Raw genomic sequence first — 230,686 nt, forward strand, 5'->3', positions numbered from 1 at the left:
CCGATGAACGATAAAAAAAGTAAGGTGAAGCGGTTTGTAGGACTCATTATGGAGACGAACCCTCCGAAGGCGCTGCTTTCCGTGGCGGTTATTCTGAGCGTTATTACGACGCTGGTTGGACTTACGATCCCGTTATTTACGAAAAATATGGTTAACGGATTTTCGCTCGGCTCATTAAGCACGGCTCAAATCGCTGGGATGGCGGCTGCTTTTATTGCTCAAGTTGTGTCAGGCGGCGTCTCGGTCTACTTGCTGCATTACAGCGGCAATAAAATCGTATCGTCCATTCGCGAGCGGCTGTGGAGCAAGCTGCTGCGCCTGCCGGTTCCGTATTATGACAACAAATCGTCCGGCGATACGATTAGCCGTCTGACGAACGACACGGCGCTGCTGAAAGGTCTCATTACCGAGCATGTGACCGGTTTTTTCACAGGTATTTTATCCATAATCGGCGCATTGTCGATCTTGTTCTATATGAACTGGCAAATGACGCTGATCATGCTTACTGTATTCCCGGTTGCCGCGTTAATTATGGTGCCGATCGGCCGCAAAATGTACAGCATCTCCAAGTCAACGCAGGAGGAAAACGCCCGTTTTACTTCAGTCATCAACCGCGTTGTATCTGAAATTCGTTTGGTGAAGGCCTCGGGCTCCGAGCCCGTCGAATTCGAACAGGGACGTACCGGCATTCAAAATTTGTTTGGCTTCGGCTTGAAGGAAGCCCGCATGCAGGCGCTAATATCACCGATCGTCTCGTTTATTATTTTATTGCTGCTCGTTTGCCTGATCGGCTTTGGCGGTGTGCAGGTATCTTCAGGTGCCATGACCGCAGGCGAATTAGTCGCATTCATCATGTATTTGTTCCAGATTATGCTGCCTATTACGCAAATTTCGCAGTTTTTCACGCAATTTCAGAAGGCAATGGGAGCGACCGAAAGCATCATTGGCATTCTGGAAGCGGAAGAGGAAGACCAGGTTTCCGGCAAAGCGGTTACCGAAATGAATCAAACGCTTAAGGTGGAGCATGTATCCTTCGCTTATAAGCCGGAAGAGCCGATCCTGCGGGATGTGAGCCTTACGATCGAAGCCGGAAAAGTAACGGCGCTTGTCGGCCCGAGCGGCAGCGGCAAAACGACGCTTTTCTCGCTGCTGGAGCGGTTCTATGACCCGACTTCCGGCGCCATCCGGCTTGGAGGCACGGACATCCGGGATGCTTCGCTGCGCTCATGGAGGAGTCAGATCGGCTATGTTTCTCAGGAAAGCCCGATTATAGCGGGAACGATTAAAGATAATTTGTGCTACGGCCTGAACCGCGAAGTTACGCAGCAGGAAATCGAGCAGGCTGCACGAATGGCTTATGCAGATGGGTTTATCGAGGCTTTGCCGGACGGCTATGCAACGGAGGTTGGAGAACGCGGCATTAAGCTCTCCGGCGGTCAGCGGCAGCGGATTGCCATTGCGAGGGCGCTGCTGCGTGACCCGCATATTCTGATGCTCGATGAAGCGACGTCCAACCTGGACAGCAAGTCGGAGGAGGTCGTGCAGGACGCGCTGAAAAATTTGATGGTCGGCCGGACAACGGTCGTGATTGCGCACCGGTTGTCGACGGTCGTGGATGCCGATTCGATCGTATTTTTGGAGAAGGGCGTCATTACGGGCGTCGGAACGCATGAGCAGCTGTATGCCAGTCATGCGATGTACCGCGAATTCGCAAATGGGCAGCTTCGCATGAACAAAACGGCTTCGTAAGCGGGAGAAGAGGGTGTAGAGATGGGCTATATGCTGGTAGTGGATGATGATCCGCATATTCGGGAGCTAATCCGCGTTATTTTGCAAAAGGAGGGGCTTAGCGTACAGGAGGCTCCGGACGGGCAATCGGCGCTTGCTCAGATGGAAGCCTTGCCGGCGGACATGGTTATTTTGGACATTATGATGCCGAACATGGACGGCTGGGAGCTGTGCCGCGAGCTGCGGAAGCAGTATGATATCCCGCTGCTCATGCTGACCGCCAAAGGGGAAATGGGCGATAAGGTACGCGGCTTCAACCTTGGAACGGACGATTACCTAGTGAAGCCGTTTGATCCTGCGGAGCTGACCGTCCGGGTCAAGGCGCTGCTGAAACGGTATCGGATCGCGGTGTCCCAGCAAGTGTCCGTAGCGGAGCTGATGCTGGATCGCCAAACGTATGAAGTGAAGGTCCATGCAGATTACACCACGCTTCCCCCGAAGGAGTTTGAGCTGCTGTTCATGCTGGTCAGCCGCCTTGGACGCACGCTGACGCGGAATCAGCTGATCGAAGCGATTTGGGGCTATGATTTTGACGGCAACGAACGGACGCTCGACGTGCATATTAACCGGTTGCGGGAGCGCTTCGTCGCCTGGAATGTTTCAATCAAGATCAGTACGATTCGCGGGCTTGGCTATCGGCTGGAGGCGGCAAGGTGAAGCGCCGTCTGTCGAAAATAGAGGTTGCGCTGCGCGTCGCAGGAGCAACGGCAATGCTGTTCGCGTTTAGCGGCGGGACCTTCTCACTGGCGTATTGGCTGTCGAAATGGTTTTATGCGAGGCATGAGGTACAATGGCCTGATTTCGCTGTGCAGCTGGTCAACTGGGGACTGGGCATTTTATTTCTATTTATTATGGTTGCTGTCGTAAATTTGCTTACTCGTCCGAAGCAGAAGGCGGTTTGGATCGAAATGATGGATGCGCTAAAGCGGATGGCGAAAGGCGACTTTAATGTGATGGTCGACCGCGACAAGAAGTATCACGGCCAAATCGGAGAATTCATCCAATCGATTAATGATATGGCCCACGAGCTGAAGCAGGTAGAGCTGCTGCGCCAGGAGTTTATTTCTAACGTATCGCATGAAATTCAATCTCCGCTGACCTCGATTCGCGGATTTGCGAGCACGCTGCAGCGCGAGGATCTTAGCCCTGATGAGCAGAAGCATTATTTATCGATTATTGAGAAGGAAACGACGCGGCTGTCCAAAATCAGCGACAATCTGCTCAAGCTGACAACGCTTGAATCCGAGCAGCAGCAGCTTGATCCGAAGCGTTACCGCCTTGATACGCAGCTGGAGAGCATTGTGCTGGCCTGCGAGCCGCAGTGGCTGGAGAAGGAGCTGGAGCTCGAACTTGCGCTTGCGGAAACGGAGATCGTGGCCAATGAAGAGATGCTAAGCCAGGTTTGGGTAAACCTCATTCATAATGCAATCAAATTTACGCCTGCCTATGGCAGCGTGAAGGTCGTGCTCCATCGCGCAGAACATGAAATCAAGGTGCTCGTCTCGGATACCGGCATCGGCATTTCGCAGGAGGACCAGCTGCGGATGTTCGAGCGCTTCTACAAGGGCGACAAGCAGCGTACGCGGACGGCCGATGGAAGCGGGCTTGGCCTGTCGATTGTGAAGAAAATTGTCGAGCTTCATCGCGGCGAAATTCGGGTAGACAGCAAGCTGCATGGCGGTTCGACGTTCGAGGTGATACTACCGGCTGATTAATCGCCATCGCCTTGCCAAGCATTAAGGTCTGTACGAAGACTCAAGTTTCTTTTCCACAAATTACACCTTACTGCTTTGTTTCAAAGTGTGCAGAAGAGGTTAATCCTAGCTATATCGAACTATGGAAAGGGGTAGATAACTTTGGGTCTCTTATGGACATTGATCGTTGGCGGGATAATTGGATGGTTAGGCGGCTTGATTGCAGGACGCGACGTGCCGGGCGGTATTATCGGCAACATTATAGCCGGCTTCATCGGGGCATGGCTGGGTACGCTCATTCTTGGCTCGTGGGGGCCTTCAATGGGCGGGTTTGCCCTTATTCCAGCGATTGTTGGAGCTATCGTGGTAGTGCTGCTGTTAAGCGCAATTATGCGCGGAGTAAGACGAGCTTAGTCTTGCCTTACGTAAATTTGATACAACCGCTGTTGAAGTAGTAACGTATACTTCAATAGCGGTTTTTTTATATACCAAAGCTACAAGGGAAGAGGTTAGAGGGAATGCTTATATTCATTAGTGTCATCGCTGCCATCGTTATCGCCGTGTATTTGGTGCTGCAATATTACCCTGCCTTTGGTGCTAGCCCGTCTAAGGAAAGACGGGAGCAGTTAAGCCGGTCGAGGCATTATGCCAAAAGCAAGTTTGTTAACCTGATACCTACGGTTATGGAAACAACGACAGGCGAGAAGCTTAAGCTGCTCGTCCAGTTCATGAAAGGCAACCCGCAGGGGAGACCGGGTAAGCCAGTGGTGATCGAGCCGCTGAGCAAGGTTTATTTTGGACAGGAGCAGCAGCCCAAGCTCACATGGTTTGGCCATTCCGCTGCAATGCTTCAGCTGGACGGAAAAACCTTGCTGCTCGATCCGATGTTCGGCAGGGCGCCATCTCCATTTCCGCTCATCGGCGGAAAACGGTTCAGCGACAAGCTTCCGATCGAGATCGAGCAGCTACCGGCGGTCGATGCCGTGCTCATTTCCCATGATCATTACGATCATCTGGATTACGGTTCGATCGTGAAGCTGAAGGACAAGGTGAAACAGTTTTTCGTACCGCTGGGCGTTGCGCCTCATTTGGTGAAATGGGGAATTGATCCGGCAAAAATCGAAGAGCATGATTGGTGGGAGGAGTTTTCCTATCAGGGGCTGCAGCTGGCATGCACGCCTGCGAGACATTTTTCCGGAAGAAGCCTTACGGACCGCGATGCTACGCTATGGTGCTCTTGGGTCATACACGGGCGGGCAGCAAAAATCTTTTTTAGCGGCGACAGCGGGTATGGCCCTCACTTTAAAGAAATCGGCGACAAATACGGTCCGTTTGATCTTACATTAATGGAATGCGGTCAATACGATGAGCGCTGGGCCGCGATTCATATGATGCCTGAAGAAACGGTACAAGCCCATTTGGACGTACGGGGGAAGGTCATGATTCCGATACACTGGGGCACATTTACGCTGGCGCTGCATGATTGGACGGATCCGGTGGAGCGCGCCGTGAAGGCCGCCAAGGAACGGAACGCCATGATCTCCACTCCGAAAATAGGCGAGACTGTCTTCATTCGAGCAGCCGCGTATCCTGCCTCAGTATGGTGGAGGTAGGCAATAGGCATTACGGGAACAGCCTGCCAGAGGTAATCGGCAGGCTGTTCTTGTATGATGCTTAGAAGCGGACGATTGCTGAGCGGCTGGCATCCCAGCGCCACGGCGGGCTGCTGCCTTCGAGCCGTACGCCGCCATACCATGCATCGCTGCCGCTGAGCGTTGTCCAATCGGCATGATTGCCCGCAACTTTTTCACCAAGCTCTGTCAGACTTACTTTTACTTGCAAGAAAGCTTCGGGCGAGTCATTCAATCCTGGAATCTTAACGCTGCCCTCAATTGAAAGGAGCGGATGCGGGCCTTCCGAGAGACGACGCAGACATAACCAATACTGGATGTCGCCCATGCCGAGCCCATGCAGGCGGTCGCCCGCCTGCTGAAAGAGCCGCAAGGGGGTATCGGCGCCGCTCAAGAGCAGCTCGACCGTTGTTTGCTCTACAATGCCAAGGCCGTTCTGAACGGATGGAAACCGTTCCAAGTGGAGCTGGAATGCATCATGCAGGAAAGGAAGCGCGGAAGTATCCTCTTGAAGCAGCTCAGCGATCGCTTCGGGAGTCTTGGACGTAAATGCTTCCCATGCTTTTTTGCCTAAAAGGAGCTGTTCGGCCGTTATTTCTTGCCATGTGCCGGTCAGGCCAAACAGCTGCTCCGCGGTCAGCTGACCGAGGCCATGAAATATCGGAATGCCGGGATATTGGTTGAGGCTTAACAGATGCAGCTTAGTGCTGCCAAGTGCACGCCCTGCAAACCAATGCAGCAAGCAGCACAGCATCGTTTGGTCGAACAGATCATGCTCGAACCAAAGCACGATATCGTCATATTGCCGAAAGCCCGCCAGCCGGTTTTCCTGCGCCTCCGAGGAATTGCGCCATTCCTGCTGCGGTATGCCTAGTGCCTGCTCCAAATATTGTCCTCTTGCTGTCCGGTTTGCAGGCAGCTCCGGCTGTGTAAATACGGGGCCCACCGTATAAATTTCTCTCCAAACGAGAACGTCCCCTGGAGTACCGTTCTTCTTCAGCTTCGTTCCAACCGAATCTCCGTTTACAATGTGCAGCATCGTCACGCCTCCCTCCTTCTCCTTTATAGGATGATTTTGGCGGAAAGCGGGCTCTTTTGCAACCAGATGTGCTGCTGTTCTGATCGATGGAAGTATCTTGGCGAATGTATAAGCAGCAATGAAGTAAATAGTTGTTACAGAAGAGGGCCATAATAAAGTAATGAAACGAAGGAATCGGCATGTAAGTACGGTCTATCATATAGGAACCTGGTTGGAGCCGGAATTGCAATTTGGCAGCAGCGATCACTTATGCAAAATCATTTTTTGAAAAAGTATTGACAGCTGCTTCAAAATATATTATCTTTAATTCAAGATAATTAAATTAAAGATAAATGCAGCGCAGAAGGGAGTGATAATCATGATAAACCGTAAATCAAATGATTCATTAGATCTTTTCATCGCGCTGAACAGAGCGAGCCAATGGGTGAACGCCCACGCGGATCGCGATATTCGTAACAATGGCTTGAACCGGACGGAATTTGGGGTGCTTGAGCTGTTGTACCATAGAGGACCGCAGCCCTTGCAGCAAATTGGCGAGAAGGTGCTGATGAGCAGCGGGAACATTACGTATGTAGTAGATAAGCTGGAGAAGAAGCAAGCGGTACGCCGCAGAGCCTCGACTGAGGATAGACGTCTTATCTACGCCGAGCTGACCGATCAAGGCAAACAGTTCGTGGAGGAAGTGTTTCCAGCCCATCAGGAAACAATAGAGCATGCGGTGAGCGGTCTTTCGCTGGAAGAAAAGCAGCTGGCGAGCAAGCTGCTCAAGAAGCTGGGAAAGTTTGCGCAGGAGCACTACAAGTAGCCGGGTTGCACCTGATAAGAAGCAGCTGCATGTCTTTTACAGCAAAACGGGATTTAGCTTTCAATAGGATGGCATTTGCCGTTTACGTTTGCCTTATATCTTAAATTAAAGATTCTTGAATTTATAATAAAAAACTAAAAACAAAAATGGAGGAATTTAAAATGAGTATCGCATTGGGATTGTTGGTCGTTCGTCTGGTTGTAGGTTTGTTGTTCGTAGGGCATGGCGCACAGAAACTGTTCGGTTGGTTTGGTGGATATGGTCCAAAAGGAACGGGCGGCTGGTTGGAGTCGATCGGCGTTAAGCCGGGGGTAGCAATGGCCATCGTTGCCGGATTGATGGAGTTTGTTGGAGGGTTATTATTCGCAGCAGGGCTGCTTACTCCGCTTGCCGCAGCTTTGATCGTGATGACGATGCTGGTTGCTATCATGAAGGTGCACGGTCAAAACGGATTGTGGGCGACTGCTAACGGTTATGAATATAATCTCGTCCTTGCGGCCATTGCTATAGGTATCGCTTTAACAGGTGCCGGACAATTTTCGATTGATGCGTTGATCCGTTAATATATGATATTGTCAGTTACATGACTTTCGAAACTAATATAAAATAGGGAGTGTATTCCAAATGACAACACAAACGGCTGGGATTCATCATATTACTGCTTTCGTTAGAAATCCACAGATTACGGCAGATTTTTATGCAGGCGTGCTTGGCCTGCGCTTAATTAAAAAGACGATTAACTTTGACGCCCCTGAGGTGTACCATCTGTACTTCGGCAACGAAATCGGAAGCCCGGGAACGATCATTACGTTCTTCCCATGGGAAAATTCGCGCAAAGGCAAAGTTGGCGGAGGGCAGGTCGGCTACACGACCTATGTTGTTCCCGCTGATGCATTCGATTTCTGGAGAGAGCGGCTGGCTAAGCTAAATGTGGCTTTCACGCAAACGTCGAGGTTTGGCGAGCAGTACCTGCAATTCGCAGATCCGGACGGCTTGCTGCTCGAAATCGTAGCACGTGAGCAGGGAGCGGAAAGCAAATGGGCGTTCGGCGGAGTTCCGGCGAGCAAAGCGATCAAAGGATTCGGGGGCGCGATTCTATACAGCACAGCCCCTGCCCAAACCGCGGAGCTTCTCGTGAATGTGATGGGGCTGGAGAAAGTCGGCCAGGAAGGCGCCTACGCTCGTTTTCAAGCGACGGGGGATTTGGGCAACCTGATTGACGTCAATGTTGACAGCATGGAACCGGGTCATGGCGGCTCCGGTACCGTTCACCATATTGCATGGCGGGCGAAAGACGACGCGGAGCATGCGCTGTGGAGAAGCCATGTCGAGAGCAATGGCTTCCAGCCTACGCCGATCGTAGACAGACAATATTTTAACGCGATCTACTTCCGTGAAACAGGCGGCATACTGTTCGAGATTGCGACCGATCCACCGGGCTTTGCACGCGATGAAGAGCCGGAACGTCTTGGCGAGAAGCTGATGCTTCCTGAATGGTATGAGGCCCATCGCACGCAAATCGAGCAATTATTATCGCCATTTGATGTAAGGGTATTGGAGGAGGACATATGATGAAGCATATTTTCAAACAAGGAACGGATCAAGATGCGCCAGTACTGCTGCTCTTGCATGGAACGGGAGGCACCGAGCGGGATTTACTCCCGCTTGCCGACCTGATATCGCCAGCCTCGTCCGTACTCAGCGTTAGAGGAAATGTGCTGGAGAACGGCATGCCGCGTTATTTCCGGCGGCTGGCCGAGGGCATATTCGACCTCGAGGATTTGGTGTTCCGTACGAAGGAGCTGAATGACTTTCTCGATAGCGCCGCAGCCGAGTACGGCTTCGACCGCGGCAATCTTGTCGCAATCGGCTATTCCAACGGAGCGAATATTGCGGGAAGCCTTCTGTTCCATTATCAGGGCACACTGCGGGGCGCGATATTGCATCACCCGATGGTTCCGATCCGCGGCGTAGAGCTTCCTGATCTTACGGATGTCCCTTGCTTCATCGGCGCAGGCTCGAACGATCCGCTTTGTACGCCGCAGGAAACCGAGGAGCTTGAACAGCTGCTGCAAGCGGCAGGCGCGTCCGTTAAGGTTCATTGGGAGCGGTTTGGCCATCAGCTGACAAGCTCAGAGGTGGCTGCGGCAGCAGCTTGGTATAACGAAACCTTCAACGCCTAATTGAAGCAAACATATCTGTGAAAGAGGTGCCCGCTATGCTATCCATTGATCCGGCCAGTCAAAGCGTGAAGGACAATTATAAGCTGCTTATCGGCAGCATTGTGCCAAGGCCAATCGCCTTCGTTACGACGCAATCAAGCGAAGGGGTGCTGAACGCGGCGCCCTTCAGCTTCTTCAATATCGTGACTGCTAATCCGCCGATGGTTGCGGTATCGGTGCAGCGCAAGCCGGGCGGTGTCCAGAAGGACACTGCCCGGAATGCCGCCGCCGCAGGCGAGTTTGTTGTCCATATCTCGGACGAGAGCTACATCGAGGCGATTAATGTGACGGCGGCCAATTTGCCACCTGAGGAGAGCGAGGTGGAGCTGGCTGGGCTAACAGCTGTTGCGAGTGATCTCGTAAGCGTGCCCGGCATAGCCGAGGCAAGAATTCGGATGGAATGCGTGCTGGAGCAAGCGCTCCCGCTTGGCGGCTCAGAAGCGTCGCCGGCCTGCGACCTGTTAATTGGCCGGGTTGTGCGCTTCCACGTGGATGAAGCGTTGTACGAGAACGGGCGCATTAGCGCCGAGACACTGAAGCCGGTTAGCCGCCTGGCCGGCAGCGATTACGCGAAGCTGGGGGAGCAGTTTTCGATTGAACGGCCCATTTAATGAAGGCGAGGGGAATCGATGGCTGTATGGAGCATGATAGTCGTGCTGCTTACATAGAGCCCGCATCTCGGTAAAAAGGAAGGCTGGCTGAATATGCACATCCGAACAGCCCGTACACGGTGATCGCTCACCGCTGCGGGCTGTTTTTTATGGCCTATTCGAGAACTGCGTATAGGAGAGGAATCCGGGAAGCACCTGCAAATCTGCAAAATGGCATTAAATTGGTCATACTAGGTGTTACCACGCATTACATTCTTAACTGGGAGATCGAAACGAGTAGCAGAGGGATCGTTTTCCATAGGTAAAGCTCAGCTTCCAATCTATGTAAAGGGAAGGCCTTTGTGACATTTCACTTTTGGATTACATTGCATTAACACTGGGATAAAAAACCTCTTATATAATGATGCGAAAGGGAGGTGGACATTATACCATACTACGATGAAGATCGAGTGCCATTTGATCAGCCTGAAGAAGTGAAAAAAGACACAGTAACTGTTAAAGATAAAGAGGAGAAAAAGAAGCAAATGTCTTCATGACAGTGCTTCTTTTTTTGTCACATTTCTTTAAAAGGAAAGCGAGCGTATACGTCTTCAAGGGTATAGGAGTGCCCGCGAGCGATCTCCTCGGCATACAAGGAAACGCACTTCAGTACCTTAACAGACTGAATCGGATACTTACCCACCGAGCTCTCGGCCGACAGCATGACCGCACTCGTACCGTCTTGTACCGCCTGGAAGATATCAGTCACTTCAGCTCTTGTGGGCACGGGCTCGTTAATCATGGATTGAAGCATTTGAGTAGCCGTAATGACGTAGATGCCGTATTCTCTGCATTCTTTGAGGAGCGCTTTTTGAATCAAAGGGATTTGCTCGAACGGCAGCTCGACCCCGAGATCGCCCCTTGCAATCATGATGCCGTCAGACAGGGCTGCAATATCACGGAAATTTTTGACGCCTTCCACTGTTTCGATTTTAGCCACGAGTTTGGGAATGGTTTCGGACAAAGACCGGCAAACGGCCCGTACTTGGTCCAAATGGGCAGCTTGGCGGATGAATGAACAAGCAATTAGCTCGATTCCTTCTTCGAGCAGGAACGCGAGATCCTCTTGATCTTTTTTCGTCAGTGCGGGAATATTCAGCTTGGTTCCGGGGAAATTGACGCTTTTGTTGCTGCTTATGTGACCGCCGACTGTCACTTTGGTTATTATCCGCTCGGAATTGACCTCTGTGACCTCAAGCTTGACTGCGCCATCATTGATAAGAATGAATGCCCCCGAAACGATGTCTCCCGTAATGTCAGGGTAGTCGATATTCGCTCTGTGACCGTTGCCGGTAACGGGAGTAACCAATAGTTCAAACGGCTGTCCCTCCTCGAGCAAAACACCATCTCCTTCAACCTCGCCCAACCGGATTTTTGGCCCCTGCAGATCGCCCATTATACGGATCGGCATGTCGATTTCACTACTGGCTTCCCTTAAATGGCGTATGATTTCTCTATGACTTTCATGAGTGCCGTGAGACAGATTCAATCTGGCGACCGTCATGCCGCCAAGAAACAACTCCCGTACAACCTCAGGGGAAGAGCTGGCTGGCCCGATCGTGCAAATCACGTCAATACCCATTGATTTATCCTCCTATGATCCTCATTCAGTTTGTAAATACCTCTCTTATTATGCTTTTTTTGTGGGAAAATATGTATGGATATAAGCGAAGAAAGAGCTGTCCAGGGTCATCGACCTAAAAATGATGATTTTCGTCGTCTTAACTGACTATAGCAGCGGGAAGATAACGAGAAAGAACAGCTTAAAGCCGGAAGCGCCGTCAATCGTCGCGCTCTCGTCAATTTCCTGGGGAATACCCTTTACGAAGCCGTGATAGATAAATACGGTTGTTGCATGAAGAGCGGAGCAACATACCGGCAGCAATAAGGAGCATTTAAAAACGAGAAAATGTCGTTTTTGACTGCTCCTTTCCTATAAAGTCGCTGTAAGCGCTCCTGTATGTTGACCGCCGGACCATTTCGTCTATTCTAGCTATGTCCAATTTCTGCCGCGGCACTGGTGACAGGGGGCTTCTTGTGAGCTTTCTATCAATAACAGGAAAAACTCCAGCTAATTATCCGTTTGGGCAGCTACTGCTGAACATAACGGGAAAAACTCATGTTAATTAAAGCAATTCTCCTCATTTTCCCCATCGAGCGCTATTTTAACGGGATATTTTCCATGTAAGTTTTAAGCAGCGGCAAGTGATACAACTGGAGAAATTCCTTCTATATGCAGGATGGGATTATAGAGAGTCCACCAAAGCGCCGGATTTATCCAGACTGCTGCATCGCATGAGGTGTGGTTAGCACGTAATCGGTTAATGATCCAATTAAATATCGTAGGAACGGACGCCCACCCACCGACCGACCGACCGACCGACCCAACCACGTAAGCACCTTGCTGCCGTTTATACGGGCGAGCCTGCTTGCGGGCGGGATGCGCCAGCGCCGCTATTGCTCTAGCGGTAGCGATGATGAGCAGAGCGATCAAGAAAGGAATCGTATTCGCCCGTTTGGCCTATCATAAGCAAGATGATAGCGAAACCTTGGAGGAGGCTAACTTATGAAAGTTTTACAAACGTGTATCGTCTTCATTTTTGCTCTTGTCGGAATGATGTGCGGAGCAGCTCCCGCAGCGTCTATGAAGGAGAACAGCGCGCTCACGGCCGCTTTTGTGCGAAACGGCGACCTCTGGATAAAGACCGGAGAGCAAGAGAAAAAGCTGGCTGTCGGGCCGTTTGTTCGCAATCCTAAGTGGTCATTCGATGGAAAGTGGATCGCGTATACGAAGGGCGAAGTGGAGCAGGAGCTATGGGCGCTGAATGTACGCACGGGCCAAAGCAGCCTCGTATCCGCACAAGGGGGGAGAAATTTTCAATGGGCGCCTAATGCAGAGATGCTGGCTTATCAAACGGCTGAGCTGCTGCAATATGTGGAGATGAAAAGGCCGGACAAGCCGCTCGGCGCTGCCGAAGGAATCGGCAATTATTCATGGCTTCCGAATGGGAAGGGATTCTTTGCTTCCTCGCAATCGGAGATGCTGCCGGACGGCTGGACACCGGTAAGCCTATATCAAATCCCGCTCGAAGCGTTAGACGATCCAAGCAAATACGTCACCGTGCATGTGCTGCCGAAACCGTCTGACGATTTCTTCGCAGTAGGCACAAGTCTATTCAAGTGGTCTGCCGACGGGCGTTGGATCGCTTTCCTGGCTACGCCAACCGCTTCATTATCTGCCGATAGCAATACACTTTGCCTTATTACGACAGATGGCGTTGTATTTAGAACCATTGATGAAATGGTCAACAATGATCAATGGTTCGAATGGGCGGATGCCGGCGACAGGCTTGCGTACATTGCAGGCATTGGGCGCGAGGCGGGCCGCAATAAGCAGCTCAAGGTGATAACCGCAGCCACTGAAAAATCCACATCTTATACCCCTAAAGGTTATGCCGATCAAAGCTTTGCTTGGCAAGGGCTTGAGCATATTGCGGTATCTAGAGTGACGGAATCAGAGCAGGGCAGCGAACAGGCTTCGCAACAGAAGCCCTTTTTGGCGGATGTGGAGCTGAGCAGCGGGAAGCAAACGAAACTGACAAAGCCGCCCGGCGCTAACGGGGACTATAATCCGATTTCTCTTGTTTCCAAGCTGGCGTGGATTCGCTACGACCACAGGACGGCGAATGTCATCGTTGCAGATGCTAAAGGCCGTCATGCTGTGGAATGGATTAGACATATCGAACCGGCCTCCAACTACTATGAGCAGTGGAAGTGGGGCGAGGTGCTTCAGTTTTTTAAACAGGAACAAAGAGCAGCTATTGGATCTGAATGAAATCATTTCCGCGAGGGATACTGGTAAGCAGGGGCATGCAAGGGAGTGTTTACGCACATGGCATTCAACAAATCCTTACACGGATCGGCAAATAGAAGCTCGCAAGCCACCCGCGTCTTTACAACAAATTTACGTGAAAATATAGAAATGATCAAAGAAGCGACCGGAAACAGCCCGGATATTATTATAAGAGAATGGCGTTTCGAGGGAGAAAACATACTCGAAGCGGTTGTTATTTACGCCTCGGGCCTGGCGGACGTTAAATTCATTAACCAGTTTATAATGGAACCCCTCTTGTCCAATCAGGATGAAGGGCATTTAAAAGCAGAGAGGTTCCCGCTGGCAAATCCGTTGGATTTTTTCAAAAACAAGCTGCTGTCTGTCGGTGAGATTCAAGATGAAGCGAGCGCTGATACGCTTCTAAACGGTATTTTATCCGGGGACACCGCTATTCTGTGCCAGGGCAACGACCGCGGTTTGTTGATCGCATCGAAAGGCTGGGAGGAGCGCGGCGTGCAAGAGCCGACCTCCCAGACCGTTATTCGGGGCCCAAAGGAAGGATTCGCCGAAAATATTGCAACCAATATTGCGCTCATACGGCGAAAAATCAAAGATCCTAATCTGTGGCTCGAGCATTTCCATGTAGGCCGGGTAACGAAAACAAACGTCTCGATCATGTACATTAACGGTATTGCAATGGAAAATGTGATCAAAGAGGTTCGTGAGCGCATTGAAGGCATTCAAATTGACGGGATATTGGAAAGCGGGTATATCGAAGAACTTATTCAGGATAAAGGATTTACGATTTTCCCTACGATTGCTAATACCGAAAGGCCTGATGTGATTGCTGCGGGACTGTTGGAAGGGCGAATCGCTATTCTTATCGATGGAACGCCGTTTACTCTCTTGGTACCGGCATTATTCACGCAGTTTATCCAATCGGCAGAAGATTATTACCAGCGCTCGGACATTTCCACGCTTATACGCTTGCTTCGTTATGCGGCTTTGATTATAGCGCTATTAGCTCCATCCATGTACATTGCCATTACGACTTATCATCAAGACTTGCTGCCTCCGGGATTGTTGATCAGTTTAATCGCTCAGCGGGAAGGCATACCGTTTCCCGCTTTCGTCGAAGCGTTTTTAATGGAAGTAACCTTTGAGCTGTTACGCGAGGCGGGCGTTCGCTTGCCGAGAGCAGTCGGACAGTCGATCTCGATCGTAGGGGCGCTCGTTATCGGTCAGGCGGCCGTCCAAGCGGGCTTCGTATCAGCGGCGATGGTTATTGTCGTTTCGATCACGGCGATCTCCAGCTTCATCATTCCGGCCTACAATATGGGCATCCCCATTCGAATATTAAGGTTCGGGATGATGGGGCTGGCTGCTTCCTTCGGATTGTTCGGCATTATCGCCGGAATTATATTGATTGTTCAGCACCTGTGTCATTTGCGTTCTTTCGGCGTTTATTACATGTCCCCCTACGCCCCCGTCATCGCGGATGATAAAAAAGATGCGGCCATACGCGTTCATTGGCGGAATATGATTTCACGCCCCCGAAGCATAAGCAGGCAAAATCTGATTCGGGAGAACAGTCCGCAGCCTCAAAATCCTGAGCCCAAGAGGAGGGATTAGTATGAAGAGAGCATGGTGCTTCACAATTATTTCCGTCATTTGCATGGCATTTGTCGCCGGCTGCTGGAATCGGCGCGAGTTGAATGATCTGGCCGTTTCCGTAGCCATTGGCGTGGATCAAAGAGCAAATAAAATATTGCTGTCCAATCAAATTCTTAATCCGGGAGCCATTTCGGGCGCCGCAGGAGGATCATCCTTTGCTCCAGTCACCATGTTTCAAGAAACCGGGCGCGGGTTTCAGGAGGCCGCCCGGAGGATGACAGCGCTCAGCACCAGAAAAATATATGTCGGTCAAATGCAGATGCTTGTTTTTGGGGAGGAATTTGCGAGAAAAGGTATGAGTAAGGTGCTGGACCACATTTCAAGAGATCATGAGTACCGTAAAGATTTTTATGTCGTGATCGCCCGGGGGGCCGAAGCGCAGGATATTCTCCAAGTGTACTCGCCTTTAGAAAAAACACCTGCTTCCAAAATGAATGCTTCCCTTGAAACCTCGTCAAGGGTATGGGGAGCAACCGCAGCGGTAAAAATTAACGAGTTGATTTCCACCCTCGTCAGTAAAGGGAAATCGGCGGTGTTAACGGGTATTGTTGTAAGCGGAGATAAGCAAATTGGCAATGATAAAAAAAATGTAGAAAAAATTTTCTCCCCTGCCCAATTGAAATACACCGGTTTAGCTGTTTTCAAGAAAGATAAGCTGCTGGGCTGGTTAAACGAGAAGGAAAGCAAGGGCTACAATTATACGCAAGGAAAGATAAAGAGCACAGCCGTACTTGCATCTTGTCCTAAAGATAATAACAAGAAGATTGTGGTTGAGCTGCTTGGCACTAAAAGTAAAAAAAAGGTGAGCATAGAGGATGGTAAGCCTGTTATCGATCTCCAAATAAAAACAGAGGGCATCTTGACCGATGCGCAGTGCGAGTTGGACTTTACAAAAGCGGCAACAATATCTGAATTGGAGCAAATAACCGAAAGCGAAATTAACAATACCATTCTTTCCGTTATACAAACAATGCAAACCAAATACAAGACGGACATATTCGGATTCGGCGAGGAAGTCGAACGAGCGAATCCCCGTTACTGGGAATCGGCAAAAAGCGATTGGGATCAGGTATTTTCAACTATGAAGGTGAACGTTCGGGTGGAAGCCAAAATTAGAAAAATGTTTAAAACGACAAAATCATTAACCGAAAGAATGGAGGAGTAAGCTTCAAATGTGGCGAGTGGCAGCAATTTTGGCAGTCGGTTTCCTCATATTTGCAATTGAAGGTCCAACCCTCATTAATAAGAGCAAGTGGAAGGAGCTTTGGTTTTTTTCTGTCCTGCTGCTTGCCGGGATCGTACTTTGCATAGCCGTAAATGTGGGGGTTAAAGTATCAAGTCCGCTCGAATGGATAAGATTAGTTTACGAACCGATAAGTAAAACGATATTAGGCAAGTGAAAGGGAGCGTGACCCCGGTGTCGGCAAATGACAATATCCAGGCGAATCAATTTAGAAAATTGGTATCCCTTTTCATCATTGGCCCATCCATCATTTTGCTTCCGGGAGTACTTGCTTCAGAAGCCAAACAAGATGCATGGATTTCAGCTATTGTCGGTGTGATCGCCGCTCTGTTGCTCGTATGGCTGTACAGCGCATTAGCCAGCCGTTTCCCCGGCAAAACTTTGGTGGAGATCAGCAAGGAAATTTGCGGCAGATGGCTGGGTACTTTCGTTTCTTTTCTATGGTTTGGATACGTCTTTATCTTATCGTCACTCGTCTTGCGAAACCTGGGTGACTTTCTCACCTCATCCATGCTGGTAGAAACGCCAATTAATGCGATACACTTCGTCTATCTTACCATAGTGGCAGTTGGAGTTTACTATGGCGTTTCCAATATAGCGCGTACTGCGGACATCTTTTTTCCGTTCGTTATTGCGTTATTATGCTTATTCGTCCTATTGCTTGTTCCTGATTTTGAATTCAAGCATGTTGAACCGGTGCTGGGGAAAGGAATAAAGCCCGCACTCAGTGCCGCATTACCGTATATCGGCTTTCCTTTTCTGGAGCTTGTTTTATTGTTGATGATTTTTCCGAATGTTAAACAGCCCAAACAAGCAAAGAAAGCCTTTTTATCGGGAACGCTGATAGGGGGGGCGGTCTTGTTCGGGATCACGCTAATGAATATTTTAGTGATGGGGGCGGGAAATACGGCCAGCGAACTCTATTCCAGTTTTGAATTAGCCAAAATAATAGAAATCGGCGAATTTATTCAAAGGGTTGAGGTCATCATCACTGCAGTCTGGTTTATAACCATCTTCTTTAAGCTGATCCTTTGTTTTCATATAACGGTTTTAAGCCTTTCCCAGACGTTGAACCTTAATGATCATCGGCCGCTAACGCTGCCTCTAGGCATGATCCTTTACGCAGTGTGTTATATAATCATTCCTAATAGATCCTACGTCATATCGTTCGATACAAGCGTACGGCCGTTTTACGCCCTAACGTTCGGACTTCTGCTCCCCTTGTTGCTTCTGGGAATCGCAATAGTTAGAAAGAAACGGTAACAGCCTCACTCGATTAATCTTGCATTGACGGCAGCCGTGGCCGAGCCTTCCGCACCCGGCTCAGGTAAGAAACCATGGCCGAATATAAGAAAATAAAAACAACCCTTCTCTTGTAATAAGAAAAGGGTTATTCGATCATCTGAAAGCATTGGATGCATCCTTCCCCGGATAAATGAATAAAGATAAGCAATCAATTTTTTTTAAATATTACAGATATGCTAGACATTTATTATATAGAGTAAGGAGTGATAGATTTGAGGCTGGATTGTGCCATAATCGGGGGCGGGCCGGCGGGCTTAAATGCTGCGCTGGTGCTTGGAAGATCGCGGAGAGACGTTATTTTATTCGATAATAACAAGCCTAGAAACGCGGTGACGCATGAGTCGCACGGCTTCATCACGCGAGACGGCACTCCGCCGCGCGAATTCCGCAGGCTTGCCCATGAGGATATTGCCCAATACCCTTCGGTGACGATTAAACCGGACAAGGTCACGGAGGTGGAGCCGAAGGGAGAAGGCTTTCAGCTGACAACGGGCAATGGCGTCATGTATCAGGCCCGCACCATTATTTTGGCTGCCGGGCTGAAGGAAGCATTGCCGTCAGTGCCCGGCATTCATGACTATTACGGCAAAAGCTTGTTCAGCTGTCCCTATTGCGACGGCTGGGAGCTGCGGGATAAACCGCTGGTCGTCATTTCAGAGGGCTCGAACATATTCCAACTGGCGAAAATCGTCTACAATTGGAGCAAGGATATGCTCGTATGCACGAATGGAGCGAACAGTTTGAGCGTGGAGCAAATGGGGCAGCTGAGGCAGAAGGGCATTCAAATAAATCTGCACCGGATTAAAGCGCTGTACGGGGAGAATGGACAGCTAAGCCGCGTCGTTTTTGCAAATAACGCAGCGGTAAAGCGCGCAGGCGGCTTCATTACTCCGTCCTGGGATCATGCGGTCCCCTTCGGCGAAGCGCTCGGCTGCGCGATGACGCAAGCAGGCGGCCTCATTACAGACGATTATGGCAGAACGAGCGTTAGAGGCGTGTATGCTGCCGGTGACTCTTCGATTATTGCCCCCGCGCAGCTAATCATTGCCGCCGGAGAGGGCAGCAAGGCCGCGATTGGCGTCAATACCGATTTGTCGGTTCAGGATTTCGAGTTCTAGATGGAGAGCGGTGCATAGAACGGGATTGTTACATCCGCTCATTTTAAGGGTATAGTAAGTTATGGACTACTATAATTAAGCTTCTCTACAACTTGGTAGAGGATGAACCATTGGCAGGGGGAGGAATCATATGCTGGAGAAGCTGCATCCGGATGACCATGTTTTGCACCAGTTTCCGTTTATGCGGGATGAGCTGCAATATAATCTGATTCATCTGATTTCCGCAATCGAGGGGGCGACTAGTCTGAAATCAACCGACGGCCGGATGGTATTTGCCGGGTCGCCGGGGCATAATGCTTGGCTATGGCTGTCGGATGATGTGACCGATGCACGCAGGTTGACGCTGATACAGGAGCTTATAGCCTGTTATAAAGGAACGGATTTACCCGGCATTTGCGGAACCCCGTCTACGGCAGAGCTGTTCGCTAAGCTTTATTCGGAGGCCAAGCAGCTGCAATATCAATCCTGCATGCTGATGGAGTCGTACTCGTGCCCCAAGGTGAATAAGCCAGCCAAGGTTAAGGGGAAAATGATCCAAGCCTCGCGTCAACACGTAGAGCTTGTCGCCGAATTTTTGGCGGGCTTCTCTGAGGATGCTTTCGGAGCATCGGTCATACCTGCCAGCCAGCTCCCTGCGGCAGAAGGGATGATCATGAGGGGGAGTTTGTATTTTTGGGCGGTAGATGAGCTGCCGGTGGCGATGGCTAATATCGCTCACCGTTCCCGAAGGCACGGTCGGATTAATGCCGTTTATACGCCGCCGGTTTTACGGAAGAATGGATATGCGAGCGCAATCGTAGCGGGGCTTTGCTCGATTTTGGAGGAAGAGAATAGAGAACCGATGCTGTATGCAGATACCAAAAACCAGGCCTCCAACAAAGTATATAAAAATGTAGGTTTCTTAGAGAGCGGACAGGTTGCCGAGATCCGGTTTAGGTAGATGCGCGCTAAAAAAAAGCACTCCAACTATAGTTGAAGTGCGTTCGGCAGCTATTCTTCGCGGAAATCCTGAACGAGAACCTCCAGCGCTCCCGTATTCGGATCGATAATAAAGCCGTGAACCGGGATGTCCTTAGGGAAGAGCGGGTGCTTACGAATTAATTTGACGCTCTGCATGACGCCTTCCGCAGGGCTTGAGAAGCCCCGTAAAAACTTCTCCATACGAATGCCTGAATTTTCGAGAGTCTCAATGGCAAGCGGATCGATGCCATGGTCTATAAACTTGTTAACCATACCCTCGGTATTCAGGTTTGTCATACCGCAGCCATGATGGCCGATGACTAGCACCTCGCGCGCGCCAAGCTCGTAGACGGCGACAAGAATGCTGCGCATCGCGCTGCCGAACGGCTGGGTCAGAACCGCGCCGGCATTTTTAATGAATTTGGCGTCACCATTTTTTAGATTTAATGCTTTAGGCAGCAGCTCCACGAGCCGTGTATCCATACACGTAAGGATTGCCGCTTTTTTATCAGGAAATTTGTCAGTCAAATAGCTCTCGTACTGCTTCTCTTCAACAAACTGCTTATTAAACTCCAATAGACGTGGAACAATGGACATTTGATTTCCTCCTAGCCAATGTACTATCTATTTATCTATCTATTTACTTATATTATTCATAGAAAGGCGGAGCGAGTCAAATGATCATTTCATGAATTAACTCGTATTTCGTCGCTTTTTCCAGCATTTTGTCGTAAAAGCGGTTAAAGCAGCGGATATCTTTGGCGTAAATGGCAAATATTTTGTCGTTCTTCTCGCCTCAAAAATGCTTGTCTTAGTATAGCTTAATCAGCTAAATTCTACACCACGGATTCGCGTACATAGAAAAAGGCAGCGGCTTAGGTATTTTCCCTTGAGCGGCTGCCTCTTGTTTGTAAAAGCTTATTATTGCGGATTTGTCGTCCAAATGCCGGCCGTTCTGATAAATACGCGATCCGGCAGCTTTAAGGCTGCTATGACCAGCTCCGCTACATCCCGGGCCTGCATCATGCGATCCTCGTCGCCGATTTTTAGACCCGCATTCGATGCCAGCTCCGTGTTGACGGTGCTTGGCGTAAGGGCTGTGACGCGAATGTTCGATTTGCGAACCTCCTGCATTAGCGCCTCGGTCATGCCGATGACGGCGAACTTGGATGCGCAGTAAGCCGAGCCGGTTGCAAAACCGCGCTCGCCTGCTGTAGAAGCGATATTAATGATGCTTCCGCTGCTTTGCTCCAGCATGGTTGGAAGCGCGGCGCGGGTGACATAGTAGGTTCCCATCACATTCGTTTGTATGATCCGCTCCCATTGCTCGGGGTCCATATCCAGCAGCGTACCGAACGTGCCGATACCCGCATTGTTAATCAGAATATCAATGGAGCCGAGGCTTTCCTTGAGAGCTGCAACAGCTTGATCGACATCCGATTTTACAGATACATCAGCTGCAGCAATGACAACTTTTACGCCATATTCGTTTGCAAGCTCTGTTTGCAAAGCTTCCAGATCGGAGCTTGTCCGGGCGACTAAGCCGAGGTTTACGCCCTCTGCGGCAAGTGCGGCTGCGATCGCTTTGCCGATCCCTTTGCCGGCTCCGGTAATGATAGCTGATTTATTTTTTAATTCCATGCTGATCTCTCCTCTGCTTGTTTCCGTTTTCTCGATTCGTATGTAGCGACACGGATATGATATCCTTTTACCAGGGAATCAAATACGTTATGTTCCATTATTAGGTTACATCAAACTTAAAGCAAGAACCAACTTTTTAGTAGAATAGTATTATTTTTATGCAAAAGGAGTCGTTTACTTTGGGAGATCAGCATTTTAAAGAAACGGTAGAACTAACCTTAAAGGTAATAGGCGGCAAATGGAAGCCGGTAATCCTTTGTCATCTAACCGAGGGCACGCACCGGTTTGGTGAGCTGAAGCGGGAAATGCCGGCCATTACGCAAAAAATGCTTACGCAGCAGCTGCGCGAATTAGAGGAAGATGAGATCATCGAACGGAAGATTTATGTGCAGGTGCCGCCTAAGGTAGAGTACTCGTTGACGGAGTACGGATTAACCGTAAAGGAGCTGCTTAATGTCATGTCGCAGTGGGGCGAGCAGCACCAGGAAAGATATGCTAGCCTGCATGAAAAATGAATGAAACCGCTCCTCATGGTTCCCAAATGGGTACTACGTTACATCAAAGTGCGTACTGTTTTTTTGGACTATGGGCGTCTAGAATAGGGGTTGTCAGCCAAACAAAACCTAGAGGAGTGAATGATAAATGAAATTGCAATTAGCATTAGACCTTGTCGATATTCCTGGAGCAATTGAAGTCGTTAAGCAAGTGGAGCCTTTTGTTGATATTGTTGAAATTGGTACGCCGATCGTTATTAACGAAGGTCTGCACGCGGTAAAAGCGCTAAAAGAAGCTTTCCCGGGCTTGTCGGTCCTGGCGGATTTAAAAATCATGGATGCAGGCGGCTATGAGGTTATGAAGGCTTCCGAGGCCGGCGCGGATATCGTGACGATTCTTGCCGTAGCGGAGGATGCAAGCATCAAGGGCGCGGTTGAAGAAGCCAAAAAACAAGGGAAACAAATTTTGGTCGATATGATTGCCGTGAAAAACCTTGCGGCGCGCGCCGCACAGGTCGACTCGTTCGGCGTGGACTACATCTGCGTTCACACGGGTTATGATCTTCAAGCAGAGGGACAAAACTCCTTCGAGGACCTTCGTACAATCAAAGCCGTCGTCAAAAATGCGAAGGTTGCCGTAGCCGGCGGAATCAAGCTCAGCACACTGCCCGAGGTTATTGCGGCGGGGCCTGATCTGATTATCGTAGGCGGCGGTATTACCGGTCAAGAAGACATCAAAGCCACAGCTTCCGAGATGCGGCAATTGATTACACAGGGCTAAGCGGGAAGATGCGAAACCATCACAAACTGGCTGCGGTATTGAATGAGCTGAATTTGGCGGCGGATCAGCTTGCTGGGGAGCAATTGGAGCAATTGGCCGATGCTGTCCGCGCTTCCGGACGCATATTTGTAGCCGGAGCAGGCCGCTCCGGCCTGATGATGCGGGCGTTCGCGATGCGGCTCATGCATCTTGGGTTCGACGTGTATGTTGTTGGCGAAACAGTAACCCGAAGTTTGGGCAAGGGTGATCTGCTCCTGATTGGATCAGGTTCAGGTGAGACGAAATCGCTTATACCGATGGCGGAAAAGGCTCGAAGCCTGGAAGCAGAGGTAGGCGCATTGACGCTCTCCCCGGCATCGACGATCGGTAAACTAGCGGATATCTTGGTGATGCTGCCGGGAGCGCCGAAGGACCAAGCGGATGATGAAGCTTCTACGATTCAGCCGATGGGCTCGCTGTTTGAGCAAATGCTTTTGCTGGCATGCGATGCCGTTATTTTGCGGCTGATGGAGAAGAAGGAGCTAAGCGGTAAGGCGATGTACGGCAATCATGCAAATTTGGAATAATCGAACCTATTTAAATGTTGAAGGGACTTTCTTTGAGGGCAGCATTGCCCCCTGGGGATCGTCCCTTTTCTTTGTTGACGCTCATAGCTCCTCGCAAGCTGCAAGTTACCGCCCGGGAAAGCCGGACTCGCGAAAGCTCGATTCGTTTTTTCCTGCACGCAAGAGCGGCTCGATTGCGAAGGCGATGCGGAAGCGGAGGCTCTCCACGGGATCCTTGAGCTTGATGCCGAGCAGCTTCTCGCATTTGTCCAGTCGGTAAATAACCGTATTGCGGTGAACAAAAAGCTGTTTCGACGTCTCAACGAGCTGGCACTGTGTGTCGAAATAAATATTCAGCGTACGCATCAGTTCTTTTTGCTCATTCTCTTCGGCGGCAGAGAAGCTTTGGAACGTCTCCTCGTAAAATTGCTTTAGCTCATCATAAGGAATCATCCGGAAAAGATAGCTGATATCCTTCGATTGATACGATTGAACAAACCTCGTTTTTTTCAATTGATAGCCGATTTGCAGCGCTTTGACAGCCTCGTTGTAGGAGAGTCCGATGTCGAGTGCATTCGTAACCGGATTGCCGACGCCGATCGAGATGCTGAGCTGGGATTGTTCGTACAGCTGCTCGGTCATGGCAGCCAGCCGCTTCAGAAACGCGGTCTCCTCCCACTCCGATTCCCGAATGAACAAAAGCATGCCGAACAAATCATTTTTCGTAAACATGACAAAGTCCGCTTCAAGCAGTGAAAAATGTCGCTTAATCAGCTCATATTGCACGTCGCGCTCGGAAATTAGACGTTCGTCGGATAAGGACGCAGTGTTTTTTGTCATACCCGGAAGAATGCCGGTTTGCCCGTCGTTTCGCGCGGCTAAGAGCAGCCATGTACCCTGCTGCTGCAGGCGGTACTTTTTGCCGCGGTGGAGCGCCTCTTGCTCGGAGCCGATAAAGCCGTCGATCAAATCCGAGAAAAATTCGTTTTTGTACCGGCGTGAACGCTCCTTTACCGCCTGACGCTTCGACATCTCCATCCCAATGACGTTGGAGGCCTGCTCGAGCGTTAAGCCGTATTGGTTAGATGCAGCCTGCTTGGGCTGGAAAGCGATGAGATATCCTTCGTGCCGGTAGGTGAATATTGGATAAAGCTCGATATGGCGATATTTGCGCAGCGCGGGATCGAGAAGGCAAAGCCGCGCCGCGGTTTGTATGGCGGGAATGCCGCTCAACACCGCCTCGGCGGCGGAAATAAGCGATTGCATGCCCGGCTGCTTGAAATGGTGGGAGTGTGCGGTAACCTGCAGCTTGCTGCTAAGCAGAAGCACCGGTGAGGACAGTAGCATCGTTAACGCGGTAATAATCTCGGGAATGCCGTTCCCTTTCATAATCATCGCGGCAAACTGCTTGTGGATCGTTAAGGAGTACTGCAATTCATCATTTTTATTGTCCAAAATAACGCTGGTTGAGCGCTGCAAAATTTCCCCGAGCGAATGCTCCACCGAAGAGATTTCGATAATCGGGAAATGGATCCGGTTCGCCTCGTCCATCACCTCCTGCGGAATATCAAGCGCAAAACGCTTTGTTTTGACCGCCAGACCGGAGCATTTCAATTGATCCATTTTTGTCATGAGCTCAAGAAGCATCCCGGGCTTTTCCTTCATGAAGTAGCCGTTCGTGAGCAGCAGCTCGCCGGGTCTTAAGAAATGAATGATGTCGGGCGCATCCATGATATTAACGGTTTGAACGCTGCGCGATAAGCCGCTGCGGCCTGCAATAACTTGCGATTTGGCAAATATGGCGTTGGAAAGCAATTGCTCGAGCAGCATGGTTGTCCATCCTCTCATTATTTATGATGATATAAAAACTAACATCAAACCGCGATGTTGTAAAGTGGAAGTTGGATGAATGATCCAATTGATATGGGAACTTTTAGACTAATCGAACAATGACAGCAAGCGATTGAGAAGTTATGCTTTTTTCAGGAGATTCAATGTTAAATAACATCACATAAAGGAGGCGGGAGAGCCGAATTGTATCCTTCGACTCTCCGTCCACATCAATAGTTTGAACAGAGGTGAGAGTGTTGCTGGATTTACTGCTGACTCAGGTGCATCTGCAGAATGAAAAAAGGCTCATGGATCTCGGGATACGTCAGGGTGCGATTGCGTACCTGGCACCGAGCGGCGGTGATCATGTCCCGGATGCGCTTCAAATAGAGCACGGCGCTGGCGGGATGCTGCTGCCAGGCTTTGTGGAGCCGCATATTCATCTTGAGAAGGCTTATCTGCTATCGCGGATGGAGCAGGAGGCGGCCTCTTTGCACGATGCTATTCGCATGACCGCCGATATGAAGCGCGGTTTTACGATGGAGGATATGGAGGCTCGTTCGCTGGAAGTCATTCGCGCAGCGGTTCGCAGCGGCGTCACCCATATGCGCTGCCACGCAGAGGTCGATCCGATTTTGGGCCTCTCCGCCTTCGAGGCTGCACTTGAGCTTAAGGAGCGCGTGAAGCATATGCTCGATTTGCAAATTGTCGTTTTTCCGCAGGAGGGCATTTTCAAAAGCCCCGGTACGGCTGAGCTCATGGAGGAAGCGATGCGGCTTGGCGGCGATGTGGTGGGCGGCATTACATACCAGGATTCGGACCTGAACGAGCATTTGCAGTTCGTGTTCGAGATGGCCGGCAAATACGGGAAGCCTATCGATTTGCACGCTGATTTCTCTGACAATCCCGAGCAGCTTGCTATTGCAGACATAGCGCGCCGAACGATCGCGGCAGGAATGCAAGGGCTCGTATCTGCGGGACATGTGACCTCATTAGGGTCGCTTGCGCGCTCGCGTGCGGAGTCAGTAGCCGAGCAGATTAAGGAGGCTGACCTTCATATTATGAGCCTGCCGGCTACCGATTTGTTTATTAACGGCAGGGGCGATCAGGAGAAGCAGCGGCGAGGGCTTACGCCTGTCAAGCTGCTGCTTGAGAAAGGGGTGAACGTCGTAGTCGGAGTCAACAATGTGCGCAACCCGTTTACGCCGTTTGGGAAAGCCGACCCGCTGGAGACCGCTTGGCTGCTGGCGGTTACCGCTTATATGGGCGGTGATGCCGATGCGTGTCAATTGATTCGAATGTTGACGGAAGGGGCGGCAAGGGCGCTTGGCATAGAGAGGTATGGACTGCGAATAGGGGCTCAAGCGGATATGGTGCTGTTCCCGGTGCCGTCCGAGCGGGACATTCTGCTGGATAAGCCGGAGCGCAGAACGGTATGGAAGCGCGGCGTCAAAGTAGCGGAGACGCAGGTCGCGAGCAGCTTACAGGGGCTTTAATAAAAAACCATATAGAGGAGAGGGTTTGCGAATGAAAAAGCTTTCGAATACAAAATGGACGTTAGGTTTGCTGGTTGTTGTCATGATGTGGGTGCTGGCTGCATGCGGCGGCGGTAACGGTAAGGAATCGGCGGCGGCGAACGCGCCTGCTGCGAGTGAGGTAACGGGAAGCAAAGAGCCGATTCTGATCGGGATGTCAACGGAAGCGACTGGCGATAATGCGATGAATTCGGTCAATCTGTATCAGGGCGTACAGGTGGCGGTCGATCAGGTAAATGCGAAAGGCGGCATCGACGGGCGTCTTGTCGAACTTGTCGTACGCGATACGGAGCAAAATCCGACACGCGGCATAAGCATAATTCGCGATTTTAGCCAAAAGGAAAAGGTGCTTGCCGCAATCGGAGGTTTTCACAGCACCGTTATGCTGGCACAATCACCGATCATTATGGAGGAGAAGTTCCCGTTCATGGTAGCGACCTCAAACGTTCCCGCATCCGTGGAATCCGGTATGCCATGGACGTTCGGCGTACGAATGAATGCGAACATTACGGCACAATATGCGCTTAAGTTCATCAAAGAGCATTTCCATACGACAAATATCGCGGTACTGCATGAGAATGGCGGTTACGGCAAAGGCGCCGCTGCGGCGATGACGAAGGTTTTGAAGGCGGAAGGACTAAAGCCTGCAGCAATCGAGTCATTCGACAATGCGAAGGATAAAGACATGACGGCACAGGTTAACCGCGCTAAGGAAGCGGGAGCTGAGGTTATCTACTTGTTCGGGCAAGGCGCGGCTAACGGGTATGTGCTGCAAGCAATGGATAAACTCGGCTGGAAGGTGCCGGTCGTCGGCGAGAACGGCATGGCAAATAAGGGCGCTCAGGAGGTAGGCAAGGAGCTGGCGGAAGGTACGTACGCCATTCAAACGGCAAACTTCAATGTGGATCAAACGCGCGAGACAGCCAAAGTGTTTTTGGCAGACTTTACGGCGAAATTCGGTCATATCCCAACAACCTTCGCATCTGCGGCACAAGGCTATGACGCCGCGATGATGCTGTTCCAAGCGATCGGGAAAACAGGCTTAACCGGCGATTTGGCAAAGGATCGCGAAGCGGTCAAAAACACGCTGGAGACGAACCTTGGCACGTACAGCGGGGTCATTAAGGATTGGGAGCAGGCGTTTACGCCTGAAAATCACGATGCGGTTGATGTCAATTCGTACCTCATGAGCACATGGAAGGACGGCAAGCTGGTCATTTCTGACAAGCAGTAAGTCACAATAAGGAAAGAGGGATGGACATGTCGCTTATCCTCCAGCTCATCATTAGCGGTCTCGCGGTCGGATGCCTATATGCCTTGATCGCGCTCGGGTACAGCTTGACGTTTGTGGTGAACGGGACACTCAATATGTCGCAAGGACAGCTGGTCATGCTTGGCGGGGTGCTTATGTTCGGCTTCGCCGGACCTCTGCACCTGCCCTTTCTTGTTTCATTCGCACTTGCGGCGCTTCTGGTAGGGCTGCTAAACCTGGGTATAGAGAGGCTCGCGATCCGCAAGTTCGACAAAGGCGCAAATTCGATCGAATGGGTGCTCAGCACGATAGCGGTCGGCATTGTTATTCAAGATGTCTCCCTTTACGTTAACGGTCCGGATGAAGGGGTAACGCCTTCTCCGGCGGGCGACGGGATGCTTCGTTTTTTCGGGGCGGGCATCTATTGGAAGGAGTTTATATTTTTGCCGGTCGTAGGTGCATTGCTGCTGCTGTTGATTTTATTTTACAAAAAATCGCATTGGGGATTATGGCTCCGGGCAACGGCGGATAATCGGACAGCGGTTGAAATCATGGGCGTAAGCAGTAACAAAATCGTTGCGGTTGCTTATGTGTTGAGCGGGCTGCTTGCAGGAATCGGCGGCGCCTTGATGTCTACCAATTATGCGGTTTCTGTCGATATCGGCCTGCCGCTCGGGCTTAAGGCAATATCTGTGGCGATTCTCGCTGGCGTTAACAATCCCAAGGGTATCGTTGCCGCCGGGCTCATTTTAGGCATTTCTGAGGCGTTCATCGGGCAGTATATTTCGACAGCATTCCGGGAGATGTTTGTTTACGGATTAGTCATTCTCGTTTTGTACTGGAAGCCGACGGGCTTGTTTAATGCCCGCAAAACTATCGTAAAAGTGTAATTTCGGATCGTCAGGGGGTGCGCTATGAATCAACTTGTCAGTCAAAGCTTGGGCTTCCGGTCTGCTGCAGGGCGGATTGCCGTTCTTGCGGCTGTAGGGCTGCTTGCCGCAGGGCCGTGGATGGTCGATACGTATTATTTGAACTTATTGTTTATGATCGGAATTTTCGTTATTACATGCACCGGCATGAATATTTTAATCGGTTATTGCGGCATCGTTTCGATCGGCCACGCGGGATTGATGGCTATCGGGGCTTATATGTCTTCCTTCCTCAGCACCAAGTACGGCATATCCTTCTGGACAGCCGCTCTTGCAGGCATGCTCGTATCGTTTATAATCGGCAGCTTGATTGCCATCCCGACCATTAGGGCGGGAGGCGTTTACTTATCGATGATTACAATCGCCTTCGGCGTCGTCATCCATGAAGCGCTTATCCGGTGGGATGCCTTCTCGGGCGGACCGCTGGGCATATCGGGTATCGCGAAGCCGCAAGTCGCCGCCTATACCTTTGACCTCAAAGGCATGTATTTATTCGTCTTAGCCCTAGCCGTTATTGTGCTGCTGTTTGCCCGTAATTTGCGCCGCTCCTCATGGGGAAGAGCGATGATTGCGACTAAGGAAAATGAAATTGCCGCAGCGTCGCTTGGCATCCGCAAGTTTACCGTTCAGTATGCGGGGTTTGCCGTCAGCTCGGTGCTTGCGGGTTTATCCGGCGCAATTTACGCGCATACCAACAGCTTTATTAGTCCGGATACGTACAGCTTTCAAATCTCTGTTCAGCTGGTGCTTATCGTTATTTTGGGCGGGGCGGGCAGAGTGCTGGGACCGGTTATCGGGGCAGTCATTATCGTGTTTTTACCTGAGGTGCTCGACATGGAAAGGCTGCGGATGGCTTTGTACGGCGGCATTATGTTCGCGGTATTATTCTTCCTGCCGAAGGGGATTGCCGGTACGGCGGCTGGCTGGTTCGCCCCCCGGCTGAGCCGGTTTGCAGGCAAGGATGATCGGCGGGCATTAGGGATGGCCGGCCACGGCCTGGAAAAAGAGCTGTTCGCCGCGCCGCTGCGGACGGGGGAGAAGCGGATGCTTGTGCTTGAAGGAATCCATAAGCATTTTGGCGGACTGCATGCTCTAAAGGATGTCAGCCTCACGGTTGTCTCCGGTACGATTCACTCGCTGGTAGGTCCGAACGGCGCAGGTAAAACCACGCTGCTTAATGTCATTTCCGGCCTATATGGCTCTGATCGAGGGACGTTTGCGCTGCAGGGGCAGAAGTTCGCACCGCATTCGCTGTCTGCGGCGGCTGAGCTTGGCATTTCCCGGACGTTCCAGCATTCCCGGTTGTTCAAGGAGCTGTCCGTGCTCGAAAATATTATGACCGGCATGACGAAGCGCGAGCGCAGCGGTTTCGCGTCGTCGCTGCTGAGAACGCCAAAGCAGCTGCGGACGGAGCGGCTTAAGGAGGCGCGCTCGCATGCGCTGCTTGATTTAATCGGCTACGAAGGCGACCGGCATATGCCGGCGAGCCAGCTGCCATACGGGCATCAGCGTATGGTGGAGATTGCCCGCGCGCTGGCAGCGGTGCCATGCCTGCTCCTGCTCGATGAGCCGGCGGCAGGGATGACAGCTGCTGAGATTGAGCAGCTGGAGCAGCTGCTGCGCAAGTTGGTTAAGCATGGCATGACGATCATCTTAATTGAGCATCATATGGATTTTGTGCAGCGCGTATCCGATACGGTTACGGTGCTCGATTTTGGCAAAATCATCGGAACCGGCAGCCCGGAGCAAATGCTGAACGATCCGCGTGTTATTCAGGCTTATCTGGGCGGAGAGGAGGTGGCCGCCAGTGCTGAGCGTTAAAGGGTTAGACGTCAGCTACGGCGCGGTCCATGCGCTGAAGGGAATCGATATGGAGCTGAAGGACGGCGAAATTGTTGCGGTCATCGGCTCCAATGGCGCAGGCAAGACGACGCTGCTGCAAGCGGTGCTTGGCCTCGTCCGTCCGAACGCGGGCGTAATCGAACTGGATGGCAAACCGATTACCCATCTGTCTGCGAACAAAACGTCGAATCTTGGTGTATCGCTTGTCCCGGAAGGACGCGAAGTATTCGGAACGCTGTCGGTTGTCGAAAATTTGCGGATGGGGCTGAAGAGGAAGATCGGCTCCGTATCGAAACCGCTGTTTGAGAGGGAGCTGGAGCTTGTTTTTGAACGGTTTCCCCGTCTGCATGAGCGGCGGAATCAGCTTGCTTACACGCTGAGCGGTGGTGAGCAGCAGATGCTAGTCTTATCGCGGGCGATGATCAGTAAGCCGAAGCTGCTGCTGCTCGACGAGCCGTCGCTTGGGCTTGCGCCGATTATCGTAAACGAAATTTTTGCCACTATAAAAGCTTTAGCCAATGACGGAACTTCGATCCTGCTCGTCGAGCAGATGGCGCATAAGGCACTGTCGATTGCGAAGCGAGGCTACGTTGTTGATAATGGAAACGTAGCTTTGCATGGATCGTCCTCTGCATTGCTGAATGACGACCGCATGATCAAAGCCTATCTGGGCGCACATTAACGAAATGACGAAGTAGAGGGTGACGAGCATGTGCATCACGAAAATAAACCGTATTCGTATTCATGAAAGCTTATTCGATATCGCACTGGATTTGGAGAAGGGCATTATTTCAAGTATAACGCCAAGCGACAGCCATTCTGCGGGCGTGAAGGCAGCTGGCGTTAAGGATGCCGAGGGCTTGCTTTATTTGCCGGCTACGACCGATATGCATATTCATCTGGACAAACATTTTTTGGGCGAGCCATGGAGACCGCTGCAGCCGTTTATATCATTGCCCGGGCAATTAGCGTTTGAAAAGTCGATGCTTGCTTCGCTGCCGACGACGGCAGCCGAACGCGCGCGCCGCCTTATTGACCTGCTGCTTAGCCGCGGTACGACCAAGATTCGGACGCATGTGGATGTTGATCCGCAAATCGGGATATCGCATTTGGAGCATGTGCTGCAGGTTCGGGAGGAATACCGAGGTGTGATGGAAATAGAAATAGTCGCTTTCCCGCAGCAGGGGCTGCTGCGGTCCGATTCGCTGCATGTCATGAAGGATGCGCTGCGCGCCGGTGCCGAGTATGTCGGCGGCGTCGATCCGGCGGGGCTGGATCATGCGGTCGACCGGAGTCTGGAGGCTACTTTCGAGCTCAGCGCCGAATTTAATGCGGGGGTGGATCTCCATTTGCATGATCCGGGCCATTTGGGCTTGTACACGATCAGCCGCTTCGCTGAGTTAACGTCACAAGCGGGCAAAGGCGGCAGAACGGCAGTCAGCCATGCGTATTGCATGGGGCAGGTATCCGAAGCCGAGTCGAGGGAGCTGGCACAGTATCTGAAAGCGAATGATGTTGCGATCATCACGAGTGTTCCGCTCGACAGACCGATGCCGCGCGTCGACCAGCTTGTGGCAGAGGGAGTGCGAGTACATGTCGGCTCGGACAATATTCTTGATGCGTGGAGCCCGTTCGGCAATGGAGATTTGCTCGCAAGAGGCTCGAAGCTTGCGGAGAAATTCGGCTGGATACTTGACGATGCGCTGCTGCAAACGTATCCGCTTATTTCGGCCGGCCCGCTTACGCCGAAGGAGGGCGATCCTGCCAGCTTCATGCTCATTGCCGCCATGAACGCGCAGCACGCGATTGCGTCTGCTCCGGTTCGCGAAGCGGTCTTCTCCGGAGGCAAGCTGGTAGGGGGCAAATGGGCGGAAGCGGCCGGAGTTAACGAGGCAGGTGCAGCTTTTACATCGTTCTTCGATGCGTAAAAAAAGCAGTCCCCCCGGGAGACTGCTTTAAAACAGTTATTAGGAAAACGCAAAAATATAGGGGGGTCAGATCGTCTTCCTAAATGAAAAACGAGCCCTAGTGATTCTAAAGGCTCGTTTTTCTTTGATTATTTTTTTGTGTAACGGCAGCTATTGTTAGTTGATAACTCGTCTTGCTGTAATAAATCTTTCTTTATAGTAGCTGCTGTTGATATTGGAAATGATAACATCGTTTTTGGAGCCGGCGTTGTGAATCATTTTTCCTCCGCCAATATAGATTCCTACATGGCCAACATTGCTTTTATCTTTGGCATTTGTCCAAGTGAAAATCAAGTCGCCTTTTTTAAAGTTACCCCATGCGACTTTTTTTCCTACTTTAGCTTGATCGTCATCGTCTTTATTGACTAGAAGGACACCGACTTTTGCAAGTCTATATGCAAGGTAAGTGAAGCCTGAACAGTCCGTTTTATATGGTGCGCGGGTTTCTTGTCTTTTTGTCCAGTGAACATAATCGACCTTATTTTTCAAAGAAAGTGCCGTTTGGACTACCTTGTTTCTTTTGGCTTCTACAGAAGATGATGAGGCAGGTTTAGGTGTAGATGTAGTAGATGTAGTTTGAACTGACGCACCAACTAGTTTTGTGTACTTGCTATTGGTAGTTATGTATCCTGTCTTTCCATTAAAACTAACCTTGTACCAATACTTGTTGTACTTAGAGATCAACTTTGCTTTCTGACCAAGCTGCAGACGACCAATGCTTCCTTGTGAAGTACTAGGTTCTTTGTAGACCGTAACCCAGCCATTATTCGTCGCCACGTACTGCCCGCTTGCTGCTGAAACCGAAGCCAAGGAACCTAACATCAACACTGCTGCTACAATCACCGAAATTATTTTTTTCATTTTTTCAACTCCTTTGGTCAATATTGTAGCCAGTATGGAGCCCAGTTTCAGTGTACAAATAATGGAAGGAGCGAAATCTGCTGTAAATATATTCAAGAAAATATTCCTTGCCGTCTCTACAATCGCTTATATCATTTGCGCTTCTTTATGGTCCTCTCTGCTTAGAAATGAAAGCTCTTTCCCCAGCTTATTCGAGTTCCGTAAACCTGCAAGCGGAAGAATCATTTACTGGGAATATATGGACCAATCTTCTGTTCATTAGGATTTTCTCAGACTGCCCAGAACATCCTATTCTTCATCAAATGGTGAATAATTAGATGATGCATCTGTTATTCCATTTGACATAAAACCAAATGCTGTCATATAATGACGACGTGAAACCAAAAGGTTTCATATTGGAGAAGTAATGGTAAGAAAAACGGAGGTCATCAAATGGGAAATAAAGATAAACAGGGCGCTTTACCGGATATTCGGCAAACGCTCGTACTTAATGCGCCGATTCAGAAAGTATGGGATGCGGTTGCTACATCGGAGGGCATAGCAGCATGGTTTATGCCGAATGATTTTCGGGCCGAGCTGGGCTATGAGTTTCATTTGGAAGCAGGGCCCTTCGGCAAATCCCCTTGCAAGGTAACGGTGCTTGATCCGCCTAACCGCCTTTCTTTCGAATGGGGCAAGGACTGGACCTTGACCTTTGAGCTAGTCGATCTGGAAGACAAAACGGAATTTACGCTTGTTCATTCAGGCTGGGATGCGGACAAAATTACCGAATTCGGTCAGCCGCATGAAGAGGTTCGTGACAGAATGTCGGGCGGTTGGATTGGTCTTGTGGCAAATTTGAGCAAGTATGTAGAGGCCTAAGATGGCTGAGTCCGCACCGAAGCATGATGTGTTTCAGGCGATTGCCGATCCAACGCGCCGCAAACTGCTTCATTTGCTTGGCGATGAGGAACTGCCGGTCACCGTTATTAGCGGCCATTTTACGATGAGCCGTACGGCGGTTTCGAAGCATTTGCGCGTATTAGCGGATGCCGGGCTTGTGAAGGACCGGAAGGTCGGACGGGAAACGCGCTACCGGCTGGACCCCGAGCCGCTCCTTGAGCTGAAGCGGTGGCTGGCCTATTACGAGCGTTATTGGGAAAATAAATTGTCCGCGCTGAAACGTTTCGTCGAAGCTGATGATGATGCCGCTGCTGCGGATGCTTTCGGTCCGCTTACGGTGGCAGAGCGGGAACAAGGTGAATAAGCGGCTAGCTTGAAGAAAGCCTCAAAAGTCTCATTTGAGGCTTTTTCTTGTGCGCCCGTACTTTGGGAACGCTCGAAAGTCAAAAAATAGGGTGATTTTAGGATGGATAATGGAGGTGGTTTACAAACACAGAATCGCTTACATTGTAAATGACAGCGGTTACATATTTGTCGGATTACTCAAAAATGGTTGATTGAAAGGGGATAGCGGCTGCCGGATTGAATGTTACCCAATACGATAAAAGGAGCTTGAAGAATGAGAAAAAAGCTATGCAGTTTGGTTCTTGCGATTGCTATAATGCTGCCTGCAGCGGGTACGAGCGCGACCGTGTCAGCGGAAAACGGCGCGCAAGCCCCGCTTAATCAAGCCTATGAATGGGGCAGAAGGTCGTAGGCGGCGGATATGTACCCGGCATTATTTATAACGAAAGAGAGAAGGATTTAATCTATGCGCGTACCGACATGGGCGGCTTACCGTTGGAATCCTGATACGGGCAAATGGATACAGCTAATGGATTTCGTAAGCTTTGACGAATGGAATATGCTCGGTGTCGAGAGCTTAGCGACGGACCCTATCGACCCCGATCGCGTCTATATCGCATCCGGCACCTATACGAATGATTGGACGGACATGAACGGCGTCATGCTGCGATCAACCGACCGCGGAGATACGTGGGAGAGAACGGAAATGCCGTTCAAAATGGGCGGCAACATGCCGGGCCGCAACATGGGAGAGCGTCTTGCCATTGATCCGAACGATAATCGCATCCTTTATTTCGGAGCTCGCAGCGGCAACGGCTTATGGCGAAGCGCCGATTACGGCGAGACGTGGAGCAAGGTGGACAGCTTCACGGCTACAGGCAATGTTGTCGATTACTACAACGATAAAGTTGGCGTTGCTTGGATCGTTTTCGACAAATCGACAGGTGCGGCAGGACATGCCACGCAGACGATTTATGTCGGCGTTGCGGATACCGGAAATAGCATTTTCCGAAGCGTGGATGGGGGGACGACATGGGAAGCGGTGCCGGGTCAGCCTGCCGAAGGTTTCCTGCCGAACCACGGCGCGCTCTCCTCAACCGGTATGCTGTACGTCACTTATGCGAAGGAGCTTGGTCCTTATAACGGCGGCCAAGGCTCCGTGCATAAGCTGAATACGAAGACAGGCGAGTGGAAGTCTATCAGTCCGACTAATGATACGGCCAATCCTTATGGCGGCTTAGCGGTCGATGCGCAGCATCCGGATACGATTATGGTCGCGACGATGAATAAATGGTGGCCGGACGATAATATTTACCGCAGTACAGATGGCGGCGCTACATGGAAAACATTCTGGTCGATTCCGGCTTGGCCGAACCGGGAGAATAAGTATACGATCGATTACTCGCTTTCTCCATGGCTGGACTGGGGTGAAGTGAAAAATTTACCGGAGCAGAATCCGAAACTAGGCTGGATGATGGGCGATCTGGAAATTGATCCGTTTAATTCCGATCGGATGATGTATGGAACCGGTGCTACTTTATATGGTTCTAACAATTTGACTGCATTTGATAATGACCAAAATGTAAATATTTCCGTATTTGCCGACGGTATTGAAGAAACGGCCATACTTGGCTTGATCAGCCCTCCTTCAGGAGCGCCTCTATTAAGCTCTATGGGAGACATCGGAGGTTTCCGTCATGAGGATTTGAACAAAGCGCCGGAGATGATTACGAATCCGTATATCGGTTCAAGCACGGACCTTGACTATGCGGAATTGAATCCTAATATCGTCGTTCGTGTCGGAAATGCGGACGGTTCGAACCCGAGAATGGGCGTTTCAACGGATAATGGAGTAACCTGGAGTCCGGCTGCAAATGTAGGGAATCCAACGGGAGGCGGTTATGCAGCGGTTGGAGCTGACGGAGGAACCATAGTATGGAGTCCGGGTGGCGAACCAGTCAGTTATTCAACAGATCATGGTGCAACATGGACCGCTTCCCAGGGCATACCGGCAGAGGCTATGGTATCTTCAGACCGTGTAAATACGAATAAGTTTTATGGCTTTTCAAACGGTAAGTTTTACTACAGTACGGATGGCGGCGCAACGTTCACGGAGTCTGCAGCAGCCGGACTGCCAAAAGCGCTTACGAGCAAGTTCAAAGCCGTTCCGGGCATTGAAGGCGATATTTGGTTAGGTGCTGCAAAAGACAACAGCGACATCGAGAATTCATTTGGTTTGTTCCGCTCGACGGATTCCGGCCAAACCTTCACGAATGTAAGCAATGTGGACGAGGCGGCTGCCATCGGTTTCGGTAAAGCGAAGCCGGGCGAAGAGTACATGGCATTGTACTCTTATGCGAAAGTAAATGGCAAGTACGGCATTTACCGTTCGGACGACGAAGCTGCGACATGGATTCGAATTAACGATGACGAGCACCAGTTTGGTTCTGCTAACCGGACGATTACAGGCGACCCGCGAGTATACGGCCGTGTCTACGTTGGCACCAACGGGCTTGGAATCGTGACAGGCGATGTTGCGCCTGATTCGGTAGTGAAAAATACGATTACCGTTACGGCAGCAGTGAATACGAATGGAACAGCAGTCGCAGCCGTAACGGCAGGTGATTTACGGAAGGCTATACAGCAGTCCACCGATCGTTCGGTCGTAATTGAAGTTAAGCCGGGCGCGGGTTCCAAAAAAATACAAGTTGACGTTCCTGTTGAACCGTTTAAAGGAATCGCAGCGAATAAAATTCGCAGGCTTCGGATCGATGCAAACTTTGCAGCAGTCAATCTTTCTACCAGTCTTATCAAAGAAGGTAAAAGCAAATTACAGTTTGCTGTTGCAAAGGCGGACACGGCAGCGTTACCAGCTGACGTGCGGCAGCAGGTTGGCGGAAACATGTTATACGATTTTGATTTAACCATCGATGGAAAGGATATCAAGAAGTTTTCAGGTGAAAATGACATTACGGTTGAAGTGCCATACACGCTCAAAGCTGGAGAAAATCCGAAAAAAGCCGTTATTTATTATGTAGATGACAAAGGCAGGCTTCAAACCGTTCGTAACGGACATTACGACGCAGCATCAGGGAAGGTCATTTTCAAGCTGAAGCCTTTTAATCATTAAACGAACAACCCCAATTCATTAGAATTGGGGCTGTTCGCTGTTTTCATTAACGAAGCAGTGCAAGGTCGAAGCCGGGCACGAGTCCTTCCTCGGCTGCGCGGCCAAGCAGAGCGGTTATCGCGGCGTAGCCATCCTCGCCTAGGCCGGCAGTAAATTCATTGACGTAAAGATCGATGTGCGCCTTGGCGACATCCGGCGACAGCTCTTGGGCATGCGTCATAATATACGACTGGGATGCCTCCGGGTGAGTCCAAGCGTAGTCGACGGATGCGCGAATCCAACCGGTAATGGCAGCCGTATCAAGTGAACGCTTGGCAATGATTGCCCCGAGCGGGATAGGCAGGCCCGTATCGGACTCCCACCAGCTGCCAAGATCAATCAGCATGCTGAGCCCGTAGGACGGATAAGTGAAGCGGGCTTCATGGATGACCAGCCCGGCATCGATATGGCCGTCGCGTACCGCAGGCATGATTTCGTGGAAGGGCATAACGATAATTTCACCGATTCCGCCGGGCACATTGCGGGCAGCCCACAACCGGAATAGAAGATAGGCGGTCGAACGCTCGCTGGGAACGGCTACCCGCTTGCCGGCGAGTGCGGCGGGTTTAGTTTCTCCCTCGTTATTGTTCGTCAATACGAGCGGACCGCAGCCTCTGCCCAGCGCGCCGCCGCAAGGCAGCAGCTTATAGTCGGACAATACCCAAGGCAGCGCCGCATAAGAAATTTTCATAACTTCGGGGCCTTCTGAATTTGCAGCCCAATGATTCGTAATATCGATATCGGCATACGTCACATTCAGTTCAGGCGCGCCGGGGATAAGCCCGTGCGTCCAAGCGTGGAAGACGAATGTATCGTTTGGGCATGGAGAGAATGCGATATTCATATTAATACCTCCCGTATGGCTTTACTTGCTGCTTCTAAAGAGGCTAATGCCTCGCCAATGCGCCAGGCGGCGCGGTCACGCGGCCCGACCGCATTCGAGATGGCGCGTATTTCGGTAACCGGAATGCCAAGTCCGGAGGCGGCTACCGCAACGCCGTGCCCTTCCATGCCTTCGGCCGCTGCGCCGCCAATCCGATCAGCAAGAGCAGCGGTTGTCTCAGCGGTGCCGGTTGCCGTCGTGACCGTAAGTATAGGGCCGCAGCTAACTGGTAATCCGGCCGAATGAATCGCGTCAAACAGACGATTATTCCATTCGGCGCTAACGGCAATGCGAGCCGAGCCGAACCCTAGCTCGTCTAAGCTGAGAAAGCCATCCGGCGACTCTGCCCCCAGATCGGCAGCGACGATAAGATCGGCTACGACGAGTGAGCCGATCTCAGCTCTTCCGGTAAAGCCGCCGCCAATGCCGGCGCTAATGACTAAGCGGTATGATGCCGTCGCAGCAGCAAGCGAAGCAGCCGTCCGTGCGGCCGCTGCGGCTGCGCCTACTCCCGCTGCGATGACGTCAACGCCCTTCATTCCTTGCAGGCCGCGAAGCACCGCATCGCGTTCGGCGCCGACAGCAGTTACGATCAGTACACGCTTCTTGGTTTCATGCCGTTCATCGCTAAATGCGTGAGTAGTATCGGTATGTTGATGGGGTGTCATGAGCCGGTAATCTCCTTTATTATGCCTATCAGTTAGCCTATAGCTATCGTATCACTCGCTAGATTGCGGATGCAAACGGCGCCCTAGCCGATCGTGATTTTACCTTCGGGGTAGCGGTAAAGCTCCTTCTTCGAGCGCGTGTTAAGCGCAAATGCCAGCGTGACCGGCCCGATCCGTCCGACAAACATGAGCAAGATGATGATGATTTTGCCAGGCTCGCTCAAATGGCTTGTTAATCCTCCCGACATGCCTACCGTACAATAAGCGGAAGTCGCTTCGAATAGTATAGCGAGGAATGATCCGCTCTCCGTGATGGAGAGAATCATCGATGCTCCGCAAATAATCGAGAACGCAATCATCGTAAACATAATGGCATGATGAATCTGCTGCTTGGCGATGCGGTAACGGAACAGTACGACGTCGTCTCTTCCCCGTATCATCGTAACGATCGCCCCAAGCAGGATCGCGAACGTCGTTACCCGGATGCCGCCGCCTGTAGAGCCTGGGCCCGCGCCGATAAACATGAGCAGAATGAGGAAAAATTGCGTAACCTCCCTCAGCATGCTGGGATCGATGGTGCTCAGACCGGCAGAACGGGCTGTAATCGATTGAAACAACGCGCCTAGAAATTTGCCGAGGGGCGATAAAGGCTGCAGCGTATGCGGATTGGAAAACTCAAGCGCAAAAATAACGATGGCTCCAATGACAGTAAGAATGCCTGTAACGGTTAAAACGACCTTGCTATGTAAGCTTAACTTTCTGTTTTTCGGATAGGTCACGAGCTCGGATATGACGATAAAACCAATTCCGCCGAAAAAAATGAGCAGCATCGAGACGATATTGACGAACGGGTCTTCAACATAATGGATGAGGCTGCCCGCCCTCTCCGGGAACTGGGAGAACAAATCAAAACCCGCATTATTGAAAAACGAAATACTATGAAATATGCCAAAATAAAGCGACTGTCCTACCGGCATTTCCAGCATGAAATAGCTGCTAAGCAGTACCGCGCCCGACAATTCGATGACTAAGGCATAGAGCAGCACTTTACGGATCATGCGCACGATGCCTTCCGTAGAGCCATAGTTCATTGATTCCTGCAGCACGAGCCGCTCGCGGAACGAAATGCGTTTGCGGAACAGCAAAGCAAATAAAGTAGCCATCGTCATAAAGCCCAATCCGCCGATCTGGGCGAGCACGATAATTACGACTTGTCCGAATGTGGAAAAATGTGTGCCGGTGTTCAGGACGGTAAGTCCTGTAACGCAGGTGGCGCTGGCAGACATGAAAAAAGCGTCAAGATAAGAAATCGATTTGTCACCCGTAAAGGATACCGGTTGCGATAAGAGCTGTGCGCCAATCAATATGATTAAAATAAAGCCAAAGACCATCACCTGCGGCGGACTTGGCCGAAAACGCAATATTTTACGTAGGGCAGCTAATTTAAGCATGGTTTCAACTCCATCTATCTCAATCGTGCTAATATCGTTATTTTACTTCATTGACTTGCACAAATTCCTGGCTCGACAGGTGGACGGCGTTTCGTCCGCTATGCTTGGAGCGGTAAAGAGCGATATCCGCCTCGCTGAGCAGCGCTTCCAGCGGCCATTCTGCAGTTCTTGCCTGCGTAACCCCGAAGCTGGCTGTGATCGTGATCGTTTTGGCTGCGCTATATAGCGGATTGCCGGCTATTTCCTTGCGGAGCCGCTCGGCAGCTTGTCCGGCTTGCGCAAGCGGCGTATCCGGCAGGGCAATCGCGAATTCTTCACCGCCGTAGCGTCCTAATAGAGCGTTATCGGGGAGGCATTGCTGACAAATCGCTATGACATGCTGAAGAGCAAAATCACCCACGCTGTGGCCATAGCGGTCATTGATTTGCTTAAAATGATCGATATCGAACAATATAAACGAGAGCGGCTGCTTCGTTTGGTGGGCGGAGGTTAGCAGCCGTCTGCTTTTTTCCATAAAAAAAGTGCGGTTATAAATAGACGTGAGCCCATCGATCTCGGCGAGATGGCGCAGTTTATTTTGAAGCAGTGTATGCTCCGTTACATCGATCATGACGATAGTTCTGCCTGTAAGCTGGCCATTCGGCTTAAATAAACCAGATGCTCTTATCCGGTAGTAGAACGTTTCTCCGCCGCGGATCCACTTGAGCTCCTGCTCATGCTCGCCGGAGGGGTCCACGCCAAACGAGAAGGCACCGGATTCGGCGCCGCGCTTCCAGATGTGCTCCAGCTTCTGGCCGATCGCAGCAGGAGCAAGTGCCGGTATAATTTGCGAAGCCGCTCCATTAAAGTCCATAATTTGATTTTCCAGATTGAGCACAAGCACCCCGTCGCGCATGCTCTCGAAAATATGGTCGCGCGCAATCGGGGCCACGGTGAGCAGCGCCGTAGAGAAGATCGACACGACATATAGGGCGGATGTTACGCACATGAGAATGGGAACGGGGTCCATCCCAAGCGGAGTGAGCCCGAGTACATACATGAGCGCTCCCAGCATCGGGAGCGATATGCCGATAGCCATCGTTATCATTTGTTTGCGGTAGGTTGACTTTGTCTTCCTCCAATAGCTTGCCAATATAAACAGGCTGGCAAACATAGACCCTGAAGTGTAGCTGCCGTGTACGTAATACCAGAAGCCAGGCACAACATCAACCATTGGCGTAGGAACATGAGGCCGCAAATAAAGAGTTTTATAAAATAGGTGATGATAGTCATTGGTTGTGACCATCAGCAGGGTGACGGCAGGAATGACGAACAACCCCCAAGCTTGTTTGGGAGTGTTGAATTTCTCTAAGCCTACATAGTGCATCACCAGAAGAAGGCTGCAGGGAGCGATGAAAGGCATGCCAATGTACTCGATATTTAACCAGAAGCGGATTTCGCTCAGCGATTCGCTGGCAAGCTCAAAGGCAAAGGCAAAAGTGTACACGGCGGTTAAAATGGTCGACCACATAAATACTTTCATGCCTGTGAACTTTGTCTTGTTGTAATAGGCATATATGGCAAGCAGCACGCTAAGAACACCGGAAATAATGACAATAATAATATACTGGGAAATTGGAGAATTCATAGTCATAGACAGCGGCTCCCAATGTTGCGGAATAGTAGATCGTTCTTAGCGAAACAATCGCTCAAAGCCTTGAAGGCTTGGACACATTTTACCATAGGAGCGCTCTCTTCTTCAAAAGAATATAAAAAAACGGACAGCTTGGGAATTTCCCTTAGCTGTCCGTCGGTATCGAAATTTCAACGCAGGTTCCTTTGCCGAGCTCGCTGCGGAAGACAATGGTCCCTTTGTGGGCGGTAATGATTTGCTGGCTGATCATGAGACCCAGCCCGTTGCCGTTCGCTTTTTTCGTAAAGAAGGGCTCTCCCAGCCGGAGCAGATCTTCCTCGGCAATACCGCAGCCTTGATCGATAAACTGCAAAATGAGCGCATTATCAGCATTGCGCTCAAGCTTAATGGTGAGAACTCCTCCGCCAGGCATCGCTTCAATACCGTTTTTCATAATGTTCACGAAAACCTGTTTTAACTGATTGGCTTCACCGATGACCTCAGGAAGCTCGTCGTCAGCGAGCAAGCTTAGCTGAACGTTGCTCATTTTGGCTTCTGAATCAAGCAGCATTATAATATTGCCGACGAGACCCAGTATCGCTATAGGCTGGAAGCGGTTCGCCTGCGGCTTGGCGAACACGAGAAACTCGCTCACGATCATATTGATCTGATCGAGTTCGCCGAGCATAACCTCAAGATGAGCGGGAGACAACGAGCCGGTCTGCTGCTGCAGCTGCACGAAGCCCCGCAGCGTAGTAAGCGGATTACGGACCTCATGGGCGACGCCTGCCGCAATCTGACCGACTACCGACAGCTTCTCCGACCTTCGGATCATTTCCTCCGACTGCTTCCGGGACGTAATATTGCGGGAGATTGAAGCAATGGCAACAATCGCGCCAAGCTCATCGCGGATAGAGGAGATCGTAATGCTTAAATCGATGAGCTCGCCTGACTTCGTAAACCGGACGGTCTCATAATCGGTAACAGAGCCGCCCTCCAGCACAGTAGCCTCAAGCTGGTGATGGATGCTTAAATATTCTTTAGGCACATTGTTTAACGGTTGACCCAAAGCCTCGTGCTCGCTCCATCCGTACATTTTCTCGAAGGCTCTGTTAACCTGGATGATATTTCCCGTTAAATCTGCGACATGAATCGCATCGGATGTATGGTTCACGAACGATTCTAAATACTGCTTCGTGCTTCGCAGCTCTTCGGCCGCATCCTTCAGCTGCGTTGTATAGCTGTACAAATTGCTGCCCATCGAATCGATGCGCGAGGCCAGCAATCCGAGCTCATCCTTGCTGCGAATCGTTATGACTTCACCGAAATTGCCGGCTGCTATCGCATTTACTTTGTGTAAAATTTGATTCAAGCCGCGAATCATAAAGCCTGCAATGAAATAGCTCGCAATCATCGTTACCAGAACAAGCCCGAGTGAGATGAGAGATTGCATGAGAAGCTGGCGTTTGAGCGGCCTCATAATAGAATTATGATCAAAGCTGATACAGATGACATACGTCTTGTCGATTGTAATTGGAATGAACGTTTTCATTACCCGCTTGCCTTTTAGGGTGCTTTTTGCGGTTACTGACAGGCCGCTTTTCAGTGCATTTTGGATATAAACGGAATCATTGTCTTGATCGATATAGGTGTATTGGCCAAAAGGAATATCGCGAACATCCAAGTTGTACACCGGAATACCCTTTTTCATCTTAATAATCGGACGTTTTCCGAAAAATTGCGGATCAAAGCCGGTAATTTCTAATATATCCTGTTGATCTGCGATGATTTTATTGACAATGGCATCCGTCCCGATCGAATAGTCGAAATCAAGCAGCACTTGCGCGTCAACGTAGGGATTGATCATATAGTTAGTCGTGCCGTCGTAATAATCGCCCCACTTCTTAATTTGTTTGGGATCAGAGGTGGAGAAATTAAACGGCCCCGACCAAAAGTTTTCAAGCTTTTGACCTTGGGGAATGGTGACATTGTGCATTTCGAAAAGCTGAAGAAACGCCCGGTGCCAATAATCCCATGTTTTGGAGCTCAAATCAATTTCGTTCGGATCGGATGATTTTAAAGCGATAACGTCATCGCCGAACCTTTTCCAGAGCGTAATATGATCGACGCCAAGCTTGCGGCTTAGCTCAACGAGCTGCTCGTTTTTGACATTATCGATATCCGGATCAAGCTGCTGCTGCGCTGCAATGGCAGCTATTCGCAGCTTCTCGCCCATTGTATCCTCCATAGATTGTCTTGCACTCTCTGATGCTTCAATCGTAAGGCTGATTTGCTTCGCTATATTGTTAACCTGCTGCTCGAGATTAGCCTGTACCTCGGCTTTGGACGAAATATAGTAAATGGTTAAGCTCAGCACCAAGATAATGGCTACAATAATTGAAATCGAAAAAGACAGTTTAGCTTTAATGGACAACAGATATCCCTCCAGAGTCTAAGGTGCACATACTACAATTAGACACGGGATGACAAAATTCCTGTAGGAAGGTTTATCTTCTTTTAATAATTTTAATCCTTCAGGTCATCGTCTAAATAAAAAAGGGAGAAACAGGAATCTGCTTCTCCGCCAGTACGCGTATATCCGTTCACAGTTAAGCGGAAACGCGTTTTTTTATGCTGTTATGCCCGCGAAAACTGCTCTTCTTCCAAGTACTGCTCCGCTTCCTCATAGGTTTCGAAGGCGGATTCCAGGTTCAGGCCGGCATATAAATACCAGAGATCTTCTTCGAACAACAGCGTAAGTACGTCATTGTTAGGCCCGATCCAGCGCTCCTCCTGCGGAGGTTTGCGTTTTTTCTTTTTCCCCGTTTCCGGTTTCTCCGGCGGAGGGGTCGCAAGGGAACTGATCGATTTCCCGATAAGTGTGCGAAGCTCTTCCTCGCTGTAGTCCCGAATGTTGACTAGGCCTTTATTATCGGTAGCGATGCCGGGCACCAGGCCGGCGAATACATAGCCGTTTCCGTTCGGATGCAGATGGTGCACGACCGTTTTTTTCTCATGCGCACTCTCTTCGTAATGGAAGTTTGTGCGGCCCAGAGAAACATCCTTTCGCTGCAATTCAGGAAAGCTTTCAATTATAGCCAGCTTTTGTTCAAAGGATAGCATCGGTTATTAGTTTCCTCCTATAGGTTTGCGATGCTTGTGATTATACCATACAGAAGGAGGAACTGTTACATGTCTTTCTTCTTCATTAGAAGAACCATGGCGCCGGCGATAATGAATACGATGGCGAAGATTGGCTGGCTAAGCGCAAACTTGCTGTAGAGGGAGCCAATCGAGAAGACTGCGAAGAAGAGAAGCGAGAGCACGGTCAAAATATTAATCGGTATAAGCAGCCATTTGTTGCGGTTGCCAAACCAATAAAATTCGAACAAGCCAATGGCAACGGCGAGAATAAAGCCCGGCCACATGTATGCCCAGTTGTTGAAGAGCATGGCGATCTGACTAATGACACCTGCGGTGAACAAGATGCCTCCGGGAATTAAGAGGCCAATCCCTTTTCTGCCGATCATAGCGAAGTACAGCCAGTGGAAAAATAGGCCAAGCGGGATTACGAATAACGATGGCCAGAAGTAGGCGAATATTTTGCCGGGACCGAATGTCTCGCCTTGATTTAGAAATAAACAAGCGCCGAGCAGCAGGAGGACAAGTCCGCTAATTGTTCTTAAATTCATTGTTTTAAAGCACCCCAATCCTTGTAATATTAGCTGCTTTCAGCATAGCATACAAAGAAAATAGCTGTCCTCCTGCTGCAGGTAAAAAAAGGAACTAGACTAAAGTCCAGTACCCTTGGCCGAACGGCCGCGAATGGGATCGAACGCTACAAAAAGCGGGAATAGTTGTTAGGAAACGACACTTTACACCTCTTGTTTAGTTCTATGAAAGCGCTACAATTAAGGTACTAAGAGCTAGGAGGTGATAAAGATGAGCCAAGAAGAAGATGTAGTTCAAGAAGGAGCGGAAGAAACCGCTGAACTGATCTCGGAAGAGGCTCCAGCAGATGATGCAGTAGAAGCTGTAGAGGCTGAATTGGAAGAGGAAGTTGAAGAAGCGGCTGCGGCTGCAGAGGAAGAGGCTGCAGAGGACGCGGATGAAGAGGCGGCTGAGGAAGAAGCTGCTGAAGAAGATTCGGAAGAGCAATAATGATATCGATCATTTTCATTTATAAAGATGAAGACTGTGCAGAGGCCGTTTCGGCGGCTTGAGTGCAGTCTTTTTTTATTGGATAAGAAAGGACGCCGGTTGATCAACGAAATTAAGAAACACGCACCTTATATGCAGCTGATTTTTTCAACGCAAAACGAGCTTTTGCCGCCAAAGGGAGACGCTATTCCGGCGTATTGGTTAAGTATGCGTTTTCATTCGTGATACCATAATTTTATTCGTGTAAAAGAGCGAATCTAACGTGCAATAGGCATCTTAATATGCTACGATACCTTGTGCTTTACTTTTCCAATTTAGAAGAAGGTGACATGATGGCAACGGCAGAGGCCGGTAATGGACAAGGGCAGCAGGAACAGAAAGGTATGAATATATTTTTTCTGACTTGGCCTATTTTTTTAGAAATCTTTTTGTTTATGCTCATGGGAATTGCAGATACGCTGATGTTGAGTGCGATTTCGGATAATGCGGTATCCGGCGTCGGGGCATCCAATCAATATTTGCATATTGCCATTTTGCTATTAGAAGTAATCGGCAACGGGGCATCGATTGTTGTCGCGCAGTACATCGGCTCCCGGAAGTTTATTGAAGCTGCGAAAATATCTGCGCTGGCGGTAACGCTTAATCTACTCGTTGGGCTGACTATAAGCATGTCGTTCGTGCTGTTCGGCGGCCAATTGCTGCAGACGCTGAATTTGCAGGGCGAGATACTTGCTCATGCCAAAAGCTATCTATCGATTGTAGGCGGAATGATCTTTTTGCAGGCGATTATTAATTCGATTGCCGCCATTATTCGCGTACACGGCTTCACGAAGGAAGCGATGTACGTGTCGCTAGGGATGAATGTCGTTCATATTATAGGTAATTACCTGTTTATTTTCGGGAAATTCGGCTTTCCGGAGATGGGCGTCCAAGGCGCGGCAATTTCATCGGTCATCAGCAGGGCGCTTGCGCTCGTTGTTTTCTTCTGGCTGCTGTACCGGATTATGTCGGTGAGAGTAGAGCTTCGCTACTATTTCTCGATGACCAAGGAATACATTGCCAAAATTTTAAAGATCGGCATCCCGTCTGCGCTAGAGCAGGTCATGTACCAGACATGCCAAATCGTATTTTTGTATTATGCGACTTATCTTGGCGCAGCTTCCTTGGCAGCCAAAAATTATGCGAACAACATCTCGATGTTCACTTACTTATTCGCATTCGCGATCGGCATGGGGACGTCGATTATCGTCGGCAGGCTGGTCGGAGCGGGCGAGCAAACGTCAGCCTATTACCGGGTTTGGAAAAGCGTGCGCTGGGCAAGCGGCGTAACTTTATTCGCGGTCTTGCTCGTTATCGCTTTCCGGGAGCCGCTTATGGGAATGTTTACAGATGACGAGGAAATTATCCGTCTAGGGGTGAACGTCCTGCTGCTGAGCATCGTGCTGGAGACGGGACGCACGATCAACATCGTGCTCGTTAACTCGCTGCGGGCGTCAGGGGATGCCAAATTCCCGCTCTGGATCGGCATGGGCTCGATGGTGGCGATGAGCTTGCCGCTCGGTTACTTCTTTGTATTCCAGCTGGATTTAGGCTTGGCAGGCATTTGGCTGGCTATTGCGGCGGATGAATGGCTGCGCGCATTTATTATGTTTTTCCGCTGGAGAAGCAGAGCTTGGGAGAAGCATGCGCTGGTCAAGCGGGAGCATAAGGAGAAGGCAGCTGTTCTGCATACGTAATACGGGGAGTCTGGCATCGGCATCATGGGTTTAAAGAATATTTGCAGGATTAAGTGAATACATTCATTAATGCATTAGGGGTGTCCAAGAAGTTGTTTTAACTTCCAGGGCATCCCTTTTTAAATAAAGAGCAGCCTTTGACGGTTGATTCCACGCACAGCAGCAAGCGGCGACGAAGTGAAAATCCCGATCGAAATCGAAGCGGTCTATCAAGGTTAATAGGTATGATTAGCGTTTATATATAACGGCTTACCGGGCAAATGTCACGGTGGGCCGTTTTTTGTTGCCGTTAAACGCTTTCAGAGTTACGATAGGGAAAGGAACAGCGGGTAAGGGAGACATGCGGAATGGAGCTTAACGATTCACAACATATACGGAATATCGGAATTTTCGCTCATGTTGATGCGGGGAAGACGACAACGACTGAGCAAATTTTATACTACAGCGGTCGTATCCGGTCGCTTGGCAGCGTTGATGCAGGTACGGCGCAGACGGATTTTCTTGAAGTTGAACGCTCCAGAGGAATTTCGGTACGTGCGGCGGCGACGCGGCTTTCATGGCAGGGTGTGACGATTAACCTTGTTGATACGCCGGGACATGTCGATTTTCTTTCGGAGGTAGAGCGGTCGCTGCGCGTGATGGATGGCGCGGTGCTCATTATTTCGGCAGTCGAGGGCGTCCAGGCGCAGACGGAGGTCATTTGGCATGCCCTGCGGGAGCGGAGCATTCCAACGCTCATTTACATGAACAAGCTGGACCGAATTGGTGCCGATCCATTAGGAACGCTGCAGCAAATCCGGCGTTTGTTTTCGCCGCAGGCAGCGCCGGTGCAGGCTCCGGTTGGTGCGGAGGACAGCTTTAGCGGCGCGGTGAGCTTACTGGGCGCGGACGGCGATTCGGAGGAGGCGACAGCATATCTGCAGCTGCTGGAGGAAACGGTGGCGATGCAGGAGGAGTCGCTGCTGCTTCGCTATTTAGAATGCGGCATGCTGCCGAAGGAGGAGCTGAAACAAATGCTTCCTTCGCTAACGCGGGAGGGAGAGCTGTTTCCGGTCTTATTCGGCGCGTCGAATAAAGGAATCGGCATCGAGAAGCTTATGCAAGCGATGGTTACGCTGCTGCCTCCGCCATCCATCGTCACGGACGGACCGGTGTCGGGCGTCGTCTTCCGCATCGAGCGTGATCCGGCGATGGGGCGGATCGCCTATGTGCGATTATACAGCGGCGTTATCCGCAACCGCGATTCCGTTCACAATGAGACGCAGCAGATTGAGGAGAAGGTTACGCAAATCCGTAAAATCGACGGGCAGAAGGCCGAGGATGTCGGACTGCTGGCGGCTGGCGATATTGCTGCCGTTTGCGGCTGGAATCAGGCGCGTATTGGCGATATTATCGGCTGCGCCGATTTTGTACCCGGGGAGACGCGGCTTGCGGTGCCGCTCCTGACGGTTCAGGTTCTCTGGAGCAGCGAGGCCGAGTACCCGGCCGTCGTCGCGGCGCTGCATGAGCTGGCCGATGAGGATCCGCTGCTCGATTTGCAATGGCTGCAGGAGCAGCGCGAGCTGCACCTTAAAGTTATGGGTCCGATTCAGATCGAGGTGCTGACGCATGTTTTGAACAATCGGTATGGCTTGAATGCTGCGTTCGGCCAGCCATCCGTTATTTACAAAGAGACGCCGGCACAAGCGGGCGAGGGCTTCATCGCCTATACGATGCCGAAGCCTTGCTGGGCGATTTTGCGGTTTCATATCGAGCCCGGCGAACGCGGCAGCGGGATAACCTACAGCTCTATCGTTCGCTCGGAGCGGCTGCTGGACCGTTATCAGAACGAAGTAGCCAGGAGTGTGCCTGAGGCGCTGCTGCAAGGGCTTTTTGGCTGGGAAGTAACGGACTTGAAGGTGACGCTTGTCGAAGGAGAGCATCATGTTTGGCACACACATCCGCTTGATTTTGCGGTAGCTACGCCGATGGGGATTATGGACGGTTTATCCCGTATAGGGGTGAAATTGCTGGAGCCGATGCTGTCCTTCCGTCTCTCCGTTCCGGAGGAGACAGGCGGCAAGCTCATGAATGAGCTCATTCTAATGCGCGGTGAATTCGATTCGCCGGTCGTCAGGCAGGAACGAATGGAAATCGAAGGGACGCTGCCGGTAGCGACGTCCCTCGATTTTCCGGCGCGGTTTGGTTCGCTTACGAAGGGAAGAGGGGTCTTAGCGACCTTCTTCGCAGGCTATCGCGAATGCCCGCCGGACGTGAAGGCGGAGCGGGTGCGCAGAGGCGTTAACCCGCTTGATCAATCCAAATATATTTTATCCGTTCGCAAAGCGCTTGCCGGCTCATAGCCGCAAGCGTTTTTTTGTTCTTACTGTCGCAATACCCATCAAATATAGCGGCAAAAATCGATCATTTGTTATATATAATATATATTTTATATTGGGGAGAAAACCTGTATGGTAAACTCATTCTGGTAGAGGGAATTGACTGAAAAAGTCGCGTAAATCTGCATCATTAGGCTCAAAATGATGGAAAAATATGAGAGCTTTTGTCGAAGTGCTTGAAATAATATTATCAATATAATAAATATATATTTGTGAGGAAGTGAAGGAACGCTGCCAAGTAAAGGAGGGTACAGGGGATAAGGCGAGCGTCGAGAGGCTGTCCTCCATACCAATAGTAAACTGAGGTGTAGACTATGTTTCGTAAGCTAACCGTTATCGGATTCGCGATCGTCTGTACGTTGTCCATGTCTTTAGGGGCAGCCGCTGCCGACTCCAAGGAGAAGCCGCTGGCAAGCACGATTGCTTGGCCAGAAAAGCAAGCGCTTCCTAATTTTTCGAAGATTAAGCACCTGGACGTGGCGGATATTTATGATGCGCCCGGCGACATAAAGATTCTAATGGCAACCTTGCAGGGCATTGTCAATCGTGCTGAGCCCCGGATTTATTTGCTGGAGAATAAAGAGGAAGGCAAGTACACTTGGCTGAACGACTTGGATGTGACTTACAAAGTAAGGGACGACTATTGGAAGATCGTCCAAACTTATAAGCAGGAAATTAACGGAATCATAATATACGATCCGAAAGTACCGGACTCTGTTAACGTGGCAACGACGCTGGCCGGCTTGAAAAGCGCTGTAGTTGCTAGCCCCGAGCTGGCAAAGAAGTTGCAAGCCGCACCGTACAGCTTGAAGGTGCTGAATGATCTTCAAGGGAAATTCAAGGATAGGCTGGACGCTTACAACTGGCAATATGAGAATCTTTGGAGCCAGACGACGCACCGGATGCTCGTCGGCCTTAGTCCGGACACTTCGATCAGGCTTCCGGACAACCAGGCGGATCTGTTCAAGGTAATCGCGGAAGATACGACGCAGGAGCGGGACGGCGGCAATAGAAAGCTGTATGAGCTCGATCTAACCGGCAGCCTCGGTAAGTCGGACGTCTATCTCCGTTTTGACGATGCGTTTGCGCAGGACGGCTGGGGTACGGCTGTGCATGAGGTTACGATTAAGGCTGACGGTAATACGATTGCGAAGTTTATTCCGGGTACGCCGGATGAAGAGCCGTTCCTGTATGACCGGCAGAGCTCGCAGGTATCCTCGGGCAACGGCGGACATCGTTTTGCTGACAATAACCGATACTTTATCTACAAATTCACGCCGCCTGCCGGTACGAAGCAGCTGACGGCATCCGTCGATATGTGGAATCAATTTAAAGTGTCCGTCGGCAATGTTAAGCCGGTGTCCTCCGAGCAAAAGGAGCCATACGGTTACTTGCGCGATTATGCCGTTGCAAACAAAGCGATGGTGTTCTGGCTCGATTCCAACGTGCCGGAACAGAAGGCGCTCTTTGAGAAGATTATGTCGGATGTGAAGCCGGGCACGCCTTACCTGGGCTGGTTCAGCAATGACGTTGACGGCGAATTCAGCGGGACTGAGGTTACGTCCAATCACGGTGTCTATGTGCTCGCGGCCGATTGGTTCAGCAATCTGACTGTATTTTCCGGCACCAAGGTTAATCCTGTCAAAGCCAAAGCGGCAAAGACGCCAAAGCTGGAGAACAAGATTTATGTAACGTATACGTTCAGTGAAGGTGACAATTTCCAATATAATCAGCATAGAATGCGCATTCTGTGGGATGATCCGAGCCGCGGTCAAGTGCCGCTGAACTGGACCTCCAGTCCTTTACTCTACGATGGCGCTCCTGCGATGCTGAATTATTACCGGGAAACCGCTACGGATAACGATCTTCTAATCGCGGGACCATCCGGAGCAGGTTATTTCTACCCGAACGCATGGCCAGCAGCATCCTTCACCGACTTCCTGAAGCAATCGTATTCGTACATGGAGAAGACGGGCATGACGATTCCTTACGTATTGAACCGCATCAATAGTGAGAATGTGCCGCTAAGTGATGCCCATGCCGAAGCCTATATCAAGGAGTATAAACCGCAGGGGCTGTTCCTAAGCTGGGAAAATCACCACGGGGTAGAGATTGTTGGCGGCAAGCTTCCTGTCTCGACGATTCAAGGCATCAGCACGATGCAGGACGGCAAGAAGATTCTTGATGACGTCAAGGCCCAGTGGGACGGGAAGTCGCCGTTGTTCGTCTCCTTGGGATTGCTTGCTTGGAGCTTAACGCCTTCTGATATTGCCGAGCTGCAAGCCTCACTCGGATCGGAGTACGTTGCGGTTCGCGCAGATCAGTATTTCTCGTTGATCCGCAGCGCGAACGGCCTGCCTGTTAAGCCTTAAGGGAAGAGGACGCCAGCATCGGCTGGCGTCCTCTCTTTATTTTTTGTAATCGAGAATACTCGGTAACACCGAGTGTGACAAGCTTGTTCAAGTCTTTAATTCCCTTTAACCAGCGCTGCGAGCTCTAGAAACGATAAGGCTGAGCGATGAACCCGGTCGTTGATATCCTGTCCGACGCCCTCATTGACGGTATACCCGTCAACCAGCAAGCTGCGCTGCGCTCCTCCGATAGAGATCCATTCCGGAGAGTTGATCCCGTGGAGATTTCGCACAATGGCCTGAAGCTGCAGCAGCGAGCTTGTGCCGACGGCGCCTCCCGAGGAGCTCATGGACAGCACGGCTTTACCGCGAAAATGATCCTGCCCCAGATAGTCAAGCGCATTTTTGAGCACACCTGAAATGCTGCCGTGGTACTCAGGCGATGCAAGTACAATCCCGTCGGCTTGCAGCATCGCTTGCTGCAATTGCTTGACGGAAGCGTGATCCTGATCCACTCCTTCGGGAGAGTAGAAGGGGAGCGGTGTTTGGAACAGGTCAAACAGTTGAACGGTGTGCCCTTTTTGCGAAATCAGCTGTCCGACAATAGCTGCTAGACGCGTGCTGGTTGCAGACTTTCGATTGCTCCCGGTTAGGATTACGATTTTCATAGTATTCTTCCTTTCGTTTTGCGTTTTTGATTGGTTATATCGTATCACTCAGGCTTGAATATGACGTCCTCAATTGGACTGATTTTCAAACTGATAGAACATTCAACCATTGGCTGAATGCGCTACGACTTTAGTCGGATAAGTGGATGGCGCAAGCTGTTTAGACTTGATATAAGATTTTATAAGCTTCGAACAGTACTATTCGCGAGCTGACGGATCAAAACCTTTATAACTGGAAATAAATATACAGATGCACTTGTTTTCCATATTATCAATATGTTATATTACTAAAAAATTAATGATCAGATCACGCCAGTGAAGAGAATCCAACTCGGAGGCGTTCTCGTCAAGGGGAGGGAAGCGCCTTCCCCCTAAGTTTACCGGGCCCGCCCGTTACCGCGGAGCAAAGAGGATCGAACAGCCCGACTGTTTGGTCAATTTGGGTGGCACCGCGAGTAAAAACGCTCCTCGTCCCATAAGGGATGAGGGGCGTTTTTTGCATTTTCTAATGAAAAGGAGCGCGGTGGCATGTTAGACATGAGATGGATTAGGCAAAATCACGAGCAGGTTCAGACGGTGGCGGATCAGAAGGGAATTTCGGTTTCCATTGCAGACCTGCTTTCGTGGGATGAGAAGAGACGCATGCTTTTACAGGAGACCGAAGCTTTAAGGGAGAATCGCAATAAGCTGTCTAAGCGCATCGGCACGCTTGTTAAGCGCGGTGCCCGCGATGAAGCCGAGCAAACCAAGCAAAAGGTAAAGGAAACGAACGAGCAGCTGGCGGCTGCAGAAACGGAGCTTGCAAGGGCTGAGCGGCATACGGCAGAGCTGCTCGCTCTTGTACCGAACATCGTATCGCCGGATACGCCAAACGGCCGTTCGGATGCAGACAATGTGGAGCTTAGACGGTTTGGCGAAGCGCCGGGCTTCGCATTCGAGCCGAAGGATCATATCGCTCTGGGCGAGCTCCACGATATGATTGATATGAAACGGGGCGTTAAGGCGGCGGGCAGCCGCAATTACTACCTGAAGGGGGCGGGCGTGCTGCTCCACCGCGCCGTTCAGCAGCTGGCTATTGATTTGCTTTTGCAAAAGGGCTTTACGCTGCTGGACGTCCCTTTAATGGTTCGTACCGATGCGATGAGCAATACCGGCTTTTTCCCGCTTGGCGAGGATCAAACCTATCGTATTGCAGGCGGCGATAAATGGCTGGTCGGCACCTCGGAGGTGCCGCTGATTACCTGCTACGCCAATGAAATTGTAGAAGCCGAAGCTCCGATCAGGCTGGCCGCCGCATCGGTCTGCTTCCGCAGCGAGGTCGGCTCGGCAGGCAGAGACGTTCATGGGCTGTACCGCGTGCACCAGTTCGCGAAGGTCGAGCAGGTCATCCTGTGCAAAGCCGACCCCGGGCTGTCGGAGGCGCTGCTGCAGGAAATAACGGCGAATGCCGAGGAGCTCCTTCAATGCCTGGAGCTGCCTTACCGGGTCATGGCCGTTTGCACCGGCGACATGTCGCAGAAAACGTATAAGCAGTACGATATCGAGACATGGATGCCGAGCCGCAAGGCCTATGGGGAGACGCATTCATCGTCGAACCTGCATGATTTTCAAGCGCGCCGCTCGAATATTCGTTACCGTGACGAGGACGGCGTATTAAGGTTCTGTCACACGCTCAACAACACGGCAGTGGCAAGCCCGCGCATTCTCATTCCGCTCCTCGAGAACCATCAGGAAGAGGATGGCTCGATCCGGATACCGGCAGCGCTTCAGCCTTATATGAATGGACTGGAGCGGCTAGCTATAAGCTGAATTCAAAATGCGGTAAGGAGCTGTGCGAAAGCACGCCCTTACCGCATTTATAGCGTTAATTTCTTACCTAGTCCAAGTATTTTCTGATTCATGTAAATGCAAGTAAGATAAGTATCATTTCGATTCGTTTAACACTGATATTGCCTCGCAAAAGTACGTCATCCTTGAAAAAGTACGACGTATTTCAAACGCCTACCTTAGGCAGCGGCTTGCCCCCTTTAATCAGCCCTACACCTTCCGCGCAAACGCCATACTTTTCCCAAGGACATGTCTGGCATAGATGACTGATGTCTTCAGGTACCATAGTTTCGGCTACGCGGCTGCATAGAGACTGCCAGCTGCTCTTCTCGTTTACTTTAAGTCCGAGCTTCTTGAGTACCGCCTCATCCAAGCCGTACACAGATCCCTCGCAATGGTTGCTTTTGTCCTGCGGATAGGCTCTGCAGACGTCGTCAGGACCGGTAATAATTTCAACCTCGGTTTCGGGATTTGTGCGAAGCGTTTCATAGATGGCGGTCATATTTACGCAAAAATCAGCCGAATACCCCATGCCCCGGTAGCCAAGCAGACAAAGCAGATGGTGCCCGCGCAATCGAATCGTCATCGTTTTACCGCTCCTTATGCTTTAAACTTCACTAAATACTTATTCTGAATCACCTGCAAATGATGCATCTCATGCCCTGCAATAATTCTCCTTCTCATTTTGAAGATTATAGCATAGTGTCATATTCAAGTACTTCCTTTTTCTCATGTATAAACAAGAAAGCTCTACGGCTGTACCAGCCGCAGAGCTTTGATTAAATGAAGAGAGAACACGCCGTACTAAAGCACCTGCTCCAAAAACCGCGCCGCACGCTCACTCTGCGGCTTGGTGAAAAACTGCTCAGGCTTCGTCCGTTCCACAAGTTTGCCGTCGTCGAGGAAATAGATCGTATCCGCTGCTTCGCGGGCGAACTTCATCTCATGCGTGACGATCAGCATCGTCATACCGCTGTCCGCGAGGCTGCGGATAACGGTCAACACTTCCTTCACCATCTCGGGATCGAGCGCCGAGGTCGGCTCGTCGAAGAGCATAATGTCCGGTTCCATCGCAAGGCTTCGCGCGATAGCTACCCGCTGCTTCTGACCGCCGGACAAGCGCGAGGGATAGCTGTCCGCTTTGTCCGCGAGTCCCACGCGAGCCAGCAGCTCCATCGCCTTGGCACGTGCTGCTGCTGCCGTCATTCCTTTAACCTGGATCGGAGCGAACGTTATATTATCGATGACCGTCATATGCGGAAACAGGTGAAAATGCTGGAACACCATGCCGATCCGCTGCCGCACGCGGGCAATATCGGTTTTCGGATCGGTAATCGGCGTACCGTCAATCGTAATCGTGCCGGAAGTGGGCGTCTCCAGCATATTTAAACAGCGGAGGAAGGTGGATTTGCCTGAGCCGGACGGTCCGATCAGCGCAACGACCTCCCCTCGTTCTACTGTGGTCGTAATGCCTTTCAGCACTTGGTTTTTGCCGAAGGCTTTCGTTAAGTCGGTTACTTTAATCACTGCGGCGCAGCCTCCTTTCGAGCTTACGGGCAAACGAGGTTAAGATAAGCACGAGAACGTAATAAATAGCGGCAATAAACAATAATGCTTCTAACGAGCGGAACTCGATCGAGCGCACAACGTCTGCGCGGCGCATCAAATCGGTTACCCCGATGACGGATACGAGCGACGATTCCTTCAGCAGAGCAACGCATTCGTTTACGAGCGCCGGCAAAATATTGCGAAGCGCCTGCGGGAAAATGATGCGGATCATCATCGTCCGGTAAGGGACGCCGAGTGCGATTGCAGCCTCGCGCTGCCCTTTATCGACGGCCATGATGCCGCCGCGGATCGTTTCGGACAAATAAGCAGATGAATTAAGACCGAATGCAAGTCCGGCGGCCATCAGCGCAGGAATATCATAATGGAATATCTGCGGGGTTGCGTAATAAATAATAGTAAGCTGGACGAGCAGCGGCGTGCCGCGAAATACGGATGTATAGGCTGTCGCGAACCACTCGAGCGGCTTGACGCCGGATATTTTGAATAGCGACAAAACCGTACCCCACACAAGTCCGAACAGCGCCGAGACGAGCGTAAAGAGCAGCGTTACGTATACGCCTTTGAGAATATAGGGAATGTAGCCCTTGAGAACGCTAAAGTCGATATTCAAGCCCAGCAGCGTATTCGACTTTCCCTTCTCGGAGGCAAACCATTTCTGCACGATTTTATCGAGCTCTCCGTTTTCTTTCATTTCCGCAAGAACGCCGTTAAATTCAGTCACAATAGGGGATTGCTTAGGAAATGCAATTGCGTAGCCATTGTCCGCGGATTCGGCAGGAAGGAAATGCATTGCCAGCTCCGGGTTAGCGTTTGTCATCTCAACCGCTACGGCATCTTCCACGATAGCTGCATCGATGCGGCCGGAATTCAGTTCTTGAATGAGATCGGGAATTTTATTCAGCTTTTTAAGCTCGGCGCCTTCAATGGTTTCTGCATAGAGATCCTGCGTGGAGCCCAGCTGTGTTCCGACTATTTTACCGGAAAGTGAAGCTTCTGTTTCCAGCGGCGCAGTCTTCTTCGATACAATCGTATTGCGGGCAGCATAATAGTTATCGGAAAAATCAACGTTCTGCCTGCGCTCATCCGTAGCGGACATAGCGGACATGACGAAGTCGACGCGGCCGGTTTGCAGCGCGGCAATGAGACCATTGAAATCCATGTTTGCGATTTCCAGTTCATAACCGAGCTGGCTGGTGATATACTTGGCTAAGTCGATATCCAAGCCGACGATTTCGCCGCTGTTTTTGGCATCTACGCTTTCATAAGGCGGATAATCGGCGGAAGTGCCCATCACAAGCTTCTTTTTCTGTCCGGCAGCCGGAGTGCCCGCTGCGCTTTCTGCGCTTACGGAATAAGAGCTGTCTTTACTGAGTGGAAAGACTTGTCCGAGTGCGAGAAACAGAACCGCAATGGTGATTAGCGATAAATAAATGACATTTAACTTTTTTCGATTCATGGTATCCTCTTTCTTCAAAGGTTGATTGTCGTTGGCGTAAGCAACATTAGAAAGTATAGGATGATCGCTATCTATTTGTAAATAACCAACAAGTGGTGTTTTGTAACAGATTTGTGATTTCAGCAGTCGTTTCAAGACGGGAATAACTGTTATAATATCCAGATAGAATGAAATCTATTTTCGCGGTGAATTCAGCATGGGGGTGAAACGGTGCCCTGTGTAAGCCGTATTGAAAGAATGCTTATCAGGAAGGGAGGTGAATACATTGTTTGAGCTTGAGCTGCATGACGTCATACCTTATTTATTTTCAATCAGCCTGCTTTGTACTTTGGCTTATGCTTACGCCTCGCATTTGCATTCGGGGGATTATGAGTATTGGGAACGGAATCAGGCCGTCATTACCTTGTATATTTCGCTGCCGCAGGTGCTGATTCGCGCCGTACCGCTGCATCACTGGCTGGCCAGGAAGGTGAAGCGAAAGGAATCGCCCGATGACGACATAGCAGACTGCTCCGCCTCGTTTGATGCGCTATTTTCAAACAAACGAGGAGGATTTTTATGCAAAAGAACAATGTATTCCCTTCATTAAAATATGGACGAGTGTTAATGGCAGGTATGCTGCTGGCCGGCTTGCTTCTCGTAAGCGGCTGCAGTACGGCAAGCGGAACGATTGACGGCAATACGCCAGGGGTGTTTAACCACTATGTGATTTATCCGCTTTCAGCCGTTCTTCAATATTTAGCCGACCTGTTTGGCGGCAATTACGGCTTTGCGATTATTGGCATTACGCTCATGATCAGGCTCGTTTTGCTGCCGCTCATGATGCGTCAATACCGCTCGCAAAACCAAATGAAACAGAAGATGGCGGTGCTTCAGCCGGAGCTTAAGAAGATCCAAGAAAAGTATAAGAACAAGTCGGATGCGGATTCCAAGCAGAAGCTGCAGCAGGAAACGATGCAGCTGTACCAGAAGCATCAGGTCAATCCGCTTGCCATCGGCTGCTTGCCGATGCTGATTCAGCTGCCGATCTTGACAGGCTTGTACTCGGCTATCAAGCTGACGCCTGAGCTGGCGGATCACTCCTTTCTCTGGTTTAAGCTCGGCTCGCCGGATATTGTGCTTCCGATCGTCGCGGCGCTCGTTTATTTTGTACAGTTCAAGGTGTCTCAGACGACGCAGCCGAACGCGGATGCAGCCCAGCAGAAGCAGCTTGCTTTCATGGGCTACTTATCTCCGGTTCTAATGGGCGTATTCGCCCTGTCGGCACCGGCGGCTATCTCGCTCTACTGGGTAACAGGCGGTTTATTCATGATTGCGCAATCCTATCTAGCCAAAAAGGTATACGCGCCGAAGGTGGAGGTCGCACTGAAAGGCAGCGCCTAATTATAAGGAGACGATCAGATGTCAGTCGGTGTACTAGCTCATTTATTCGGAAGCCTGCCATACAGAGAGCTTGCTCCTAAAGTGGCGGAAAGCGGCTTCAGCCATGTGCAGCTTGCTTTATGGAAGGCGATCAGCGATGTTGATTTCAGCAAGCCGGGCAGCATAAGTCCGGGTCTTGCGAATGCGGTCGGCGAGCAATTCGATAAGCACGGCGTATCGATTTCGGTGCTCGGCTGTTACGTTCATTTGTTCGACCGCAACGAGGAGCTGCGCCGCACGAATGTGAACCGCTTTAAGGAGCTGCTGCGCTACGCCAAGTTTTTCGGAGCGCCGATGGTGGCCGCGGAAACCGGATGGAATGAGGGCGGAGATTACACCGACCGCGATTGGTCAGTTATGAAAGCAACGCTTGAGGAGCTCGTTGAGGAAGCGGAGAAATGGGGCGTATTTGTCGGCTTAGAGGCGGCAAACGGCCATTTGATCGGAACAGCTCCCGAGCTTGCGCGAATGCTGGAGGAGGTTCCTTCCTCCAATATCGGCGTCGTGATCGATCCGGGCAATCTGCTGACGGCCGACAATTTTGCGAGGCAAAACGAGGTCATTGAGCAGGCGTTCGAGCTGCTCGGCGACCGCATTATCGCGGCTCATGCGAAGGATCGTATTGTGCTGGAGAGCGGCGAGCTGGCAACGGTAACGGCCGGGCTGGGCGCGTTGAATTACGAGCTGTATATGAAGCTTCTTAATCAATATAAGCCGCATGTGCATATCATCATGGAGGAAGCGAAGGAGCATCAGATGGCGCAGTCGAAGGCTTATATTGAGGAGATTCGCGGGCGGGTTTAGCTTCTTTAAACGGAAAAACAGTTGACCAGAGAGAGGGATCTCCTGAGCTGCTGTTTTTTTTGTTTTCCAGAAGAGCTGGATTTCTTTATAGTTTCTGTTTAAGATATGATTTTATTCCTGATGTTTGTCCCCCCTTATACTTGCTTTTACCCCCTATATGAAAATAAAAAGACTTCATATACTGAAATCATTATGAAAATGGGCTGTTGAATAATTGTGACTTATGAAACGGGAATAGCTGACGGCAGTTCTACCTGATACTATGGTAGAGCTTTTTTTAATTAGGCGGCAGGAGAGCTTGGAATAAAATCATTTGGGAGGAATGGGATTGAAGCGTTGGTTTGTCAAATCGCTGAATCATAAATTGTCCATGCTCATTTTGCTGGCCGTTATGGTTCCTTTACTTTTCCTGGGCATGTTTACTTATCGGTTCGCCGCTAATGTAACCCAAGAGAAAACGAAAGAATCAGGCCAAAATATTTTGAGGCAGCTGGAAACAAACCTGGAGTTTATCACACAGGATGTGGAAAGCATGTCGATCTCTCTCATCGGGCAGAAAACAATACAGGATTACTTAATGAGCACTGAAACGAATATTGAGGCGCAATCTGAGGCCATTGCTTTTCTTAACGCCATGGCGGCCTCCAAGCCATACATTTCCGATATTACAATTTTTCCGCAAAACACTGACATTCATTATATTTCCAGTACCACTATCGTGAAGTCGGGAATTCCAGATATTACAAAGACGGATCCCGATTTCTTTGAAAAGCACGCGAAATGGTGGTCTCCTGTTCATGATCTGGAAACGACTTCGGATACAAGACCTGTCATTACGCTTGTTCGCCCTGTTCGGTCGATCGGTAAATTCCACCGAATCGGCATGCTGACGATTGGCATTCGTCAGGAATACATCGAATCCATACTGAAAAAGTCTAATATTTCAGAAGGCGGCTCTGTACTGCTGGTGGATGGAGAAGATCGAATTTTGGCCGGCTCCAACCGGAGTGAATTGATGAACCATATCGACTCATTGTATCCCGGAATTGACGATTTGAACGGAGACAACGGATCCGCGATATATGGAAAGGGGAACGGGAGGCAATCGGTACTTTATAAAATGGTTCCCGTAACAAAATGGAAGCTTGTCGGCTTCATCCCGTTTCGAGTTTATAAAATGCAGAATCAGTACGTGCTGCAGCTAACGGCTCTTGCGGCCGGTATCGCTTTCGTGCTGGTAGTTGTATTAGTCCTCAGCGTGCTGCACTGGGTGACGCGGCCTTTAAAGACGCTTACGCGTTTTTTGAAGGAAGCCGACCCCGAACGCCCGATTCCCACTTATTCCTATTCGGCTATTGATGAAGTTGGTCAATTAACCCGCAGCTATAACAAATTAACAGACCGGATCGAGCATCTGACCGAACAGGTGAAGAAGAAAGAAGCATTGAAAAAAGAAATGGATATGCAGGCCCTTCAGTTTCAAATCAATCCGCACTTTCTATATAATACTTTGTCCTCTATACATTGGATGGCACTGATGAATAAAGAGATGAAAATTGCGGAAATGGTCGGGGCGTTAAGTGATTTCCTCCGGTTTAGCCTGAATAAAGGGTTGGAATTTTGCAGCGTGGAACAAGAGGCTGCCCACGCTAAACATTACGGAACGATTCAGGCCATCCGCTATCCTGACAAGTTCAGCATTCGGTTCTTTATCGATGTCGACATTGAAAACCGGATTATGCTCAAGCTGCTGCTGCAGCCATTAATTGAAAATGCCCTTATTCACGGTATTTTAAAAATGAATGTTCCCGGTACCATTTATGTGCATGGTCATGCCGAAGAGAAGAGACTGGTTTTCGTAGTAGAGGACAACGGAGTTGGAATTCCTGCGATGAAGCTAAGAGAACTTCGGGAAGGACTGAATGTACCGACCAATCAAATGTATTCCGTTTCCCAATCCGGCGGATATGGGCTCAGAAATGTACATCAGCGCTTATTGCTCCATTACGGAACAGATTCTGGATTAAAGATTGAAAGCACGGAAGGACAAGGGACAAAAATCTCCTTCTTCATCCCTAATTTGGAGGATATGCCTTTATGAAGCTAATGATTGTCGATGATGAAGTTATTATTCGTACCGGTTTAGCAACTGTTATTAATTGGGGTGAACTCGGCTTTAAGCTGCTTCCTTCTGCCGAATCGGCCGAGCAAGCTTTAGAGAGCATACAGGTAGATCCGCCGCACATTTTGCTTACTGACATCCGTATGGGTGGAATGGACGGGTTGGAGCTTTCTTATATCGTCAAGAAGCTGTATCCGGACATGGAAATTGTTATTTTATCCGGTTATGACGATTTTGAATATGTGCAGAAAGCGCTGCGCGGCGGTATCGGCGATTACTTGCTGAAATCCAGCCGGCCGGAAGAAATTATTAAAGCCGTGATGAAGGCAAAGTACCGCATTGAGCATAAACGTGAATCAGTGAAGGAGGAGACCAAACGAAACTCCGCTTTTCGGGACCAAGTTTTGGATACTCTGTTGAATGGAGAGGAAATGGAAGAAGAGTACGATTCGCTTGTTGACGTTCTGCCTGCATTGTTTGATCAACATGTAGGTAGAGAAGTTTATCAAGTCGTTGTCCTTTCTCCATCTGGATGGGGAGATTCGCCCTTCTACGAGGGACTGCTGCTGTTTGCTGTTCATAATATGCTGAGCGAGCAGCTGCCATGCGAAACTTTGCAGCGCAAGGATCATTTGGTCGCGGTGATTCGAAGCAGCGGAAGCTTTGGTGATCAATCTAAAATAAAGTCGTCTTTCTCTGCCTTAGAGAAGCTTTTGAAATGCAGATTATTTGCGGCAGTCGGGGGAACGGTAATAACGTTGAATGAATTAAATCGTTCCTATGAAGAAGCGCTTGCCGCCAATAACTATAAAGGTCTTCCGGGTATCGACGCTTATGTCGCATTCCATGATATTAAAGATCGTCAAGGTATCCGAATCGTTTGCTCCAATGAGGAAGAGTCCGAACTGGCGGGACTGCTTCGTAATGGTGATCCAATCGCGCTGCGGCATTGGGTCAGCCGAACGATAAACCGCCAGCTCCATGAACCGCAAGTTACCCCACAGTCTTTGCAAGCTTATTTCAACTGCGTCGTACTTTCCGGCTTCCGTTGGCTCGAGCGTGCGCTTGATTCTGTCGGACTTGAACCGGCGAATGTGGGACGTGACCCGGTCGTGTTCGATTTGGCACATGATTTGGAGGAGCAGTTGTTCAAGCAGATCCAGTGTCTGCTAGCGTATTACAAGGATGCCGTTTCCACAGATAAGACATCCTATGTGCGAAAAGCAACCGCGTATATCAAGGAGAATCTGAATACTGAGCTATCGCTTCAACAAGTTTCCAAGTATGTGCATCTTCACCCGAATCATTTCAGCGAGATGTTTAGGCGTGAAACGGGTACGACTTATATTGAATTCGTGAAGCGGGAGCGCATCAAACGGGCTGCCGAAATTGTCAATGAAACGGACGCGAAAGTAGCCGAGGTTGCTGAGCAGGTAGGCTATGGCGATGTTAAATATTTCACAAAATTATTCAAGCAATACACAGGTATGACGCCTTCTGAGTATAGGCGGAAGACCTGATATTTATCCCCTGTGCGCCTGAAGTCCGTCACCTATAAAACAAGATGCACGGTCCCTTATACTGATATCAGATTAGAAAAGGGAGGACATTTTATGATGATAAAAAGATTTTCATTCGTTTTATCGCTTTGCCTAATGATCTTGATGCTGGCAGCTTGCGGAGGCTCACCGGCAAAGAATGGGCAAGCTGCAAACGGCACATCCGCATCGGGTGAAAAGGTAAAGATCAGCATCTGGCATAATTTCTCGGGACAAGATCTTCGTGCCCAGACGATGAGAGGCATCATCGAGCAGTTCAAGAAAGACCATCCGGACATCGAGGTGGACGAGCAAGCGATTCCGAATGACGGATATCGTCCGCGCTTGAAAACCGTAGCGGCAGCGGGTGAAATGCCGGATCTGTTCATTATGTGGCCGGGCAGCATGACAGAAGAATTTCTGAGCGGCGATGTCATTCAACCGATTAACGAGCTGCTCGACAGCAAGCCGGATTGGAAAAACGGCTTCTTGCCTAATTCTTTCAGCGGCTTTACCTTTGACGGCAATACGTATGCCGCTCCTACCGCTCTTTCTCCTACTTCTTTCTTGTACTACAACAAAGGTATTTTGGATCAATACGGAATTGCTGTTCCAAAAACCTGGGATCAACTGATCGCTGCGATTCAGACGTTAAATCAAAATAAAATCACGCCGATTGCACTTGGCAACAAAGCTGCATGGCCTGCGCAATCGAGCATTTTGAGCTCGCTCGCGGACCGGATTACGGGAACGGACTGGTTCTTGAATGCCGCCGCCCAAAAAGGCGCTAAGTTCACCGATCCGCAATTCGTTGACGCTCTGAATCATCTGAAGCAGCTTTCCGATCTGGGGGCTTTCCAGGATGGCTCCAACAGCATCGATACGACACAAGCCGAGCAGCTATTCGCTAAAGGACAAGCGGCCATGATGATAGACGGCGGTTGGGCCTTGTCTCAAATTTCTTCAAACGCCACAAAAGAAGTTATGGATCAACTGGAAGTTACGGTACTGCCTTCGATTCAAGGCGGAAAAGGCGATCCGAATGCGATGGCAGGCGTAGTCGGTACAGGCTTTGGCCTAAGCAAAAACGTTACGGGCGAGAAAAAGAAAGCCGCTTACGACTTGATCTACGCGCTAACCGGACCGGAAGCTCAGAAGAAAGTGATCAACAGCAGCCAGCTTGTCAGTTATAAAGCGGAACCGGATCCAAGTAAGGTTTCGCCGATCTTTATCAAAGCGCAAAAATTAATCGGTTCCATAGCGTTTACTCCAGTTTATGACACTGTATTAACATCCGCGGGCACTGACGCTGTGAATAATGGTTTACAGGAACTGCTGATTGGCGGTAAAGCAGACGACATCGCTATTAAAATTCAAGAGGCTCAAGAGAAAGCGTTGAAAGATTAAACGACGGTTTACGGGCAATTTCAACCTCGAAATTGCCCTCCTAACTAATTTTATTTGGAAGGAGTGAGGAAATGCCTTCACATACGCGTGCCCGGGGATTTCTTGCATTCTGTCTCATCCCCTCATTGCTGCTATTTGCTTTGTTTGTCCTTGTTCCTATCGTTTGGTCAATCTATTACGGCTTTTTTAGCTGGAAAGGGATTGGGGCGGCAAAGTTTATCGGGCTGGACAATTACAAAGAAGTGCTGCATGACCCAGTCTTTTGGGGAGCGCTTAAAAATAATGCCATCGTGATCTGTGCGTCCCTGTTTGGGCAAGTGCCGATCGCTCTATTCCTGGCCCTGCTGCTCAGTAAGTCGAATATGTTCCAACGTTTCGTACGCTCTGCCGTGTTTATGCCGATGGTTTTGTCCTCCGTCGTTGTCGGATTAATCTGGGGATACATCTATCAACCGCAAATCGGTATTTTCAATTTGGTGTTGGATTATCTCGGACTTGGTTCCTTCAAAAAAGAGTGGCTGGCCGATCCTAAGTTTGCTATTTACTCGATTTCTCTGCCCATCGTTTGGAACTATATCGGTCCTTATCTGGTTATGTTTATAGGGGCTTTGAAAAATATTCCGGGAGAGATTGATGACGCGGTGAAGATCGACGGTCCAGGTCCGTTCCGCAAGTTGTTCGCCGTAAAACTTCCTTTAATTTGGGATATTATCAAGGTAGCAGTCGTGCTTTGCATTTCCGGAAGTTTAAAATCGTTCGACCTTGTTTATGTAATGACAGGCGGCGGACCGGCTCATTCAACCGAACTTCTCGCCACATATATGTACAACAATACCTTTGCCATATATCGTTACGGCTACGGCAGCGCTATCAGCGCTACCATTCTGATCATCAGTCTTGTACTCGTTGCAGGCAGCCAGTTTCTGATGAAGGGGAAATCCAGATAGGAGGAACGACAACATGGTGCCGAAGCGAACCGCAGCAATCCAGACGGTCTGGACGAACGGCCAAGCTTCAATCGGCTTCCGCCGGTTGAAGAGCGCCTTGAAAAACGCTCTGCTTTTTGTATATGCTATTTTCACTTTATATCCGCTTATCTGGCTTTTTATTAATGCGTTCAAAACGAACGATGAAATTTACAGCGAACCGTTTGCCTTGCCAAACCAATGGCATTGGGAAAATTTTACCCGGGCATGGGAGGTTTCCGGCATGGGAACCGCTATGATCAATTCGATCATCGTAACGGTTTTGGCGCTGGCATTAACATTGCTTCTTGGTGCATTAAGCGCCAATGCCATTGCCAGATTCGATTTCAAGCTGAAGGTGCCGATCGTAGGTTTGTTTCTGATCGGCATGTTAATTCCGATTCACAGCACGCTCGTTCCGCTTTTCATTCTGATGAAGAAGGCTCACCTGCTCGATACGTATAGCGCACTCATATTGCCCTATGCAGCACTTGAACTGCCGCTTGCGATATTCGTGATTTCCGCTTTTATGTCATCTCTGCCTAAAGAAATCGAAGAGGCGGCTTTTATTGATGGAACCGGTTACTGGGGCATTTTTTGGCGGATGATGCTGCCGCTTTCCGCCCCGGCTATCGCTACAGTTTCCATTTTGGGTTTTCTGCGTTTTTGGAACGATTTCGCTTTTCCGCTTGTGTTTATAAATAAGACATCGCTCAAAACGCTGCCGCTTAGTTTGTCGGTCTTTTCCAACGGCTATTCTACCGACTACAGCTTGACAATGTCCGCAATGGCGCTCGCAGTGCTGCCTACGATCTTGATCTATTTGTTCTTTCAAGAACAAATCATGAAAGGGATGGTTGCAGGAGCCGTAAAAGGATAATTATTAAACCGGAGGGCTACTTATGAGCACGATCATAAAATTTCCTGAAAACTTTATATGGGGTGTTTCTACATCCGCTTATCAAATAGAAGGCGCACTGAGCGAAGACGGGCGCGGCACCAGCATATGGGATACGTTAGCGGCAATTCCGGGACGCATTTATAACGGCGATGACGCAAGCGTCGCTTGCGACAGTTATCACCGCTATGAAGAAGATATATTGTTAATGAAAGAGCTCGGCGTGAAGGCTTACCGTTTCTCCGTTTCTTGGCCGCGTATTTATCCGCAGGGCAGCGGCGAGGTGAACCAACAGGGTCTGGATCATTATAAGAGGCTTGTTGCCAAACTGCTTGAAAACGGTATCGAACCGTTCTGTACGCTTTATCATTGGGAGCTGCCGCAGGCGCTGCAGGAGAAAGGCGGTTGGGAAAACCGCGAGACGATCCAGGCTTTCGTCCAGTTTGCGGAAACGATGTTCCGTGAATTCAACGGTTTGATCAAGCACTGGATGACCTTTAACGAGCCATGGTGTATCGCGATCAACGGCCATCTTTTGGGCAGACACGCGCCAGGCATTCAAAGCTGGCAGTCTGCTATCCAAGTGGCACACCACGTGATGGTAGCGCACGGCCGGTCGGTTCGCCGTTTCCGCGAGCTGGACACGCAGGGACAGATCGGGTATGCGCCGGATATGTACTGGTATGAGCCGTTTTCCCGCAGGCAAGAGGATGTGGATGCTGCTTACCGTGCATTTACAATCTATAACTGGTTTGTTGAGCCCGTATTTACAGGAAAATATCCTGAAGAAATGGCGGCATGGTTCAAAACAAAAGGGGCGGAACCGATTATCGAGCCCGGAGATATGGAAATAATGAAGGAAAAGATCGACTTTCTCGGCTTAAACTTTTATGGCGGCAACATCGTCCGGCATAAGCCAGGCAACAATTATTTGGATCTCGAGCATGTGGACCTCGGTTACGATAAGTCTGACAAAGGCTGGTTTATATTTCCGGAAGGGCTTTACCTGATGCTAAATTGGTTAACGGACCGGTTCGGTCAAATTCCGATTTACATTACAGAGAACGGTGCTTGTTACAATGACGAGGTCGTGAACGGGGTCGTGAACGACACCTCCCGTATCGGGTTTCTTCAAAACCATGCGGCCGAATTGGGGCGGGCCATCGAGTCGGGAGTCAACCTGAAGGGATACCTCACATGGTCGCTGCTGGACAACTTCGAATGGGCATTCGGATACTCTTGCCGTTTCGGTCTCGTGCATGTGGATTACCGCACGCTTAAACGCACACCGAAAGAAAGCTTCTATTGGTATCAAAAATTGATCCGTAAAAACTGGCTTGAGCTGGAGAGTCGTTAAAAGGTCAAGCGGCCGTCTCAAAAGCGGCAAGCTCGATGAAGACATAGTTCGCTTACGCGTGCAGACTTGCAAAAGACTGCGCGCGTTTTACTTATTTATGCCACTTGTAGTTTCCTTGTGCCGGGTCCGGGTTCAACAGCATATCGATGGAAGGCACACGGATTAGTCTATAGGGGATTCCATCTTCATATTCTAGAAAAGCAGAGAATAGGGGGATGGTAATGAGAATTCGAATTGCCAGCGACCATGATACGCTCAGCATCATCGCCGAGGAGCAGCATATTCCCATTGCAGATCTTCTTTCCTTCAATCCGCATATTCAAAACCCGGATCAGTCTATCGCCGGCTATACCGTCTATTTGCAGGGGCCATCCGCCAGAATCGTACCGGAAACGGATCAAGGCAGCCTCCCAGCTTGTCCTGCGGAAAAGGTGGAGCCGCTCTATAATTGGCTTCCGCTGACGCCGCTTGCGGAAATGGAAAATACCGAATACGACGTCCTGATTATCGGAACGGGCGCCGGCGGAGGCACCGCCCTATGGCGGCTGTGCGAGCATTGGAAAGCTCAAAATAAACGTATCGGCATCATAGACCGCGGAGACCTGCTGCTGCCTACGCATGCCCGTAACCTGCCGATGATGAATACGGAACGGCTTACGAGATATTTTACAACGGTATCGCGGCCGCTGCCGGGGTCTGAGCCGGAATATCCGGGAGCGAGACAGGTGTTTGCCGCGGGCGGGAGAACTTTATTTTGGTATACGTTTGCGGTCCGGATGAATTTAGCTGCTCTGGCGGAGTGGCCCATCCCTGTTGACGAGATGGAAAGCTACTACAACATGGCAGAGCAGCTTATGAATGTGACCAGAACTTTCACGGTGGATGCCACCTTTACGGAAGTTTTGCTGGACCGGCTCTGGCAGGGCGGTTATTCAAACGCGGCCCATATTCCGCTGGCAGCCGATTTGGTTCCGAGTGCTTATGGGCGAATTCATGCCGATGTGTTCACCAGCTCCATTTCTTTCCTATCAATAGCGCTTAATTTAAAGGCATTCGATCTGGCGGTGAATGCGCGTGCCGTGGAAGTTATTCATGATCAAGGAAAAGTGACCGGTGTAAAAGTGATGTCTCCCGACAAAACCGCTTTTACGCTCAAAGCGAAAACCGTTATTTTGTCGGCGAGCACCTTCGAGACGCCGCGCCTGCTGCTTCATTCAGGAATCGGCAATCAGGCGATAGGCCATTATTTGATGAATCATACTTTGATACAGGCGACGGGAAGCATCAACCGTCTCCAATTTCCTTTTCCGCTTGGAACGCTTGGCATTATGGTGCCATCTACCGTGCAAAAGCCCTATCTGCTGCTGATGGCCGGTCCGGGCGGCTTTTATTGGCATCAAACGACCGAAGTGAGACCGCTTGCGTTACAAGAATCGGTTTTATTTTTCGGTTACGGCAAAGTCAGCCCGCGGTACGAGAACAAGGTTGCTTTGAATCCTTACCGGAAGGATGAATACGGTGTGCCGGAAATCGAAGTGCATTTTTCCTTGAGCGAGGAAGAGCAGGACATTGTACGCCAGCTGGCGGAAGGCATACGGGATGTTGCGGAGGTGACGGGCATTCAGCTGGAGTCGCGTAACGGCAGGCCGCCGATTTGTCAGTCGCCTCTCGGAGAAGTGAATCATGATTCTGGAACTTGCCGGATCGGGCTTGATCCGACCACTTCTGCGGCCGACCCTTACGGCCAAATTCGGGGAATTTCCGGTCTGTTCGTGGCCGATAACAGCGCCTTGCCGTACATAGGAGCCGAAAATCCGACCCTAACAACCGTAGCTCTGGCGATTCGTACAGCAGATTATATTGCCCGCATGCAGAGCTGATCAGATCCGGAAAGAAAGAGGGAGTTCCAATGCCGACAGGGCAGAGAAAGCCAATTATTAAACCCGGAACCTTCTCATTTATTGCTGCTGCTGATCGCATGCGATCTACCTACGACTGCTACAATGAACAAATCCTCTCTCATTCGATACCAGTCGATTTTGATTTTATCGGCGAGTCGATCACGCAAAATTGGGATTTGCAGGTCTATTTCCGTTCACCGGGCAAGTTTATCATCAATCGCGGGATTTCCGGGGACATTTCAGACACCATGTTCCGACGGTTTCCGGCAGACGTTATTCAGTTAAAGCCCCAATATGTTCATATTTTAGGAGGGACAAACAACACATGGAGGCTGGATGCCGTCGAAATGAACCAGAGAAGAGCCCCCGAGCAAATCTATTATGACATTTTAAGAGATTTTACGATGATGGTGCAGCTGTCCAAGAAAAACGGCATTATGCCCATTGTCGCTTCGTGTCTTCCTTCGGGCAGAAATATTCCTTGCTTTCACTTTGAACCCATTATTCAATGCCCCAATTACAGTACCGATATCCGCAACGAATTGCTCTATGCTTCGAACGATGCGCTCAAAAAAATGGCTGAATATGAGAAAGTCATCTATATTGATTATCATGCCTATTTAGCGGGGCCTGACGGAAAAACGCTGCGGCCCGAACTGGCGGATGATTCCCTGCACCCTAATGTGCTTGGCTACAACATTATGGCAGACGTGTTGCGCAGAAGCTTGTCAGTATATGGAATTGTTATTTAATTGGTCGCGCAGGAGGGGGCTGGTACAGGCGACCGGAAGGTTATTTGTATCAGTCTTTTTGTGCTGTCCGAGGACACAGTGGTGGGGGGATAAAGCAAAAAGTTTTCTCTATTTTTGCTGAATGGGCTAGTTTGCGAGGATTAAAGAAAATAATTATCTCTAATTTTGCAGAAGCGGCTCGTTAAAGGGCATATGGCGCGATACCGGGAGGAATATTTAATACCGTTGTTTCCTCATTCGTTCGCCAATCGCCAAAGAACAGCGCCTCCTCCTGCTCCGTCTCCAACGATAGGAGATCGTAGCGGGTTCGGCTAACTGTATGCTACTTGGCACCAAAAGATTTTAAATAATCCAGGCTGATTGCCGCGCTCTTCAACGGATGCTGGCTTTCGTCCTGTTCTACGAAGTAATACTTCACGCCTGTTTCGCGGGCTTTTTTCAAGATCCCTCGGTAGGGGATAATTCCTCGTCCTACTTCCGTGAATTTCCCGGATTTATCGACGTCCTTGATATGTAAGAGCTCGACTCTTCCTTTGTAGGACTCGAGCACTTCAATAGGATTAGCCCCCGCTTTCTGAACCCAGCCAAGGTCAAGCTCAGCCTTTAACAGTTCGCTCCCCACTTGTTCAAAAATGCGGTCCAAGATATACTTTCCGTCCACTTTATGGAATTCTTGCGCGTGATTGTGATAGACCAACTGGAAACCGCTTTTTTTGATTTCGGTCCCTGCATTTTTCAATAACTCAATCAAGGATTGGGATTTTTGCTCATCCAGCAGCGTTTCTTCGGAAACTATACGAAGGACGATGTAGTTGGCGCCAATCGCGCGCGCGAATTGAATTGTTTCCTTCAATCTGTCGGGGGCCAGGTCACCCTGAGAAACATGCATCGAAACGGCTCGCAAACCAAGCTGATCCAACATTTTTCTCTGTTCTGGTGCCGGGATTTCCTCAATGCCAATCACATTGGCGGGTATGAGCTCGACCGTTTGATAGCCCAAGTCAGCAATTTTTTTCAGAGTTCCGAAGTAATCTTTTTTGAGTTCGTTTCTGACCGTATAAAGCTGCAAGCCCGGCGGAATTAACATAACCTCCCACATTTTCATTCCGATTCTCTGAAACTTCACTTTTTTTCCCACCTTACGTTTTTTATTTTAAAAAATCCGAATCGGTTATTGTGATTACACTGCGTTCGGATTTCAGAAGGGAAATTAAAGATGTATGAAAACATTAGCAGATCGGATGAATTGGCTCAGCATATCCGTAAACCGGTTCGATTCCATGCGGAGAGGCAGTCCATTTGATGGCATTCGCGATCACTTTCAATACATCTTTGTTGTAATAAGTTGGGTTCGTCTCATGTCCCGGCCGAAAATAAAAGATTTTCCCTAGTTCCCGGAAAAATGCGCACCCGCTGCGGAACACTTCCCCGCCCTCGAACCAACTGACAAATACGAGTTGATCCGGTGCGGGGATGCCAAAGAACTCGCCATACATTTCTTCCTGCTCAATCTCAAAATGTTGACCGACTCCTTCAGTAATGGGATGGGCAGGGTCGACCGCCCACAATATTTCCTTCCTGTTATCGGTCCTTACTTTTATAGCACAGCTGGTGCCCATCAGTTTCCTGAAAATTTTCGAAAAGTGCGCTGAATGCAGCACGATCAATCCCATTCCTCGTAGGACGTTTCCATGAACCCTTTCGACAATATCATCACTTACCTTGTCGTGGTGTTTATGCCCCCACCAGATCAAGACATCGGTGTTCTTCAATGTTTCTTGTGTCAAGCCGTGTTCCGGCTGATCCAACGTGGCCGTACGTATCTGGAATCCGTAGGGCTCAAGTCCTCTGTGAAGGGCAGTATGGATTCCATTCGGATACACTTTCGCGACCGACGGTTCCGTCCTCTCCTGCACGTACTCGTTCCATATCGTCACTCGCACCGTTTTCATCTCCCCGTATGTTCTGCTGCCGATTGTCGCTTTGAACATGTTCTCTTTCCTCCCGATTTAAATTCGGTGCCATTAATAGGAATGAAATATCCATATAAATACGGCTGTACCTGCGCGTATCCGGTCTTGGCTGATAATGTCACAGTTCTGTAAAAGAACGCAGCCTCTGCACTTTAGTTTATTACTATGCATTGTAGCGCATGCATATTTTGAGCCCTTGAAGAAAAATCCGTCGTCAAAATAGGGATTGATAGGTTATAGGGCATTGTTGCATAACCGCCGATTCATAACAGATGAACTTCCGTGCTGTTTAAGTCGGCCTTTGATTGCGTACGAACTTCGATAAAGCTCATAATAATTCCCTCGCACACGTAGGATGTATGAGACGAATTCCAATTGGGGAAATGAGTGGCTTGCGGATTTAATTTGCCGATGAAAAGGAAATGTCAAGCAATAACCATGTATCCCGGGGATGGTTTATGGTTTAGACGGCGAGATGAACGATAAGGATGTGACATCGATGCGGATTTATGTGGCAGACAAAAGCGATACACTCAGAAATATCGCTCAAAAGTTTCACATCAACCTATCAGATCTGATAACTTTAAACTCGCGAATTCCCGATCCGGATCATCCTCTTGCCGGATTTCCCGTTTATCTTCCCCTCGCTCCTTCCTATTCGGAGCCCGGCATTATCACTCCTGCCCCGGTTTCCGAGGCATCTTGGATACCGACAAGCTCCTTAGAGAAAATGAGTCAAACCGAGTATGATGTACTTATCGTAGGCACCGGCCCAGGCGGAGGTGCGGTACTCTGGCGATTGTGCGAACAATGGAGAAACAACGGCAAGAAAATCGGTGTCGTCGAAGCGGGAAATCAGCTCCTGCCAACTCATGCACGAAATATCGAAACCGTGAACTTTAAGCGTTGGTTCGACTTGGCGCATAACAGTCCGCGTTTCAAAATTCCGGTCGCCGGTACAAAGTTTGTGCAGCTCATCGCTGTCGGAGGCAGGTCATTGATCTGGACGGCGGTCAGTCCGCGCATGTATCTTGCGCCTCAGCAATGGCCTGTACCCCAATGGGAGATGGACATGTATTATCGTATCGCCGAGCAAGCCATGAATGTTTCAAATGTATATACCGCAGGTTCCCCGATTAACCAAATTTTCCTAAATCGGCTTCGGAACGGCCAGTATCCCTCAGCGATGAACGAGCCGCTGGCCGCTGATTTGGAACCGACCAGGTACGGCGAGATTCACTCTAACGTCTTTTTCAGCTCGATCTCGTTTCTCGCCAAAGCGCTGTATCGAAAGCCGTACGATTTGGCGGTTCTGGCCCGCGCCGTACAAGTGGTAACTGAAAAAGGGCGTGTCGCAGGCGTTCATGTGATGACACCCGATAAACGATCCTATGTTCTGAAAGCGAAAACTGTCGTCCTGAGTGCAAGTACTTTCGGAACTCCACGCATCCTTCTGAATTCAGGGATCCGAGGAAACGCGATCGGCCATTATCTGATCAATCACTCGGCGGTCAGAGGAACATTCAAATTCAATCGCAAAGATTATCCGTATGTATTAGGTCCGATAGGCATATTGATTCCCGAAACCGAGAAGCTTCCTTACCAAGTGCTGGTGGAAGGACCGATCGATTATCAGTTTTATCATGACAAACAGATCCCGTTCCAAGAAGAAATGGATGTGTTTATTGGCGGCTTCGGTACGGTTGAGCCGCGGTACGAAAACAAAGTTACACTCGATCCGTACAGACGCGACGAATACGGGATGCACGAGCTGCAAATTCAATTTGATTACAGTGAAACTGACAAAGCCATTCTTGGGCAGGCAGCGGAAGAGGTAAAACGGGTTACGTCCGTGATTGGAGCCCCGCTCGTCTCTTTAGCCCCCGATGAGCCGATCGCAGGCGACCACGAAGCCGGGACCTGCCGGATGGGCGACGATCCAGCCACCTCAGCAACCGACCGGTACGGGCAAATTCATGGTGTACCCGGTCTCTATGTAGCGGATAACAGCATTTTTCCGGTTATGGGCGCAGCAAATCCAACGCTCACGATGGTGGCTCTTGCCATACGCACGGCGGATAATATCATCCGGAAGCTCAAATGAGACCTAAGGGGTTCGTTGTATCCAACCACTAAACAGGACTGTCCTCCCGGGAAGAATCTTAGCGGGAGGACAGTCCTGTTTCTGACCTGTAAAATTACAGCACGTTCAAGTGCGGAATCACTAGTCCGCCGTAAGCGAATGCGATAACGATTACGATTGCAGGATGAATCTTGCGGAACTGCATCGCCCAGAAGGCGGCGGCTGCAATGATGAGCGATTGAATGATGCCGATCGATTCGACCGAGCTTTGAGCCATTTGCCAGGTTAGGAGCAGCATCATGATGGCGATGACGGGCTGCACGAGCAGGGTCATCCCTTTCACGACCGGTGATTGACGATGCTTCTGCAGCACTTTGAGCAGCAGAATGAGAGCTGCTGCCGACGGCACGATCGTTGCCGCCAAGGCGGCAAGCATGCCGGCCCAGCCGCCGATGTCGTAACCGATAAACGCGGCGATTTTTGTCGCAATGGGTCCCGGGAGCGCGTTTCCTAGTGCAAGAATGTTGGAGAATTCCACAGGTGTCGCCCACTTATGGTTTGATACGATTTCCCGGTACATGAGCGGAATGGAAGCGGGACCGCCGCCGTAGCCGAGCACGTTGGCAATAAAGAAGCCGATTACTAAATTAATCCAGTCCACGGGTCACGCCCTCCTTCTGTTGAGCGCTGCGCAGCTGCTTCTGTTGTTTTCTGCGCTGTAGGGCGGCGACCGTTCTCAAATGAAAGGCGCCGTAGCCAAGAAATAATAGAATGACGATAGCGGGGTGAATATGAATGCCCTGCAGCAAGCCGAACGCTAAAGCAAAAAAAACGAAGCCAACGTATTTGCCGAGTCCTTTGACGGCCCGTTCGCCGAATTCATAAGCCATCATGCCAAGCATGACGGCAATAACGGGCGTTACCGCACCGATCATCCCCTGAATGAATGCGGCGCTGCTCAGAAACTGGACAGTCGTTAACAGCAAAATCATCGCTGCACCGGAAGGGACAATATGGGCAAGTACGGAAACGATTGCGCCTAATGTTCCTTTTTCCCGATAGCCGAGATAAGCTGCGATCTTCGTTGCGATTGGCCCGGGCAATGCGTTGGCAAGCGCAAGAATTTCACCGAATTCCTCGTCTTCAATCCATTTGTAATGGGAAACCGCTTCGTATCGAATGAGCGGAATAACGGAGGGGCCGCCGCCATATCCAATAATGCCCGTTTTCATCATGGCCCACGACAGCTGCATATAACGGTTATTCATGATTTTACTCGCCATGGTCTACAGCCTCATTCCCATGCGGCTCTTGTAACGATTAATAAGGATCTGGCAGTCGACGCTCATAATGCCGGGCAGCGTGTAAATCTTATCTCTCAGAAATTGCTCCATCTCCTGATTGTTGCGAAATAGACCGTGCATATGCAATTTGCTCGGTCCGGTCATGTGGTAAAGGCTTGTGACAAATGGCTCTGTCGATAACTGATCGGCTACGGCATGCAAATGCTTAGGCTCAACCTCTACGTTAAAAAAAGCGGATACGTGAATGCCGATTCGTTCAGGATTGATCACGGCCGTAAACCGTTCGATAACGCCGCCATCCATTAATGCATTGATTCGGGATTGGACGGCTACCCGCGATAAGCCGATTTCCTTCGCCAGGTCAGTGTAAGATATTCTTCCATTCATATTAAGTTCAGTTATGATTCTGCGGTCGATATCATCAATTGTTATAGAAATAGTATCATCAAGCGGTTTCGGTTGCACTTGTTTACCAGCTCCTGTTCCATTTCACGGCGTTTCAAGGTGTCTTGTAATAACACGTTTTAATTACCATATGTATAAATATATACGCATTCCCATACGTTTTCAACAAAAAAAATCGAAATTGATTACATTTTAGTTGCCTATCATCTGCCGGGATGGTATTTTAAACTCATATACAATGTTATATTATCTATCATAAAAAATAAATGCTTTACGAGTTTTAATTTCACCGAGAACTTTTGGGAGTGATATCCGTGAATCAGTCTGTAATCGGAACAAAAACAATGATTGTAAGTCCTCATTATTTAGCTACTGCGGCAGGAGCCCGCATTTTGGAGCAGGGCGGCAATGCGTTTGATGCCGCAGTCGCAGTCAGCGCATGCCTCGCCGTCGTCTACCCGCATATGACGAGTCTCGGAGGAGATTCGTTTTGGCTCAGCTATCAGCAGTCGGAAGGGAAGGTGCGCGGCTATAATGCCAGCGGCCGCTCTGGCTACAACGCCAACATAAGCGCATATGCAGGCCTGGCCGCAATTCCGAATCGGGGTATTGGCAGTATCGTAACCGTGCCCGGCATGGTAGACGGCTGGGATGCGGTTCACCGCGAGTACGGCCGCCTGGGATGGGCGCAGGTACTCGCTCCAGCCATTGAATATGCCGAAAATGGTTTTCCGATGTCGAAGGATCAATATCAGAATACCGTTCATAATGAAGCCGTGCTCGCAAGGACGCTCGAGACAGCAAATATTTACCTGCCTGGCGGGCAGGCGATCAAGCCTGGCAAGCGATTTAAGCAGCCTGCGCTTGCGAAGACGCTGCGCCGCTTAGCGGAGTTTGGGCGGGATGAATTTTATAAGGGCGAGACAGCAAAGGAAATAACGAATTTCCTGGGCAATCATGATGGACTTCTGACACCTGATGATTTTGCCGACCACCATGGCGATTGGGTAACGCCGGTTGAGGGCTCCTACCGGGGCTATACCCTTCATCAGATGCCTCCCAACTCGCAGGGCTTTACCGGTATTATGGCGCTGCAAATATTGGAGCAGTTTAAACTTGGGGAAATTGAGCATGGCTCGCATGATTACTACCAGCTGTGTGTTGAAGCGCTTAAGCTAAGTTTCCGCGACCGGAACAAATATTTATCCGATCCGGCATTTACGAATGTGCCGCTTGATCAGCTTCTGGACAAAGGCTATGCAGCAAGGCTGGCTGCTTCGATCGAGCTTGACCGGGCCTCAACGGAAAAATCGGAGGTGCTCGGCAGCGACACTGCCTATGCGGCCGTTGTAGATGGAGAGGGAAATTCAGTTTCCTTTATTCAAAGCCTGTATTTTGAGTTCGGTTCGGGTGTTGTGGCAGGCAATACGGGTGTATTGCTGCAGAACCGCGGCTCGTTCTTCTCGCTGGACCCTAATCATGTAAACAGCCTGAAGCCAGCCAAAAGGACGTTCCATACGCTAATGCCGGCGATGGCCTGCCGGGACGGCAAACCTGCAGTGCTATACGGCACGCAGGGCGGGGAAGGGCAACCGCAGACGCAGACGGCGATTTTTACCCGGATGATCGACTACGGCATGGACCCGCAGCAAGCGATTAACGAGCCCAGGTGGGTATGGGGCCGGACTTGGGGAGAGCCAACGCAGGAGCTGAAAATAGAAGGACGCGTGTCCGCTGAAGTGTTGGAATCACTGGCGCAAGCGGGCCATCTCGTGCGCAAGGTGAATGATTTCGACGGCATTATGGGGCATGCCCATGCTATTATGCGCGACGAGCAGGGCTTCCTGCAGGGCGGATCGGACCCGCGCTGCGATGGGGCGGCAATTGGTTGGTGAAGCCCATTACGAGTGACTTGGAGGTTGGAATATAGATGAATCAAAGCTGGAATGCGTATGCGAATGAACGGCTGGCTGTAGAGCCGCTGGCAGAAGGAAGCTTGAGCGGCAGGACGTTTGCGGTTAAGGATGTATTTGACATTGCCGGCCACACGCCGGGAGCGGGCAACCCGGATTGGCTGCGGACGCACGGACCGTCGGCTCATCACGCCGCGGTCGTACATAAGCTGCTTAGAAACGGCGCGAGGCTGGAGGGTACGACCATTACCGATGAATTGATGTACAGCATTAATGGTGAGAACGCTCATTACGGCACGCCGATGAATCCCAAAGCGCCGGGCCGCATTCCCGGCGGTTCCTCCAGCGGTTCGGCGGTTGCGGTATCGGCGGGTTTGACAGACTTCGCCATTGGTACCGATACGGGCGGTTCGGTTCGCGTGCCAGCTGCGTATTGCGGCATATATGGCATACGGCCAACGCATGGGGCCGTAGATGCGAGCGGTCTTATTCCGCTTGCGCCAAGCTTCGATACGGTGGGCTGGATGGCCAAAGGCGGGCAGACGCTGCTTGATGTGGGACGTGTGCTGCTGAGTCCGCAGGAGAGCGGCGGAGCCGGTTTTCCGAAAATGCTGTTCGCGCAGGATTTATGGTCATTAGCGGACGGGCACTCATCTGCTGCTGCGTCGCGTTATTTTCAGGCGATGCGAGAATTGGCGCAGAAGCATGAGGATGTCATTGTTGCGCCGAACGGCCTGCGGGAGTGGATGGATGCTTTTCGCATCATTCAGGGGCTGGAAATTTGGCGTGAGCATCAGGAATGGATTACGCGTGAGCGGCCATCCTTCGGACCGGGCATTGCCGAGCGGTTTGCTTGGGCCAGTACGCTTAAGCTGGAGGAAAGCGGCGCGGCGTTTACGGTGCGGGAAGAGGTGCGGAATAGAATGAATGAGCTGCTCGGAGATGATACCGTGCTTGTTGTGCCAACTGTGCCTGCAATAGCCCCGCTTCTTCATTTGACGGGCCCGGAAATCGAGCAGCGCCGTGTGCGGACGCTCGAAATGTGCTGCGTGGCCGGACTTGCCGGACTGCCTCAGGTGACGGTGCCGATTACGGGCGAGCTGGGCTGTCCGATCGGGATATCTTTTATTGCGGGCCGGGACCAAGATTTGAGACTGCTCGAATGGGTGGCTGACAGCGTGGAAGCACGAATGAAGCTGCTGAGCGAATGAGAGGAGCGTTATTCTGTGAAGCTATCGACTGTAAAAGTTAATGGGCAGGAGCTTGCCGCGCTTCCGTGCGCGAACGGGCTTGTTCTTATAGAAACAATTAATGAAGCGGAAGGGACGGGCTGGAGCAAGGAGCTGTTCGAGCTTATTCGTCTTGGCGAGCTGGAGGCTGTAACCCATTGGTATGAAGAGGGCGGTAAGGAAAAGCTGAAGCAGTTGGCGGCTATCCCCCATGCTGAGGTGGAATACGCGCCTCTTTATCGTCATCCGCGCAAAATTTGGGGTATCGGCCTGAACTATGTGAAGGATGCCGCCGAGCTTGCGGCAGCTGATCCGAGTGACGAGCCTGTCAGCTTCATGAAGCCGGATACGACTATTATCGGACCATGCGATGCGATTCGCATTCCGCAAGGGGCCGGGCAAATAACGGCGGAAGCTGAGCTCGGCATCATTATCGGCAAGACATGCAAAAACATAACAGAGGCCGAGGTATACGATGTCATTGCTGGCTATACGACGACGATCGACGTAACGGCATCGGACATTCACGCCAGAAATCAACGATACTTAACGAGAGCCAAAAGCTTCGACACCTTCTTCAGCTTTGGGCCGCAGCTGATTACGAAGGATGAATTTCCCGATCCGCTTGACCTTCAAGTGGAGACGGCGCTTAACGGCAAGGTCGCGCACCGGAACAAAGTGTTCAACATGAAATTTCGTCCTTGGTATGCCGTTGCCTTTCATTCGCAGGTGATGACGCTGCTGCCAGGCGATATTATTATGACAGGTACCCCGGGCGCTGTCGTTATCCGTGATGGCGATATGGTGGAATGCCATATCGATGGCTTCGAGCCGCTGCGTAATCCTGTCCGGGATTGAGGCTCGCGGATAGCTGCGGGGCAGAGAGGCAGGCGGTTTCTCCAAAAGAAATCGGCTGCCTCTTCGCGCTGTGCGCTAACCTGTAATTGCAGCTTGCTAGCTAGGCTGAAACCTGCTATAAATAAGTAAGTAAATAACGGTTATTTGGAGGAGAGACTTATGATCAACGTATTTCCCGCTGCTGAGCGGCATTCGGCAGATCTTGGCTGGCTGCGCAGCCAGCCAAGCTTCTCATTCGGTGCCTATTATGATCCGAATCGCACGGGCTTTAGTGTCATGCGTGTATGCAATGACGATTATTTAGCTCCTGGAAAAGGCTTTGGCGCCCATCCCCACAGCGACATGGAAATTGTATCTATCGTATTAAACGGTCTAATCAGGCATGAAGATAATTTGGGCAACTCCGTCGTATCCTCGTTTGGGGAAGTGCAGCGTATGTCGGCCGGTACAGGTGTCATCCATACGGAAATTAACGCCTCGGAGGAAGAGGAGCTGCGTTTGCTGCAGCTGTGGTTCATGCCGAAGGAACGGGGCGTCGCGCCATCCTATGAAGCCAGCCGGTTCGATCCTGCCAAGCTGCATAACGCGCTGCTCCCTGTCGTATCCGGTCAAGCGCTGGAACAGACGGCTTCAATCGGTCAAAATATGACGATCTATTTAAGCAAGCTGGAGCAGGGGAAGCAGCTCGATTACGCAGGGGAGCCCGGGCGCAAGCAATTTATATATATCGTCGAGGGTGAGCTTCAGGTGCATGGTGAAACGCTGGCGGCAGGCGATACGGCGCAGATTGAAGCTGCGGATGAGCTTGTGCTTGCGGCCAAGGAACAGGCTTTTTTTATGCTCATCGATTTGCCGTAAGCTTTCGAAGTAAGTTTGCATTCGCAAACTTTTAAGGATACGCTTTCGAAGTAAGTTTGCATTCGCAAACTTTTAAGGAGGGGTTCAAAATGAAACAAACGTTTCTGGTTAAGCACGCGGTGGGCGGGCGGATGTTTATCGATTCGAGTAAGCAGGATGTTGCGTATACGATTGTTCCGCAAGGAGATGGCTCGAGGTTTACGGTCAGTGTGGCATGGAGTGAGAAGATCGAAGAGCTGCTTGCCTGTAAGGATGAGCTTAACGTGTTTGTTTTCCAGGAGTTCGACGATCAGCCTACGCTGAAAATCTGGTATTACGTCAAGGACGGTCTAGTGGAATATGACGTTGAACAAAGCAGCTTGACGATAGTTGCGGATTCGCGTATTGAATATTATCCTCATCAATATTCAACCTAAACGAGCTGATGCCACCTAAGGGATGGCATCAGCTCGTTTACCTGTGTTCGATTTTACTTATTCGTGCTGTGCTGTTTATTGCCGAGCATTTTTGCCGGGCTGCCATTGCCTCTGCGTCTCTTATTAAGCTCGGCCTTGTGCTGCGTCGCCTTTACCTTTGCAACAAACTCGCTTGTGCTTTCCAACTCCGTCATCCTCCTCCGTTTTAGTCTTGTTGCACAACTTCATTTATTAGAATATCCAACAATCAAAAAATCAGGCGTTCAGGCCATATTTTTGTGAAATAGCGATTGAATATTGCGCTTGTCCTCCTTTATGATACCTTTATGTGCTTCATGGACAGCATAGTGTCGTACAGCAAACTTTTTGACAAGTCATACATAGATGCGGCACTACGAATCAACGATAAACGACAAACGAGCGGAGCGAAGGACGTTATGTTTAGAGTAATTGCGCGGGGACATATTAGCGATGGCTTTGAAAAAGAAGCGATAGAAGCGGTAAAACGTGAGACAGCCGTACATCAGCTTATTGAACAAGGCGAAATCATGACGGTAGGCTGTTTTAAATGGGAACGCAACGTCTTCATTTACTGCGAATGCGTAAACCGAATGATCGAGCCGGAGGAGCTGCTGCCGGACACGGCGCCCTATCTGGAACAATGGCCGGGTCAGCCGGACAAGCGGAAGTGGATTCCAATGATCGACGTCTTTCATTTTAACGAGCCGGCGGGCATTGACCATTGGCTTCGCAAAGAGGCCGTAGAACGGCGCGTAGGCAGAGTGGCGCACTTGAAGCCGGAGATGGCTGCGAGCTACATTTATTATCATTATCAGCTGCAGGAGGAGCGGGCCTTCCATGGACCGAAATACGAAATCATTGCGCTGCATGAAAACCTGCTGTTCGGATATCAGGAATTCCCTGCTGTAATTGAGGAACCGGTACTTCCTGGAAAATTAAGCACGACAGGAACGCCGGCCAATTGGAGCGATTCCCGGATGGACCTGCATTTTCAACCATGGGAGGACGGATATTTGTATTTCAAACCGGTGGAGCAGCTGTTTGCCTACTACTGTGATCTTCCGAAAAAAAGGCGCTAAGGTTTAGGCTGATATTTGCCTTTATTGGATGAAATATGGTACAATAAGATCAATTGCAAGTTTGAAGCAAATATTCAAAATACACTGCTGTTTATAAATGATAACTGCCCCTTACTTACTTAAGTTCGAGGCAGTTTTTCCTTTTTTAGCGCGAAGGGGGCTGACCATGTACAATCGTAAAAAACCGCTTGAAGAAATTCCGGAAGAAAACACGAAGGTATGGACATGCGAGTCTGAAGGGTGCAACAGTTGGATGCGCGATAACTTTGCGTTTGATCACGTTCCTACTTGTTTGATATGCCATGCACCAATGGTCAGCGGCTTGAAGATGCTGCCAGCGCTCAATAACTCCAATAACGACATGAAGACGATCAAGAAGGGCACACCGATTATGTAGGTGGTCTTCATTACAGAAAGAAGCCAAGCTTCATACGAAAGGCTAACGCCTTCCGTACAGAGCTTGGCTTTTTTCTGTTTGTGCTGCCAGGTGTTTCGCTGGCCGCATGTCATTTATTCTGTTTACGATACTCATTAGGCGATTGCTCCAACATTTTCTTAAACACCTTGCTGAAATATTTCTCGTCGGTGTAACCGACCATTAGGGCAATTTGAGAAATCTTTAAATTCGGGTTTAACAGCAGCAGCTTCGCTTTTTCAATACGGATTCGTACTAGATAATCGGACAGGTTCTCGCCGGTAACCTGTTTGAATTTGCGCGAAATATATTCCCGGCTTAAAAAAAACTGGTTGGCGATATCCTGCAGCGTAATTTCCTGCTGATAGCGGCTTTCAATATACTGGATAACATCGTAGATGACATTCTTCTCGCGCTGCTGCTGTTTGGTAATCAAATTGGAGAGCGCAAGCAGGCTTTCCTCCAGCTCCTTCTGCCAAAGCTCGATGGAGAATCGCCCGTGGTCATCCATAAGCACGGTAAAAAAACGGTCTTTCTCGCTAGTTAGCTCCAGTTCAGAATTGTCCGGGGAGAGCGACCGCAGCCATTTGGAACGGAGCACTGTATATTCATGCCACCACAGATCCAATTGTTCAATACTAATGGCTGGAATTTGCTTGACGGCACGGATCCATTCTGCGACGGCAGCATGGATCTCATCCGCGTTGCTGCTCCATACGGCAAGCCGGAATTTTTCGCTGTAATCGGTCAAATGCAGGTTGATAGGCAATGGTGAATCTTTAGCTACATATCCATGCAGCCATGTCGTTTTCTTCAGCATATTACGCTGCTTTAAAGCGTTTTGGGCTTCCCGGTACGACTGCTGAATCCCTTTTGGGAACAGCTGCACGGTACCGACGCCAAAATCGAACCGTCCGTGAAGCGCGGCATAAATGCCCTCGTTGATTTGGCTCAGCAGCTGCTGCAGGGTATCGAAGCCCTGCCAGCATAGGAGAATAATTTCGTGGTCGCTATTCCAATACCGGAAGGCGAAACCGTTATTTTTTTTGCGCAAAAACTCGTTGCAAATATTCGTAAGCGAGAAAAACAGCAAAGCACGGTGATTTGCAAATTTGTTCAAAATAACGCGTTCCATCGTATCAATGCTTAATATGACGATTTGACATTGCTTCATTTCTTCCGTGATACCGAATTCGCTGCGCAAATCGTCTTGGATGGAGCTGTAGTAATTCGGTTCCGACACCATATTGGATAATACTTTATCCCAATATACCGGCTTGGATTGATTGATCTGAATATTTTGTTTGCAAAGTTCATGCCTGGAAAGTTCCTCTTTCTCCCAGCAATCCTTTGCCCTGGCGAGCGCTTCATTTAATTGATCCGGATCAATCGGTTTTAACAAATAATCCATGCCGCCGAATTTAATCGTATTCCGTACAAGCTCGAAATCGTCGTGGCCGCTGATCACGATTTTTTTGCTGCACGGCGAATAGTTTTGCAGCCACGCGAGCAAATCAACGCCGTTTTTGATCGGCATCATCATATCCGTCATAATAATTTCCGGCTTGTGCTGCTCGACCATTTCGATCGCGGCTTGGCCGTTTTCCGCTTCCAAGACCGTGTTTATGCCGAGGGAGTCCCAATCAACCAGCAGCTTGATTGCGTCACGCACATGCTGTTCATCATCTACAATCAATACGTTCATTAGGTTGTCTCTCCTTTGTCATTGGTGTCATTTGGTATCCATAATGTTACTTTGAAGCCGGCTGGCTGCAGATTATCGACTTCCATTTTTGCCGATTCGTTGAAATACAAACGCAGTCTCATGAGAACGTTGCTGAGTCCAATGCTTTTTTGCCCCTCCATCAGCATATTGAGCGGCTTGTTTAATTGATGACGCAGCTGCTCGAGCTCATCAACCGGCATTCCGCTGCCGTTATCCTCTACGGAAATGACTAAAAATCCGCTGTGATGGATGGAAGAAGCGATCCGGATTTGTCCATGAGCGCTTCGTTTCTCATAACTGTGTTTGAAATAATTTTCTGCGAGCGGCTGCAGCAGCATTTTAGGCACTGCAATCGAATTTGTCGACTCTTCGATGTCAAAAGAAACCTCCAGCTTATCTCCAAAGCGCTGCTGCTGCAAATCCAAATAGTCTTTCACATGTTGAATTTCGAGCGATAACGGTACGACCGTATCATTCGTATTCATGTTATAACGCATAATCCGTCCAAGAGACGCGACCAGCGAGTAAATTTTTGGAGCCTTTAACTGCAGGGCAAGCGTTCCGATCGACTGCAGCGTATTGTTCATAAAATGCGGATTGATTTGCGCCTGCATCGCTTTCAGCTGATTCGTTTTGTTGGCAATTTCAAGCCGGTATTCCCGGTTTATTAAATCGTTGACCGTATGGATCATCGCATCGAACCGCCGGGTCAGAATGCCGATCTCATCATTACCTTTAATTTCAATATCCATGTTCAAATTGCCGGCTTGCACTTTGTTCATATAACTAATCAGTTTTTTAATCGGTTCTGTAAAATGCACGGAAATAAACAAAGTTGCGATCACAACGATAACTAGAAACACGGCTACGATCATGCTGTTGAGGCGGGTAATTTGACTGGAGCTTTTATACAGATGAGAATACGGCTGCAGCTTGACGATTGTCCAGTCCAAATAGTTAGTTTTCATTTTATCGTACATGATAATACCGGCAAAGCTGTGATCTTTCCATTCAAAATGCCCTGCTTCTTCTTGCTTTTGGAAAATCGTTTGAAGCCATTCCTCACTAAGCGCCTTTCCCGATAAATCCGGCTGCGCAGGATAGATTATATTTCCGTGACCATCGAAAATATACAAGTTTTCCTCGCTTTCGACATAAAGCTGCTTGCAAATATCAAACAGCGCTTTCGTGGACACATCGATAGACAAATACCCGATAACCTCATCGCTTGGCGTATTGATAACGGGCCGATGAAAGGTAAAAACCGTCTCTTTGGGATCGGAATTATTCCACTGCATCTTGTAGCTGTGGCTTTGATGTGTCGCTTCCAAAAACGGTTTGGAATTTCCGGCGGGGGCACCCGTGGGAATCGTGTATTCCGTTCGCTCGGGACCGCGGAAAAACCTGCGGGTCAATAAATAGGATTGGTCTCGTTTGGAAAGCTGCAGATGGATTTGATAAATATCCTTAAACGATTGATACATATTTAAAAGGTGGGAATTGATGATCGTGCGGTCCGCAAAATCAACTTCTCCTGCAGGCGTCTCGTTCTTCCGCTCGATAATGCGAAACAAAGATCCCGGCGAATTTAATGCGTTATAAACCCCAAGCGATGTTTGATTAATAATGTCCATGTAGTTCATAATATTGCTTTTTCCTAAGGAGAGAAGGTTCATATTTTCTCGTATGGATTCATCCGTTACTGAATTTTTAATGTAGACATTAGTAATAATAATGGATGTTGTGATCGGGATGATGGTAACCGTGAGCAGCAGCACCATTAATTTATTGCGAATACTCATTTTAAACATGGCAATCCCCTTATATTCGGAATGATTCAAATCACATTGATGCAGCAAAGATCAATATATTCCACCTTGTTCGACATCATTATCGGTGTTTTTGCACAATCATACATCCTATACTTAAACCATGGAACGATCAAAGAAAACATAGTTCATTTTGAAAGGGGAGTCAATATGTACAAGAGAAACAGACTCAGTCAATGGTTTCAGCAAACGGTATTTGTCGGACCAGGGCTATTATTTTTCACTGTTATTGTATTAATCCCATTTTTACTCGGGTTTTATTATTCGTTTACCGATTGGAACGGTCTGGACATGGATAAAGCGACCTGGACAGGCATGGCCAATTTGGAGAGAATCATGTCGGACGATAAATTTTGGGAGTCCTTCTGGTTTACGATCAAATTTACGCTTATTACGGTAGTCGCTATCAATGTTTTGGCGTTTTTGCTTGCTGTTTTATTAGTAAAGCCGCTCAAAACAAGAAATATGCTTCGCACCATTTTCTTTATGCCGAACGTAATCGGTGGAATATTATTAGGTTTTATATGGCAGTTTATATTTACAAAAGGGTTTAGTACAGTCGGGGATCTGACTCACATTCCGTTTTTCGAACTGCCTTGGCTGGGAACGCCGAATACAGCATTTTGGGGAATCGTGATCGTCTTCATTTGGCAGACAGTCGGGTATATGATGGTCATTTATATCGCTGCTTTATCAGGGGTACCAAAAGATTTGATTGAAGCGGCTCATATCGACGGCGCCAATTACTGGCAAATGTTGAAAAGCGTTTTAGTTCCGTTAATTATGCCGGCAGTAACCATCTGTTTGTTCTTGACGATATCCAATGCTTTCAAAACATTCGATTTGAACCTCTCGTTAACGAAAGGCGGACCGGGTACATCCACGCAATCGCTTGCCTACAACATTTATGCGGAAGCGCTGAATAACAACCGCTATGGATTAGGTACCGCTAAAGCGATGCTGTTCTTCATAGGCGTATCCATCATTACCATTGTGCAGGTATGGGTAACTAAGCGTAAGGAGGTTGAAGCATAATGGAACGGGCCGAAAAGTATAATATCGGATTATTGGTTCTGGAAATTGTCGCTGTAATAGCCGCGCTGCTATTTTTATCACCGTTTTATTTTGTTTTGAACAACTCGGTAAAAACGTTGGGTGAAATTTTGGTCGATGCGGCATCATTGCCTTTAACGTACCACTGGAGCAACTACGTTAAAGTGTGGGATATTATCGATTTCCCGAAAGTGATGTTTAACTCGTTTCAAATTACAGTCATCAGCGTGACTGGTATCGTTCTGGTCAGCTCCATGACCGCTTACCGCTTAGTGCGCATGCCTACGTTATTTAATAAAATTTTGTTCAACGTGTTCGTGGCATCCATGATTATTCCGTTTCAATCCGTCATGCTTCAATTGGTGCGCATCACCAGCTTGCTGGAACTACGGGGCAATTTGCTCGGGATCGTCGTTTGTTACCTCGGCTTCGGTTTGGCATTATCCGTATTTTTGTTCCATGGATTTATCAAAACGGTGCCGCTGGAAATTGAAGAAGCTGCGGTAGTGGACGGATGCACGCCGTACGGCGTATTTTTCAAAATCGTGTTTCCACTGCTTCGTCCCATTATGGCGACCATTATCATCCTCAACAGCTTGTGGATTTGGAACGATTATTTGCTTCCGGTACTCGTAATAGGCGGCAATAAAGAATTGTTGACGATCCCGCTGGCTATCACCAGATTTTTCGGGCAGTACACGAAGCAATGGGATATGGCATTGGCCGGGCTTACGATCGGGATTGCTCCGATCATCGTGTTTTTCCTTGCTTTGCAAAAATATATTGTAGAGGGAATTACAGCAGGCTCCGTTAAAGGCTAAACAACATGTTCCACCTTTTTGATCAACATCGTCTGTGTTTAAGGCCCAAGCTCCATAATATAATGGGCCTAGAAAAACAAAAATACAAGAAATGGGAGGTCTTTAAATGAAAAGGTTTACATCGATTGCGTTGGCTATTGTTTTGATGACTTCGATATTGGCAGCATGCGGTAAAGCGGACAATAGCAATACTCCTGCAGCAGACAACGCAAAAACAGAAAAAGTTTCGATTAGAGTTTTCCAATTTAAAGTAGAAATTGCCGATGCATTGAACAGAATGGCAGAAGAATATGAGAAAGAAACCGGCGTACATGTCGATATCGAGACGCATGGCGGCGGCGAAGATTACGGCGCATTGCTGAAAGCGGAATTTGCAGCCGGTTCCGAGCCTGAAATTTTCACGAACGGCGGGTTCACGGCGCTTGTACCTTACATGGACCGGGCAACCGATCTAAGCAGCGAGCCTTGGACAAAAGACGTTTTGGAAATGGCTAAAGTCCCTACAACAGTAGATGGCAAGCTTTACGGCATGCCGATGAACACGGAAGGGTACGGCTTGATTTACAACAAAGACTTGTTCGCCAAAGCGGGCATTACCGAAACGCCGAAAACTCTTTCCCAGTTAACGGATACCGTGAAAAAGCTGCAGGCTGCAGGTATTACTCCTTTTGAAACGACAAACGAATGGTGGTCCCTGGGTATTCATTTGCTCAACGTAGCGCTTGCCAACCAGCCTGACCCGGCTCAATTTGCCGAGGATTTGAAAGCAGGCAAGACGACGATTAAAGGAAACAAGCAGTTCGAGGAATGGCTGAACCTTGTCGACCTGATCTTCAACAATGCGCAGAAGAAAAAGCTGACGACGGACTACGCGACACAAGTTGCGGAATTTGCGGCAGGAAAAACGGCCATGATGCAGCAAGGCAACTGGACGCAGCCTGATATCGACAAAGTGAATCCGGACTTGAACCTTGGGGTTCTTCCTCTTCCGATTAACGATTCCGAAGGCCGTGTATTCGTAGGCGTTCCGAGCAACTGGATCGTCAACAGCAAGTCCGATCATCCGGAAGAAGCGAAAGCTTTCTTAAACTGGCTGGTTTCATCTGAAACCGGGAAAACGTTTTTGACTAAAGATTTTAAATTTATGCCGGCTCTGACAACTATTAAGGCGACAGAGGATGAAATCGGACCGATTGCGGCTTCCATTCAGGAGCAAGCTTCCACGGCGCTCGGCTGGCAATGGGACCGTTTCCCGGACGGCACGATCCAAGGGTTCGGCGCAGCGATGCAGGAATATTTAGGCGCTCAAATCAACAGAGATCAATTGCTTGATAAACTTGACACAACCGTGAAAGACATTATGAGCAAGTAATCAATCATACTTCGCGGGCATTCGCGAATAAGAGAATCCTCCTGCCGCACAAGTCATTGTGAACGGCAGGAGGATTTTTTTGCGGCAAGGCGTTACGTTCATCAGGATAGGGGCACCCGAATATAGACGGCCGTACCGAATCCCTTCTTGCTTCGAATCTGAAGGCCATAATCATCCCCGTAAGCTAATTGAATACGCTTATTGGTGTTCATAAGCCCGATTCTTTCGGAAGAATCCCCTTCTAATGAGAGACGTTCCCGTAAATCTCCTAATGCCTTTCGGTTCATTCCCATCCCGTTATCAACCACGGCCATTTCCAGATAGCGCCCTGCCTTTTTGATTCTAATTTTGATGGTGCAGAAATGTTCGCTTTCCTTGACGCCATGATAGATACTGTTCTCGACAATTGGCTGGAACAAAAGCTTCGTCACACGAATATTTCCGACATTCTGTTCAATATCCCACTCCATGTCGAACTTATCCTCATAGCGGAATTTCTGGATTTCGATATAATGCCGGAGATTAAGCAATTCCGTGTCGAGCGTTACGGTTTCTGCGGGATCTGTTAACGAATAGCGTAATATTTTGGATAAGTGATCGATAATCGTATTCGCCTGATTCGGCATGCCGGTCAGCGCGATCGTTTCCCAATTTAACGTTTCCAGCGTATTAAACAGAAAATGAGGGTTTATTTGAGCCTGCAAAGCAGTCATTTGCGCCGCCTGCAGCTTGTACCTCCGTTCTGAAAGCTGTACCTTCAAGTAGCTTTGTTCTATAAACGTCTTGACGATTTTATGGACGATTAGACCATATTCATCATTATAGCGCGGCACTGTCGATGGAAGGGGCCGTTCGCTTTCAGCAAGCTGAATGATCCGGATGATGCCGGAAATTTGCCGATAATTTTTTCTGGTCATAATTAGCGCGAACGCAAATCCAATCACAATAGACAACACAAGCAGCGTGATTGCAACTTTTATAATTAAAACAGGCACTTGATAGAGGGAGCTTTGCGGAACGATGGAAATATAATTCCAGCTATACCTGGGAGAGTGGATTTTGGACACAATATAAGAGTCCTTCTCCGTCTTAACCGTTAGAGTAGATAAATCCGGCTTTGCGACGATTTCCCTTAACTTTGCTTCGTCCAAATATTCGCCAATTCCGTGGCCAAAGATGATGCGATTATCGCCATCCATGACCAGTACTCTTTGCTCCCGCATGGTAGATAAGGAATTAATCAGATTCTGTATATATTCGTGTTTAATATTTAATACCAGCACACCGTTCGGAGCATCAATGCGGCGGTAGATGGACAGCATTTTCCTTGGCTCGGCTTCGAACGAATAAGGACGAACCTCGCGCGTTTCGATCCACTGCGGAATCTTCTTGTCCTTTTCCTGATAGCTCTTGTACCAAGCCGTGTCGTAAAAGCTGGAAAAATAAGAGATTCCGTCCTTCGATGATAAAAAACGGCCGTTCGTATTAGAAAGATACAAATAGAAGGAGTCGATATACGGTCTTGCATCAGCGGGTGCGCTCATAAAACTGTCAATAATATCAAATGAAATCAATTCTTCCTGATTCAGTGAACGGTTACGGAGAATGGAGCTGACGGATTGAAGCACCTTATTGCTGGTTCCGTACACCAGGCTCATCGGGTCGGATTCACCTAATATGAGCTCGATGTTCTCCTTCGTTTGCCGAAGCAGGTTCATGGAGTTGTCATTGATGCTCGATTTGATATAAGTCTGGGTCACCGCAATCGTAAGCGCTCCCATAAGGATCAGAGCAAATATAAGCGGTACCATGAATGTCATCAGATGCTTGTAGAAAAACTTTGTCTTCATCTCCGGTTTGCCCCTTCCCTGCCTTACAGAGGATGATCGCGAAACTCCCGGGGGCTTCTGCCATAGTACTGCTTGAACGCTCTGGAGAAATTTTTGGCATTATCATATCCGACGATAAGTCCTACCTCGTACGACCGATTGTTATAATCGCTCAGCAGCTCCGCAGCTTTCCTCATTTTAATGGAATGCACATAATCCGAGAAATTAACGGAGGTCCACTTTTTGAAATACTTGCTTAAATAATGTTTATTCATATGGAACACCTCGGCTACGCACTCTAGCGAGACTTCGGCGTAATGCTCGGCGACATATTGCTCGATGTCTGCAATTTTTTTCTCATGATAGCCTTTTTCCTCTACCTCCGCATCATCGGCTTCCGTCTCGAGGGCAGGGCTTGTTTCACCCGAAAGCGTTGCGTGTTCCTGGTCGAGCTCTGCCCGTATGATTTCGAATACTTCAGTAATCTCCTTATACTGCGTCGGCTTTACGAGATACTGTTTCACGCCGTATTCCAGCGCTTTTCTAGCGTATTCGAATTCTTTATAACCGGTTAAGAAAACGACCTTTGCCGGATGCTTGCCCTTATGCAGAGCTTGCGCCAGCTCGATGCCGGTCATTTTGGGCATAACGATATCTGTTAATACTACATCTACTTGATGGTTCTCCAAATATTCAAGCGCCTGAATGCCATTAGCAGCTTCGGAAACGACATGGAATCCGATATCTTGCCAGGGAAAAAAAGAACGGAGCCCTTTGCGAATTTTGCTCTCGTCATCAACGATCAACAAGTTATACACAACCAGTCCCCCTTCTGATACGATGGAACGATTCACTTCTATTATAGGGGATTAGACAGCTCTGACAACCAAATAGCTTCAGATGAGGATAAAAGACAAAAAATGAATCTTATTTAACGATTTTATGTGTATGAAAACGGTTAAAGTAAGGGATCTTTTATCAAACAGGGTGGATTTAACCGCTTTCATTTCCTTGCTACACTAATACTTGCAAGTGCTTCCACAAATCGAACAGGGGGAAATTTAATGAAGATCTTAACCAATTGGATGCGAATGGCTGCTTGGCTGACGATAGCAGCTGTCATTTTCACAGGCTGCAGTTCAGCCGAATCTGTAAAGAACACGTCCCAATCCGCGGACAAATCCAAATCGATTACTCTTCGTTTTTCATGGTGGGGAAGCGATACGAGACATCAAGCAACATTGGCGGCAATCGAGCTGTATAAGAAAACCAATCCACATGTCACGATTGAGGCGGAATACGGCGGTTTCGATGGGTATGATCAGAAAATTAAAACGCAGCTGGCGGGAGGAACGGCACCCGATATCATGCAGCTGGATGCACCCTGGCTGGCAGAGCTCAATAAAAGCGGCGAGCTGCTGCTGGATCTTAGCAAACAAAAAACAATCGATCTTACCCGGTATGACAGCACATTTCTGAAGGATTTCATGACTGTCAATGAAGAAACGCTCGGACTGCCTATGGGCATCAACGGCCGTACGATGCTCATAAATAAGACGTTGGCCGATCAACTTGGCGTTTCGCTGGATCAGCCGTTTACTTGGGATTCATTATTGGATGCTGCGCGTAAAGTTCGTGAGAAGGATGCTAAATATTATTTGTTGAACGCCGACGCAGGCATTGTGCAAATGATGTTTACTTCCATTCTGAGGCAGCGTACCAACGCTCCTCTCATCAAAAACGACAATACGCTTTCCTTCAATAAGGAGCAGGCAGCAGAGGGGTTTAAATGGGTAGCTGATGCCTATGAAGCCGGTGTCTTCCAGCCTTACGGCGATAGCCAGCTTTTCTCTGCGAAGCTGGAGCAAAATCCAAAGTGGATCAACCAGGAGTTTCTCGGCATCGACACCTGGAGCAGTGAAATAACGAAATATTCCGGTGCCTTGCCGCAAGGGACTGTAACACAAACAATCGTCCCGCCCATGTTCGGTAACGCTTTAACCGGAGCTTCACTGGTTCGCCCTTCGCAGGTAATCAGCGTAAATAAGAAATCGGAGCATATCGAGGAAGCAGCCAAATTCGTAAACTGGTTACTTACGGATAAAGAGGCGGCTGTCGCGCTCGGAGATTCCCGTGCCGTACCAGCCGTGGAGTCTTCGAGGCAGGCAATTGTCGAAGCGAAGAAGCTGGATATCCATGTTTCGAAAGCGGTAGAAGTGGCATCAGCCAATCCGGCGATTCCGGACAACATGATCTCGCAAAACTCGCAAATCAATGAGGTGTTAAAGGATGTTTTGCAAAAGGTCGCCTTCAAAAAACTTTCACCGGCAGAAGCGGCTGATGAATTGATCGAGCGGTTTAATGAGAAAATTTCTGAAATCGCATCATGACCGATGAGGTGAAGATCTATGCCAACAGCTAACAAGCAAAAACGGATGAGAAGGCAATATATGGGCTTGCTTTACATAAGTCCTTGGATCGCTGGTTTTTTAATTTTTCAATTGTATCCTTTTTTTACATCCATTTATTATTCTTTCACATCATTTGATTTGATCAGTCCGCCTAAGTGGATTGGATTCGAAAACTATATCAGCATGTTTACTAAAGACGAAATGTTTAGTCAATCGCTTAAGGTGACATTGATCTACAGTTTGATTGCCGTCCCGCTTAAGGTTGCTTTCGCCTTGTTTGTTGCGGTTATTCTGAATGTTAAGATGAGAGGGGTTAACTTCTTCCGAACCGTCTATTATCTCCCCTCTATTCTGGGAGGAAGTGTAGCCGTAGCCGTGCTTTGGCGCTTTCTGTTTATGAAGGAAGGCATCGTCAACCAGATTTCATCCTACGTCGGCCTGCCGGCGGTTGATTGGCTCGGGAGCCCCCATATCGCGCTATTTACGATATCCACGCTGGCCGTATGGCAGTTTGGATCATCCATGGTACTTTTCCTCGCCGGACTTAAGCAAGTCCCCTCGGAATTATATGAGGTCGGCAGGGTGGACGGCGCTTCCCGAATTCGTATGTTTTTCACTGTCACGCTTCCATTGCTGACGCCAATCCTGCTGTTCAATTTGGTCATGCAGACCGTCAATGCCTTCCAGGAATTTACCGGCGCCTTCGTTATCTTACCGGACGGAGGACCTTTGAAATCGACTTATTTATACGGCATGAAATTGTATGACGAAGCATTCAAGTTTCTGAAAATGGGTTATGCATCAGCGCTTTCCTGGATCCTGTTTCTCATCATTTTCGCTATTACCGCGCTAGTGATCAAATCGTCCAGCTACTGGACGCACTACGAGGACGGAGGTGACCGGAAATGATACGAGAAGGTAAGATTCAGCAAACCACAGTATTTGTGTTCATGTGCCTGTTCGGTTTTGTTATGGTTTACCCTTTAATTTGGTTGTTCGGAGCTTCTTTTAAAACAAATGAAGAAATTTTCGGTTCCATAGGCTTATGGTCGAGCAACATCCAATGGGATTCTTACATTGACGGATGGATTGGAGCAGGCCAATATACGTTCACCGGTTATTTCATAAATACGTTCAAGCTTGTCATCCCGACGGTGATTTTGACGGTTGTGTCAAGCACGATCGTCGGATACGGATTTGCCAGATTTCATTTCCCGCTGAAAAAGCTGTTCTTTACGCTTATGATCTCCACGCTGATGCTTCCTCAGGCTGTGCTGATCATTCCGCGATACATTCTATTCAAAAACATGGGCTGGCTCAATAGCTATAGTCCCTTTATCGTGCCAGCCGCTCTTGCGACCAATGCCTTTTTCGTGTTCATGATTTTGCAGTTCCTTCGCGGACTTCCCCGCGAGCTCGATGAATCGGCAAAAATGGACGGTGGGGGTTCGTTTACAATCCTTATTAAAATTTTGGTTCCGCTTGCCAAGCCCGCATTGGTATCGGCTGCCATCTTCGAATTCATTTGGACCTGGAATGACTTCTTCAATTCGCTCATCTACATCACTAGCGTCAAGAAGTATACCGTAGCGCTGGCGCTTAGAATGGCATTAGATAATTCCAGCAGCGCACCCTGGAATCAGGTGCTTGCCATGTCAGTACTTGCGATCTTGCCGTGCATTATCGTCTTTTTCTTGGCTCAACGATATTTTGTGGAAGGTATCGCTACTACGGGAATTAAAGGTTAAGCGGCTGGAAAATAGATGGCTCCTGCATTTTGGGGGTCATCTTTTTTTATCCGTACCTGTGCGGGCGAAAGAGGGCTCGCTGCCAAGTGGTATAAATCGAAGCTTCCGCAAATAAAAATGAATATATTGCAGATGCTGTGTTCTTTTCTTTGGCAGTTATAAGCTCAGACGAGGCAGGGGATCGTATGGTCAAAAAAGGGATGATCGATGGCTTGTCGATTATTTTTTTGCTGCTCGTTATCGCCTATATCGGATTAGATGTTATTCCGGCCGAGCAGCTTGAGAAGGTATGGACGAAGCAGCAAGTTGATTTTATTGGAATGGTGCTCATGTGGTGTACGATCAGTCTCGGCATATTGCTTACGGTATATTTTGAAATCAGACATTTCATTAATCAGGAGCGCTCGAGTCATTCTTTTACCGAGGTCATACCAGGTAGTGCTCAGCATATCGGAGCGCGCGAGGAGCAGCAGGACGCCTTTGGCTTCTCGGATTTGCACGATCCGGAGGCCGTTAAGCGCTATGGTATGTTCGCCGTGCTTGCCGATGGAATGGGCGGCCTCGACATGGGTAAGGAGGCAAGCCAGCTTGCCGTGCAAACTATGTTGAATGAATATTTGGAAAAAACGGCCGGGGAGACCGTTTCCGAGGCGCTGGAGGAGGCGCTGCATGAGGCGAACAAAGCGGTATGTGAGCTGGCGCTGGAGCATGAGCTGGAATGGAACGTAGGAACGACGCTCGTTGCCGTCGTTATTAAAGAAGGGATGCTGTATTGGATCTCGGTAGGCGACAGCCGGATCTATTTGTACCGGCGCGGTGTGCTTATTCCTTTGACGCGGGACCATATATACGCGAATGTTCTGAATCTGCGTGTTAAAGAGGGCCAGTTGACGAGAGAGGAAGCGGAGACGCATCCGGAACGTTATTTATTAACCAGTTATTTGGGGATTCCTAAGCTGGACGAGATCGATGTAAATCGTAAGCCGTTTCGTTTAGCTGCGGGCGACTGGATTTTATTGTGCAGCGACGGGGTATATGACGAATTGTCTGAGCCGCTGCTGGAGGTTGCGGTTCGCATGCCGCCGCCGCAAGCGGCTGAGTTTATTTTGCAGCATGTCCTCGCGCTTGAGAATCCGTACCAGGATAATGCGACCATCGCGATATTAGCCTGCACATAGCGGTAAGTCGAAAGGACAGGTGATGGGGATGAGAATCTACCTTGGCCATGACGGGGATACGCTGCGGACGATTTCGCGAAAATTCGAAATTGCCATCGAGGAGCTGCTTTTGTGGAATCCGGTCATTGCGCATCCTGATCGAAATGTGGCCGGTTTACAAATCCGTTTTCCATTCTTTCACGGGTCGTCCACGCTGCCGAATATGTCCTTTCAAGGCGCACCGGATCCTCCCGGTCCCGGACAATATTTGGAGCAGTGGACCCGCTCACGCCGCTGGAGCAGATGACCCAAACCGAATATGACGTCATCATTGTGGGCACAGGGCCCGGAGGAGGCGCCGTTCTCTGGCGATTATGCGAGCATTGGAGAAATAGCGGCAAGCGAATTGCTATCGTCGAAGCCGGCGATTTGTTATTACCCACTCACGCGCATAATGTGCCTACCTTAAACGGCGACCGCTTACAACGCTTTATTAGAAACCCGAAGCTTTGGAAGCCGGTAGCTACAGCACAGCCGGGCGGCATGGGTGATTTGTCGCCGCCTACGTCAGCGCCGCATTATTTTGAGTCATTTATTGCATTAGGCGGAAGAAGCATGCTTTGGAACGGGGTCACTCCGCGGATGCATCAGGTGGATATCGAGCAGTGGCCCGTTTCTCCGGTGGAGATGGACGGCTATTACACGATAGCCGAGCAGGTCATGACCGTTTCTTCAGACTACAGCATAAACTCGTCAATTTCAGACATTATCCTAAGCCGCATGCTGGCGGGCGGATTCCCCGAAACGGTTCCCCAGCCGCTGGCTGCCGACATGCAGCCAACCAAATACGGCTATATTCGCTCCAATGTATTTTTCAGCTCCATGGCATTTTTTGCTTGGGCTTTAAGCTTTGGGAGCTTTGACCTGGCTGTGAAAGCACGCGTGACTGAGGTGCTTACCGATAATGGGAAAGCGGCCGGCGTGAAAGTGATGACCCGGGATAAAAAAGCCTATGTCCTGAAAGGAAAAACCGTCGTTTTATCGGCAAGCACGTTTGAGACGCCGCGCATTTTGCTGAATTCAGGCATTCCGGGAAGGGCGATCGGCCATTATTTAACGACGCATACCCGAATAACCGGCAATGGAATCATTCACACCGCCGGTTTCCCGGAGACACTCGGGGTACTGGCTCTTTTGGTTCCGCGTACGGCAGAGCGCGATTATCAAATTCAGCTGAGTGGACCTTATTTTAATTATTGGTATGAATTAAAGCCGATGCTTGAGGAAGCGAAAGTCGGATATGGCGCTTCCGGAGCAGTTGAGTCCCGGTATGAGAATTACGTCGCGCTGAACCCGCGCAGAGTGGACGATTACGGCGTTCCTGAATTAGAGGTTGAGTTCTCGTACAGCGCCAAAGACAAGGAGGTATTTCACCGGATGGGTGAAGGCGTTAAGCGGGCGCTGGACGCTTCGCAGGCAGTGCAAACATCGCTTAGCTCGCTTACTACCGGGCTGGTGTACCATGATATGGGAACTTGCAGGATGGGCTATGATCCTGTAACCTCCGCAACCGATCCTTACGGCCAGATTCATGGCGTGCAGGGCCTTTATGTAGCGGATAACAGCGTCATCCCGACGAGCGGAGCGGCGAACCCTACGCTTACAACCGTCGCTCTGGCTATCCGCACAGCGGACTATTTGATGAAACAGCTCCCTTAGAAGCATCATGCCGGAAGGCTTTTTTATAAGGAAATGGAGGGGATGACGCTGAAATTTTCCGTATCCATCGAAGCAGTGTATTCAGGCAAAGATATTGTTAAAAGTATGGTGGAGATTAAACAGGCAGGCTTTAACGCTTTTGAGTTTTGGAGCTGGTGGGATAAGGATCTGTATGCGATTAAGGCTGCGAAAGAGGCGCTTCAGCTTACGCTTGCAAGCATTGTCACGAAATTTATAAGCCTGACTGACCCTTCGAAGCGGCAGGAATATATGGAAGGCCTTCGGCAAACGATTGCGGTTGCCCAAATGCTCGGGTGCAAGCACATTATTTCGCAGGTCGGACAAGAATTGCAAGGCGTCCCCAGAGAGGTACAGCACCGCAGCATTGTAGAAGGGCTGAAGGCATGCGTGCCCATGCTGAGGCAGGCGGGAATGATGCTGGTGATCGAACCGCTTAACACATATGTCGACCATCCGGGCTATTATTTATATCACTCCGAGGAGGCGTTTCAAATTGTCGACGAAGTCGGCAGCCCTTATGTCAGAGTGCTATTCGACATTTATCATATGCAGATTATGGAAGGGAATATTATATCCACGATTACTCGGAATATCGAAAAAATCGGGTATTTCCACGTAGCAGGAGTTCCGGGCAGACACGAGCCGTATATAGGGGAGCTTTATTATTTGAACATCTTTAAAGCGATTGAGGCAACCGGGTTTAGAGGCTATGTAGGGCTGGAATATTTTCCGATTGAAGCGGCAGCGAGGGGACTCGCAAAGTTTCTCCAATGGGTCAAGTCCGAAGGCATTCAGTTGAACTAGTACGGAAATGAAAGATGAAGGCATGATAGGCAGTATAAAGAGCCATTGGCCGTTTGTGTCAGTGGCTGCGGGTGTTTGCCTTCGCTTACGGCGGTTCTTCTCGGCAGGTGATTGTTTTGGTTAGAACAGCCCGGTTCGTGGGTAACATAGGGGAGAAACGACTGAGGAGGTAATCATAATGGCAGATGAGTATGATCGCGATAGACATCAGACTAACAGCTTAGTGACGGAGAAAGATATAGACCCTGAATTCGGTTTATTTACGGAGGAGGCGCGAGACGGCGCGGTGTATGATGCAGCTTCGCTGCTGCAAAAGCAGCATCCGGATGAGAATGCGCATGTGCATGAGTCTCATATTCCAGCTGCTCTGGAGGCTGACGATGAGCTGGATATGGAGGCAGATACCGCAGAGGAAATTTCGGAGGAACTGGCTGCCGTTCCCGATGCGGATACCCTTGCAAAGGGCAGCCCTATTGATCCTGCATCCCCGGGCGAGGAGTTCCACGGTACTGACTTGCTGAATGGTGTCGGCAATCACCCGGAGGAAGAAACGGAAGAGCTTTAAATTTCCCAATAATGATGTGAGAGGGGACGCTGCGGCGTCCTTTTTTTATGCTCCGCTTATGGTACAATTGAGGAACAAATGTTCTTTATGGGAGCGGTTGATCAGACGATATGCTAATCCATGATACGGTCACGATATCGGTGCGACATTTAGTCGAATATGTATTTCTCAGCGGAAGCATCGACGTAAGGCTGAATGCGATCGACACCATGCACGAGGGGACGAAGGCGCATCAGAGAGTACAGCGGACATATGGCGAGCTGGACCTTAAAGAGGTCTACGTTAAAGCGGATATCGCAGTGGATGATCTGCTGTTTGCCGTGGATGGACGCTGTGACGGGCTGCTGGGAACGGAGCCGCTATTGACTGTTGACGAGATTAAATCGACCGGCGGCGATTTGGAGCAAATAACCGGGGACGGTTATCCCGTTCACTGGGCGCAGGCGCTGTTCTATGCTTACATGTACGCCAAGGAGCATGGGCAGGCGGCGATGCGTGTTCAGCTTACTTATGTGCAGACGGAAACGGAGGAGGAGCGGCGGTTCGTGCGGGAGGCCAGCTTCACGGAGCTGGAGCAATACGTCCATGAGATTGCCGCGCGGTACGCGCCTTACGCGCAGCAGCGCCGCAAGCATGAGCAGGCAAGAAACGAGAGCATTCGGGAGCTTGCATTCCCATTTGAAACTTACCGCGCAGGGCAGCGCAAGCTGGCAGGAGCGGTCTACAAATCGATTGAGGAAGGCGTACGGCTGTTTGCGAAAGCGCCAACCGGCATCGGGAAGACGATATCGACGACCTTTCCGGCCATCAAAGCGATGGGAGCGGGCATGCTGCAGCGATTTTATTATTTGACGGCGCGTACGACGACAAGAGCGGCAGCTGAGGATGCGCTGCTGTTTATGCGCGAGAAGGGTTTGAACCTGCATGCCGTGACGATAACGGCTAAGGAAAAGATATGCTTTCAAGAGGAAGTGCGCTGCGAGAAGGAGCATTGTCCCTATGCAGACGGTTATTATGACCGGATTAATGGAGCGGTGCTTGATATATTGGAGCATGAAACGGTTATGACCAGAGCGGTCATTGAGGCTTATGCGCGAAAGCATCTGGTATGCCCGTTCGAATTTTCGCTTGATTTGGCCTATGCGGCTGATGCCGTCGTGTGCGATTACAATTATATTTTTGACCCGCGTATTTCATTTAAACGTCAGTATGCGGAGATGAAGAAGCGGACGGCGCTGCTTGTGGACGAGGCGCATAACCTTGTCGACCGGGCGCGGGAGATGTTCTCGGCGGAGCTGACGAAAGTACCTTTTCTTGCGCTGCAGCGTGAGCTGAAGGGCGTTCACGGCGAGGGCTGCCGCACGGCTAAGGCGATCAATGATTATTTCATCGCTCTGCGCAAGCAGAGTGACGGTGCGCCGTATTTGACCCGGCGGCAGCTGCCGGAGGAGCTGGTTGCGCTGGCGGAAGCATTCGCTTCGGCTGCCGAACAAGCGCTGGCGGCCGGCAATAGCGGAAGCGGCGGCGGTTTGCTGCTCGATACGTATTTTGCGGCACAAAATTTTATCCGCACCGCTAAGCTGTTCGATGATCGCTATGTCGTCTACATCGAGCTGTCGAAAAACGACGTGCGGCTCAAGCTGTATTGCCTTGATCCTTCGCTCTTGCTGCGGCAGATGGGCAAAGGTTATCGCTCGCATGTCTATTTCTCTGCAACCCTCTCGCCGGTCTCGTATTATATGGACATGCTGGGAGCGGGAGAAGATGACTATACACTCGCGGTGCCGTCGCCTTTTTCGAAGGAACAGCTTGATGTCGTCATAAAACCGCTTTCGACCAGATATCATGACCGCGACGAGTCTAAGCTGCCGATTGCGAGGCTGATTCTGGAGCAGATGGACAAGCGGCCGGGCAATTACTTCGCGTTCTTTCCGTCTTATGCCTATATGAATGCGGTTTATGAGACATATATGGAGCTTAAGGAATGGTCTGTTCCCGCCGGCACGGCTTCTGATGCGGAGGTACTGCTGCAAAGACCCGATATGTCGGAGGAGGAGCGGGATCGTTTCCTGGAGATGTTTCAGGGTGGCAGCGGGAAGTCCTTGCTTGGCTTTGCGGTGATGGGCGGCGTGTTCTCGGAGGGCGTAGACTTAGCGGGTGACCGGTTAATCGGTGTGATCGTTGTGGGCGTTGGATTGCCGCAGCTCGGCGTGGAGCGGAATATGCTGAAGGATTATTTTAACGGGCAGGGGAAGAGCGGCTATGATTATGCTTACGTCTACCCGGGTATGAACAAGGTGCTGCAGGCGGGCGGACGGTTAATCCGCTCGGAAACCGATCGCGGGACGCTTGTGCTCATAGACGACCGGTATTTACAAGGCCACTATCAGCGGCTGCTGCCGGAGGAGTGGCGGGAGTAATTACATCGCGGAATCGGATTCCGCTTTGGTCGTTCTTTTTAGAAACACCGGCAGTGTGGCGAATCTCTTCTCGACGTAAGCAGCAGCGGATAAAGTCATTAACAAGCCGAGCAGCGATCCGCAAACGGATAAAGGAATGACCCATAGCAGCGACGGCTGCGTAAAAAAGGGAATAAGCGATACGGCCAATATCGGCGGAGCGTTCCATTTGAACTTATTGATGAATGAAATGACGATCACTAGCGTTAGAAGCAGCGACAGCACGCCGGTATTCCAATAAACGAAAAATGACCCGATAAGTGAGGCAAGGACGGCGCCGAAGGCGATTTTGCTAACCTCTGCTTTCTCGAATGGACGCGAGATGAAGAGCAGGCTGAAAGCGCCCAGGGTAGGGAAGAACAACGAATGCATATGCGGGATATGTAAGGAAACCCAGTAGATCAGAATGATATATAAGCAGATGGAATAAGTTCGAATACGCATGCTGCGGGCTCGCCTTCTTTCTTAGTCGGATGCTGCGTACAACATTACGTAGCATGTAACATTTTACGCTTATTGTTCTTGAGCCGTCAATCACCTATTTGTGCCATTTATAAACAGGGAGAGATGCTCGTTTGCTGCTCAAACATAATAAAAGCTCTTCCGGAAAACCGGATGAGCTAGGTGAAAGAAGGGGATATCATGCTGCTGCATAAAGGACAAATATTGTTTCATCAAGGGGAAAGCGGCTCGCTCTTTCACTTAAGGAGCGGCTTGCTGAAGATCATTCGCATTCATGAGGACGGCAGTCCATACCTAGTCAATATTATCGTTCCAGACGAAATTATTCCGCATCATTCGCTAATCAGTCCTATGCCGTATCATGGTACGGCGATAGCGCTCGTTACTTGCGAGGTCGATCAGGTATCGCCGCAGCATTGGTACGAGGAGATAAAGCACAATTCGGAGAAGAGCCGTGAAGTTGCTTTGCTCCTTCAGAGCAAGCTGCGTATGATGCAGCAGCGAATCGACCAATTAACGCAAGTCACGCCTGCCGATAAGCTGAGCAAGCTGCAGCAATGGTTTGCGGCTTACATTGGTCCCGCTGCGATAACCGATGTGCTGACACAGGATGAGATCGGACAGCTCATCGGCCTTCGCCGCGAAACGGTCAACCGGCTGCTGCGCGCACAGCCGAAGAAATAGCGGATGCCGGGTGTTTAGATTGCTGTGGCGGGCTCCAGGCTGGCTGCAGGACCAAAAAATTCGAAATGGATATCCGCATCCGGAACGCCCCACTGCTTAAGCGAATGATTAATCGCTGCCATAAATGGCGTCGGACCGCAGAAATAAAATTGGGCATCCGCATCCTTGATCACGGATTGCAGCCAAGGCAAATCGACATAGCCTTCCTTATGGAAAAGCTGCTGATCCCTGTCTCTTTCCGTCGGCTTCAGGTAGCAGTAATAGACAGAAAGCTGCGGATGCTTGCCCGCCAGCGCGTTCATATGCTGCCTCATGGCGTGCACATCTCCGTTCTGAGCGGCATGGATAAAGGTAACCGGACGCTCCGGATGTTGGTCGGTGAGCGTATTCACCATGCTGAGCATCGGCGTCAAGCCCACGCCTCCGCTAATCAGCACGACAGGACGCTCATCCGCGGTATTCAGGGTGAAATCACCCGCAGGAGCCGAAAGAAACAAGGTGGATCCTTCCTCCGAGTGCTGGTGCAAATAGGTGGATACGTTGCCTGCGGAACGGTCCAGATCGGCATCCTCACGTTTTACCGTAATGCGGTAATAGGGCTTTCCGGGAGCATCGGATAAGCTGTACTGGCGGATTTGCGTGTACTCTGCGCCTTCCTCGTCGATTTTAATACTTACGTATTGACCGGGCTCAAAGCTTGCGATTGCTCCGCCATCCTCCGGAACGAGGTAAAAAGAAGTGATCACATCGCTCTCCTTCTCCTTCCGCTGCACCCGAAACGGACGAAAGCCCTCCCATCCGCCCGCCTTCGAATGCGTCTCTTCATACATTTCGGCCTCGATGCTGATAAAAGCATCCGCAATCATACCGTAGGCCTCAGCCCACGCATTTAAAATGTCATCCGTAGCCGCATCTCCCAGCACATCCTTGATCGCCATCAGCAGGTATTTGCCGACAACCGGATAATGCTCCGGCTTCACGCCGAGACTGCGGTGTTTATGCCCAATTTGCTTCACGACTGGAATGATGGCTGCGAGGTTCTCGATATGCAGCGCTGCCGCATAGACGGCGTTGGCCAGCGCAGCTTGTTGTCTGCCTTGCTTCTGATTAGCCTGATTGAATATGTTCAGAAGCTCAGGATGATTCGTGAACAATAGCTGGTAGAAGCGCTTCGTAATCGTCACGCCATGCACCTCTAATACGGGAACCGTGGACTTAATAATTTGAATCGATTGCGCGCTTAACATAATTGATCCCTCCGATGTTTATTATCTGGCTTAGACTGTTCTGATAAGCCAAGTATAGACTTAGTTGAGCGTCCTTTGTGTGATTAAGATCACAGTAATCCGCAACGATTTGTGACGGAGGTACGGCTTCTGACGAAGGAGTGAGACAAGGCCGAGGGGCTAAGCCCAAGGAGTCAGCGCGATGAAGCCCGGCAGCTGGCAGCTGGCGGGGTTTATTTGTTCTTATTGAGCTTAAACCGCATGTTCCCGCGTTAGGGCAGATTAGTTAATCTTATTGAGTTTAAATCTGACGTTCGCGCCTTAGGTCTCGACAGTATGGCGGATTTAGTTTCATTTCGTGAGCTTATTTTGTACGTTCCCGCATCGCAGGCTGATTAGTTGCACTTTGCGAGCTTAAATCAGACGTTCGCATGTTAGAGGGCTGATTAGTCACACTTTGCGAAATTAAATCGGCCTTTTCTGCTACCAGCTTGTGAAAAGCTTTAATTAGTTTAACGAAATGAAACTAATCGACGATATTCTTCCTCGAATCCCAAATTAATATCGAAAAGTGAAACTAAAATCCGGATTAGTAGTGCAGATGGAGCGCTTAAATCAGACGCACGCGCGTCGGTGGCTGATTAGTTACACTTTGCGAGCTTAAATCAGACGTTCGCATGTTAGAGGGCTGATTAGTCACACTTTGCGAAATTAAATCGGCCTTTTCTGCTGCCAGCCTGTGAAAAGCTTTAATTAGTTTAACGAAATGAAACTAATCGACGATATTCTTCCTCGAATACCAAATTAATATTAAAAAGTGAAACTAAAATCCGGAATAGTCGTGCAGACGGTGCGCTTAAATCAGACGTTCGCGCATCGGGGGCTGATTAGCTGCTCGTTGAAGCTGGAAACAGGCGGAGCTGCAAGAAAAGAATGCGCTTTCGGGTATTGACAGTATTTTCAACGAATGGTAAAGTGACTAATATATTTTCACGAGAGGAGGATTGCGTTCCATGAACAATCACATTCATTTTCATTTCACTGCAGCAATGAACAATCGTTTGAACATGAATAACGTAATCCATCCGCGCGTTGTTTCTCTTTGATTAAGGGTATTCCCGTCATCAGAGGCGCATGGTTACGTAACCGTAACTATGCGCCTTTTCTATGTCCTGCGAGACGCGGCTTTTTTAAAAAGTCGCGTTAAGCGGGGAGAAGGAAGCGTGTCGTTACGGCGACATGCTTCTTTTTTTGTAAATGTAGGTGTTTATTGGATTTACAGGATGTATAAAATACCTATATTTCAACGTGAGACGGGCTTTGCTGTCATTATGCGGCGACTGTCGTTTACGTTTGTTTCGGGAATAAATTGAAGGTAAGCGATGCTAGGATGGATAGTGGAAGGTGTGGTAGAGAAGGATGTTTAGTGTACTCAAAAAATTAGACTGGTTTTTCAAAATGAATTGGAAGCGTTATACCGTCGCCGTTTCACTCCTTATTTTAACGGGCTTTATCGATGTCATTCCGCCATGGCTTATCGGCTATACGATTGACGGTATTTATCAGGATCAGCTTGGGCAGGCCGAGTTTAATCGCGTGCTGTACAGCTGGATCGCGCTTACGGTTGTCGGCTATGCCATCACTTACATATGGCATTACAAGCTGTTTGGCGGGGCATTCGTGCTGGAGAAGCTGCTTAGATCGCGGTTAATGGGCCATTTTCTGAGGATGACTCCGACCTTCTATGAACGTAATCGGACGGGTGATCTTATGGCGCGCTCTACGAATGACCTGGGTGCAGTGGCGACGACAGCGGGCTTCGGCATATTGACGTTAATCGACTCAACCCTGTTTATGATTACGATTCTGATCGTTATGGCGGGCCTCATTAGCGTGAAGCTAACGCTTGCCGCATTGCTGCCGCTACCGCTTATGGCGCTGGCGATGAAGCATTATGGCAAAAAAATTCACGAGCGGTTCATGAATGCGCAGGATGCTTTCGGCGATTTGAACGATCAGGTGCTGGAATCGGTATCCGGCGTCCGGGTTATACGGGCCTTCGTGCAGGAAGAAGCAAGCGAAGCGCGCTTTAGCGCGATGACAAGCGATGTCCTAAACAAAAATATCGCCGTAGCGCGCATCGACGCATTGTTCGAGCCTACCATGAAAATTCTCGTTGGAACGAGCTATTTGATCGGCCTTTGCTACGGCGGTTACTTAGTGTTCCATAACGAAATAACGCTGGGCGAATTGGTATCCTTCAACGTATTCCTCGGGATGCTGATTTGGCCGATGTTCGCGATCGGCGAGCTCATTAACATTATGCAGCGCGGCAATGCTTCGCTGGACCGCGTCAACGAGACCCTTGGCTACAAACCGGACGTTGCCGATGCGAGCTCGCCGGAACAGGTGGAGGAGCCTTCATCGCTGCAATTCCGGAATGTCACGTTCCGTTATCCTTCCTCTACGGTCGATAACCTTCGGGATGTATCTTTTACGCTGCGCCAAGGGCAGACGCTCGGTATCGTAGGGAGAACCGGCAGCGGGAAGACGACGCTCCTGAAGCAGCTGCTGCGGGAGTATCCGCTTGGCCGGGGCGCAATCAGCATATCCGGCACACCGCTTAGCAGCTTGAAAATCGATGATTTGCTCGGATGGATCGGATACGTGCCGCAGCAGCCCTTTCTTTTCTCGAAGTCGATACGCGAAAATATTTTCTTCGGCCTTAAAGAAGGCACGGATGAGGATTTGCAGCGGGCGCTTGCGCGCGCTTCGTTCGCCAAGGATATTAAGTTTCTGCCGGATGGGCTGGAGACAATGGTTGGCGAGAGGGGCGTTGCGCTGTCCGGCGGACAGAAGCAGCGTGTCAGTATCGCGCGCGCGCTTATCGCCGACCCGGAAATATTGCTGATGGACGATGCCTTGTCGGCAGTCGACGGAAAGACGGAAGCTGAAATCATTGAAGGCATCCGCACGGAAAGAGCGGGCAAGACAACGCTCATCACGACGCACCGTCTATCGGCGGTGCAGCATGCGGACTGGATTCTCGTCCTGGACGAAGGACGTATTGTGCAGGAAGGCACGCATGAGCAATTGCTGGAGAGCGGAGGCTGGTACCGGGAGCAGTATGACCGCCAGCAGCTAGAGGCTATTATTGAATCGTAATAAATTGGAGGCGTGAAGGACAATGGGCAACACAGGAAAACGATTGTTTCAATACGCCATGCTTTATAAAAAACCGATCCTGCTTGCGCTGCTGCTGCTTGTGCTTGCCGTATGCGCGGAGCTTGCAGGACCATTTATAGCGAAACGGATGATTGACCAGAACATCCTCGGTATCGAGAAAAAGTGGCATGAGGTCGAAGCGGAGCAAGACTTTGCGGTTTTTTATAAAGGTAAATGGTATAAGCGCGAGGATCACTTCGCCGCTGAAGCTTCGGAGCAGAAGGGCAAAGAGGTGCGAGTGCTGCAGGTTGGCCGCCAATTTTATTGGCTGGATGACGCGCTTAAATTCGAAGAAGGCAAGCGCGCGGTCGAAGGCAACACCCTCACTGTTACGAGTCTAGATACGGGGGAGCGCGTCTCGTACCCGGTAACGAGGCTCACGTCGCAAGAGCTTTATTCTTTCTATAAGCCGGAGTTTCCGTCATTGATGAGGCTGGCGGTTATGTATTTTGGATTTCTGCTGCTGGTTGCAGTCTTCACTTATGGGCAGCGGCTCATGCTGCAAACGTCGGCTAACCGGATCGTGCGCAAGCTGCGTACAGATATTTTCGCGCAAACGCAGCGGCTGCCGGTGAACTATTACGATAATTTGTCGGCAGGCCAGGTCGTCTCGCGGGTGACGAACGATACGGAAGCCATTCGCGAGCTTTATGTTGCGGTGTTGGCGAATTTTTTTACAGGCATTATTTATATGGTTGCTATTTACGGAGCCTTGTTCTTACTGGACGTGCGTTTAGCGCTTGTGGCGCTGCCGCTTGTGCCTATTCTGATCGTCTGGATTATCGTGTACCGGAGATTTGCAGCCCGCTATAACCGCATTATCCGGTCGAAGCTGAGTGAAATTAACGGCATGATCAATGAGTCGATTCAAGGAATGGCCATTATTCAGGCGTTCCGCCGCCAGAAGGAGACGACAAAGGAATTCGAGGAGATGAATGAGTACTATTACAAGTATCAAAATAAGCTGCTCAGCCTCAATTCGATTACGTCTCATAACCTGGTTAACGTCGTTCGTAACGTTTTGTTTTTAATTGTCATTTGGATGTTCTGGGGCGATTCGCTCCGTGCGGCCGTGTCGGTCGGCGTCCTTTACGCATTCGTCGATTATATGAACCGGATGTTTGCGCCGATTGTCGGTATCGTAAACCAGCTGTCGAATTTGGAGACGGCGCGCGTATCCGCAGAGCGTGTGTTCAAGCTGATGGATGAGGAAGGGATCGATGTCGTTCCCGGCAGAATGGAGCGCTACAAAGGCGATGTGAAGTTCGAGGACGTTTCGTTCGCCTATAAAAAGGATGAGTATGTGCTGAAGCATATCTCCTTCCACGCCCGACAAGGCCAGACGGTAGCGCTGGTAGGACACACCGGTTCCGGGAAAAGCTCGATTCTAAATCTGTTGTTCCGATTCTATGATTCGAGTGAAGGCAGGATCGCAGTCGACGGCACTGATGTGCGCGATATTCCGAAGCAGCTGCTCCGTCAGCATATGGGTATCGTGCTGCAGGACCCCTTCTTGTTCACCGGAACGATCGCATCAAACATCAGTCTGGATAATCCGGCGATTAGCCGGGACATGATTGAGCAATCACTGCGTGACGTGGGAGCTTACGACATGTTCAGCCAGCTGCCGGGCGGCATCGATGCGCCGGTAATTGAGAAGGGCAGCACGCTGTCAGCCGGTCAACGGCAGCTGATCTCGTTCGCGAGGGCGCTGGCTTATGATCCAGCCATTCTTATTCTCGATGAGGCGACGGCAAGCATCGATACCGAGACGGAGGCGATCATTCAAGAGGCGTTGGATGTATTGAAGAAGGGCCGTACGACGTTCGTCATCGCGCATCGTCTGTCGACGATTCGAAATGCGGATCAAATTCTTGTGCTCGATCGGGGCGTTATCGTGGAGCGCGGCAGCCATGATGAGCTTATGGAGCAGCGAGGCAAGTATCATGCGATGTATCAGCTGCAATTAGGCGCAGCTTTACCGGCATAGCAGGATTGGGAGGTATAACAAATAAGGCTAAGCGGAAGTCATTTCCGTTTAGCCGTTTTTTTTTTTGCTTTGCAAGTTCTGGATTTTGATTATACATATTCAGCCAACTTTCAGCAGGCTTTAAAGGAGGCTTAAGTTTCGGTGGTTATGATAGGTGTTGTAACAACAAATTGAATACGAAAGGTGGAAGAAAGATACAATGATGAAAGCAAAAGCAATTACCGCGGGTGCAATCGCACTGACACTGGTGCTAGGAGGCGGAGGCCTGCTTGCTGGTCAATATGTAAATGCGGCGACGGCTGGCAGCAGCGATAAGCAGCTGGAGCAAAGTACTCAGGCAGAGAACGGCGCAGCTAAGAAGGACCATGCGGGTAAACGCGGCGGATTCGGACGCGGCTTTGAACAAATACGAGAACAGCTTTTAACGTACTTAGGATTAGAGGAAGAGGCGCTTCAGACGAAGCTGGAAAGCTTAACGTTGGCGGAGGTTGCAGCCGAGCAAGGAAAAACGCGGGCCGAGCTGAAGGAGAAGCTGGTAGAGTGGCTGGAAGCGGCAGCGGCAGCGTCTTCGGCTACTACGGAGGATAATGCAGCTGCAGATACGGACAAGCAGCCGGATACCGGGAAGCAGCTAACAAAGCCGGATGCGGCTACAACGGCAGAAAAGCTGCTTGATTCTAAAGGCTTTGGCTTCGGAAAGCATGGCGGTGGCGGTGATAGGGGATTTGGAGGCAACCTTGATGCTGTGGCAACGGCTCTCAGCTTGACTGCGGATGAGCTGAAGACCGAGCTTGAGGCAGGCAAGACGATTGCCGCTATTGCTTCCGAGAAAAGCGTTGATGTGCAAACGGTCATTGATGTGCTGGTAAGCGACCGGAAAACGAAGCTTGCCGAGGAGCTGGCAGCCGGAACGATTACGCAGGAGCAATATGACACGAGGTTTGCGGAGGCAGTCCGGCATGCGACTCAGCATGTGAACGGCGTGTTGCCGCTGCGCGGTGAAGGCGGCAAAGGCGGCGGAGGCTTTGGCAAAAGCCTGGATGCAATAGCTGAGGCACTGGGTTTGACAGCGGATGAACTGAAAGCAGAACTGGAAGCGGGCAAGACCCTTGCAGCAATCGCGGCCGAGAAGAGCGTAGCGGTTCAAACGCTGATCGACTTGCAAGTAAATGACCGGAAAACGAAGCTTGCCGAGCAATTAGCAGCGGGAACGATTACGCAGGAGCAGTACAATACGAAGCTTGCAGAGGCAACCCAGCATGCGACTCAGCATGTGAACGGCGAGCTGCCAGCAGGCGGCATGGGCGGTCATGGCGGTAAAGGTCCGCGTGGCGAACGTCCGGACGGAGCGGCATCCAAGGAGCAATCGGCAACTGACGCTGCAGCGACGGCAACACCAACGGCATAGCTGTCCGCTCGACGTAAAGCAACTGTTTTCCCCATAGTTATGACGAACGAAGGAGCTGTCTCTTATGGTCATTTTGACCAGGAGACAGCTCCTTTTCATGTTAGCTCTATATACATGGAAGTTGAACGAAATAGGTTGATCGAAATAAGCTGAACGACACCATTTCATCCTCTACGGTCCGGCCTTCGCGAGTTATTCCGATCAGCATAAGAGCTTTTGCAAGCGGTATGTACGGCCGAACCGAAGATGTAAACCGTGATTTAGTTTCATTTCACAAAACTAAATCGCGCTCAGGGCGGGAGTAGGGCGGATTAGCTCTATTTTGCAAAATTAATCGGACATTTTAAGCAGCTGCTCTCTCAAGACCGCTGTTTAATTAGATGAAATCGAACTAATCGGCCGTTATCGGATTACGATCAGCAAATAGTTTCGGAAAATCGAATTAAACCGCTGCCCGCCAATGTTCAAATTTACAGCGTTGATTTGCGTGAATCTGTCTGATATAGTTCTATTATCGAACAGTTCTATAATAGAATCATTTTATGCGCAATGTAAAGCAGCATGATAGGGAGGACAACAGCGTGGATCAAGCGTTATTGCATCAAATTATTGACCGCTACGAGCAGGCTAATTTTATCATCAACCGGAGATTGAATGTGATGTTCCGCGAGCAAATGCCGGAAGGATTAACGGTTGACCAATTTGCGATACTGCGGTATTTGTGTACGCGGGAAATGAGCACATCCTCTGAGCTGGCTGACATTTTTTGTGTCGGAAAAAGCTCTATTACCGCCATTGTTACGCGATTAACCGACAAAAAGCTCATTAAACGGCTGCCTGACGACAAGGACCGCAGAGTCATTTATTTGGCGTTAACGGATGAAGGCGTGAAGATGTGCGAAACGATGCTGGAGAGGATTCAACCGATGCTGGCGGGCTATTTGAAACATTTTGACGAGCAGGAAGCGCTAAAGTTTATCGAGACGTTTGAGAAGCTGGCGAAGGAAATGACGCATACGTAGGAGAGGAGTACTTAGAGATGAGAACCGTACTGAAGTTCAGATGGCTGGTTCTGGCGCTGTGGCTGGCTGCTGCAGCTGGCCTGATGCTCAGCGCGCCGAACATGGAGGAGTTAGTTCGAACGAAAGGGCAGGTCAATGTGCCTGACGGCTATTCTTCGACTGTAGCGAGCGAATTGGAGGAGGCAATCGGAGGGAGCGACGGCGCAGGCGCAAGCAGCGGCATGGCCACCGTCCTTGTGTTCCATAAGGATGGCGGTTTAGCAGACACTGATTTAGCTGAAGTGAAGAGCGGTGTCGATAGGCTGAAGAGGGAAGGGAAAGCCATTGGCGTTCTTTCTGTAACGACTCACTTTGACACGAAAGAGCTGGAGGAGCAAATGGTGTCGGGAGATGGAAGCACCGTCCTGGCGCTCGTCAATGTCGAGGCGGGCGACCGTACGCTTGCCGAACTGCGCGATGGTCTTTATGAGGCGATTGAAGGTGTGCCTGTGGAGCATTATTACACCGGCAACTGGCTGATCTCCGAGGACGTTGTGCAAAGCTCGCAGGAAGGGCTTAAGAAAACGGAATTCATTACGCTTGGCTTCATATTAATCATCCTGTTCGTCGTATTCCGGTCGGCGGTTGCGCCGCTCGTGCCGCTTGTGGCGGTAGGCTTCACATACTTAATATCGCAATCCATCATTGCATACTTAGTTGAATATTTTGACTTCCCGCTCTCTAATTTCACGCAGATCTTTCTCGTTGCGGTATTGTTCGGGATCGGCACGGACTATTGCATTTTGCTCATTAGCCGTTTTAAGGAAGAGCTTACCCATAGCGGCGGCGACAAGACGGCAGCGATTATCCAGACCTACCGCACAGCGGGCAGAACCGTATTATTTTCCGGCCTCGCGGTGCTTGTCGGCTTTGCAGCTATCGGCTTCTCGACCTTTATGCTGTACCGCTCGGCGGTTGCCGTTGCTGTCGGGGTAGCGGTTCTGCTTATCGCGCTGTTTACGATCGTGCCGTTTTTTATGGCGGTGCTTGGCACGAAGCTGTTTTGGCCGGCAAAAGGTTCCCTGGAGCATAAGCCGAGCAAGCTATGGGGCACAGTCGGTAAATTTTCATTGAAGCGGCCGTTGTGGGCGCTCCTGATTTTGGCGGTCATTATCGTACCGTTCCTGACTGCTTACAAAGGCTCCATTTCCTTTAACTCGCTTGATGAGATCGGCGACAAATACGATTCGGTTAAAGCGTTCAATATGATTTCCGACAGCTTCGGTCCCGGCGATTCGCTGCCGACAACGGTCATTGTCAAAACCGGCAAGCCGATGGATACGCCTGAGGGGCTGGCTGTTTTGGAGCAGGTCAGCCGCGAGCTTGCGAATACGGGTGGCGTCAAGGCCGTTCGCAGCGCAACCCGTCCGACCGGCGACGTGATGGAGCAATTTCTCGTAGCAGGTCAAGTCGTCACCCTTGAGGATGGCCTTGGCAAGAGCGGCGAAGGCTTAGGCAAAATCGGGGACGGACTCTCCGAAGCGAGCAGCGCGCTAAGCGAAAATGCGCCGAAGCTGAATGAAGCGGCTGCCGGAGCAGGCCGGCTCGTCGATGGCACGAATGAGCTGAAGGCAGGCATCGTGCAGCTTGGCGCAGGTTTGAAACGAATTCAGCAGGGGCTTGAGGATGGTTCAGCGGGTGCGGAAGAGCTTAACGAAGGACTGAAGCAGGCCCTTGCGAGCGCGGAGCAGCTGGCGGGTGTCAGCCGTCAACTGCTGAGCAGTTATGAGCAGCTGGGCGGCGGCCTCGGACATTTGACTGGCGCTTATAGCGCGGTTGCTGAAGGGCAAGCGAAGCTGGCAGACGGACTGAAGGGCGCTCAGCAAAGCCTGTCCGGTCTGCAAGACAGCTATCCGGAGCTGCAAAACGATGAGAATTTCAAGGAAACGCTAAGTACATTAGGCCGGCTTCAAGAGGGAGCGGCGGGCATTAGCGGGCAATTGTCGCAGCTGAATAAGCAGCTTGCAGGCATCTCGGCAGGCATGACGCAAGCGAATGCCGGCTTCCTGCAAGCATCGGAAGGACAATCGGCGCTAGCCTCGGGTCTTGGCAAGCTGGCATCAGGAATCGCCCAACTGCAAAGCGGCATTGCGCAGGCGGCGGCAGGTCAAGGCCAGATCGTCTCGAAGCTGCCGGGCGTAACGCAAGGCTTAAATGAGCTGGCGGACGGACAGAAGGAGCTGCAAGCCGGCTTTGCTTCTGTAAATGATCAGTTAGGCGAGCTAACGAGCGGACTTGATCAAAGCGTGGATGGTTTGTCGCAGGTAACAGACGGGCTCGCTTCTGCGGGCGGCTACCTGAACGGCCTTGCCGAATCGCCGAATAAGCAAATGACAGGCTGGTATATTCCAGAGGAAGCGATAGCGAACGAGGAGTTCCAGACTGCTCTGGACGTGTATATGTCGGATGACCATCAAACGGCGAAATTCGATGTCGTATTTAGCGGGAATCCCTATTCGCAGGAAACGATGGCTCAAATCGACGGGCTTGAAGCAGCTGTGAATCGCGGCATTCAAGGCACGGATTACAGCGGAGCACAGATTGCCGTCGGCGGCGTTACAAGCATGAACCACGATCTCAGCAACATTTCGGAAGCCGATTACTCGCGTACGGTCATTCTGATGCTGATTGGCATTTCGATCATTCTGATCATCCTGTTCCGTTCGATCGTCATGCCGCTTTATATGATCGCATCGCTCCTCGTTACGTTCTATACCTCGATGGCGATTGCGGAGGTTATATTCGTAAGGCTGCTCGGGCAGTCGGGCATTAGCTGGGCGGTGCCGTTCTTCGGCTTCGTTATGCTGGTGGCGCTCGGAATCGACTACAGTATTTTCTTGATGGACCGCTTCAAGGAGTACCGTCATCTATCGCCGCAAGAGGCTATTCTGAACGCGATGAAAAACATGGGTACGGTCATTATGTCGGCAGCGGTTATTTTAGGCGGAACGTTCGCCGCGATGCTCCCTTCAGGCGTTATGTCGCTTTTGCAAATCGCGACGATCGTGCTTTGCGGGCTGTTCATGTACGCGCTGCTCATGCTTCCGTTGTTTATTCCGGTCATGGTGCGCACGTTCGGATCCGCCAACTGGTGGCCGTTCATGGGACGCAGCCACGATGCTGAGCCAGCGGGAAGCCCGACCGATCACCTTCATGGCGGTCAAAGCCTTAAAGGACGTCAAGTCTCGCATGAATCAACGCATTAATAGATGAAAAAGGGGTTGCCTCTGGTCTTAACATAGACCGTGGGCAATTCCTTTTTGTCGTTTTTCAGTATTTTTTGCAAAAAGATCCGATTGTTTGCCCCCGCTCCAGCATACGATTCTGCTTCTAAGGCGATGAATGATTTATTCGCGCTAATCATCCATTAAGTTATTTTCTCGCTTGTTGCAGCCGCGTCTTGCATGCTTCCAGCCAGAAAATCGTTAATTTGCTGCTGCTGCTCGTTTAACAGGCGCTGCAGACTCTCCGTACGCTCCTTGCTGGCAGAGGCTTCATGCTCGGCTTGTGTCACCAGCTTGAGCAGATCGAAAGATGCATGAGACAGTCCGAGCTTTCGGCGCAGCTTCTCATTCCGAAACGTCCCGGCCTCCGCCGGGTAACGGTTACCCTCTACTGTATTACTTGCTTTAACGGGAAGAAGCCTTAAGGCTGAACGGCCTTGCCCGGTAATCATATAAACCTTCTTGCCGCTGTCCTCTTCCTTTACGGCAACAAAACCGCGCTCCTCAAGCATTTGCAGTGTAGGATAAATGGAGCCTGCACTCGGCATGTACAGGCCGCCGGATTGCTCCTCCAAAGCCTTCATCATTTGATAGCCGTGCATCGGCTCGCCCTGGAGCAGCTTTAACAGGGCAATCTTTACGCCGCCCCGGCCGAAATACCGCTTGCCGCGGCGCTCGTTTGCGCCCGATCCTTGAGCGCTATGCTGTCGATTCTCATCAAAGAGACCGTTTTTTTGATCGGTCATCTATATTCACCTCGGTCATTGTCATAGGGGTTACCGCTGGTTCGTTCATTCCTGTCCGGCCAATCTCACCGTAGCGTTTACTCGATTGCGATTGTTGGCATAAACGTTCTTCTCTTACAGCATTGACAATGATAATTATTATTATTTATACATTTTTAAATAATTATGTTTATTAAGGAAGAACGGCCCTTTTTTTTATACTGCTTTAACTTTAGTTTCAGAATGCCGCTATATACTTCTCTTTAAATAGAAGTTGGACCATGCAGACAAGGACGGTGAAGGGATAGATGAAACAATCTAAGGCGATGAAGTGGCAGCTTGGGGCATGCGGCGCGTTTGCCGTCTTTCTCGTATTCGGCTCGGTGCAGAACAGCGCGGCCTTTCAACAGGCGCATGCGCAAAAAACAGGAGACAGCACGAGTCTGACGATAGAGCAGCAAGAGGATGAGGATTCGATCGTGGATGATTGGGCGCAGCGGCAGCCGTCAAGCAGCGGCGACAGCTATAACGACGATACGGAGAGCGGCGGCTGGTCAACCGCTCCGGAACAAGAAAGCAGACGAAGCACCGGCAGGGGCGGCATGCAATCCCAGACAGGACGATCGTAGGATGAGCAATCGAACGATCATCAAATTTCGGGCGATGAACACGGATGTCGAGGCGATTCTTATCCATAAAGCGGCGCCGCAGCCGCTGTCTGAAGATGAAACGAAAGCGGAGGCTGGCGAATACGCGGCTTTGGTCAAAAGGTGGTTCGGGGATATGGAAGCGAGGCTCAGCCGGTTTCGCGCAAATAGCGAGCTGAGCCGGCTAAACCGCTCGGCCGGCAGCTGGCTGCTCGTATCGGATATATTATTCGACATACTTGCGGAGGCCGAAGCGTTCCGTTTGCGTACGGAGGGTTTGTTTAATGTTAATGTTTTGGAAGCGCTGAGAGCATCCGGATATGACCAATCGTTTGAGAAGGCTGCCCATTTTTCGCCGGACATGCTCTCCGTGGGCGCCGCCTTGCCGCTTCAACCGTTTATGGAGATGGACGCGGGAATGAAAGCTGTGAAGCTCAGAAGTGGCGCACAGGTTGATTTGGGAGGCATTGCGAAGAGCTGGTCTGTCAGAAAGCTCTCTGATTGGCTGCGCCGCAAACGGGGGATAAAAACGGGGCTCATCAATGCGGGCGGCGATGCGGCGGTTTGGGATGAACGCACAGATGCCGCACCGGCCGAGCTGCGTATTCAAAATCCATGGGATGCCTCCAGCAGCGATGCGACAATAACTGTTCGTGGTGGAGGCGTGGCGACATCCAGCACGCTTGGGCGAAGCTGGAAAACACCGAGCGGCGTTTATCATCATATTATTGATCCGCGCGGGATGAGGCCAAGCGGCAGCGATGTTGTGCAGTGTACGATCACAGGACCGGATGTCACCGCTTGCGAGGTATGGGCGAAGGTCGTATGCATTGCCGGTTTAGAACAGGGAAAGGCGCTGCTTGTCAAACATGCTCCGGCGTATGAAGCTTACATGTACAGAACGGATCATTCGCTGCACAAGCATGAAGCCGTCATTTCCCATAAGGAAACAGGGAGGAGATTCAAATGACTGATTGGCTGATCGGACTGCCAACGTGGCAGCTTACACGCATATTGGGTATTGCCGCTTATTTATTGCTGTTTGCGGGGATGGCGATTGGCATGCTTTACAGCTATCCGTTCGTAAAGGGCAAAACCAAACAAGCCTTCTACAAGGCTCACATGCGCTTGACCAATAGCGGCACGCTGTTGGCGCTGCTGCACGCTGCGGTGCTCGTTATTGACACCTATACGCCGTTTGAGTGGAAGGAGATACTGATCCCCTTCATGGCGCATGAGCACCCGTTTCTCTATGGACTTGGTACGCTCGCTCTATACGGCATGCTTCTGCTGCTGCTTACTTCGGATTTTCGTCAAAAGCTGTCGCGGGGCATTTGGCTTACGATTCACCTGCTTTCCTATCCGATCTTTATAATGGCGCTGGCACACGGCTTTTTTGCAGGAACCGATTCGCAGCTGCCGGCGATAAAGTGGATGTACGGCGCGACGTTTGCGGTTACGCTGGTAATTGCTTGCGGAAGAATGCTGCTGAGAAAGCCGGTACGCCGCGCAGTTGCTTAACGAAGCGGATACTCTGTTAAATTGCTGCGGTAACGAGGAACGGAAAATAATTTGTGGGAGGAGGGTGCCGCAGGCGGCGGGAAGAGCCGGGGCCACCCTCCTTTTGTATGGATGGATGCCAGTGACGAGCCGCTTCGTATGAAGCATGCTTCGCGGGGTAACCTGTTAAGAGGGACGGCGATCCTTGACCTGGATACGGCGCCGCATATACGATAATATTAATCAACGATTTTTTTATCGAGGTTGAAGCGATAGGATAGCAAGGAGGAATATGAGTGAAGCAGCTGTTAGTCGTATTTACCGGAGGAACCATCGGAAGCAGAAAGCAGGGAGCCGGCATTGATGTAAACCAGTCGGGCTCTTACGCGCTTATTGATGAATACAGCAATAGTCAGCAGCAGCGAGGCGACGTAACGCTTCATGCGATACAGCCTCTTAATTTGCTTAGCGAAAATATGACGACAAACGATTGGCTTGTGCTGGCCGAAGCGATTCACAGCTTGGATTTAACTCTGTATGACGGCCTCGTCATCACGCATGGATCGGATACACTAGCGTATAGCGCTGCGATGCTCAGCTATTTGTTTGCGGATTCGAGCATACCGATCGTCCTGACGGCAAGCAATTACCCGCTGGCTGATGAACGGAGCAACGGCCTCCGCAACTTTACGAATGCGGTCGATTTCATTGCGGATGCGCAGCTGCCGGGCGTATTTGTCGTGTATGAGGATGACAAGGGCGCTCCGCTAGTTTATCTTGGAACGAGAATCACGCAAGCTGTCTCCTTTACCGATCAATTTGGAAGCCCATACGGAGTGCCTTTTGGCACAATGGTAAACAGGGCTTTCAGCTGGCTCGAGCATGAGCGCAATCCGAAGCCGGATACGCTGCGCCCTGCGTCTGCTGCCCCGTTTGTATGGGAGCCGGAGACGCTCCGTCTCGATTCCAGCATCGTCTATATTAGGCCGTATCCCGGCTTGAACTACTCTTATTATGATTTTACGTCGCATCGTCCGAAGGCTGTGCTTCATGATCTGCATCATTCCGGCACGGCATGCGCGATAGAGGATGGTCCATACTCGCTCCTGCAATTTATCGCGCGCTGCAAAGGAGTTGGCATCGACGTATACATATGCCCGATTCGAGACCGTTCGGATGCGCTTTATTCGTCCTCGCTCAGCCTTATTGAAGCGGGCGCAATCGTGATTGAGAAACTGTCGGTGGAGGCGGCCGTCACGAAGCTCATGCTGGCGTACGGCTTATATGACGACCCTGCTCAGGCCAAAGCTTTCGTTACCGGAAGCTCTTTGTATTACGAGCATAATGAGGTGTAAAATGATTATTGAAAAGCTATTGTTAGTTACCGGAAACGCAGCAAGCATACAGCCTTTCTACAGCGATGTGCTGGGACTTCCGGTTGTTCGCTCCGGGCAGGGCAGTTTTACGGTGAAAGCGGGCTGGAGCGAGCTGACGTTTCAGGAGACCGGTCAGCCTAATGATGAAGAGCATTATTACCACTTTGCATTTACCATCCCGGAAAATAAGCTGCGGGAAGCGAAAAAATGGATTGAGGCAATGGTTCCGATCGGCACCGAAGCAGGCGAGGACGTGTCATATAGTGAGGCTTGGAACTCGCATTCCGTTTATTTCGAGGACCCGGCAGGCAATATTCTTGAGCTTATTGCCCGTCATACGATGAATAATAGCGTTGACCGGCCCTTCGATCCGAAGCAGGACATCCTCTGCATAAGCGAGATTGGCGTTCCGACTCGCGACGTTCCTGCAGCGGTCGATCATTTGGCCGGTCTCGGCCTTATGACTTATAAGACGCGCAATGACAGCTTTAATCCCATTGGGGACGATAATGGCCTGCTGATGGTGGTTGAGACCGGCAGAAGATGGCATTTTACCAGCAAAACGGCAGAGAGCTTCCCGGTCCGGGTGAAGGTGCGCGAGGCTGGAGAGCTGTATCTAAGCGAGAGTGAGCAAGGTTTGTCGATTGAAAATATAAATAGAGGAGCATGAACAATGGGAGAACAGTTGAAGATTGGAGACAAGGTTCCGAATTTCAAGCTGCAGGCGTCGAACGGTCAGGACGTGGAGCTGGCAGACTATTCAGGCAAGAAGCTCGTCATTTATTTTTATCCGCGGGATATGACGCCTGGCTGCACGACCGAATCATGTGATTTCCGTGATTTTAACGGGCAATTTGGTGAGAACAACGCGGAGGTTATTGGAGTCAGCCCGGATGATTTGGCTTCCCATGAGCAATTCGTAAGTCTGCATGAACTGCCCTTCCTGCTGCTGTCGGATACGGAGCTTACGGTATCCAAGCTGTTTGGCGTATGGAAGCTGCGGAGCCGGGACGGCGTGGAGTCTATGGGGATCGAGCGATCTACTTTCCTGCTTGATGAGCAGGGCACACTCGTTAAGGAATGGCGCAGCGTATCGGTTGACGGTCACGTCCGGGAAGTGCTTGAGGCGGTAAAAAGCATTTAGAGCTGCGTATTCATGAAAAAAAGGCTCACCTTGAAGCGGCATACTGCGCTTCAAAGTGAGCCTTTTATATTAGTTTATTCTTTCTTCCAGCTTGGCAATTGGCTTACGTAGCTGTCGGACAGATTGAGCAGCTCCAGCGCGCGCTGGTACTCATCCTCCGTGGCGGCCTGCTCTTTGATGCCGTCGCCTGCCAGCGGGTAGTGCTTGCCGTCCTCGTAGCCGCTGCCTGACATGAATAGCTCCTTGCTGCTTAAAAAAGAGCCGGTCGGGAGATAATAACGCTGAGGAAGCATGTTATATGATTGATTGAACAAGTCTTGGCCAAAGTGGATATGATCGTCCAAGGAGATGCCGAGCAGATTCGCGATCGTTGGCAAAATGTCGACTTGACCGCCGAGCTGATCGAATACTTTCCCCTCTGTCAAGCCTGTCGATGCCACAACGAGCGGAATGTTCATCATATCGGTATAGCCGTATTCATGGCCGTAAATTTCAGCCATAAGCTCTTTGTCATCACGGTCCAGCGAGTAAATCGGGAGGCCGAGATGATCGCCGTAAAGCAGAATCAAGCTGTTATCCCAAATGCCGCGTTCCTTCAAATCGGCAATGAACTTGCCAAGCGCGAAGTCCGCATAGTTTTGCGCGCGGATATAATCGCCGACGAATGTGTTCTCATAACGCTCCGGGAGCGTCATTTGGTATTTACTTTCAGGAATCGTAAACGGATGATGCGATGACATCGAAATAACGTGCGAGTAGAACGGTTTACCGTTTTGGCTCATGCGTTCCATCTCGGCTGCTGTTTTCTTATATAGCTGTTCGTCTGAAGCTCCGAAAAATACGGTATCTTCAGTGCCGAAAAACTTTTGATCATAATAACGGTCAAAACCAAGCGCCTTGTACAGCTCGCCGCGGTTCCAGAACTCGACGACATTTGTATGGAACGTCGTTGTATCGTAGCCGCTTGCTTTCAGCATCTTCGGCAAGCTTGGAAGCTCCTTGCCCGCGTATATCATCGTTGCCGCGCCGCGCGGCGGAATATAGAAGGACGTATTGACGACGAACTCGGCGTCGGATGTGTTGCCTTGGCCGACCTGCTGATAGAAATGTTTGAAATAATAGTTTTCATTCACAAGCTTGTTGATGTTTGGCGTAATTTCTTTCCCGTCGATTTTCAGGTTGACGAGGAAATTTTGGAACGACTCCATTTGAATGATAATGACGTTTTTACCGGCTGCCGTCTTCCAAAGCTGCGGTGCAGCCGGCTGCCCGATCTTTTTGACAGTATCGATTTTTGCTTGCGTTATATGGGTTGAATCAACGAAATCAATATCTTTTTTCGAGAAAATCGTATAAGCCTCGTAATTGAGAATGCCCATTTGCTCCGCTTTAACAATTTCATTCATGCTGGCGCGGTTTGGCAAAATGTTAAACAAGCAAAGCGCGATCGAAATGCTGAACAACGCAACGACAAGCCGTTTGTTTTCCTTGCGGGAGCTTTCTTTCTTCCAGTTAAGCGCCTTCTTGCGGCGAAACAACAAGGTAGCCATAATGATAATGTCAGTGAAGATCAGCAGATAGTAAGGATCCATCAGCGAGAATACACTATTACTTACCGCTGTGACTTGATTCACCTGCTCGAGCGCAAGATAGGTAACGATAACGCCATAATACTTGTAATACATAATGACGGCGAACAAGATGAGCGTCATCACCAGGTTCGCTATTAAATAGTAAATGAGCTTGCGTTTGGATGCGAAATATTCGATAAGACAGTACACGATCAGAACAAACGGGATTTCTTTCAAAATCGTCGTCCATGAGAATCCGTCCTCAAAAATAACCATCCATGCCAGATAGCTTTTGAGAAGCATAATAAACGAGAAGAAAAGGATGGGCCTTGTGCTTAACAAACGTTTTGAAGTTAGAAATGTCATATAACCGCCTACCTTTCAAAGCAAAAACAGGCCGTCTCTCAGAGGCAGCCAGCCCGCTAATATAATATATATGCGTTTTGTAAATTCTTATCCATTATGCTCCTAATTATAGCCCAATGTCAAAAGGCAAAAGGCACCTTCAAGCTCAATCAAAATGTCTGAAAATAACGAAAAAACAAACGTTTTTCTCATTTTTCCTTTTGCTTACATCGATTCCAGGCTATTAGATTGAAACATTGCGGCAGTTTTAGTAGTCTATTAACTAGCCGGTATTGGACTAGACATGAATACAAGCCTAATTACGTGAAAAATATGTAAAAAATAATAGCTGGAGGCTTATCATGAAAAAAAGAAGAAGGCTGCTGCTGTTCGTTATGGTATGCGCCGCGATGGTGATTGGTTACACCTTTATGAAATCGGGAGATTCGGCAACGATTCCGGGAAAGAAGGCTGCTGCTGCTGCTGAGGATTCTGCTGCAGAAATCGGCGGGGAAGTGACCGGCAAAACCGAGTCCGGCCCGAAGACCGAGCCAAGTGGTGAAACGACTGATGCAGCGGAGAAGCCAGCGGAAAACGCGGACAAGGATGATTCGCAGACGGCTAAGTCAGATAAGGAGACTGGAGCCGGACAAGCCGTGAAGACCGAGGACGGCATTGCGGTTATCGCACAGCCTGCGGATATTGCCGTGCTCGTAAACAAGCAGAATAAGCTGCCGGAGGAATACAACCCTGCAGATTTAGTTTACCCGGACGTTCGATTTATATTTTCCGAAAAAGTGGACAAGCGTAAGATGAGGCAAGAAGCGGCAACGGCGCTGGAGAATATGTTTAAAGCGGCAGAGGATGACAGCATCCTGCTGGCAGGCGTATCTGCTTATCGCTCGCACAGCACGCAAAAGACGCTGTTTGACCGCTATGTGAAGAGAGACGGCTTGGAAAAGGCGAAAACGTACAGCGCTTTTCCCGGGACAAGCGAGCATGAAACGGGTCTTGCGATCGACGTTTCCGGCAATGAAGGCAAGTGCGCGGCAGCCGATTGCTTTGCGGATACGAAGGAAGCGCTGTGGCTCGAGGAGCATGCGCATGAATACGGATTTATTATCCGCTATTTGAAGGGTAAGGAAGAGATCACCGGTTATCAGTATGAGCCATGGCATCTGCGTTATGTAGGTAAGGATTTGGCTGCCGAGCTTGCTGAAAGCGGCGAGACGCTTGAAGAGTATTTTGACGCGGTTCCTGTCGCAAAATAAGAGCAATAGCAGCGGCGCAAGCAACACCTGTACGTGCCCGAAAGCATATGCGGACACTCGGTTCAGGGCGCTTACGCTGCTTCTATTGGTAAAGACAAACGTTAAATCTTTGGTTCAAACGTTTTGCAATCTGTTTCTTCAGAATTGCTGGCTTGCTTGCCGCGGTTACTGACAACATAAATAGAAGAGGCAGCGCAATGATTCCCTGCAGCCCAGTGCTTGCATGAATTCACTTCGCATAATACATCCTTAGCCATGATCAATCACCTCCTCCGTTATAGGATTGACAAACGATATATCGTTTTATACCCGGGTCGAATGGATAAATATGGGTTGGTTTTTAGCGGCGGGGCACAAAATTATTTCAAGAAAAAAAGCACAGCCGTAAATGAGCTTATCTCATTCGCAGTCGCGCTTTCGGTTCATTAATCCAATTCGTATATAGAGCCTGACTTGCTGGCATAAAGCTCGGCGTATACCTTCTCGGCGTATGCGTCGGTCATCCCTGAAATATAGTCCGCGACGAATCGCGGCCAGCTCCACTTGTTCTTATGGAGCTCGAAATTTTCGATCCAGTCCGGCGGAATAATGAGACGGCCGTATTCGGGCACCTTAAAGCTGTCCCAAAGCCTGCGTATCATAATCTCGCTGCGCATTTGCAGGCGCTGAACGCGGAAATCCTTGATAAGCGTCACCCAAGCGAGCTTCTTCAATATTTCCATCGTCCGCAGCAGCTCGATATCCTGCTGTCCGCCGTTGACGAAAGTGACCGTCTTCCAGCCGCGCAATTTGTCGTCAATAATGCCGACCTTGCCTGCAAATAAGCTGACCCAGCGCGCCTTCATCTCCCGTCTCGTCCGGGAGGACTCGCGGTCGCAGCCGGCGTAGAGAGTTTCCCACTGCTCGAAATAATTGACGAGCACCCGCTTCACCATCGCGGGAATATCGACCTCTCCCCAGCCGATTTCGGTGTTGCCCTTGTCCTCGACAATTTCCTGAACGACATGGTCGATAAGCCTGCTGTCCTCGAAGAAGGTGCGGTTCATATGAATTTTGCCGGCACGAATGCCGTCTTCGATGTCATGCGTGGAATAAGCGATGTCATCGCACAGGTCCATCAGCTGCGCTTCCAGCGTTGAGCAGCCGACTGGAATTTTCCATGACCGGCGAAGCTGCTCGATTTCTCCCCACTCGGTGCTGTACAAGCCCTTTAGACGTCCAGGCTCATCGAGGCTGAATGGATATTTGTTAATCGCGAGCAATACAGCAGCGGTTAAATCCAAGCCGCTTCCGCTTCCTGCGCGTTTCTCCAGAAACATCAATATACGAAAGTTTTGCGCATTTCCCTCATAAGGCATGCCATGCTCCTCCATGAGCACACGGTTGAGCACTTCCTCGCCTTTATGACCGAAGGGCGGGTGGCCGAGATCATGGGCGATCGCCGCAATTTCCACTACCGCAGGGTCTAATACGAGTCCGGGATGCTCCTTGCGCGCGAGGAACTCATACTGCTTGCCAAGCCTGCGTGCAACCTCGCGCGCAATTTGCGATACTTCCAGCGAATGGGTTAATCTTGTCCTATAGTAATCGCCCGTACCAGCGCCAAACACCTGCGATTTGCCCTGCAGGCGGCGGAAGGCGGGAGATTGAATGAGCCTTGCATAATCCCGTTCATATTCGTCCCGCTCTTCACTAAAAGTGCCGAGTGCTTTCTCGTCGAGCCTAAGTTTGCGTATGTCCATCGTTGTTCCTCCAGTGCCACTTCTGCGGGTCATATTGGAATAAAAAAGAATACTATTTTCACCCGGGTTGCCGGGCTTATAGATGATGCTGGTCGGATCTTGAGCCGTTATCAACAGGCGCAAGGCGTTTCTGCTTGAATTGTAGCATATAATCAGGCTTGAACATACACCGTGCTTGGAGTATGATCGCATTAGCTTTTACATAAAATTGAGGTGCTACTATACGGATGGCTATTATGCAAAACGCATACGCACTTATCATGCTTCTAAACATTTTTTTGGCGGTTACCGTCATCTTTCTTGAACGGCGTAACGCGAGCACGACATGGGCATGGCTGATGGTTCTTTTCTTCATTCCCGTCATCGGGTTTGTATTGTATTTAATATTGGGCCAGAAGATTCGCAAAAGAAAGCTGTACAAGCTGCTCGGCGATAGTCAGCGCATTATCGAGCATACGATCGAGAGGCAAATGCGTCAGCTGCGCGACAACGAAATATCGTTTAATGATCCTGCCATGCACGGCTATCAGGACATGATCTACATGAACCTGAAGACGAGCTATGCGGTATTTACGAGCAACAATGCGGTGGAGATCTTCACTGAGGGCAAGCAGAAGTTTGATGCTCTGCTCAAGGATATCGAAGCGGCTCAGCACCACATCCATCTCGTGTATTATATCGTCCGCGATGATGAGCTTGGAAGAAAGCTCGTGAAGGCGCTCGCGGCGAAGGCGGCAGAAGGCGTCGAGGTTAAATTTTTGTATGATCATATAGGAAGCTCCAGCTTGCCGAAGCGGTATTTTCAAGAGCTGGTCGCAGCCGGCGGCCAGGAAGCGGCATTTTTTCCGTCGCGAATTCCATATTTGAATTTGAAAATCAACTACCGCAACCATCGGAAGCTCGTTATTATCGATGGGCAAATCGGCTATATCGGCGGTTTTAATATCGGTGACGAATACTTGGGATTAAATAAGCATTTCGGAGAATGGCGGGATACGCATCTGAGGGTACTCGGCAACTCTGTTCTGCAAATGCAGGCGCAGTTTCTTATGGACTGGAACCTGGCGGCTTCCGGCAGAATCGTTTTGAATGAACTGTATTTCCCTATCTTGAGCGATAATACGGGTGTGATCGGTATGCAGCTGGTGGCGAGCGGCCCGGATACGGAATACCAGCAAATTAAAGATGCCTATATCAAAATGATTTATGCGGCCAAAAAGACGATCTGCTTGCAAACGCCTTATTTTGTGCCGGATGAAAGCTTGATGACAGCACTGAAGATTGCTTCCTTGTCCGGGGTAGATGTGCGCATTATGCTGCCGAGCAAGCCGGATCATTTCTTCGTTTACTGGGCTACGCATTCCTATTTGGGGGAGCTTCTCGCAGGCGGGGTCAAATGCTATTTGTATGAGAAAGGGTTCCTTCATGCAAAAACGCTTGTCATTGACGGCAAGGTCGCTTCCGTTGGAACAGCCAATCTCGATATTCGCAGCTTCAAGCTGAATTTCGAGATGAATGCGTTCATTTATGATACGCAGACATCGGCTAAGCTGCAACGCATTTTTGAGGAAGATTCACAAAATTGCATTCAGTTGACAGCCGATATTTATGCTAAGCGTCCGTTTATAAATCGTTTCAAAGAATCGATCTCCAGACTGCTCAGTCCAATCTTATAAACGCAAATAAACGCAAATAAGAAAGGCTTCTGCTTATCCGAGATAACCAGAAGCCCTTCACATGCTTGGTAGACTACTATTCAATTTATTCAAACGCTCCAATCCGCTGCTTGCCTTTCTTCTTCTTCTTCCTTTCGAATTTGTTACAAACCTTATCGACTTCGATCCTAACTTTCTTGACCTCGATCAACTTCCTTTCGATTTGTTTCAAATCCTTTCCTTCCATAAGTACCTGTCATCCAAGTGACCGTCGTCAACTTCACATTCACAAAAAGTACCTGTCATTCAAATGGCTCTCAACTTCACATTCACAAAAAGTACCTGTCATTCAAATGGCTCTTAACTTCACATTCACTGAAAGTACCTGTCGTTCAAATGGCTCTCAACTTCACATTCACTGAAAGTACCTGTCGTTCAACTCTCAACTTCACATTCACTAAAAGTTCCTGTCATTCAAATGGCCGTTAACTTCACTTTCGCTGAGTCCCCCGCATGTCCAGTCGTTCCTTCGGTACTCTCCTTCCCGAGTTAATGGGACATGCATCGCTAACCTACGTCAATGGGCTATCCCCTCTCGTTTAAGATATTTTTAGTATACACCTTTATTAGAATTTTGTAAATATTCAGATTATTAATTTCGACAATAAATTTAAAGCGCTTTCATAGAGTGGGGAAAAAGTAGATAGAGTTAAAAGGTTTGTCATATCGGACATCGAGGTTGACCGTTTTGGCATATAATTTTATACTTAGTCTAAAGTCAGTATATAGAAGGAATGATGTTCTTATGAACAAAATTAACTTAACGATACAGCGTAAAGCGATATTTGAAGTGGTGCAGCATGCGGATGACCATCCTACGGCGGCGGATGTCATTGACCGGCTGCGCGGCAAAGGCTTCAACTTCGCCTACGGCACGGTGTACAACTCGCTTCGCTATTTGACGGATGTGGGACTCATTCGGGAGCTCAAGCTAGGAGAAGCGGTAAGCCGTTATGATGCCCGTACCGACGAGCATCAGCATATCGTGTGCACCGTGTGCGGACGCGTGGATGAAGTGCTTACCGAATTACCGGGAGACTGGCTGCAGAAGGCCGTTTTGGAGACGAAGTATAAGATTGAGCATGCACAGGTCGTATTAGAGGGGGTTTGCGAGCAATGCACGACGAAACAACCGTAAGAGACGAGGCTTTCATGAATATGGGAGCGTCATTAGATCAGAGCGAGACGGCTGAATATTCGGAGGAAGAGCTGCTTCAAAACGGGATGCTTTGCTCGATAACCCAGCGCGTTATGATTATTAGTCCTCTGCCTGAACGGGTTAAGAGCTTGCTTGTTGCTTTGTCAGGCGAATGCTTCGATGTGTTTTCGCTGCATGATTTTAACAAAAGCATGCTTCAAAGCCTGCAGCCGGAGCTGCTGATCTATGATGCGATACCTGTCGTACATGCTGCCACGGGTAATACGCTGCAGGCAGGAGCGGAATTACTGGAATCTGCCGACTTTCACGCGGTGCCTGTTCTTATTCTGCTGGATCAGAAATCGTATGATTCGCGCGGCACCTTCGCTCTTGGAGCGGCGGAGCTGCTTATATGGCCGGCTAAGCCTGAGCAAGCGATAAAGCAAATCAACCGGATGCTGCTGAATCGGCCGGTTTCAACAGTTCAAGCTGCGGTCGAAGACATCCGTTCGTTTAAGGATATTACGATCGATCTCAAGAAAATGACCGTTGATCGGGGCGGACAGCGCATCGATCTTACAAAGACGGAATACGATTTGCTGCTGCATTTCATATCATCGGACGGGTCCGTGCTTACGCGGGAGTCGCTGCTTGATACGGTGTGGGGCTTGCAGTTTTACGGAGGCAGCAACTTGGTCGACGCCCACATTAAGAGCTTGCGCAAAAAATTAAAGGACAGCGCCGTAGCCCCAAAATATATCGTTACAGTGCGCGGCGCAGGCTACCGGCTTGCGGATAATCGGGACCGGTAAGCGGCCGGGCTTTCCTTATTGATGTGGTTCTGCTGTAGAGGGAGTTCAGCTCATTAGGGCTCTTCATACGGAGCAGATTAACGGGAAAATCTCCTGCTAATCGCGCTGCCGTGCCTCTTTTTGGACAAATAGCAGGAATTACTCCCCTTAAATCGATCGAACGGGGCTATTCCTCGAGTTTTATCCGATATTAGCAGGAGAAAATCCTGTTAAGTTGAATTTTCCGCGATATACGTCGATTTAGCAGGAGAAATTACCGCTGTATTTGTCGGGATGTCCAATAACGGTCAATTGGGACGGTAGCGATTAGCTAATAAAGTGACTTTGAACGGGGACTGGCCTTATCCGGTTGGTTGCCCTATAATTATAGACAAGAGACGAAGAACGTCCCGTTAACACTCCTAGGTGAGTGAGAACGGGACGTTTTCTATTTTTCCGGAGAGGATGATTGGAATGGCGTATGATGAAGCGCATCACTCATTCATTCAATTTCACATCGATAATAGGAAGGGCGAGCGCCGCGGCAGACTGGAGTGAGGTCATGGCCATGCCGAAGCCCTGTTTTTGCGTAACGTATCGTGATGAGCAGACATCAGCCCGGACAGTCGCCGATATCCCGTGTACTGCTTGCAGAGAAAGAAATTATCCGGCTAGCGATGCAGCATGCCTTGAAAATCGGCCGGGTCCTTGCTGATCACCCACGGTACCAGGTTCTCTCCGCTTCCCAGCCACTCGTGATAAAACGATAAATAAGCATCCTTTAATGCTATAGTTGGTTTTACTAATGCGACACTCGCTTCCATAGAATTCCCTCCGCAGCACCAATTGAGATTGATATTGACAGGGATAGCTCAATCCATTCAATGTTTGCAGTGAATCTTTTTTTGCAGTACGATGAAAGAAATATTCGGGCATTTAAACCATACAACAGGGAGGACTCGGTGTTGTTGTCTACACACTTGATCCAAGTCGGCTCGGTCATCGTATCGGCTCTAGCTGGTCTCACACTTATCATACTTCGTATTCGAGCCGGAAATCAGCCCACCTCCTTGCGAAAAATTGTAATACCGCCGCTGGGAATGGCAACGGGCTTCATCATGTTTGCCTTTTCGGTGACTCATATTCCATGGGTCTGGGGATTATCTGCTTTTTTGACCGGCATGCTGATCTTTGCGTTTCCGTTAATCGTTACGACCCGTCTGGAGCGTGTTGAATCCGAAATTTATGTTAGGCGCTCGAAGGCATTTGTATTTATTATGCTGACGCTCTTCATCATTCGGCTGTCTCTGCACGGTGTCGTTGAGAAGTATATGTCGATTCCGCAAACCGGGACGATTTTCTATTTGCTTGCGTTTGGTATGATTATTCCATGGCGTCTTGCTATGATTAGCGATTATATGAGGCTGAAAAAACTAGAATCGTAGTTTAACGGAGGGAGAGCCTATGGATCCGAAGCTGACTGAACGAGTAAAGCTAACCCAGAACAAGCTTAGAAGGCGGACATTATCCGCGATATTTCAAGAATTTGATCATAAAATGATGAAGCTTGAGCGCAGCAAGCGCGAGGAAAAGTATCTTAAAATGTCGGAAACGCCATTTTCCTTTTTTCGCGGCAGCGCTTATTTGTTTTATTTCGACGTGTCACGGGAATGGTTTCCGTATCATACGCCAGTTAACCGCCCGACCTGGATTCAGGGCGATTTGCATTTCGAAAACTTCGGCGCCTTCCGTAATGAGCGGGGAACGCTTGTCTATGACGTGAACGATTTCGATGAAGGTTATTTAGGCTCGTATTTGTATGACCTGCTTCGGATGTCGGTTAGCATCGCGCTCGTCGGAAGATTAAAGGGGTATACATATGATAGCCAAATCAGCTCCATTGAAGTATACTTGCAGGCGTATTCTAAGCAAATACGCCGATTCGTGAAGGGAAAGGATGATCCCGCCACGTATGCAATCGACGTCGATCAAGCGGAAGGACCCGTGAAGAAGCTGCTCAAAAAGCTGCAAAAACGCAAGGATCAGCATTTCCTGGAAAAGGTGACCGCACTCGTGCAGGAGCATCGACAGTTTGCAGCGACCGATGAAATCGTTCCGCCAACCGATGAGGAACGAGCTGTTCTGCTTGAGGCGTGGCCGGTTTATTTAACTACCGTCGCAGCGGATGATGCGGAGGAGCTGCGCCATTTTCAGGTGAAGGACATTGCGGTGAAGCATGGCTCGGGAACCGCCTCCATCGGTCTCGACCGATTCTACGTATTAATTGAAGCGGGCGAAGAAGAGCAAGGCGAGGATGATATCGTGCTTGAGGTGAAAGAGGTACGAGTGCCGGTTCCGGCGTACTTCATGCCGTATGACGAGACATTCTGGTCGATGTTCGAGCATCAGGGCAAGCGGGTAACGATGACGCAGAAGGCGATGCATCACGAAGCGGATCCCTACCTCGGCTGGCTGTCCATTGGAGAACGGCAATTTTATGTGCGGGAGCGATCTCCGTACAAGAAGCGTCTCAAGCTTGATTCGCTTGAGACGGCGGGCGATTTGCTATCCGTCACGACGAGCATGGGAAAGCTGACGGCTAAGCTGCATGCGCGTGCGGATGCCGATGTGGCGCTGGGTATTCTCGCTTATCATAGCGAAGTGGAGATTGTAAAGGCAATGGGTGATGACGAGGATGTATTTTGCGCGTCGATTGCGGGCTGGGCTATCTCGTATGCGGACCGGGTCGAGCAGGATTACGCATTGTTCACGGAATGGCTGGGCGGGAGAAAGAAGCAATCGCACTAATAAATGAGATTATATAAGAGGACTGCTCACAGGCAGCGAGATGATTCGCCGCCTGTGAGCAGTCCTTTTAACTTTTATATTTGCCTGTTTTTCAAAGAGACAAGAGTTTTACCGCCTTCGTTGTCCCCACTCCGAGGCCAGCGAGAGGAACCGGAGTGAAGCGAAGGCAAAACAGGAATCCAACCACCGGATTCGAAAACTCTAAGTAAGAACCTTCTCCCATTATCGCCCGGTACTGATAGGGCCGCTCCAGGTACGCGGCAAGTTGGTCAACTCCAAGCAGATCGACGGCGTCACATACGTCGCGGCGCGGGCCTATGGTGACCTGAGATATCAAGACAAAAATCACAACCATCGACTAAAGTGAAATCCCCGCTGGCTTCGGCTGGCGGGGATTTTTGTGTTAGTTTAACGGTATAGCATCAATTACCACTATTATTGGTTTTCTTCTTAGCTCCTCAATATCTTTCTCGTAATCATAAGCCTCAAAATAATAACTAAGACCATCATTTGGCTGGATTATGGTGGTATATACTTGTGCGACGTCGTCCGAAACCAGCTTCGGATTTCCATCCAGATAGCCTCCAGAAACCATGGCCCAGATTTTTAAACCTCCTGGTGGGAAAATTCTTATTGTTACCTTAAGTGGCTTGCCGCTAATGTTTGTCCAATCACCTATAGGACCATAGTACGTAAAATAACCAATTCTCCCAATGGTACGGTGCTTTGAGGTGCGGGCTTCCGGATTGTAATCTCCCAGTTTCTCGTCGAGCCATAAACCAGAAGAAGCGGAAGCCGTTCCTGCGGTTATCGAAAACAGACTAAACCCAACCAACGCAGCGGCCATAAACATTTTTATTCTCTTCACCAACACTCACTCTCCCCCAACTAAAGGTTGAGTTTATTATCCTACTTGGATCATAATTTGTTAATATGTACCAAGAACTAGTTTTTTGTTGATATGTGTCGGCAGCGTGTTATTAATAACCGGTGAATTCTTACGATATTAACCAAGACATCATCCCACCAGAACATGTCATTTACACTAGTGCCATGTCGCATGCTCACTTATTCGCAGGATTTCGCCCTTACCAGAACTTTTACTAAGAGCGTGTAGATATCGGTTTTTCTTGCTTAGGGTTGTTTTGCATCTGGCATTCCGGCGACGTACCGTTCGTACAAGTGCGCGCTCCAGCCCCGACCGTCATAGCGCCCGCAAAACGCAAATCCCTCACGGGCATAATACCTATTGAGCGCCGCGTTATCAGCCATACAATCTAGACGCAGCCAAGATTTGCCCTGGTCTTTGATATAGCGCTCGGCCCAATTGATCAGCCGCGTGCCGATCCCCATGCCTTGACAATCCCGGGAGACGGTCAGCCGATGTACATAGCCAGCATTTTCGTGGAACTGATCTCCCCAAATCTCTTCATATCCCCATTGCACGGAAAAGCAGCCGACAGGCACACCATCCATATGCACCACAAAAACCTCATACCGATCGATTACATCGGACACATACGCATGCGTAAACCTCTCCTCACGCCACTGGACAAAGCCCTGTGTCCGCTGAATCCACTGTGCCGCACCGACCAAAAGACCGCGTACCGTTTCCGCATCCTCCAGTACGGCTCTTCGAATATCCAGCTCCGCATGCCAGCGGTACTCCAACCGCGAAGCCGTTTCCATCGCCCGCGATTCGCCGCACAACCTTGCCACGACATGCAGCGCCGCGTCGAACCCTGTAGTGACACCGCCGGACATGACGATACTTCCGTTATCGACATACCGAACATTCTCCACAACCATTGTACCTGGCGAAACCATGCCTCGTAAAAGGTCGTAAGCCATCCTGTTCGTTGTCACCCTGAGCCCCTCAAGCAAACCGGCTTTCGCCAGCAACAGGGCGCCGGTACATACTGAAAGCACAACCACGGCGTTACCCGCCGCCTCGTGAATCCAGGTGATCAGTCGTGAGTTGACTATTTCTGTGCGAGCCCCCAAACCTCCGGGCATAATGAGAATGTCAGTCTTTGGACAAGTGTCAAAGCTATATTGGGGCGTGATCGTGATGCCGCTAACGGTTGTTACAGGAGTTTCTTTTTCAGCTACCGTAAAGACCCGAAAATCCCGACCCAAGTATCCAGTCACCCCAAACACATCATGAGGCCCGGTAAAATCCAAAGTATCTACCCTATCGTACAACACAACTGCAACCTGCCTTGCCCTCTCCATCGACATCATCTCCTTAGAAATAAAAAGAGCATTTGACCCATCGGATCAAACGCTCTGCCCAGGCGATCGGCTGTATGTAATATGCACTCCCCCGTAGTCCTCTACGTTTCGCCAGTTACGCATACCAGAAATTCCCTTTATTATACATAGAAAAATTAGAGACGTCTAGATGAAACCCTTTACTCCTTAACCGCCGCAATCAAAAGATAAATCTGACGCCTCGCTTCGTCCCGCATCTCTATGTACGTCACATGGCTTCCTCCGTCGGCTGCGGCTCCGAAGTCGGCGTTGACCCGAAAGTTAGTTTGACAAGTCCTTGATGTTCATGGTATTCTCTTCTAGAAAATATATTGTATACAATTTAATTTATTGAAATCTATACACTAAGAGGAGGCAATGGGAAATGAGCGTTTATTCGTATGAACTGGAAACAATTAAAGGTGAAGCAGTAAGCATGGAGCAATACAAAGGAAAGGTGTTGATTGTCGTCAACACGGCTAGCAAATGCGGCTTTACGCCGCAATATGCGGATTTGCAAAAGCTGTATGCCGAGTATAAAGAGCAGGGGCTCGAAATCCTTGGTTTTCCAAGCAACCAATTTGGCGAGCAGGAGCCGGGTGCGAATTCCGATGTGCAAAACTTTTGCCAGCTGAACTATGGAGTTACGTTCCCTCTATTCGCAAAGACCGAGGTACGCGGTGAAGCGGCTCACCCTCTATTCAAGCATCTGACGGAAGAAGCGCCTTTCGACGGTTTTGACACAAGCAACCCTAGCGGAAAGATGCTTAATGCCTTCCTTCAGGAGAAGCTGCCGCATTATCTGGAAGGCAACTCAATCAAATGGAACTTTACGAAGTTTCTGATCGATCGCGAAGGGAATGTCATAAAACGGTTCGAGTCGACTGACGAGCCCTTCGATATGAAGGCCAATATCGAGCAGCTGCTTAAGTGCTCCCTCACCCAAAAATGAAATATATGCGGCTTCCGGGCGAAAAAAAGCCCATTTAATGGCTATTTTAGTCGTTTTGCGGGGGAGATTGGCGTCTGATGGCGAGTTCGTTCTCTTTTCCGAAGAAAAGCGGATATACATTTGATCCGTATTATGCCGATAGGGTGAAATTTAAGTGAAATAGATTTGTAAATAAAGGCTAGAGCTCACGCCTGCTTGAGTTAGTGGCCCAATACACATAGTAAAGCAGAAAAAACTGATCCAACATACCGGATAAAGAGCTGCGCTGCAATCATGAAGCAATTACATTTTATGATGTGGTAAATAAGGCATCTCATTGCATACAAATTAGCCAATCGAACGCCTTCACTCCCGCTATTTACGGGTAAGAAACAGCATTCTAGGCGAGGATGGATTGAAAAGGACAACGCTGCTTCACCTTGTGTGAACCATCATCACAGCCGGCACATGAGATAAATACGCCTATTTAGCGGTACAAAAAAAACTAAAATGGGGCTAGTCAACAGGCGTGTTCGCATTTACGGGAGCAGGTTGAAAATGGACAGAAACGGAAAATCCGTTCTGTCTATTTTTTATGCCCTGTGGAAACGTTTGGAGCAGGAATATGGCGCTCGACTAATAAGTAAAAAAGGTTGTAAATATGCAATTATAAATAAATTATTATAGATGTATTTGAAGTTTTTCTTTATCATTTCTGGTTTTAGTAATAATCTGATTTGAAGTTAATTGGTTATAAATATGCATAAAAATAATTAGGGACTCAATTTGCTTGTTAGGAGATCTAATGTCGGCTGGAAAGATCAGCCTCGGATGAATGGTGTGCAATCTGATATAAATATTGTCATCCGTTTACGCCTTCCACCATGTAATGTTTGTTGCAGCGGTAATGGAACCTGGTCCAACAGAAATGGTGATGGATTGGCCCTGCGGGACGATAATGCTGCCCGTAAAATCTAAGTTGAACATGCCTGTCGCCATAGGGAGTGACATGAATGAGGTAGGGGAGCCGCCTACAGTGCCGGCAGACGTTATGGCTGTTGCGATGCTGGCGGTGGCATTGCCGAATTGGCAGTTAAAAGGGGTGGGAGCAGCTCCTCCGGAAACTGTCCCGCCGGTATACAAAATGAGGGTTGCCGCTGCAGAAATACCGCCGGATATTCTGGAAACGTACAAGGATCGGTCGCTTAAGGCCGGATTCGTAATTTGGACAAGCTGGTTTGAGCCCCCGCCAATGGCCGCGCTTGTTGTAGTGACTATTAAGAGTCTGCCGCTGCTTGAAGCATCTGCCTCCGGTGGGGCGAAAGAGGCGGATGAGCTGTAAGGATTGTTAATGAGCATGTAAAGAGGGTGGTTCTCATTATTAAAAACCGCATTATTTGTCATATTGAAAACCTATTCTTCTATTGATGTAGATCTATTGTTGGCATTTCCGCTCCAGGAGCGTGCGGTTACCGGACGCTGTACGCGGCAGGTTTAGCCTGCGAACGGCTGTATGAGTGGGAGGCGGCGAATTATTATAGTTGGTCGATCGCTCAGCACCCCGGTTATTTGGCGGCATGGGAACGTTTAATGCTGCTTGGAGCCATGGACGACCGGTTTCGAGTGCGATTAGAAGAAGCTTTGTCAGAGCTGCAAGGTGACAGTCAAAACCGTGCGTTGTCTGCGGTAGGAGAAGCGCTGCTGGAGCGGATGGGGGATGCGGGATTTGAATGGGTAGCTGGGAATGAAAGCGGGAAGCGGGCGGGCGGCAGCTTGATGGAGGATTTATGCGAGATGCCGGGTGAGGAGCGAAGTACAGGCTTGAGTGGGAGTCCGGGCGTGGACTTGAGTGCGGACCAGAGTGAGCGCCCAAGTGCATATTCGAGTGCAGACCCAATTGTTGAGAGGTTGATAAGGTCGGTTTATGGCGTTGCCTGCACGGAGCAGGCCTTGTTTTGGCGCGGGCTGCTTTGCGTGCAGAAAGGCAATATTTTTCAAGGACGTAAGCTGTTGGAGCAATTGCCGGAGACTGACGAACGGCGGGGGATTTATTTGTACGCGCTGGAGCTTCGCGATAAGGGCGATGGGGCTGCGGCGACGCAGGGCGGATCGGCGGCATTGGAGCAGGCGCTGCTGCGCGTTCGCGCATGGCAAGCGTGGGGTATGCTGCGGGCCGCGAACAATAGTGATGCAGGCGGCGGATCGGCGGCTTTGCCGCCGCTGCAATGGTGCGCGGTTATTCGCGCACCGCTCGGCTGTCGCGCAGCGCAGCGCATAGCGCTCGCGAGCGGCAGCTCGGCGCCCGCTCAGCTTGCTGCGGGCGTGCTTGCTGCCGCAGCAGCCGACTGGCGCGCTGCGGCGGACTGCTTTGGCGGAGCCGCGACTGCTGCGGCGGCGAAGCCATGGGTTGCACGCGCCGCCGCAGCAGGGCTGGCGGCAGCATTCGCGGCGCGGGCTCGCGCCGCTGCAGCAGCGCCCGCCCATGCGGCGCTGCGCAATCGGGCGGTGGCGGTTACGGTGCCGCCGCTCCAGGCTGAAGCAGAGATGAGGCTAAGGGCGGTCTCTGCGTTATTTTCATGAATAGAATGAATTTCTTTATTCATAAAAGGGCGATCTCCTCGAAATTAAAGGAATAATTTCCATCTAAGTAAAGCTTGTGAGCGCATAGGGGCAATATTAGCAGGAGTTTTTCCTGCTAATACCTATGCTAATTGGATTGGCAGGATATACAGGCTATGACCGAGCCGGTAAGCATGGGATTCACATGCACAATTGATAAATCCGCCCTAAACAGAGCTGAAAATTAGCTTTACAATACCATCCGTTCTAGCTGCGGGCTGCCCATTCGCTACAGGCGGGTAAGTGATGCGCGCTGCGCATCTATAATGGCCGCCCATTGCGCGTTCCATTTGCGTTGATCGAATGCGAGAGCGGTTCTGCGGGCCATGCGGCCCATAGAGAGGCGTGCAGCTTCATCGTCTAGCAAAAAGCGAACCGCTTGGGTGAGCGCTTCGGCTTTTGGGGGGACAAGCCTCCCATTCAAGCCATCGATCACGATATCATTCAGTCCGCCGACATTGCTGGACACGACAGGGACACCGCAGCTCATAGCTTCCAAGCAGGCAAATGATGTCCCCTCTGAAAAAATCGTCGGGATAACAGCGATGTCAGCATTCCGATAGGCATCCCGCACTTTATCGAAGGAGTACGTGCGCTGCTCGATTCGGTCTTTATGGGGATGAACATCCAGCCAAAGATGGAAAGCAATCGCAACAGACGTTTTTTCGACAAGCTCGCCGGCAAATTCGATTACAACATAAGGGTACTCTTGCAGAATCGCATCCGTTAGCAGCATCATGGAAACAACTCCGCGTTCGAAGCTCAATCTGCGCGGAAACAAAACGCGCAGCTGTTTGCCGCGGCTTTTAACTTGCGGGTTTTCCATCCTCGCAATCTCACCAAGCTCCCCAACGACGAAATCATCCACACTCGCAAGCCCGCCAAGCACCTTAACGACAGCATCATATCCCGCCAGCTCGCCATTTTCTTCCGCCAACAATTCTCCCGCATTCGGTTTACCGCGAACTTGAGCAGGCGACTCCGCTAATTTCGCATGCTCACCCCGCGCACCATAGGCCGGATCAAGCGGCCGCTCCTGTCCGCGCCCGCTCCCATCTAGTTCACAGCCGCTTTCAACCATTGCGCCCGGACCCTGCTCGGCCCCGCCCGGCACATGGTCCGGCGACTTTCCGCCGCGGCTGCCGACACCGTCAGCCCGGGCGGCCGCATGGTCGCGGCTGCTATCAGTAACGTGATCCGAAGGTGTAAACCACTCCGTATTAACTGCATTCGGAAGCAGGACGATGCGGGCTGGATCGGCGTAGTAGCTGACGGAGCGGCAGTACATCAAAAAGTGCGAATCGACGGATACAACCCGGCCCAGCTGCCCGATTGCTTTGTCGATGATAGCGGCTATTTCTTGCTTTGCCTCGCGCGGCATATCATGGCGATCCCAGTTAATGCCGTGGCAAATGCCAATGCTGCCCGGCCGATACCGAATCGGATGCCAGATACAGCTGCCGTAAATGATAAGCCCTTCGCCGGCGTCGGCCATCTCCTCGAAAGCGGCAGCGATATGATCTGTTTCATACGTCCAGCCTCTCACGCGTACGCCCTCATAGACCGTATCGAACGCGCCAAAATAAGAAAGCTGATGAACGACCGGACGCAGTCCCATTCCCGCAATGACCTGACAGAGCGCATGCACGTACCGCTCCAGGCCTCCGCCGAACGGGCGTGATAGATTTTGCGTATATCCATCCAAATAACTATGCGTTAATATCGTAACCGTAGAAGATGCGGCCTTACTCAATCCTCATTCCCCTCCTCGCGCCAACGGACCAGATGCGGCTTTGGATCGAGTATCGACTCGTAATGCGCAAGATTTCCCCATTTGCCGAATGGATCAATCTGTTTATAGCGTTCATACTTCGCCCGCCGGTCGGCTTCGCTTCCGGTCCAGCCCAAATGCTTCACCCGAAACTCAGTGCAAACCCCCGGCAGCGCGGCTGCGGTAATGGGCAGCCTCGGCACATGATGCTCCCATTGCGGATAATAATAATGATAGCCGGGCAAATAACGGATAAGCGTCATCGTATGCCGTTTATGCAAATTCCACCATTCATCCTCGCGGTAGTGGCTAAGCGAGCCCCAGAAGTCGTACATGCGAAACGCAACCCAATCGTACTGGTCCTGATTAATTAGCTCCCGAATGGCTTTTGCCGCCCGCTGCTCATAGATTTCATCCGCATCTACGGACAGAATCCAATCGGGATCAGTCGCAATCGCTTCCTGCCAGAGCCTCTCCCGCAGCTGCCATTCTGAGCGAAAGAGTGACGTATCGAGACGCACAAGCTTCACGACCTTATCGAAGGAGCGGCATAGCTCGTAAGTTCCGTCTGTGCTGGCGTCATCGACAATGACGAGCTCGTCGGCAAAGCCGGAAAGCTCGGACAAAACCGCCTCTAAGTACCGGCCCTGCGCATTTCGCACCTGCATAATGGCAGTCAGCTTGTTGCCGTCTTTTTTGCGTCGCCAAATGCGTCCGTCGTTCATGGATACGCCCTCCTTCTTCGCTTAATCAATCCCGGTTGATCGGTCTGTCTCCTTGGCGAGCTCCTCCACCGCTGCGTCGAGCGCCGCGATCTCGGCTATATTTCCAAGTGCCTCAACCCGGCTTTCCGCCGCCTCCAAAAAAGCATGAATCGCCTCGTAGCGCTTCCCCTCCAGCAGCGATGAGGTTCCGCGAAGCAGTAAATATTGCTGCCGTTCATCTTCAGTCTTCAGCTGCTCCGGAGAAATTTGGTCTAGCGCCTTCTTCAAGCGGCCGGTTTGTACGTTGGCTTCGATGAACAGCCGGAGCGCCATAGGCTCTAACTCCATATGCTCCAGCTTCTCAAGAGCTTGCTTGAAATCATCGTTTAACCGGTAAAGCAGCGCTCCCGCCAGCTCATCCTTCCCGGCATCAAGCCAGTCATCGAGAAAGTCAACCGTTCGCCTCTCCTCCTCGGTGACAGCGGTAAAGCTGTACGTTTGGACAGCCTGCCTTGTCAGTCCCTGCTTTAGTTCTATCGCGGACAAAAAGCGGTAATACGTGCTCAGCGCGTCCCCTTTTCCTTCTAAGACAGCCAGCTCAAACGATGCAAGCAGCGCCTCTTTCGCCCGTTCCAGATCATGAATGAGATACCGGAAGACCGCATGGAAAAATAGAGCCTGAAGCCGGTCCGTCCCTTGCTTCTCCGCCCCGTCTAGAAGCAGCTTGCTGTACTGCTCCGCCAGACAGCGCTGCTGCAAACGAACGAGCGGCTTCGGGGAGAAGCCGCTAAGGGTCCAGCTAAAAGCCTGCCTTGCCAGCAGGTCGCACACCTCGTCGCGGCCGTCCAGCAGGAAGACATGCTCCGCGCAAAAAGCCTGCTCCAAGTAATAGGGCTCCGCATCGGCAATGATCAAATCGGCATGCGCGCACAGCCATTTGCGGCATTTCGTCCAAAGCGCCGGCTCGCCCTGCCGGGGAGAATCCGGCATTGCAATAAGCTGCTTCGGGCCGGCAGCCATCGCCGCCTGAATCCAGTAAGGATGCATAACGACGGCTGCTGCTTCCTTCCAGTCGAAATGCTCTAATTGCTTCAATGAAAGAGTCTGTACTGCTGCGGGAGCCAGGGTTGAAACGGAGCCATCCGAAATGAGATAGATGTGATGCTGCCCGCTAAGCTTTTCGAACAGCTTCTGTAATGGATCAGGGAGATTGTTCCAGCCGCCATCCGGAAAAATAACAAAGGACGAAGCAGTCACCGGCGATTCACCTTCCATCCTGTCAAATCATGTATTCGCTTTTATGAAGCCTATGCAGGGCCGGCATGTACGAATGCAAATATATTTGCGGGAAGGGTTGAATGAGCCGTCAGCGGGGCGGAAAATTAGCTGGAACAGGCGGGTTTGGGGGGAGCGCGAGAATGAAGGGGGGGATGCCATCCGGCATCCTCGCTGCCTTTAATCGACGACCCGTTGAAAACGGTCGTCATTCGTAATTTTGGTCAGAGCTTCTGCCTTTGATTTAACGCCTAATTTGCCATATATTTTTTTCAAATAATTTTCGACGGAGCTCTCGCTAACGTGAATCGTGCTGGCAATCTTGCTGTTGGTGCACTTGTCGGCTAACATGGATAAAATTTTCTGCTCGGTCGTGGTCAGATCCGCTTCCCAATAGTGTTTAACGTGATCGGGGCGCTGCAGTTGAATCTGTCTGAATATCGGTAAAGGCACGATCGTTTGCCCGCGAATGACGGCATGGATCATATCGATAATATCTTGGGGCGACGCACTTTTATTCAGAATGCCGCTCACGCCGCTTTCAATGAGACGGTTAAAGTAGGGGACGTAATCATAGCCCGTATGAATGATGATGTGAATGGAGGGGTGCCGCTCCTTGATTGCGGCGGCAATGTTAACGCCGGTATCATCGGGAAGGTTCAAATCGAGTATGACAACGGAAGGGAGCAGCGTTTGAACCATCTCGATTCCGTCTTTGCCGCTTGCGGCAATGCCAAGCACCTCGATGTGTGTATTCTTCTCCAGCAAGTATTGAATACCGAACGCCATGGCCGGATGATCGTCAATAATGAGTACTTTAATTTCTGGATTCAAAAACGTCTCTCCCTTCCGCAGGCAGCGTAATGATAAGCTTTAAACCTTCATTAATAGAGGTGAAATGCTGCATTTGTCCTTCTAAACTGTTGATCCGATGCTGGATGCCATGCCAGCCGATGCCGTCGTTATGGATGGTGTCGTCAAATCCGATGCCGTCATCGCGATATTCCAGAGCGAAGGCTTGATTTGCTTTATATAAATGAAAATCAACCTCATTAGCTTTGGAGTGCTTCTTGGCATTAGAAAGCAGTTCCTGCATGATGCGGAACAGATGATGGTGCACATCGGATTCGAGCTGATCCCACTCGGCCTTTTGTTCGATGCGCAAATGGAGTTTGAACGGAACATTCATTCGCTCCGTCTCAATCAGATTGGAGGCCGTTACGGCAAATCCGACTTCCTTCAGAAGATGAGGGTATAAGTGAAAGCCTGTTTCCCGAACATTTAAATTAATGATGTCTAAGTATTCTGCGAGCTCTTTTAATTCATTTCTTATGGCTGCGGAATCGAGCGCCCCGTCGCGCAGCGTTGTCACTCTCTGTTTTGCAAAATAAATATCCTGCATGACCGTATCGTGAAGGTCGGTTGCAACGCGTCTTCGCTCTTTTTCTTGCATTTGATAAAGAGATTTTCGGAACCACAGGTAAGAATCGGCGGGCTTGTCTGAAGCGGCGGCTGGTTCTGAGATGAGCTCGCTTACTTTCATCGACAGCTTCTCGGATAAGTATATGTTCTCAATTATAATCGAAAGCTGGGCATTTAACATAGCAATCCACTGCTGCTGTTCGGCGTTGAAGGGCAGATTCGGCTGCTTTCTTATCATAATTAGATGACTAGAAAAGTCTAACTCCGGGTTGACCGCGTAGATCACGTATTTGGAGTTGTGCGAATCGCCGGTTTGCACAGCGCGCTCCATTTCAGTTGTATTCAACGAGCCATATACAGCCAGCCTTACTCTTGTATTGTCATTGAAACGTATGGCTGCTGCTTCCAGCCTAAGCGCCGAACAAATTTGCGGCAGCAGGCTATACTGCGTATCCTCCAGTTTCTTAATTTGCCCGTGGTCCGTCAGGATGCGATAAAATGCGTTTAACCGGTTATTTCGGACAGGCAGCAGGAAAAGGGCAATGCTTCTATTTTGAAAAAGCTTGTTTTTTACGGTGTAATAAATAAAGGTAGCCGGAAACAGGGTAATAAACCAGACCGCATAGGAGTAATCAACGATTGGCTTGCCGAATAGATCGGGTATGACCGATAACAGCAGAAACGGCAAAAACGATAGAACAAAGGCGGTAAATATGATTTTAATGACCACTGCGGAAAAGGAGTATTCATGACGTTTTTTCAAATAGATGACAGCTAAGAGAATGATCGAAAGCAGGGAGCCGAGTGCAAAGCAGAGCAAGCTTATATACCGGTCTATAATGAAATAGGGGTGCATGGGCACGGCGAAAAAGTACGAAATACGCAGCGCGGCCAGCGCAGTCAGCAGCGTAAATATATTTTTGAGCCAGCGGTACGAGAAGAGCTTATAGCCTTTTTCCGTAAGAAAATGGTAGATGAACTGGGCGAGCAAAAACGGAATAAACGACATTGTGTTCAGCATAACGAATCTGGCCATGCTGTCTGCGCGTGAAGAGGCTTCGGCGCACATGAAGGCGAGTCCCATAAAGATGAACATCGTGAGCAGATAACAGGTGGACTGCGAGTGCTTCACTTTAAGATAGACGAACACGGATATGGCGAATAGGACAAGCTCGCCGGTTAACCCCAGTACGTACCTGGTTGAGAGCTCGTTCGTACTGTTTATTATATCGTAGCTGTAACGAACGTCGCCGCGAATCACTTCAATAGAGTGGGCCTGTTCAATATCCCTGAATTTCAATAGAGAGATGTGCGAGCCTGCCGGCTTTCCGTCAATGCTTACAACGGTATCGTTTACGGCTAAGCCTATTTTCTGGGCAGCGCCGCCTTTATAGAATTCCGAGATCACCCATCTGCTTGAACCGCCATCTTTCACTCCTATTCCCAGATAGGGGTAGTGAAAAGTAATATAACTGACCCATGAATGAATGAGCAGCAGGACTGCGCCTGTAACGATGAAGATGGTCCGTTTCATGTATGATGTGCTGTGCATGGCACTATCCTTTCATAACGCATAATAAAAGAGCCTGACTTACTCGTCAGGCTCTTCATTATTCAATCAACCCCAATAATCGGCTGACGAGTTTCCGGGTGCGGAAGCGGGAGTTGCGAATGATCGTTTAAGAGCGGTTTTCTGTTCTTTGGAGATCGTTGCTTCTGTCAGAATGGCGGAGAGTTTTTCCTTTGAATGTCTGATTGCTGCAATTTGAAGAGCGGTCTCTTTAAGCTGTGGTGACCACATGGGTAAATTCCCCCTGAAATTGGTTATTTCGACAAATTAATTATACCAAATTAGTTCAAAAGTTTGCCCTAAATTTTTTTGGGGTATACCGTAAATTTATTTGTGGAAATGGTTGATCGTAATGGACCTGAATCGAAGCTCCCATGGCCGAAGAGCAGGTATCGTTCTCAAAATATGATCCGCCTGCTGCAGGTAAAGGCGTTGAACAGCCGATATATATTCCGCAACGCCCGATGCAGTGATAAAATCGGCAAGCTGCTTCTGTTGATAGACTAGTTCCTCGATACCGTATATACCGTCGTAGTAGTTTGAGAGAAGGGGGAATGCTTCCTTGCTTAAGTCATACAAATATAGGGTGGCAAGCGTCTTTTTACGCTGAACGATATCGTTTCGCTTTTGGATCAGGGTGAGGTTTTTTACATCATTTTGCAGTTGAGCGGCAATCCCGATGTGCCGGGAGCATTCGGCTAGCTTGCCGGCGGTCGTTTCATTTTGGTTTTCAATAAGCTGATAACCCATATGTACAGCAAGGCTGACGAGCGAAGCGGATTTCTTGGTGACGACCTGCAGATATTCTTCTTCTGTGGATACGGCATTCTCAATATCTATATGCTGGCCATTATGGGCGGCTGCCAGGAGCTTAAGTGCGGTGGAGTCGAGCGGCTTGTCAAGGCGGCCTGCGATAGCGGCGACGAGCAGACCCGAAGCGCAGTTCATGGCGGCAGCAGGTCCGCACTGCATCCACGGCGGTTCGAAATTGTCCTGATCCTGCAAATCGTCGAATATGTCCAGACTGAGTATAATCAGCTCCGTTTGAGCGGCTGCATGATATATATCCGGAGAGCTGCCTCCCATCATGTAATAGGAATACATCGTTAGTTCTGTCCATATGGTAGACTCTGCTTTTTTATAGTGAATAAAGCTTCTAACTATTCGATTTAAGCTTTCTTCATAGAAGTGGCTGTCAATGATTTTGAAGAGTTCGAGTGAAACGTTGTCGAGCATCGCGTTTATGTTATCCGGGGAGGCCAAAGCATGTTCATTCATTTGTGCTTCATCCATTCGTTATATGGTTTTTATGTAACATGACTATTGTAGCATCTTAAATGGTAGAATAGTCTCCCCCAAATAATTTAAGGGGATGCCTTAAATTATTTGAGGGGAGATTATTCAATTAATATCCATTAAACTATTTTAATAGCAGAACCAGTAGTGTTGGTTGGGCAAAGTCCTGGACAGATGCACATGAAACAGGTGCATCAGGCCAACCGGCAATCGAGTTCAATATGGATATAAATAATAACTACTATGGTAGAGTACAAGCCATAAACGCGAACATTTCTAGTTCTAGTAGTGTTACAGCAACTAGAACAGCAATTGTAAATGTTTATAAAAGTGGAAATTTACAATATATTTATAACGGGACTCGAGTTAATTTTGTTGGCAAGGATGCGGATTTTGTGAATTTGTCAAATTAGGATAAGATCCCAGTAAAAAAGCCCTTGCGCTATCTCACCGCAAGGGCTTTTTTTATGAAAAAACTTTTTTATTAAGTACAACAAACGATTGCCTTTTTTTCATATTTTTTCTTTATTTTCAACTTTCCTTCGTCATCTATGATATATGGAATATCATTTGTCTTCAGTCGTAGTACTAGATTATTATTTGGATTTTCGTCAAAAGTAATAAACCGATTTGATTTATTATAATTGACAACACCAATAATAAATACTAGGACTAAAATAGTTAAAGAAGTTATAAGCATTTTCCTCAATTGATCAACCCCTTCCTGTTATTCAAATTTCTTTTTAGGTACCACCCCATTTTTCATTATATTTGAAAAACAGTTAAATTTCACCTAAACAGTAATTTACTGTAGAGAAAACTCATTTCTAATTACCATCATAAAACTTATTAAGGCGGTATTCTTGTGAAACGAAACTTACTAATAGTGATCTGTTTTTTCTTTCTTTTTAGTTTAAACACAAAAGTTAGAGCGAGTTCAATAAGCCTTTCAACTAATAATCAAGTATATCTAATTGGATTTAAAGAAAAAAAGGATTTTAACATTGTTAAAAAAGTAGGAGGAAAAATAAAAAAAAGTTATAGTTATTTGCCCGTTATTGCTGCAGAATTGACTGCAAGTGAAGAGGAAGATCTTTCCAAAAACTCCGAAGTGGCATACATAGAGGAAGATGGAATGGTTTATTCCACAAGCCAGATCACACCATGGGGAATTTCTAGAGTTAAAGCTCCAGATATTCATGGAAGTTTTGTTTTAGGAACTGGAATAAAAGTTGCCATTCTTGATTCAGGAATCGCCTATAATCATGAGGACCTTTCAGTTATAAGCGGTGTCTCTTTCGTCGATGAAACATTTGACTACTTTGATGATTATGGACATGGTACTCACGTTGCCGGTATTATCGCTGCTTCCAACAATTCATTAGGAGTACTGGGCGTATCACCGGGTGTTAGTTTATATGGAGTAAAGGTTCTAGATAGCAATGGGAAAGGGAATTACAGCGACGTAATTGAGGGTATCGAATGGTCAATTACAAATCACATGAAAATAATAAATTTAAGTTTCGGAGGAATTAATTCCTCTCAGACATTACAGAAGGCAGTCGACAAAGCATTTAATTCAGGAATTCTTCTCGTTGCATCAGCTGGAAATCAAGGATATGACCATAAAGGAAATATAACTTATCCTGCTGCTTATGATTCTGTATTATCGGTTGGTGCAGTAAATGAGTTAAATCAAAGGGCTGAATTTTCAAGTGTAGGTCGTACATTAGATCTGATGGCACCGGGTGTAAATATAGAGAGTTCTTTTCCATTTGGGTATGGCTTTGATAGTGGAACCTCTATGGCTGCCCCACACGTTGCTGGTATTGCTGCGCTCCTTTGGCAAACAAAACCTGAATTAACCAATATTCAAATTAGAGATTCATTATTAAACTCCGCTATAAGTTTAGGAGACCCCTTTTATTATGGGAAGGGGTTAGTTGATGGAATTAGAGCGATAAATTATAACTATATCAAGTAAAAGTTGCTTATCATGTTCCGCTGATATACAAGGAGTATTATAATTTCACGGAAATTTGTGTATTATAGTAGGATAAATATTTTCCGTGGGAAAGGTTGGTCGCAGATGGAGAATGCAGTAGAGAACAAGTCCTCATCCTCGAATTTTATAAAAAACATTGTAGTCGAAGATTTGAAGAGCGGCCATGTGCAGGAAATTGTTACGCGTTTTCCGCCGGAGCCGAACGGCTATTTGCATATTGGGCATGCCAAGTCGATTTGTCTGAACTTTGAGCTCGCCGATGAATTCAAGGGCAAGACAAATTTGCGCTTCGACGATACGAATCCACTTAAAGAAGATACGGAGTATGTGGAATCCATTCAAGAGGATGTCCGCTGGCTGGGCTTCGAGTGGGACGAGCTTCGTTTTGCGTCGGATTACTTTGAGGAGCTGTACAACCGTGCGGTGCTGCTTATCCGGAAGGGGAAAGCGTTCGTTTGCGATCTGACGGCTGAGCAAATGCGCGAATATCGCGGCACGCTGACCGAGCCGGGCAAGGAAAGCCCGTATCGCAGCCGCTCCGTGGAGGAAAATCTCGATTTGTTCGCACGCATGCGCGCGGGCGAATTCAAGGACGGCGAAAGGGTGCTGCGCGCCAAGATCGACATGGCTTCACCGAACATTACTTTACGCGATCCCGTTCTGTACCGTATTGCGCATGCGCATCATCACCGCACGGGCGATGCTTGGTGCATCTATCCGATGTACGACTACGCTCACCCGCTAAGCGATGCGATTGAAGGCATTACGCATTCCATCTGTACACTGGAGTTTGAAGACCACCGTCCGCTGTATGACTGGACTGTCGCAGAATGCGAGATGGCTGCTGCACCGCGCCAATATGAGTTTGCCCGTCTGAACGTAACCAATACCGTAATGAGCAAGCGCAAGCTGAAACAATTGGTGGATGAAGCGGTCGTGGACGGCTGGGATGATCCGCGTATGCCGACGATCAGCGGCTTGCGCCGCAAGGGCTACACGCCGGAAGCGATGCGCGCATTCTGCCGCGAGATCGGCGTGTCGAAGAGCAACAGCCTCGTGGACGAGCGCAACCTTGAACATTTTATTAGAGAAGATTTGAAGCTGAAGGCCCTTCGTACGATGGCTGTATTGCGTCCCCTGAAGGTTGTCATTACGAACTATCCGGAAGGCCAAACCGAGCTGCTGGAAGCTGAGAATAATGCCGAAAACGAAGCGATGGGAACGCGTCAAATTCCGTTTTCCCGCGAGATCTATATTGAACAGGATGATTTCATGGAAAATCCTCCGAACAAATATTTCCGACTCTTTCCCGGCAATGAAGTGCGTCTGAAGCATGCGTATTTCATCACATGCCAAGAGGCGATCAAGGATGCGGACGGCAATGTTACCGAGCTGCACTGCACATACGATCCGAAGACGAAGAGCGGGTCCGGTTTTAACGAGCGCAAGGTTAAGGGTACGATTCACTGGGTGGAAGCTTCCCGGGCGGTCGCTGCAGATTTCCGGTTGTTCGAGCCGCTTATTACGAGCGAGGCGGAAGAGGAAGGCAAACCTTTCCTGGAATGCATCAACCCGAATTCGCTTGAATTGCTGCAAGGTTTTGTCGAGCCGAATATGAAGGAAGCGGCGGGTGGCGACAAGTTCCAATTTTTCCGTCATGGCTACTTTAATGTTGATCCGAAGGATACGACGGATGAGAAGCTGGTCTTCAACCGTATCGTTTCGCTGAAGAGCTCGTTCGACCCGACCAAAGCATAAGCCGAACGAATCACAGAAGCCTGCCGAGCCCATTATACTCGGCAGGCTTTCTTTTTATTTATAGGAGGATGAAGAAATGGGGAAGCATCAGATTCACAGCTTGATACTGGCCGGCGGACTAAGCACAAGGATGGGGACGGATAAGGCGCTGCTGCCCATTGACGGCAAGCCGCTGCTGTACCGGCTCGTACAACAATTATCCGGCCTAACGCAGCATGTCACGATTTCGGTAGGGTCGCCGGAGCGCGAAGCGCTCTACCGCGAAAGCCTCGGCGACTTGGGAGAGAAAGTGAGCTACGTCACGGATCGCTTTCAAGGCTGCGGTCCGTTATCGGGCTTGCACGCCGGCTTATCGTCAATCGCAGAAGGCTACGTATTCATCATGGCCTGCGACATGCCGCAGCTGTCTGAAGAGCTGCTTTCGCTGCTTATGGTTCATACGGATAGCGGAGCAGACGTCATACATGCATCCGGACAGCCGTTTCACGCGCTTTATCACGTAAAAATTGCCCCGGAAATAGAGGCTGCGCTTAAAGACCAGGATTACCGTTTAATGAAGCTGCTCCAAAGGCTTCGTACCGCTGAAGTGAATATGCGGGAGAATGGTCTTGCATCGGTGTTTACGAACCTGAACACGCCGGATGATTACAATAAATATATAGCGGAGTAAGGGTACGAACGGACTGGTTTTTGATATCAAATACGGGTAAGAGGTGACAAGCATGTCCAGACAACTGCAATATGAGATTGTCGACGCGCAGCTAAGCGATCTGGAGCGCATTGTCGACATTTATAATTCAACGATAGCAAGCAGAATGGTGACGGCGGACTTGGAGCCGGCGACAGTGGAGAGCAAGAAAGCCTGGTTCGATGAGCATTCAGCCGATTTCCGGCCGTTATGGATACTCCGTATCGGAGGGGAAATTGCGGCGTGGTTTAGCTTTCAATCGTTTTATGGCCGGCCGGCCTATAATGCAACGGCTGAAATCAGCATATATATAGCAGAGCCATACCGCGGCCGCGGTATCGGTTCGGTGCTGGTCCGGAAGGCGATCGAGGAGTGCCCTCGTCTAGGGCTGAGCACGCTGCTTGGCTTCGTGTTCGGACACAATGAACCGAGCTTGGCGCTGCTTCGTAAGTTTGGATTTGAAGTATGGGGGCATTTGCCTAAGGTAGCGGTGCTCGACGGCGTAGAGAGAGATCTGGTTATCGCGGGTAGACGCGTATGAAGCGAACGCTGGTCATTAGTGATATCCACGGCTGCTATACACCGTTTAATGATCTGCTATCTCTAATGAACTACTGTCCCGGCGAGGATCAGCTTGTTCTGCTCGGCGATTTCGTCGACCGCGGCCCGATGAGCAGGGAAGTGGTGGATCAGGTCATTCATTTGGTTCAAAAGGATGGGGCGATTGCTATTCAAGGCAATCATGACGAGCGGCTCGTTGACGTTATGCTGGAGCGGAGCGAGCTGGCGCTGCTGAAGTTTTCCGGTCATGGAGGCAGGCAGACGGCGGAGAGCTATTCCGGCGTGAGACAGGGCCCCATTGAGCATGTAATCGAATGCGCAAGAATAGCTGTGCAGGAGCGCTATCCGCATCACATGACGTTTCTCGACAGCCTGCCTTACTATCATGAGGATGAACACTTTATTTATGTGCATGCCGGTCTTAATCCGAATTATTTGAATTGGAAGGAGCAGCCTTCCAGAGACTTTCTCTACATCAAACAGCCGTTTCTTAACAGACCGACCAATGTGAGCAAAACGGTTATTTTCGGCCATACCAAAACGATCGACATTCACGGAAAGCCGGACATCTGGTTCGGGCAGGGCAAGATTGGCGTCGACGGCGGCTGCGCGACCGGTCATCAGCTTAACGGATTAGCGATTACCGGAAATGATGAATTTAACGTATATTCTGTGCCTTGGAGACTGTAAGCCTGTCGATATAATGAGGTGAAAAGGATGCGTTTGTACCCGAATGCTCATTTCAAAAGCTTACTGTTCAATTTATTTCTGACTGCGCTCGCTCTGAGCTACGCACTTATGATGGGATGGCTATTATTTTACCGCAATCGTTATTTTCTTGAAGGCTATAACTATAATCTTGTACCGTTCTACACGATAAAAAAATATATCGTATTTCATGATTATTTCAGTTTTGAAACCTGGTTCAAAAATTTGTTCGGAAACATTGTCTTATTCATACCGATCGGTCTTTTCCTGCCATTATTAAATACGAAATATAGACGAGTGTTTATCCTCACCGCAGTGTCCATATTGATGATTACGGCCGTCGAGCTTACTCAGATGCTGGCGCGGGTGGGGAGCTTCGACATCGACGATATTATTCTGAATACATTCGGGGCGCTGCTTGGCCTGCTGATGACTAAGTCTGCCGTCCGCAAGGCTCTGTAATTGGGATGCATATTAATGTTAAAATAAAAGCAGCTATTGGAAGCCGATAACGAAAGGAAGATTAACCATTGAGTAAATTTTGGAGTCCGCTGACAGCGTCGCTGGTACCCTACGTGCCGGGTGAACAGCCGAAGGATAAAACGTATATTAAGCTCAACACGAACGAGAATCCATACCCGCCGTCCTCGAAGGTAACCGATGCGATTACGGGGGCGGCAAACGCCGATTTGCGTCTATATCCCGATCCTACCTGCGATGTGCTTGTTCAGGCTGCTGCCAATTATTACGGGCTGCCGGCTGAACAGGTGTTTGTAGGCAACGGCTCGGATGAAATATTAGCGTTTGCTTTCGCGGCCTTTTTCGATCCGGCCAACAAGCTGCTTTTCCCGGATATTACCTACAGCTTTTATAAGGTTTATGCGAAGCTGTACGGGTTGCAAACGGAGCTTATTCCGCTGGACGAGCAGTTTAATGTACAGGTCGAAGCCTACCATTCGGATAATGGCGGCATCATCATTCCGAATCCGAATGCGCCGACGGCTCAATTGCTCCCGCTCGAGGACATTCGCACGCTGCTTGAAAGCAATCCGAATCAGGCCGTCATCATAGACGAAGCGTATATTGATTTCGGAGGACAGTCGGCGGTGGAGCTGATTACGGATTACCCGAATTTGCTCGTCGTTCAGACGCTCTCGAAATCACGTTCGTTAGCGGGCTTGCGCGTCGGATTTGCTTTTGGCAGCAAGGAGCTGATCGAGGGACTGAACCGGATCAAAAATTCATTTAACTCCTACACACTTGACCGCCTCGCCTTGGCTGGCGCCGTTGCTTCGTTTGAGGATGATGCTTATTTCCGGGAAACGACTGCAAAGGTTATCGCTACGCGTGAGCGGGTGACGGAGCAGCTGCTTACGATCGGCTTTAAGGTAACCGATTCTAAGGCGAATTTCGTTTTCATCTCGCACAAGGCGATAGCGGCCAAAGACATATTCCAGCAGCTGCGCGACAAGGGCGTGCTTGTGCGTTACTTTGATCAGCCTCGCATTAATGAATATTTGCGGGTGAGCATCGGAACGGATGAAGAGATGGACGCCTTTATTCGAGCGGTTCAAGAAATCGTGGGCGAGTAATGGAAGAGGCTGCGAAGGAGCAGGCGTTATTCAGACGGTCGATGCGGTCGGTACTGGTACTGAGTATCGTCTATGCCGCGGCAGGAAATGTTTTTCTGTATTCCGCATACTTTAACAGCGGGATTGTGAAGTGGAGCTACATCATTTGTACGCTAATGATATTCGCGTTCACTTTGCCCATCGTGAAGTTATTCCGGAATCGCCATTGGTACTTCCCGGCTTTCATCTTCCTGTTCTGGATTCCGTTTAGCGTCCTGCTTGCTTACGTGCTTAGCCAAGTGCTACCGGTATCGGACAATTATGCCGATCTTGGGCTGCTGCTCGTTTATTTCCTTATTTTGAATGTCGTCGTTATGGTACTCAGTATCGCGTTTGGCATGACTATTAATGGATGCTGGATACTGTGGAAAAGAGCTAAACGCTCCAAAAAGCATTAAATCATAAGCCATGCATGTTCTCCTATGAAAGAGGAGCATGCATGGCTTTTTCGTACCTTGACTTTTTGGCTGTTCCGTCATAAAATTTACCTAACTAACGTTCGTTAGGCAAGCGTGCGAACATGTATAACGGAGGAATGATGATGAGTACCGGGCCTACTACGGCTGAACGAATCAAGCAGGCGGCATTAACGATGTTTACGGAATCCGGCTATGAAGGAGCGTCCTTATCTGAAATTGCCAAGGCGGTCGGCATCAAGACGCCGTCTATTTATGCGCATTATAAGTCGAAGGAGCAGCTCTTCCTGCAGCTTGTTAAGGAAGTGATCGTTGAAGAGCGGAAGCAATATATGGAGCTCCTTCAGGCCATTGCGCAAGAGCCGATTAAAGATCAGGTCTATCGATTATTTGAGTTTTTCACCGATCTTAAACATATAACGACCGGGCAGGCCTTCTTAAAGCGGACGATTCTGGTACCGCCGCGTCATTTGCGGGATCAGCTGAGAGATGATTTTATGCGCTATGAGAATGAGTTGACCGAAGGTATTGCAGTCGTGCTTCATAAGGGAGCCTCCGCGGGGCTGTTTGACAGTCAAGAGGAAGAGAGGCTCATTGCCGTCTTTTACGTATGCGTCGATGGTCTGCTCGTCGAAAACCAATTATATGAGGAAGAACTGTTCGAAAAAAGGAAGCAAATGGTGTGGCTGTCATTATGGCAGCTTTGGACAATGACAGCGAGAGGGTGAATAACGATGCAGTGGATTTTTTTGCTGCTGGCCGGCTTTCTGGAGGTTGGCTGGACGTTTGGTCTTAAATATTCGGAGGGCTTTACGCAGCTTGTGCCCAGCATCATAACTGTAGTACTGCTTGCGGCAAGCTTTATGCTGTTTGCCCGCGCGATGCGGACGATCGAGATCGGGGTTGCATATGCGATGTTTACAGGGATGGGTACAGCGGGCACTGTCATAGCGGGCATCCTTGTTTTGCATGAACCGGCTGACTTTTGGCGTTTGTTTTTTATCACTTTGTTAATCGCAGGCATTGTCGGGCTAAAGCTCGTGTCGAAGGATAAGCCGGTGCCGGTGCCGGTTACAGCGCCTGTGGCGGCACCGGTCATCACGAGCGGCAAAGAACGTGAAAAGGTGGGCTCTTAATATGGCATGGGTCTTTTTAATTATATCCGGCTTAGGAGAGGTCGGGGGCGTTACTTTTATGAAGCTGTCTGACGGATTTAAGCGCTGGAAGGGCACCGTAGGGGCGCTTGCTGCAGGCTTCGTGAGCTTTTTCTTCTTATCTAAAGCGCTGCAGACGATTCCGATTAGTACGGCTTACGGGATTTGGACGGGGATAGGCTCGATTGGCAGCGTCTTGCTCGGCATGATCGTTTTTGGCGAATCAAGAGATTGGCGCAAAATGCTGTTCTTATCCATGATTATTGCTGGCGTTGTCGGTTTAAGGGTTGTAAGCGGAGGCCATGCATAATATTTATAAGAAGGAGACCGTGATGAAGAGCTGGAAAGCTTCTTATCCCGGTCTTTATTTTTGCGGCGGGTGGTCTTACAATGAAAGGAAATAACGTTCGTGGATAGGAAGAAAGGAGATCTGCTCATAATGGAGGAGAAACGGCTGGAGAAGCTCATTGCGCTCACGGAGCAGTCGCTGCTCTCAGACTTAGAGTTGAACAGCATCGACAGGGCGGATCCGATTCGCGTGGAAGAGACGCCGCGGGGCTGGGAGCTGCTCGGAGCCGGCAACTATGCGGGCGTATTTACTCATCCCCATTATCCGGATATTGCGGTGAAAGTATATGCGCCCGGCCGCGAGGGGTGGGAAAGGGAATGCGAGGTATACCGGTTAATCGGCAATCATCCCGCCTATTCGATGTGTTACCATGCGGGGGAGCATAACGGTCATTATTATCTGATTTTGAAGCGCTTAAAGGGAAAGACCTTGTACCAATGCATCATCGACGGGGTGGCCATACCGAAAACGGTCATCGAAGATATAGACCAAGCGCTCGACTATGCCCGTTCCCGCGGCCTGTATCCGCATGACGTGCACGGGAAAAATGTGATGGTAAAGGATGGGCGCGGCATCGTCCTCGATATTTCTGACTTTTTGAAAGAGGAGCCCTGCACGATGTGGGAGGATTTGAAGAGGGCATACAATCGGATCTATATGCCCTTCTTATCCAAAAAACCAAGACCGGTTCCTGAATGGGTGCTTAACGGCGTTCGCAAAGGCTACCGGTGGATGAGGAATTCTTCCGTGACGGGACGCTCGTCCTGAATGCGAAGCAAGAGCAGCGGCTCCCGCATGGGCAGCCGCTGCTCTTGCCAAGCCTTGCTGTTAGAAGCTTTGCTCCCTTGCGTTAATGCTCCCCGTCAAAAGCGTCAAGAAGCACCTTGGCCTGATCGGCATCCTTTTTAAGCACATGAATCCGTCTAAAGGAATTGCCTTCAATGGTAATTTTGGATTTCAATCCATTTGATTTGAAATGGGCCTGCAACCGGTCGATTAGCTCCGATCTAGAACCCCCTTCCGTACGAACGGGTATCCAACGATTCCAAAATAATGCCATTATGCGTCACCTCCTTTAAGTTTTACATAGTAAAACTAGGTTAGGAAGCAGGTGCCTTCCGGCCTTGGTTGGCCAAACCGAATGAGGAAGCACGGTTTAATTTCATATTTCATATTTATTCAGTGAAAGCGTTCAAACATGACAATGAGCAAAAAAATTATTTAAAGCTTATTTAAAACTTATTTAAAGCACCATTACCCAAAATTTGATGCAGAATAACTGTGTAAGCCGTGCCGTATGCTAAGAAAGGGATTTGGCGACCTGACTATTGACAAGCGTAACTGTAACTGATAAAATTACAGTACAAAGCAGGGAGGCCCTACAAAGTGAACAGCGAATTTACGATTGCCGTACACAGTCTCGTTTATTTGGCTTATTTGCCGGACAGGATGGCGAGCAGCGATATGATTGCCGAGAATGTAGGCACACACTCTGCGCGTGTCCGGAAGGTGATGAGCGGTTTGCGCCGCAATGGGTATGTGGATACGCGCGAAGGCTCAGGCGGCGGCTATAGGCTGACGATTGATCCGAGCGTGGTGACGCTGGCCGATATTTATCGTGTAATGGCCCAGGGCTCGCTTATTCCGAGCTGGTGCTCGGGCAATCCGGAGATGGATTGTGTCGTTGGATCGAATATGAATCAGGTGATGTTCGGTATATTTTGCACGGCGGAGAAGCAGCTGGAAAGCCATTTTAGCGCGATAACGATTGAGGATGTGCTGAAGCAAATTCACGCATGCGGTTAGCAGATGATGTTTCAATTAGCGGTGAGACGGGTATTCCCTTTATCATACAATTTGTTTGGAGAGGATGATTGAAATGGCAGTAGCATTGACGAAAGAAAACTTTAACGAGACCATTCAAAGCGGCGTTTCCCTTGTAGATTTCTGGGCACCTTGGTGCGGACCTTGCAAAATGCAGCTTCCGATCGTTGAGGAGCTTTCCACTGAGCTGGAAGGCCAAGCGGTAATCGCTAAAATTAACGTTGACGAGCAGCCTGAGCTTGCATCGCAATTCGGCGTTATGAGTATCCCGACATTGATTTTGTTCAAAGACGGCCAGCCCGTTGACAAAATGGTCGGCGTTCAAAGCAAAGATGCTTTGAAAGCAAAAATTTCCGGTCAAATGTAAGCAACATATTGAAACAAACTTTCGTCTAAAGATCGTCTGGTATCAGTCAATGGCTGATTACCAGGCGGTTTTTTTATTTATTATCTTCAAATCTATCAAACATTAATTACAAATTTAAGAAGCATTTGGGTAGAATTGCCTCGGAATTTGCGCATTTTTTACACATTTTCACAAACGTTTTATTGCTTTCTAATAGAGTAATCTAGTAGAATTGGTATAATTGTGCGCATCGGCGTACCCAAATTATGATTTATGGAGTGGTGATGAAGTGAACGCAGTCATTACAAAAAAGGACAGCACGGTTACCGGAGAGTCCCTGCGGCAAGGCAAAACGTCTTCAAAAATATTGATCATTATTCCGGCTTATAACGAGGAACACAGCATAAGCCACGTGATCCGCGATGTGAAGACGCATTGTCCGTCTGCCCATATATTGGTCATCAATGACGGATCGAAGGACCGGACTCGCGAGGTAGCTGAAGCAAACGGTGCGGCTGTTGTTACACTTCCGACTAATCTGGGTATTGGCGGCGCGATGCAGACCGGATATCGTTATGCACATCGTTATGGCTATGATGTTGCCGTTCAGGTGGATGGAGACGGACAGCATAAAGCGGAGCAGCTCTACCTTATTTTAGAGCCGGTGCTGAGCGGGAAAGCAGATCTGGCGATTGGCTCACGTTTTATCGAACAAACGGGTTTCCTGTCGTCGGCGACACGGAGAGTCGGTATCAAAATTTTGTCTACGATTGTTAGCGCGATGACGCGCAAGCGCGTCCTTGATGTGACATCGGGATTTCGCGCTGCCAACAAGCATGCGATTTCCGTATTCCAAAGCGATTATGCGACAGACTATCCGGAAGTGGATTCCATCGTGCTTATTCATCGCAGCGGACTTAGGACGAGCGAGGTTGCCGTTGTTATGGATGCGCGCACGGGAGGGACTTCATCTATTAATGCGATGCGGTCGGTATATTATATGGTTAAGGTTACGCTGTCGTTGTTTATTCGCAGTCTGAAGGCAGCGAAGCCGGTCGAGGTCCAATCGTAATAAGAAGTGAGTTTTGCTTTAAATAAGGAGGATACACCATGCAAGCCTTGTGGATTATCACAAGTGTAGTTTTTTTGTTCGTACTGATTATGTTGATTAACCGTAGATTGCTGCGCGAGCAGTACTCGATGCTGTGGCTGTTGTTTGGTGTAGTTATGCTTATTTTGTCGGTCCGGGTACAAATTATCGATGCTTTGGCAGATGCGGTGGGCATTGATTATGCGCCGGCATTGCTGTTTTTAGTCGGTATTTTGTTCTGTGTCATGCTTATTCTGCATCTTACGGTCATCGTATCGAAATTATCGGAGAAGGTCATCCGACTTACGCAAGAGCTTGGTATTTTGCATCATGAATTGCATGAACGCAAAAGGTCGGAATCATAATGGCGTATATCGTATTGTTTTTTAATATATTGCTGCTCGTCTCTGGTCAATTATTGTGGAAAATAGGAATGAATAAGCTGGATACGGCAAAGGGCGAAAGTTGGGTATCGCTGCTATGGTCTCCGCATATTTGGTCGGGGCTCGTATTATATGGCATTGCGACGGTTTTGTGGCTGTATGTTCTTAAGAAGCTGCCGCTTAGCCTGGCCTATCCGCTGCAAAGTACGGCGTATGTCATAGCTTTGGTTGCGGCTGTCTTTATATTTCACGAATCGGTGCCGCTGCAGCGCTGGATTGGTGCTGCAATTATTTTGACCGGCGTCGTTGTGCTCGCTTGGAAATAGCTTAGCTTTTGTTAGGATTGAGGAGGATTCATGAAAGTGGTGGATTGGGTTAGAAATAACAAAGCATGGACGATAGCGGTCGTCCTTATTTTTTTGCTTGCCTTCTGGCTGCGGGCTGACTTCCTTACTTCGGTTAAGCATACCGTATCGCATGATACGAAGTATTATGACGAGATGGTGCATCGGCTGCTCGATAAAGGCATCTATGCCTATAAGGAAGAGGTTTCTAATGCGAGGGTAACGCCAGGATACCCGTTATTTATGACAGGCATGTATATCGTGGCCGATCAACTCGGAGCAGAGCCGTTTCCGCTTATTCGATGGTTTCAGGTGCTGATCAGCCTAGCGTCATTAATTCTGATTTACATGATTGCGATGCAGGCTGCAAGAAATAAATGGGTTGCGATTGTTTCGTTGTTTATCGGAGCGATTTACCATCCTTTTATTTGGGCGAACGGGGCCGTTCTTACCGAAACGCTTGCGTTATTTTTTCTAATGGCCTACTTATCTATGCAGCTTTATGCCTTTCGTACACAAAGGAAGCGCGATGCAGCGCTTGCAGGCGTTTTATTAGGGCTTACCGTACTTGTCAGAGCTGAGTTTTTACCATTGTTTGTACCGCTATATGGGGTGTTTTTGATGCAGCAGTGGTTTAAGCCCGGATCAGACAAGCTGGCGGAGTCAGCCTCCAAGCTGGCTGTTTTCAAAAAAATCGCATTGTTAGGTGTCATTACAGGTCTTTGCCTATCGGCGACGATGCTCCCTTGGTGGATACGCAACGTTGTGTCGTTGAATGAATTTGTATTGACGGCTTCGCAGTCTAATCCGTTTAAAGCCGGTACATATCCGAACAAAGATTATTCCGACAAAATCGTTGTCCAAAACGGCATGTCGCAGAACGAATATGCTTGGGCGCGCATTAAAGCAGGCTTCACTCAGCAAACATGGAAATATGTAAAGTGGTATACGGTCGGAAAGCTCAAATATACGTATTCGCATATGTTCTTCGGCTCCGGGCATTCCCCGATTTATCATGCCTATCCGAAAGTAGCTGAATTGCACATACTGATCGTATACAGCACAATTATTCCACTGCTCGCGCTGATATGGAGATGGAGACATCCGGCCGTCATGCTGGCGGTTGTCATCATTATTATGACGATGATTAGGCTCGTGTTCGTACCGGAGTACCGGTATAACTTTACGGTGATGCCGTTGTTTATCATTTTGTCGGCGTGGCTTGGCGTGTATATTTTGCAGAAGATAGGGTCTTATATTTCACGTAGAAAAACAGCTTAAGTAACAGAGATGAAAGACTGCCCTGAGGTTTTAAGACCGGGGTGGTCTTTTTTGATTTTTCGCTGCAACTTCCCTGTTAAACGGCACGTCTAGTTTATGAATAAATTGGAAAAGCATTGGAGGGTGAATTAGTGATGAGAAATAATCGAAAGAGGCTGGCAGTGATGCTTTCGGCAGCGATGCTGATGAGCGCAATGCCGGCATCGGCGTTTGCTGAAAGCGTTAGCAATCCTGCCGGGACGAATGCGGCGGCCGATTCGGGGGGAGAAGAGATGGACGAAGCGCTTGCGGCTCCCGTTGATGTAGCCATAACGAAGGAGAAGGCGGAGGCGCTGGCTAGAAAGCTGGTGAGCATACCGAAGGAGTATGTGCTGCAAGGAGCCAATCTTTCTATGGAAATGCTGGCTGGCGGGAAACGCAACGCCTGGGGACTCGACTTCGTGAAGAAAGTAAACGGCAAGTATTTGGGCACCATTTACGTTCGTATTCATGCAGATAGTGGACAGCTGCTCGAATTTAGCTCCTATACCGATAATCCATCTGCCAAACCGACATACCCGCTTAAGGTTGAACGCGATGCCGCACAGCAAATTGCTCTCCAATTCATCCAGACGATAGCTGCCGATTACAAAGAGCAAATCCAGTATAATCCGGATTACGGGGTGCAGCTGCTGCCGCCGCTGACAGGCGAGGTGCTGCACTCGCTGCGCTATGACCGTCTCGTGCAGGATATTCCATATGTTGATAACTATATAGAGGTTGATGTCGATAGCGAAGGTCATATCCGGCGGTTTTCCCTGTTGTGGGATGATACAATCCGCTTCCCGAAAGTCGACGCGAAGCTAACGGCGGAGCAGGCAAATGCCAAGCTTCGTGCAGCGGCGGCGCCGCAGCTTACGTATATCGTTCCATATAATATGCAGGGAAAAAGAAAGCCGATGCTAAGCTATGAGCTGCAGCCTTTATCCATTGATGCAGTTACGGGCGAACTAAAGGGGGAATCGGATTTTTCGTATTACAGAGCAGGCACGGTGTCTGATACGCCTGTGACCGTGAAGCCGTTAGGCGAGGCGCCTAAGGCGGGGACGGTGACGGAGAAGCAGGCAGTGGATACGGTGAAAGCGCCTTTCAACCTGCCTGCCGGAGCGGAGCTGAACGGCTCGAACTACAGTGAAAATATGAACGAGAGCATTGGAACGACTGAAGCGTATTGGTCTTTGAACTGGACGATCAAGAAGGACGGCAAGGAGGTTGGGTCCGCTTCGGCCACTGTTGACGGGCGCACAGGAGCTGTTCGTAGTTTTTACTCCTACGCGTACAACGAGCAAGTGCAGTCAGGAAGCCCGAATGTGACGCTGGAACAAGCATCGGCGCTCGCGGTTGAAGCTGTGAAAAAGCATTTGCCATGGCTGACTCACGAGCTGTATTTCGTTAAGCCGGATCCGAAGCAGTATGAGGGGCTTAGCATAGGCGAGAACCGCCAATATTATTTCAACTTTGTGCACAAAATTCATGGCGCTGCGGTTGAGTATGACAATATCAACGTAGCGATCGATACGCGTACAGGGGAGATTGTCAATTACGATGCTTACTTATCGAGCTTTGATTATCCGGCTAAAGCGCCGGCATTGATCGAGAAGGAGAAGGCTGTCGACAGCTGGTTAACGTATTACCGCACGCAGCTGACATATCGCCTGGTTCAGCAGTTTTCATGGAACGGACAGCCGATTCCGATCGAGAAATATAAAGTCATGCTTGCTGCAGGTGAAATAAAGGGCGACGAGGTTGAAGCGACTACGGAAGCCGAGCTCGTCTACCGATTGGTGCCGAGGCTGATCGATGAATCGGTGTTTCTTGACGCAGAGACAGGCGGCTGGCGCAACCGGGAAACGGGAGAAGCGACGCAGCTTGAGAAGCCGAAAGCACTGGATATTGAAGGGCACTGGGCACAGCGTCAGCTGGAGCTGATGGTTGCTTATAAAGCGCTTGATGTGAAAAATGACAAGGTGCGTCCGAACGAACTGGTCACGCGCGGCGAGTTGATCAAAATGCTGGTGCTCGCCAGAAACAGCGGACGTAAGCCGAGCTTGTACTACGGATCAGGGGATCAAGCTGCGGCGAAAGCTTCCTTTAATGATGTTGCGGCGGATTCCAGTTATTTCGTATACGTAGAATCCGCCTTGGAGCAGAACCTGATCGATGTAGGCGACGGCTCCTTTAATCCAAGCGGCAAAGTATCGCGCGATGAAATGGCCGAGCTGATCGTGCGCGCGCTCGGCTATAACGCGCTTGCGAATCACGATCAAATTTTTAAAGCATCATTTAAGGATTCGGCGCAAATCGAGAACAAAGGGCAGGCGGCGATCGTCGTCGGTCTAAAAATCATGACCTTGGCTGACGGCAAGTTTCTCCCTAAGAAGCAGGTGACGCGAGGCGAAGCGTCTGCTGCCTTCTTCCGCTACCTGCAATCGCGAGCCGAGCTGCAGGAAGCTCCTCTTCGGATGTAGTGCGCAGCGGAGAGGCGGCATGATTCTTAAGAATGATTAGCGTTAACAAGTTAACTCAGGCTGTGCTAGTTAACTTTGGACAATAACACCTGCCGCGTCCCCGGGTCCGTGACGCCGGCCAAGCCCGCCGCGCCCGTCAGGTCCGCGACGCCGACCAAGCCTGCCGCGCCTGCCGGGTCCACGAAGCCGGCCAAGCCCGCCATTTGTTTAGTTTGATTTTGAGCATCTAATTGTGCATACCGGATGGTTGGCTGCCGATTAATTCGATATGGTCGACTTAAATAGGGTTTTTCAAAAGAACGATTAAAAACAGGGCATTTAAGTCGGCGAAATCAACTTAAATACCCTGTTTTTCTGGAATAACTCGGATTAGTTCGCTCAAATCAACTTAACGGTTTCCTATATGGAAGGAATAAAATTTGCCTGTCTGCAAAAGCATTGCCTATTCTGATTTCATTGGCCATCCCATGGCATAGTAAAGGCTTGGAAGCCGCCAGTCATGAGCTGGTGGTCCCCAGGCCTTTTTGCTGTTTGATGGACGACAGTTAATCCGTTTTCTTCTTTTTAGAGCTAAAGTTCGTTACGGACTTCGCATCCTCGATCGTATCATTGACGAATGCCATATCCTGATTTTTCGCTTTCATATGAGTAGTCCCTTTGTAATTTCCTTTGTGCGACTGATTTTCCATAAGGTCACCTCCTCGCAAGCTTGTGCTACAGTAGTATTTCCGCAGCCGGGTAAATCATTCTCAAATACGGCAGGACGGGGATTCAGGTCTGCTGTTAATTGCTCGAATCCAAATGAACTTATTCCCTCTAAAGCCTGTTTAAAGTGGCTGCTGTTACCCGTTGGCACTTTCAATGTAGGTGGCGCTGGGGTATAATAGCTGAAGTTGTTTACTTTCGGGAAAATAGGGGTGTCTTATCGCATGGCATTGAAAGCAGGAATAGTGGGTTTGCCCAACGTCGGCAAATCGACATTGTTTAACGCAATTACGCAAGCTGGAGCAGAATCTGCCAATTATCCATTTTGTACGATAGATCCGAACGTTGGCGTTGTTGAGGTGCCGGACGAGCGCTTGAACAAGCTGGTTGAGCTTGTCGTGCCTAAGAGCATCGTACCAACAGCATTTGAGTTTGTCGATATTGCCGGCCTCGTAGCAGGCGCGAGCAAAGGGGAAGGACTCGGCAACAAGTTTTTGGCGCATATCCGTGAGGTTGACGCGATTGTTCATGTTGTTCGCTGCTTCCAAGACGACAATATTACGCATGTATCCGGTAAGGTTGATCCGATCAGCGATATTCAAACGATTAATTTGGAGCTTATTTTGGCAGACATTGATTCTGTTGAGAAGAAGATCGAACGCTCGCGTAAAAACTTAAAGGGCGGCGACAAGAAGGTTGCCCAAGAAATCGAAGTGCTTGAGCGTATCAAGGAAGCTCTTTACAATGATAAGCCTGCCCGCAGCCTGGAGCTAAGCGATGACGAGAAGGTGCTCATTCGCGATCTGCACTTGCTGACGATGAAGACCGTATTGTACGCCGCGAACGTGAGTGAGGACGAGGTTTCAAATACAGACGGTAACGAGTATGTTCAAAGGGTGCGGGAGTTCGCGGCCGAAGAAGGCGCGGAAGTGGTGCCGATCAGCGCGAAGGTTGAAGCAGAAATTGCCGAGCTTGAGGGCGAGGACAAGGAGATGTTCCTTGAAGAGCTGGGCATGTCGGAATCCGGCTTGAATCGTCTGATTAGCGCAGCGTATAAATTGCTTGGACTGTATACCTACTTTACGGCGGGCGTTCAAGAGGTTCGCGCATGGACCATTCGCAGCGGAACGAAAGCGCCGCAAGCGGCAGGCGTCATTCATACGGACTTCGAACGCGGATTCATTCGTGCCGAGGTTGTTTCCTTTACCGATCTGGCAGCTGCCGGCTCGATGGTTGCAGCCCGTGAGAAGGGTCAGGTTCGTCTTGAGGGTAAGGAATATGTTGTGCGTGACGGAGACGTTATCCATTTCCGTTTTAACGTGTAAATAGATTGGGAATAATATGGCCCTGTAAGTGCTGCATTGCGCTTATGGGGCTTTTGGTTTATGGGAAGTAACAGAAGGCAATCGGCGGGCGTAGTAAGGCAGAGCGGTTAATGATTATGGCTTTGAGCGGAAAAAGTTCGGATTTTGGGCGTGCTTACCGTATTGTTAATCCAAACCAGCAGTCGATAGAAATTCGTTGATATGGTATAATGAACATTATCCTAATGGAATAAACAGAGGTGAATGATCGTGTTTGACCGTTTACAAGCACTCGCAGACCGGTACGAGAAGCTGAGTGAGCTATTGTGTGATCCGGATATATCCAGTGATCCCAAGCGGCTTAGAGAGCTTTCCAAGGAGCAGTCAGATTTGCAAGAGGCGTATGACGCCTTTACGGAATATAAACAAGTTACCGGGCAGCTGGAAGATGCTAAGCTGATGCAGGCAGAGAAGCTCGATGACGAAATGCGCGAAATGGTAAAGATGGAAATAGACGAGCTAAGCAAACGCCAAGCTGAGCTTGACGAGAAGATTCGCATCGTATTGCTTCCGAAGGATCCGAACGACGATAAGAACGTTATCGTCGAAATCCGGGGTGCGGCAGGCGGCGATGAAGCGGCTTTGTTCGCTTATGAGCTGTACCGCATGTATACGAAATTTGCAGATGCGCAAGGCTGGCGCGTTGAGCTGATGGATTTCAGCGAGAATGATCTTGGCGGTTTCAAAGAGGTTATTTTCATGATTACGGGCAAAGGCGCTTACAGCAAGCTGAAGTTCGAGAGCGGCGCGCATCGCGTACAGCGTATCCCGGTGACGGAATCCGGCGGACGCATTCATACCTCGACTTCGACGGTTGCCGTTATGCCGGAGGTTGAAGATGTAGAGGTTGAAATTCTCGACAAGGATATTCGTGTTGATACGTTCTGCTCCAGCGGAGCGGGCGGTCAATCCGTTAATACGACGAAATCCGCGGTACGCGTTTTACACGTTCCGACGGGTATCATGGCAACTTGTCAGGACGGAAAATCTCAAAATGAGAACAAGATAAAGGCGCTGGCAGTCCTTCGGGCCCGTATTTCCGATGTTCGCCGTCAAGAGGAAGAAGCGAAATATGCTGGCGAGCGGAAGAGCAAGGTCGGAACGGGAGACCGCAGCGAACGGATTCGTACGTACAATTTCCCGCAAAGCCGTGTAACGGACCACCGTATCGGATTGACGCTTCATAAGCTGGATTCAGTTATGAACGGCGATCTATCGGAGGTTATCTCGTCGCTAACGATTGCGGAGCAAGCTGATCTTATGGAACGTGAAATGGCTTAACAAAAGTTGCGCTGGGCCGCTGAATGCTTACGATAAGCAAACAGCGGTCCGGCGTTTTGTTAAAATATAAGAATTTATAAGTTTCACATTTATAAATAAGCTTATGTTTCACCGCGAAACGAGCTGTTGCCGCCTAAGGACGGCAACAGCTGTTTACGCTTGTGATTAGGACAATGAACGCAAGGGTACGCATGCGGGTTTTGTTGAAGGAGCGTTGAAGGAATGAACGAAATAAAGGGTGTGCAATGGTTTGCGCTGCCGTTAACGATTCGTGAGGCGAGTATGCGCGCAGCTTCCCTATTGAAGGCGGAAGCGGTAGAAGAGCCCCGCAATAACGCTGAGCTGCTGCTTATGCATCTGCTCGGCATCGACCGGGCTGCGCTGCTTCGCGACGGAGGAGATTCGTTTCCAGCGGATAAGCTTGCCGAATGGGAATCGCTCGTGCGCCGCAAGGCGCTTGGGGAGCCGGTCCAATACATGATTGGCGAGCAATGGTTCTATGGCCGGCCGTTTGCCGTCTCGCCGGCGGTGCTCATTCCTCGTCCGGAGACGGAGCTGCTCGTTGAAGCCGTGCTTGAGGCAGCCGACCGCCTCTGGCCGTCGGCAAGCGGTGCTATGAGCGGCGAAGCGGAGAGCGGAAGTGCGGGCGCGGGCGCTGACCGTGCCGGGATACAGGGCAGCGGGCGAGAGCAGGCGCCGACGGTCGTTGACGTCGGCACAGGCAGCGGCGCCATCGCCGTGACGCTAGCTGCGCAGCGTCCCGCGTGGCGCGTAAGCGCGTCCGATCTATCGCCGGACGCGCTGGCAGTCGCCCACGCGAACGCGGTCCGCCATGAGGCGGCGGACCGGATGGCTTTCGCGCAGGGCGACCTGCTCATGCCCTTCATACCCGGGCATGAGCCAAACACCATGCCGCACGACAGGCTGCGCATAGACGTGCTTGTATCCAACCCGCCGTACATTCCGTCGGCGGATATGCCGGACCTGCAGCGCGAGGTGCGCGACTATGAACCGCATCTCGCGCTGGAAGGCGGGGCGGACGGCTTAGATCCTTACCGCCGCATGCTGGAGCAGCTTCCGCTGCTCGCGCAGCTGCCTCGCATCGTCGCCTTCGAGCTCGGCATGGGCCAGCCTCGCATCGTAGCAGACATGCTGCGTTGTCTGGGCCGCTGGGATGACATCCGCATCATTAATGATTACGCCGGAATCGAACGTCACGTCATCGCAATCCAGTCGCAGCCGCATTGAGATTTTTCTCGCAAAAAAAGGATGCCTCCGAAAATTTAATTTCGGAAGCATCCTTTTGTACAAATCAGTATGCAAGAAGATGCCAGCAGGAGAAGGACTCCGGCTAAGGCAAGCTTAGATCTATTTTTTAAACCTATTTAGCCCTATTTCAATTTTTGGGGTTATATAGGTCTATTTTTTAGACCTATCGGACGAAAAAAGGACTTTATCTGGCGATTCAGGGGAAATTGGCTGAATTAGATCCAAAAAATAGACCTATTCCCCTCAATGGAGATAAAGAGTAAAAAATAGATCTACTTATTAGTTTTAATCCACTGCGATGCTTATCTCCCGCCTCTAAAGCTTGCCTTTGCCTTCAAGCCGATTCCCCTTACTCCGGCATCATATTCGTGCTAATCGCAATACGGTTCCAGGCGTTGATCGTGATGATCGCCATAATGATCTCGCCTACCTGCTTGCTGTCGAAATGGCGGGCAACCTCATCGTACACCGCATCGGGCACATGCTCCTTCGTAATGACTGTGACAGACTCCGTCAGGGCGAGCACCGCTCTCTCCGCCGGCGTGAAGTAAGGCGTATCGCGCCAAGCGCTCAAAGCATATATCCGCTGCTCGGTTTCACCTAACGCTCTGGCGTCAGTGGTATGCATATTAATGCAGTAGGCACAGCCATTTATTTGCGACGCGCGAATTTTAATCAATTCCTTCAGCTGTTTGCTGATGCTGGTGGTGGCCAAATATTTTTCGAGACTGCTCATCGCTTGATAAGCGGCGGGTATTTCTGTGATTATAGCGGTTCTTTGTGTCATGGTTTTCATTCTCCTCTACGATCCGATTTGTCGGCCTCAAGGGCCCATACGAATGACTTCACTATTTAAGACAAAGTACCGTATCCGGTTGTGACAGAGATCCATGGATTTGAAAAAAATTTTTCGCCGATGTGTCTAATCGGGCTGGACATGCGTCAGCTTGTCCGGGTTCAGCATGACGAATATCCGCTGAGCCTTCTGCCGGGACTCGTCCAGTTGGAAGCTGATGACGCTTCTCGGCTTGCCGTCCTTCATGACGATGATGCCTGCTTGTCCGTTAACGACGGCTATTTGTTGAGCGTCGCCAAGGAAGGTTTTCGGGATAACGCCCTGCAGAAAGGCCATGACGCGATCTCTGCTGTTGATAGCGAAGATAGCCGCGCGCACCTTGCCCCCGCCATCGGAAATAAGGACGGCTTCTTCTGTCAAAAGCGTAACCAGCTTGCCGAAATTTCCTGAGGCGGCGGCCTCAATAAAGGCAGCCGCGAACGGTTCGGCTTTGACCGAGTTTACCGGAAGCGAGCTCCTTTCCTGCTGCAGCTTGTCCTTGGCCCGGCTAAAAATTTTACGGCAATTGGCTTCCGATTTCTGCAAGATCGCCGCTATTTCCCCGTATTCATACTGCAGAGATTCCCTGAGAATGAATACAGCCCTCTCGACCGCCGACAGCTTCTCCAGCATGACAAGCAGCGCATAGGAGATCGACTCATGCTCTGCGTAAAGTTCCGCCGGGTCCTGCCGGATAGCGCTTACGTCAGGCTCAGGGAGCCACTCTCCGACATATACCTCTCTCCGCTTACGCGCCGATTGGCTGAGATTCAGGGAGCGGTTGGTTATCATCCGTATTAAGTACGCTTTTTCATTGTTGATATTATGGGGGTCCAGCCGGCTGAAATCCGCAAATACATCCTGAACCAGATCCTCGGCTTCGCTGTAGGAGCCCATCATCCGGTAAGCGATCGAATGGAGCAGCGGCCGATATGCCGTATAGACTTCATCAAAATTCATTTATGCATCCGTCCTTATCTTGTGCAAAATAGAGGAGTTATTTCCATTCTTACAATTTTTGCCTTCATGCTTACTAAGGTAATTATAACCTGCCGGGCGGCTGAGCTGAACCGTTTATACGGGTTACTGTTTACGATTGAAAATAGATAGATTGCTAGGTTTATATATTCCCATTGGCGGACATACTGACGGATAGATACGTTCCGGAACGCAAGCAGACGCACTGACGGGTGCGACGAGAGGAGCTTGTGTGTATGTCCAGCCATTATTCCATTCATTCCTATTCCAATATTTCGAAATCCGCTCATTCTAATTCGGTTAGTTCTAATCGGTTTGTTTACCGTAAATCATACGGCTTTATTATTTTTGCACTTATCATCTTAATTATGAGCTGGGAAGCCCAGCAGATGGATGCGGCGGTCGCAGGCGGCCAAATTCCGCAGGAAGCGATACGCCTCCGTATTTTAGCAAACTCCGATAATCCTGCCGACCAAGTCGTGAAGCGCCTGGTGCGGGATGAGATCGTTAAAGCGATGAACGGCTGGGTTAAGGCTCCACAGACAATTGAGGAAGCACGCCAGACGATTATCGCCCATATGCCTGAGATTGAACGGATTACAGCGCAGGTGCTCGAGAGCCGCGGCTTTAACTACGGTTCCTCCGCAGAGCTGGGCATGGTGCCTTTCCCGACGAAAATGTACGGCAATGAAGTTTATCCTGCCGGCGATTATGAAGCGCTCCGCATCACGCTTGGCGAAGGCGGGGGACAAAATTGGTGGTGCGTGCTGTTCCCGCCGCTTTGCTTCATTGATGCTGTGAGCGGCGAAGCATCGGCAGCATCCTCCACTGAAACAGCGCAGCCGGCAATGGCGAAGGCTGATGCAAAACCGGAGAAGGCATCAGCGCTGCAAGCTGCTCCGGCGGATGCGCCTGCTGATGGTGCAGCGCCTGAAGCGAAATTTTTCCTCTGGGAAATGATCAAATCCCTTATCGATTGGATTAAATCGTTGTTTGCATAAAGAACGGGGCTGTCTCAAAAGGTCTAAAAACCTAAGAGACAGCCCTTTTTTTGATTTGTGCAGGCGGGTGTATGCGGCCGATTCGATAATGTAAAACGTAATTTAGTTTCGTTTCACAAAACTAAATCGCGCTCGGTTTGCGAGTGCGTCGGATTAGCTCTATTTTGCAAACGTAATCTGTTATTTTTAGAAGCTGCACTCCCAGTACGCTGTATAATTAGGCAAAATCAAACTAAAAGGCCGCTATCGGATAACGAACTTCAATATAGTTTTAGGAAATCGTATTAAACTGCCGGGCGGTGAACGGTGAACGGTGAACGGTGAACGATGCTTAGGCCTGGCAGTGAAATGAGCTCCTGCAGCCTTTTGGTTTATGAGACAGCTCCGTTTCTGCTCGTACCCGGATGCATATGCTATAATAGCGGAAGAATGGACAATTTAATTTTAGGGCAAGGATTGAAGGATAGAGATGACGATAACAAACGTATGGCGCGTGAAGCAGGCGAGCGGTGAACAGCTTGGCTCGAAGCTTTCGGAGGCTGCAAAACAGCTAAGAGAAGGCGGTCTTATTGCTTTCCCGACGGAGACGGTTTACGGGCTTGGGGCGGATGCCCGGAGCACAGCGGCTGTCGAGCGGATATTTGCCGCAAAGGGGCGTCCTTCGGACAATCCGCTAATTGTGCATATTGCGCACCGCGAGCAGCTTCATGAGCTGGTGCTGCCGTATCCAGAGCTTGCCGCAGCGCTTATGGACCGCTTTTGGCCGGGGCCGCTCACGATTGTGCTGCCTGTACGTGCCGGGGCGCTTTCGCCGCTCGTAACGGCAGGACTGTCTACCGTGGGCATTCGGATGCCGGATCATAGAGCGGCGCTTGCGCTGCTCGCGCAAGCGGGCTGCCCGGTTGCCGCTCCGAGCGCGAATCGCTCGGGAAGGCCAAGCCCCACGCTGGCGGAGCATGTGCTGGAGGATTTGGATGGGCGAATCGATGGCGTTGTCGATGACGGACCGACGGGCGTCGGTTTGGAATCGACCGTGATCGAGCTGGATGGCGATCATGGGATTCGTATATTGCGTCCCGGAGGGATTACGCTTGAGGCGCTGCAGCAAGCGGCGCCGGGCGCAGCAATCGATAGCGCGAGCGTAGATGAGCCGGAGACGGCGCCGCGTTCCCCGGGCATGAAATATACGCATTATGCGCCGCAAGGCGAGCTGGAGCTCGTGCTGGGAGATCCTGAAGCCGTCGTGACTTATATTCAAGGGCAAGTGGAAGCTGCGCGATTGCGCGGCGAGGTTACAGGTGTGCTCGCCTTCGAAGAGCGGCTTGTCCGCTATGAGGCAGACTGTGTATTGTCGCTGGGCAGTGAGGCGGATCTCGGTGCAGCCGCCCATCTTCTTTATGCGGCACTGCGTGATTTTGACGGGGCTGGCGCACAGCGCATTTGGGCGGAGGGCAGCAGCGGGCAAGGCATTGGTGCCGCTCTGATGAACCGGCTGGCGAAGGCGGCAGGCAACCGAATCATTCGCGTTTAGGCGCAGCCGCAGGTGCAATTTCGGATTTATACTAAAATTCAGCTTGAAACAGCAAAGTATGTTTGTCCTCATGTCCGCATATGTTTGGTAGAGAATACTTGCGGACATGGGGGAGATTGGCTGTGGTTGACGCACAGGTACATGCCGGGCAATTTATAACGCTGCTCATCATAGCATTGGCGCTCGGTCTGGATGCTTTTTCGCTTGGAATCGGGATTGGGCTGAAAGGTATTCGTCTCGTAGATATTTTGAAGCTTGGCATCGTTATTGCATTGTTTCATGTTATAATGCCGCTGGCAGGGATATATACCGGGCAGTATGTAAGCGGCTTGCTCGGAGATGTGGCAACGACCGCAGCCGGCCTGCTGCTGGTGCTGCTCGGCGGACATATGATTTACAGCTCGCTGCGCGGAGAAGCGGTACAATCCTTTGACCACCGGTCTTTATGGGGTCTGCTGGTGCTTTCGATTAGCGTTAGCATCGATTCCTTCTCGGTTGGCATCACGCTCGGGATGTTTGCGGTCAATATGTGGACGACGATTTTGCTGATTGGTTTTTTTGGCGGGCTTATGTCGGTGTTTGGCTTGATGCTCGGGCGTAAAGTAAGCGGTAATTTCGGCGAATACGGCGAAGCCATTGGCGGAGGGATTTTGTTCATCTTTGGCATTTTGTTTATTTTTTGATCGACAGACAGCTTTGATTAGGGGAAAAAGGAGTTGGCAGTGTGAAACGTATATTATTTGTTTGTACAGGCAATACGTGCCGCTCGCCGATGGCGGAGGCTATGCTGCGCCGGATGGCTGCTCTGAGAGGCATTACGGTTGCCGTTCGCTCCGCGGGGATATCCACCATCGATGGTTTGCCGGTCTCGGCACATGCCGTTGAGACGCTCAGGCAGCGGGACATTGCGCATAACAGCACGTCGCTTGCGCTGACGAGCGAGGCGGTCGGCTGGGCTGATATTATTTTGACGATGACGGCAAACCACAAACGGGGACTGCTGCAATGGCATCCGGAGGCGGTAGACAAAACCTATACGCTGAAGGAATACGCGAATCAGGATGCCCGGATGCTCGCCGATATCGAAGAGCTGGAGCGGCTGTATTCGGAGCTTCATATGAAGCAGGCACTTGGTCAGCAGCTGACTGCGGGAGAAAGAAGCCGGCTGCTTGAGCTGGAGCGCCGTATTCCAAGCTTCGACATCGTGGATCCGTTCGGGGGCTCGCTCTCCATTTACAACAGCAGCGCGAATGAAATCGAGGATGCGCTCGTAAAGCTGCTGGACAAGCTTGCAAAAAGATAATTATGCGTTTGCCCGCATCAAATTAGATTGATTTTTCATGCCGCTTCGGCTATTATGAAAATACAAAATACGGTTTCCGATGTAACTGGCGACGGAAGTGGGTTAACCACGGTGGAGCATCGGAATATACGGCCGGTCGCCTGGGCAAAGAGCAGCATGCTGATAAGCATGTCTTGCTCTTTTTTTCGTCTTTTTTCGCAAAAACAGGTATACTAGCACTGTGAAGTTTCATTTCGAAGGAGGTCTTTTACGTTGAAAATTGCTATTGGTGCCGATCATGCAGGTTACCGTTTGAAGGATGAGGTTGTACCGTTTCTTCAATCGCTGGGTCATGAAATTGAAGATGTCGGTTGCAGCTGCGACCAATCGGTTGATTATCCGGAATATGCATTACCCGTGTGCGACCTTGTTACGAGTGGCAAAGCAGAACGCGGTATATTGATTTGCGGAACAGGCATCGGGATGTCGATTGCGGCTAATAAGGTGCGGGGCATCCGCTGTGCTTTAGTGAGTGATATGTTCTCGGCCAAAGCAACCCGCGAGCATAACGATACGAACGTATTGGCGCTTGGGGAACGTGTTACCGGCCCTGGAATGGCTCTGGAAATTATTCGCATTTGGCTTGAAACGCCTTTCTCAAACGGAGAGCGTCATGTCGGCCGGGTAAATAAAGTGATGCAAATTGAAGAACCATATATCAGCCAGTCCTAATTAGGGGGGCATCGCAATGAGCGAAAACGACAACGTAAAGCCGGGAGTCATTGCCGGGCAGGTGGAGACGATTGTTCGAGAGCTGGTCTCAGCAGGCGGGCTTGTTATGGGTCAACTGCTTGTCATCGGTGTAAGTACTAGTGAGGTGCTCGGGCGTCGCATCGGTACGGCGGGGACGATCGAGACGGCTGCGCAGATTTACGAAGGCGTGGAGGCTGTGCGTAGCGAAGTCGGCTTTATTCCGGTTTATCAATGCTGCGAACATTTGAATCGAGCGCTCGTTATCGAACGGGCTGCTGCCGAGCGTTACGGGCTGGACATCGTAGGTGCGGTTCCTGTTCCGAAAGCGGGCGGGTCGATGGCGGCTTATGCCTATCGTCAGCTGGAGAAGCCTTGTTTGGCAGAAGCTGTGCAAGCGCACGCCGGCATCGATATCGGCGATACGTTTATCGGCATGCATTTGAAGCGGGTAGCTGTTCCGGTTCGTCCGTCAATCCGCAGTATCGGCGAGGCTCACGTCACGATGGCCGTTACAAGACCAAAGCTCATAGGCGGTTCCCGTGCGGTGTACGAGCTGGAAACGAATATAACGGCTGAGCAATCTGCCGGAGCGTGCGAGTAGTTGAGCCATGTGCTGTAATCATTTGATTAGCCTATTTTAAATACAAGCTTTCTAAACTTAAGGAGGAATTTTGAGATGGAAAATTTACGCAAACAAGATCCGGAAGTGTTAAATGCGCTAGGCCTTGAGCTTGGCCGTCAACGCGACAACATTGAGCTTATCGCATCGGAGAACATCGTTAGCGAAGCGGTATTGGAAGCTATGGGAAGCGTGCTTACGAACAAATATGCAGAAGGCTACCCGAGCAAACGTTTCTACGGCGGCTGCGAGCATGTGGATATCGTTGAGGATATCGCCCGTAACCGTGCGAAAGAGCTATTCGGCGCTGAGCATGCAAACGTGCAGCCTCACTCCGGCGCGCAAGCGAACATGGCTGTTTACCTTGCGGCTTTGCAGCCTGGCGACACGGTTCTTGGTATGAACCTGGCGCATGGCGGCCACTTGACGCACGGCAGCCCGGTTAACGCATCCGGTTTGCTTTACAATTTCGTTGCTTACGGCGTGCAAGAGGATTCCTTCACAATCGACTATGAAGAAGTTCGCAAGCTTGCGTTCAAACACCGTCCTCGTTTGATCGTAGCAGGCGCAAGCGCGTACCCGCGCACGATCGATTTCGAAAAGCTTGGCAAAATTGCCAATGACGTAGGCGCTTTGTTTATGGTTGATATGGCTCACATCGCTGGTTTGGTAGCTGCGGGCTTGCACCCGAGCCCGGTACCGCATGCGCATTTCGTAACGACAACAACGCACAAAACGCTTCGCGGTCCTCGCGGCGGTATGATCCTTTGTCGTCAGCCTTGGGCGGCGGCAATCGATAAAGCGGTATTCCCAGGCTCGCAAGGCGGACCTTTGATGCATATTATTGCTGCAAAAGCAGTAGCTTTCGGCGAAGCGCTTAAACCGGAATTTAAGCAATATGCGGCACAAGTCGTCCAAAACGCGAAAGTTCTTTCCGAAGAGCTTATTGCAAAAGGCTTCAATATCGTATCAGGCGGTACAGACAACCACTTGATGCTGCTCGACACACGCAACCTGAACATTACTGGCAAAGTGGCAGAGCATGTGCTTGATGAAGTTGGTATTACAGTTAACAAAAACGCGATTCCATTCGATCCAACAAGCCCGTTCGTAACATCCGGCATTCGTATCGGTACGCCGGCAGCGACAGCTCGCGGCATGGACGAAAAAGCGATGAAGGTTATTGCTGAGGTTATCGCGCTAGTGCTTAACAGCCCGCAAGATCAAGAAGTGCTTGCGAAAGCTCGCGGTATGGTTCGCGATCTTACTGCGCAATACCCGCTTTACCCGGGCATGACTTACTAATCAATTCTTTCCTTAAAAAGACCTATTCGGCGCTTTAGTGCCGGATAGGTCTTTTTTGCTTTATGCCCCATGCATAAAGCAAATAGCGGTATAAAATAATAGTTCGAGAAGGATGATAAAGAAACGGTTTCGGCTGTCGGCACGGCAATTTTTCGGTGAATAAGTTGTAAAATTTATCTATTCATTTCATTTATTGAAATATCTCTTTGTTCTTCAATAATGGTAAAACGGCAATTATTTTTTAATAAACATACGATTGTTTATAAATAATTATAATTATGTGATATAAGTCATAAAATATAACGGTAATAAAAATATTATTTAATTACTTTTTATATGAGACAGACAGGAAATGCGTTTAGTAATTATTTACATAATCCGATTAAAAACGTTGGAATAATATAATAAAAACTTAAATAAACGCTGTAAAGCATTAAAGTGACAAAATAATTACTCGACAAAACCCGTCAAAGTGCGTCGAATCCCGTTAAATTGCTAAAAATTATACGATTTAAGTAATATAAAACAAAAATTTACATCATCTATTTTGTTGATAAATACTTAACATGGATGTATAGTGAAAATCATTAGTAAATTTCAATCTCTATGTTTGAATGAGCGGGATGCTTAACTATTGCTCAAGAGGATACATGCATTTGCATCGGACAAGCCGGCTACATGATGCAAACGTTTGTACATAACGCGAGTGAGGCGGACGATTCTGACCACATTTGAACAAAGTAGAGAAAAGGAGGATTTCAATGAGATCAACAAAGTTTGCATTATCATTTATTGCTGCTTTACTCATTTTTGCTATAGTCGCAGCAGGTTGTACGCCGAAAGAAGAAATAAGCAACAACGGCGGTGCATCCGGCGAGTCATCCGAAACGAAAGTATTCCGCATGAATCTTCATTCTGAGCCTTCGACTCTTGATCCTGCACTTATGGAAGACAACGTTTCAGGTACGATTGCAACAGGGATTTACGAGGGTTTGACCCGTAAAGACGAGAATGGCCAGAGCGTTGCGGCCGCTGCAGAGAAATGGGATATATCCGAAGACGGAAAAACCTATACGTTCACAATCCGCAAGGATGCGAAATGGAGTAACGGAGACCCTGTTACAGCTAATGATTTCGAATTCTCCTGGAAACGCGCGCTCGATCCTGCTACAGGCTCGACCTATGCGTACCAATTCTACTACATCGTTGGAGCACAAGATTACAACGAGGGAAAAGCAGCGAATGCGGACGGCGTTGGCATTAAAGCGCTCGATGCGCAAACGCTTGAAGTTAAGCTGAACTCGCCAACTCCTTATTTCTTGAGCCTGACTTCTTTCTATACCTATTACCCGACGCATCCATCGGTGAAGAGCAATGATGCATGGGCAGCTGATGCGGCAACCATTATCGGTAATGGTCCTTTCAAAATAAGCGAATGGCAGCATAATACATCTATCAAGCTGGTCCCTAACGAAAATTACTACGATAAGGACCGAGTGAAGTTTGCTGGTGTGAACTTTACGATGATCGCTGATTCTGCAACGGAGCTTGCGAATTATGAGACGGACGAGCTTGATTACACAGGTAAACCGACAGGCGAAATTCCGGCTGAACAAATTCCGGTGTTGAAGGAATCGAAGAAGGGCGAGATCGTGACAAAAGGCATTGCCAGCTCATACTATTACATGTTTAACACAGAGGAAGTTCCTTTCAACAACGTAAAAGTCCGTAAAGCGCTAGCAATGTCGATTGACCGCCAATCGATCGTTGAGAATGTGACAATGGCCGGCGAGGTTCCTTCCTTCGGATTTGTCCCGCCGGGCATTATTGGCGAGAAAGAGGATTACCGTACGGAAGTGAAGGATGATTACTTCACAGAAAATGTAGACGAAGCGAAGAAGCTGCTTGCTGAAGGTCTATCTGAGTTGAAATTGGATAAATTCCCTAAAGTTACGCTGACTTTCAATACGAGCGACGGCCACAAGAAAATTGCTGAAGCAATCGTTGAAATGTGGCGCCAAAATCTTGGTATCGAGGTAGGCATCGAGAATCAGGAGTTTGCCGTTTTATTGAAAAACCGTACGGCGATGAACTATCAAATTCAGCGTACAGGCTGGGGCGCAGACTATAACGATCCAATGACTTACATGGATATGTTTGTTTCAGGCGGCGGTCAAAACAGCACTGGCTTTGCATCGCCTGAATACGATGCTTTGATCAAGAAAGCTTACACGAGCGGAGATCAGAAAGAGCGCATTGCGGCTATGTCCGAAGCGGAGAAAATTCTGATGGAAAACATGCCGATCATGCCGATCTACTACTACAGCAACGTTTACATGCTGAAACCCGGATTTAAAAATATTTTCTTGGACTACAAAGGCGATATCGATTACACAAGAGGTTATTACGAAGCTCAATAGCCGTCCTTCCAGCGCCTGAAGTTAGGGATATATGCGGGTGTCCGCATATATCCCTTTCTTATTGGCGGATTCAGTGTTCAAGCCGTTCACTATTTCTTCTAGTCCATATTTTGTAAGGAGGTGTCCATTGCGTTGATCAAATATGTATCCAAGAAGTTTCTGTCCATGTTCGCTTCGTTGTTTGTGCTTGCGTCAGCTACCTTCTTTCTCATGAAAATCATTCCGGGCGATCCCTTTGTAAGGGAGAAAGCTATTCCAGAGAAGATTAGAGAGCATCTCTTTGCGATGTACGGCCTTGATCAGCCGTTATGGAAGCAGTATCTGATGTATTTGAACAATTTGCTTCACGGTGACCTCGGCATGTCGATGAAGCAGCAATATATGTCCGTCACCCGGATTATTAAAGACAGCTTTATATATTCTGCACAAATCGGACTTTTTGCCGTCATTTTGTCACTGGCAGTTGGTCTTATTCTAGGTATCGTTGCCGCGCTGAATCACCGTAAATGGCTGGATAGCGTAACGATTATTATTGCAGTGCTTGGGGTATCCATACCCAATTTTCTTGCGGCATCTATTTTACAGTACGTTTTAGGGAGCAAATTGCGTTTGCTTAGTGTATCGGGTCTTAACGACCCCACTGATTTCATTATGCCCGTACTTGCGCTCTCCTTCCTTCCGGCCGCATTCATTGCGCGTCTGACCCGCTCAACGATGCTGGAGGTGCTGTCTGCTGACTATATTAAGACAGCCCGCGCTAAAGGTCTGAGCGGCCGCATCATACTGGTGCGTCATGCTCTGCGCAATGCTGTTTTGCCGGTTGTCACTTATATCGGTCCGATGACTGCGAATATTATTACCGGATCCGTCGTTGTCGAGCAAATTTTCGGTATTGGCGGAATTGGGAAATATTTTGTGCAAAGTATTACTAACCGCGACTACACGCTCATCATGGGGCTTACTTTATTTTATGGCGTTATTCTGATGGCAGCGCGGTTTATGACTGATGTTGCTTACGGCTTTGTCGATCCGCGTATCAAGCTGACTAAAGGAGGAGGGAGGGGATGAAGGATAATGCCTTAACGCAAGGTCAATTCGCCAAGCTGAGCAAAGACGAGAAGCGCACCGATGTGGTTGTTCGTGAGAGCATATCGGCATGGAAAGATGCCTGGCTGCGGCTGCGTTCGAACAAAATAGCGATGATCAGCTTAGTTGTTTTGCTAATCGTCTCCCTTATGGCTATTTTCGGCCCTATCATATCCGAGCAAGACTTTCAGACGAATCACCTGAAGGAGAAAAATTTAAATCCTTCCGCTACGTACTGGTTCGGGACGGATGATCTTGGACGGGATCTCTTCACCCGCACTTGGATGGGGGCGGGAATTTCGCTGCAGGTTGGGTTATATGCTGCGCTTGCCGATTTGGTTCTCGGTGTTATTATTGGCGGAATTATGGGTTATTTCGGGGGACGAGTTGATGAAATACTGAACCGTTTTTGCGAAATTTTATACTCGATTCCCAGCATGCTCATTATTATTCTTTTAATCGTTATTTTGGAGCCGAGCATGTTCACGATTGTGCTTGCGCTTAGTATAACCGGATGGATCAGTATGGCTTGGATTGTGCGGGGCCAAATCATGCAGCTCAAAAATCAGGAGTATGTCATGGCTGCCCAGGCGCTCGGCGCCGGTACAGGCCGGATTCTGTTCCGGCATCTGATTCCGAATGCGATGGGTCCGATTATCGTGACGCTGACCCTTACTGTTCCGAGCGCGATCTTTGCGGAAGCGTTCCTGAGCTTCCTGGGTCTTGGCGTGCAATCCCCGGCGGCATCTTTAGGTACGATGATTAATGATGCGATTAAGGCTTGGACGCTTTATCCGTGGAGAATGATTTTCCCGGCGGCGGTCATCAGTGTTACGATGCTTTGCTTTAATATTTTTGGCGATGGTCTGAGAGATGCGCTTGATCCGAAAATGAAGAAGTAGGAGGTGGACAAGGATGGAGAAGTTGCTTGAAGTAAATAACCTTCGTGTGAATTTTAAAGTTCGCGGCGGTGTCGTTAAAGCGGTTCGCGGCGTTAACTTTCACGTTAACAAAGGAGAGGCGGTAGCTATCGTTGGGGAATCGGGCTGCGGCAAGAGCGTAACCGCGCAATCGCTTATGCGTTTGATTCCATCGCCTCCGGCGGAGACCAGCGGATCGATTATGTTTAAAGACAAAGAAATTTTGAAGCTGTCCAATCATCAGATGGAAGACATCCGCGGCAAGGAAATGGGGATGATCTTTCAAGACCCGATGACCTCGCTTAATCCTACGCTCACGATCGGCCGGCAAATTACGGAAGGGCTGATTAAGCATCAAGGAATCAGCGGTGCGAAGGCGACCGAACGGGCCGTTGAGATGCTTGATTTAGTAGGTATTCCGAACGCCGCGTCACGGGTTGACCAATACCCGCATCAGTTTTCCGGAGGCATGCGGCAGCGGGCCATGATCGCTATTGCGCTTGCGTGCAATCCGTCACTGCTCATTGCGGATGAGCCGACCACGGCGCTCGACGTAACGATTCAGGCGCAAATTATGCGGGTTATGAAGGATTTACAGCAAAAGCTTGGCACTTCTATTATTCTTATTACGCATGATTTAGGCGTTGTAGCAGATATGTGCGATCGTGTTATCGTGATGTATGCCGGTAAAGTTGTGGAAACGGGGACGAAATGGGAGATTTTCAAAAATCCAAAGCATCCTTATACGAGAGGGCTGCTGCGTTCGCTGCCGCGCCTCGACCAGAAGAAGGACGAGCCGCTGGTGCCGATTTACGGGATGCCGCCGGATTTAATTAAACCGCCGGCAGGCTGCAGCTTTTGCGCCCGTTGTGATGAAGCGATGAAGGTTTGCGTGGACAATGATCCTGAATTGCTCCCGGTAGACGGCAATGAATCGCATGCATCGGCATGCTGGCTCGCGCATCCTTATGCAAAACGGGAGGTGTCGGTATGAGTGCTCCATTAATTGAAATTCAGCATCTGCGCAAATTTTTTAATTTGGGCGGAGGAGCGACGCTCCAGGCTGTTAATGATATAACCTTCTCCATTCAAAAAGGGGAAACCGTCGGTGTGGTCGGCGAATCCGGCTGCGGCAAATCGACCGCCGGACGTACCATTATGCGGCTCTACGAGCCGACTGGCGGAGGCGTCACATTTGACGGGCAAGATATTTACAAGTTGAAGGGCTCCAAGCTGAAGGCGATGCGCCGGGATATGCAGATGATTTTCCAGGATCCTTACGCATCGTTAAACCCGCGCATGACGGTTATGGATATCATCGGAGAAGCGCTTGATATTCATAAGCTGGTAGGAAGCAAGAAGGAGCGTAAGCACAGAGTTGAACATTTGCTCGATGTTGTCGGCTTGAATCCCGATCATGCCACGCGGTATCCGCATGAGTTTTCCGGCGGTCAGCGGCAGCGTATCGGTATTGCGCGCGCGCTTGCGGTAGACCCGCGCTTTATTATCGCGGATGAGCCGATATCGGCGCTCGATGTATCGATTCAAGCGCAGGTCGTGAATCTTATGCAGGATTTGCAGCGCAAAATGGGTCTGACTTACTTGTTCATTGCTCATGATTTGTCGATGGTCAAGCATATAAGCGACCGCGTAGCCGTGATGTATCTTGGGAAAATCGTAGAGCTTGCGGAGAGCGGCGAGCTGTATGACAGACCTGCTCACCCCTATACGAGGGCGCTGCTTTCGGCTATTCCGATTCCCGATCCGGAAATAGAAGCGAGCCGTGAGCGTATCGTATTGACCGGCGATTTGCCTAGTCCGATTAATCCGCCTGCGGGCTGCCAATTCCACACGCGTTGTCCGATTGCGACAAACATGTGCAGGGTGGATGAGCCGGCGCTGCTTGAGGTGAGGAAAGGGCATTTTGCCGCTTGTCACTATGCGTCTGTATAAGCTAAGTGGAAAAGGTGGAGCAGTGACATTCCTGCTCCACCTTTTCTTTATCATTGTGAAGCTAATTGTGGACAAGTGGAATTTATTCGAACGTTTAACTTACCGATTTAAGAAATTAAAAAACTAATTTATTGTGGATTGTGTATAAGTCTGTTGATAAATTGTGTGTAATTGTGGATAACTAAAGGCTATAGCTGTGAATAGATTTTTTATTACGAACAGGAATCCATAATTAGCGGGAAAAAGTTCACTCCTATTTATGTTAGTGATCGTTAAATGAAACTTAAATTGATTTCAATCCCTACTTGACTGATGTGAATTTAGGGTTTAATATTAGCTCCATAACAAATCTATGAACATTCATTATCTTAGCATTAAACAATTAGGTTAGCCGATTGGACCACCAAAGGCTCCTGCTCTCTTTTCGTAATGAAAAGACGGTAGGGGCCTTTTTGTCGAAAAGGAGAAAAAAGTTAATTTATGGAAAATAAGGATTGGACATTGCTGGAGGAAGCTGACTGGCTGTTCCGCAAGATGGTTCGAAGGTTCGTGAAGGAAAGAGACAAGATTTCAGTTGAAGGCATTTCGCTGCCGGGTCTTCTAATATTGAATATCATCCTGAAGGAAGGCGAGCAGCGTCTGGGTGATTTGGCAGAGCAGCTGGACTTTACATCGGGAGCGGTGACTGCATTATGCGACAAATTAGAGGAGGGCGGCTTCGCGGTGCGAAAGCGCAGTACACAAGACCGCAGGGCGATCGTGTTGGATATTACCGATAAGGGCAGAGAGATGCTTGATCGTAACCGCGATGTCGGTATACGCAGCATTGAAACGTTGTTCTATGGCTTTTCCTCAGAGGAGCTATTGAACCAGATTAGCCACTACAGCCAAATTATCGATAACCTAGACGGCTTCTCGGACTCGATGCTTTCGCTCGTGAAACAGAATGCGGAGAAGATTGAGCGTGAGCGGCAAGAAGGGCAGAAACGTCGGCCGGATCGTTTTATTAGTTATTAATACGAAAAGCGTAAACGGATTAAAGTTTTAACCAAACCTAACTAAAAGGAGCAATTATTATGGGTCATCCAACGATTTATCCAACAGGAACAACGGTATATAACCGGGAGAAGGCATGGAGCGGTTATACGATTTATCAGGCGGCGGACTTAGGAGCGCTGCTGATTGATATGAATGGACGTGAGGTTCATTTATGGAAGGGGCTGCGGGGCTTTCCGAACAAAATGCTGCCAGGAGGCTATGTGCTGGGGAGTACGGCTGAGAGGGATCCGAAATATGGTTTCCAGGATGAGGTTAATCTCGTTCAGGTCGATTGGGATGGCAATATTGTCTGGAAATTTGATCAGTATGAATTTATTGAGGATCCGGGGCATCCCGCGCAGTGGATGGCGAGAGCGCACCATGATTACCAGCGCGAAGGCAATCCTGTAGGCTACTATGTACCAGGTCAGGAGCCGAAGGTTGATTCCGGCAACACGATTATTCTTGCCCATAAGAACGTGAAGCGGCCAAACATTTCCGAAATCGAGCTTCTCGACGACACCATTATCGAAGTGGATTGGGAAGGCAAAGTCATTTGGGAATGGACGTGCAGCGATCACTTTGAGGAGCTTGGTTTTGACGAGGACGCGAGGCAGACGCTGTCAAACGATCCGAATACGAGGTTCTTTGGAAACAACGCCGGTGATTGGATGCATATCAACTCTGCTTCCGTGCTGGGACCAAACAAATTTTACGATAAAGGCGACGAGCGCTTCCATCCGGAAAACATCATTTGGGATGCTAGAGAGACGAATATTATCGCGATCATCGACAAGAAGACGGGAAAAATTGTATGGCAGCTTGGACCCGATTATTCGACGCCGGAAACGAAGCATTTGGGCTGGATCATTGGTCAGCATCATGCTCACCTCATCCCGCAGGGATTGCCCGGTGAAGGCAATATTCTCATATTCGATAATGGAGGCTGGGCCGGCTATGGCAGGCCGAATCCGTCTTCTGCTGACGGCGTGAAGAACGCGCTTCGCGATCATTCTCGTATTTTGGAAATTAATCCGGTAACACTTGAGATTGAATGGCAGTATACGCCAACGGAAGCCGGCTTCCAGGCGCCGCTTGACTCCTACCGATTCTACAGCCCCTATATCAGCTCAGCTCAGCGCTTACCGAACGGCAACACGCTAATTACGGAGGGTGCGGACGGTCGGGTATTTGAAGTAACTCGCGAGCATGAGCTGGTATGGGAATATATTTCACCTTACAAAAACAAGCGAAATTCAAACATGGTCTATCGCGCTTACCGCTTGCCATACGAATGGGTGCCGCAACTGGAGAAGCCAATTGAACAGGAAATCGCCGCCATTGATGTAGCTGATTATCGTTTGCCTGGCGCTGCCGGCAGAGGAACGGAATCCGTAGCCTTGGTAGCAGGCACTGAAACGTTTGGGGAAGGCGCTCTTTGCGTAGCTAGAAGCGATGAAGCTGATCAGAAATAACAGGATAGAGAGTATGGACTAAAGCGGTGAAGCCAAGAAGGGTTCCCTAATGGAGGAGAAGACGTATGAGAAAAAATAGCTTTAAGCGATGGGGCATTATTTCCGGATTAGTCTTAGCGGTGCTGGGCGTGGTGCTGGCAGGCTGCGGAGCGGACAACAAAACATCCGATACATTGAAGCTCCGCATAGCGGATATTACATCGAATCCCGTATTTAGGGTGGCGGCTAGCAAAGGCATATTCGAAAAACATGGCATAGAAGCTGAGTTGATTACGTTCGCTACGCCGGCTGAAGGCATTAATTCATTGTTTATCAATCAGGTCGACGTAGCTTATGGAGCGGATTTTCCTCTCCTTAACGCGGTAAGCAAGGGCGAGTATTCAATTATTTCCTCTACGGGCATGGCATCGGATGCTAATGCGAAAGAATGGAAGCTTTTCGTTAGAAACGATATTCAGAAGGCAGAGGATTTGAAGGGCAAAAAGCTTAGCTTCTCCCGGGGTACATTTATTCCTTATTTATGGGATGTCTATTTGGCTGAGAATGGCATCGCTTTAAAGGATGTTGAACTAATCGGTCAAGGCGGCTTTGACGAAGCTTATGTCGCTTTGAAAAAAGGCGAGGTTGACGGCGTATGGATTTACGGTGCGGTATTGAATGATAAGTTCTCGGCACTAGAGGAGGCTCATGAGCTGACGGATATGTCGCAGACGCCGGTTCGGCTTGGTACGGGCCTCATTGCTCCGGATGAGCTGATCTCCAAAAACGAGGATGGTTTTGTAGCTTTCTTGAAGGCTTTGGACGAAGCAACGCTCTATGCACAAGAGCATCCTGATGAAACGGCCGATCTATTGTATAAGGAAGTGAAGCAGCCGCGTGAAGCGACGCTGAAAGATTTGCCGAACAATCCATGGCGCATAGGTTTTACGCAGAAAGCTTATGACGGTTTAGTTGGACAAAAGAAATACATGGTCGACAACAAAATTATCGAGAAGGATTTCGAGTTGAACGACAAATTGAATCTGGAGCTTGTTCGCAAGGCGTTCCCGGAACGTGTTATCGAGCTTAAGTAGGGAGGTATACTAATGGCAGTCGCATCGAGCAAAAATGCTATCTACATTGAAAATCTTAACAAGAGTTACTCGCAGCAAACGGCCGGCGAGCTTCATTACATTATTAAGGATGTCGATTTAGTCGTCAAAGGAGGAGAGTTTTTCGTCCTGCTTGGACCAAGCGGCTGCGGCAAATCGACACTGCTTAATATGATAGCTGGGTTCGTATCGAAATCATCAGGCAATCTGCGAGTCGGCGAAGAAGAAGTTGAACGTCCCGGGCAGGATCGTGCGGTTGTCTTCCAGCAGGCGGACTCCTCCTTATTTCCATGGCTTACGGTTAGGGAGAATGTTGAATTCGGCCTGCGGATGAAGCGGATTCCAGTGACGGAACGCAACGCGATTTCCGATAAGTACATTGGTATGGTAGGGCTAAATGGACATGAGAAAAAATTTCCCCGTGAGCTATCTGGTGGAATGAAGCAAAGGGTACAGCTGGCGCGCGTACTGTCGAACGACGCTGCTATTTTGCTAATGGATGAGCCATTCGGCGCGCTCGACGCGATGACTAGGCGGACGATGCAGCGTGAGCTTGCCGGCATCTGGCGCAATACCGATAAAACGGTGATCTTCGTCACTCATGATATTCAGGAAGCTCTCCTACTTGGACAGAGAATCGGCATTATGTCGGCGGGCCCGTCGTCCCAAATAACGGATATTTACGAGGTTCCGCTCTGTTACCCGCGAGATATTGCCAAGCCGGAATTTAATGCGCTTTATGAAAGTATTCAGTCACATTTTGACGAATAGAAAGGGGGGGAGGCAGATGAGTCTGCTAAAGAAAAAATGGGTGCTGCTGCTGTTGATATGGGCAGCGGGCCTTACGATTTGGCAATTGCTTTCTAACGTGTACGGTCCGGAAATTTTACCGGGACCCGTCTATACCGCTAAGGGCGGGGCAGAGCTGCTGGAGGACGGCTCGCTTATCAAATATATCGGAATCAGCTCCTATCGGGTTTTGATGGGCTGGACGCTGGGAAGCATTCTCGCTATTCCGGTCGGCATGATTATTGGTAAGGTGAGCATCGTTCGTACATTTGCAGAGCCCTTCCTTAATTTTATCCGTTTCATCCCGCCGATTGCTTTCATTACCTTATTTCTTGTATGGTTCGGGATCGGGGAAACGTCAAAAATAGCCTTGATTATGTACGCCACCTTCTTCATAGTTGTGCTTAATACACTGACAGGCGTGTTATCAGTAGAGGAGGATAAAATTCGCTCTGCGCGCAGTATGGGAGCATCGGAATGGCAAATTGTCATTCATGTCATCGTTCCTGCGACAGTGCCTTTTATGTTCACTGGCGTACGGCTTGCCATGGGTACTTCTTATATGGCGATCATTGGCGCAGAAATGATTGCATCAAACGAAGGCATTGGTTATCTAATCTGGAATTCGCGATTGTTCTTTCGGACCGACTGGATCTTCGTAGGTCTTATTTCCCTTGGCTTGATGGGTTTTCTTACGGATCGGGCAGTCGGGTTGCTGGGTCGCAAGCTGTTATTTCGCTACGGCGTTGTTAGCACAACTTCTCTCAAAAGATAATGATGCATGAAAGCCATTGGGTGGACCAAGAGGTCTATTGCCTGAATGTTGGCGAAGGAACGGGTATCAATGGAAATGAGAAGCAGGCCTTGTTGGGCGTGCTTCCCATTATTTCTAAAAATGGCCTGATGGATATTGTATTAATATACATCGCGTGCATATCGCTTGGATTGCAGCATCTCATTCACATACGCTTTGGCTTCGTCGGCGCTCATGCCGCCGTGCTCCTGGATGATCTTCTTTAAGGTGGAGTCAACCTCTTTTGCCATTCTGCTAGCATCCCCGCAAATAAAGAAGTAGGCGCCTTCCTTGAGCCACTCCCACATTTCCGCTCCATGTTCCAGCATGCGGGTCTGGACATAAATTTTTTGTTTCTGGTCCCGGGAAAAGGCGGTATCCAACCGTTGGAGGAAGCCTTCTTTTTGCATAGCCTCCAGCTCGTCTTTGAAGTAAAAATCATATTCGGCCCGTTGCTCGCCAAAGATAAGCCAATTTTTCCCTTTCGCCCCCATAGCCTGGCGATCTTGAAGGAAGCCGCGGAATGGTCCTACGCCAGTGCCGGGACCGACCATAATCATCGGCGTATCCGGATCTGCCGGCGGGCGGAAGTGTGCGGATTTTTGGACAAATATTGGTATTTCCGTATCGGGCTTCACCTGATCGGCGAGAAACGCGGAACAGACGCCCTTCCTGGATTGGCCGTTATGTGAATACCGTACGGTCGAGACGGTGATGTGAACCTCTTCCGGATTTGCTTTGGGACTGGATGAAATAGAATACAGCCGCGGCTGTAACGGTTTGAGTATTTTGACGAAATCCTCAGCGCTGACCGTCAGCGGGAATTCATGCAGAAGATCGGCAAGCTGGCGCCCCCAGAGCCATTTTTTTAGCTGCGATTCATTTTCTTTTTTCAACAGATTTTCGAGTACCTCGCTGTTTGAGCGCTCTTTAAAGAACAGTAGAACCGGCGGTGTTATACGGGCAATCTCTAAGTGCCGGAGCAATGCTTCGGCGAGTGTCATCTCTCCGCGGTCTTTTATGGTTACGGGCGCTGACGGATTTAGCTTGGCTGCCGTCAAAATCTCTTCGACGAGATCCGGGCAGTTGGTCGGCCATACACCCAGAGCATCTCCGGCTTCATATTCAAGTCCGCTGTCTTTGAGATCGAACATATGATGGCGCGTCTCCTTCTCGGAGTTCTCATGGCTGAGCAGCCGGCTGGAATTGACTCGCGTGAGGAGCGGCTGCTCGCGGGTATATTCCTTTTTTACCGCAGTCTCGGCTGCGGCTGCCGTTTCTGCTGTTTGGCTTGCTGCAGTCAATGCTTGATCAATGGTGTTGATCCACGCATCAACCTGCTCTTGGAAGTCAGTATCGCAATCGACGCGGTCTATTAACCGCTGCGCGCCAAGCTGCTCCAGCCTGGCGTCAACCTTACGTCCGAATCCGCAAAAAAGATCGTAATTGGAGTCGCCGAACGCAAGTACAGAATAGTGAAGATTGGGCAAACGCGGCGCGCTGTCCGCTTCGAGGGCCTGCCAGAAGCTTTCGCCGTTATCCGGCGGGTCGCCTGCTCCGAATGTGCTGGCTACGACTAAGACAAAACGGTCCGCCGACAGATCGGCTGCAGAATATGCGTTCATACTGGCAAGCCGGACGTCATATCCGGAGTCCTGCAATTTCTTCATACAATCGCTGGCTGCGCCTTCCGCGTTTCCGGTTTGCGAAGCCCAAATGATGGTCACGGCTTGCTTGCTCTCTTTCTCCGGCTCTGCGGAGGCTGCAATAGACACCTCCGATTCAGTTGTCGCAGCCGGCAGTGCTTGCGCAGGCCTGAAGCCTGCGTCGGGAAGATACGTACGGGAGAACAAACCGGCCAGCACCCCGTCCAGCCAGAAACGTTTGACAGGCTCGAGCGGCGCTGTAGGAGGCAGGACTGGAATGCCGGGAGTCGTTCGCGATTCCTCGGTGCGAAGACTGGTTATGAAGCCGGCGAGATAAATTTTTTCGTGAGTTTCCAGTGTCATCGCGGATGATGGCTGAATGCCTAGCATATTTGCGAGCGTATCGATTTGTGCCATATACACTTCCTCCTTTTGGTGGGCAAATGTTTCGTTTGTATGAGAAGCGGATTGGATCCCTTCGCCTTGCGGCGCGGACGTTTCCGCATTGGATGTCTCTGCAGCACGGACTAGCGAAACCGCGCAATATTTAAATTCGGGCTGAAACGATATCGGATCAATCGCATCGTTGGTAACGGCATTGATTGCCAGGTTTTTGCCGAACACATCATTCCAATGAAAGGGGGCAAAGCAGTTTCCGGGTCTGACCCTGTCTGTTACGACTGCCGGCAGAATAGCCAGGCCGCGTCTCGAACGGATTTCAATTTGGTCTTGGTCGGCTATGCCCATCACCTGTGCGTCTTCGGGGTGAATTTCAATAAAGGGACCCGGGTTTAGTTTGTTCAGCTTCGGAATCTTTCCGGTCTTGGTCATGGTATGCCATTGATGCTGCAAACGGCCGGTGTTCAACACAAAAGGAAATTCTTTGTCCGGCATTTCCGCAGGCGGTAAATACGGGCGGGCAAGAAAGATGCCCTTACCGCTTTCAGTAGGGAATGCGATACGCGGGCGGCTGCCGTCTTCGTTCTCCTTCAGCTTCTGATTGACCCCGTCGTTCAAATAGCGGATTGGATTCCGGTCACCCGTGCTCTCCGGAGCGCAGGGCCATTGCATGGGCGTCTCGCGAAGCCGTTCGTAGGAAGCGCCGCGGATGTTGTAGCCGGTCTTCGGATTAGCCGCCAGTTGGATTTCGCGATAGACATCTTCGGAAGAGTTGTAGGTAAAAGCGTCAGCGAAGCCCATTTCGCAGGCGATTCGCGCGATAATTTGCCAATCGGGCAGCGCTTCTCCGGGCGGTTCGACCGCTTTCTGCATCAATGTCAGATTCCGTTCCGAATTGATCATAACGCCCTCAGCCTCTGACCATAAAGCGCCTGGAAGCATAATATCCGCATAATGATTGGTTATCGTATCGAAGAACGCATCCTGTGTAATGACTAATTCGGCTGCTTGCAAGCCTGCGATAACGTTTTTACGATTGGGAACGGTGGCAACCGGGTTGGTGCAAATGATCCAGCACGCTTTGATCTTCCCGGCCTGCATATCTTGGAACATGGATACGGTGCCCGTACCCACTTCGGTTCTGAGTGTGCCTCGCGGTACGTTCCACATGTCTTCCATGAAATGGCGTTCGGCTTCAACGAGTACGGAGCGCTGGCCTGGCAGGCCGGGTCCCATGTAGCCCATCTCCCGGCCTCCCATCGCATTCGGCTGGCCTGTTAGTGAGAAAGGGCCGCTGCCGGGGTGGCATATTTTCCCTGTAGCCAGATGCAGGTTGCAGATCGCATTGGTGTGCCAGGTGCCGTGCGTGCTCTGGTTGAGACCCATCGTCCAGCAGCTCATCCATTCGGGCGATTCGCCGATCCATTGTGCCGCTTTCCGGATATCCGCTTCGGGGATACCGGTTATTTCGGCTACCTTATCCGGTGGATACTCTTCGAGGAAGTCAGGCATGTTTTCCCAGCCGGCCGTGAATTCGGCGATGAAGCCGGGATCGGTATGGCCGTTTTTGACAAGCAGATGCAAGAGACCGTTAAGGAGCGCGAGATCTGTACCGGGATTGATTTGCATGTAGAGAGTTGCTTTATCCGCGGTAGCGTTGCGGCGCGGATCGACGACAATCAGTTTGGCTCCTGCTTTTACCCGGTCCATGGCCCGTAGGAAGAGGATCGGATGACAGTCGGCCATATTGGCTCCGATGACGAAGAATAAGTCGGTGCAATCCATATCCTTATAAGAACCGGGAGGGCCGTCCGCTCCGAGCGACAGCTTGTAGCCGCTGCCGGCGCTCGCCATGCACAAGCGTGAATTGGATTCAATATTGTTGGTTTTAACGAAACCTTTGGACAGTTTGTTGATGAGATACTGCGCTTCCAGCGACATTTGGCCGGATACATAGAAGGAGAGGGAGTCGGGACCGTATTGATCAAGAATTGCGCGAAGCCGTCTTGCGGTATCGCTGATTGCTTCATCCATTTTGATTTGTACTGGTGAGTCATTTCGGGTTGGACGTTTATATGCGTATTCCATCCGCCCTGATTCGGCTATTGCTTCCGAACAGGAATTGCCTTTGGTGCACAGCCTTCCGAAATTGGTGGGGTGCTCTTTATCGCCTGTTACTTTCACAACACGGTTGCCGGACACTTCGAGCACAATTCCGCAGCCGACACCGCAATAAGGGCAGACGCTTTTCACTTTTTTGTTTGACATGATGGTTCACCCACACTAACGTGCATAGCACTAAGAATTTTGTTGATCCAAATCTAAATATAACTAGTTATGTTCATTTATGCTCAATATATATCGTACTACGATGGAAGTCAATACAATATGTTATGTTATCTAACATTAAAATGATGGAATTGCATTTTCATGGACAATGTGTGAGAAATGATGACGCATTCATAGTTTGCGCATGTGTTGTCGTTGGAATTGTGCCCTGTTAGCGGATGCTGTACACTGGAGGTATTCTGTTTATAGTAAGGAGCTGGAGGTATGCGTGAGGGGCCGTTGTCTAAAAATGTGTACGAACAGCTTGCTCTATTCCGATATCGGATCCGCAAATTCATCCGGTTCAGTGAGGAAGCGGCGAGAGAAAAAGGACTTACTCCTCAATACCACCAGCTTATGCTGTCTATTATGGGGTTCCCGGATCGGGAGTATGCGACGCCGAAAGAGCTCGCTGAACGTCTGCAAATTACACGTCATGCTTGCGTGGAACTTATTAAGCGCTGAGAAGAGCTGGGGTTGGTACAGCGATTCCCGAATCCGGAGGACGGGCGCAGTATTTTCATACGCCTTACCGAATATGGATATGGAATTTTGGAGGATTTATCGGGCATACATATGGATGAATTATCGAGAGCGGGCTTGCTGGAATTTCAAAATGACGGTATCGTACGGAATAACGGGGAAAACGGAGAATGAAAAATACGTGCTGTATAGGGGCTGCTTCAATTGTGAAGCGGCTTTTTTTGTGTTTAATCATGAGGTGCAGATTCATTTCCAGGTTTTTGTGTCAGGGAAAGTAACATGAACGTATTGACTTTATCGTAGAACGATATATATTAAAGTATAAATGATTATAAATAGATATAATTAGTTACTGGGGGTGGTCGAGGGGCTGGAACGGTACAATTTCGATTCAACCCCGTTATGCAAGTATGGTTGGTCTTAAACTGAACGGATTTGACCGTTTAGGTCTCGTACAAAATTTCGCCTGTACGAGAAAGATCATAACCGGCGATGGCTTGAAGCTCTTGTTTGAAATCCTTCGATTGCAGGATGAGCAATAACGCGTTAATCCACGATTGATTTTCGGCATTTTTGATCATAACAAGGTCATAGCGTTCTTGAATCAATGAGATGAACTCGATTTGATCGACAATTGAGGCAGTCTTCTCAATTCCAACGCCGACATCGGCCTCTCCAGAGGCCACCTTGGCTGCGACGGACAAGTGATTGGTCTGTATATGGTGATAACCGTTAAGCTGATCGGTCTTTATCCCGTGAAGGCGCAGCTGTTCATCGAGCAGGACGCGGGCGCCCGAGCCTTTCTCGCGATTGACAAGGCGTAAGCCTGGACGGCTTAAATCGGACCAGTTTTTAATGTTGTGCGGATTTCCTTTTGCAACATAGATTCCGGCATTTCTGGACAGGAGATTGACGACTAGATACGAGAAGCCGACCAGAAGCTTGCGGATATAAGGAAGGTTGTACTCTCCTGTGTCGCCGTCCAAAAGATGGGCGCTGACAATGTCCGATTCACCGTTGTACATGCTGATCAAGCTGTCGAGACTGCCTACATAGGAGCGCAGCGGTCTTAAGCCCGTCGTTTTTTTCTCCAAGTGTTTGGCTAATATGTCGAGACTCATATCCTGCCCGGTTAAGACAAGGTGGCGTGTGCTATGGCCAACCATGGAGGGTGGCGGGGATGTGTATGTTTGCGGTTCTTGCTGGACCTGAGTGTGGGTCCCTTTGCTTTTAAGTTTATAGGCTTCCAGATCAGAGGCGTCTACCCGCATTTGTTTGCCTACACGGTACGAGGTCAGCTCGCCTTTTTTGATCAAATCGTAGACTGTAAGTTTGGAAATCTTCAATAGTTTCGAAATTTCTTCTGCTGTATAAGATATTTCTTGAGACATCGTCTACCTCCTTGTGTAAGGGTTGCTCCAAAACAAACTCATTATCATGATATTGTAGCATAACTTAGGGAGTTAAGCGCTAGCGCAGGCTGGATTTCAGTTTACATTTCCTATGGAATATAAGTATAATTAACGCTGGATATATTAAAACGATACGAAATAGAGATTTGGAGGAAGTAGAATGTTAAGAATAATTAAAAGCAGTATGATGCTGTCTGTAATTGTAATATTGTCGCTTTTATTGGGTGCGTGCGGTTCAGGTTCGGGTTCGCAAACGGCAACCCCTACACAATCTCCGGCTGCGATTCAAGCGAGTGAGTCTCCAGCTGAAACAGTCGAGCTGACCATCTCGGCGGCTGCGAGTTTGACAGACGCATTGAATGAGATTAAGACGATATATGAAACGAAGCATACCGGCATTAAGCTGGTTTTTAACTTTGGCGCTTCGGGAGCGCTGCAGCAGCAAATCGAGCAGGGCGCCCCTGCGGATTTATTTTTGTCGGCATCGGCCAAAAATATGAAAGCTTTGGTTGATAAACAACTGATCGATTCCGCACAGCAGCATAATTTATTGTCAAATGAGCTGGTTGTCGTTGTGCCGTCGGACGGCAAAATGAGCTTTGGCAGCGAGCAGGATTTGAAAAAAGATGATGCGAAAAAAATCGCTATCGGTATCCCGGAGAGCGTTCCTGCCGGTAAGTATGCCCAAGAAGCGTTAACCAACGCTAATTTGTGGGATACACTGCAAGCTAAAATCGTGCAGGCCAAAGATGTAAGGCAGGTGCTGCAATTCACAGAGACAGGCAATGTGGACGCGGGGTTTGTGTACAAAACCGATGCAATAGCTTCTGATAAAGTGAAGGTCGCGTTCGCCGTAGATCCGAACAGCTATTCGCCGATTAATTATCCGGTAGGTATCGTGAAAGCAACCAAGCATGCTAAAGAAGCGGAAGAGCTGTATGATTTTCTTCAAACGAATGAAGCGTTAGACGTATTTGTGAAATACGGATTTAAAATTCCGAAATGATTTTATTAAGGATAGATTGGTCTGAATTATGGCCTCCTATAGGATTGTCGCTTCAAGTCACTTTTTTGGCGAGCGTGCTGACGGCTGCCATAGGGATTGCGGCAGCTTGGTGGATGTCGCGAAAAAAATTCAGAGGGAAGATCGTCCTTGAAACGATATTCATGCTGCCTATGGTGCTTCCGCCTACGGTTGTCGGTTTTTTGCTGTTGGTGATATTAGGCAGAAGGAGTGCGGTAGGCCGATTTTTTGAGTGGTTGTTGGCAGCGCCCATTATATTTTCGTGGTGGGCTGCGGTTATTGCTGCGATCGTTGTCGCTTTTCCGCTTGTTTACCAAGCGATGAAAGTCGGCTTCGACTCTGTAGACCGGGACCTGGAAGAAGCAGCAAGGTCGATTGGGGCAAGCGAGTGGCAGGTTTTCCGGTTCATCACCTTCCCTCTTGCATCGCGATCGGTACTGTCGGGCTATATTCTCGGATTTGCCCGCGGATTAGGTGAATTTGGAGCAACGCTTATGATTGCCGGGAATATTCCAGGAAGAACGCAGACGATTCCTACCGCTATCTACGTAGCAGTGGATTCAGGCAATTTGACTATGGCATGGGCATGGACGGTTTGTACAATCGTGATCTCCTTTTTTATGCTGCTGTTAACGGGCAGGTTAAAACGATGAGTATTTATTGATTTTTTATAAAATGCCATATGGATGGAATAGACACGGCCTTTGAGGCGCGTGTCTATTCCATGTTGCAGAAAGCTGCCCGCTAACAATGAAAGCCACATTTCCAAAAATTGTGTTAATATATGTTTACGACGGAATGGCTTAGGAGGATGAGATGGCTCTGTTCTTAACGGTATTGTTAATTGCAGCAATTGTATTTATTGCAGTGAGCGCAATCATGAAATCGAAGGGTAATGGTCGTAACGGTTATTCAGGAGGAACGGGCAGAGGCTCCGCTGGCCGGACGAATGTATTTGCGGCTTGGCCGAATGCGGAGCTGCCGTCAGTGCTCGGCGTACCATTCGGACACCCCGCAAGACCGGCGGCAGAGCGCCTCGAGTCTGCGCTTGGCTTAGACTTTGAGAGCCGCGTCAAGGACCGGGTATTAAAGGAATATCCGAGGATAAAGGATAAAGAATGGGATTGGACTTGGTTTGAGCTTAAGCGGTATTTTCTGATGTGCGGCATCATGCGCAGCGTTCCAATGTACAGCAGACAGGTGGATGCGGTATGGCATGAGATGCTTATGTTCACAAGGGAGTATGAGCAGTTCTGTTCGCGCTTTTGCGGTGAAATGATTCACCATGCGCCTCATGCGCCCGGCGTTTCGCCTCATCCGGGAGAGCGGGCCTTGTTCGATTGGGTGTATGGCGAGCTGTTCGGTCAGGCGCCGGCAAGCGGCAGAATATGGGGCGCTTTCTATCGGACGCGAATGCCGGAGCAAAAGCTGGAGGAGCTTGCAGAGTGGAACGCGGATAAGCTGCGCGAGCAATGGTTTAATGTCAAAGCAGCGGCGCGATATGCCGATTTGCACGCATCGGTCAACTATTTGATCGATCGGGCAAAGTCGCAGCTTTCGGCAGCCCGGAACGGTGAATCGCCTGACAGAAGAGAAGCTGGCTCCGCAAGCGGCTATGGTTATGATCCTGCGCTTGGAGCAACCGGCCTGTTGTCGGGGCTGCTCATTTACCACTCCATATCGCATCCTACCGATTTTGCAAAGCAGATGGATCAAGAACAAAACGAGGATGAACGCAAAGCGAACGGCAGCGGCGATTCCACTTATGCCTGCAGCGGGTCCTCTGATGACGGGAGAGGCCATTCAGACGGCGGCTCTGGCGGCGATTCTTCCTGCGGCAGCGGCGGAGGGGACGGCGGCGGGTCATCTTGCGGCTCTTCCTGCGGCGGAGGCGGCTGCGGCAGCAGTTAAGTGCAAAGGTCCTTCCGTGTGGGTGTGGGTACCGGTATTTATGCAGGCTGCCGCAAAAACTCAAGATGCAACCGTTAGTTTACAATGCTATAATATACGGGATTGTGTCAGGGCCTACAACAACAAACGGGAGGAATACCGCTCAATGAGCAAATTAATCATTTGCGACCATCCGTTAATTCAGCATAAGCTGACTTTTATTCGGAATAAAGAGACGAATACAAAAGATTTTCGGGAATTGGTTGACGAAGTTGCTACATTAATGTCATACGAGCTTACGAGAGAAATACCGCTTGATACGATCAAGGTGCAAACGCCAGTCGCTGAGACGGATGCTAAGGTTGTATCCGGTAGAATGCTCGGTCTTGTGCCTATTCTGCGTGCCGGACTTGGTATGGTGGACGGCATATTAAAGCTGATGCCATCCGCGAAGGTAGGTCATATCGGCCTTGCGCGCGATCACGAGACGCTTCAGCCGAAGGAATATTATATCAATTTGCCGACGGATGCCCCGAATCGTCTGCTCATCGTCATTGATCCGATGCTTGCAACGGGAGGTTCGGCTATCGCAGCCATTACTTCACTGAAGAACCGTAACTGCGACCAAATTAAATTAATGTGCCTTATAGCTGCTCCGGAAGGCGTAAAGGCGGTACAGGAAGCTCATCCTGATGTCGATATTTATATCGCGGCCTTGGATGAGTGTCTGAACGAGAAGGGCTATATCGTCCCGGGTCTGGGCGATGCTGGAGACCGCATGTTCGGTACGAACTAACGCTGAGCAGCATGAAATTATAATAGGAGTGAAAGCTTTTGTCTAAACTGAAGGTAATGACTATTTTTGGAACGCGTCCTGAGGCAGTCAAGATGGCGCCGCTCGTGCTTGAGCTGCAGAAGCGCGAAGACGAGATCGAATCGATTGTATGTGTAACGGCGCAGCACCGCCAAATGCTGGACCAGGTGCTTGATTTTTTTGAGATCCACCCGAACTACGATTTGAATGTTATGAAGGATCGTCAGACGTTAACCGAGACGACTGTACGCGTTTTGGAAGGGCTCGATCCTGTTCTAACGCAAGCGAAGCCCGATATCGTACTCGTACACGGCGACACGCAAACGACGTTTCTTGCGAGCTACGCGGCGTTCCTGAAGCAAATTCAGGTCGGTCACGTGGAGGCGGGGCTTCGTACTTGGAACAAGCTTTCTCCGTATCCGGAGGAAATGAATCGGCAGCTTGCCGGCGTGCTCTCTGATGTGCACTTTGCACCGACGGAATGGTCGGCTAACAATTTGCGCAAGGAGAATAAGTCGGATGCAGCTATTTATGTGACCGGAAACACCGCCACTGACGTATTTCAATATACGGTGGACGAGTCGTTCTCGCATCCCGTCATCGATTGGGCGAAGGGAAAACGGATGATTCTCATGACAGCTCACCGCAGGGAAGCGCTCGGCGAGCCGCATCGGAATATTTTCCGTGCTGTAAAGCGGATCGCCGACGAGCATGAGGATGTTGTCATCGTGTACGCGGTGCATCCGAATCCGGCCGTAAGAGAGCCGGCGAATGAAATTTTAGGCGATCATCCGCGCATTCGCTTGATCGATCCGCTCGACGTATTTGAGTTCCACAATTTCTACCCGCACGCTTATATGATTATGACGGATTCCGGCGGATTGCAGGAGGAGGCTCCTTCATTCGGCGTACCGACGCTGGTGCTTCGCGATACGACTGAGCGTCCGGAGGGCATCGAGGCAGGAACGCTGGAGCTTGTGGGCACGGATGAGGAGCTGGTGTACAGCCGGGCGCATGCGCTGCTAACGGATTCCCAGCTGTACGGGCGCATGAGTCAAGCCGCAAATCCGTATGGTGACGGACACGCTTCCGAGCGAATTGTAGACGCGATTTTACATCATTTTGGCAGGTTAAAGCAGCGTCCTGATTCGTTCACACAAAGTTCATAGTTTTGAAATGACGAAATGCTAGCCGCCCAATATACAGCATACAGTAGTACTGTACGGTTTTGAACGCTAAGAATCCTTTATTTATAGGGGTTTTCGAGCTTTCGTTCACTAAATGTTTGAATTTAAATCAATTGACAAAACTTGAAGCGCTTCGATAAAATAAATGAGAGTTTTGGAGTGATTCCCTATGGATCGATCCAATAAACAACCATCCGAGGAAAATCGGAAATCAAGTGAAAGTAGCTTTGGAGATGATCCTTGGCGAGCTATGGGATTGGTCGGCGCCGTTGGAGTCGATCTAGCCGTATGTCTGGGAGTAGGCTACTGGCTTGGCAATAAAGCTGATAAAGTAAGCGGTACCGAATACTACTCCATCATCGGATTAGTTGCGGGACTTGCGGTCGGCGTTATTACGATTTATTTCCTGATTCGGACATTTGTGGGGGGCAAAACGAAATAATGGACGATTTGTCGGCCCACGTGAAAGCCGTAACAAGATTAACCTTCTTTTTTTTGTCCGTGTGCTGCCTGGCCTGGGTTTTCCTTCCTGCTTATGAAAGCTGGTGGGGCGGGCTCATGATCGGCGGTGCGGCCAGTCTGCTGAATGCCCGTCATTTAGCATGGAAGGTTACGCGGATTGGGGCGAATGCCGCTGCTCACACAAACCGGAGAGCGAATCTCGGATTTTTTACACGGGCATGTATTGCGCTTCTTGCAGTAGTCATTGCGATAAAAACTTACACGTTTCAACTTCCTGCGACAGTTGCTGGATTATTTGTTGCGCAATTGGCAACACTCATACTGGGTTTTTTGTCCAAGCGGAAGTTGATGGCGACCAATTCTACCGACGAAAGGGGTGAAAACAACTAATGGATCATATTTTTCCAACGGTTCATTTAGCTGGCATTAAGTTCGATTTGGCTGCCATCTACATGATCATCATCACTAGCGTTATCGTATTCGTATTGGCGCGGTTGGCCGTAAGAAACTTATCCGTCACCAACCCTACGAAGATGCAAAACTTCATGGAGTGGGTCATCGAATTCGTTATCGGCATTATCGGAACTTCGATGGATCTCAAAAAAGGCCGTCCATATCTGATTTTAGGAATCACCTTGATTATGTACATTTTTGTAGGCGATATGCTCGGCTTGCCGCTCGGTATCGTTACTGAAGTACATCATGGCGCATCCGTTTTCGGCATGGAGCTTGATTTGAAAGGTGCAGAGGAAGGTCACGTGGCATGGTGGAAATCGCCGACTGCGGATGTAGCGGTCACGGGCGCACTGACTGTAATCGTTATCCTGCTGACTCATATTGAGGGTCTTCGCCTAAATAGGAAACACTACTTAAAGCATTACATCGAACCGCACTGGGGATTTTTGCCGCTCGCTCTGATTAAGGAAGTGTCGAAACCGTTGTCGCTTGCACTGCGTCTCTACGGTAACATTTTCGCGGGCGAAGTGATGATTTCCGTCATCTTGGGAATGGGCGTTTTTGGACTTCCTGCGCTCGTTGTATGGCAAGGCTTCAGTATGTTTATCGGTGCTATCCAGGCATTCGTATTCTGTATGCTGACGATGGTATACATGTCGCAATCGATTGTGCATGAAGAGCATGGAGAGCATTAATAGGGCTTCAAACCAGAGGATAACGACTAAAAGTCCGGACCGACGGTCAATATAAAACAAAATTTTTTCAAAAAGTTGAGGAGGATTTTTCTAATGGGAGCATTGGCATTAGTTGCAGCAGCAATTGTTTTTGGTTTGGGCGCATTGGGCGCTGGTATTGGTAACGGTCTGATCGTAGGCCGTACGGTTGAAGGTATTTCCCGTCAACCTGAGCTTCGCGGTACGCTTCAAACGACTATGTTCATCGGGGTAGCGCTAGTAGAAGCACTTCCGGTTATCACGCTCGTATTGGCGTTCATTTTCTTGGGCCGCGCTTAATATTAAGCAATCACACATGGCGGGGAGAGTGGGTTTACCTCCGCGCCTTCCTTTTTGTTCAGTCCCCCGGGCTGGCAAGTTATACGCACCATGAGTTTGGTTTAAATCGTGTTAAGCTATGGAAAGGAGTGACGTTTTTTGGAAATCGTATGGTCGACGTTTATCATCCAGCTGGTTGCGTTTCTGATTCTTCTGTTCTTGCTTAAGCGCTACGCGTTTGGACCTTTGCTAAGCATTATGGAACAACGCAAGCAATTCGTTGCGGACCAGATCAATAATGCGGAAGCAAGCCGTCAGCAAGCTGAGCAGCAGTTGGAGCAGCAGAAACAAGCACTTCAGGAAGCTCGTAAAGAAGCTTATGACATCATCGAGCAAGCGAAGGCTACCAGCTCGAAACAAGCAGAAGATATTATTCAGGTTGCAAAATCCGAGTCGAGTCGTCTGAAGGACGAAGCGGTTAAAGATATCGAGAGCGAGAAAAACAAAGCGGTTGCTGCTCTTCGCGAAGAGGTTGGCGGCATCTCTGTTAAAATTGCTTCGAAAATTATCGAGCAGCAAGTTGATGAGAAGTCCCAGGAAAAGCTGGTTGACCAATACCTGAAAGAGGTAGGAAGCAAATGAGCCGGGATACCGTTGTAGCGAAGCGCTACGCTAAAGCACTGTTTGAGCTTGCGCAGGAGCAAAGCATCGTTTCACAAGTGGGTGAGCAGCTGAAGCTTGTGGTTGATACTTTGGGGAAAGAGCCGGAAGCTTCTAAATTTCTGGAACTTCCAAGTATCGATCCAGCGAAAAAGATTGCCGTGTTCAAAGGATCGTTCGGCGATCAGATATCTGCGCTGCTGCTTCACACGCTTGAACTTCTTATTATCCGCGGACGCCAAGACCTCATTGCAGATGTGTACAAGGCGTATACCAAAGTTGCCGGAGAATCGCTCGGTCAAGCTCATGCGACGGTATATACAGCTAAGACACTAACGGGTGCAGAGCTATCTGAAGTGGAAACCATCTTCGGCAAGTTGAGCGGCAAGAAAATCGTTGCTGAGCAAATTGTTGATTCATCTTTACTCGGCGGCGTACAAGTACGCATCGGCGACCGCCTTTATGACGGCAGCTTGTCTGGCAAGCTGGAGCGTTTACAAAAATCGTTTAAAATCTAATGCACTGTAGATAGGGGTGAACGAATTGAGTATCAGACCTGATGAAATCAGCACGCTGATTAAACAACAGATCGAACAATATAAATCCGAAATTCAAGTCGTAGACGTCGGCACCGTAATCAATGTCGGTGACGGTATCGCCCGCGTACACGGTTTAGAAAATGCGATGCAGGGCGAACTGCTCGAATTCTCTAACGGTGTTGTCGGTATGGCTTTGAACTTGGAAGAAAGCAACGTCGGTGTCGTTATCCTTGGACCATACACGGATATTCGTGAAGGCGATCAAGTAAAACGTACAGGCCGTATCATGGAAGTACCTGTAGGCGAAGAGCTGCTTGGCCGCGTTGTTAACCCGCTTGGCCAGCCGCTTGACGGCAAAGGACCAATCAACACAACTCAATTCCGTGCGATTGAATCTCAAGCACCTGGCGTAATCGACCGTAAATCGGTTCATGAGCCAATGCAAACGGGAATTAAAGCAATCGACGCGATGGTACCGGTAGGCCGCGGACAACGTGAGCTTATCATCGGTGACCGTCAAACGGGTAAAACAGCGATTGCTATCGACGCAATCATCAACCAAAAAGGCAACGGCGTAAAATGTATTTACGTTGCAGTTGGTCAAAAACAATCCACTGTTGCGAACGTTGTAGAAACGCTTCGCCGCCACGGTGCGCTTGATTACACAATCGTTGTAACTGCTGGCGCATCTGAGCCGGCTCCATTGCTCTTCCTGGCTCCTTATGCCGGCTGCACAATGGGCGAGTACTTCATGTACAAAGGCGAGCACGTTCTGGTTATCTATGATGACTTGTCGAAACAAGCAGCAGCTTACCGTGAGCTTTCACTCTTGCTTCGCCGTCCACCGGGTCGTGAAGCATACCCAGGTGACGTATTCTACCTGCACTCCCGTTTGCTCGAGCGCGCTGCTAAGCTAAGCGATGCTAGAGGCGGCGGTTCAATGACGGCATTGCCATTCATTGAGACGCAAGCATCCGACGTATCGGCATACATTCCTACGAATGTTATCTCGATCACAGACGGTCAAATTTTCCTTGAAGCAGATCTCTTCTATTCGGGTCAACGTCCAGCGGTTAACGTTGGTATCTCCGTATCCCGTGTAGGTGGTTCCGCTCAAATTAAAGCGATGAAGAAGGTAGCCGGTACACTCCGTCTGGATCTTGCGGCTTACCGTGAGCTTCAAGCGTTCTCGCAATTCGGCTCTGACCTCGACAAATCGACGCTGGCCCGCCTTAACCGCGGTGCGCGCACGATGGAAATTCTTAAACAAGACGTTAACCAGCCGATGCCGGTTGAGAAACAAGTTATCTCGATCTACTCTGCGGTTAAAGGTCACTTGGATGAAATTCCGGTTTCGGATATCCTTCGCTTTGAGAAAGAGTTCCACGCGTACCTGGATTCGAACAGCCCTGAAATCGGCCAATCGATCCGTGATACGAAGGACATCACTGCTGATAACGAGAAAGCTCTCGTTGAGGCAATCAATAAATTTAAGAAAAGCTTCGCCGTATCGGCATAAACAAGCGTAAACAGCTTTCGCCGCTTCGGTGGCGAAGCTTGTGTTTCGCGGAGAAATATAAGGATCGTATGCGGGTGAAACCTATCCGGTCTTATATTTCAATATATGCCTAAGCCCGTTCATGTTGTCCGGGCTTAGGCTACTTACTCCACCAACACCAGGCTTTGGAGCAGGTCCAAAGCAACAAAGGCGGGTGAAACCAAATGGCAAAAGGTATGCGCGATATTAAACGCGAGATCAAGAGTAAACAAAATACGAAGCAGATCACAAAAGCGATGGAGATGGTTGCCGCTTCCCGCTTAAGAAAAGCGCAGGAAGCAGCTCAAGCATCGCGTCCATACGCTGAGAAGCTGAAGGAAGTTGTAGCAAGCATCGCAGCAGGCACAAAGGGTGTGAAGCATCCGATGTTGGAATCGCGTCCGGTTAAGAAGACGGGTTATCTCGTTATTACTTCCGATCGCGGTCTTGCAGGCGGCTACAACGCGAACATTCTTCGTAAAGTAACGCAAACGATTCGTGAAAAGCATCAGTCAAATGATGATTACGTGCTGTTCGTTATCGGACGGAAGGGTCGCGATTATTTCCGCCGCCGTAACATGCCGATCGTTGAGGAAGTGACTGGCTTGCCGGATGCTCCGTCATTCGCTGACATTAAATCGGTTGCTTATTCTGCGGTTAAGAAGTTCTCTGAAGGCGCTTATGATGAGCTTTACTTGTACTACAACGAATTCGTTAATGCGATTACTCAAGTTCCGACAGCATTACGTTTATTGCCGCTTGAAGAAGTGGGCGGAAACGCATCTGTCACATCGTACGAATACGAGCCATCACCGGAGGGCGTGCTTGAAGTACTGCTGCCTAAATATGCGGAAACGCTCATTTACAGCGCGGTTCTAGACGGCAAAGCAAGTGAGTTCGGGGCACGTATGACTGCCATGGGAAGCGCAACGAAAAATGCAACGAAAATCATCAACCAATTGACGCTCACTTACAATAGAGCGCGTCAAGCGGCGATTACGCAAGAAATATCCGAAATCGTTGCGGGGGCAAACGCCCAATCGTAACCTATAGCTGTAAGAGCCGGGCGCTTGTCATAAGCTGACCCGCTTGCAGTAACAAGAAGGAACCAGGAGGGAAAACCATGAAAAAAGGACATGTTGTATCCGTCATGGGTCCGGTCGTAGACTTAGAGTTCGAACGCGGCAATTTGCCGGAAATTTTGAACGCTGTCAAAATCGAGCAAAAGGGCGAAGCAGGCGGCATTGATATTAACTTGACGCTTGAAGTAGCCGTTCACCTCGGTGACAATAAGGTACGTGCCGTAGCTATGAGTACGACAGACGGTCTTGTACGCGGTATGATCGCTGTAGATACAGGCGCACCAATTACTATTCCGGTTGGAGCTCCAACGCTCGGCCGTGTATTTAACGTACTTGGAGAGCCGATCGACGAAGCTGGCGATGCCACTTCGACAATTAATCTTCCGATTCACCGTGCAGCACCTGCTTTCGATCAATTATCCACGCAAGCGGAAATTCTTGAAACAGGCATTAAAGTAATCGACCTTCTCGCTCCATACGCAAAAGGCGGTAAAATCGGCCTCTTCGGCGGCGCGGGCGTAGGTAAAACGGTTACGATTCAAGAGCTTATTAACAACATCGCACAAGAGCACGGCGGTATTTCCGTATTCGCAGGTGTTGGTGAGCGTACTCGTGAAGGTAATGACCTTTACCACGAGATGAAAGACTCCGGCGTACTTAGCAAAACTGCGATGGTATTCGGACAAATGAATGAGCCGCCAGGCGCACGTCAACGCGTTGCTTTGACGGGTCTGACAATGGCTGAATATTTCCGTGATGAAGAAGGCAAAGACGTACTATTGTTCGTCGATAACATCTTCCGTTTCACGCAAGCAGGCTCCGAGGTTTCGGCCCTTCTAGGCCGTATGCCTTCCGCAGTAGGTTACCAGCCAACGCTGGCAACTGAAATGGGTCAGCTGCAAGAGCGTATCACGTCAACGAAAAAAGGCTCGGTTACTTCGATCCAAGCGATCTACGTGCCTGCCGATGACTACACGGATCCGGCTCCTGCAACGACGTTTGCCCACTTGGATGCAACGACGAACCTTGAGCGTAAAATTTCCGAGATGGGTATCTTCCCAGCGGTTGATCCGCTCGCGTCGTCTTCACGTATCCTAAGCCCGGCAGTTTTGGGTGAAGAGCACTACAATGTAGCTCAAGGCGTTAAGAAAATTCTTCAGCGCTACAAAGAGCTTCAAGATATTATCGCAATCCTTGGTATGGACGAGCTAAGCGAAGAAGATAAATTGACCGTGTCTCGCGCACGTAAAATTCAACTCTTCCTGTCTCAACCGTTCCACGTTGCTGAACCGTTCACAGGTATCAAAGGTAAATATGTACCTGTTAAAGAATCTGTTCGCAGCTTTAAAGAAATTCTCGAGGGCAAACATGACGACCTTCCGGAAGAAGCTTTCCGATATGTTGGTGTGATTGAAGAAGCCGTGGAGAAAGCCAAAACGCTTTAATAGCGAAAGGCGGGAGGAATCCACATGAGTTCGTTTTTGGTAGAGATCGTAACACCGGAGCGTAAGGTGTACACAGAGACAGCGAACATGGTTAGCGTAAAGGGTATTGATGGTGAGCTTGGTATTTTGCCAAATCACATTCCGCTCGTAACGCCGCTTCGTATCGCTCCTGTTGTCATCAAACGCGATAATAAAGCTGATGTTGTAGCCGTTAATGGAGGCTTTATCGAGGTACGCAAGGATAAGATCGTTATTCTTGCCGAGAGCGCAGAGCTTGCAACCGATATTAACATCGAGCGTGCAGAAGCCGCTAAACAGCGTGCCGAGCAGCGTCTTGCCGCTAAGCAGGATCAGATCGATTTCCGTCGTGCAGAGCTTGCTTTGCAGCGTGCGATGAATCGTCTGAACGTAAAACAAAAATAAGCATCACCAACTAAGCACCGCTCATGCCTTCATAGGCATGGGCGGTGCTTTTTGTTATGTAAGGTTTTATCATTAATGTTCGTGTTTTGGCGATTATTTTTTAAAATATTGATCGTAAAACGATATAATTCGCCATAAACACTAATATTATGGGTGAATTCACCAAAAAGAGTCGATTACAACGCTCTTGCAGCAGTTGGTCGGACAATTTAAGCTGACAGAATCGCGAATCCGGTAGTATGAAAGTGCAAAGATCCGCAGGAAACCTTACAAAGGGGGCCTGCGGATCTTTTTTTGTCTATTTAGGACGGTGAAAATTTAACCGTTGTTTATTTGTCTATTCTGCCTGCGGATGGTGGCTGAGTACATAATTATGCCATGGAATAGTTATCCTAAGACAGATCCACTATTCTGGCAGAAAGGGGGGGGGCAAATGTTCGGATCATCGATGCAGGGCAAAGGCAAATCGGGAAAAAGTGCTGAAAAGAGGTCAGCCCTGGCAGGAAAGCATGAGCACGAGCAGCTTGAGCCTCTATCGAATAAGCCCCTTTCGACTTCGCTGGAGCAAAATAGGGAAACGGTCAAACAAGATCTTGGGGAAAGTCAGGATATTATTTTTCGAGAGCTGCTGCTTACCGATCCGGGTGGTACGAAAGCTCTTATCGTATTCGTCCAGGGAATGGTCGAAGATGAGAAGCTGAATGAATACGTCATTCAACCACTGCATAGAGTGCGGTTTCCGAAAGATTTAAGCAAGCAGCCGAATGATATTCTAGCTGCTATGAAGAGCAGATTGCTGTCGACAGGAATCGTAACCGATATTTGCGACTGGAAAACGCTGTATCAAAAGCTGTTCATGGGCTATTGCATCATTATGGCTGAGGGTGCAGAATATGCGATCGCAGCTAACGTTATCGGCGGCGCAAGAAGAGCCGTTGAAGAGCCTAAAACCGAGATGGCGATTCGCGGTCCAAGGGAAGGGTTTACAGAATCGATCCGGATGAATACTTCCATGCTTCGCAGAAAAATACGCAGCCCGAAGCTGTGGATGGAGCAGTGGACGATCGGGGAAATCTCGCAAACGCCGGTCAGCATTATGTATATCAAGGGTCTGGCCGACGAGAATGTACTGAAGGATTTGAGGGAACGGCTGGAAGCGATACATATAGACGGCATTTTGGAATCCGGTAATATTGAGGAGCTGATCGCCGATCAGAAGTGGACGCCGTTCCCGACCATATTGAGCAACGAGCGGCCGGATTCGGTAGCCGGTAATTTGCTTGAAGGACGCATTGCCATATTTATCGACGGAACGCCTTTTGTGCTCATTGTGCCGGCTGTACTCAACATGTTTTTTCAAGCGTCAGAGGATTATTACCAACGATTTGATATTGCGACTTTTTTGCGGATGCTCCGGTACGTTTCTTTCCTGATTGCGCTGCTGATGCCTTCTGTTTATGTGGCCGTCGTAGGCTTTCATCAGGAAATGATACCGACCCAGCTGCTGCTGAAGCTGGCCGCTCAACGGGAGGGCGTGCCTTTTCCCGCTTATCTGGAAGCCTTTATTATGGAATTTGTATTCGAAATTTTGCGGGAAGCCGTCGTGCGCATGCCGAGCGCCGCCGGGAATACGATATCGATCGTCGGCGGTTTGGTTATTGGGCAATCGGTCGTCGAGGCGGGCATCGTATCTCCGGCGGTCGTTATCGTCGTGTCGTTCACAGCGATCGCCAGCTTCGTATCGCCTTCTTACAACCTTGGCATCGCTGCGAGGCTGATGCGCTTTATGCTGCTGCTGGCCGCATCGACGCTCGGTTTTTTTGGGATCGCTTTGGTTGTTCTGCTTCTGATTCTGCATCTCAGCAATTTAAGATCATTCGGTATGCCGTATTTTCAGCCCCTTGCCCCTTTTTCTCTGAAGGATATGAAGGATACATTCGTCCGGGCGCCGCTATGGCTGATGCGTGAACGGCCCAAAAAAATGGCTGATAACAACAAAGTGAGGGAGGACATAGAACTGGGGCTTAGGAAGGAGCCGGAGCAATGATTCGAGGGAAGGACGTCATGCGACAAAGCAGAGTGATGCAATTATGCCGTAAATCAATGCTGCTTTGGACAGTCTGCACACTTATTCTGTTAAGCGGCTGTTGGGATTACCGTTATCTGGACAAGCTTGGGGTCGTGCTGGCTTTAGGCATCGATGAAGATATGCAGGGCAAGCAGAAGCTTCAGGTGACCGCTCAGGTCGTGCTGCCGCAAAACGTTGCTTCTCAAAGCAAGGGCGGAATTGGCGGAACGCCCGTGACCACGTTTACGGAAACCGGCGATACGCTTTTTGAAGCGATCCGCAAGATGTCTGCCAAGACGTCGAGGAGGCTATTTTTCTCCCACACCCAAATGTTGATTATCGGGGAGAAGATGGCGAGAAAGGGCATCTACCCGTTATTAGATATGATAGAAAGAAATCCGGATATCCGGACCGATATTTCCGTGGTCATCACCCGTGGCATTAAGGCGAGGCAGCTGCTGCAATTAACGACGCAAATGGAATCTATTCCGACTAATCAGATTCACGAAATGATTGAGGTTAATCAGTCTGCATACGCCATGAATTATGTGGTCAAAGTTCAGGATATAACAAGGCTGCAAGCAAAAGGAAAGCAGCAGGCAGCAATTCCCTCCATGCGGATTGAGGGTGAGAAAGCTGCCGGCCGTTCGAACGAAAATGTAAACAGTATCCCGGCCTCGGCCTCTCCAATGCTATCGACGATGGCTGTTTTTCGCGATGGCAAGCTCATCGGTTATTTAAAGCCGAAGGAATCAAGAGGATTATCGTGGATGCAAAATAAAGTGAATAGTACTGTCGTAAAGCTCGCATGCCCGGATACCGAGGGAAATTTGATCGTGGAGATTCATAAGGCTGATATGAAGTATAAGGTTAAGCAAGGCGAGCATGGCATGCCGTTTATTCAGGCGCAACTGATCCTGAAAGGAAGCATACATGAGATTTTATGTTCGGGCGTAGATGTCCGGGATGAGAAGGTGCTGAATCAGCTTGGCATGCTAACCAGTCAGGCTGTAAAGGAGGAGTTACAAGCAGCGATTGTCAAGCTTCAAAAACAGCTGCGAACCGATGCGCTTGGTTGGGGAAAGGAAATTTATTTTCAGCAGCCGGTTATTTGGAAGCGAATAGAAGGGGAATGGACGTCAGTATTTCCAACTGTGAAAAGCGAAGTCATATGCAGTACCACCATAGAAGGATCGGGTGTACGGGACGAATCTATTGTGAAATGAGTGAACAGCATGCTGGCTCTTATTGTTGTTGTACTGCTCGCTGCGGCGACAGGAGCGGTTATTTGGAAACAAAACCGCGATCAGCGCCTTTTGCGTGATAGAGGCTGGGCATTGTTTATTCTAATAGCAGGCACTCTGCTTATTGCAGCCCAACTGCTGCGAATACCCGTTCCGAACCCGACGGACATTATTGCCACTATTCTTGCACCGATTAATAAGCCGATTATGGGCTGGCTTGAGGAGGAGAAAACACAGAGATGAGCAAATTCACTGGAATGAACAATGCGGAAATCACATCCGGCCAATGCGCGAAAATATTGTATTTATTCGCTATTGGAAGCGCGGCGCTTATTGTGCCAACCTCTGTAACGTTAATTGCAAAGCAGGACGGTTGGATATCGATGCTGCTTACCGGTCCGATTAATTACTTGATTTTGCTCATTTATTTGGCGCTTGCGGATCGATTTCCGAATTTGTCGCTTGCCCAGTATGCGGAAAGGGTGCTCGGAGTATGGGGAGGGAAAGCGCTGACTTTGATTTATATTATGTTTTTTCTTCTGCTCAGCGCGCTTGTCCTTCGCAACGTGTCTGATTTTTTGAGCATCGCCGTACTGCCGCAAACTCCGGAGTGGTTCATTAACTGCACGTTTATGATCGTCGTCATTTACGGCGTAATCTTAGGTATCGAAACCATTGCGCGAACGGGAGAAATACTGTATGGCGGGGGATTGTTTGTCATAATCATCATTTTTATCTCATTATTTAATCAATTGGATTTACATAACTTTCAGCCTTTATTGTATGAGGGCTGGAAGCGGCCGATCAAGGGCGTTTATCCGGTATTGGGTTTTCCGATTGGTGAATTTGTATTTATTACGATGATTTTACCGCTTGTGCGAAAGCAGGACCGCATGAAGCTTAGAAAATCATTGAAGCTCTCGGCTGTAGTAATTACTTTTGTGAGAGTCATGATTATCGTGTTTTTAGTTGGCGTTATGGGGGTCGATGAGGCGAGCCGCAGCCCGTTCGCCGTTTATGATATGGCCAAAACCATTAACATCGCGGATATATTGGTGCGGGTCGAAATATTTGCGGCGATGGTTTGGATCGGAACCGTCTTTATGAAGCTGTCACTCTGCGTATACGTACTGGCGGTTATTACCGCTCAAATGCTGAATTTGCATTCCTATCGGTCGTTGGTCGTGCCGTATGCGTTTATGATCGTCCCCTTCTCTTTACTGGTATATCGAAATTCAGCGCATGCAAAACAATTTGCGACTCAAACGTGGACCGTCTATAGCCTGATTCATGGCTTTCTTCTGCCGGTCATCCTGCTGGTCATTGCGGCCATTAGAGGAAAGCGGGATAACAGTGACGGCAGCTTTCCTGAGATAAAGCCGCAGGGGGAGAGTGAGAAGCAAGACCAAGAATCGCCCGGTCAAGCGGGAGAGATGCCGGACCGGGATCCGGTTCAGGCCTAACTCCATCATAGACGAGTGTGGAAGCATTTGTTATAATTGTGAGGAAAATTGACCAAGCGGCAACGGTCCGTACCTATTCAATTGACGGAGGCGATCGTGTGGAAAACTACGCCAATAATTATGTCGTTGTGGCTGTTTTTATCGTGCTTGGCATTTTGCTCCCAGTCGTTGCATTGACTGCGGGGAGGCTGCTCAGACCGAACAAGCCGACTGAGCTCAAGCAAACCACTTACGAAAGCGGCAATGAGCCGGTAGGTGAAGGACAGGTCCGTTTTAACATCCGCTATTACTTGTTTGCTTTAATGTTTGTCATCTTTGATGTGGAAACCGTTTTCTTATATCCTTGGGCCGTCGCATATAATAAGCTCGGCTTATTTGTGCTAATCGAAATGCTGATTTTTGCGGGAATGCTGTTTATTGGTCTTCTATACGCCTGGAAAAAGAAGGTGCTAAAATGGAATTCAGTTTAGAGTCGATTTCGATAGAGGAGCGCAAAGAGCTGGAGCGCAACGTATTTATGGGAACCTTGGAGCAATTAAAGGCTTGGGCAAGGAGCAACTCGTTATGGCCGCTGACGTTCGGGCTTGCCTGCTGCGCGATTGAAATGATGGGGACGGGAGCGTCCCATTATGATTTGGACCGCTTCGGCGTCATGTTCCGCACCTCGCCGCGCCAGTCGGACGTTATGATCGTTGCGGGGACGGTCACGAAAAAAATGGGACCGCTCCTTAGGAGGCTGTATGATCAAATGCCGGAGCCGAAGTGGGTCATCGCAATGGGCTCTTGCGCAACAGCTGGCGGGCCGTATATTAAGTCGTACGCGGTTATTAAAGGCGTCGATCAAATCGTGCCAGTCGATGTATATATTCCCGGCTGCCCGCCTAACCCGGCAGCGCTTATCTATGGCATTAATAAACTGCAGGAGAAGATCCGTTACGAGGCGAAAACCGGAAAGCGGGTGACCGGCCGATGAGCGAGGAGCAGAAGAATAGCGGAGAGAAGCCGCTTACGGAGCCGCCCATAGACGCTGAGCGCGAGGCGAAGCTGAAGGCGGCGGCCGAAGCGCGCGCCGCTAGAGCCGCAGCGAAGGAAAAGGCGGAAGCGGGAGAAGCCCCGCCGGATGCGCCAAAGCCGCCGTCACCGAGGCAGCCGGAGCTGGATGCTATCGTGGGGCTGCTGAAGCAGGAGATTGAGGAGGCAGCGGTCGAGGATGCTTACGTGAATGAACTAAACGGCGATATGCCGGTGATTATCGTAAGTAATTCGCATTGGCGCGAAGCTGCCCGGCTGCTCAAGGAGCATGAACAGCTTCGCTTTAACTACTTGCGCAATGTGTCCGGTGTCGATTACGAGACGCATATGGAAGTGGTGTATCATATGGTTTCGCTCGGCAGCAAACGGGAGGCCGCGATAAAGATCAAGGCGGACCGGGATGCGGCATCCGTCTATTCCGTAACGCCGGTCTGGGCGACGGCTAATTGGAATGAACGCGAAATCTACGATCTGCTGGGCATCAATTTTCCCGGGCACCCCGATATGAGGCGGATTATGATGCCCGACGACTGGGTCGGCCATCCGCTGCGCAAAGATTATGAACCGTTAGACTCGGAGGTGTAGGCAGCCCTTGATTCGTACAGAAGAACTGCTGTTAAACGTTGGTCCCCAGCATCCAAGCACGCATGGCGTATTCCGAATCATCGTGAAGCTCGATGGGGAAGTCATTACTGAGGCGACGCCCGTCATGGGCTACCTGCATCGAGGTACCGAGAAGATCGCTGAAAATTTAAATTTCACGCAAATCATCCCTTATACGGACCGTATGGATTACGTCTCCGCGATGACGAATAATTATGTGCTCGTGCATGCGGTCGAGACGATGATGGGACTTGAAGTTCCGCAGCGGGCGGAGTATCTTCGGCTTATCGTCATGGAGATGCAGCGTGTAGCGAGCCATCTTGTCTGGTGGGGAACCTACCTGCTGGATATCGGGGCAATGAGCCCTTTTCTATATGCGTTCCGCGACAGGGAAATCATTATCGATCTGTTCAATGAGCTGTGCGGCGCAAGGTTGACCTATAACTATATGAGAGTCGGCGGAGTGAAGTGGGATGCGCCTCCGGGCTGGCTGGATAAGGTGCGCGAATTTATTCCATATATGGAGAACAAGCTGGAGGAGTACGACAGGCTGGTCAGCGGCAACGAAATTTTTCTGGCCCGCATTAGAGGAATCGGACAATACGATGCAGCGACAGCGATTGATTACGGTCTTTCGGGGGCCAATTTGCGCTGTACCGGTGTAGACTTTGACATTCGGAAGGCGGAGCCGTACAGCTTGTACAGCCAGTTCGAATTCGACGTGCCGCTGGGCAAAAACGGCGATTGCTATGACCGTTACCGCATCCGGCTGGAGGAGATTCGTCAAAGCCTGCGTATTTTGAAGCAAGCGCTGGCGAGCTTTCCGGACGGCGGGGAAACGATGGGGAAGGTGCCCCGCGCGATCCGTCCTCCGGCAGGAGAGGTTTACGTGCGCATTGAATCGCCGCGCGGGGAAATCGGCTGCCATATCGTCTCGAAAGGCAAAGCCGAGCCGTACAGGCTCAAATTCCGGCGGCCGTCCTTCGTTAATTTGCAAATACTGCCAAAGCTGCTCGTAGGTGAAACGATGACGAATCTCATAACAATACTGGGCGGCATTGATATTGTCGTCGGGGAGGTCGATTGCTGATGCTGCCTTGGCTTAACCAATCGCTCACATGGGGAAACGCGCTGGTGCTGTTTTTATGGGCGGTTGTATTTCTGTTCATCGTGCTTGGCTTCGTTACGTATGCGATTTATTTCGAGCGCAAGGTGATCGGCTGGATGCAGCTGCGCGTCGGTCCCAATCGGGTCGGCCCGTTCGGTTTGCTGCAGACGGTGGCTGATATATTCAAACTTCTCATTAAGGAAGATACGATACCGCGCAAAGCTGACCGGGTTCTGTTTATAATCGCGCCTGCGCTGGCTTATGTACCGGCCTTCTCGGTGCTGGCCGTGCTCCCGTATACGCAAAATCTTTATTTCGCAGATTTGAATGTCGGACTGCTCTATTATGTAGCCTTGTCGGGCATTTCAACGCTTGCGATCGTGCTTGGCGGCTGGGCTTCAAATAACAAGTATGCGCTCCTTGGGGGTATGCGCTCAGCGGCGCAGATGATAAGCTATGAGGTGCCGCTCGTCATTTCGGTCGTAGGCGTTATATTGCTCAGCGGAAGCCTGAATTTACGCGATATCGTGGCGGCGCAAAGCGGCGGCTGGTTCTGGGACTGGAATTTCCTGCCGCAGTTCATTGGCTTTGCCATATTCATCATTGCAGCTGTCTCGGAACTCAATCGTACGCCGTTCGATCTGCCGGAGGCGGAGTCGGAGCTTGTCGCGGGCTACCATGTTGAATACAGCGGTTTCCGCTTCGCGTTTTTTATGCTTTCAGAATATGTGTACGTTTATGCGATTGCCGCACTTACGACCGTGCTGTTCCTTGGCGGCTGGCATGCACCGGCTCCGTTTCTCGAATTTGTGCCGGGCATCGTCTGGTTTTTGCTCAAATTTGCGTTTATCGTGTTTTTTCTGTTTTGGATTCGCGCCACCCTGCCGCGCATTCGTGTGGATCAGCTCATGGGGCTGGGCTGGAAGGTGCTGCTGCCGGTGTCGCTGCTTAACGTGTTTCTGACGGCTGCGTATTTGGAGCTGTTTATTAAGAACTAGCAAAGGGGAGAAGGAAATGAAAGGAATGCTGCAAGGACTGGGCGTTACGCTCAAATCGATGACGGCTCCAAAAGTAACCACCTCCTATCCTGACGTGCCCATTGTCATGCCGGATCGGTTCCGTGGCATTCAGCACTTTATTCCGGAATTGTGCATCGTTTGCAATCAATGCGCGCGCATCTGCCCGACGGATTGCATCACGCTGACCGGCAAACCGAACCCTGATCCTGAAAAAAAAGGCAAGGTTATCGATACGTTTGATATTAATTTTGAAATATGCATCTTATGCGACCTATGCACCGAGGTATGTCCGACCGAAGCGATCGTGATGTCGAACCATTTTGAGCTGGCGACGTTCAGCCGCGACGACTTGTTTAAGGACGCGCAGTGGCTCACCGACAATAATACGCTCACCCGGCAGGATAATAACAATATCGGAGCGCCGGCCAAAGGGGGCGCGAAATAGTTGTTCAATATTGCTATTACGGGCGAGTTCGCCGCTTTTTTCGTCTTCTCGGCGATTATGATTGGCGGGGCCGTTCTAATGATCAGCTTAGACAAGGTTGTCCATATGGTCATTTCCATGGCGGCTGTCTTTCTTGGCTTAGCAGGGATGTTCGTACTGCTCGAGGCGGAGTTCGTCGCTTTCGTACAGGTGCTGATCTATGCCGGAGCGGTTTCGATACTGATGATTTTCGGCATTATGATGACGAAGCATCAGGCTGTAGAGCGGGAGCCGGCGAAGCCGCTGCACGAGACGCTTGCGGCGGTTGGCGTCCTTTGCTTGTTCGGCGTATTGTTTTTCGCCATTCGCACGACCACGTTCCCGGAGCCGCAGCCCTTCCAACCGGGCGAAGACAATACGATGGCTATCGGAGAGCTCTTATATACGGGATATGTGATCCCGTTCGAGCTGCTCTCGGTGCTTTTGACGGTCGCGTTTATCGGGGCGATCGTGCTTGCCAAAAAGGAGGCGGATGAATAACATGCTTCCATCCTATTTAACGATGGCGGCCATACTGTTTTGCATCGGGCTTTATGGCGCATTAGTGAAAAGAAACGCGGTCGTCGTTCTGCTGTCGCTCGAACTGATGCTGAATGCGGTTAATTTGAATCTGGTCGCCTTTTCGAAATACGGCGTAGTACCGTCGCTGACCGGGCAAATATTCTCGTTATTCACGATTACGGTTGCCGCGGCTGAAGCGGCGATCGGAGTAGCCATCTTGATAGCGCTGTTCCGCTTGCGGGGAACGGTTAATGTCGATGAATTTGACAAAATGAGGAGGTAGCGCGGCGTATGGACATGTACACACAGGCGGCTTGGTTGATCCCGCTGTTTCCGCTGGCGGCATTCCTCGTTTTGACGGCGCTCGGCCGCAGCTTTCGGCGGGCGGGCGTATTTATCGGTTCGATTGGTTCGTTAGCGGCCTTTCTCCAATCTTTGCTCATCGTGATTGATCGGCTGGGCGCTAACGAGGATGATTATAACTATTCCTTCGATTGGATCGTAATCGGAGATTACACGCTCCGCATCGGGTTCGAGGTGACGAATCTGACGGCGCTTATGCTTGCGGTCGTCACGCTCGTCAGCTTTCTCATTAACGTATACTCGGCCGGTTACATGAAAAATGATGAGCGGATCACAGTGTTCTACGGCTATGTTGCGCTGTTCACATTCTCCATGCTCGGACTCGTTCTGTCCGACAATTTAGTATCGCTTTATATATTTTGGGAATTGGTCGGCGTCTGCTCGTTTCTGCTGATCGGATTTTGGTTTACACTGCCCAAAGCGCGCGCAGCTGCCAAAAAAGCGTTTATTGTAACGCGCATAGGCGATGCAGGCTTACTGCTCGCGATCCTGCTGCTGTTCTGGTATATGCCGGATCATGCGCTTGATTTTACAACGATTCAAAGCGTGTTCGACGGGCAGTCAGGTGCGATTACGAACGGCATCACGACGCTTATCGCTTTGTTGATTTTTCTTGGCGCTGCCGGCAAATCGGGTCAATTTCCGCTTCATGTCTGGCTGCCCGATGCCATGGAGGGGCCGACGCCGATCAGCGCGTTGATCCACGCGGCTACGATGGTCGCGGCAGGCGTGTTTCTTATCGCGCGGACTTTCGATATTTTTCAGGATTCGGCGGCAGCCATGGAAACGGTAGCGTATGTGGGCGGCTTTACGGCCCTGTTCGCGGCGACGATCGCGCTGGCGCAAAATGATATTAAGCGAATTTTAGCCTACTCTACAGTCAGCCAGCTTGGCTATATGATGATGGCGCTTGGTCTCGGCTCCTTAACGGGCGGGATCTTCCATTTGTTTACGCACGCTTTCTTCAAAGCGCTGCTGTTTCTAGGAGCGGGCAGCATCATTCATGCGGTACATACGCAAAACATCAATGAAATGGGCGGACTCGGCTCGAAAATGCGGGTGACGGCATGGACCTTCGCAATCGGGTCTTTAGCGCTCTCGGGCATTCCGCCGTTATCCGGCTTCTGGTCGAAGGATTTGATTTTGACGATCGCCTGGGAGACAAACCCGCTGCTGTTTATCGCCGGCTTGGCGGCCGCATTCTGCACGGCGCTCTACATGACGCGAATGTTCTTTCTCGTGTTTATGGGTAAACCGGGCGCCGCCTCATCAAGTGCGCATGAATCACCTGCTTCAATGACGCTGCCGATGGTCGTGCTGGCCGTGCTGGCTGTTGCTTCCGGCTTCGTAGAGACCCCATGGAACAGCTCGTTCGGCTCATGGATCCACAATGGCAGCGAAGAGGCGCACAGCAGCGGTGTAGCAATTGTCGGATCGATTGCCGCATCCTTTCTCGGTATATATATCGGATGGCTCGTATACGGAAAAAGAAGCGTCAGCAGAACGGCATTTCAGGAACGAACGCCTTGGCTTGTTAAGCTGCTTGAGCGCAGTTATTACGTAGATGAGCTTTACGCTGCGATTATCGTGAAGCCGCTAAAGCTGCTGGGCTCTTCGCTGATGGTCATTGATGCTTATGTCATAGGCGGAATTGTCCGGCTGACAGGAGCAGCTGCAAGCTGCGCGGGGAGAGCGGCAGTCCGGCTGCAGAACGGCCAGGTGCAGGCCTACGGATTAGCGGCCGTAATCGGCTTCGTAATCCTTGTGGCCGCTATAGTAGGAAGGAGGTTCCTGCCATGAGCATGTTGAATGACCTTCCCGTATTGTCGCTTATTTTGTTATCGCCCCTTCTTGGTGTGCTCATCCTATTATTGCTTCCGAAGCATCGGAGCAGCTGGATGAAGACGGCGGTTATCGTAACGACGCTAGTCCCGCTTTTCCTGTCATTCTGGCTTTACGCCGATTTTGACAAGCAGCAGGGCGGAGCGGCATTCGATGAGCAGCTAAGCTGGATCGAGGTGCCGCTTAACAAGGAGTCGCAATCAGGCATTTCTGCATTTACATTTTCGTTCCAATACGCGCTTGGGGTCGATGGGCTGTCGCTTCCGCTATTGCTGCTGACGACGCTCGTAACGGCGATGGCCGCGCTTGCGGCCGTTCACGTGAAAAAACGGTGGAAATCGTTCTCTATATGGTTTCTGCTGCTCGAGACCGGCATGCTTGGCGTATTTCTTGCCCGCGATCTGTTTTTGTTTTTTGTTTTCTTCGAGCTTACGCTTATAGCGATGTATTTTTTAATCGGGATATGGGGCTACTTCAATCGGGAGCGTGCGGCCAATCAATTTCTGATCTATAACGGGATTGGCTCGGCTATCATGCTGATTGCTTTCGTTCTGCTTGTGAACACGGCTGGCTTTCGCATCGATCAGACGGGCGAGCAGGTGAATTTTATTTATAGCGGCAGCTATGCGGATATATTCCGCAATATGGCTGATCCGTCCGCAAGGGTGAACATGGCGCCGGAGCAGCTGGGCACGATCAATCCATTCCAAATGACGGATACGATGCAGTGGGTTTTGTTTATCATGCTGCTTGTTGCTTTCGGCATTAAGCTGCCGGTTTTTCCGTTCCATACCTGGATGCTGAAGGTGCATACGGAAGCCCCGCCTTCAGTCGTTATGATCCATTCCGGCATATTGTTGAAAATGGGCGCTTACGGTTTGCTGCGATTCGGGCTGCTGCTCTTCCCTGAGCAGGCCAGAAATTTTGCAGTACCGCTGGCTGCGCTTGGCGTTATAAATATTTTGTACGGGGCGCTGCTTGCTTTCAGGCAAAGAGAGTTCAAGCTAGTGCTTGCCTACTCGTCGATCAGCCACATGGGCATCGTCCTGCTAGGCCTTGCCGCTTTTAATGAAATAGGGCTGCAGGGGGCGGTGTTTCAGCTCGTATCACATGGGCTCATATCCGCGCTGCTGTTCTTGATCGTTGGCAGCATCTACGAGCGCACGGGCACGACCGAGCTGGCCGGGCTAGGCGGCTTGGCGCGCTCTATGCCATTCATAAGCGGCATACTCCTGACAGCGGGTCTCGCTTCGCTGGGCCTGCCGGGATTATCCGGTTTTATAGGAGAATTTCTATCGCTGCTCGGCCTGTTCGAATCGATGCGCTGGCTGAGCGCGGCGGCAGTGCTCGGTGTTATTTTGACCGCGGCCTACATGCTGCGTGCCGTCCTTAAAATCACATTCGGATCACAGCCGGAGAAGTTTGGCGCACTGAAGGACGCGAGGCTCATCGAAGCGGTGCCGATGATCGTGCTGCTTGCATTCATTGTGCTGCTCGGCTTTTATCCGTCAATGCTCACAGATACGGTACAGCATGGCATCGACGGGCTGTTCGAACAATTACTTGCAATAAGGGCGGGGGGATAGACCATGTACGAAGGCGTTTCATTTATACCACTGACATGGACCGATATGCTCTACCTTGCCCCGGAGTTTGCGCTAGCTGCAATGTTTCTGCTTCTAGTCGTGCTGGATTTGCTCTTGCCTAAGCACGTGAGCAGGCTGACCATTGGCTGGTTAACGCTTGCAGGCTTACTCGTCTCGCTGCTGCTCGTCGTGCTCCGGATGCTGGACATGAATCAGGGCGGGGCATCGGCCGAGGCGATCCGGCTGCTTAGCAACAGCTACCGGATTGATGATTTTTCCAGCCTGCTAAAAATCGTATTTTTGACGGGGACTTCACTTATCGTGCTGCTGGCGCTCGGATCGGTACGGGACGAGGAAACGATATCGGACAAAGCGGAATACTTTTATCTGCTGCTGCCTGCGCTTATAGGCGCTATGATGATGGCCTCATCGGGCAATTTGGTGACGCTGTACATCGGGCTGGAGCTGCTCAGCTTAACGAGCTACGTACTTGTCGGGATTAGGCGCAAATCGTCGTTATCCGCCGAAGCTGCGTTCAAGTATGTCGTAACGGGCGGCATATCCTCCGCAATGGTACTGTTCGGGATGTCTTACATATACGGGATAACAGGCTCGGTAGATCTGGGCGTTATTGGGGAGGCATTGCCTCGTGTTTTGAACGATTTCAAGGCGCTTGCGTATGTGGGCTTCTTCTTCATGATCGCCGGCTTCGGCATTAAAATTGCAGCTGCTCCGTTTCATGCATGGGCGCCTGACGTGTATCAGGGCGCACCGACTCCGGTGTCGGCCTTTCTGGCGGTTATCGCCAAGGGAGCGGCGCTTGCGGCTATTTTCAGAGTGATGTTCAGCACCGCGTTATTCGCCGTGAGCGGGGAAGACGCGTATGTGTCGAACGATATCTTTGTTGCCCTGCTGGTCCTGGCGGCGGCAGCGATGCTTGTCGGAACTACGGCGGCGCTCAGGCAAAAGAATGTGAAGCGCCTGCTCGCCTTGTCAGGCGTGGCTAACGCTGGATATATGCTCGTGCCGATCGGGATTTCGATCACGGTGGTGCACAGCAGCAACTTCTCTGAATTTGTTTATTATTTGACCGCGTACTTATTTATGACGATAGGGGCGTTCGCCGTGCTTACGGTCGTGAGCCGTTCATCCGGGAATGAGGAGCTAAAGGGCTTCGCCGGCATGTATTACCGGGCGCCTTGGACGGCTGCGGCGATGGTCATATTCGTCTTGTCGCTGGCCGGCTTGCCCGTATCCGGCGGATTTTTTGGCAAGCTGTTTATTCTGCTGGGGGCAGCGAGCGCCAAGGCGTACTGGCTGGCCGCCATTATGGTCGCGAGCAGCGTCATTTCTTATTACTTCTACTTTGGTATCGTGCGTCAAATGTTCATGCGCAGCGGGAATGACGACAGCGAGCTTCGAATATCGGGCGTGACGGGATTGGTAATCTGGCTATGCGCAGCGGCGACGCTCGCGCTGGGCGTTTTCCCGGGTCCGTTAATGGAATGGATTGACGCCGTGTTCTCGATCAGGGCTGACTTAATGATAATTGGTTAAGCGGGCAGCGGTTGTTTGGAACGGCTAGCTATTGGTTGAAAAAATATAGTAGTTATTGGAAAATTGAGTATTTATTGAAAAGACGAATCTTAATTAAAAAAACGAGTCTTAATTAAAAAAAGCAAGGCAAAGCTCACTCGGAGGCGTAACGTTTTCGTGGGCGGCGCCTTGTTTTTTTATATTTTATTTGGCAATTGCTTGTTTTTTACAAGTCATTGAAAATGTTTAAGCTTGCCCAACATTTTTAGAGGCTTTATAGTTCTGTCGCACTAAATGCAGTGAGGCTTTGTTGCTGCCGTTAAAGGCGACGTAATGCCCGTTGTATGGCGGAATTGAAAGTAATACTGCTGCGGGAAGGAGGGTATGCAGCAGATAGATTCCAAAATTAAGAGGCTGAACCGCAAGCTTCAACGCTAATCAAGACCGGTAACTAAGCTGATAGAATGATTTCGGACTAAGAGAAATAGGAATGCGATTGCGGAAAAGACGTCCCTTATTCATAGCTGTGTAATATCCGATATCCCGCAAGATGTGCTGGCTAAAAGTGATATAAGACCGCTTTTTTCCTTTTAAACTTTAACCTGTCTCTATCAATCGATCGTATCCAAAAACGACAAAATATGCGGCGCGTTTCATGCATACTTTTTAGCAGACTTCATTTGTAATCCGTTCTAATTGTTTCAATTGAGAGTAATAGGGGTAAGGAGCAGGAGGGGAGTAGAGCTTTAGAGATAGTATTCGAGCAGCAGTTAGCTTCCGGGAGCCTCGATATCCATTCTAGTTCTTATTGACCGGGAAATAATAGTTGTAAGCAGGATATTGTCTTTCAAACCTATGAAAACGTTGGTTAGTAGGTCTTTTGTCCTTTTGTATACCTGCAACAAGGGAAATGATAGATCAGACGAGAAAAGATAGGGATGGCAGAAACCATTGAAAGTGGGAAAAAACTATATTTGATCAGAACGAAAAGGCAAAATATGATGATTAGTCGATTAGTACCAAAACGAGCACAGAAATCGCAGCAGGTTAGTGCCTTAGCCTCGAAAGCCAAGATAGCATCTGCGGCCAAAAATAATGACGCGCGCTTGCACAAGCTGCCAAGCGCCAAGGGCACGCTCGCCGCGCGCTTACTCCTGCGTCGTGCGCTGCTCGCGCTGCTGCTCGGGAGCGTCACCCTCGGGGGCATAGCCCCCGCAGGGTTCGCTCCCGCAGCGGCGCCTGCGGCGCTGGCCGCCGCTGCCGGCGCGGCCGATGGCGCCGCCGGCGCCGATCAAGAGCAGCCGCAAAGCTGGCTGCTCAAATGGCAAAGCCCCGCGCTGGCGCATGAGCTGCGCGGGACAAAAGTGCTGCGCCGCCAGAATGAGGCGGCGGTCATGCTTGTGCGTCCGGCCGATGAAGGCGCGGACGTTCAGGAGTGGCTGCGCCGGCTGCAAGACACGCCGGGCGTGGAATATGTGCACCCGAACTACGGGGTGCACATCTTGTCACTGCCAGCCGGCGAAGCAGAGGCCGCGCCGGCTGTGGACACCAAAGCGCTGCCAGCCGGCACGAAAGCGCCAAGTGTAAACTCTGACGCGCTGCCAGCCGGAATCAAAGCGCCAACGGCAGTTTCCAATGCTCTGCCAGCCGGCACCAAAGCGCCCACGGCAGTCTCCAATGCTCTGCCTTCCGGCACCAAAGCGCCATTGGCAGACTCCAACGCAGCCGGCACCAAAGCGCCGTCGGCCGCCTCCCCGGCGGGTCCCTCGTCTGCGACCGCTTCGAAACTTGAAGCGGCGCTGCAAGCTAATGATCCCGAGCTGTCCAAACAGCGCTATCTCAGTCAGATTGGCGCGCAAAAAGCGTGGGAAACCGTTCGCGAGAATCAAGAGCTTACGATTGCGATCGTCGATACGGGCGTTGATTTAGACCATCCGGATTTGAAGGGTAATCTCGTCCCAGGCGCTAACCTGGTAAGTCCGGGCGAGCCGCCTGAAGATGATAACGGACACGGGACGAGCGTAGCTGGCGTCATAGCGGCTGCGGGCAATAACGGCAAAGGCGTATCAGGCATTCTCTGGAAAACCAAAATCATGCCGATCAAGGCGCTCGATCAACATGGCGACGGTACGGAGCAGGAGCTTGGTGAAGCGATACTGTATGCGGTTCGCAGCGGCGCAAAGATCGTCGTGCTGTCGGTCGGCTTACATCGCTACTCCCCTTATATGCTCGACATAGTGCGTTATGCGGAAAGCAAAAACGTGCTGCTTGTAGCAGCAGCAGGTAATGACGGGGTATCTCTCGGAGAGAAAGCAGCGGTGAAATATCCGGCGGCTTATCCGACTGTGCTCGCCGTCGGGGGCGTAAAGTCTAATAAAACGGTAGACTCGCGCTCTAACCGGGGGACGGAGCTTGATCTCGTCGCACCTTGGAATGTATATACGACAGCGCTGGGAGGTAAGTACAAGGCAGAGGAAGGCACATCAATGTCGGCTCCGCAAGCAGCTGCGGCAGCTGCGCTTGTATGGTCGCGCTACAAAAATCTGCTGCCCTACCAAGTTCGCGCGCTGCTGCGTCAGACGGCTAAAGATATCGGCACGAAAGGCGCGGACAGCTCATCCGGCTATGGCGTGCTGCAGATCGACCAAGCCGTACGCACCGCCTTAAAGCCGGACGGCTTCGAGCCAAATGACAGCAATTCGGCTGCAGCCCGGTTTCCGCTTAACACGAATATTTCAGCCGTGCTGCAAGGGACGGATGATCACGATTGGTACCGGATCGATACGCCGTATGACGGTACGCTGACGATCCAGTACGAAGCGCTTATAGCCAGCGGGAAAAGCGTGCCGCCTGTCCGGCTCACCCATTACACAAATGGGGTGAAGCAGAGCGTGTACGATACGAAGCTCGCAAGCAGATCCATCGACCTGGATGTCCGTAAAGGCCAGCATCTTATACATCTGGAGCTCATCAATCAGAGCAGCGATGACCATCTGCCGTACCTGTTAACGTCGGCCTTTACAATAAAACCAGACGATTATGAAAAAAACGATAAAACCTATGAGGCCTTCACGCTTCAGCCCCGTTCCCAGTCGATAACGGGCAATTTTCATCAGACCGCTGACCGGGATTGGTTTTCGGTAACCTTCGCCCAGAGCGGAAAGCTTAGTCTGGCGCTCAGCACGAATACGGCGCGAATAGATCCCGGACTGGCGCTCCAAAGAGCAGGCCAGCAGTTGATGGTGTACGACGATGAAGGCGAAGGGCTTACGGAGCAGTCACCTGTCATAACTGTGACTCCCGGCAAATATTATATTCGTGTTCATAATGCGATCTCTTCTGAAGCGAGTCCCACGACGGGGATTTATAAACTCACGATGAATTACACGCCGAAATACGATGATCCGAATGAGCCGAACGACAAATCGTATGAAGCCTTTATGATTAATCCGGGCACCGAGTACCTCGGCGTTATCGGCAGTTATTCCGACGTTGACTGGTTTCAATTCCGGATTGCGAGCCCAAGCCTCATAAGCATGATAATTAGCGGAGTACCAACAGGCATTGCTTTGAATATTCAAGTATATGATAAACATATGAAGCAGCTGACGGCTGCCCGTACAGGAGCAAGCGGCAAGCTGCAATCGGGTGACCAGCTGCTGCAGCCGGGCGTATATTATGCGAAGCTGACGGCAGACGAACCTTTTGACAAGCAGTACTACCGATTAAAAATAAAGTCGGAGGAGCTGGTTGCCGGATTCCGGGACATTAAGAATCACTGGGCGCAAAACGAAATCGTTGAATTAAACAAAAGGGGCATCATTAACGGAACGGGCGACAACCGTTTTGAGCCGAAGCGCGCGATTACGCGGGCGGAGGCCGTAGCGATGGTCGTAAAGGCTTACAAGCCGATTTCATCCATTGCAGCGCAAGCGAAGCCCTTCAAGGATGTTTCAGTGAACCACTGGGCGAATGACGCCATTGCCAATGCGGTAAGACAGGGGTGGATAAAAGGGTTCCCGGACGGAACGTTTAAGCCGGATCAGCCGGTTACACGCGCGGAGATGGCGCTTATTATCGGCTATGCCGACGGTGTGAAGCCGCGGCTGCCTTTCGTCGATCCGTTCGCTGACGTCTCCAAAACACATTGGTCAGCTCCGATGCTGTTCGCGATGAGGATGAATGGTCAAATCGAAGGCGTGCAATCCAATCAGTACAAACCGAAGCAGCAGGCAAGCCGAGCCGAATTCACCGTACTGCTGCACCGGATCATGACCTAATATTTGGATAAAACATTAAGGCTCCCCGTTACGTTTGAAAAATAAATGGATAAGTTTATACCGCACACAATGAAAAATCAGGGAGGAATCATGAACGTCGATAATGAGCTCTATAATGACATGCAAACCTATACCGGCATGACCGGATTATTTTCGATTGTCATTGTTATACTTAGCATTATTTTTGTCTGGTTCGTGCTGCAGGAGGTGAAGTGGGATACGTTTTTCCGTTTCCCGCGCAGCCCCAAAGCACGGTTGTTTCAAGTGATTGCCGCCGTTATTATAGGTCATTTATTGGCTAAATTCATTTTAGAATATTGGGGCTATACGGTGCTTCTCAAAAGCTTTGTCGAATAACAAAAACGAAATATGTCAACAATGGGTAATACATGACGGACTCAAAAAAAAGCAGGCTTCCGAATAACTATTAATTAGGTCCTGATTTTGGAAGCTGAGCAAAACTTCACTTTATACGATGCTTATCTTTCGACGTGAATCGATGCTGCCGCAATAGCCGGCACAGGCCGTTTACGCTGGACTAGAGCCGTATATTTGCCCGAAATATGATCGTTTCAGGTGAAAATAGTCATAATATGACGAGGTAAGCGTATGCAAAAAGGAACAATAATTTAACGCTTGTCGATTCGTGCAATTGAGTGATAAGATGAGGTTTGGGTGAAGTGAGCAATACCAAAATATTCACGATTAGGAATAGAAATTGCAGTTCGCGGAGGGAACCATAAGATGAGCAAAATTATCGTCCGCGGAGGCCAGCGTTTAGAGGGTACAGTCCGTGTCAGCGGAGCAAAAAATGCAGTACTCCCCATTTTAGCGGCCTCATTATTGGCGACAGAAGGAGACAGCGTCATCTATGACGTACCCCTCCTCGACGACGTTATGACGATTCAGAAAGTGCTTGCCTCTTTAGGCGCACAATTAACCTATAACAATGAAACGATGCGCATTACAGCACAGGCTATTACGTCTTGCGAGGCCCCTTATGAGCTTATTCGCAAAATGCGGGCTTCCTTTCTTGTCATGGGACCACTACTCGGCCGTATCGGCAGGGTAAGAATTTCACTGCCGGGCGGCTGCGCGATCGGCACTCGTCCGATTGATCAGCATTTGAAGGGCTTTGAAGCGATGGGCGCAGAAATTACGCTCGGGCAAGGCTTTATCGAAGCAAGCACGAAGACCCGCCTCAAGGGCGCGAAAATTTATCTCGACGTAGCCAGTGTTGGCGCAACGGAAAATATTATGATGGCAGCCGCTTTGGCAGAGGGAACGACGATCCTCGAGAATGCGGCCAAGGAACCGGAAATCGTTGATTTAGCCAACTACATCAATGCAATGGGCGGTAAGGTTCGCGGTGCGGGCACGGGAGTGATCCGGATCGAGGGCGTAGACCAAATGCACGGCGCAGTGCATAATGTCATTCCTGACCGCGTGGAAGCAGGCACGTATATGATCGCTGCCGCAATGACGGGCGGAGACGTATTCGTTGAAGGCGCAATTGCCGATCACTTGACTCCGGTCATTTCGAAGCTTCAGGAAATGGGCGTAGAAATTACAGAGAGCGATAACGGTATTCGTGTGCAATCCGGCGCTGTTTTGAAATCGGTCGATGTCAAAACGTTGCCGCACCCGGGCTTCCCGACAGATATGCAATCCCAAATGATGGCTCTTCTGCTCGTGTCCGAGGGAACAAGCGTCGTTACGGAAACCGTATTCGAGAATCGTTTTATGCACGTTGAGGAATTCCAGAAGATGAACGCCCAAATCAAAGTGGATGGACGTACAGCTATCGTCAGCGGCGGATTGCCGTTAACGGGAGCGAAGGTATGTGCAACCGATTTGAGAGCGGGAGCAGCGCTTATTTGTGCGGCTTTGCGCGCAGATGGCGAGACGGAAGTAACGGGACTGCATCATGTGGATCGCGGCTACGTCAACATTACGGGTAAGCTTGCTGCGCTTGGCGCACATATTTACCGGGTTGAGGCGGACGAGGAGAAAACTGCAGCGGCAGCAAGCAAGCAATCGGCAGCGGGCGTTGTCTCATTGCCGGCACGGGATATCGCTTCCGCAGCTGCTGTCTCCGCAGCAGTCTCATCCGAAAGCGAACCGGCTGCTTCCTATAAGCGTGAGAAAGAGGTTGCCGTCCTCAAGATACAGCCGACCTGGGCTTAAGCGAACGGGCGGATACAACGAAGAAGCTGTTTCAGATCAGCCGCAGCAGGCCTATCTGAAACAGCTTTTTTTCATTTAAATCTATTCATTTATAAGTTTCAAGAATCGCGATTCAAGTTTGAATATGCTATCGATTTAGTTATAATTGATGGGACTACTACAGTAAAATGTAAAGGGGCAGCTATGGCAACGATACACGATGTAGCAAAAATAGCGGACGTATCCGTTACGACAGTTTCCCGCGTATTAAATAATCGCGGTTATATTAGCGAGGCGACTAGAACCAAGGTTTACAAGGCGATGGAGGATCTTAATTACCAGCCGAACGAAATTGCCAGGTCCTTGCTTAGAAAGCAATCGAACGTAATCGGACTCATTATACCGAATGTCTCTCATCCTTTTTTTAGCGAGCTTGCGAATCATGTGGAAAATTATGCGTACGGCCTAGGCTTCAAAATGCTGCTTTGCAACTCTCAGCTTGATAAGGTGAAAGAGAAGGATTACATTGAGATGCTTAAGCGGAACCGCGTCGACGGCATCATTATGGGCAGCCACACCCTGCAGGTTGAAGAATACATAAATCTGAGCTCGCCGATCGTTACGATTGATCGCCAAATCAGCGGCGATATCCCTTATATTTCATCCGATAATTATACCGGCGGTAGGCTTGCGGCGGAGCTGCTGATCAATAAAGGCTGCAAGAAGATTGCGCATATTTGCGGGAATCTGGAGCTGCAGTTGCTGGCAAATCAAAGAACCGATGCCTTTCAAGCGGTAATGAAGGAAAAGGGTACCCCCTATATAATCATTCAGACGGATATGAACGTATTTGATCAAGCGCAGTATGAGCAAATCATACACCGGCTGTTTCAGGATCACCCTGATATCGACGGTATATTCGCAACGAGCGACATCATTGCTGCGTATGCCGTTAAAGAGTGTGCAGCTGCCGGGAAACGTATTCCAGCCGATGTGAAAATAATCGGGTACGATGATATTAACGCGGCAAGGTGGATGACGCCGGAGATTACGACGCTTAAGCAGCCTATTGCGGAAATTGGAAAAACGGCGGTTAACCTGATCGTGAAGCAAATGAACCAGGAGCCCTTCGAAGCTGAAAATATTTTACCTGT

213 protein-coding genes, 3 pseudogenes and 2 riboswitches (1 of these 218 running past the window's edge) are annotated in these 230,686 nt (G+C 49.8%); of the genes and pseudogenes, 164 read left to right on the forward strand and 52 right to left on the reverse strand.

From position 1 onward, the window contains the following. The first annotated feature begins 3 nt into the window (after positions 1-3). From AC0YNZ_RS12460 to AC0YNZ_RS12480, 5 genes are all read left to right on the forward strand, one after another. Positions 4-1,749: an ABC transporter ATP-binding protein gene (locus AC0YNZ_RS12460; RefSeq protein ID WP_475826902.1), complete on the forward strand. Its 1,746-nt coding sequence runs from the start codon at positions 4-6 to the stop codon at positions 1,747-1,749. Between the two features lie 21 nt (positions 1,750-1,770). Further along, positions 1,771-2,445 (forward strand): response regulator transcription factor, encoded by a 675-nt coding sequence (locus tag AC0YNZ_RS12465; protein ID WP_475826903.1) that lies wholly within the window; start codon positions 1,771-1,773, stop codon positions 2,443-2,445. Continuing rightward, positions 2,442-3,503 (forward strand): HAMP domain-containing sensor histidine kinase, encoded by a 1,062-nt coding sequence (locus AC0YNZ_RS12470; protein ID WP_475826904.1) that lies wholly within the window; start codon positions 2,442-2,444, stop codon positions 3,501-3,503. The genes AC0YNZ_RS12465 and AC0YNZ_RS12470 overlap by 4 nt, the downstream gene beginning before the upstream one ends. 141 nt (positions 3,504-3,644) lie before the next feature. After that, entirely contained in the window at positions 3,645-3,896 is a 252-nt protein-coding gene (locus tag AC0YNZ_RS12475) for a GlsB/YeaQ/YmgE family stress response membrane protein (protein WP_475826905.1), read from the forward strand. Positions 3,897-4,165: 269 nt separating this feature from the next. Further along, positions 4,166-5,095 (forward strand): MBL fold metallo-hydrolase, encoded by a 930-nt coding sequence (locus tag AC0YNZ_RS12480; RefSeq protein WP_475827100.1) that lies wholly within the window; start codon positions 4,166-4,168, stop codon positions 5,093-5,095. A gap of 61 nt (positions 5,096-5,156) precedes the next feature. On the opposite strand, the gene AC0YNZ_RS12485 is transcribed toward AC0YNZ_RS12480, so the two are convergent. Continuing rightward, the gene (locus AC0YNZ_RS12485; protein WP_475826906.1) at positions 5,157-6,152 is read right to left on the reverse strand and encodes a DUF1835 domain-containing protein; all 996 of its coding nucleotides are present in this window, start codon (positions 6,150-6,152) and stop codon (positions 5,157-5,159) included. Between the two features lie 358 nt (positions 6,153-6,510). Here AC0YNZ_RS12485 and AC0YNZ_RS12490 point away from each other — a divergent pair, with 358 nt between their 5' ends. The 5 genes from AC0YNZ_RS12490 to AC0YNZ_RS12510 all read left to right on the forward strand — a co-directional run bounded on the left by AC0YNZ_RS12490 (position 6,511) and on the right by AC0YNZ_RS12510 (position 9,790). Next, positions 6,511-6,957 carry a MarR family winged helix-turn-helix transcriptional regulator gene (locus tag AC0YNZ_RS12490; RefSeq protein ID WP_475826907.1) on the forward strand — a complete coding sequence of 149 codons (447 nt, stop codon included), beginning with the start codon at positions 6,511-6,513 and terminating at the stop codon, positions 6,955-6,957. 161 nt (positions 6,958-7,118) lie between these two features. Further along, positions 7,119-7,520, forward strand: a complete 402-nt coding sequence (locus AC0YNZ_RS12495; protein WP_475826908.1) for a DoxX family protein — start codon at positions 7,119-7,121, stop codon at positions 7,518-7,520. A gap of 61 nt (positions 7,521-7,581) precedes the next feature. Further along, positions 7,582-8,529 carry a ring-cleaving dioxygenase gene (locus AC0YNZ_RS12500; RefSeq protein ID WP_475826909.1) on the forward strand — a complete coding sequence of 316 codons (948 nt, stop codon included), beginning with the start codon at positions 7,582-7,584 and terminating at the stop codon, positions 8,527-8,529. Beyond that, positions 8,529-9,140 carry an alpha/beta hydrolase gene (locus tag AC0YNZ_RS12505; protein WP_475827101.1) on the forward strand — a complete coding sequence of 204 codons (612 nt, stop codon included), beginning with the start codon at positions 8,529-8,531 and terminating at the stop codon, positions 9,138-9,140. The genes AC0YNZ_RS12500 and AC0YNZ_RS12505 overlap by 1 nt, the downstream gene beginning before the upstream one ends. Before the next feature lie 35 nt (positions 9,141-9,175). Then, positions 9,176-9,790: a flavin reductase family protein gene (locus tag AC0YNZ_RS12510; protein WP_475826910.1), complete on the forward strand. Its 615-nt coding sequence runs from the start codon at positions 9,176-9,178 to the stop codon at positions 9,788-9,790. A 553-nt stretch (positions 9,791-10,343) separates the two neighbouring features. On the opposite strand, the gene pyk is transcribed toward AC0YNZ_RS12510, so the two are convergent. From pyk to AC0YNZ_RS12525, 3 genes and pseudogenes are all read right to left on the reverse strand, one after another. Next, entirely contained in the window at positions 10,344-11,411 is a 1,068-nt protein-coding gene (pyk, locus tag AC0YNZ_RS12515) for a pyruvate kinase (RefSeq protein ID WP_475826911.1), read from the reverse strand. A gap of 150 nt (positions 11,412-11,561) precedes the next feature. Further along, positions 11,562-11,675: pseudogene (locus AC0YNZ_RS12520) on the reverse strand (carbohydrate ABC transporter permease); the annotation flags it as partial. Positions 11,676-12,020: 345 nt separating this feature from the next. Further along, entirely contained in the window at positions 12,021-12,323 is a 303-nt protein-coding gene (locus AC0YNZ_RS12525; RefSeq protein WP_475826912.1) for a hypothetical protein, read from the reverse strand. Positions 12,324-12,395: 72 nt separating this feature from the next. On the opposite strand from AC0YNZ_RS12525, the gene AC0YNZ_RS12530 reads away from it, so the two are divergent. From AC0YNZ_RS12530 to AC0YNZ_RS12560, 7 genes are all read left to right on the forward strand, one after another. After that, positions 12,396-13,664, forward strand: a complete 1,269-nt coding sequence (locus AC0YNZ_RS12530) for a hypothetical protein (RefSeq protein WP_475826913.1) — start codon at positions 12,396-12,398, stop codon at positions 13,662-13,664. A 57-nt stretch (positions 13,665-13,721) separates the two neighbouring features. After that, complete coding sequence (locus AC0YNZ_RS12535; protein WP_475826914.1) at positions 13,722-15,296, forward strand: spore germination protein; 1,575 nt, start codon at positions 13,722-13,724, stop codon at positions 15,294-15,296. A gap of 1 nt (position 15,297) precedes the next feature. Further along, the gene (locus AC0YNZ_RS12540; RefSeq protein ID WP_475826915.1) at positions 15,298-16,503 is read left to right on the forward strand and encodes a Ger(x)C family spore germination protein; all 1,206 of its coding nucleotides are present in this window, start codon (positions 15,298-15,300) and stop codon (positions 16,501-16,503) included. Positions 16,504-16,510: 7 nt separating this feature from the next. Further along, on the forward strand, positions 16,511-16,738 hold the full coding sequence (locus AC0YNZ_RS12545) for a hypothetical protein (RefSeq protein WP_475826916.1): 228 nt from the start codon (positions 16,511-16,513) through the stop codon (positions 16,736-16,738). A 17-nt stretch (positions 16,739-16,755) separates the two neighbouring features. After that, positions 16,756-17,844 (forward strand): GerAB/ArcD/ProY family transporter, encoded by a 1,089-nt coding sequence (locus tag AC0YNZ_RS12550; RefSeq protein ID WP_475826917.1) that lies wholly within the window; start codon positions 16,756-16,758, stop codon positions 17,842-17,844. Positions 17,845-18,098: 254 nt separating this feature from the next. Next, entirely contained in the window at positions 18,099-19,004 is a 906-nt protein-coding gene (locus AC0YNZ_RS12555; protein WP_475826918.1) for an NAD(P)/FAD-dependent oxidoreductase, read from the forward strand. A 130-nt stretch (positions 19,005-19,134) separates the two neighbouring features. Further along, on the forward strand, positions 19,135-19,944 hold the full coding sequence (locus AC0YNZ_RS12560; protein ID WP_475826919.1) for a GNAT family N-acetyltransferase: 810 nt from the start codon (positions 19,135-19,137) through the stop codon (positions 19,942-19,944). Positions 19,945-19,994: 50 nt separating this feature from the next. On the opposite strand, the gene AC0YNZ_RS12565 is transcribed toward AC0YNZ_RS12560, so the two are convergent. Together AC0YNZ_RS12565 and AC0YNZ_RS12570 are read right to left on the reverse strand one after the other, a co-directional pair. After that, complete coding sequence (locus AC0YNZ_RS12565) at positions 19,995-20,561, reverse strand: beta-class carbonic anhydrase (protein ID WP_475826920.1); 567 nt, start codon at positions 20,559-20,561, stop codon at positions 19,995-19,997. 324 nt (positions 20,562-20,885) lie between these two features. After that, positions 20,886-21,605, reverse strand: coding sequence for a 3-ketoacyl-ACP reductase (locus AC0YNZ_RS12570; RefSeq protein WP_475826921.1), 720 nt, complete (start codon positions 21,603-21,605; stop codon positions 20,886-20,888). Between the two features lie 158 nt (positions 21,606-21,763). On the opposite strand from AC0YNZ_RS12570, the gene AC0YNZ_RS12575 reads away from it, so the two are divergent. From AC0YNZ_RS12575 to hxlB, 3 genes are all read left to right on the forward strand, one after another. After that, positions 21,764-22,120, forward strand: a complete 357-nt coding sequence (locus AC0YNZ_RS12575; RefSeq protein ID WP_475826922.1) for a winged helix-turn-helix transcriptional regulator — start codon at positions 21,764-21,766, stop codon at positions 22,118-22,120. Positions 22,121-22,247: 127 nt separating this feature from the next. Then, positions 22,248-22,880: a 3-hexulose-6-phosphate synthase gene (hxlA, locus tag AC0YNZ_RS12580; protein WP_475826923.1), complete on the forward strand. Its 633-nt coding sequence runs from the start codon at positions 22,248-22,250 to the stop codon at positions 22,878-22,880. Positions 22,881-22,888: 8 nt separating this feature from the next. Next, positions 22,889-23,446: a 6-phospho-3-hexuloisomerase gene (gene hxlB / locus AC0YNZ_RS12585; protein WP_475826924.1), complete on the forward strand. Its 558-nt coding sequence runs from the start codon at positions 22,889-22,891 to the stop codon at positions 23,444-23,446. A gap of 105 nt (positions 23,447-23,551) precedes the next feature. Here the strand turns inward: hxlB and AC0YNZ_RS12590 are convergent, their stop codons facing one another. Beyond that, a complete protein-coding gene (locus tag AC0YNZ_RS12590; protein ID WP_475826925.1) occupies positions 23,552-25,255 on the reverse strand; it encodes a PucR family transcriptional regulator in 1,704 nt (567 codons plus the stop codon). A gap of 257 nt (positions 25,256-25,512) precedes the next feature. On the opposite strand from AC0YNZ_RS12590, the gene AC0YNZ_RS12595 reads away from it, so the two are divergent. The 6 genes from AC0YNZ_RS12595 to AC0YNZ_RS12620 are packed head-to-tail and all read left to right on the forward strand — an operon-like array spanning position 25,513 to position 32,741. Then, positions 25,513-26,751 carry an amidohydrolase family protein gene (locus tag AC0YNZ_RS12595; protein WP_475826926.1) on the forward strand — a complete coding sequence of 413 codons (1,239 nt, stop codon included), beginning with the start codon at positions 25,513-25,515 and terminating at the stop codon, positions 26,749-26,751. Positions 26,752-26,782: 31 nt separating this feature from the next. Next, positions 26,783-28,024 (forward strand): ABC transporter substrate-binding protein, encoded by a 1,242-nt coding sequence (locus AC0YNZ_RS12600; protein ID WP_475826927.1) that lies wholly within the window; start codon positions 26,783-26,785, stop codon positions 28,022-28,024. Between the two features lie 26 nt (positions 28,025-28,050). Beyond that, positions 28,051-28,932, forward strand: a complete 882-nt coding sequence (locus AC0YNZ_RS12605) for a branched-chain amino acid ABC transporter permease (RefSeq protein ID WP_475826928.1) — start codon at positions 28,051-28,053, stop codon at positions 28,930-28,932. A gap of 24 nt (positions 28,933-28,956) precedes the next feature. Then, the gene (locus tag AC0YNZ_RS12610; protein WP_475826929.1) at positions 28,957-30,792 is read left to right on the forward strand and encodes a branched-chain amino acid ABC transporter ATP-binding protein/permease; all 1,836 of its coding nucleotides are present in this window, start codon (positions 28,957-28,959) and stop codon (positions 30,790-30,792) included. Continuing rightward, on the forward strand, positions 30,779-31,495 hold the full coding sequence (locus AC0YNZ_RS12615; RefSeq protein ID WP_475826930.1) for an ABC transporter ATP-binding protein: 717 nt from the start codon (positions 30,779-30,781) through the stop codon (positions 31,493-31,495). Before AC0YNZ_RS12610 ends, AC0YNZ_RS12615 begins: the two co-directional genes overlap by 14 nt. Before the next feature lie 28 nt (positions 31,496-31,523). After that, positions 31,524-32,741: an amidohydrolase family protein gene (locus AC0YNZ_RS12620; protein ID WP_475826931.1), complete on the forward strand. Its 1,218-nt coding sequence runs from the start codon at positions 31,524-31,526 to the stop codon at positions 32,739-32,741. 156 nt (positions 32,742-32,897) lie between these two features. On the opposite strand, the gene AC0YNZ_RS12625 is transcribed toward AC0YNZ_RS12620, so the two are convergent. Then, the gene (locus AC0YNZ_RS12625) at positions 32,898-33,641 is read right to left on the reverse strand and encodes a C40 family peptidase (protein ID WP_475826932.1); all 744 of its coding nucleotides are present in this window, start codon (positions 33,639-33,641) and stop codon (positions 32,898-32,900) included. 432 nt (positions 33,642-34,073) lie between these two features. Here AC0YNZ_RS12625 and AC0YNZ_RS12630 point away from each other — a divergent pair, with 432 nt between their 5' ends. The 4 genes and pseudogenes from AC0YNZ_RS12630 to AC0YNZ_RS12645 all read left to right on the forward strand — a co-directional run. Continuing rightward, on the forward strand, positions 34,074-34,502 hold the full coding sequence (locus tag AC0YNZ_RS12630) for an SRPBCC family protein (protein WP_475826933.1): 429 nt from the start codon (positions 34,074-34,076) through the stop codon (positions 34,500-34,502). Position 34,503: 1 nt separating this feature from the next. Then, the gene (locus AC0YNZ_RS12635; protein WP_475826934.1) at positions 34,504-34,887 is read left to right on the forward strand and encodes an ArsR/SmtB family transcription factor; all 384 of its coding nucleotides are present in this window, start codon (positions 34,504-34,506) and stop codon (positions 34,885-34,887) included. A gap of 255 nt (positions 34,888-35,142) precedes the next feature. Beyond that, positions 35,143-35,280, forward strand: a complete 138-nt coding sequence (locus AC0YNZ_RS12640) for a hypothetical protein (RefSeq protein ID WP_475826935.1) — start codon at positions 35,143-35,145, stop codon at positions 35,278-35,280. Next, positions 35,280-37,998, forward strand: a pseudogene (locus AC0YNZ_RS12645) (xyloglucanase); the annotation flags it as partial. The gene AC0YNZ_RS12640 and the pseudogene AC0YNZ_RS12645, both read left to right, overlap by 1 nt. A gap of 46 nt (positions 37,999-38,044) precedes the next feature. On the opposite strand, the gene AC0YNZ_RS12650 reads toward AC0YNZ_RS12645, so the two are convergent. From AC0YNZ_RS12650 to AC0YNZ_RS12680, 7 genes are all read right to left on the reverse strand, one after another. Continuing rightward, positions 38,045-38,881, reverse strand: coding sequence for a 1,4-dihydroxy-6-naphthoate synthase (locus AC0YNZ_RS12650; protein WP_475826936.1), 837 nt, complete (start codon positions 38,879-38,881; stop codon positions 38,045-38,047). Further along, on the reverse strand, positions 38,878-39,588 hold the full coding sequence (locus AC0YNZ_RS12655) for a futalosine hydrolase (RefSeq protein WP_475826937.1): 711 nt from the start codon (positions 39,586-39,588) through the stop codon (positions 38,878-38,880). Before AC0YNZ_RS12655 ends, AC0YNZ_RS12650 begins: the two co-directional genes overlap by 4 nt. A gap of 83 nt (positions 39,589-39,671) precedes the next feature. Then, on the reverse strand, positions 39,672-41,039 hold the full coding sequence (locus tag AC0YNZ_RS12660) for a TrkH family potassium uptake protein (RefSeq protein ID WP_475826938.1): 1,368 nt from the start codon (positions 41,037-41,039) through the stop codon (positions 39,672-39,674). Positions 41,040-41,076: 37 nt separating this feature from the next. Continuing rightward, on the reverse strand, positions 41,077-42,672 hold the full coding sequence (locus AC0YNZ_RS12665; protein WP_475826939.1) for a histidine kinase N-terminal 7TM domain-containing diguanylate cyclase: 1,596 nt from the start codon (positions 42,670-42,672) through the stop codon (positions 41,077-41,079). Between the two features lie 145 nt (positions 42,673-42,817). Continuing rightward, a complete protein-coding gene (locus AC0YNZ_RS12670; protein ID WP_475826940.1) occupies positions 42,818-45,085 on the reverse strand; it encodes a PAS domain S-box protein in 2,268 nt (755 codons plus the stop codon). Positions 45,086-45,288: 203 nt separating this feature from the next. Further along, positions 45,289-45,774 (reverse strand): hypothetical protein, encoded by a 486-nt coding sequence (locus AC0YNZ_RS12675; RefSeq protein ID WP_475826941.1) that lies wholly within the window; start codon positions 45,772-45,774, stop codon positions 45,289-45,291. A gap of 65 nt (positions 45,775-45,839) precedes the next feature. Then, complete coding sequence (locus AC0YNZ_RS12680; protein WP_475826942.1) at positions 45,840-46,343, reverse strand: hypothetical protein; 504 nt, start codon at positions 46,341-46,343, stop codon at positions 45,840-45,842. A gap of 250 nt (positions 46,344-46,593) precedes the next feature. Here AC0YNZ_RS12680 and AC0YNZ_RS12685 point away from each other — a divergent pair, with 250 nt between their 5' ends. The 4 genes from AC0YNZ_RS12685 (at position 46,594) to AC0YNZ_RS12700 (ending at position 53,298) form a co-directional block, all read left to right on the forward strand. Continuing rightward, positions 46,594-46,812 (forward strand): hypothetical protein, encoded by a 219-nt coding sequence (locus tag AC0YNZ_RS12685; RefSeq protein WP_475826943.1) that lies wholly within the window; start codon positions 46,594-46,596, stop codon positions 46,810-46,812. Positions 46,813-47,093: 281 nt separating this feature from the next. Further along, entirely contained in the window at positions 47,094-48,548 is a 1,455-nt protein-coding gene (locus AC0YNZ_RS12690; protein WP_475826944.1) for an MATE family efflux transporter, read from the forward strand. Positions 48,549-48,895: 347 nt separating this feature from the next. Then, the gene (locus AC0YNZ_RS12695) at positions 48,896-50,890 is read left to right on the forward strand and encodes a GTP-binding protein (RefSeq protein ID WP_475826945.1); all 1,995 of its coding nucleotides are present in this window, start codon (positions 48,896-48,898) and stop codon (positions 50,888-50,890) included. A 350-nt stretch (positions 50,891-51,240) separates the two neighbouring features. Further along, positions 51,241-53,298 carry a GxGYxYP domain-containing protein gene (locus tag AC0YNZ_RS12700; protein WP_475826946.1) on the forward strand — a complete coding sequence of 686 codons (2,058 nt, stop codon included), beginning with the start codon at positions 51,241-51,243 and terminating at the stop codon, positions 53,296-53,298. 95 nt (positions 53,299-53,393) lie between these two features. On the opposite strand, the gene AC0YNZ_RS12705 is transcribed toward AC0YNZ_RS12700, so the two are convergent. Then, positions 53,394-53,945, reverse strand: a complete 552-nt coding sequence (locus tag AC0YNZ_RS12705; RefSeq protein WP_475826947.1) for an NADPH-dependent FMN reductase — start codon at positions 53,943-53,945, stop codon at positions 53,394-53,396. A gap of 528 nt (positions 53,946-54,473) precedes the next feature. On the opposite strand from AC0YNZ_RS12705, the gene serS reads away from it, so the two are divergent. Then, positions 54,474-55,754: a serine--tRNA ligase gene (serS, locus tag AC0YNZ_RS12710; protein WP_475826948.1), complete on the forward strand. Its 1,281-nt coding sequence runs from the start codon at positions 54,474-54,476 to the stop codon at positions 55,752-55,754. Positions 55,755-55,938: 184 nt separating this feature from the next. Here the strand turns inward: serS and AC0YNZ_RS12715 are convergent, their stop codons facing one another. From AC0YNZ_RS12715 to AC0YNZ_RS12725, 3 genes are all read right to left on the reverse strand, one after another. After that, positions 55,939-56,358, reverse strand: a complete 420-nt coding sequence (locus AC0YNZ_RS12715; protein ID WP_475826949.1) for a DUF1284 domain-containing protein — start codon at positions 56,356-56,358, stop codon at positions 55,939-55,941. 218 nt (positions 56,359-56,576) lie between these two features. After that, entirely contained in the window at positions 56,577-57,299 is a 723-nt protein-coding gene (locus AC0YNZ_RS12720; protein ID WP_475826950.1) for an amino acid ABC transporter ATP-binding protein, read from the reverse strand. Continuing rightward, entirely contained in the window at positions 57,292-58,797 is a 1,506-nt protein-coding gene (locus tag AC0YNZ_RS12725; protein WP_475826951.1) for an ABC transporter substrate-binding protein/permease, read from the reverse strand. The genes AC0YNZ_RS12720 and AC0YNZ_RS12725 overlap by 8 nt, the downstream gene beginning before the upstream one ends. A 265-nt stretch (positions 58,798-59,062) precedes the next feature. Between AC0YNZ_RS12725 and AC0YNZ_RS12730 the strand changes: the two genes are divergently transcribed. The 11 genes from AC0YNZ_RS12730 to AC0YNZ_RS12780 all read left to right on the forward strand — a co-directional run bounded on the left by AC0YNZ_RS12730 (position 59,063) and on the right by AC0YNZ_RS12780 (position 71,963). After that, complete coding sequence (locus AC0YNZ_RS12730; protein ID WP_475826952.1) at positions 59,063-59,386, forward strand: hypothetical protein; 324 nt, start codon at positions 59,063-59,065, stop codon at positions 59,384-59,386. After that, positions 59,356-60,180, forward strand: coding sequence for a membrane protein insertase YidC (gene yidC, locus AC0YNZ_RS12735; protein ID WP_475826953.1), 825 nt, complete (start codon positions 59,356-59,358; stop codon positions 60,178-60,180). The genes AC0YNZ_RS12730 and yidC overlap by 31 nt, the downstream gene beginning before the upstream one ends. A gap of 18 nt (positions 60,181-60,198) precedes the next feature. Beyond that, positions 60,199-61,023 carry a sugar phosphate isomerase/epimerase family protein gene (locus tag AC0YNZ_RS12740; RefSeq protein ID WP_475826954.1) on the forward strand — a complete coding sequence of 275 codons (825 nt, stop codon included), beginning with the start codon at positions 60,199-60,201 and terminating at the stop codon, positions 61,021-61,023. A 328-nt stretch (positions 61,024-61,351) separates the two neighbouring features. After that, positions 61,352-63,124, forward strand: a complete 1,773-nt coding sequence (locus AC0YNZ_RS12745; RefSeq protein ID WP_475826955.1) for a cache domain-containing sensor histidine kinase — start codon at positions 61,352-61,354, stop codon at positions 63,122-63,124. After that, positions 63,121-64,665: a response regulator gene (locus AC0YNZ_RS12750; protein WP_475826956.1), complete on the forward strand. Its 1,545-nt coding sequence runs from the start codon at positions 63,121-63,123 to the stop codon at positions 64,663-64,665. Before AC0YNZ_RS12745 ends, AC0YNZ_RS12750 begins: the two co-directional genes overlap by 4 nt. Before the next feature lie 96 nt (positions 64,666-64,761). After that, positions 64,762-66,090 (forward strand): extracellular solute-binding protein, encoded by a 1,329-nt coding sequence (locus AC0YNZ_RS12755; RefSeq protein ID WP_475827102.1) that lies wholly within the window; start codon positions 64,762-64,764, stop codon positions 66,088-66,090. A 71-nt stretch (positions 66,091-66,161) separates the two neighbouring features. Next, complete coding sequence (locus AC0YNZ_RS12760; RefSeq protein ID WP_475826957.1) at positions 66,162-67,037, forward strand: carbohydrate ABC transporter permease; 876 nt, start codon at positions 66,162-66,164, stop codon at positions 67,035-67,037. A gap of 13 nt (positions 67,038-67,050) precedes the next feature. Continuing rightward, entirely contained in the window at positions 67,051-67,935 is an 885-nt protein-coding gene (locus AC0YNZ_RS12765) for a carbohydrate ABC transporter permease (protein WP_475826958.1), read from the forward strand. 22 nt (positions 67,936-67,957) lie between these two features. Next, positions 67,958-69,310 carry a GH1 family beta-glucosidase gene (locus AC0YNZ_RS12770; protein WP_475826959.1) on the forward strand — a complete coding sequence of 451 codons (1,353 nt, stop codon included), beginning with the start codon at positions 67,958-67,960 and terminating at the stop codon, positions 69,308-69,310. 221 nt (positions 69,311-69,531) lie between these two features. Continuing rightward, on the forward strand, positions 69,532-71,190 hold the full coding sequence (locus AC0YNZ_RS12775; RefSeq protein ID WP_475826960.1) for a GMC oxidoreductase: 1,659 nt from the start codon (positions 69,532-69,534) through the stop codon (positions 71,188-71,190). A gap of 29 nt (positions 71,191-71,219) precedes the next feature. Further along, positions 71,220-71,963, forward strand: a complete 744-nt coding sequence (locus AC0YNZ_RS12780; protein WP_475826961.1) for a GDSL-type esterase/lipase family protein — start codon at positions 71,220-71,222, stop codon at positions 71,961-71,963. 322 nt (positions 71,964-72,285) lie between these two features. Here AC0YNZ_RS12780 and AC0YNZ_RS12785 read toward each other — a convergent pair whose 3' ends face one another. Both AC0YNZ_RS12785 and AC0YNZ_RS12790 read right to left on the reverse strand, forming a co-directional pair. Next, positions 72,286-73,050, reverse strand: coding sequence for a sugar phosphate isomerase/epimerase family protein (locus tag AC0YNZ_RS12785; protein WP_475826962.1), 765 nt, complete (start codon positions 73,048-73,050; stop codon positions 72,286-72,288). A 142-nt stretch (positions 73,051-73,192) separates the two neighbouring features. Continuing rightward, on the reverse strand, positions 73,193-73,954 hold the full coding sequence (locus tag AC0YNZ_RS12790; RefSeq protein ID WP_475826963.1) for a ThuA domain-containing protein: 762 nt from the start codon (positions 73,952-73,954) through the stop codon (positions 73,193-73,195). Between the two features lie 481 nt (positions 73,955-74,435). Between AC0YNZ_RS12790 and AC0YNZ_RS12795 the strand changes: the two genes are divergently transcribed. Continuing rightward, positions 74,436-76,040: a GMC oxidoreductase gene (locus AC0YNZ_RS12795; RefSeq protein WP_475826964.1), complete on the forward strand. Its 1,605-nt coding sequence runs from the start codon at positions 74,436-74,438 to the stop codon at positions 76,038-76,040. Positions 76,041-76,134: 94 nt separating this feature from the next. Here the strand turns inward: AC0YNZ_RS12795 and AC0YNZ_RS12800 are convergent, their stop codons facing one another. Genes AC0YNZ_RS12800 through AC0YNZ_RS12810 form a run of 3 tightly spaced genes read right to left on the reverse strand, consistent with a single transcriptional unit; the run spans position 76,135 to position 77,788 of the window. After that, a complete protein-coding gene (locus AC0YNZ_RS12800; RefSeq protein ID WP_475826965.1) occupies positions 76,135-76,680 on the reverse strand; it encodes a chromate transporter in 546 nt (181 codons plus the stop codon). Further along, entirely contained in the window at positions 76,667-77,302 is a 636-nt protein-coding gene (locus tag AC0YNZ_RS12805) for a chromate transporter (protein ID WP_475826966.1), read from the reverse strand. The genes AC0YNZ_RS12800 and AC0YNZ_RS12805 overlap by 14 nt, the downstream gene beginning before the upstream one ends. A gap of 3 nt (positions 77,303-77,305) precedes the next feature. Continuing rightward, positions 77,306-77,788, reverse strand: a complete 483-nt coding sequence (locus tag AC0YNZ_RS12810) for an Lrp/AsnC family transcriptional regulator (RefSeq protein ID WP_475826967.1) — start codon at positions 77,786-77,788, stop codon at positions 77,306-77,308. Positions 77,789-78,042: 254 nt separating this feature from the next. Between AC0YNZ_RS12810 and ggt the strand changes: the two genes are divergently transcribed. The 5 genes from ggt to AC0YNZ_RS12835 all read left to right on the forward strand — a co-directional run bounded on the left by ggt (position 78,043) and on the right by AC0YNZ_RS12835 (position 83,002). After that, on the forward strand, positions 78,043-79,623 hold the full coding sequence (gene ggt, locus AC0YNZ_RS12815; RefSeq protein WP_475826968.1) for a gamma-glutamyltransferase: 1,581 nt from the start codon (positions 78,043-78,045) through the stop codon (positions 79,621-79,623). A 35-nt stretch (positions 79,624-79,658) separates the two neighbouring features. After that, positions 79,659-80,852 (forward strand): amidase, encoded by a 1,194-nt coding sequence (locus tag AC0YNZ_RS12820; RefSeq protein WP_475826969.1) that lies wholly within the window; start codon positions 79,659-79,661, stop codon positions 80,850-80,852. Between the two features lie 15 nt (positions 80,853-80,867). Next, positions 80,868-81,728, forward strand: a complete 861-nt coding sequence (locus AC0YNZ_RS12825; RefSeq protein WP_475826970.1) for a fumarylacetoacetate hydrolase family protein — start codon at positions 80,868-80,870, stop codon at positions 81,726-81,728. A 159-nt stretch (positions 81,729-81,887) separates the two neighbouring features. Continuing rightward, on the forward strand, positions 81,888-82,586 hold the full coding sequence (locus AC0YNZ_RS12830) for a pirin family protein (RefSeq protein WP_475826971.1): 699 nt from the start codon (positions 81,888-81,890) through the stop codon (positions 82,584-82,586). A gap of 89 nt (positions 82,587-82,675) precedes the next feature. Continuing rightward, complete coding sequence (locus AC0YNZ_RS12835; protein WP_475826972.1) at positions 82,676-83,002, forward strand: hypothetical protein; 327 nt, start codon at positions 82,676-82,678, stop codon at positions 83,000-83,002. A gap of 53 nt (positions 83,003-83,055) precedes the next feature. On the opposite strand, the gene AC0YNZ_RS12840 is transcribed toward AC0YNZ_RS12835, so the two are convergent. Continuing rightward, a complete protein-coding gene (locus tag AC0YNZ_RS12840) occupies positions 83,056-83,196 on the reverse strand; it encodes a DUF4023 family protein (protein WP_110770125.1) in 141 nt (46 codons plus the stop codon). 243 nt (positions 83,197-83,439) lie between these two features. Between AC0YNZ_RS12840 and AC0YNZ_RS12845 the strand changes: the two genes are divergently transcribed. Both AC0YNZ_RS12845 and AC0YNZ_RS12850 read left to right on the forward strand, forming a co-directional pair. Continuing rightward, positions 83,440-84,102, forward strand: a complete 663-nt coding sequence (locus AC0YNZ_RS12845) for a hypothetical protein (RefSeq protein WP_475826973.1) — start codon at positions 83,440-83,442, stop codon at positions 84,100-84,102. 166 nt (positions 84,103-84,268) lie between these two features. Continuing rightward, a complete protein-coding gene (locus AC0YNZ_RS12850; RefSeq protein WP_110770127.1) occupies positions 84,269-84,499 on the forward strand; it encodes a cold-shock protein in 231 nt (76 codons plus the stop codon). 109 nt (positions 84,500-84,608) lie between these two features. On the opposite strand, the gene AC0YNZ_RS12855 is transcribed toward AC0YNZ_RS12850, so the two are convergent. Together AC0YNZ_RS12855 and AC0YNZ_RS12860 are read right to left on the reverse strand one after the other, a co-directional pair. Continuing rightward, positions 84,609-86,222 (reverse strand): response regulator transcription factor, encoded by a 1,614-nt coding sequence (locus AC0YNZ_RS12855; protein ID WP_475826974.1) that lies wholly within the window; start codon positions 86,220-86,222, stop codon positions 84,609-84,611. Beyond that, the gene (locus AC0YNZ_RS12860) at positions 86,222-88,054 is read right to left on the reverse strand and encodes a cache domain-containing sensor histidine kinase (RefSeq protein WP_475826975.1); all 1,833 of its coding nucleotides are present in this window, start codon (positions 88,052-88,054) and stop codon (positions 86,222-86,224) included. Before AC0YNZ_RS12860 ends, AC0YNZ_RS12855 begins: the two co-directional genes overlap by 1 nt. Before the next feature lie 168 nt (positions 88,055-88,222). Here AC0YNZ_RS12860 and AC0YNZ_RS12865 point away from each other — a divergent pair, with 168 nt between their 5' ends. The 3 genes from AC0YNZ_RS12865 (at position 88,223) to AC0YNZ_RS12875 (ending at position 91,318) form a co-directional block, all read left to right on the forward strand. After that, on the forward strand, positions 88,223-89,107 hold the full coding sequence (locus AC0YNZ_RS12865) for a carbohydrate ABC transporter permease (protein WP_475826976.1): 885 nt from the start codon (positions 88,223-88,225) through the stop codon (positions 89,105-89,107). Beyond that, positions 89,107-89,946, forward strand: a complete 840-nt coding sequence (locus AC0YNZ_RS12870; protein ID WP_475826977.1) for a carbohydrate ABC transporter permease — start codon at positions 89,107-89,109, stop codon at positions 89,944-89,946. The genes AC0YNZ_RS12865 and AC0YNZ_RS12870 overlap by 1 nt, the downstream gene beginning before the upstream one ends. A 106-nt stretch (positions 89,947-90,052) precedes the next feature. Next, the gene (locus AC0YNZ_RS12875; protein WP_475826978.1) at positions 90,053-91,318 is read left to right on the forward strand and encodes an ABC transporter substrate-binding protein; all 1,266 of its coding nucleotides are present in this window, start codon (positions 90,053-90,055) and stop codon (positions 91,316-91,318) included. Positions 91,319-91,419: 101 nt separating this feature from the next. On the opposite strand, the gene AC0YNZ_RS12880 is transcribed toward AC0YNZ_RS12875, so the two are convergent. Then, on the reverse strand, positions 91,420-93,168 hold the full coding sequence (locus AC0YNZ_RS12880; protein ID WP_475826979.1) for a sensor histidine kinase: 1,749 nt from the start codon (positions 93,166-93,168) through the stop codon (positions 91,420-91,422). A gap of 23 nt (positions 93,169-93,191) precedes the next feature. Next, positions 93,192-93,965: a response regulator transcription factor gene (locus tag AC0YNZ_RS12885; RefSeq protein ID WP_475826980.1), complete on the reverse strand. Its 774-nt coding sequence runs from the start codon at positions 93,963-93,965 to the stop codon at positions 93,192-93,194. A gap of 246 nt (positions 93,966-94,211) precedes the next feature. On the opposite strand from AC0YNZ_RS12885, the gene AC0YNZ_RS12890 reads away from it, so the two are divergent. The 9 genes from AC0YNZ_RS12890 (at position 94,212) to AC0YNZ_RS12930 (ending at position 103,992) form a co-directional block, all read left to right on the forward strand. Continuing rightward, a complete protein-coding gene (locus AC0YNZ_RS12890; protein ID WP_475826981.1) occupies positions 94,212-95,537 on the forward strand; it encodes an ABC transporter substrate-binding protein in 1,326 nt (441 codons plus the stop codon). Between the two features lie 18 nt (positions 95,538-95,555). Further along, positions 95,556-96,467, forward strand: coding sequence for a carbohydrate ABC transporter permease (locus AC0YNZ_RS12895; RefSeq protein WP_475826982.1), 912 nt, complete (start codon positions 95,556-95,558; stop codon positions 96,465-96,467). Next, on the forward strand, positions 96,464-97,306 hold the full coding sequence (locus AC0YNZ_RS12900) for a carbohydrate ABC transporter permease (RefSeq protein ID WP_475826983.1): 843 nt from the start codon (positions 96,464-96,466) through the stop codon (positions 97,304-97,306). The genes AC0YNZ_RS12895 and AC0YNZ_RS12900 overlap by 4 nt, the downstream gene beginning before the upstream one ends. A gap of 185 nt (positions 97,307-97,491) precedes the next feature. Next, positions 97,492-98,484: a PP2C family protein-serine/threonine phosphatase gene (locus AC0YNZ_RS12905; RefSeq protein ID WP_475826984.1), complete on the forward strand. Its 993-nt coding sequence runs from the start codon at positions 97,492-97,494 to the stop codon at positions 98,482-98,484. 28 nt (positions 98,485-98,512) lie between these two features. Further along, positions 98,513-98,770, forward strand: coding sequence for a LysM peptidoglycan-binding domain-containing protein (locus AC0YNZ_RS12910; RefSeq protein WP_475826985.1), 258 nt, complete (start codon positions 98,513-98,515; stop codon positions 98,768-98,770). Continuing rightward, positions 98,740-100,182 carry a GMC oxidoreductase gene (locus tag AC0YNZ_RS12915; RefSeq protein ID WP_475826986.1) on the forward strand — a complete coding sequence of 481 codons (1,443 nt, stop codon included), beginning with the start codon at positions 98,740-98,742 and terminating at the stop codon, positions 100,180-100,182. Before AC0YNZ_RS12910 ends, AC0YNZ_RS12915 begins: the two co-directional genes overlap by 31 nt. A gap of 42 nt (positions 100,183-100,224) precedes the next feature. Continuing rightward, complete coding sequence (locus AC0YNZ_RS12920) at positions 100,225-101,007, forward strand: hydroxypyruvate isomerase family protein (protein WP_475826987.1); 783 nt, start codon at positions 100,225-100,227, stop codon at positions 101,005-101,007. A 178-nt stretch (positions 101,008-101,185) separates the two neighbouring features. Continuing rightward, a complete protein-coding gene (locus AC0YNZ_RS12925) occupies positions 101,186-101,572 on the forward strand; it encodes a hypothetical protein (protein ID WP_475826988.1) in 387 nt (128 codons plus the stop codon). Between the two features lie 110 nt (positions 101,573-101,682). Then, positions 101,683-103,992 carry a helicase C-terminal domain-containing protein gene (locus tag AC0YNZ_RS12930; RefSeq protein ID WP_475826989.1) on the forward strand — a complete coding sequence of 770 codons (2,310 nt, stop codon included), beginning with the start codon at positions 101,683-101,685 and terminating at the stop codon, positions 103,990-103,992. Here AC0YNZ_RS12930 and AC0YNZ_RS12935 read toward each other — a convergent pair whose 3' ends face one another. Next, positions 103,993-104,475: a hypothetical protein gene (locus tag AC0YNZ_RS12935; protein ID WP_475826990.1), complete on the reverse strand. Its 483-nt coding sequence runs from the start codon at positions 104,473-104,475 to the stop codon at positions 103,993-103,995. Between the two features lie 198 nt (positions 104,476-104,673). Here AC0YNZ_RS12935 and AC0YNZ_RS12940 point away from each other — a divergent pair, with 198 nt between their 5' ends. Then, complete coding sequence (locus AC0YNZ_RS12940; RefSeq protein WP_475826991.1) at positions 104,674-105,177, forward strand: Crp/Fnr family transcriptional regulator; 504 nt, start codon at positions 104,674-104,676, stop codon at positions 105,175-105,177. 14 nt (positions 105,178-105,191) lie between these two features. On the opposite strand, the gene hmpA is transcribed toward AC0YNZ_RS12940, so the two are convergent. Continuing rightward, the gene (gene hmpA / locus AC0YNZ_RS12945; protein ID WP_475826992.1) at positions 105,192-106,424 is read right to left on the reverse strand and encodes an NO-inducible flavohemoprotein; all 1,233 of its coding nucleotides are present in this window, start codon (positions 106,422-106,424) and stop codon (positions 105,192-105,194) included. 1,398 nt (positions 106,425-107,822) lie between these two features. On the opposite strand from hmpA, the gene AC0YNZ_RS12950 reads away from it, so the two are divergent. The 5 genes from AC0YNZ_RS12950 to AC0YNZ_RS12970 all read left to right on the forward strand — a co-directional run bounded on the left by AC0YNZ_RS12950 (position 107,823) and on the right by AC0YNZ_RS12970 (position 117,293). Continuing rightward, a complete protein-coding gene (locus AC0YNZ_RS12950) occupies positions 107,823-109,568 on the forward strand; it encodes an ABC transporter ATP-binding protein (RefSeq protein WP_475826993.1) in 1,746 nt (581 codons plus the stop codon). Between the two features lie 22 nt (positions 109,569-109,590). After that, on the forward strand, positions 109,591-111,618 hold the full coding sequence (locus AC0YNZ_RS12955) for an ABC transporter ATP-binding protein (RefSeq protein ID WP_475826994.1): 2,028 nt from the start codon (positions 109,591-109,593) through the stop codon (positions 111,616-111,618). A 199-nt stretch (positions 111,619-111,817) separates the two neighbouring features. Next, a complete protein-coding gene (locus AC0YNZ_RS12960) occupies positions 111,818-113,026 on the forward strand; it encodes a hypothetical protein (protein ID WP_475826995.1) in 1,209 nt (402 codons plus the stop codon). A 581-nt stretch (positions 113,027-113,607) separates the two neighbouring features. Next, the gene (locus tag AC0YNZ_RS12965) at positions 113,608-114,048 is read left to right on the forward strand and encodes a MarR family winged helix-turn-helix transcriptional regulator (protein ID WP_475826996.1); all 441 of its coding nucleotides are present in this window, start codon (positions 113,608-113,610) and stop codon (positions 114,046-114,048) included. A gap of 17 nt (positions 114,049-114,065) precedes the next feature. Further along, positions 114,066-117,293, forward strand: a complete 3,228-nt coding sequence (locus AC0YNZ_RS12970) for an MMPL family transporter (RefSeq protein ID WP_475826997.1) — start codon at positions 114,066-114,068, stop codon at positions 117,291-117,293. A 161-nt stretch (positions 117,294-117,454) separates the two neighbouring features. On the opposite strand, the gene AC0YNZ_RS12975 is transcribed toward AC0YNZ_RS12970, so the two are convergent. Continuing rightward, positions 117,455-118,057 (reverse strand): PadR family transcriptional regulator, encoded by a 603-nt coding sequence (locus tag AC0YNZ_RS12975; RefSeq protein ID WP_475826998.1) that lies wholly within the window; start codon positions 118,055-118,057, stop codon positions 117,455-117,457. 287 nt (positions 118,058-118,344) lie between these two features. Here AC0YNZ_RS12975 and AC0YNZ_RS12980 point away from each other — a divergent pair, with 287 nt between their 5' ends. From AC0YNZ_RS12980 to AC0YNZ_RS13010, 7 genes are read left to right on the forward strand one after another with little or no spacing between them, the layout of a single operon-like run. Continuing rightward, complete coding sequence (locus tag AC0YNZ_RS12980; protein WP_475826999.1) at positions 118,345-118,665, forward strand: hypothetical protein; 321 nt, start codon at positions 118,345-118,347, stop codon at positions 118,663-118,665. Between the two features lies 1 nt (position 118,666). Next, positions 118,667-119,653, forward strand: coding sequence for an FAD:protein FMN transferase (locus tag AC0YNZ_RS12985; protein WP_475827000.1), 987 nt, complete (start codon positions 118,667-118,669; stop codon positions 119,651-119,653). Then, positions 119,650-120,204, forward strand: a complete 555-nt coding sequence (locus AC0YNZ_RS12990) for a ferric reductase-like transmembrane domain-containing protein (protein WP_475827001.1) — start codon at positions 119,650-119,652, stop codon at positions 120,202-120,204. Before AC0YNZ_RS12985 ends, AC0YNZ_RS12990 begins: the two co-directional genes overlap by 4 nt. A 51-nt stretch (positions 120,205-120,255) precedes the next feature. Beyond that, positions 120,256-120,420: a hypothetical protein gene (locus AC0YNZ_RS12995; protein ID WP_475827002.1), complete on the forward strand. Its 165-nt coding sequence runs from the start codon at positions 120,256-120,258 to the stop codon at positions 120,418-120,420. Positions 120,421-120,479: 59 nt separating this feature from the next. Next, complete coding sequence (locus AC0YNZ_RS13000) at positions 120,480-121,538, forward strand: asparaginase (protein ID WP_475827003.1); 1,059 nt, start codon at positions 120,480-120,482, stop codon at positions 121,536-121,538. 1 nt (position 121,539) lies between these two features. Next, on the forward strand, positions 121,540-122,229 hold the full coding sequence (locus AC0YNZ_RS13005; protein WP_475827004.1) for a VOC family protein: 690 nt from the start codon (positions 121,540-121,542) through the stop codon (positions 122,227-122,229). A 3-nt stretch (positions 122,230-122,232) separates the two neighbouring features. Continuing rightward, positions 122,233-122,703 carry a peroxiredoxin gene (locus AC0YNZ_RS13010; RefSeq protein WP_475827005.1) on the forward strand — a complete coding sequence of 157 codons (471 nt, stop codon included), beginning with the start codon at positions 122,233-122,235 and terminating at the stop codon, positions 122,701-122,703. Positions 122,704-122,777: 74 nt separating this feature from the next. Here AC0YNZ_RS13010 and AC0YNZ_RS13015 read toward each other — a convergent pair whose 3' ends face one another. Beyond that, complete coding sequence (locus AC0YNZ_RS13015; RefSeq protein ID WP_475827006.1) at positions 122,778-124,640, reverse strand: LTA synthase family protein; 1,863 nt, start codon at positions 124,638-124,640, stop codon at positions 122,778-122,780. Between the two features lie 341 nt (positions 124,641-124,981). On the opposite strand from AC0YNZ_RS13015, the gene AC0YNZ_RS13020 reads away from it, so the two are divergent. After that, complete coding sequence (locus AC0YNZ_RS13020) at positions 124,982-125,890, forward strand: M15 family metallopeptidase (protein ID WP_475827007.1); 909 nt, start codon at positions 124,982-124,984, stop codon at positions 125,888-125,890. Positions 125,891-125,991: 101 nt separating this feature from the next. Here AC0YNZ_RS13020 and AC0YNZ_RS13025 read toward each other — a convergent pair whose 3' ends face one another. Both AC0YNZ_RS13025 and AC0YNZ_RS13030 read right to left on the reverse strand, forming a co-directional pair. Continuing rightward, on the reverse strand, positions 125,992-126,147 hold the full coding sequence (locus AC0YNZ_RS13025) for a DUF1540 domain-containing protein (protein WP_110770157.1): 156 nt from the start codon (positions 126,145-126,147) through the stop codon (positions 125,992-125,994). A 168-nt stretch (positions 126,148-126,315) separates the two neighbouring features. After that, positions 126,316-127,632 (reverse strand): deoxyguanosinetriphosphate triphosphohydrolase family protein, encoded by a 1,317-nt coding sequence (locus tag AC0YNZ_RS13030; protein ID WP_475827008.1) that lies wholly within the window; start codon positions 127,630-127,632, stop codon positions 126,316-126,318. Between the two features lie 227 nt (positions 127,633-127,859). Between AC0YNZ_RS13030 and cls the strand changes: the two genes are divergently transcribed. Beyond that, positions 127,860-129,308: a cardiolipin synthase gene (gene cls, locus AC0YNZ_RS13035; protein WP_475827009.1), complete on the forward strand. Its 1,449-nt coding sequence runs from the start codon at positions 127,860-127,862 to the stop codon at positions 129,306-129,308. Between the two features lie 85 nt (positions 129,309-129,393). On the opposite strand, the gene AC0YNZ_RS13040 is transcribed toward cls, so the two are convergent. Continuing rightward, positions 129,394-129,534, reverse strand: a complete 141-nt coding sequence (locus AC0YNZ_RS13040) for a hypothetical protein (RefSeq protein ID WP_475827010.1) — start codon at positions 129,532-129,534, stop codon at positions 129,394-129,396. Between the two features lie 558 nt (positions 129,535-130,092). Between AC0YNZ_RS13040 and AC0YNZ_RS13045 the strand changes: the two genes are divergently transcribed. Both AC0YNZ_RS13045 and AC0YNZ_RS13050 read left to right on the forward strand, forming a co-directional pair. Further along, entirely contained in the window at positions 130,093-130,485 is a 393-nt protein-coding gene (locus AC0YNZ_RS13045; RefSeq protein ID WP_475827011.1) for a Fur family transcriptional regulator, read from the forward strand. After that, complete coding sequence (locus AC0YNZ_RS13050; RefSeq protein WP_475827012.1) at positions 130,464-131,297, forward strand: winged helix-turn-helix transcriptional regulator; 834 nt, start codon at positions 130,464-130,466, stop codon at positions 131,295-131,297. The genes AC0YNZ_RS13045 and AC0YNZ_RS13050 overlap by 22 nt, the downstream gene beginning before the upstream one ends. Positions 131,298-131,947: 650 nt before the next feature. On the opposite strand, the gene AC0YNZ_RS13055 is transcribed toward AC0YNZ_RS13050, so the two are convergent. Continuing rightward, positions 131,948-132,100: a hypothetical protein gene (locus AC0YNZ_RS13055; protein ID WP_475827013.1), complete on the reverse strand. Its 153-nt coding sequence runs from the start codon at positions 132,098-132,100 to the stop codon at positions 131,948-131,950. Between the two features lie 138 nt (positions 132,101-132,238). Here AC0YNZ_RS13055 and AC0YNZ_RS13060 point away from each other — a divergent pair, with 138 nt between their 5' ends. Next, complete coding sequence (locus tag AC0YNZ_RS13060) at positions 132,239-132,721, forward strand: CcdC family protein (protein WP_475827014.1); 483 nt, start codon at positions 132,239-132,241, stop codon at positions 132,719-132,721. Positions 132,722-132,740: 19 nt separating this feature from the next. Then, positions 132,741-134,084 carry a DUF2252 domain-containing protein gene (locus tag AC0YNZ_RS13065; protein ID WP_475827015.1) on the forward strand — a complete coding sequence of 448 codons (1,344 nt, stop codon included), beginning with the start codon at positions 132,741-132,743 and terminating at the stop codon, positions 134,082-134,084. Positions 134,085-134,487: 403 nt separating this feature from the next. On the opposite strand, the gene AC0YNZ_RS13070 is transcribed toward AC0YNZ_RS13065, so the two are convergent. Together AC0YNZ_RS13070 and AC0YNZ_RS13075 are read right to left on the reverse strand one after the other, a co-directional pair. Next, positions 134,488-134,952: a hypothetical protein gene (locus AC0YNZ_RS13070; RefSeq protein ID WP_475827016.1), complete on the reverse strand. Its 465-nt coding sequence runs from the start codon at positions 134,950-134,952 to the stop codon at positions 134,488-134,490. A gap of 266 nt (positions 134,953-135,218) precedes the next feature. After that, positions 135,219-136,319: a GNAT family N-acetyltransferase gene (locus tag AC0YNZ_RS13075; RefSeq protein WP_475827017.1), complete on the reverse strand. Its 1,101-nt coding sequence runs from the start codon at positions 136,317-136,319 to the stop codon at positions 135,219-135,221. Between the two features lie 49 nt (positions 136,320-136,368). Then, positions 136,369-136,448: riboswitch (ZMP/ZTP riboswitch) on the reverse strand. A gap of 274 nt (positions 136,449-136,722) precedes the next feature. Between AC0YNZ_RS13075 and AC0YNZ_RS13080 the strand changes: the two genes are divergently transcribed. The 3 genes from AC0YNZ_RS13080 to AC0YNZ_RS13090 all read left to right on the forward strand — a co-directional run bounded on the left by AC0YNZ_RS13080 (position 136,723) and on the right by AC0YNZ_RS13090 (position 139,848). After that, complete coding sequence (locus AC0YNZ_RS13080) at positions 136,723-137,289, forward strand: glutathione peroxidase (RefSeq protein ID WP_475827018.1); 567 nt, start codon at positions 136,723-136,725, stop codon at positions 137,287-137,289. Between the two features lie 988 nt (positions 137,290-138,277). Then, a complete protein-coding gene (locus AC0YNZ_RS13085) occupies positions 138,278-138,610 on the forward strand; it encodes a hypothetical protein (RefSeq protein ID WP_475827019.1) in 333 nt (110 codons plus the stop codon). A gap of 248 nt (positions 138,611-138,858) precedes the next feature. Further along, positions 138,859-139,848 carry a hypothetical protein gene (locus tag AC0YNZ_RS13090; RefSeq protein WP_475827020.1) on the forward strand — a complete coding sequence of 330 codons (990 nt, stop codon included), beginning with the start codon at positions 138,859-138,861 and terminating at the stop codon, positions 139,846-139,848. Between the two features lie 268 nt (positions 139,849-140,116). Here the strand turns inward: AC0YNZ_RS13090 and AC0YNZ_RS13095 are convergent, their stop codons facing one another. From AC0YNZ_RS13095 to AC0YNZ_RS13125, 7 genes are all read right to left on the reverse strand, one after another. After that, positions 140,117-141,640, reverse strand: a complete 1,524-nt coding sequence (locus AC0YNZ_RS13095) for a glycosyltransferase family 4 protein (protein WP_475827021.1) — start codon at positions 141,638-141,640, stop codon at positions 140,117-140,119. Beyond that, positions 141,637-142,383: a glycosyltransferase gene (locus AC0YNZ_RS13100; protein ID WP_475827022.1), complete on the reverse strand. Its 747-nt coding sequence runs from the start codon at positions 142,381-142,383 to the stop codon at positions 141,637-141,639. Before AC0YNZ_RS13100 ends, AC0YNZ_RS13095 begins: the two co-directional genes overlap by 4 nt. Positions 142,384-142,404: 21 nt before the next feature. Beyond that, entirely contained in the window at positions 142,405-143,619 is a 1,215-nt protein-coding gene (locus AC0YNZ_RS13105; protein ID WP_475827023.1) for a hypothetical protein, read from the reverse strand. 198 nt (positions 143,620-143,817) lie between these two features. Next, positions 143,818-144,471, reverse strand: a complete 654-nt coding sequence (locus AC0YNZ_RS13110; RefSeq protein WP_475827024.1) for a response regulator transcription factor — start codon at positions 144,469-144,471, stop codon at positions 143,818-143,820. Next, positions 144,455-146,611, reverse strand: a complete 2,157-nt coding sequence (locus AC0YNZ_RS13115) for a histidine kinase (protein WP_475827025.1) — start codon at positions 146,609-146,611, stop codon at positions 144,455-144,457. Before AC0YNZ_RS13115 ends, AC0YNZ_RS13110 begins: the two co-directional genes overlap by 17 nt. A 66-nt stretch (positions 146,612-146,677) precedes the next feature. Next, on the reverse strand, positions 146,678-146,860 hold the full coding sequence (locus tag AC0YNZ_RS13120; RefSeq protein ID WP_475827026.1) for a hypothetical protein: 183 nt from the start codon (positions 146,858-146,860) through the stop codon (positions 146,678-146,680). 96 nt (positions 146,861-146,956) lie between these two features. Further along, on the reverse strand, positions 146,957-147,907 hold the full coding sequence (locus tag AC0YNZ_RS13125) for a polyprenyl synthetase family protein (RefSeq protein ID WP_475827027.1): 951 nt from the start codon (positions 147,905-147,907) through the stop codon (positions 146,957-146,959). A gap of 161 nt (positions 147,908-148,068) precedes the next feature. On the opposite strand from AC0YNZ_RS13125, the pseudogene AC0YNZ_RS13130 reads away from it, so the two are divergent. The 13 genes and pseudogenes from AC0YNZ_RS13130 to AC0YNZ_RS13190 all read left to right on the forward strand — a co-directional run. Continuing rightward, positions 148,069-148,338 (forward strand): annotated as a pseudogene (locus tag AC0YNZ_RS13130) (DUF6973 domain-containing protein); the annotation flags it as partial. Between the two features lie 452 nt (positions 148,339-148,790). Further along, positions 148,791-149,909, forward strand: a complete 1,119-nt coding sequence (locus AC0YNZ_RS13135; protein ID WP_475827028.1) for a S8 family peptidase — start codon at positions 148,791-148,793, stop codon at positions 149,907-149,909. Between the two features lie 105 nt (positions 149,910-150,014). Further along, positions 150,015-151,688, forward strand: coding sequence for a glutamine--tRNA ligase/YqeY domain fusion protein (locus AC0YNZ_RS13140; protein WP_475827029.1), 1,674 nt, complete (start codon positions 150,015-150,017; stop codon positions 151,686-151,688). 76 nt (positions 151,689-151,764) lie between these two features. Beyond that, complete coding sequence (gene mobA / locus AC0YNZ_RS13145; protein WP_475827030.1) at positions 151,765-152,358, forward strand: molybdenum cofactor guanylyltransferase; 594 nt, start codon at positions 151,765-151,767, stop codon at positions 152,356-152,358. Positions 152,359-152,410: 52 nt separating this feature from the next. Then, a complete protein-coding gene (locus AC0YNZ_RS13150; RefSeq protein ID WP_475827031.1) occupies positions 152,411-152,917 on the forward strand; it encodes an N-acetyltransferase family protein in 507 nt (168 codons plus the stop codon). Then, positions 152,914-153,627, forward strand: coding sequence for a metallophosphoesterase family protein (locus AC0YNZ_RS13155; protein WP_475827032.1), 714 nt, complete (start codon positions 152,914-152,916; stop codon positions 153,625-153,627). Before AC0YNZ_RS13150 ends, AC0YNZ_RS13155 begins: the two co-directional genes overlap by 4 nt. 27 nt (positions 153,628-153,654) lie before the next feature. Beyond that, on the forward strand, positions 153,655-154,107 hold the full coding sequence (locus tag AC0YNZ_RS13160) for a VanZ family protein (RefSeq protein WP_475827033.1): 453 nt from the start codon (positions 153,655-153,657) through the stop codon (positions 154,105-154,107). A gap of 68 nt (positions 154,108-154,175) precedes the next feature. Next, positions 154,176-155,237: a histidinol-phosphate transaminase gene (gene hisC / locus AC0YNZ_RS13165; RefSeq protein ID WP_475827034.1), complete on the forward strand. Its 1,062-nt coding sequence runs from the start codon at positions 154,176-154,178 to the stop codon at positions 155,235-155,237. Beyond that, the gene (locus AC0YNZ_RS13170; protein ID WP_475827035.1) at positions 155,237-155,674 is read left to right on the forward strand and encodes a hypothetical protein; all 438 of its coding nucleotides are present in this window, start codon (positions 155,237-155,239) and stop codon (positions 155,672-155,674) included. The genes hisC and AC0YNZ_RS13170 overlap by 1 nt, the downstream gene beginning before the upstream one ends. A gap of 143 nt (positions 155,675-155,817) precedes the next feature. Beyond that, a complete protein-coding gene (locus AC0YNZ_RS13175; protein WP_475827036.1) occupies positions 155,818-156,420 on the forward strand; it encodes a TetR/AcrR family transcriptional regulator in 603 nt (200 codons plus the stop codon). A 6-nt stretch (positions 156,421-156,426) separates the two neighbouring features. Further along, on the forward strand, positions 156,427-156,828 hold the full coding sequence (locus AC0YNZ_RS13180) for a DMT family transporter (RefSeq protein ID WP_475827037.1): 402 nt from the start codon (positions 156,427-156,429) through the stop codon (positions 156,826-156,828). Position 156,829: 1 nt separating this feature from the next. Beyond that, positions 156,830-157,156, forward strand: a complete 327-nt coding sequence (locus tag AC0YNZ_RS13185) for a DMT family transporter (protein ID WP_475827038.1) — start codon at positions 156,830-156,832, stop codon at positions 157,154-157,156. Between the two features lie 129 nt (positions 157,157-157,285). Further along, positions 157,286-157,963, forward strand: a complete 678-nt coding sequence (locus AC0YNZ_RS13190) for a serine/threonine protein kinase (RefSeq protein WP_475827039.1) — start codon at positions 157,286-157,288, stop codon at positions 157,961-157,963. Between the two features lie 82 nt (positions 157,964-158,045). Here AC0YNZ_RS13190 and AC0YNZ_RS13195 read toward each other — a convergent pair whose 3' ends face one another. After that, positions 158,046-158,255, reverse strand: a complete 210-nt coding sequence (locus AC0YNZ_RS13195; RefSeq protein WP_475827040.1) for a hypothetical protein — start codon at positions 158,253-158,255, stop codon at positions 158,046-158,048. A gap of 326 nt (positions 158,256-158,581) precedes the next feature. Here AC0YNZ_RS13195 and AC0YNZ_RS13200 point away from each other — a divergent pair, with 326 nt between their 5' ends. From AC0YNZ_RS13200 to AC0YNZ_RS13230, 7 genes are all read left to right on the forward strand, one after another. Next, positions 158,582-159,001 carry an RrF2 family transcriptional regulator gene (locus tag AC0YNZ_RS13200; protein WP_056630853.1) on the forward strand — a complete coding sequence of 140 codons (420 nt, stop codon included), beginning with the start codon at positions 158,582-158,584 and terminating at the stop codon, positions 158,999-159,001. 73 nt (positions 159,002-159,074) lie between these two features. Continuing rightward, positions 159,075-159,386: a thioredoxin gene (gene trxA / locus AC0YNZ_RS13205; RefSeq protein ID WP_110770180.1), complete on the forward strand. Its 312-nt coding sequence runs from the start codon at positions 159,075-159,077 to the stop codon at positions 159,384-159,386. A gap of 268 nt (positions 159,387-159,654) precedes the next feature. After that, positions 159,655-160,437: a glycosyltransferase family 2 protein gene (locus tag AC0YNZ_RS13210; protein WP_475827041.1), complete on the forward strand. Its 783-nt coding sequence runs from the start codon at positions 159,655-159,657 to the stop codon at positions 160,435-160,437. Positions 160,438-160,475: 38 nt separating this feature from the next. Then, the gene (locus AC0YNZ_RS13215; RefSeq protein WP_110770181.1) at positions 160,476-160,820 is read left to right on the forward strand and encodes a DUF2304 domain-containing protein; all 345 of its coding nucleotides are present in this window, start codon (positions 160,476-160,478) and stop codon (positions 160,818-160,820) included. Then, a complete protein-coding gene (locus AC0YNZ_RS13220) occupies positions 160,820-161,164 on the forward strand; it encodes an EamA family transporter (RefSeq protein WP_110770182.1) in 345 nt (114 codons plus the stop codon). The genes AC0YNZ_RS13215 and AC0YNZ_RS13220 overlap by 1 nt, the downstream gene beginning before the upstream one ends. A 30-nt stretch (positions 161,165-161,194) precedes the next feature. Next, positions 161,195-162,463, forward strand: a complete 1,269-nt coding sequence (locus AC0YNZ_RS13225; protein WP_475827042.1) for a phospholipid carrier-dependent glycosyltransferase — start codon at positions 161,195-161,197, stop codon at positions 162,461-162,463. 134 nt (positions 162,464-162,597) lie between these two features. Continuing rightward, on the forward strand, positions 162,598-164,970 hold the full coding sequence (locus tag AC0YNZ_RS13230) for a YcdB/YcdC domain-containing protein (RefSeq protein ID WP_475827043.1): 2,373 nt from the start codon (positions 162,598-162,600) through the stop codon (positions 164,968-164,970). Between the two features lie 545 nt (positions 164,971-165,515). On the opposite strand, the gene AC0YNZ_RS13235 is transcribed toward AC0YNZ_RS13230, so the two are convergent. Next, positions 165,516-165,659, reverse strand: coding sequence for a hypothetical protein (locus tag AC0YNZ_RS13235; protein ID WP_181426031.1), 144 nt, complete (start codon positions 165,657-165,659; stop codon positions 165,516-165,518). 240 nt (positions 165,660-165,899) lie between these two features. On the opposite strand from AC0YNZ_RS13235, the gene ychF reads away from it, so the two are divergent. The 3 genes from ychF (at position 165,900) to prmC (ending at position 169,568) form a co-directional block, all read left to right on the forward strand. Beyond that, positions 165,900-167,000, forward strand: coding sequence for a redox-regulated ATPase YchF (ychF, locus tag AC0YNZ_RS13240; RefSeq protein ID WP_475827044.1), 1,101 nt, complete (start codon positions 165,900-165,902; stop codon positions 166,998-167,000). A gap of 249 nt (positions 167,001-167,249) precedes the next feature. Beyond that, positions 167,250-168,320, forward strand: a complete 1,071-nt coding sequence (gene prfA / locus AC0YNZ_RS13245) for a peptide chain release factor 1 (RefSeq protein ID WP_475827045.1) — start codon at positions 167,250-167,252, stop codon at positions 168,318-168,320. 222 nt (positions 168,321-168,542) lie between these two features. Beyond that, entirely contained in the window at positions 168,543-169,568 is a 1,026-nt protein-coding gene (prmC, locus tag AC0YNZ_RS13250) for a peptide chain release factor N(5)-glutamine methyltransferase (protein WP_475827046.1), read from the forward strand. A gap of 370 nt (positions 169,569-169,938) precedes the next feature. On the opposite strand, the gene AC0YNZ_RS13255 is transcribed toward prmC, so the two are convergent. Then, positions 169,939-170,376 (reverse strand): carboxymuconolactone decarboxylase family protein, encoded by a 438-nt coding sequence (locus AC0YNZ_RS13255; RefSeq protein ID WP_475827047.1) that lies wholly within the window; start codon positions 170,374-170,376, stop codon positions 169,939-169,941. 135 nt (positions 170,377-170,511) lie between these two features. Then, positions 170,512-171,384: an RNA polymerase sigma-70 factor gene (locus AC0YNZ_RS13260; protein WP_475827048.1), complete on the reverse strand. Its 873-nt coding sequence runs from the start codon at positions 171,382-171,384 to the stop codon at positions 170,512-170,514. A gap of 254 nt (positions 171,385-171,638) precedes the next feature. On the opposite strand from AC0YNZ_RS13260, the gene spoIIR reads away from it, so the two are divergent. The 17 genes from spoIIR (at position 171,639) to AC0YNZ_RS13345 (ending at position 189,440) form a co-directional block, all read left to right on the forward strand. After that, positions 171,639-172,403: a stage II sporulation protein R gene (gene spoIIR, locus AC0YNZ_RS13265; protein WP_475827049.1), complete on the forward strand. Its 765-nt coding sequence runs from the start codon at positions 171,639-171,641 to the stop codon at positions 172,401-172,403. A gap of 469 nt (positions 172,404-172,872) precedes the next feature. Continuing rightward, the gene (locus AC0YNZ_RS13270; protein WP_475827050.1) at positions 172,873-173,934 is read left to right on the forward strand and encodes an L-threonylcarbamoyladenylate synthase; all 1,062 of its coding nucleotides are present in this window, start codon (positions 172,873-172,875) and stop codon (positions 173,932-173,934) included. A 122-nt stretch (positions 173,935-174,056) separates the two neighbouring features. Continuing rightward, positions 174,057-174,617 carry a manganese efflux pump MntP gene (locus tag AC0YNZ_RS13275; protein WP_475827051.1) on the forward strand — a complete coding sequence of 187 codons (561 nt, stop codon included), beginning with the start codon at positions 174,057-174,059 and terminating at the stop codon, positions 174,615-174,617. Between the two features lie 41 nt (positions 174,618-174,658). After that, complete coding sequence (locus AC0YNZ_RS13280; RefSeq protein WP_110770192.1) at positions 174,659-175,237, forward strand: low molecular weight protein arginine phosphatase; 579 nt, start codon at positions 174,659-174,661, stop codon at positions 175,235-175,237. A 71-nt stretch (positions 175,238-175,308) separates the two neighbouring features. Beyond that, positions 175,309-175,390: riboswitch (ZMP/ZTP riboswitch) on the forward strand. A 99-nt stretch (positions 175,391-175,489) separates the two neighbouring features. After that, a complete protein-coding gene (gene rpiB / locus AC0YNZ_RS13285) occupies positions 175,490-175,948 on the forward strand; it encodes a ribose 5-phosphate isomerase B (protein WP_475827052.1) in 459 nt (152 codons plus the stop codon). A 16-nt stretch (positions 175,949-175,964) separates the two neighbouring features. Beyond that, positions 175,965-176,570, forward strand: coding sequence for a TIGR01440 family protein (locus AC0YNZ_RS13290; RefSeq protein ID WP_110770194.1), 606 nt, complete (start codon positions 175,965-175,967; stop codon positions 176,568-176,570). Positions 176,571-176,645: 75 nt separating this feature from the next. Beyond that, the gene (locus tag AC0YNZ_RS13295) at positions 176,646-177,893 is read left to right on the forward strand and encodes a serine hydroxymethyltransferase (RefSeq protein WP_475827053.1); all 1,248 of its coding nucleotides are present in this window, start codon (positions 176,646-176,648) and stop codon (positions 177,891-177,893) included. A gap of 761 nt (positions 177,894-178,654) precedes the next feature. Then, positions 178,655-180,313 carry a peptide ABC transporter substrate-binding protein gene (locus AC0YNZ_RS13300; RefSeq protein ID WP_475827054.1) on the forward strand — a complete coding sequence of 553 codons (1,659 nt, stop codon included), beginning with the start codon at positions 178,655-178,657 and terminating at the stop codon, positions 180,311-180,313. Positions 180,314-180,445: 132 nt separating this feature from the next. Beyond that, on the forward strand, positions 180,446-181,381 hold the full coding sequence (locus AC0YNZ_RS13305; RefSeq protein WP_475827055.1) for an ABC transporter permease: 936 nt from the start codon (positions 180,446-180,448) through the stop codon (positions 181,379-181,381). Next, the gene (locus AC0YNZ_RS13310) at positions 181,378-182,301 is read left to right on the forward strand and encodes an ABC transporter permease (RefSeq protein WP_475827056.1); all 924 of its coding nucleotides are present in this window, start codon (positions 181,378-181,380) and stop codon (positions 182,299-182,301) included. The genes AC0YNZ_RS13305 and AC0YNZ_RS13310 overlap by 4 nt, the downstream gene beginning before the upstream one ends. Before the next feature lie 13 nt (positions 182,302-182,314). Next, complete coding sequence (locus AC0YNZ_RS13315; RefSeq protein WP_475827057.1) at positions 182,315-183,313, forward strand: ABC transporter ATP-binding protein; 999 nt, start codon at positions 182,315-182,317, stop codon at positions 183,311-183,313. Beyond that, positions 183,310-184,272, forward strand: coding sequence for an ABC transporter ATP-binding protein (locus tag AC0YNZ_RS13320; RefSeq protein ID WP_475827058.1), 963 nt, complete (start codon positions 183,310-183,312; stop codon positions 184,270-184,272). Before AC0YNZ_RS13315 ends, AC0YNZ_RS13320 begins: the two co-directional genes overlap by 4 nt. A 480-nt stretch (positions 184,273-184,752) precedes the next feature. After that, positions 184,753-185,289, forward strand: a complete 537-nt coding sequence (locus AC0YNZ_RS13325) for a MarR family winged helix-turn-helix transcriptional regulator (protein WP_475827059.1) — start codon at positions 184,753-184,755, stop codon at positions 185,287-185,289. A gap of 59 nt (positions 185,290-185,348) precedes the next feature. Next, on the forward strand, positions 185,349-186,785 hold the full coding sequence (locus tag AC0YNZ_RS13330; protein WP_475827060.1) for an aryl-sulfate sulfotransferase: 1,437 nt from the start codon (positions 185,349-185,351) through the stop codon (positions 186,783-186,785). A 65-nt stretch (positions 186,786-186,850) separates the two neighbouring features. Further along, positions 186,851-187,858: an ABC transporter substrate-binding protein gene (locus AC0YNZ_RS13335; protein WP_475827061.1), complete on the forward strand. Its 1,008-nt coding sequence runs from the start codon at positions 186,851-186,853 to the stop codon at positions 187,856-187,858. A 12-nt stretch (positions 187,859-187,870) separates the two neighbouring features. After that, positions 187,871-188,647, forward strand: coding sequence for an ABC transporter ATP-binding protein (locus AC0YNZ_RS13340; protein ID WP_475827062.1), 777 nt, complete (start codon positions 187,871-187,873; stop codon positions 188,645-188,647). Between the two features lie 16 nt (positions 188,648-188,663). Further along, positions 188,664-189,440: an ABC transporter permease gene (locus AC0YNZ_RS13345; protein ID WP_475827063.1), complete on the forward strand. Its 777-nt coding sequence runs from the start codon at positions 188,664-188,666 to the stop codon at positions 189,438-189,440. Between the two features lie 140 nt (positions 189,441-189,580). Here AC0YNZ_RS13345 and AC0YNZ_RS13350 read toward each other — a convergent pair whose 3' ends face one another. Next, positions 189,581-193,771 carry a sulfite reductase subunit alpha gene (locus AC0YNZ_RS13350; RefSeq protein WP_475827064.1) on the reverse strand — a complete coding sequence of 1,397 codons (4,191 nt, stop codon included), beginning with the start codon at positions 193,769-193,771 and terminating at the stop codon, positions 189,581-189,583. 285 nt (positions 193,772-194,056) lie between these two features. Between AC0YNZ_RS13350 and AC0YNZ_RS13355 the strand changes: the two genes are divergently transcribed. Both AC0YNZ_RS13355 and AC0YNZ_RS13360 read left to right on the forward strand, forming a co-directional pair. Further along, positions 194,057-194,296, forward strand: coding sequence for a MarR family transcriptional regulator (locus AC0YNZ_RS13355; protein ID WP_475827065.1), 240 nt, complete (start codon positions 194,057-194,059; stop codon positions 194,294-194,296). Between the two features lie 12 nt (positions 194,297-194,308). Further along, a complete protein-coding gene (locus AC0YNZ_RS13360) occupies positions 194,309-194,488 on the forward strand; it encodes a hypothetical protein (RefSeq protein ID WP_475827066.1) in 180 nt (59 codons plus the stop codon). A gap of 269 nt (positions 194,489-194,757) precedes the next feature. On the opposite strand, the gene AC0YNZ_RS13365 is transcribed toward AC0YNZ_RS13360, so the two are convergent. Continuing rightward, positions 194,758-195,705, reverse strand: coding sequence for a substrate-binding domain-containing protein (locus AC0YNZ_RS13365; protein ID WP_475827067.1), 948 nt, complete (start codon positions 195,703-195,705; stop codon positions 194,758-194,760). A 181-nt stretch (positions 195,706-195,886) separates the two neighbouring features. On the opposite strand from AC0YNZ_RS13365, the gene modA reads away from it, so the two are divergent. The 34 genes from modA to AC0YNZ_RS13535 all read left to right on the forward strand — a co-directional run. Next, complete coding sequence (modA, locus tag AC0YNZ_RS13370) at positions 195,887-196,732, forward strand: molybdate ABC transporter substrate-binding protein (RefSeq protein ID WP_475827068.1); 846 nt, start codon at positions 195,887-195,889, stop codon at positions 196,730-196,732. Further along, positions 196,729-197,403 carry a molybdate ABC transporter permease subunit gene (gene modB / locus AC0YNZ_RS13375; RefSeq protein WP_475827069.1) on the forward strand — a complete coding sequence of 225 codons (675 nt, stop codon included), beginning with the start codon at positions 196,729-196,731 and terminating at the stop codon, positions 197,401-197,403. Before modA ends, modB begins: the two co-directional genes overlap by 4 nt. Before the next feature lie 163 nt (positions 197,404-197,566). Beyond that, entirely contained in the window at positions 197,567-198,661 is a 1,095-nt protein-coding gene (locus AC0YNZ_RS13380) for a glycine-rich domain-containing protein (RefSeq protein ID WP_475827070.1), read from the forward strand. 145 nt (positions 198,662-198,806) lie between these two features. Next, a complete protein-coding gene (gene upp / locus AC0YNZ_RS13385; protein ID WP_475827071.1) occupies positions 198,807-199,436 on the forward strand; it encodes a uracil phosphoribosyltransferase in 630 nt (209 codons plus the stop codon). A gap of 38 nt (positions 199,437-199,474) precedes the next feature. Then, entirely contained in the window at positions 199,475-200,623 is a 1,149-nt protein-coding gene (gene wecB, locus AC0YNZ_RS13390) for a non-hydrolyzing UDP-N-acetylglucosamine 2-epimerase (protein WP_475827072.1), read from the forward strand. Between the two features lie 187 nt (positions 200,624-200,810). Then, entirely contained in the window at positions 200,811-201,083 is a 273-nt protein-coding gene (locus AC0YNZ_RS13395; protein ID WP_475827073.1) for an AtpZ/AtpI family protein, read from the forward strand. After that, complete coding sequence (locus tag AC0YNZ_RS13400; protein WP_110770203.1) at positions 201,083-201,493, forward strand: ATP synthase subunit I; 411 nt, start codon at positions 201,083-201,085, stop codon at positions 201,491-201,493. Before AC0YNZ_RS13395 ends, AC0YNZ_RS13400 begins: the two co-directional genes overlap by 1 nt. After that, positions 201,493-202,254, forward strand: a complete 762-nt coding sequence (atpB, locus tag AC0YNZ_RS13405) for a F0F1 ATP synthase subunit A (protein ID WP_475827074.1) — start codon at positions 201,493-201,495, stop codon at positions 202,252-202,254. The genes AC0YNZ_RS13400 and atpB overlap by 1 nt, the downstream gene beginning before the upstream one ends. Before the next feature lie 93 nt (positions 202,255-202,347). After that, on the forward strand, positions 202,348-202,572 hold the full coding sequence (gene atpE / locus AC0YNZ_RS13410) for a F0F1 ATP synthase subunit C (protein ID WP_056630924.1): 225 nt from the start codon (positions 202,348-202,350) through the stop codon (positions 202,570-202,572). A 138-nt stretch (positions 202,573-202,710) separates the two neighbouring features. After that, positions 202,711-203,193: a F0F1 ATP synthase subunit B gene (gene atpF / locus AC0YNZ_RS13415; RefSeq protein ID WP_056630927.1), complete on the forward strand. Its 483-nt coding sequence runs from the start codon at positions 202,711-202,713 to the stop codon at positions 203,191-203,193. Continuing rightward, on the forward strand, positions 203,190-203,729 hold the full coding sequence (locus AC0YNZ_RS13420; protein ID WP_475827075.1) for a F0F1 ATP synthase subunit delta: 540 nt from the start codon (positions 203,190-203,192) through the stop codon (positions 203,727-203,729). Before atpF ends, AC0YNZ_RS13420 begins: the two co-directional genes overlap by 4 nt. A gap of 25 nt (positions 203,730-203,754) precedes the next feature. Further along, a complete protein-coding gene (atpA, locus tag AC0YNZ_RS13425) occupies positions 203,755-205,269 on the forward strand; it encodes a F0F1 ATP synthase subunit alpha (RefSeq protein WP_475827076.1) in 1,515 nt (504 codons plus the stop codon). A 203-nt stretch (positions 205,270-205,472) separates the two neighbouring features. Next, on the forward strand, positions 205,473-206,333 hold the full coding sequence (atpG, locus tag AC0YNZ_RS13430) for an ATP synthase F1 subunit gamma (RefSeq protein ID WP_110770207.1): 861 nt from the start codon (positions 205,473-205,475) through the stop codon (positions 206,331-206,333). 77 nt (positions 206,334-206,410) lie between these two features. Continuing rightward, complete coding sequence (gene atpD / locus AC0YNZ_RS13435; protein WP_110770208.1) at positions 206,411-207,814, forward strand: F0F1 ATP synthase subunit beta; 1,404 nt, start codon at positions 206,411-206,413, stop codon at positions 207,812-207,814. Positions 207,815-207,838: 24 nt separating this feature from the next. Continuing rightward, entirely contained in the window at positions 207,839-208,237 is a 399-nt protein-coding gene (locus tag AC0YNZ_RS13440) for a F0F1 ATP synthase subunit epsilon (RefSeq protein WP_110770209.1), read from the forward strand. Positions 208,238-208,670: 433 nt separating this feature from the next. Further along, positions 208,671-210,284 (forward strand): spore germination protein, encoded by a 1,614-nt coding sequence (locus AC0YNZ_RS13445; RefSeq protein WP_475827077.1) that lies wholly within the window; start codon positions 208,671-208,673, stop codon positions 210,282-210,284. After that, positions 210,281-211,531: a Ger(x)C family spore germination protein gene (locus tag AC0YNZ_RS13450; protein ID WP_475827078.1), complete on the forward strand. Its 1,251-nt coding sequence runs from the start codon at positions 210,281-210,283 to the stop codon at positions 211,529-211,531. The genes AC0YNZ_RS13445 and AC0YNZ_RS13450 overlap by 4 nt, the downstream gene beginning before the upstream one ends. A gap of 9 nt (positions 211,532-211,540) precedes the next feature. Then, complete coding sequence (locus AC0YNZ_RS13455) at positions 211,541-211,792, forward strand: hypothetical protein (protein WP_475827079.1); 252 nt, start codon at positions 211,541-211,543, stop codon at positions 211,790-211,792. Continuing rightward, positions 211,789-213,012, forward strand: a complete 1,224-nt coding sequence (locus tag AC0YNZ_RS13460; RefSeq protein WP_475827080.1) for a GerAB/ArcD/ProY family transporter — start codon at positions 211,789-211,791, stop codon at positions 213,010-213,012. The genes AC0YNZ_RS13455 and AC0YNZ_RS13460 overlap by 4 nt, the downstream gene beginning before the upstream one ends. 98 nt (positions 213,013-213,110) lie before the next feature. Further along, positions 213,111-213,482 (forward strand): NADH-quinone oxidoreductase subunit A, encoded by a 372-nt coding sequence (locus AC0YNZ_RS13465; RefSeq protein ID WP_475827103.1) that lies wholly within the window; start codon positions 213,111-213,113, stop codon positions 213,480-213,482. Beyond that, entirely contained in the window at positions 213,467-213,985 is a 519-nt protein-coding gene (locus tag AC0YNZ_RS13470) for a NuoB/complex I 20 kDa subunit family protein (protein WP_056630949.1), read from the forward strand. Before AC0YNZ_RS13465 ends, AC0YNZ_RS13470 begins: the two co-directional genes overlap by 16 nt. Next, the gene (locus tag AC0YNZ_RS13475) at positions 213,982-214,629 is read left to right on the forward strand and encodes an NADH-quinone oxidoreductase subunit C (RefSeq protein WP_475827081.1); all 648 of its coding nucleotides are present in this window, start codon (positions 213,982-213,984) and stop codon (positions 214,627-214,629) included. Before AC0YNZ_RS13470 ends, AC0YNZ_RS13475 begins: the two co-directional genes overlap by 4 nt. A 7-nt stretch (positions 214,630-214,636) precedes the next feature. Next, on the forward strand, positions 214,637-215,737 hold the full coding sequence (locus tag AC0YNZ_RS13480) for an NADH-quinone oxidoreductase subunit D (RefSeq protein ID WP_110770216.1): 1,101 nt from the start codon (positions 214,637-214,639) through the stop codon (positions 215,735-215,737). Then, entirely contained in the window at positions 215,737-216,753 is a 1,017-nt protein-coding gene (nuoH, locus tag AC0YNZ_RS13485; RefSeq protein WP_475827082.1) for an NADH-quinone oxidoreductase subunit NuoH, read from the forward strand. The genes AC0YNZ_RS13480 and nuoH overlap by 1 nt, the downstream gene beginning before the upstream one ends. Positions 216,754-216,769: 16 nt before the next feature. Next, positions 216,770-217,219: an NADH-quinone oxidoreductase subunit NuoI gene (nuoI, locus tag AC0YNZ_RS13490; protein WP_056630960.1), complete on the forward strand. Its 450-nt coding sequence runs from the start codon at positions 216,770-216,772 to the stop codon at positions 217,217-217,219. Then, positions 217,220-217,738: an NADH-quinone oxidoreductase subunit J gene (locus tag AC0YNZ_RS13495; protein WP_475827083.1), complete on the forward strand. Its 519-nt coding sequence runs from the start codon at positions 217,220-217,222 to the stop codon at positions 217,736-217,738. Next, positions 217,731-218,042, forward strand: coding sequence for an NADH-quinone oxidoreductase subunit NuoK (nuoK, locus tag AC0YNZ_RS13500; protein ID WP_110770219.1), 312 nt, complete (start codon positions 217,731-217,733; stop codon positions 218,040-218,042). Before AC0YNZ_RS13495 ends, nuoK begins: the two co-directional genes overlap by 8 nt. Before the next feature lie 8 nt (positions 218,043-218,050). Continuing rightward, positions 218,051-219,922 carry an NADH-quinone oxidoreductase subunit L gene (gene nuoL / locus AC0YNZ_RS13505; protein ID WP_475827084.1) on the forward strand — a complete coding sequence of 624 codons (1,872 nt, stop codon included), beginning with the start codon at positions 218,051-218,053 and terminating at the stop codon, positions 219,920-219,922. A gap of 2 nt (positions 219,923-219,924) precedes the next feature. Then, positions 219,925-221,550, forward strand: coding sequence for a complex I subunit 4 family protein (locus AC0YNZ_RS13510; protein WP_475827104.1), 1,626 nt, complete (start codon positions 219,925-219,927; stop codon positions 221,548-221,550). A gap of 3 nt (positions 221,551-221,553) precedes the next feature. After that, entirely contained in the window at positions 221,554-223,107 is a 1,554-nt protein-coding gene (locus tag AC0YNZ_RS13515) for an NADH-quinone oxidoreductase subunit N (RefSeq protein ID WP_475827085.1), read from the forward strand. Between the two features lie 953 nt (positions 223,108-224,060). Continuing rightward, positions 224,061-227,366 carry a S8 family peptidase gene (locus AC0YNZ_RS13520; RefSeq protein WP_475827086.1) on the forward strand — a complete coding sequence of 1,102 codons (3,306 nt, stop codon included), beginning with the start codon at positions 224,061-224,063 and terminating at the stop codon, positions 227,364-227,366. A gap of 90 nt (positions 227,367-227,456) precedes the next feature. Continuing rightward, positions 227,457-227,723, forward strand: coding sequence for a DUF1146 family protein (locus AC0YNZ_RS13525; RefSeq protein ID WP_475827087.1), 267 nt, complete (start codon positions 227,457-227,459; stop codon positions 227,721-227,723). 387 nt (positions 227,724-228,110) lie between these two features. Then, the gene (murA, locus tag AC0YNZ_RS13530) at positions 228,111-229,553 is read left to right on the forward strand and encodes a UDP-N-acetylglucosamine 1-carboxyvinyltransferase (protein ID WP_475827088.1); all 1,443 of its coding nucleotides are present in this window, start codon (positions 228,111-228,113) and stop codon (positions 229,551-229,553) included. Positions 229,554-229,736: 183 nt separating this feature from the next. Continuing rightward, positions 229,737-230,686, forward strand: the 5' portion of a protein-coding gene (locus AC0YNZ_RS13535; RefSeq protein ID WP_475827089.1) for a LacI family DNA-binding transcriptional regulator. It continues 28 nt past the right edge of the window; only the first 950 of its 978 coding nucleotides appear in the window; the start codon lies at positions 229,737-229,739; its stop codon lies beyond the right edge, outside the window.

Source organism: Paenibacillus sp. J2L1-98 (assembly GCF_056269405.1).

Coding starts and splice junctions, on each gene's coding strand:
- AC0YNZ_RS12460 (WP_475826902.1), top strand. CDS start 4: ATGAACGATAAAAAAAGTAAGGTGAAGCGGTTTGTAGGACTCATTATG.
- AC0YNZ_RS12465 (WP_475826903.1), top strand. CDS start 1,771: ATGGGCTATATGCTGGTAGTGGATGATGATCCGCATATTCGGGAGCTA.
- AC0YNZ_RS12480 (WP_475827100.1), top strand. CDS start 4,166: ATGGAAACAACGACAGGCGAGAAGCTTAAGCTGCTCGTCCAGTTCATG.
- AC0YNZ_RS12485 (WP_475826906.1), bottom strand. CDS start 6,152: ATGCTGCACATTGTAAACGGAGATTCGGTTGGAACGAAGCTGAAGAAG.
- AC0YNZ_RS12490 (WP_475826907.1), top strand. CDS start 6,511: ATGATAAACCGTAAATCAAATGATTCATTAGATCTTTTCATCGCGCTG.
- AC0YNZ_RS12495 (WP_475826908.1), top strand. CDS start 7,119: ATGAGTATCGCATTGGGATTGTTGGTCGTTCGTCTGGTTGTAGGTTTG.
- AC0YNZ_RS12500 (WP_475826909.1), top strand. CDS start 7,582: ATGACAACACAAACGGCTGGGATTCATCATATTACTGCTTTCGTTAGA.
- AC0YNZ_RS12505 (WP_475827101.1), top strand. CDS start 8,529: ATGAAGCATATTTTCAAACAAGGAACGGATCAAGATGCGCCAGTACTG.
- AC0YNZ_RS12510 (WP_475826910.1), top strand. CDS start 9,176: ATGCTATCCATTGATCCGGCCAGTCAAAGCGTGAAGGACAATTATAAG.
- pyk (WP_475826911.1), bottom strand. CDS start 11,411: ATGGGTATTGACGTGATTTGCACGATCGGGCCAGCCAGCTCTTCCCCT.
- AC0YNZ_RS12530 (WP_475826913.1), top strand. CDS start 12,396: ATGAAAGTTTTACAAACGTGTATCGTCTTCATTTTTGCTCTTGTCGGA.
- AC0YNZ_RS12535 (WP_475826914.1), top strand. CDS start 13,722: ATGGCATTCAACAAATCCTTACACGGATCGGCAAATAGAAGCTCGCAA.
- AC0YNZ_RS12540 (WP_475826915.1), top strand. CDS start 15,298: ATGAAGAGAGCATGGTGCTTCACAATTATTTCCGTCATTTGCATGGCA.
- AC0YNZ_RS12545 (WP_475826916.1), top strand. CDS start 16,511: ATGTGGCGAGTGGCAGCAATTTTGGCAGTCGGTTTCCTCATATTTGCA.
- AC0YNZ_RS12560 (WP_475826919.1), top strand. CDS start 19,135: ATGCTGGAGAAGCTGCATCCGGATGACCATGTTTTGCACCAGTTTCCG.
- AC0YNZ_RS12565 (WP_475826920.1), bottom strand. CDS start 20,561: ATGTCCATTGTTCCACGTCTATTGGAGTTTAATAAGCAGTTTGTTGAA.
- AC0YNZ_RS12570 (WP_475826921.1), bottom strand. CDS start 21,605: ATGGAATTAAAAAATAAATCAGCTATCATTACCGGAGCCGGCAAAGGG.
- AC0YNZ_RS12575 (WP_475826922.1), top strand. CDS start 21,764: ATGCAAAAGGAGTCGTTTACTTTGGGAGATCAGCATTTTAAAGAAACG.
- hxlA (WP_475826923.1), top strand. CDS start 22,248: ATGAAATTGCAATTAGCATTAGACCTTGTCGATATTCCTGGAGCAATT.
- hxlB (WP_475826924.1), top strand. CDS start 22,889: ATGCGAAACCATCACAAACTGGCTGCGGTATTGAATGAGCTGAATTTG.
- AC0YNZ_RS12590 (WP_475826925.1), bottom strand. CDS start 25,255: ATGCTGCTCGAGCAATTGCTTTCCAACGCCATATTTGCCAAATCGCAA.
- AC0YNZ_RS12600 (WP_475826927.1), top strand. CDS start 26,783: ATGAAAAAGCTTTCGAATACAAAATGGACGTTAGGTTTGCTGGTTGTT.
- AC0YNZ_RS12605 (WP_475826928.1), top strand. CDS start 28,051: ATGTCGCTTATCCTCCAGCTCATCATTAGCGGTCTCGCGGTCGGATGC.
- AC0YNZ_RS12610 (WP_475826929.1), top strand. CDS start 28,957: ATGAATCAACTTGTCAGTCAAAGCTTGGGCTTCCGGTCTGCTGCAGGG.
- AC0YNZ_RS12620 (WP_475826931.1), top strand. CDS start 31,524: ATGTGCATCACGAAAATAAACCGTATTCGTATTCATGAAAGCTTATTC.
- AC0YNZ_RS12625 (WP_475826932.1), bottom strand. CDS start 33,641: ATGAAAAAAATAATTTCGGTGATTGTAGCAGCAGTGTTGATGTTAGGT.
- AC0YNZ_RS12630 (WP_475826933.1), top strand. CDS start 34,074: ATGGGAAATAAAGATAAACAGGGCGCTTTACCGGATATTCGGCAAACG.
- AC0YNZ_RS12635 (WP_475826934.1), top strand. CDS start 34,504: ATGGCTGAGTCCGCACCGAAGCATGATGTGTTTCAGGCGATTGCCGAT.
- AC0YNZ_RS12640 (WP_475826935.1), top strand. CDS start 35,143: ATGAGAAAAAAGCTATGCAGTTTGGTTCTTGCGATTGCTATAATGCTG.
- AC0YNZ_RS12650 (WP_475826936.1), bottom strand. CDS start 38,881: ATGAATATCGCATTCTCTCCATGCCCAAACGATACATTCGTCTTCCAC.
- AC0YNZ_RS12655 (WP_475826937.1), bottom strand. CDS start 39,588: ATGACACCCCATCAACATACCGATACTACTCACGCATTTAGCGATGAA.
- AC0YNZ_RS12660 (WP_475826938.1), bottom strand. CDS start 41,039: ATGCTTAAATTAGCTGCCCTACGTAAAATATTGCGTTTTCGGCCAAGT.
- AC0YNZ_RS12665 (WP_475826939.1), bottom strand. CDS start 42,672: ATGACTATGAATTCTCCAATTTCCCAGTATATTATTATTGTCATTATT.
- AC0YNZ_RS12675 (WP_475826941.1), bottom strand. CDS start 45,774: ATGCTATCCTTTGAACAAAAGCTGGCTATAATTGAAAGCTTTCCTGAA.
- AC0YNZ_RS12680 (WP_475826942.1), bottom strand. CDS start 46,343: ATGAATTTAAGAACAATTAGCGGACTTGTCCTCCTGCTGCTCGGCGCT.
- AC0YNZ_RS12685 (WP_475826943.1), top strand. CDS start 46,594: ATGAGCCAAGAAGAAGATGTAGTTCAAGAAGGAGCGGAAGAAACCGCT.
- AC0YNZ_RS12690 (WP_475826944.1), top strand. CDS start 47,094: ATGCTACGATACCTTGTGCTTTACTTTTCCAATTTAGAAGAAGGTGAC.
- AC0YNZ_RS12695 (WP_475826945.1), top strand. CDS start 48,896: ATGGAGCTTAACGATTCACAACATATACGGAATATCGGAATTTTCGCT.
- AC0YNZ_RS12700 (WP_475826946.1), top strand. CDS start 51,241: ATGTTTCGTAAGCTAACCGTTATCGGATTCGCGATCGTCTGTACGTTG.
- AC0YNZ_RS12705 (WP_475826947.1), bottom strand. CDS start 53,945: ATGAAAATCGTAATCCTAACCGGGAGCAATCGAAAGTCTGCAACCAGC.
- serS (WP_475826948.1), top strand. CDS start 54,474: ATGTTAGACATGAGATGGATTAGGCAAAATCACGAGCAGGTTCAGACG.
- AC0YNZ_RS12715 (WP_475826949.1), bottom strand. CDS start 56,358: ATGACGATTCGATTGCGCGGGCACCATCTGCTTTGTCTGCTTGGCTAC.
- AC0YNZ_RS12725 (WP_475826951.1), bottom strand. CDS start 58,797: ATGAATCGAAAAAAGTTAAATGTCATTTATTTATCGCTAATCACCATT.
- yidC (WP_475826953.1), top strand. CDS start 59,356: ATGCAAAAGAACAATGTATTCCCTTCATTAAAATATGGACGAGTGTTA.
- AC0YNZ_RS12740 (WP_475826954.1), top strand. CDS start 60,199: ATGTCAGTCGGTGTACTAGCTCATTTATTCGGAAGCCTGCCATACAGA.
- AC0YNZ_RS12750 (WP_475826956.1), top strand. CDS start 63,121: ATGAAGCTAATGATTGTCGATGATGAAGTTATTATTCGTACCGGTTTA.
- AC0YNZ_RS12755 (WP_475827102.1), top strand. CDS start 64,762: ATGATAAAAAGATTTTCATTCGTTTTATCGCTTTGCCTAATGATCTTG.
- AC0YNZ_RS12760 (WP_475826957.1), top strand. CDS start 66,162: ATGCCTTCACATACGCGTGCCCGGGGATTTCTTGCATTCTGTCTCATC.
- AC0YNZ_RS12765 (WP_475826958.1), top strand. CDS start 67,051: ATGGTGCCGAAGCGAACCGCAGCAATCCAGACGGTCTGGACGAACGGC.
- AC0YNZ_RS12770 (WP_475826959.1), top strand. CDS start 67,958: ATGAGCACGATCATAAAATTTCCTGAAAACTTTATATGGGGTGTTTCT.
- AC0YNZ_RS12775 (WP_475826960.1), top strand. CDS start 69,532: ATGAGAATTCGAATTGCCAGCGACCATGATACGCTCAGCATCATCGCC.
- AC0YNZ_RS12780 (WP_475826961.1), top strand. CDS start 71,220: ATGCCGACAGGGCAGAGAAAGCCAATTATTAAACCCGGAACCTTCTCA.
- AC0YNZ_RS12785 (WP_475826962.1), bottom strand. CDS start 73,050: ATGTTAATTCCGCCGGGCTTGCAGCTTTATACGGTCAGAAACGAACTC.
- AC0YNZ_RS12790 (WP_475826963.1), bottom strand. CDS start 73,954: ATGTTCAAAGCGACAATCGGCAGCAGAACATACGGGGAGATGAAAACG.
- AC0YNZ_RS12795 (WP_475826964.1), top strand. CDS start 74,436: ATGCGGATTTATGTGGCAGACAAAAGCGATACACTCAGAAATATCGCT.
- AC0YNZ_RS12805 (WP_475826966.1), bottom strand. CDS start 77,302: ATGGCGAGTAAAATCATGAATAACCGTTATATGCAGCTGTCGTGGGCC.
- AC0YNZ_RS12820 (WP_475826969.1), top strand. CDS start 79,659: ATGAATCAAAGCTGGAATGCGTATGCGAATGAACGGCTGGCTGTAGAG.
- AC0YNZ_RS12830 (WP_475826971.1), top strand. CDS start 81,888: ATGATCAACGTATTTCCCGCTGCTGAGCGGCATTCGGCAGATCTTGGC.
- AC0YNZ_RS12835 (WP_475826972.1), top strand. CDS start 82,676: ATGAAACAAACGTTTCTGGTTAAGCACGCGGTGGGCGGGCGGATGTTT.
- AC0YNZ_RS12840 (WP_110770125.1), bottom strand. CDS start 83,196: ATGACGGAGTTGGAAAGCACAAGCGAGTTTGTTGCAAAGGTAAAGGCG.
- AC0YNZ_RS12845 (WP_475826973.1), top strand. CDS start 83,440: ATGTTTAGAGTAATTGCGCGGGGACATATTAGCGATGGCTTTGAAAAA.
- AC0YNZ_RS12850 (WP_110770127.1), top strand. CDS start 84,269: ATGTACAATCGTAAAAAACCGCTTGAAGAAATTCCGGAAGAAAACACG.
- AC0YNZ_RS12855 (WP_475826974.1), bottom strand. CDS start 86,222: ATGAACGTATTGATTGTAGATGATGAACAGCATGTGCGTGACGCAATC.
- AC0YNZ_RS12860 (WP_475826975.1), bottom strand. CDS start 88,054: ATGTTTAAAATGAGTATTCGCAATAAATTAATGGTGCTGCTGCTCACG.
- AC0YNZ_RS12865 (WP_475826976.1), top strand. CDS start 88,223: ATGTACAAGAGAAACAGACTCAGTCAATGGTTTCAGCAAACGGTATTT.
- AC0YNZ_RS12870 (WP_475826977.1), top strand. CDS start 89,107: ATGGAACGGGCCGAAAAGTATAATATCGGATTATTGGTTCTGGAAATT.
- AC0YNZ_RS12875 (WP_475826978.1), top strand. CDS start 90,053: ATGAAAAGGTTTACATCGATTGCGTTGGCTATTGTTTTGATGACTTCG.
- AC0YNZ_RS12880 (WP_475826979.1), bottom strand. CDS start 93,168: ATGAAGACAAAGTTTTTCTACAAGCATCTGATGACATTCATGGTACCG.
- AC0YNZ_RS12890 (WP_475826981.1), top strand. CDS start 94,212: ATGAAGATCTTAACCAATTGGATGCGAATGGCTGCTTGGCTGACGATA.
- AC0YNZ_RS12895 (WP_475826982.1), top strand. CDS start 95,556: ATGCCAACAGCTAACAAGCAAAAACGGATGAGAAGGCAATATATGGGC.
- AC0YNZ_RS12900 (WP_475826983.1), top strand. CDS start 96,464: ATGATACGAGAAGGTAAGATTCAGCAAACCACAGTATTTGTGTTCATG.
- AC0YNZ_RS12905 (WP_475826984.1), top strand. CDS start 97,492: ATGGTCAAAAAAGGGATGATCGATGGCTTGTCGATTATTTTTTTGCTG.
- AC0YNZ_RS12910 (WP_475826985.1), top strand. CDS start 98,513: ATGAGAATCTACCTTGGCCATGACGGGGATACGCTGCGGACGATTTCG.
- AC0YNZ_RS12920 (WP_475826987.1), top strand. CDS start 100,225: ATGACGCTGAAATTTTCCGTATCCATCGAAGCAGTGTATTCAGGCAAA.
- AC0YNZ_RS12925 (WP_475826988.1), top strand. CDS start 101,186: ATGGCAGATGAGTATGATCGCGATAGACATCAGACTAACAGCTTAGTG.
- AC0YNZ_RS12930 (WP_475826989.1), top strand. CDS start 101,683: ATGCTAATCCATGATACGGTCACGATATCGGTGCGACATTTAGTCGAA.
- AC0YNZ_RS12935 (WP_475826990.1), bottom strand. CDS start 104,475: ATGCGTATTCGAACTTATTCCATCTGCTTATATATCATTCTGATCTAC.
- AC0YNZ_RS12940 (WP_475826991.1), top strand. CDS start 104,674: ATGCTGCTGCATAAAGGACAAATATTGTTTCATCAAGGGGAAAGCGGC.
- hmpA (WP_475826992.1), bottom strand. CDS start 106,424: ATGTTAAGCGCGCAATCGATTCAAATTATTAAGTCCACGGTTCCCGTA.
- AC0YNZ_RS12950 (WP_475826993.1), top strand. CDS start 107,823: ATGTTTAGTGTACTCAAAAAATTAGACTGGTTTTTCAAAATGAATTGG.
- AC0YNZ_RS12955 (WP_475826994.1), top strand. CDS start 109,591: ATGGGCAACACAGGAAAACGATTGTTTCAATACGCCATGCTTTATAAA.
- AC0YNZ_RS12960 (WP_475826995.1), top strand. CDS start 111,818: ATGATGAAAGCAAAAGCAATTACCGCGGGTGCAATCGCACTGACACTG.
- AC0YNZ_RS12970 (WP_475826997.1), top strand. CDS start 114,066: ATGAGAACCGTACTGAAGTTCAGATGGCTGGTTCTGGCGCTGTGGCTG.
- AC0YNZ_RS12975 (WP_475826998.1), bottom strand. CDS start 118,057: ATGACCGATCAAAAAAACGGTCTCTTTGATGAGAATCGACAGCATAGC.
- AC0YNZ_RS12980 (WP_475826999.1), top strand. CDS start 118,345: ATGAAACAATCTAAGGCGATGAAGTGGCAGCTTGGGGCATGCGGCGCG.
- AC0YNZ_RS12985 (WP_475827000.1), top strand. CDS start 118,667: ATGAGCAATCGAACGATCATCAAATTTCGGGCGATGAACACGGATGTC.
- AC0YNZ_RS12990 (WP_475827001.1), top strand. CDS start 119,650: ATGACTGATTGGCTGATCGGACTGCCAACGTGGCAGCTTACACGCATA.
- AC0YNZ_RS13005 (WP_475827004.1), top strand. CDS start 121,540: ATGATTATTGAAAAGCTATTGTTAGTTACCGGAAACGCAGCAAGCATA.
- AC0YNZ_RS13010 (WP_475827005.1), top strand. CDS start 122,233: ATGGGAGAACAGTTGAAGATTGGAGACAAGGTTCCGAATTTCAAGCTG.
- AC0YNZ_RS13015 (WP_475827006.1), bottom strand. CDS start 124,640: ATGACATTTCTAACTTCAAAACGTTTGTTAAGCACAAGGCCCATCCTT.
- AC0YNZ_RS13020 (WP_475827007.1), top strand. CDS start 124,982: ATGAAAAAAAGAAGAAGGCTGCTGCTGTTCGTTATGGTATGCGCCGCG.
- AC0YNZ_RS13025 (WP_110770157.1), bottom strand. CDS start 126,147: ATGGCTAAGGATGTATTATGCGAAGTGAATTCATGCAAGCACTGGGCT.
- AC0YNZ_RS13030 (WP_475827008.1), bottom strand. CDS start 127,632: ATGGACATACGCAAACTTAGGCTCGACGAGAAAGCACTCGGCACTTTT.
- cls (WP_475827009.1), top strand. CDS start 127,860: ATGGCTATTATGCAAAACGCATACGCACTTATCATGCTTCTAAACATT.
- AC0YNZ_RS13040 (WP_475827010.1), bottom strand. CDS start 129,534: ATGGAAGGAAAGGATTTGAAACAAATCGAAAGGAAGTTGATCGAGGTC.
- AC0YNZ_RS13045 (WP_475827011.1), top strand. CDS start 130,093: ATGAACAAAATTAACTTAACGATACAGCGTAAAGCGATATTTGAAGTG.
- AC0YNZ_RS13050 (WP_475827012.1), top strand. CDS start 130,464: ATGCACGACGAAACAACCGTAAGAGACGAGGCTTTCATGAATATGGGA.
- AC0YNZ_RS13055 (WP_475827013.1), bottom strand. CDS start 132,100: ATGGAAGCGAGTGTCGCATTAGTAAAACCAACTATAGCATTAAAGGAT.
- AC0YNZ_RS13065 (WP_475827015.1), top strand. CDS start 132,741: ATGGATCCGAAGCTGACTGAACGAGTAAAGCTAACCCAGAACAAGCTT.
- AC0YNZ_RS13075 (WP_475827017.1), bottom strand. CDS start 136,319: ATGGAGAGGGCAAGGCAGGTTGCAGTTGTGTTGTACGATAGGGTAGAT.
- AC0YNZ_RS13080 (WP_475827018.1), top strand. CDS start 136,723: ATGAGCGTTTATTCGTATGAACTGGAAACAATTAAAGGTGAAGCAGTA.
- AC0YNZ_RS13085 (WP_475827019.1), top strand. CDS start 138,278: ATGAATGAGGTAGGGGAGCCGCCTACAGTGCCGGCAGACGTTATGGCT.
- AC0YNZ_RS13090 (WP_475827020.1), top strand. CDS start 138,859: ATGCTGCTTGGAGCCATGGACGACCGGTTTCGAGTGCGATTAGAAGAA.
- AC0YNZ_RS13100 (WP_475827022.1), bottom strand. CDS start 142,383: ATGAACGACGGACGCATTTGGCGACGCAAAAAAGACGGCAACAAGCTG.
- AC0YNZ_RS13115 (WP_475827025.1), bottom strand. CDS start 146,611: ATGCACAGCACATCATACATGAAACGGACCATCTTCATCGTTACAGGC.
- AC0YNZ_RS13120 (WP_475827026.1), bottom strand. CDS start 146,860: ATGTGGTCACCACAGCTTAAAGAGACCGCTCTTCAAATTGCAGCAATC.
- AC0YNZ_RS13125 (WP_475827027.1), bottom strand. CDS start 147,907: ATGAATGAACATGCTTTGGCCTCCCCGGATAACATAAACGCGATGCTC.
- AC0YNZ_RS13140 (WP_475827029.1), top strand. CDS start 150,015: ATGGAGAATGCAGTAGAGAACAAGTCCTCATCCTCGAATTTTATAAAA.
- mobA (WP_475827030.1), top strand. CDS start 151,765: ATGGGGAAGCATCAGATTCACAGCTTGATACTGGCCGGCGGACTAAGC.
- AC0YNZ_RS13150 (WP_475827031.1), top strand. CDS start 152,411: ATGTCCAGACAACTGCAATATGAGATTGTCGACGCGCAGCTAAGCGAT.
- AC0YNZ_RS13155 (WP_475827032.1), top strand. CDS start 152,914: ATGAAGCGAACGCTGGTCATTAGTGATATCCACGGCTGCTATACACCG.
- AC0YNZ_RS13160 (WP_475827033.1), top strand. CDS start 153,655: ATGCGTTTGTACCCGAATGCTCATTTCAAAAGCTTACTGTTCAATTTA.
- AC0YNZ_RS13170 (WP_475827035.1), top strand. CDS start 155,237: ATGGAAGAGGCTGCGAAGGAGCAGGCGTTATTCAGACGGTCGATGCGG.
- AC0YNZ_RS13175 (WP_475827036.1), top strand. CDS start 155,818: ATGAGTACCGGGCCTACTACGGCTGAACGAATCAAGCAGGCGGCATTA.
- AC0YNZ_RS13180 (WP_475827037.1), top strand. CDS start 156,427: ATGCAGTGGATTTTTTTGCTGCTGGCCGGCTTTCTGGAGGTTGGCTGG.
- AC0YNZ_RS13185 (WP_475827038.1), top strand. CDS start 156,830: ATGGCATGGGTCTTTTTAATTATATCCGGCTTAGGAGAGGTCGGGGGC.
- AC0YNZ_RS13190 (WP_475827039.1), top strand. CDS start 157,286: ATGGAGGAGAAACGGCTGGAGAAGCTCATTGCGCTCACGGAGCAGTCG.
- AC0YNZ_RS13195 (WP_475827040.1), bottom strand. CDS start 158,255: ATGGCATTATTTTGGAATCGTTGGATACCCGTTCGTACGGAAGGGGGT.
- trxA (WP_110770180.1), top strand. CDS start 159,075: ATGGCAGTAGCATTGACGAAAGAAAACTTTAACGAGACCATTCAAAGC.
- AC0YNZ_RS13215 (WP_110770181.1), top strand. CDS start 160,476: ATGCAAGCCTTGTGGATTATCACAAGTGTAGTTTTTTTGTTCGTACTG.
- AC0YNZ_RS13220 (WP_110770182.1), top strand. CDS start 160,820: ATGGCGTATATCGTATTGTTTTTTAATATATTGCTGCTCGTCTCTGGT.
- AC0YNZ_RS13225 (WP_475827042.1), top strand. CDS start 161,195: ATGAAAGTGGTGGATTGGGTTAGAAATAACAAAGCATGGACGATAGCG.
- AC0YNZ_RS13230 (WP_475827043.1), top strand. CDS start 162,598: ATGAGAAATAATCGAAAGAGGCTGGCAGTGATGCTTTCGGCAGCGATG.
- AC0YNZ_RS13235 (WP_181426031.1), bottom strand. CDS start 165,659: ATGGAAAATCAGTCGCACAAAGGAAATTACAAAGGGACTACTCATATG.
- ychF (WP_475827044.1), top strand. CDS start 165,900: ATGGCATTGAAAGCAGGAATAGTGGGTTTGCCCAACGTCGGCAAATCG.
- prmC (WP_475827046.1), top strand. CDS start 168,543: ATGAACGAAATAAAGGGTGTGCAATGGTTTGCGCTGCCGTTAACGATT.
- AC0YNZ_RS13255 (WP_475827047.1), bottom strand. CDS start 170,376: ATGACACAAAGAACCGCTATAATCACAGAAATACCCGCCGCTTATCAA.
- AC0YNZ_RS13260 (WP_475827048.1), bottom strand. CDS start 171,384: ATGAATTTTGATGAAGTCTATACGGCATATCGGCCGCTGCTCCATTCG.
- spoIIR (WP_475827049.1), top strand. CDS start 171,639: ATGTCCAGCCATTATTCCATTCATTCCTATTCCAATATTTCGAAATCC.
- AC0YNZ_RS13270 (WP_475827050.1), top strand. CDS start 172,873: ATGACGATAACAAACGTATGGCGCGTGAAGCAGGCGAGCGGTGAACAG.
- AC0YNZ_RS13290 (WP_110770194.1), top strand. CDS start 175,965: ATGAGCGAAAACGACAACGTAAAGCCGGGAGTCATTGCCGGGCAGGTG.
- AC0YNZ_RS13295 (WP_475827053.1), top strand. CDS start 176,646: ATGGAAAATTTACGCAAACAAGATCCGGAAGTGTTAAATGCGCTAGGC.
- AC0YNZ_RS13300 (WP_475827054.1), top strand. CDS start 178,655: ATGAGATCAACAAAGTTTGCATTATCATTTATTGCTGCTTTACTCATT.
- AC0YNZ_RS13310 (WP_475827056.1), top strand. CDS start 181,378: ATGAAGGATAATGCCTTAACGCAAGGTCAATTCGCCAAGCTGAGCAAA.
- AC0YNZ_RS13315 (WP_475827057.1), top strand. CDS start 182,315: ATGGAGAAGTTGCTTGAAGTAAATAACCTTCGTGTGAATTTTAAAGTT.
- AC0YNZ_RS13320 (WP_475827058.1), top strand. CDS start 183,310: ATGAGTGCTCCATTAATTGAAATTCAGCATCTGCGCAAATTTTTTAAT.
- AC0YNZ_RS13325 (WP_475827059.1), top strand. CDS start 184,753: ATGGAAAATAAGGATTGGACATTGCTGGAGGAAGCTGACTGGCTGTTC.
- AC0YNZ_RS13330 (WP_475827060.1), top strand. CDS start 185,349: ATGGGTCATCCAACGATTTATCCAACAGGAACAACGGTATATAACCGG.
- AC0YNZ_RS13335 (WP_475827061.1), top strand. CDS start 186,851: ATGAGAAAAAATAGCTTTAAGCGATGGGGCATTATTTCCGGATTAGTC.
- AC0YNZ_RS13340 (WP_475827062.1), top strand. CDS start 187,871: ATGGCAGTCGCATCGAGCAAAAATGCTATCTACATTGAAAATCTTAAC.
- AC0YNZ_RS13345 (WP_475827063.1), top strand. CDS start 188,664: ATGAGTCTGCTAAAGAAAAAATGGGTGCTGCTGCTGTTGATATGGGCA.
- AC0YNZ_RS13350 (WP_475827064.1), bottom strand. CDS start 193,771: ATGTCAAACAAAAAAGTGAAAAGCGTCTGCCCTTATTGCGGTGTCGGC.
- AC0YNZ_RS13355 (WP_475827065.1), top strand. CDS start 194,057: ATGCGTGAGGGGCCGTTGTCTAAAAATGTGTACGAACAGCTTGCTCTA.
- AC0YNZ_RS13365 (WP_475827067.1), bottom strand. CDS start 195,705: ATGTCTCAAGAAATATCTTATACAGCAGAAGAAATTTCGAAACTATTG.
- modA (WP_475827068.1), top strand. CDS start 195,887: ATGTTAAGAATAATTAAAAGCAGTATGATGCTGTCTGTAATTGTAATA.
- modB (WP_475827069.1), top strand. CDS start 196,729: ATGATTTTATTAAGGATAGATTGGTCTGAATTATGGCCTCCTATAGGA.
- AC0YNZ_RS13380 (WP_475827070.1), top strand. CDS start 197,567: ATGGCTCTGTTCTTAACGGTATTGTTAATTGCAGCAATTGTATTTATT.
- upp (WP_475827071.1), top strand. CDS start 198,807: ATGAGCAAATTAATCATTTGCGACCATCCGTTAATTCAGCATAAGCTG.
- AC0YNZ_RS13395 (WP_475827073.1), top strand. CDS start 200,811: ATGGATCGATCCAATAAACAACCATCCGAGGAAAATCGGAAATCAAGT.
- AC0YNZ_RS13400 (WP_110770203.1), top strand. CDS start 201,083: ATGGACGATTTGTCGGCCCACGTGAAAGCCGTAACAAGATTAACCTTC.
- atpB (WP_475827074.1), top strand. CDS start 201,493: ATGGATCATATTTTTCCAACGGTTCATTTAGCTGGCATTAAGTTCGAT.
- atpE (WP_056630924.1), top strand. CDS start 202,348: ATGGGAGCATTGGCATTAGTTGCAGCAGCAATTGTTTTTGGTTTGGGC.
- AC0YNZ_RS13420 (WP_475827075.1), top strand. CDS start 203,190: ATGAGCCGGGATACCGTTGTAGCGAAGCGCTACGCTAAAGCACTGTTT.
- atpG (WP_110770207.1), top strand. CDS start 205,473: ATGGCAAAAGGTATGCGCGATATTAAACGCGAGATCAAGAGTAAACAA.
- atpD (WP_110770208.1), top strand. CDS start 206,411: ATGAAAAAAGGACATGTTGTATCCGTCATGGGTCCGGTCGTAGACTTA.
- AC0YNZ_RS13440 (WP_110770209.1), top strand. CDS start 207,839: ATGAGTTCGTTTTTGGTAGAGATCGTAACACCGGAGCGTAAGGTGTAC.
- AC0YNZ_RS13445 (WP_475827077.1), top strand. CDS start 208,671: ATGTTCGGATCATCGATGCAGGGCAAAGGCAAATCGGGAAAAAGTGCT.
- AC0YNZ_RS13450 (WP_475827078.1), top strand. CDS start 210,281: ATGATTCGAGGGAAGGACGTCATGCGACAAAGCAGAGTGATGCAATTA.
- AC0YNZ_RS13455 (WP_475827079.1), top strand. CDS start 211,541: ATGCTGGCTCTTATTGTTGTTGTACTGCTCGCTGCGGCGACAGGAGCG.
- AC0YNZ_RS13460 (WP_475827080.1), top strand. CDS start 211,789: ATGAGCAAATTCACTGGAATGAACAATGCGGAAATCACATCCGGCCAA.
- AC0YNZ_RS13470 (WP_056630949.1), top strand. CDS start 213,467: ATGGAATTCAGTTTAGAGTCGATTTCGATAGAGGAGCGCAAAGAGCTG.
- AC0YNZ_RS13475 (WP_475827081.1), top strand. CDS start 213,982: ATGAGCGAGGAGCAGAAGAATAGCGGAGAGAAGCCGCTTACGGAGCCG.
- nuoH (WP_475827082.1), top strand. CDS start 215,737: ATGCTGCCTTGGCTTAACCAATCGCTCACATGGGGAAACGCGCTGGTG.
- nuoI (WP_056630960.1), top strand. CDS start 216,770: ATGAAAGGAATGCTGCAAGGACTGGGCGTTACGCTCAAATCGATGACG.
- nuoK (WP_110770219.1), top strand. CDS start 217,731: ATGAATAACATGCTTCCATCCTATTTAACGATGGCGGCCATACTGTTT.
- nuoL (WP_475827084.1), top strand. CDS start 218,051: ATGGACATGTACACACAGGCGGCTTGGTTGATCCCGCTGTTTCCGCTG.
- AC0YNZ_RS13510 (WP_475827104.1), top strand. CDS start 219,925: ATGTTGAATGACCTTCCCGTATTGTCGCTTATTTTGTTATCGCCCCTT.
- AC0YNZ_RS13515 (WP_475827085.1), top strand. CDS start 221,554: ATGTACGAAGGCGTTTCATTTATACCACTGACATGGACCGATATGCTC.
- AC0YNZ_RS13525 (WP_475827087.1), top strand. CDS start 227,457: ATGAACGTCGATAATGAGCTCTATAATGACATGCAAACCTATACCGGC.
- murA (WP_475827088.1), top strand. CDS start 228,111: ATGAGCAAAATTATCGTCCGCGGAGGCCAGCGTTTAGAGGGTACAGTC.